A 229,671-nucleotide genomic window follows, 5' to 3' on the forward strand; every position below is an offset into this window, starting at 1 on the left:
GGCCCGGGCACCCACCGGCCAGCCGCAGCCGACCCGCAGGGCCACGGCAGAGCCCCAGCATCACCCACCCGCCGCAGCCGAACCGCAGGGCCCGGGCACCCACCGGCCAGCCGCAGCCGACCCGCAGGGCCACGGCAGAGCCCCAGCATCACCCACCCGCCGCAGCCGAACCGCAGGGCCCGGGCACCCACCGGCCAGCCGCAGCCGACCCGCAGGGCCACGGCAGAGCCCCGGCACCACCCACCCGCCGCAGCCGAACCGCAGGGCCCGGGCACCCACCGGCCAGCCGCAGCCGACCCGCAGGGCCACGGCAGAGCCCCAGCATCACCCACCCGCCGCAGCCGAACCGCAGGGCCCGGGCACCCACCGGCCAGCCGCAGCCGACCCGCAGGGCCACGGCAGAGCCCCAGCATCACCCACCCGCCGCAGCCGAACCGCAGGGCCCGGCGGTGGGGGCCGAGCGCTACGCGGACGCGTGCCGGGTCAGGAACGCGCCCACCCGGGGGGACCGCTGGTGGGGGACGAGGGCCGCGGCCGTCCCCGCGAGCATCGACCGCACCCGCGTCGACTGCACCTCGCCCAGCAGGTCCAGCACCCGCCCGCCCGCCCAGGCGGCCTCGTCGGGCGCGTCCGCCCGGGCAAGGTCACCGGCCAGCTCGGCGGTGTACAGCGCCACGTTCCGGGCGAAGTGCGGATCCTGCAGGTCCGCCGCCCGCCGCGCGTGCCGCGCCGCACGGGCGTGCTCCCCGAGCGCCGACCAGCAGCGCGCCTCCAGCGACTCCAGCTCGGCCTCGCCGAAGAAGGACATCCATTCGGGGTCGGCCTCCGCCGGTCCCCGGGAGAACTCCCGGTGGGCCCGCGTCAGTGACTCCTCGCAGGCCTTGCGGTCGTCGAGCCCCGCCCACCCGCCGGCCTCCCGCAGGGCGAGCAGCGCCAGCAGCCGCGGCGAGCCGAGGCTGGACGCGGCGCGCCGGCCCGCCTGGGCCGCCCGTACCGCCTCGCGCGAGCGACCGGTGTCCCGGGCCAAGAAGGACATGTTGCTGAAGGCGTGCGCCTCCAGGCCCGAGTCCCTGGCCACCCGGGCCGTGGCCAGCGCCTCCGCGTAGTGCGAGCGGGCGTCGTCGAAGCGGCCGGAGTCGTGGGCCAGCCAGCCGACCGAGACGGCCAGTTCGCCGGCGCCCGAGTGCAGCCTGTCCTCGGTGGACTGCCGCGTGGCACCGGCGTCGAGCAGGGCGTAGGCGGTGCGCAGGGGTTCGGAGGCCTTGCGGTAGAGGGCGTCCGCCCCGTGCCGGTCGTCCAGCAGCCGGATCCGGCGTACGGCGTCCTCGACGGCGGCCGCCTCGGACTCGCCGGCGCGCGAGGGCGGCCGCCGTGGGTCGCCGAGCAGGGTGAGGCTGAGCGTCGCGGCCGCCACGGTCGCGGAGCCGCCCGCCATGAACGCGCGACGCAGCACGTCGCTCTCCTTGGCACTGGAAGGGGAACGGGGGACGGGCGCGGGGTGCGGGCCGCGCTGCGCCGAGCGTCCGCGGACGCTCTCGCGGGGGGAGAAGCCCAGGTCGGCCAGGGTGTGGCCGGGGAACATATGGAGGAAGACCCGCTCGTAGGCGTAGTTGGGGCAGCGGATCTCGCCCGACTCGACCCGGCCGACGTAGCGCGCGTCGCAGGAAACCGTTTCTCCGATTTCCTTCGCCGCCCGGCGCACCAGGGCCGCGAACTCGGCAGGGGAGTGCTGCCCGCGCAGCCGCCGGAACGTGGAGTTGGGTGAGTGGGGGAACGCCGCCATGGACGTGACCTCTCTGGCAAGGAACGCAGCGCCGGTGCGGTGGCTGGTGCAGTTGGGCCCGGCGCGCATGAACGTACCGCCAGCGACGGGGTGTTCACGCGATGTTTAGCTACAAAACGGATATCTCACCCGCGATCCGCCATGAACTGCCATCCTTTGCGGCGTCTTGGTGCCGCACCCGTTGACGTTCCCGTGCGTTGAACTCATGCGGATACGGATCGAGGAGGGGTTCCCCTTGGTGGAGGCCGGCATGGAGAGCACTGGAACGAGCACCGCACCCGGACCCGGCGCGGCCCCGGGCCTGGACCTTGACCTGGTGACCGTGCCCGCCCGCCAGGGGCTGGAGGCGGTGGACATCATCCGTCGCGCGGCCGGCCGGTCCGGCCCGGTGGGGCCCGTTCTGCACGACGGGTCCGGCGACACCCTCGGCTTCCTCGTCCCGCCCGGCACCGCCGACGCCTGGGACCTTCCGGGCAGCGCGTGTACGCAGTCCGACGGGCGGGGGATGCGCTTCGGCGACGCCGTCTCGCCCACCGCGGGCGCCACGGGCTGGCTGCTCCCGCCGGAGGCCGTCGGGCCGGTCACCGACCCCGAGGTGCTGCGTGCGGCGCTCGGCGAGGCGGCCCGGCTGATCGAGGCCGCGGACAACTGCCGCTGACCGCTCCCGGCCGGCCGCCCCGCACAATGGGATGGTGGCGGGCAAGGACAGGAACAAGGGCAGGCAGCGCGGGCGGGGCGGCGCGGAGGCGGTCGTCGGGCAGGTGGACGGCGGTCGGGCGGAGCTGGAGCCGGACCGCGAGCGCCCCGGCGCCTGGACCCTGCTGATCGACGGCGCCCCGCAGTCGCACGTCGACCTGGGCGATCCCGCGTACCTGGACTTCTCCTACCAGCGGCGGATCGGCCACCTCATCGATCTCGTCGCGCCCGCCCGAAGGCCCCTGAACGTGGTGCACCTGGGAGGCGGCGCCTTCACCCTCGCCCGGTACACGGCCGCGTCCCGCCCCCGCTCCGCCCAGCAGGTCGTGGAGATCGACGCCGCCCTGGTGGCCTTCGTACGGGAGCACCTGCCGCTGGATCCGCAGGCGCGGGTCCGGGTCCGGGCGGTGGACGCGCGGGCCGGTCTGGCCAAGGTGCCGGACGGCTGGGCGGACCTGGTGATCGCGGACGTGTTCAGCGGGGCGCGCACCCCGGCGCACCTGACGAGCACCGAGTTCCTGGACGACGTACGCCGGGCGCTGGCGCCCACCGGGTGGTACGTCGCGAACCTCGTGGACGGGCCGCCGCTGACGCACCTGCGCGCTCAGATCGCGACGGCGGCGTCCCGGTTCACGGAGCTGGCGCTGGCCGCGGATCCGGTGGTGTGGCGGGGGAAGCGTTTCGGCAATGCCGTGCTGGTGGCGGCCGACCGGGAGCTGCCCGTCGCGGACTTCACCCGCCGGGTCGCGAGCGACCCGCATCCGGGCCGGGTCGAGCACGGCCGGGCGCTGGCGGACTTCGCGGGCGGCGCGGCTCCGGTCGCCGACGCCTCGGCGGTGGCCTCGCCGCAGCCGCCGCCCTCCGTTTTCCGGTAGGGGCTGTCATGAGGGATCGTGCGGCCCTTCAGGGCGTTCCGCCGCCCCCCTCAGGGGTCGACGATCTCGACCATCGGCGGGTGGTCGTGCCAGGTGCAGAACACCGACACCTCACGGCCGTCCCGGGTGAAGGTGACCCGGATCCAGAAGTCCTGCTTCCACACCTGCATCCGCCAGCCGGCCGCCGGCGTCGCCGAGACCAGCTCGGCGGAGGAACCGCCGAGGGAGAAGGTGACCCTGCCGCCGGAGACCGGATACGCCTGTACCTTCCCGGAGTCCTGGCCACCCGCCTGCTGCCGGCCGTCCGGGGAGGCGGAGGGCGGCTGCGACGGCTTCTCGGGGGAGGCTGCGGCGGTCGGCGACGCGGACGGGCCGGGTGACTCCGACGGCGAGGCGGACGGGGACGGCGACGGCGACCCCTGAGGCTGCGCGCCCCGGGTCGAGGAGGACAGCGGCTGGGTGGCCAGGGGCACCGCGAGCGGCGGATCGTAGGCCGTGCCCGACATGACGGTGTGGACGCCCCACCAGCACAGCGTCACCGCCGCCCCGGTCGCGAGCATCCACGCCATGGCATGCACAAGTCCTCTTCGCATCAAGGCACATACTGCACCACGGGTCACAAGAGTGGCCCGACACCCCGTGGGGTAGCCCGAATGGACTACGGTGCGGGCCATGGCAAGTGTGCTCGTGGTCGAGGACGACCAGTTCGTACGTTCCGCCCTCATCCGGCACCTGACCGAGGCCTCGCACACCGTGCGGAGCGTCGGTACGGCCCTGGAGGCCCTGCGCGAGGTCGCGCACCACCGCTTCGACGTGGTCATCCTCGACCTCGGCCTGCCCGACCTGGACGGATCCGAGGCGCTCAAGATGCTGCGCGGCATCACCGACGTCCCCGTGATCATCGCCACCGCGCGCGACGACGAGGCGGAGATCGTCCGGCTGCTCAACGACGGCGCCGACGACTACCTGACCAAGCCCTTCTCCGTCGAACACCTCTCCGCCCGGATGGCCGCCGTCCTGCGCCGCGCCCGGGCCGCCGCCGGGGCCGAACCGCCCTCGCGCGTCCTGCGCGTCGGCGGCCTCGCCATCGACCCGCTGCGCCGCCAGGCCGAACTCGACGGGGCGGTACTGGACCTCACCCGCCGCGAGTTCGACCTGCTGGCCTTCCTCGCCGGCCGGCCGGGCGTGGTCGTGGCCCGGCGCGAACTGCTCGCCGAGGTCTGGCAGCAGTCGTACGGGGACGACCAGACCATCGACGTCCACCTGTCCTGGCTGCGCCGCAAGCTCGGCGAGACCGCCGCCCGGCCGCGGTACCTGCACACCCTGCGCGGGGTCGGCGTGAAGTTGGAGCCACCGCAGTGATGCCGCGATGAGATGGGCCCTGGTCAAGGTGTGCCTCGCCGTCACGGCCATGGTGGTGGTGGCCTTCGCCGTACCGCTCGGGCTCGTCGTCCAGGAGATGGCCAGCGACCGGGCGTTCTCCAACGCCGAGCGGCAGGCCGCCAGCATCGGGCCGACCCTGTCGATCACCACCGACCCGGCGCAGCTGCGCAAGGCGGTGGAGTCCACGCAGATGGGCGCCGCCCGGCGGATGGCCGTACACGTACCCGCGATCGGCGACAGCGTCCCCGTGAACATCGGCGAGGGCCGGGCCGGCGAGCGCGCCGTCGCGGAGACCCGTCGGATGGGGCGGGCCACGACGGCCAAGGTGTCCGGCGGAGGCTCCGCGCTGCTCCAGCCGACCGCACTGGGCTCCGGCGACATCGCCGTGGTGGAGATCTTCGTACCGGAGAGCGAGGTCAGCAACGGCGTCGCCACGGCCTGGCTGGTCCTCGCGGGCGTCGGACTGGCCCTGATCGTCGGCTCGGTCGCGGTCGCCGACCGGCTCGGCGCCCGGCTGGTCCGGCCGGCCGAGCGGCTCGCGGACGCCGCGCACCAGCTCGGTGAGGGACGGCTCGGGGCGCGGGTGCCCGAGGCCGGACCGAAGGAACTGCGCTCGGCGGCCCTCGCGTTCAACGCGATGGCCGACCAGGTCGTCGAGCTGCTCGCCAACGAACGCGAACTGGCCGCCGACCTGTCGCACCGGCTGCGCACCCCGCTGACCGTACTGCGGCTCAACACGGCCTCACTCGGGGACGGCCCGGCCGCCGAGCAGACCCGGGCGGCGGTGGAGCAGCTGGAACGCGAGGTCGACACGATCATCCGCACGGCCCGGGAGCAGCGACCGGCCACCGGCCTGGTCGGAGCGGGTGCGGGTGCGGGGGCGGGATGCGACGCCTCCGAGGTGATCCGCGACCGGATGGACTTCTGGTCGGCGCTCGCGGAGGACGAAGGCCGCGAGGTGCGGCTGGCGGGGGTGGACCGTACGGTACGGATCCCCGTGGCGCGGCCCGAACTGGCCGCCGCCCTCGACGCCATGCTCGGCAACGTCTTCCGGCACACCCCCGAGGGCACCCCCTTCGCGGTGGACGTCCACGACGCGGGCGACGCGGTGATCGTGCTCGTCTCCGACGCGGGCCCCGGCATCTCCGACCCCGACGCCGCCCTGCGCCGCGGCAACGACGGCGGCCGGGACGGGTCCACGGGCCTCGGCCTGGACATCGTGCGCCGGGTCGCGGAGTCGACCGGGGGCGACGTACGGCTGGGGCGTTCGATCCTCGGCGGCACCGAGGTCCGGGTGTGGATCGGCCTGGACGGCCGGAGCGCGGGCGGCCCCGGCGCGGGGCGGACCGGCCGAGGCCGACGCGGCAACCGACGTAACCGGGGGCGCGCCACGCCGTGACCGGGGGCGCGCCTAGCAGGCGGGATGTCCTCGTCTCGGTACGGTCCGCGGCATGGACACCCTCATCTTCGGCGGGCTCCTCGCCACGCTGATCGCCATGTACCGGGAGACGTCCCGGATGGTCGTGCTCGGGGCGTGGTGGCTCATGCTCATCGCCGTCTTCCTGCTGATGGCGCACCACATCACCAGCAGCCTGGCCCTGACGCTGAGCTACTGACCATGGCCGCGATCGAGAGCCTCATCCCGGAGACCGCGCCCGACGCCGCGCCGCCGGGCAAGGTCCAGTACTGGTTCGCCTGCCTCTTCGCCATCGGCTGGACGGGTGTGGTCTGCGTCGGCCTCTTCCAGCAGTTCAGGGCGTGGGAGCACCCGTGCCCGCTCTGCGTCGTGCAGCGGATGTTCATGCTGCTGGCGGCGATGGGAGCGGCGTACATCGTCCGGACGGGACTGCTGCGCGGCTCGGTGACGGGCCGCCACTACATGACGGGCTGGGGCCTGGCGCTGGTCGCGGCGGCCGGAGGCTCCTTCGCGTCCTGGCGGCAGACGACGCTGCACATCCTGCCGGGTGCCAAGGGGTACGGGAGCGAGGTGCTCGGCCTGCACCTGTACGTGTGGGCCCTGATCCTCTTCCAGGCCTCGGTGCTCGTCATCGGCATCGTCCTGGCCACCGCGCACACGACGGCGGACCGCAGCGTCCCGGCGACCGGGCCGGGGCTGCTGCGGACGGCGGGGCTGTTCGCGCTGTGGTTCCTGGGCGTCGTCATCGCCGTGAACATGGTGGTCGTCTTCCTGGAGGAGGGTTACCACTGGTTCCTCCCCGAACACCCGGACCGGTACCGGTTCTTCGACGAGATCGGGATGCCGGGCTGAGGCCTGTCCCGTAATCCCCGGTGGATCGGCGCGCGGCGTCGGACGCGGTGCACCGCAAGGCGGAGGAGCGTCCTGACACGGGGCCGTATCCGGGCGTTCCGCCAACGCGGCGGGGCGCCGTGGCCGTCGTCGTGCGCCCGCCGGGGATTAGGGCCCAGCGATGCCCGCCCGGGCCCCCGTACCGACCGGAAGGAAGCAGCAGATGCGCTACGCAGTCCTCGGCACCGGGATCGTCGGCCGTACGGTGGCCGCCCGGCTCGACTCCCTGGGCCACCAGGTCGTCATCGGGACCCGGGACCCCGACGCCACCCTCGGCCGCGCCGAGTACTCGGACTGGCAGGAGGTCCACCCGGAGATCGGGCTGGCCGGCTTCGCGGAGGCCGCGCGGGAGGGCGAGGTCCTGGTCAACGCCACCGGCGGGAAGGTCAGCGTCGCGGCGCTGACGGAGGCGGACGCCGCGCACCTGGACGGCAGGATCCTCATCGACATCGCGAACCCGCTGGACTTCTCCGGCGGCTTCCCGCCGGGCCTGGACCCGGTGGACGACGACAGCCTGGGCGAGCTGATCCAGCGGAGGTTCCCGGGTCTGCGGGTGGTCAAGACGCTGAACACGATGAACTGCCAGATCATGGTGGACCCGGCGCGGATCGCCGGCGAGCACCACGTGTTCATCTCGGGGGAGGACGCGGACGCCAAGAAGGTGGTGCGTGAGCTGCTGTACTCCTTCGGGTGGCCGGAGGGGAGCGTCCTCGACCTCGGCGGCATCGAGACGGCCCGGGGCACGGAGATGCTGCTGCCGGTCTGGCTCCGCCTGATGGGCGCGCTCGGCCACACGGACTTCAACTTCCACATCCAGGGCGCCTGACGGGGCGGGGCGCGGGCCGGGACCGACCGCACGGCCCGTACGGGGGCGCAAATGTTGCCGCACCCCCGGCCCGCGCCGAGTGTGGGCGTGACGGAAGGAGCCACGCATGAGGGTCATGCTCAGGGCGCACATGGACACGGTCGCCACCAACGAGTCCATCAGGACCGGCGGCCTGCCCCAGGCCATCCAGCAGCTGATGCAGCGGGTGAAGCCGGAGGCGGCCTACTTCGGTTTGCACGAGGGCGTGCGCTCCTGCTGGATCGTCTTCGACCTCCAGGACAGCTCGCTGATGCCGTCGCTGATGGAGGACCTGTTCCTGGAGTTCAACGCCGAGGTCGAGGTCGCCCCGGTCATGAACGCCGAGGACCTGGCGAAGGGCCTGGCGGCGATGCAGTCCTCGCCGTAGGCGGCGTCGAGCCAGTGGTTCGACGCGCCGGACCTTACGCTGCAGTCCCCGCCGCTTTCGCGCGGCGGGGACTGCAGACTGTCTGGCGACGTGAAGTCCGGCCATGTAGGAATTGAGGCCGAGGATTTCTGTCATGCTTTATAAGAGCCGGCCAAGAATAACAGTCACTTCGGCTCCTCTGGAACGCTTCCTCCTTGGAGGAATTTCAGCTTGCCGAGAGCCAACGCATAGGCTCCGCCCAAGATGAATGTCGCTGCGTATTGCGCCCACGTGGTGTCCTGAAGGACCCGGTTGGTCGTGACGAGAAGGACGCCCCACACGAGAGTGAATGCAATCTTGGCCATGGCGTTCCTGTCTTAGGCGAGCGCCGCGAGGCAGCCAGTGGCCCCGGCGACATCGGTCTTGGCGGCTGACTGGACCACGGGACGCGGGCCGGAGTCGGCGTGTGCGACACCTACCCCGCCGGCCATGATGACGCTGGAGGCCATGGCTACCGACAGGACACCCGAAGCGAAGTTCTTCATTTCTGAACTTCCCCGATTCGTCAATGCTTGGCGCGGAACTGGTCAGGATCCGCGCTTTAGGTCAAGGTGAATGTACCCCTCCGCCTCGTTGTGGAGACTCCCATTTGAGGAAAGCCTGAGCTTGATCCACTGGATGGTTCGAGTGGCCTTGAGTGAATTTCGCCAATCCTGCGTGATGTGGCTTGATGCTATTCATGAGGACCCGAACTTCGGTACGGGGTTCATCGTGTCCGCCTCGCCAGCCCGAACAGCGCCGTCAGGTGCGGGGCCACGGCCAGGCCGATGCCCGCGACGGCGAACGCGGCCGCCCACGGTCCGGACGCCGCGAGCAACGGCAGGGTGAGCAGCGCCTGGAGGGCGATCGTCCACCGCAACCGCACGGCTCAGGTCCGCCGAGCCGGGCCGGGCGACCGTGATGAAACGACGATCGAGCTGGTCACGGCCATGGCGGCCCGGACGAGCCCGGCCGCGCCGCGCTCGCCCGGCGACGCGGCGAGTTGACGCCCGTGTTGTCCCCGCTCCACGCGGCCCCACGCGGGCCCCCTGCGGCACGGCCATCGTGAACAGCGGTGCCAGCCCGGAGGGCCGCAGTCGTACGCCGGTGCGCGTGTCCGGGGGCGCGGCGGCCGGGCCGGGAGCTGTCGGGTGCACCGCGAACAGGGGGCGAGCCGAGCACCGCCTTGGTCCCCGCCGGCGAGCCGTGCCCAGCGTGCCTGGCGAGCGCCCGACCTGCGGGACGGTGAGACCGGCCGCGGCGGCGAGAGCCGGACGGCGGCCGGCGGCAGCCCGCCGAGGACGGCCGCGACGAGGGCGAGGAGGACGGCGGCGTTCGCGGCGCAGGCGAGGAGCAGTACGGGGCGGTGCCCGCGCAGGTCGGCGAGCCGGCCGATGACGGGGCCGCCGAGGGACTGTCCGAGCCGGAGCGCGGCGGCAACGGGGCCGCGGCGCCGATGCCGTCCCGTCCGGTGATGAGCAGGAGCGTTCCGACGGGGCACGGCGCTGCGGGGAGCCGCGCGAGGAACCGTAGAGGTGGAGCCCTGCGAAAGCCCTCCCGCGGCCCGGCGGTCAGCCCGGCTCGCCCGAGGTCAGCCGCTTGGCCTGGGTCCGTCCCACTTCGGCGGCGCGGTGCAGGTAGTCGGCGATGACGGCGAGTTCGGAGTCGGAGTAGCTCTCCAGTACGGCGCCGAAGGCGCGGCCCGGGGTGTCCCACGCCGCGCCGATGCGCCGGCGTGCCTCGGGGGAGAGGGCGACGAGGGAGCGGCGGCGGTCGTTCGGGTCGGCCTGCCGTTCGACGATGCCCGCTTTGACCATCCGGTCGACGAGGCGGGTGGCCGAGCCCGAGGTCAGGCCGGTGAGGCGGGCGATGTCGCCGGTGCTGACGGGGCCGGGCTCCATGTCGAGGAGGGCGACGCACTGCATGTCGGTGGGATGCAGGCCGACCGAGTCGGCCATGGCCTGATTGAAGAGGGAGTAGTCGGCGTAGTGCCGCTGGCTCTCGGTGACGATGCGCGCGAGCAGCTCGGCGCGGGTCCACTCATCACCCGTACGAGGGGAATCGGTTGACATCGGATTCTCCGTGCTCCAGATTTATCTGTGTGACGCAGAGGATGTGTAATGCAGAATCTGTGTCGAGTAACCATCCTAGCGTCACTCAGCACCACCACTCCAGAAAGAGGAACCAATCATGTCCATTCTTGTGACCGGCGGCCGCGGCGCCGTCGCCCGCGGTCTCGGCGGCCTGCTCGCCGCTCGCGGCGTCCCGTACCGCCTGGGCTCCCGTGAGAGGGACACCCCCGGTGCGGTTCACTGCGACCTCACCGATCCGGCGACGTTTCCCGGCGCCCTCGCCGGCATCCGTTCCGTCTTCCTCTACGCCGAGGCGTCCGGCATCGAAGCCTTCGTCAAGGAGGCCGTCACGGCAGGAGTGGAGCACGTCGTGCTCCTGTCCTCTTCCTCGGTACTCGCTCCGCACGCCGCCGACAGCCCGCTGTCGGCCTCCCACCTCGTCGTCGAGCAGGCCCTCTCGGCCTCCCCGCTGCGCACCACACTGCTGCGGCCGGGGTCCTTCGCAAGCAACGCCCGAGGCTGGGCCTGGTCGCTGAAGTCGGGCCGGGCGGTCCGCCTGCCCTACCCCGGCGCCTACTGCGACCCCGTGCACGAGGCCGACCTCGCCGAATCGGCCCTCGCGGTCCTCACCGACCCGGCCCTGGCCGGCCGCGCATACACGCTGACCGGCCCGCAGTCGCTGACCTTCGCGGCCCAGATCTCGATACTCGGCGAAGTCCTCGGCCGGTCCATACCCTTCGAGGCCGTCTCGGCCGAGCAGTGGAAGGCCGAGGTGGACGGCTACATCCCCGGCCCCTACGCCGACGCGCTCCTGAAGTACTGGGCGTCCGCCGACGGACTCCCGGTCGAGATCACCGGCGCCGTCGAGCAGCTCACCGGCCACCCGGCCCGCACGTTCAGGACCTGGGCCGAGGACCACGCCGACGTCTTCGCGTGACGCTACATGGCCCCCTTGCGGGCCAGGCGGGCGTACCAGTGGGCGCTGGAGCGCAGCGTGCGGACCTGGGTGTCGTAGTCGACGTGCACGATGCCGAAGCGCTTGCTGTATCCGTAGGACCACTCGAAGTTGTCCAGCAGCGACCAGAGGTAGTAGCCGCCCACGGGGGCGCCGTCCGCCAGCGCGCGGTGGATGGCGGCGAGGTGGGCCTCCAGGTAGGCGATGCGCTGCGGGTCGTGCAGGTCGGGGGCGTAGGCAGCGCCGTTCTCGGTGACCATCAGCGGCAGGCCGGGTGCCTCGCGGGTGAAGCGCATCAACAGGTCGTACAGGCCGGTCGGGTCGATCGACCAGCCCATGTCGGTCTGTTCGCCCGGGGGCTGGTGGAAGGCCACCGCGTCCGCGGCGGGCCAGGGGGAGTGGGAGGTGGCGCCGTGGCCGTCGGCGCGCGGGCCGTTCCCGTCCGGGGCCGCCGACACCACCGCCGGGGTGTAGTAGTTCACGCCGAGGAAGTCCAGCGGCTGGCGGATCAGCGCCTCGTCGCCGGTGCGGACGAACGACCAGTCCGTCAGGGCGGCGGTGTCCGCGAGCAGGTCCTGCGGGTAGGCGCCGTGCAGCAGGGGGCCGGTGAAGATCCGGTTGGCGAGCGCGTCGATACGGCGGGCCGCGTCCAGGTCTGCCGCCGAGTCGGTCAGCGGCCGTACCGCGCTGGGGTTGAGCGCGATACCGACCCGGGTACGGGCCGGCAGGGCCGTCGCGGCCAGGCCGTGGGCCAGGTTGAGGTGGTGGGCGGCGCGCAGCGAGTCGGCGGGCGAGGTGCGGCCGGGGGCGTGCACGCCGGAGGCGTAGCCGAGGAAGGCGCTGCACCAGGGCTCATTGAGGGTGGTCCAGAGCTCCACACGGTCGGCGAGAGCGTCCGCGACCTGCCCGGCGTACTGGGCGAAGGCGTAGGCGGTCTCCCGCTCCGGCCAGCCGCCGGCGTCCTCCAGCTCCTGCGGGAGGTCCCAGTGGTAGAGGGTCACGCAGGGCTGGATGCCGTGGGAGAGCAGCTCGTCGACCAGCGCGTCGTAGAAGCCGATCCCGCCGGCGAGGACGCGCGGCCAGGACACCGAGAACCGATAGGCGCCCAGGCCCAGTTCGGCCATGAGCGCGACGTCCTCGCGCCACAGCCGGTGGTGGTCGACCGCGACGTCGCCGGTGTGGCCGCCGTACACCTTGCCCGGGGTGCGGCAGAAGGTGTCCCAGATGGACGGGCCGCGCAGGGCGGCCGCGCCCTCGATCTGGAAGGCCGCCGTGGCCGTGCCCCACAGGAACCCGTCGGGGAAGCGGAGTTCCCCGGCCTGATCCGTCGCCTTCGGCGCGTGCGACCCGGTCGGCGTGTGCGACGTGCCCGTCTCGTGTGTCGGGGTGTCAGTCATCCCTTTACAGCTCCCTGCATGATGCCGCCGACGATCTGGCGGCCGAAGACGAGGAACACCAGCAGCAGCGGGAGCGTGCCCAGCAGCGCACCCGCCATGATCACGGACTGGTCGGGGATGTAACCCCTGCCCAGCCCGGTCAGGGCCACCTGTACCGTCGGGCTGCCGTTCTGGGTCAGCGCGACGATCGGCCAGAAGAAGTCGTTCCAGGACATGACGAAGGTCAGCATCCCCAGCACCGCCATCGCCGGCCGGGCCGCCGGGAACACCACGTGCCACACGACCCTCAGGGAGCTCGCCCCGTCCGTGCGGGCCGCCTCCACCAGTTCCGTCGGCAGCGCGTGCACCAGGTACTGGCGCATGAAGAACACCCCGAAGGCGCACACCAGGGACGGCAGCACCACCGCTTGGAGCCGGTCGGTCCACGACAGCTTCGCGATCAGCATGTACAGCGGCACCACGCTCAGCTGCGGCGGGATCAGCATCGTCCCCACCACCAGAGCCATCAGCATCCGGCGTCCGCGGAAGCGGAGTTTGGCGAAGGCGAAGCCGGCCAGCGTGGAGAACAGGACCGTCCCGACGGTGACCGTGCCCGCCACGATCACCGTGTTCAGCAGGGCCGTGCCCATGTTGGCGTCGGTCCAGGCGATCTGCAGGTTGCGTCCCAGGTTCCCGCCGAACCAGAACGGCGGCGGGGTCTGTGCCAGCCGCGTGTTGGTGCGCGAGGCCGCGATCGCCGTCCACAGGAGAGGGAAGAGCGAACCGGCGGTGAAGAGGCCGAGCACCACATAGGTGAGCCGGCCCGCGCGCAGCGTTCTCATCGCGAGTCCCCCCGTCCGCGCAGCAGCCGCGCCGCTCCGGCGATCAGCAGCAGGATCAGGAACATCGCCCAGGCGATCGCCGAGGCCCGCCCCAGGTGCAGGTTCACCCAGCCCTGCTCGTACAGGTACAGCCCGAGCGTCTGGAACTGGTGGTCCGAGCCGCCCGTCGCGCCCGCCCCACCGTTGAACAGCAGCGGCTCACCGAACAGCTGGGTCGCCCCGATCGTCGACACCACACAGGTGAAGAGGATCGTCGGCCGCAGCGAGGGCACGGTGACGTGCAGGAACTGCTGCCAGCGCGAGGCCCCGTCCAGCGCGGCCGACTCGTACAGTTCACCCGGCACGGCCTGCATGGCCGCCAGGTAGATCAGCGCGTTGTAGCCCGTCCACCGCCAGATCACGATGGTGGACACCGCCAGCTGGGAGGCGAAGGTGCCGTTCTGCCAGTCCACCGCCCCGAAACCGGCCGCCGAGAGCACCCAGTTGATCATCCCGTAGTCCCGGCCGAAGAGCAGCACGAAGACGAGGGTGGCCGCCGCCACCGAGGTGGCGTACGGAGTGAGCACGGCGACCCGGAAGAACGCCGAGCCCCGCAGCCGGTAGTTGAGCAGATGGGCCACGCCCAGCGCGATCGCCAGCTGCGGCACCGTCGAGAGCAGGCCGATGGTGACGGTGTTGCGCAGCGCGTTCCAGAAGAACTCGTCGTCCCACAGCCGGGTGAAGTTGCGCAGCCCCACCCACGTCATGCTGTCCGGATCGGTCAGCTCCACCTGGTGCAACGCCGCCCAGCCCGTGTACAGCAGCGGGAACAACCCGAAGACGGCGAAGAAGAGGAAGAAGGGTGCCACGAAGGCGTACGGGCTCCAGCGCAGGTCCCAGCGGTAGCGGCGCGAGCGCCACACCTGGCCCGGCCGGCCCCGGCCGCCCCCCTCCGCCGCCGGCCGTTCCGGGGCGGCGGCGGAGGGGGACAGGAGTGCCGTCTCGTCCGTCACCGGCGCCTCACTGGTCCAGGGCGTTGTCGATGGCCTTCACCGCGGCCTCCCAGCCCTCCTGCGGGCTGCGGCCCTTCTGGTCGACCTGCAGCATCCCGATGTCCGCCAGGTTCTGCGCGATCACGAGGTCCTTCGGGCCGACCACCGTCACCGGCACCCCCTGGGCCGCCTTCGAGAAGATCTCACCGATCGGGGCCCCGCCGAAGTACTCGTGCTTCGCCCCCGACACCGCCGGCAGCTTGTACGCGGCGCTCGCGCTCGGGAAGCTGCCCCGCTTCTCGAAGAGCTTCGCCTGCTGCTCCGGAGCCGTCAGCCAGGCCGCCAGCTTCGCGGCCTCCTCGGCGTGCTTGCCGGCCTTCGGGACCACCAGGAAGGAACCGCCCCAGTTGCTGGGCTTCGGCGCCTGCGCCACGTCCCACTTGTCCTTGCCCGACGGACCCGCCTTGTCCTGGATGTAGCCGAGCATCCAGGCCGGGCAGGAGACCGTTGCGAAGGCGCCGTTGGCGAAGCCCTGGTCCCAGCCGGGGGTGAACTGCTGGAGCTTGGCGCTGAGCCCCTCGGTGGCGAAGGACGCCGCCAGGTCGAAGGCCCCGCGCACCGCCGGGTTCGTCTTGTAGACGACCTTGCCCTGCTCGTCGTAGAACCGCTGGGCGCTGCTGCCCGTCACCGCGGCCATGACCCCCGACGCCGAGTCCACGAAGGCCTTGCCGTCACCGGCCTTCGCCTTGTACGCCTTGCCCGTCTCCAGGTACTTGTTCCAGTCGCCCGCCCACAGCGCGCCGACCGCCTCCCGGTCCGAGGGCAGCCCGGCCGCCTCGAACAGGTCCTTGCGGTAGCAGATGCCCTGCGGGCCTATGTCGGTGCCGAGGCCGACGGTGGCCCCGCCCTTCGCCGCGGGCGCTGTGCCCTGCGCCCACTTCCACGGCAGGTAAGCGGCCTTGTCCACGCCGGGCGCCTTGCCCAGGTCCACCAGCTTGTCGGACTGGGTCGCGGTGATCTCGGCGATGTTGTTGACCTCGACGGCCTGGATGTCGGCGAGCCCGCTGCCCGTCCCCAGGTGCGTGAGGAGCTGGGGGTAGTAGTTCTCGTTGCGCTCGATGGAGGTCTGCTCGATGCGGATCCCCGGGTTCTGCGCCATGTACTCGTCGTAGAGCCCCGCCTCCTGGAGACCGAAGGCCCCGAAGACGCCGACGGTCAGGGTGGTCCCTCCCTTTCGGTCGGCCGAGGAGCCCGACTTCGGGTCCGTTTCGGGGTCCTGCGCGCATCCTCCGAGCAGCAGCGCGGCGGCGCCCAGCGAGGCGACCGCCGTGACGAGGGTTCTCCGGGCCCGTGCTCGGGCCGGGGGTTGGGCTCGCATGGTTCCTCCCTGAAGGGTGGGCGACAACGTGGGGGTGTCGTGTGACACAGTGTGGGAGCGCTCCCACACTAGTCAAGGGGTAGATTCACAACCGGGAGGAAGCCATGAACGGGAACGGGCGCAGCGGGGGACGGCCGACCCTGGAAGAGGTCGCGGTGCGCGCCGGAGTCGGGCGCGGCACGGTGTCCCGGGTCATCAACGGGTCCTCCAAGGTCAGCGAGCAGACGAGGGCCGCCGTCGAGGCGGCCGTGACCGAGCTGGGGTACGTGCCGAACCGCGCGGCCCGCGCCCTCGCGGCCAACCGCAACGACGCCATCGCCCTCGTGATCCCCGAGCCCGAGGCACGGTTCTTCGCCGAGCCGTACTTCTCCGAAGTGGTCCGGGGTGTCGGGGCCGCCCTCGCGGAGACCGACATCCAGCTCGTCCTCACCCTGGCCGGCAGCGACCGTGAGCGCCGCCGCCTCGCGCAGTACCTCTCCGGGCACCGCGTCGACGGCGTGCTGCTGGTCTCCGTCCACGCCGGGGACCCGCTCCCGGAGCTGCTGGCCGAGCTGGGCATCCCGACGGTGATCAGCGGCCGCCGCTCCGCCGCCGAGACGCTGCCCTGCGTGGACTCCGACAACCTGGCGGGCGCCGCCGAGGCGGTGCGCCACCTGCTCGACCGGGGCCGCCGTACGATCGCCACGATCACCGGCCCGCTGGACGTGTACGGGGCCCACTGCCGGCTAGACGGCTACCGGCAGGCCCTGGCCGCCGCCGGCCGGCCCGTCGACGAGCGGCTGGTCGCGGTCGCCGACTTCACCGAGGAGGGCGGCCGCCGGGCCATGCGCGAGCTGCTGGAACGCAGCCCCTCGCTCGACGCGGTCTTCGCCTCCTCGGACGTGATGGCGGCCGGCGCCCGGCGGGAGCTGCGTGCCGCCGGGCGCCGCATCCCGCAGGACGTGGCACTGGTCGGCTTCGACGACTCGGTGGTGGCCCGGCACATGGACCCGCCGCTGACCAGCGTCCGCCAGCCCATCGAGGAGATGGGCCGGACCATGGCGAGGATGCTGCTGGAGCGCGTCGCGGGAAGAGGGGGGAGCAGCGGGAGCACGGGGGGGCCGGCGGTCGTCCTGCCGAACAGACTGGTGGTCCGGGAGTCGTCCTGACCTCCTCGGGCCGGGACATGCAGAAGGCCCCGGTCCGCTTCCGCGTACCGGGGCCTTCCCGCAGGGTGAGTGACGGGACTTGAACCCGCGGCCACCTGGACCACAACCAGGTGCTCTACCAACTGAGCTACACCCACCATGTCCGGTCGAAACCGACCGGCCGAAGAAAAGGGTACAGGGTCCGGGAGGGTGCTCGCTCCACCCTTTTCCGGCACCCCTCTCCGGAGGGCCCGCGCGGGCGGCTACGCGCCCGGCGCCGTGTGCTTGGCCGCGATGCTGCGCGCCGTGTCGGAGTCGGGCCCGGGCTGCGGCACGAAGACCGCCTCCCGGTAGTAGCGCAGCTCGGTGATGGAGTCCTTGATGTCCGCCAGCGCCCGGTGGTTGCCGTTCTTCGGGGGGCTGTTGAAGTACGCCCGCGGGTACCAGCGGCGTGCCAGCTCCTTGACCGAGGACACGTCCACGATCCGGTAGTGCAGGTAGCTCTCCAGCGCGGCCATGTCGCGCAGCAGGAAGCCGCGGTCGGTGCCGACCGAGTTCCCGCAGAGCGGCGCCTTGCGCGGTTCCTTCACGTGCTCCCGCACGTACGCCAGGACCTGCGCCTCGGCATCCGCGAGGGTCGTCCCGCCGGCCAGCTCGTCGAGCAGGCCGGAGGCGGTGTGCATCGCGCGCACCACATCGGGCATGGTCTCCAGCGCGGCGTCCGGCGGGCGGATCACGATGTCCACGCCCTCGCCGAGCACGTTGAGCTCCGAGTCGGTGACCAGTGCGGCCACCTCGATAAGTGCGTCGTCCGTCAACGAGAGCCCGGTCATCTCGCAGTCGATCCACACCATGCGATCGTTCATGTGTCCCACCTTATGCGGTCCCTTGCGGAGCGGACCGCACATGCGGAAGGTCCCCCGCCGGCGGTGACCGACGGAGGACCTTCGCTGCCGTACCCGTTGTGGGGTTACGCGTGTTCCCGCAGGACCCGGCCAGGGGCGTACAGCTCCGTCACCGTGGGACCCGCCGCGGCCAGGGCCGCCGCCGCCCGGTGGGGCTGCGGAGTGCGCTGGTGCGGAACCGGCCCGCTCGAGATCTCCGAGACCTGCGCCACGTCGGCCTGCGGGCGGCGTGCCCGGTAGGCGGAGCGGTACGCGGCCGGGGAGGACCCCAGCTGCCGCCGGAAGTGACCGCGCAGGGCGACCGGCGAGCGGAACCCGCAGCGTCCGGCGACCTCGTCGACCGAGTAGTCGGAGGTCTCCAGCAGCCGCTGGGCCTGGAGCACCCGCTGCGTGATCAGCCACTGGAGCGGCGCGCTGCCGGTGAGCGAACGGAACCGCCGGTCGAAGGTGCGCCTGCTCATGTAGGCGCGGGCGGCGAGGGTCTCCACGTCGAACTGCTCGTGGAGGTGTTCCAGCGCCCAGGCGACGACCTCGGCCAGCGGGTCGGCGCCGATCTCCTCCGGCAGCGACCGGTCGAGGTAGCGCTCCTGGCCGCCCGTGCGGCGCGGCGGCACGACGAGCCTGCGGGCCAGGGCCCCGGCCGCCTCGCTGCCGTGGTCGGTGCGCACGATGTGCAGGCACAGGTCGATTCCGGCCGCCGTGCCCGCGGACGTGAGCACATCGCCGTCGTCGACGAACAGTTCGCGCGGGTCGACGTGGACGGACGGGTAGCGCTTGGCCAGCGTCGGCGCGTACATCCAGTGCGTCGTCGCGGGCCGGCCGTCCAGCAGGCCTGCGGCCGCGAGCACGAAGGCCCCGGTGCACAGTCCGACGATCCGGGCCCCCTCCTCGTGCGCCAGACGCAGTGCGTCGAGCGCCTCCGGAGGCGGCGGTGAAGTGATGGAGCGCCAGGCGGGAACGACGACCGTGCCTGCCCGGGCGATCGCCTCCAACCCGTACGGCGCGGTCAGTTCGAGTCCGCCGGTGGTCCTGAGCGGACCGTCCTCACCGGCGCACACGAGCAGTCGATAGCGTGGAACTCCCGCGTCCTGCCGGTCAATGCCGAACACGGATAGTGGAATGGAGCTCTCGAAGATCGGTCCGCCGCTGAAGAGCAGCACCGCGACGATCTCCCTGCGGCGACGCCCCGCGAGCTTCCGGCCGGCGTCTGCGACGACGGCGGTGGAATCCTGGCTCATGGCGCTAAGCCCCCCTTGGGTGTCGCGACTCCTTGGTCTGGTCGCACCTGCACGTTTCCCCTCGGCCTTGCACGTGGATCCCCCGCCGTAAATACATGATCGAATCTACTGCGTCCCGTGGTGTCGGCGTGACAAGTTCAGCACGCAGCGCTATGTCGACTTCTCAACTTGGCGAAAAGCATTCGATCAGGAAGCGTTCCACTCCGCTACCCGGGTGGGAAGCGCGGATCGCGGCTGTGGCCAGTACCTGTAGGGCCAAAACGCCCCCCGGCGAATGTCGTCGCTGGTGGTGGGGGGGTCGGGGGGGCATTCCGGCAAGGAAGGCACCCTGCCGGGAAGTTGGCTGAAAACGAGCGGGTGTGGGTGTGCGAATGAGTCAGTCGTGCGGGGGTGCGGAGTCGGAGGCGCGGCAGCCCCGGCGGCCCGGGGTGCCACCGCGCGAGTGCCGTCGGCGGTGTGCGGGCGCGGGCCGCTCTTCCGCGACGCGGGCCGCGGCCCGCTCCGAGTGCCGAAGGAGGACCAGGCAGGCGGCCGTGACGACGAACAGGCCGAGGGTGGCCGCCGCGGCGCCGCCCAGGGAGGTTCCGTAGACGACGAGGACCACCGGGACGAGCAGGCAGCTGAAGGCGGCCCAGCGCACGACGTCACCCGCGGGATCGTCGTGCGGGCGGCCGGAAGGCTGCACGGACGGGTGAAGCGGCTGGCGCGCAGAAGCGGCGAAGTGCGCGCCCGGGTCGGGGAAGTGGACGGACTGGGTCGGCTGAGCTGGCTGATCGGGGTCAACCGGATGGCCGGGCACGGCGTACTCCCTGCGGGCTCTTCCTGAACGGTCGGACGCACGTCCAACGCCGCCCGGCGGGGCTCGGTCACTGCGCGCACGGGTGGCAACTCCCCGTTCCGTCACTGGCTGTAGGGGGCAGCGGCCATTGCCAAGGCGCGCTCGCTCCGGCATGCTCCCTGGGACGCTCTCCAAGTGCGGCAAGCCCTGTGCAGGACAGGAGTGTCGCCGTACCCTGGGGGGTATGGGCTTGGGAAGATGCTTCCCGGACAGAGCTCCGTCACACTGCGTCGCCGATATCGCCCCTGTTCCTTCCTCCAAGGACCTCTTCGCCGAGACACCCATGGCCGGTCACGAATTCTCCGAACCCGCGGACCGCAAGCGCAAACGGCTCGCCGACCCCGCGTCGGCCGCCGAGCTGCGCGCGGTGGAACAGACACGCTCGCCCTGCGACCCGGCCTTCCGGCACGGCGTCGTTGTGGGATTCGACGGATCCACCTCCAGTGAGCGCGCGCTCGCCTATGCCATCGGGATGGCCCGCCGCTCCGGATCGGGTCTGATCATCGTCCATGTCGCCAACCGGCTGCCCACCACCGTGTGGGCCGGCTGCGAGCCGCCCGTCTTCGTCGACGTCCCGGACCACCGCACCGAGGTGCTCGGGCTGGAGCTCGCGTGCGCCGACTACCTGGCGGAAGTGCCGTGGATCCTGGTCGAGCGCGGCGGTGACATCTGCCACGAGCTGGAGGAAGTCGGCCGGGAGTATTCGGCCGACGCCATCGTGGTCGGCTCCACGCACGGGATCGTCGGCCGGATCTTCGGCTCGGTGGCCGGCCGCCTCGCCAAGCGGGCGCAGCGACCCGTTGTTGTCATTCCGTGACCGTCTGTTAAGGCGATTGTGCGGTTGTGCCCCCGTGTAAAGGGTAGATAAGTGCTGCTGGGACGCAGCAAACAACTGCAGATCGAAGGGAGCCCGCCGTGGACAATGGTGTCTCTGCGGGAAGCACGGCCTCGACTTCGACCCTCGGGAACATCGCCCTGGGTCTGACCCTTCTCGCATTCGGTATCGGCCACACCGGCGTCATCGACGGCGTGTCCGCTGCCGGCTCCGTGTCGCTCGCGATGTACGTCGGCGGCGCCGCCCTCTTCCTCCTCGGCCTCCTTGAGTACCGCGGCGGCAACGGATTCGAGGGCACCGCGTTCGCGGGCCTGGGCATCTTCTGGTTCACGTGGGCCAAGGGGGCCGGCGGTTCGGTCTCCGACACGGCCGCCGGAACGTTTCTTGTCCTGTTCGCCATGCTCGCGCTGACCCTCACGGTCGCCGCCGCGAGCGGCCTGTTCAGCCAGGGCGTCTACGCCCTGCTGACCCTTTCCCTCGTCCTGCTGGCCATGGCCTCCTTCATGGACAGCGGGGCTCTGGCCAAGGCGGGCGGCTGGGTCGCCGCCGTCTGCGGACTGCTGGCCTGGTACGGGGCCACCGCGGCCCTGGCCCACTGGCCGATGGCCGTCGGCAAGGCCCGGCGCAGCGGCGCGGTCGCCGCGAGCTGACCGGCACGCGGAGAGCCCCCGTGCGCGGTGCGCACGGGGGCTCTCCCGTGTCCGGTGACGGCCGGGGCTGCTACTCGACGGTGACCGACTTCGCCAGGTTGCGCGGCTTGTCGATGTCCCGGCCCATGGCCAGCGCCGTGTGGTACGCCAGCAGCTGGAGCGGGATGCCCATGAGGATCGGGTCCAGCTCGTCCTCGTTCTTCGGGACCACGATGGTGTGGTCCGCCTTCTCCTGCTCGCGGTGGGCGACGGCGAGGATCCGGCCGCTGCGGGCCTTGATCTCCTCCAGCGCCGCGCGGTTCTTCTCCAGCAGGTCGTCGTCCGGGACGATCGCGACCGTCGGCAGCGAGGGCTCGATCAGGGCCAGCGGGCCGTGCTTGAGCTCGGAGGCCGGGTAGGCCTCGGCGTGGATGTAGGAGATCTCCTTCAGCTTGAGGGAGGCCTCCAGCGCCACCGGGTAACCGCGCACCCGGCCGATGAACATCATCGACTTGGCCTCGGCGAACTCGGCCGCGAGCTTCTTGATGTCCTCTTCGCCGTCGAGGATCTCCTGGATCTGCTCGGGCAGCTTGCGCAGGCCCTCGATGATCCGCTTGCCGTCGGTGACCGACAGGTCCCGGATGCGGCCCAGGTGCACGGCGAGCAGCGCGAAGGCCACGACCGTGTTGGTGAAGCACTTGGTGGAGACGACGCAGACCTCGGGGCCGGCGTGCACGTACACGCCGCCGTCGGCCTCGCGGGCGATCGCGGAGCCGACCACGTTGACGACGCCGAGGACGCGGGCGCCCTTGCGCTTGAGCTCCTGCACCGCCGCGAGCACGTCGTAGGTCTCACCCGACTGGGAGACCGCGATGTACAGGGTGTCGGGGTCCACTACCGGGTTGCGGTAGCGGAACTCGGAGGCCGGCTCGGCGTCCGCGGGGATGCGGGCCATGCCCTCGATGAGGCCGGCGCCGATCAGGCCCGCGTGGTACGAGGTGCCGCAGCCGAGGATCTTGACGCGGCGGATGCCGCGCGCCTCGCGCGGGTCCAGGTTCAGGCCGCCCAGGTGGACCGTGTTGAAGCGGTCGTCGATCCGGCCGCGCAGCACGCGGTCGACCGCGTCGGGCTGCTCGGAGATCTCCTTGTGCATGTACGTGTCGTGGCCGCCCATGTCGTAGGAGGCGGCCTCCCACTCCACGGTCTCGGGCGTGGCGGTCGTGGTCGTCCCGCTGGTGGTGTAGGTGCGGAAGTCGTCGGCCTTCAGGGTGGCCATCTCGCCGTCGTTGAGGGTGACGACCTGGCGGGTGTGGGCGATCAGCGCGGCGACGTCGGAGGCGACGAGCATCTCCTTCTCGCCGATGCCGAGGATGACCGGAGAGCCGTTGCGGGCGACCACGATGCGGTCGGCGAAGTCGGCGTGCATCACGGCGATGCCGTAGGTGCCCTCGATGACCTTGAGCGCCTCGCGGACCTTCTCCTCGAGGGTGTCGGCCTGGGAGCGGGCGATCAGGTGGGTGATCACCTCGGTGTCGGTCTCGGAGGCGAAGACCACGCCCTCGGCCTCCAGCTTCGCGCGCAGCTCGGAGGCGTTGTCGACGATGCCGTTGTGGACGACGGCGACCTTGTTCTCGGGGTCCAGGTGCGGGTGCGAGTTCACGTCGCTCGGGGCGCCGTGCGTGGCCCAGCGGGTGTGGGCGATGCCGGTGGTGCCGGCGAAGCGCTTGGGGACGCGGGACTCCAGCTCGCGGACCCGGCCCTTGGCCTTGACCGCCTTCAGGGCGGGGGTCTTCGGGCTGTTCACGACGATGCCCGCGGAGTCGTATCCGCGGTACTCCAGCCGCTGCAGGCCCTCCAGCAGCAGCGGTGCCACGTCACGCTTGCCGATGTAACCGACGATTCCGCACATACGGTTTTGCCCCTCCTGAAGTTCGGTTCGTGTACCCGTCACCCGCCCGCGGCCGCGCCGGCCGCGGCCGGTCAGCCGTAGACGATGCGGCGCAGCTGCCGGAGCGAGAGCTCCGGGGGTGCCACGGCGCGGTGCGGCAGCTCCGCCGCGATCCGCTCGAAGATCTCCGCGTTCACGGCTCCGCCGGCCTGCAGTTCGCGGTGGCGGCGGCGGACGAAGTCCTCCGTCGTCTCGTCGAAGTAGGCGAGCACGTCGAGGACCACCCGGGCCGCTTCGCCCCGCTGCAGCGAGGTGCTGCGCACCAGGTGTTCGACGAGATCGTCATAGGACGGGCGGCGGTCGAGCACCCGTAGATATTGACTGCTCCAGCCGTCCAACGCAAAGATCCTGCCCGATTCCGGGCAGGATCTCTCTGGTCTGGACCAGTGGAATGGATGCATCCGGTCAGAATCTACGCAAAACGGCCTGCTTGGCAGCCGTGAACTCGTCGGCCGTCAGCACCCCCGTCTGGTGCAGCTCCCCCAGCTCCCGCAACCGCCGCAGCAGGGCGTCGTGGTCCTCCGCGACGCCGGCGGCCGGCGCGGCGAGCTCCTTCGGCGGGGCGTCCTCGACGGCCCGGTCCTGCGCCGGCGCCGCCGGGTGCGGCAGCCGCAGCGCCACCGCCGCGGCGACCAGCGCCATCAGCGGATCCTTCTTGAAACCGAACAGCTCCACCGTGTGCGGGTCGTACTTGGGCGCGGCCGACTGCGGGGCGCCCACCAGACCGAAGCGGAGCCAGCCGTTCTCGAGCCCCTTGGCCGGGGCCCACTCCACCGTCCGCAGGTCCGTGACCCGGAACTCGCGCGGCCCCCCGGAGCGCTTGGCCTCCTCCGTCGTCCAGTTCCACTCCAGCGCGACCCGGTCGCCGTCGAAGGTGACGGTCCCGTCGCCCGCGCCCACCGCTATCGGCACGCTGGGGCCGGGCAGCAGATAGGTCTCCGACGGACCCGGATCCACCTGCTCCAGCAACAGGGCGTTGCGCACCTCGTCCACGAAGTACTCCGCGACCCCCGTCCGGTCCGGCTCCACGCTCAGCCGGTAGGGATCGGAGGCCTCCGGCAGCCGCCCGCCCGTCACCTGGGTCAGCGGGTCGGCCCCCTCCCGCAGCCGCAGGCGCAGCCGTCCCGCCTTGCGGCCCGGCTCGTAACTGATCCCCGCGAGCGCGTGCAACGGCACGACGACTTCGCCCAGGGTCTGCCGCAGCAGGCCCACCCCCTTGTCGCGGCCGGGCACGATGCGCACCGCGTCGCCGTCGAACGTCCAGGTTCCGTCCTTCTGGATGATTTCCGCCATTCGGCGATTCTCCCACCGCGCAGGACGGGCCAGTTGGCCTATACCTGGCACATGAGAGTCCTGCGACGCGCGCTCGGCACCCTCCTCGTCCTCGGTGCCGTCTCCTGCACCGCCGCCCACGGCGGCGACGCGAGCGCCGGCGACGACCCGCCCGCGGCCCTCGCCCCCTTCGAACGGCTCCTGCCGGCCCCGGTCTCCGCGCGCGCCGAGGGCCCCGGCTACGCCTTCGGGCCCGGCACGGTCATCCGTACGGGGCCGGGCGCGGGCGAGGAGGTCCGCCGGGAGGTCCGCCGGGTGGGAGAGCTCCTCGCGGAGCAGCTGCGCGGGCCGAGCGGCCTGCCGCTGCCGGTCGTCGACGGGGCGAGGGGCGACGGGATCCGGCTCAGGATCGACGGGCGGGGCGGGGAGGCGGACGAGCTGGGCGACGAGGGCTACCGGCTGGAGTCCGGGCCCAGCGGCGTCGACCTCGTCGCACGGACTCCGGCGGGCCTGTTCCGGGCGGCCCAGACCCTGCGTCAGCTGGTGCCGGCGGCCGGGCCCGGGACGGTACCGGGCGGCACGGTCTCCGACCGGCCGCGGTTCGCCTACCGCGGCGCGATGGTCGACATCGCACGGCACTTCTTCACGGTGGAACAGGTGAAGAGGTACGTGGACCAGCTCGCCCAGTACAAGGTCAACACGCTGCACGTGCACCTCACCGACGACCAGGGCTGGCGCCTGGCGATCGACTCCTGGCCGCGGCTGGCGCAGTACGGCGGCGCGAGCGAGGTCGGCGGCGGGCCCGGCGGGCACTGGACGAAGGACGAGTACCGCGAGCTGGTGGCCTATGCGGGCGAGCGGTACGTGGACGTCGTCCCGGAGATCGACATGCCGGGGCACATGAACGCGGCGCTGGCCTCCTACGCCGAGCTGAACTGCGACGGGAAGGCCCCCCGGCGGTACACCGGGACCAAGGTGGGCTTCAGCTCCCTGTGCGTCGGCAAGGAGCGGACGTACGAGTTCGTCGACGAGGTGCTCGGGGAGCTGGCCGCGCTGACGCCCGGCCGCTACCTGCACATCGGCGGCGACGAGGCGCACGCGACGCCGGCGGCGGACTACGCGGCCTTCATGGACCGGGCGCAGGAGGTGGTGGGCCGCCACGGGAAGACGGTGGTGGCCTGGCACCAGCTGGCGTCGGCCCGGCCGGCGGCCGGCGCGGTGCTCCAGTACTGGGGCCACGACAAGACCTCCGCCGCGGACCGGTCGGCCGTGGCGGCGGCCGCGAAGGCCGGGCACCCGCTGATCCTGTCCCCGGCGGACCGGGTGTACCTGGACATGAAGTACGAGGCGGCGACGAAGCCGGGCCTGGCGTGGGCGGGCCACGTCCCGGTGGCGCGGTCCTACTCCTGGAACCCGGGGGCCTACCTGGCCGGGGTGCCGGAGTCCGCGGTGCTCGGGGTGGAGGCCCCGCTGTGGACGGAGAACGTCGCGACGCGGGCGGAGTGGGAGCTGATGGCGTTCCCGCGGGTGCTGGGCCTGGCGGAGCTGGGCTGGTCCCCGGCGGCCGCCCTTGACTGGACCTCGTACAGCCGCCGCCTGGCGGCCCAGGCCCCCCGCCTGGACGCGCAGGACATCGGCTACTTCCGGGCCCCGGACGTTCCGTGGGTGCGGTGAGCGCAAGGTCCTCGTGGAAGGTCCCCGCGCGGACGGGGCGAGGGTGTGACCGCGAAGAGGGCCGTCTGACTTCGCGGTCACGCCGTCACACCGGCGGGCGGGGCAGGTGTCGAGGGACCGTATCGACACCTGCCCCGCCCCGTGTCTCACCGTCGGGCGAAGGGCGCGACGGGGTTCTTGAGGTTGCCGATCAGCTGGAGGGCGGCGGACGGGTCGGAGAGGTCGACCATCTGCTTGTTGTTGCGCAGCTGGAGGCGGTTGAGGCAGGACAGCTGGAACTCCTCCGCGAAGAAGTCGTAGCGCTCGAACTTCTCGGCGAGGGCCGGCATGGACTCCTGGTAGTCGTGGGCGCAGTCGGCCACGGCCCGCCAGAAGGTCTCCTCCGTGCAGATGCCCTCGGTGACGAGGATGGAGGACAGGAAGCGGAAGAAGCAGTCGAAGACGTCCGTGAAGATCGACAGCAGCTTCATGTCCTCCGGGACGTCCGCCCGGATCCGCTCGACCGCGGGCGGCAGCACCGCGTCCGCGTCCATGATGACGATCTCCTCGGCGATGTCCTTGAAGATCGCGCGCTGTACGACGCCGTCCTTGATGACCAGGATGGTGTTCTCGCCGTGCGGCATGTACGCGAGGTCGTACTGGTAGAAGCAGTGCACCAGCGGCAGCAGGTAGGCCCGCAGGTAGGGCTTGAGCCACTCGGCCGGAGTGAGGCCGGACTCCTCGATCAGGGCGCCCACGAACGACTTGCCCTCGGCGTCCACGTGGAGGAGGGAGGCCATGGTGGCCAGGCGCTCGCCGTCCCCGAGGGAGTTCACGGGGGACTCGCGCCACAGGGCCGCCAGCATCTTGCGGTACGGCGAGTAGCGGTCGGTGGCGCGCTCGTACTGCAGGTGCCGGTAGCCGATCGCCGCGCGCTCGCGGATGATCGAGAAGTCGACGGACCGCAGGACCTCGTCGGACTCGATCAGCTGGTGCAGCCAGTCGTTGATGGCGGGGGTGGCTTCCATGTAGGCGGCCGAGAGGCCCCGCATGAAGCCCATGTTCAGGACGGAGATGGCCGTCTTGACGTAGTGCTTGGTCGGGGTGGTGGTGTTGAAGAACGTACGGATCGACTGCTGCGGGAGGTAGGCGTCCTCGCCCTCGCCGAGCAGCACCAGCCGGCGGTTCGCGATCTCCGCGGCGAAGGTGATCGTGGTCTTGTTCCACCACTGCCAGGGGTGGACCGGGAAGAGCAGGTAGTCCGCCGGGTCCAGGTCCAGGGTGCGCAGTTTCGCCGCGAACAGGTCGACCGCCGTGTCGCCCAGCTCGGCGCGCATGAAGCTGTCGTGCTCCAGGCCGGCGCCCGCCGTGAAGGTGGCGACGTCCTTGTGCGCGGCGGCCCAGATCAGGTGCACCGGGCTCGCGGCCTCCGGGGCGTAGGCGTGGTACTCGTGCACGCCGAAGCCGAGCCGGCCGTTGTTGGCGACGAAGCAGGGGTGGCCCTCGGTCATGCCGGTCTCGATGTCCTGGAAGGAGGACTTCGCCAGCACGTCGGCGGAGATCTGCGGCTTGGTGTACTTGAACGCCGAACCCGCCAGGGTGGAGGAGATCTCCTCCAGGTAGACCGGCAGGACCTCCGCGCTCAGCCCCAGGGTCCGCTGGAACTCGATGTGGAAGTCGAGGGCGTCCAGCGGCAGCGACTCGCCGTCGCGCAGCCGGGTGATGCCGGCCTCGTCCACCGACCAGTGGTCCAGGACCTGCCGGGTGGCTTCGAAGTGGTACTCCACCGCGCCGTCGTCGGAGACGACCGAGTAGCGGTCGCCGCCGAGGGAGACGGGGGTCAGGAGGCGCTCGTGCGCGAACTCGGCGATGGCCTTGCGGACCAGGGCGCGGTTGGCACGGGCCCACAGCTCGGGGGAGAGGTGGGAGACGGCGTCGGAAAGGCTCATATCGACACCCCCTGGGCGATGCCGGTGGCGGCCTCGAACTGCGCGCGGGTGCAGAAGCTCAGCAGCGCTTCCTTCTCCGGCTTGGTGACCTGGCGCTCCGGGACGAAGCCGACGGCCGCGTTCAGGGCGTGCACGGCGGTGTTGTCGACGTCCGGCTCGACGACGACGCGGACGGTCGCCGGGTCGGCGAAGATCGCGGCCATGACGGTGGTGATGACCGCGCGGGTGAACCCGTGCAGCGGCCGGTCGCTGGGCGCGACGAGGAAGTGCATGCCGACGTCGCCGGGCCGGGCCTCGTACAGGCCGACCAGCTCCAGCTCGCTCGGGTCGTACGTCTCCATCAGGAAGGCCGGGCGTCCGTCGTGCAGGCCGATGTAGGCCTGGTGGTGCTCGTGGGCCGTGATGCGCATGTACTCGCGCTCGACGTCCGGCAGCGAGGCGTCCTGCATCATCCAGAACGAGGCCTTGGGGTGCGTGACCCAGCCGTGGAGCAGTTCCGCGTCGGCGAAGGGGTCCAGCGGGCGGATCGCGAAGTCCCCGAGGACGGCATCCGTCCGGGAGTAGAGGGTGTCGGTGGTGCTCATGCGTGGGTGCCTTCCGGGGCGGCGAACTGCTGGAACGCGATGGACTTCTCGACCTTGTAGTACTCGCGGCCGAGCAGCTCACTGACGATGTACGCGTTGCGGTACGCGGCCATGCCCAGGTCGGGGGAGGTCAGGGAGTGGTTGTGGGTGGTGCCGTTCTGGAGGTACACCTCGCGGCCGGCGGTGTCGACGCTGTAGTTGCGGGCGGCGTCGAGGCGGCCGCGGCCGTCGAAGTTCAGGCGGTCCCGGACCGGGTTCAGGAAGTCGGGGGTGCGGTACTTGTAGCCGGTGGCGAGGACCAGGCCCTCGGTGGTGAGGGAGAAGTCCCGCTCCTGCTCCTCCTGGCGCAGCCCGAGGGTGTAGGTGCCCGTGGTGGTGTCGTAGGCCGTGCTGTTCAGCGAGGTGTTGGTCAGCAGGGTCGTCGGCACCGCGCCCGGCATGCTGATCCTCTTCTGGTAGAGCAGGTCGAAGATGGCGTTGATCAGGTCGCCGTCGATGCCCTTGAAGAGGTTCTTCTGCTGGGTCTCCAGCCGGTAGCGGGTGTCCTCCGGGAGGGCGTGGAAGTAGTCCACGTACTCGGGAGAGGTCATCTCCAGCGTCAGCTTGGTGTACTCCAGCGGGAAGAAGCGCGGGGAGCGCGTGACCCAGTTGAGCTGGTAGCCGTACACGTCGATCTCGGTGAGGAGGTCGTAGTAGATCTCCGCCGCGCTCTGGCCGGAGCCGATCAGGGTGATGGACTTCTTCTTCTGCAGCTCCGCCTTGTTCGGCATGTAGGCGGAGTTGTGCAGGAAGTCGCCGCCGAGGCCGGCGCAGGCCTCGGGGACGTACGGCGAGGTGCCGGTGCCCAGGACCAGGCGGCGGGCGCGGTGCGTCCGGCCCTTGTCGGTGCGGACCTCGTACAGGCCGGCGGCTTCGTCGTAGGCGACCTCGGTGACGGAGGTCGAGTACAGGACGTTGTCGAGCCGGTCGGCGGCCCAGCGGCAGTAGTCGTTGTACTCGGCGCGCAGCGGGTAGAAGTTCTCCCGGATGTAGAAGGAGTACAGCCGGTCCTGGTCCTTCAGGTAGTTCAGGAAGGAAAAGGGCGACGTCGGGTCGGCGAGGGTGACCAGGTCCGACATGAAGGGCGTCTGGAGGTGCGCGCCGTCCAGGAACATCCCCGCGTGCCACTCGAAGTGCGGCTTCGACTCGATGAACAGGCCGCTCAGCTCGTCGATCGGCGCGGTCAGGCAGGCCAGTCCCAGGTTGAAGGGACCGAGGCCGATGCCGATGAAGTCGTGGGGCTCAGTGGTGGACGGCAAGGGATTCTCCCAGGAACTGCTCGGCGTGTGCGGCGAGGAGGTCGAGGACGGCTGCGATGTCGGCCGTCGTGGTCTGCGGGTTGAGGAGGGTGAACTTCAGGTACTGCTTCCCGTCCACCTTGGTGCCGGCCACGACGGCCTCGCCGGAGGCGAAGAGCGCCTTGCGGGCGTGGAGCTGGGCCTCGTCGAGGAGTTCCGCGGGGACGTCGTCGCCGGGCACGAAGCGGAAGACGAGGGTGGAGATCTGCGGCTCCACGACGACCTCGAAGCGCGGGTCGGCGGTGATGACGTCGTAGCCGGCGGCGGCGAGGTCGATGACCTCGTCGAAGAGCGAGCCGACGCCGTCGGCGCCCATGATGCGCAGCGTCATCCAGAGCTTGAGGGCGTCGAAGCGGCGCGTGGTCTGGATGGACTTGTCGACCTGGTTGGGGATCCGCTCCTCGGCCATGCGCCGCGGGTTGAGGTAGTCCGCGTGGTACGTGGCGTGCTTGAGGGTGTCGCGGTCGCGGACCAGCATCGCGCTGGAGCTGACGGGCTGGAAGAACGACTTGTGGTAGTCGACCGTGACCGAGTCGGCGTGCTCGATGCCGTCGAGGAGGTGCCGGCGGGTGGGGGAGACCAGCAGTCCGCAGCCGTAGGCGGCGTCCACGTGCATCCACGCGGAGTGCTCGGCGGTCAGGCGGGCGATCTCGGGGAGCGGGTCGATGGACCCGAAGTCCGTGGTGCCGGCGGTGGCGACGACGGCCATGGGGAAGAGGCCCTCGGCGGCGCAGTTCTCCAGCTCCAGCGCGAGGACGGAGGTGTCCATGCGGCGGTTGCGGTCGACGGGTACGGAGATGACGGCCTCGTAGCCCAGGCCGAGCATGGCGGCCGACTTCTGCACGCTGAAGTGGCTGGCGTCGGAGGTGAAGATGCGCAGCTTCGGGAGGAGTTCGGCCTTGGTCAGGCCGATCCCGGCGTCCATGGCGCGCTTCATGACGGTGCGGCAGGCCTCGTCGCGGGCCAGCAGCAGGGCGTGGAAGTTGGACTGGCTTCCGCCGGAGGTGAAGATTCCGTCCGCGTTCTCCCCGAGGCCGATGCGGCGCGTGGTCCAGTCGATGAGGCGGCGCTCGATGAGCGTGCCGCCGATGGACTGGTCCCAGGTGTCGAGGGAGGAGTTGACGGCGGCCATGACGGCCTCGCCGACCACCGCGGGTATGACGACCGGGCAGTTGAGGTGGCCCAGATAGCGCGGGTGGTGGAAGTAGACGGCGTCGCGGAGGTAGACGTCCTCCAGCTCGGCCAGTGCGGCGGAGGAGTCGCCGAGCGGGGTGTCGAGGTCGATCCCGTTGATGACCGGGGCGAGTTCGTCGACGGATATGCCGGTGTGGGGCCGTTCGGTGGTGGCGAGCTTGGCGGCGACGCGGTCGACGCCCTCGGTGACAGAACGGCGGTAGATATCCGCGGTCGTCTCGTTCAGCAGATGCTGGCGCATCAACTTTCCTCCGGGCAGGGGGGGGAGAAGGGGAGAGTGGGGTGTGTGATGTTTAGGTTAGCCTAACCTAAACGGAATGCCCAAATGGAGGCGGGCCCCGGTCGACAACCAGGGCCCGCCTCGAACTGCTGTGGACCGAACGGGAGCTGACTACAGCTCGGAAGCGGGGTCCTCGCTGGGAGCCTTGCCCGCGTAGGCCTCGGTGAGGAGCTGCTCCTCGCTCGCGCCGAGCCGCCAGTAGCCGGTGAAGCGCACCGAGCGGCGGTCGACGGATCGTTCCTGCACGAAGTGGCGGCGCACCGCGCGCACCGTGCCCGCCTCGCCCGCCAGCCATACGTACGGGGCCCGCGCGGCCGGCGGCTGCGCCGAGCGGAGCGCGTCCAGCACCCGGCCGGTCCGCTCCCCGTCCTCGCCCTCGCGCACGATCCACGTGATGTCCGCGTCGGCGAGCGTGCCCAGTTCGAGCCGGTCGTCCTCGTGCGGGACCTCGAACCAGGCCCGGACCCGGGTGCCCGCGGGCAGCCGGTCCAGGATTCCGGCCGCGGCCGGCAGGGCGGTCTCGTCCGCGTACATCCAGACCGCGTCGGTGTCGGCCGGGGCCTGGAAGCGCACGGACTTGTTCTCGGCGACGGCCGGGCCGATCGCCAGGATCCGGCGGCCGGCGCTCGCGCGCCCGGCCCAACGGGAGGCGGGGGAGGAGTCCCCGTGCAGGACGAAGTCGATGTCGACCTCGACGGCTCCCCGGTCGTCACGGCGCTGCTCACGCACGGTGTAGGAGCGCATCACCGGCCGCTCCGCGTCCGGCATGGCGCGCCAGGCGGCGAACCAGGTGTCCTCGTCCGTGGACGGGAGCACCGTGTGCTCCACGCCGGACGGGGGGAGGAAGAGCGACAGGCTCTGGTCGAAGCCGCCAGAACGGAAGTCCGCGAGCGACTCACCGCCGAACGTGACGCGCAGGAACGAGCGGCCCAGACGGCGCGTGCGGAGCACTTCGAGCGTGAAGAAGCGGAAGTGCGAGGCGGCCGGGGTGTCGGACGCGGTGACGGTCATGCGGAAAGTCCCCCTGGAAGTCGGTACGGCCTGACGCCGGTCCAGGGCGTGTCCGCGTGGACACGCCCTGGGGTCGTGCGCCCGGGCTCACCGGGCGCCGCGCGAGGGTCAGGCGACCTTCTTGGCGTTCTGGACGGCCTTCGCGAGGTCCTCGAGGATCTGCGCGCACTTGTCGTACGAGAAGATCGGCTCGGTGGTGCGCGGGGTGACCTGGCCGGCCTTCACGGCGGGCATCTCGGCCCAGGTGGCCTTGGCCTTCAGCTCCTCCGGCTGCAGGGTGCCGGTGCGGTTGTCGAGCAGGACCAGGTCGGCCTTGTACTTGCCGGCGTTCTCCCAGCTGAGGCTCTCGAAGAAGCCGCCCTCGTCGAGCTTCTCGGGGGTGACGAACTCGACGCCGAGGGACTTGAAGTACTTCAGGTCGGCCGAGGTGTCCGGGGTGGAGGCGTAGAACAGGTCGGCGGAGCCGGAGCCGACCAGGACCTTGATGCCCGGGTTGGCCTTGGTGGCCTCGCGGACCTTGGCGGCGGCAGCCTCGAAGCGGGCCTTGCCGTCGACGGCGGCCTTGGCGTTCATGTCGGCGCCCAGCGACTTGGCGAGGTCCGCCGTGCGCTCCAGGGCCTTGTCCATCGAGACGTTGCCGCCGACGCCGATCGCGGCGTGCGGGGCCAGCTTCAGGATCTTGTCCTTGGAGGCCTCGGGCACGTACCAGTACGAGCCGTCCCAGGTGTTGGTGACGAGCAGGTCGGGCTGGAGGGCGGCGTACTTCTCGACGTTGAACTCGTCGTAGACGTTGCCGAGGATCTCGACCTTGGAGATGTCCATCGAGCCGGCCTGGACGTCGGGCTTGCCGTCGGCGGTCTTGGTCGGGCCGAAGACGCCCTTGACCGAGACGCCGTAGTCGTACAGCGCGGCGGCGGTGCCGGTGAACGCGACGATGTTCTTCGGCGTCGACTTGGCGCTGACGTCCTTGCCGAGGTCGTCCTTGAAGGTCCAGGGACCGGTGGACGCGGCGGCGGTGCTGCCCTTGCCGCCGTCACCCTTCGCCGAGTCGGTGCCTGCGCACGCGGCGAGCGCGGCGACGAGACCGAGGGCGCCGCCCGCGGCGACGAAGCCGCGACGGGTGAAGGAGAAGCTGCGGGACTTGGGCATAATCGATGTCCGTTTTCGTGCGTACCGGGGCGGCCACCAGCGTGCCGTTCGTGGGGAAGGTTAGCCTAACCTTGGCCGAAAACGGTAAGGGGGCCCTAACTTTTTTCGGGCCCCCTCACGCCACCCGCGCCCGCACGGGCGTCCGGACTAGCCTGCGAAGCCCAACTCGCGGGCGATCAGCATGCGCTGGACCTCGCTGGTGCCCTCGCCGATCTCCAGGATCTTGGAGTCCCGCCACATGCGCGCCACCGGATACTCGTTCATGAACCCGTAGCCGCCGTGGATCTGCGTCGCGTCACGGGCGTTGTCCACGGCCACCGTGGAGGAGTACAGCTTCGCGATCGCCGCCTCCTTCTTGAACGGCTCCCCGGCCACCAGGCGGGACGCCGCGTCGCGCCAGCCGATGCGGGCCATGTGGGCGCGCATCTCCATGTCGGCCAGCTTGAACTGGATGGCCTGGTTGTCGCCGATGGACTTGCCGAAGGCGTGACGCTCCCTGGCGTACTTCACCGACTCGTCCACACAGCCCTGCGCGAGGCCCGTGGCGAGCGCGGAGATGGCGATGCGGCCCTCGTCCAGGATCCGCAGGAACTGGGCGTATCCGCGGCCCTCCTCGCCCACCAGGTTGGCGAGCGGGACCCGTACGTCGTCGAAGGACAGCTCACGGGTGTCCGAGGAGTTCCAGCCGACCTTCGAATACGGGGCGGCCACCGTGAAGCCCGGGGTGCCGGACGGGACGATGATCGAGGAGATCTCCGGGCGGCCGTCCGCCTTGCGGCCCGTCACGGCGGTGACCGTGACCAGAGCGGTGATGTCCGTACCGGAGTTGGTGATGAAGCACTTCGAGCCGTTGATGACCCACTCGTCGCCGTCCTTGACGGCGGTCGTGCGGGTCCCGCCGGCGTCCGAGCCCGCGCCCGGCTCGGTCAGGCCGAAGGCGCCCAGCACCTCGCCGGAGCACAGCTTCGGCAGCCACTGCCTCTTCTGCTCCTCCGTGCCGAAGAGGTAGAGGGGCATGGCGCCGAGCGAGACCCCGGCCTCCAGGGTGATGGCGACCGAGGAGTCGACACGGGCCAGCTCCTCCAGGGCGATGCCGAGGGCGAGGTAGTCCCCGCCCATGCCGCCGTACTCCTCCGGGAAGGGCAGGCCGAACAGGCCCATGCGGCCCATCTCGGCGACGATCTCGTAGGGGAACTCGTGCCGCTCGTACAGGTCGCCGATCTTCGGGGCGACCACGTCGTGGGCGAACGCCTCGACGGTACGGCGGAGTTCCTCGTGCTCAGGGGTGAGCCGGTGGTCGAGGGACATGGTGTGACTACTCCTTGTGGGAGAGGGCGCGGACGGTACGGGAGGGGCTGGGGCGTCCCAGCTGTTCGGCCATCCACACGCTCGTGGCGGTGAGGGCGGCCAGGTCGACCCCGGTCTCGATGCCGAGACCGTCGAGCATCCACACCAGGTCCTCGGTCGCGAGGTTGCCGGTGGCGCTCTTCGCGTACGGGCATCCGCCGAGGCCGCCCGCGGAGGCGTCGACGGTGGTGACGCCGTGCCGGAGCGCGGCGAGGGTGTTGGACAGGGCCTGGCCGTAGGTGTCGTGGAAGTGCACGCCGATGCGGTCGGTGGTGACACCGGCCTCGTTCAACGCGGACAGCAGGGCCTGGACATGGCCCGGGGTGGCGACGCCGATCGTGTCGCCGAGGCTCAGCTCGTCACAGCCGAGGTCGAGCAGGGCCTTGGCCACGGAGACGACCTGGTGGACCGGGACGGCGCCCTCCCAGGGGTCGCCGAAGCACATGGACAGATAGCCGCGCACGTGCGCCCCGCCCTGCCTGGCCCGGGCCACGACGGGCTCGAACATGGTGAGCGACTCGGCGACGGTGCGGTTGAGGTTGCGGGAGGCGAAGGTCTCCGTGGCCGAACCGAACACCGCGATACGGGTGGCCCCGAGAGCGAGCGCGCGGTCCAGGCCGCGCTCGTTCGGCACGAGGACGGGCAGGTCGGCGTCCACGTCGGCGAGCAGCGGGAAGAGCTGCTCGGCGTCGGCGAGCTGGGGCACCCACTTGGGGTGCACGAAGCTGGTCGCCTCGATCGTGGTCAGGCCGGCGGCGGCCAGGCGGTGGACGAACTCCGCCTTGACCTCCGTGGGGACGGCCGTCTTCTCGTTCTGCAGGCCGTCGCGGGCGCCGACCTCGTGGATGCGGACCCGGGCCGGCAGGCCGGGGGCCGGGACGTTCATGGGCAGCCCGATCACGCGTCCTCCTCCTCGTCCGGGGTGACGACGGCCAGTACCTGGTCCATGGCGACGGTGGTGCCGGGCGAGACGTCCAGCTCGGTGACCGTGCCCGCGTGCGGGGCGGAGATGACGTGCTCCATCTTCATCGCCTCGACGACGAGCAGACTCTGACCGGCCGCCACCTTGTCGCCGACGGCCACCTTGACGACGGTGACGGTGCCGGGCATGGGCGCGGCGAGGGTGTCCGCGCCGCTGCGTCCGCCGCCGCTGAGGTTCGCCGCGACGGGGTCGTACGCCTGCACGTGCCAGGAGTCGCCGTCGCGGCCGAGCCAGGTCCCCTCCGGGGAAGGCGCATGGCTGAAGCGGTGTGTGACGCCGTCGAGTTCGATGGTGACGGTGCCTGGGGTGCGGCTGACGATCCGGCCGCGGGCCGGTGCGCCGGCGTCGACCGCGCCCAGCAGGATCTCCTGCTCGGCACCCAATTGCCGGGTGCGGACCTCGACCGGGTCCTGGCCGGGAAGGCGGAAGGGGTGCACCGTCCAGGCGGGCGTGCCGCCCATGCGCCAGCCGTCGGCGGCGTCGAACGGGTCGACCCACCCCGCCGACCGCGCCTCCGGCACGGCGCCCGCCAGCAGCGCGGCAGCCGCGTACACCTCCGGCGGGACACCCTCCGGCAGCAGCTCGGAAAGGTCGCGCTCGACCAGGCCGGTGTCCAGGTCTCCGGACACCACGTCCGGGTGGGCCAGCAGCCGCCGCAGGAAGCCGGCGTTGGTCTGGACGCCCAGGATCACCGTGTCGGCGAGGGCCGCCCGCAGCAGGCGCAGGGCGGCCGGGCGGTCCGGCCCGTGGACGATGACCTTCGACAGCATCGGGTCGTACGTCGACCCCACCGGCACGCCCGCCGTCAGGCCCGAGTCCGTGCGGACCGCACCGCCCGACGGCTCCGACAGGGCCAGGACCGTACCGCCGGACGGCAGGAAGCCGCGCGCCGGGTCCTCAGCGCAGACGCGGGCCTCGATCGCGTGCCCGGTCAGCCGGATGTCGTCCTGCGTGACGGGCAGCGCCTCGCCGGAGGCGACCCGCAGCTGGAGCTCCACCAGGTCCAGGCCGGTGACCAGCTCGGTCACCGGGTGCTCGACCTGGAGGCGGGTGTTCATCTCCATGAAGTAGTAGGAGGAGGGGTCGCCGCCGGGGACGATGAACTCCACCGTGCCCGCGCCGACGTACCCGCAGGAGCGGGCGGCGTCCACGGCCGCCGCGCCCATCGCCGCGCGGGTCTTCTCGTCGAGCAGGACCGAGGGGGCCTCCTCGATGACCTTCTGGTGCCGGCGCTGGAGGGAGCACTCGCGCTCGCCGAGGTGCACCACGTTGCCGTGGGAGTCCGCCAGCACCTGGATCTCGATGTGCCGGGGCCGGTCCACCCACCGCTCCACCAGGAGGGTGTCGTCACCGAAGGACGAGCGGGCCTCGCGGCGGGCGGCCGCGATCTCCTCGGCCAGCACCGCCTCGTCCCGGACGAGCCGCATGCCCTTGCCGCCGCCGCCCGCCGAGGGCTTCAGCAGGACCGGCATTCCGATCTCCGAGGCCGCCGCGACCAGTTCGGCGTCCGTGAGGCCGCTGCCCGAGGAGCCGGGGACCACGGGTACGCCCGCCGCCTTCACCGTCTCCTTCGCGCGGATCTTGTCGCCCATGAGGGAGATGGCGGTGGCGGGCGGCCCGATGAAGGCCAGTCCGGCGTCCGTGCAGGCCTGCGCGAAGGCGGCGTTCTCCGCGAGGAAGCCGTAGCCCGGGTGGACCGCCTCGGCGCCCGTCCGCTTCGCGGCATCCAACAGCCGCTCCACCGACAGGTAGCTCTCCGCGGCCGCCGCCGGACCGATGCGGACGGCGGTGTCGGCCTCCCGTACGTGGCGGGCGTCCGCGTCCGCGTCGCTGAAGACGGCCACGGAGCGGATGCCGAGCTCCCGCAGGGTGCGGATGACCCGGACCGCGATCTCGCCGCGGTTCGCGACCAGAACAGTGCTGAACATCAGTGAGGTCCTCACGTCACATACGGAAGATGCCGAAGCCCGAGTCGCCCAGCGGGGCGTTCGCGCACGCGGTCAGGGCCAGTCCCAGCACCTGCCGGGTCTCCATGGGGTCGATGACCCCGTCGTCCCACAGCCGCGCCGTGGCGTAGTAGGCGTTGCCCTGCTCCTCGTACTGGGCGCGGACCGGGGCCTTGAAGGCCTCCTCGTCCTCGGCCGGCCACTCCTGGCCGGCGCCCTCGATCTGGTCGCGCTTGACCGTCGCGAGGACCGAGGCGGCCTGCTCGCCGCCCATCACGGAGATCTTGGCGTTGGGCCACATCCACAGGAAGCGGGGTGAATAGGCCCGCCCGCACATCGAGTAGTTGCCGGCGCCGTACGAGCCGCCGACCACCACCGTCAGCTTCGGAACCCGGGCGCAGGCCACGGCCGTGACCATCTTGGCGCCGTGCTTGGCGATGCCGCCCGCCTCGTAGTCGCGGCCGACCATGAAGCCGGAGATGTTCTGGAGGAAGAGCAGCGGGATGCCGCGCTGGTCGCACAGCTCGATGAAGTGGGCGCCCTTCTGGGCGGACTCGGCGAACAGGATGCCGTTGTTCGCGATGATGCCGACCGGGTGGCCGTGGATCCGGGCGAAGCCGGTGACCAGCGTCTGGCCGAACTCGGACTTGAACTCCTGGAAGCGGGAGCCGTCCGTGATCCGCGCGATGATCTCGCGGGCGTCGTAGGGGGTGCGCGAGTCGACGGGGACCGCGCCGTACAGCCCGGCCGGGTCCACCTTCGGCTCCTCCGGAGCCTCCACCGACCAGGGCAGGGCCCCGCGCTCGGGCAGGGTCGCCACGATGTTACGTACGATCCGCAGCGCGTGCGCGTCGTCCTCCGCGAGGTGGTCGGTCACGCCGGAGACGCGGGAGTGGACCTCGCCGCCGCCGAGCTCCTCGGCCGTGACGACCTCGCCGGTGGCCGCCTTCACCAGCGGCGGGCCGCCGAGGAAGATCGTGCCCTGGTTGCGGACGATGACGGCCTCGTCGCTCATGGCCGGTACGTACGCGCCGCCCGCGGTGCAGGAGCCGAGGACGGCGGCGATCTGCGGGACGCCGGCGCCCGACATGCGCGCCTGGTTGTAGAAGATGCGGCCGAAGTGCTCCCGGTCCGGGAAGACCTCGTCCTGCATGGGCAGGAAGGCACCGCCGGAGTCGACCAGGTAGAGGCAGGGGAGACGATTCTCCAGCGCCACCTCCTGGGCGCGCAGGTGCTTCTTGACGGTCATCGGGTAGTACGTGCCGCCCTTGACGGTGGCGTCGTTCGCGACGATCACGCACTCGCGTCCGCTGACCCGGCCGATGCCGGCGATGACGCCGGCGGCGGGGGCGGAGCCCCCGTACATGCCCTCGGCGGCCAGCGGGGCCAGCTCCAGGAAGGGGGAACCCGGGTCGAGGAGGGTGTCCACGCGGTCGCGCGGGAGGAGCTTTCCGCGGGCGGTGTGGCGGGCGCGGGCCTTCTCGCCGCCGCCGAGCCGGGCCGCGTCGAGCCGGGCGCGCAGGCCCTCGGTCAGCTCGCGGTGGGCGGCCTCGTTGGTCCGCCAGGCCTCGGACGCCGGGTCCGCGGCGCTCGTCAGCACTGGTGCCTGCTGCATCGGTCGAGCTCCCTTGCTCGTTCCACTTGCTCGGTACACGTTGTTAATAAGCGTTAACGCATCTACGGCTTAGGTTAACGACCGCTAACGGCCCTGTCTAGAATGGTTTCCCATGAGCACCAGAGCGGCCGCCCCGACCCGTCGCGAGCAGATCCTCAGTGAGGCCGCCCGCCTCTTCGCCGCGCGCGGCTTCCACGGCGTAGGCGTCGACGAGATAGGGGCCGCGGTGGGCATCAGCGGCCCCGGCCTGTACCGGCACTTCGCGGGCAAGGACGCCATGCTCGCCGAGCTGCTCGTCGGCATCAGCGAACGGCTCCTCACCGGCGGCCGCCACCGGGTGGCGGAGGCGGCGGGGGACCCGGGCCGGGTCCTGTCCTCCCTCATCGACGGCCACATCGACTTCGCGCTCGACGACCGGGCGCTGATCACCGTGCACGACCGGGAGCTCGACCGGCTGCGGGAGGCCGACCGCAAGCTCGTACGGCAGCTCCAGCGCCAGTACGTGGAGCTGTGGGTGGACGTCGTACGGGAGCTGCACCCCGAGGTGGGCGAGGCGGAGGTGCGGGTCGCCGTGCACGCGGTGTTCGGCCTGCTCAACTCCACCCCGCACCTGGCGGCCCTGGGCCGGGAGGCGACGGAGTCGCTGCTGCGCCGCCTGGCCCACGGGGCGTTCGGAGCACTGTCGGCATGACCCGGGGCGTCCGCCGACCGGAATGGACGCGCCGCCTCCGGCCCGGCGGCGGCAGAATGGCCCGCATGCCGAAGCCGATAGAGACGTCCGACCGATCTATTGAAGCGCCGAGCCGCGCCGAACTCATCGACCATCTGGTCCGCACGCGGATCGCGGGGCAGGTCGCGACGCCGCGCGAGAACAACCTCTCCCACTACCGCAAGCTCGCCAACGGCGACCGGCACTACTGGCTGGGCCTGGAACTGGGAGACCGCTGGACCGACGAGCAGGACGTGCTCGCCGTGATGGCGGAGCGCTGCGGCGTCGTGGACGACCCTGAGGTCCGCCACGGCCAGGACACCATCGACCCCGAGCTGACCGTCGCCGGCCTGGACCGGCTGGCGGCGCGGCTGCGCAAGGCGGCGGCCGACCGGCAGAGCGTGCTGCTGGCCACCGGCCACCCGGGCGGCCTGCTGGACGTCCACCGGGCGACGGCGGCGGCGCTGCGCGCGGCAGGCTGCGAGATCGTGGTGATCCCGCAGGGCCTGGTGGCGGACGAGGGCTCGGTGTGGCAGTTCGCGGACGTCGCGGTCCTGGAACGGGGCGCGACCCTGTGGCACACCCATTCCCCGGCCCCGATGGCGGCGATCCTGGACGGCCTGACGGCTTCGAACCGCCCGCAGCCGGACCTGGTCGTCGCCGACCACGGCTGGGCGGGCTGCGCCGCCCAGCGCGGCCTGGACGCGGTCGGCTACGCCGACTGCAACGACCCGGCCCTCTTCCTCGGCGAAGCCGAGGGCACCCTCCAGGTCGCGATCCCCCTGGACGACCACGTCCGCGACCCCCGCTACTACGACCCGCTGGTGGCGTACCTCCTGCACGCGGCGGGCCTGGCGGGGGAGTAGCGCGGCTCCGGGCGGGAAGCCCGGGCCGACAGCTGGCCCCGCGAGGGTGAGGGTCTCACCGGCTCGTCGTCACGACCGAGCCGACGAGACCCTCACCCCTTGCGCGCGGACTGCACGGGTGTACGCGTCGGCGTTCCGGCTCTCACGGCCGGGACCCAGCCGGACGGGTCACTGCGGACGCACTTTCGCGCACTTTCTCAGTGTGCCGAGGGATCCCGTTTGTAGCGTTCTCCCATGCCGTCGTCCTGACGTAGATACATCTCCGAGTAGGGGCGCTTCCCCACCCAAAATGCATTTAGGCCGCAATGGGCTGGTTTCTCCAATCCTGTGTCGAATTTTATCCGCACGCCCGGATGCTCGTCCGGGATTGTTTCGAACACCCATGTGCCGCTTCCGGATGTTCGTGGAACCGCGTTCCGAAGATCCTCCGGGACGCAGTACGGATCCTGTGTGATGTTGCTAAACGAGACCGATCCGTCTTCCGTGAAAACGATTCGGCCACCCTTGTTGCTCTCCCAGGTGCCTGTCACATCCATTGCGGCAAGTTCCTCGGTGTCGTGCTTCGTCGACCCGCATGATGTGGTGGCGAAGCTTGCGGCAAGGAGGAATGCCAGCACTCTGGCGTGTCGAAGGAAAACGCTCACGATCGTACTCGAGGTTTCAAGGTGGAGATGTTGATTTTGAAGTAGTCTTCCTTTGCGATTTGGTCGGAGCTGGCGAATTCTCTTGCTCGAGATATAAGCGGCTCGTAGTTCTTTGATTCTAGCCACTCACCCGCGTCCTTGTGGTCCTTCTTGGCTTCTTGGCGGATGTCCTGCCCAATCGCCCTCCCGCGAACGTTGTTGTAGAGATCGGCAATGTGGTCGCGCTGTTCTTTGTACGGGAAATAGGCCTCGTGGGCTTCAGCCCATGATTCAGCCGCCTTGGCGCCAAATTCTGCCGTCATGCGACCCTGCCAAAGGGCGTGTCGATAGGCGTTGTTGTTTACGTTCGAATCTGGCTCAGAACCTGAAACGTCCCACGCCCACTCCATCACCTCCTTGACCTTCCAGCACTGCAGCGGGTTTTCGGCGCAGAGCGTCAGTTCTGCGAGATTCATGGTGGGATTGCGGCTCTCGGGGCGCGCCCACGGCTGTTTCCCCTGCGTGTGCCACGAATTGGGCCAGCGCGTGTTCAGGAAGTCCTCGCGGTCGAGGTCGTTCGCGAGTAGAACGATGTCTTCCTTGCTCAGTCGGCCGCCGCTCTTCGCTATCTGGCGGGCACTCCTGATCTGATTCCAGGTCCTGTTGGGCCTGTTGTCCCCGTAGTGGCCGTACCTCGTAGCCGCACTGACAACGCTTTGGGGCTTGGACTGGAAGCCCTGGTCGGTGTTGTGGCCCTCGAAGTACTTCAGGCCGTCGGGGTCGGAGAAAGTGAAGGGGTTGTTCGCGGCGTAGGTGTAGCCGTGGAGCTGCTGGGCGTCCTTGAGGTCCATGATCGGGTCCACCGAGATGAAGCGGCCGATCAGGGGGTCGTACTCGCGGGCTCCGATGTGGGTCAGGCCGCTGTCGTTGTCCTTCGTGCCTCCGACGAAGGACTTCTCACCGGTCCACGTCGTCGGCTGGGTTCCGCGGGTCTCGCCGAACAGGCCCGTCTTGCGGCGGGTGACCGTCTGGGTCGCGTCGGCGGTCACCTGGGTGGTGCCGGTGTTGTGGTGGTCCGCGAAGGTGAAGGTGAGCTTGCCGCCCGTGCGGACGGCGACACCGCCGTAGTAGCGGGTGCCGGTCACCGTGCCCGTCTTGTCGAGCTTCAGCTCGTTGCCGGACGGCAGGTACAGCGTGGTGCTGTCCTTCTCCTTGCGCAGGAGGCGGTTGCCGGTCGCGTCGTAGATGAACGAGTCGGTGGTCAGGCCCTGCACGAGGGACTTGAGGCGTCCCTCCGCGTCCCAGTCGAGGTACTGGGTCTCACCCGTGCCGCTCTTGCGGGTCTTGGTGTTGCCGATAGCGTCGTAGGTGAAGGTTTCGTCATGCGGGACGGTGCCGGTCTGGGTGACCTTCGGGAGGTCGTGCTTTCCGGCGGTCGGGGGCGCGTACGTGCGGACCGTGTCCGCGGTCGGGCCCGAGGCGGTCTTGTGCTTGATCTCCGTCTTGCGGTTGCCGACGGCGTCGTAGGTGTACGTGGTCCAGTACGGGTCCTCGCCACCGATGACGGTGGCCGACGGAGCGGCCGCGCAGGTCTCGCCCTTGTTGGTCCAGGCCTCGGTGATGCGGCGCAGGGAGTCGAGGTTGACGCACTGGGTGTCCGTCGTCCGGGCGGCGTCCTGGCCGTAGGCCGAGGCGATCGCCGTCACGTTGCCGGCGGCGTCGTTGGTGTACTTGGTGTCCTCGATCCGCTGGGGCGCGAGCTCCCGGTCGGTGACGGTGCGAGTGAGGGCGCCGGTGTGCTCGTCGTACTCGTTCGTCCGGTACAGGCTCTCGGTGGACGCCCCGAGTTCCTGGCGGATCGTGCGGCCGTAGTGGTCGTAGGTCATCGCCCCGACCAGGGGGGTGTTGCCTGCGCCCATGCTGTTGAGCAGGCCGGACACCGACTGGTAGGTGCTGCCGACCGTCTCGGCCGGGAGGCCGCCCATGGCAGGGTGCCTGGTCGTGCGGACCTGGCCGGCGACGTTGTAGCTGTTCGTCCACTTGTACGTTCCGGCCATCGCGCCGGTGTCAGGGGTGGACGGGATGGTGACCTGGGTTTCGAGCGGCTGGTAGAGGTCGTTGTAGGACAGGACCTCACGGTGAACCGTGACCGCGCCCGCGCGGTCAGGTCCGGGGGATGCGGACCACGCCCTCCTGGATGACCGTGATCGCCAGTCGGCCGTCCTGGGTGTAGATGCGGGCCTGGCCCAGGCCCCGGCCGCCGTGGGCCGACGGGGACTCCTGGTCGTACAGCAGCCATTCGTCCGCGCGGAAGGGCCGGTGGAACCACATCGCGTGGTCCAGCGAGGCGCCGACCACGTCGCCCACCGCCCAGCCGCCGCGCCCGTGCGCGAGCAGGACCGCGTCGAGCAGGGTCATGTCGGAGACGTAGGTGGCCAGGCAGGTGTGCAGCAGCGGGTCGTCCGCGAGCTTGCCCTGCGTGCGGAACCAGACCTGCGAGCGCGGCTCCAGCGGCTCGCCGACCGTGCCCCAGGGCGGGGTGGTCGCGTACCGCAGGTCCACCGCGCCGCGCGCCTCCAGCAGCCGCTCGACGGTGCCCGGGTCGCGGAAGGTCTCGCGGTACGGCGGCAGCGCCTCGGCGGCCGTCGGCAGGGACTCGGGGTCCGGGGCCGCAGGCATCGGGACCTGGTGCTCCAGCCCCTCCTCGTACGTCTGGAAGGACGCGGAGAGGTGGAAGATCGGCTGGCCGTGCTGGACGGCGACCACGCGCCGGGTGGTGAAGGACCGTCCGTCGCGGATCCGGTCCACGGAGTAGACGATCGGCGCGCCGGAGTCCCCGGTGCGCAGGAAGTACGAGTGCAGCGAGTGCGGCAGACGGTCCGCGGGCACCGTGCGCCCGGCCGCGACCAGGGCCTGGGCGGCCACCTGGCCGCCGAACACGCGCGGCACCAGAGAGGTGCGGCTGGTGCCGCGGAAGATGTTCTCCTCGATCTGCTCCAGGTCGAGCAGATCGAGGAGATCCGTCAGTGCCTCGTTCAAGGGGACTTACAGGCCCATCGACTTGGCGATGATCGACTTCATGATCTCGCTGGTGCCGCCGTAGATGCGGTTGACGCGGTTGTCGGCGTACAGGCGGGCGATCGGGTACTCGTTCATGTAGCCGTAGCCGCCGTGGAGCTGCAGGCAGCGGTCGATGACGCGGTGCGCGACCTCGGTGCAGAACAGCTTCGCGGAGGCGGCCTCGGCCGGGGTCAGCTCGCCGGCGTCCAGGGCCTCCAGCGCGCGGTCGGCGACGGCCTGGGCGGCGTCCACCTCGGCCTGGCAGGCGGCCAGCTCGAACTTGGTGTTCTGGAAGTGCGCGACGGGCTTGCCGAAGACGGTGCGCTCGGTGACGTAACTCTGGGCGAACCGGACGGCCGCGGCGGCCTGGGCGTAAGCGCCGAAGGCGATGCCCCAGCGCTCGGAGGCCAGGTTGTGGCCGAGGTAGTAGAAGCCCTTGCCCTCCTCGCCGAGCAGGTCCTCGACCGGGACCTTCACGTCGACGAACGCCAGCTCGGCGGTGTCGGAGGTCTTCAGGCCCAGCTTGTCGAGCTTGCGGCCGATGGAGTAGCCCTCGGACTTGGTGTCCACGGCGAAGAGGGAGATGCCGAAGCGGCGGTCGTCCTCGCTGGGGGCGGAGGTGCGGGCGCAGACGATCACGCGGTCGGCGTGGACGCCGCCGGTGATGAAGGTCTTGGAGCCGTTGAGGACGTAGTGGGTGCCGTCCTCGGAGAGCTTGGCGGTGGTCTTCATGCCCGCGACGTCGGAGCCGGTGCCCGGCTCGGTCATGGCGAGGGCCCACATCTCCTCGCCGGAGACGAACTTCGGCAGGAAGCGCTTCTTCTGCTCGTCGTCGGCGAGCATCTTGAGGTAGGGCAGGGCGAGCAGCACGTGCACGCCGGAGCCGCCGAAGTTCACGCCCGCGCGGGAGGTCTCTTCGTAGAGGACGGCCTCGAACTTGTGCGTGTCCAGGCCCGCGCCGCCGAACTCCTCGGGCACGTTGATGCCGAAGACGCCCAGCTCGCCGAGCTTGTAGTAGAAGTCGCGCGGCGCCTGTCCGGCGGCGAACCACTCGTCGTAGACGGGGACGACCTCGGCCTCGATGAAGGCGCGGATGGTCTCGCGGAACGCCTCGTGGTCCTCGTTGAACACCGTACGGCGCACGGCCGGCTCCCTTCGTCGCGGCGGTCCGCCGCCTAAATTAAGCGCTTGCTCAGACTAAGTTACCGACGAGTTGGCCGCGCTGTCCAGACTCGGCCGCACGCGCGTACGTCACACCCGCGGCCGGATCACTCCTGGCGCAGCGCGAACCACAGCTCCATCCGCACGTCCGGGTCGTCCGGGTCCCGCTCCAGCAGGACCGCGCAGCGCGCCACGCGCTGGCGCACGGTGTTGCGGTGGACCCCCAGGGCGGCCGCCGTACGGTCCCAGCTGCCGTGGTGCGCCAGCCAGGCGCGCAGGGTCTCGCGCAGCGCGGGGGAGAGCGGACCGAGCAGGGCCTCGGCGTGGGCGCGGGCCTCGGCCTCCCCGACCAAGGCCGCGAAGCCGGCGTCCGCGTGCCGGGCCAGCGGGGTGCGGGCCGCCTCCGCGCGCTGGAGGGCCCGCTCCGCCTGGGCGTCGGCCGCGGCCAGTGCGTCGGGCGCCGCAGGTGCGCTCACCCCGAGCCGCCATCCCGGCTGCGCGCCCGGCTCCCGGTCGGTCAGCAGCCGTACGCCGCCCTCGTGCGGGGCCAGCAGTACGGTGCCCAGCGCGGCCGCGAGGGCCTGCGGAGCCCCGGTACCCCGGGCGTGGACGGCGTACCACGGCCCGGCCGTCAGGGCAGCGGCCGGATCCCCGTCGAGCAGCAGCCGGGTCAGGGCCGCGGCCTCGGCCCCGGCAGGCCGCTCGGCGGTGAGCAGGGTCAGCAGTACGGCGGCCACCGAGGCCACGGTGTGGTCGCCGGGCGCGCGCGTCGCGGTCGCGGTGCCCAGCGCGGCCCGCCCGGCCAGGGCGTAGGCGGCCAGGTGGTGTCCGCCCGCCCGGTCCGTGGCCGTGGCGGGCCCGCCCTCGCGGCCGACCCGGGCCAGCAGCGCGGACAGCGCCTCCCGGGCCGGGGCGGGCAGCTCCGGACCCGCCGTCCGGGCGCCCGGCCACAGGGCGACCGAGCCGCCCAGGCTCGCGGCGAGCCGGGCCAGCACCGCCGGGACCGGATCGGGCCGGGCCGCGGCCGCCGCCAGGGCCTGCTGGGCCTCGGTGGTCCGGCGCAGGTCCCGGGTCCGGGCCTCCGCCGTCAGCCGCCCCACCGCGCGGGCGACCGCCGAGAACGGGGTCCGCGGCGGAACCTCCAGCAGTGGCAGCCCGTGCCGGGCGCAGGCCTCGGCCAGCGCGACCGGGACCTCCTCGTGCACCGGGGCCACGCCGAAGCCGACGGCGGCCGCCCCCGCCCCGGCCAGCCGGGCCACGTACCCGTCGGGGTCCTCGGCGGGGCCCGCCCCGGCGGTCAGCAGCAGCTCCCCGCCGAGCAGGTAGGGGGAGGGGTCGGGCATCTCGGAGGCGTGCACGCCGTGCACCCCGGCAGTGGCCGGCCCGGCGAGGTGGCGCAGGCCGAGCTCCCGGTCGGCGAGCAGCGAGGCGAGGAGCACCGGCGGGGTGAGCGGCTCCCCGGCGGGTCCGTTGCCGTACTCCGGATCGCGGGGAGCGGCAGGCATGGATACTCCGTACACATCGGTAGGGCCAGATGGATGAAACGTACACTCCCCACCCTCCTGTGGCCCGCTTACGCTCGAAGGACCGCACACGTCAGGCCAGAGAAAGAGGCACAGCCATGAGCACGCAGCCGCGCGGACCCGTCGACTCCTCCCGCATCCCGCGCTACGCGGGCCCGGCCACCTTCGCCCGGCTGCCCCGCCTCGACGAGGTCGGCTCCGCCGATGTCGCCGTCGTCGGCGTGCCCTTCGACTCCGGCGTCTCCTACCGCCCCGGCGCACGCTTCGGCGGCAACGCGATCCGTGAGGCCTCGCGCCTCCTGCGCCCCTACAACCCGGCGCAGGACGCCTCCCCCTTCGCCCTCGCGCAGGTCGCGGACGCCGGTGACATCGCGGTGAACCCCTTCAACATCAACGAGGCCGTGGAGACGGTCGAGGCCGCCGCCGACGAACTCCTCGCGGGCGGCTCCCGCCTGATGACCCTCGGCGGCGACCACACCATCGCCCTCCCGCTGCTGCGTTCGGTCGCCAAGAAGCACGGCCCGGTCGCGCTGCTGCACTTCGACGCGCACCTGGACACCTGGGACACCTACTTCGGCGCCGAGTACACCCACGGCACCCCGTTCCGCCGCGCCGTCGAGGAGGGCATCCTCGACACCGAGGCCCTCTCCCACGTCGGCACCCGCGGCCCGCTGTACGGCAAGCAGGACCTCGACGACGACGCGAAGATGGGCTTCGGCATCGTCACCTCGGCCGACGTCTACCGCCGCGGCGCCGACGAGGTCGCCGACCAGCTGCGCCAGCGCATCGGCGACCGCCCGCTCTACATCTCCATCGACATCGACGTCCTGGACCCGGCGCACGCCCCCGGCACCGGCACCCCCGAGGCGGGCGGCATGACCTCCCGCGAGCTGCTGGAGATCATCCGCGGACTGTCCTCCTGCAACCTCGTTTCCGCCGACGTGGTCGAGGTGGCCCCGGCGTACGATCACGCCGAGATCACCTCGGTCGCGGCCTCGCACACCGCGTACGAGCTCACCACGATCATGAGCCGTCAGATCGCGGCGGCGAAGGCCAAGTAAGAGCCACGCAAGAAGGGCACCACACACCCGTGACGCACGACCACGACCTGGTACTCCGTCCCACCGAGGCCCAGACGGCCGCCGCCCTGGCCCCGCCGCCGGGGCGGACGGGCGGGGACCTGGTCGTGGAGACGCTGCGTTCGCTGGGCGCCACCACCGTCTTCGGACTGCCGGGGCAGCACGCCCTGGGCCTCTTCGACGCGGTGGGGCGCTCCGACCTGCGCCTCGTCACCCTCCGGGTGGAGAACAACGCGGGCTTCGCGGCGGACGCGTACGGCCGTGTCACCGGCGAGGCGGCGCCCCTGCTGCTGTCCACCGGCCCCGGCGCGCTGACCGCCCTGCCGGCCCTGGCGGAGGCGGCGGCGGCCTCCGCCCCCGTCCTCGCCATCTCGTCCCAGGTCCCGGTCGCCGGCCTCGGCGGCGGGCGCCGCGGCCACCTGCACGAGCTGCGCGACCAGGCCGCGTCCTTCCGGGACGTGGTCAAGTCCGTCCACGAGGCGCGCAGCCCCTCCCAGATCCCCTCGGTGATCGCCGAGGCCTGGGAGTCCGCGCTCACCGCTCCGCACGGCCCCGTCTGGGTGGAGATCCCGGAGGACGTCCTGCGGTCGGAGACGATCGTCCCGCAGGTCACGGGCACGGACGCGATCCCGCACGAACTCGCCCCCCGTCCCGAGCTGACCGCGGTGGCGGCCCACTGGCTCTCACACGCCTCCCGCCCGGTGATCATCGCCGGCGGCGGGGTCGTCCGCTCGGACGCGTCCGGCAAGCTCAGGCAGCTCGCGGAGCGCCTGAACGCACCCGTGGTCACCACCTTCGGCGGCAAGGGCGCCTTCCCCTGGACGCACCCGCTGTCCCTCCAGTCCTGGCTGGAGGACCGCCACATGACGGACTTCCTCGAAGACGCCGACGTGCTCCTCGTCGTCGGCTCGGGCCTGGGGGAACTGTCGTCGAACTACCACACGTTCCTCCCCACGGGCCGGGTCGTCCAGATCGACGCGGACCTCGGCAAGCTGGAGGCCAACCACCCGGCCCTGGGCATCCACGCGGACGCCCGCCTCGCCCTCCAGGCGCTGCTGGAGACGGTGTCCGAGCGGCAGGACGACCACGCCCCCGAGCGGGTCCGGATGGTCCTGGAAGACATCGCGGCCCGCCTCGCGGACCAGGACCTGGCCCTGGAGCAGTCCCTGCTGACCTCGATCCGGTCAGCGCTGCCGGCCCGCTCCCCGTCCTTCTGGGACATGACGATCCTGTCCTACTGGGCGTGGTCGGCCTTCGACCCCAAGCACCCCAACACCATGCACTCGGCCCAGGGAGCCGGCGGTCTCGGCTACGCCTTCCCGGCGGCCCTCGGCGCGTGCGTCGCCGAGCCCGGCACCCCGGTGCTCGCCGTCTCCGGGGACGGCGGGGCGATGTACTCGCTCGCGGAGCTGGCCACGGCCCGGCAGCACGACCTGGACGTCACCTGGCTGATCGTGGACGACGGCGGCTACGGCATCCTGCGCGAGTACATGACCGACGCCTTCGAGGGCCGCACCACGGGCACGGAGCTCACCCGCCCCGACTTCACCGCCCTGGCGGAGTCCTTCGGCGTTCCGGCGGCCACGACGACCCCCGAATCCCTGACGACCGACCTCAGCAAGGCCCTCGCCGCCCCGGGCCCCTCGGTCCTGGTCCTCCCGGCCACCCTCAGGATGTTCGCCCCCACCCACCTCTGACCCCCCGGGGGGCGGCGGCGTGCGACCCGGGCGGCCCAAAGGCGGGGCTCCCCGGGTGCGCCGGAGCCGAGCTGCGTACACGTTCGAATGGTTGCGGCGGGATGAAATCCGCCGGTCGGGGCGTTCCCGCTTCCGGCAGGACAGGACCGAACGGGGAGGCCTACGTGGCGGCGGCACAGACAGCGGCGGGGGAGAAACAGGGCTGGGCCAAGAGGCTGGCCGCCTACACCTGGCGGTACAAGGCCAACGTGCTGCTCGCGCTCGGCTCCTCCCTGGCGGGCATGGCCGTCATGGCGCTCGTACCCCTCGTCACCAAGGTCATCATCGACGACGTCATCGGGGACCGGACCAAGCCCATGGGCCCCTGGGCCGGGATGCTCATAGCGGCCGCCCTGCTCGTGTACGCCTTCACCTACATACGCCGGTACTACGGCGGACGCCTCGCCCTCGACGTGCAGCACGACCTGCGCACCGACATGTACGACACCATCTCCCGGCTCGACGGGCGGCGCCAGGACGAGCTGTCCACCGGGCAGGTCGTCGGACGCGCCACCACCGACCTGCAGCTCATCCAGGGCCTGCTCTTCATGCTCCCGATGACGATCGGGAACTTCCTGCTCTTCGGGATATCCCTTGGGATCATGCTGTGGCTGTCGCCGCTGCTGACCGTCGTCGCGCTGCTGATGGCCCCGGCGCTCTGGTTCATCGCCAAGCGCAGCCGCAAGAAGCTCTTCCCCGCGACCTGGTACGCGCAGGGCCAGGCCGCCGCCGTCGCGGGCGTCGTCGACGGGGCCGTGACCGGCGTACGCGTCGTCAAGGGCTTCGGGCAGGAGGAGCAGGAGACCGGCAAGCTCCGCGAGGCCGGGCGCCGGCTCTTCGCCGGACGGCTGCGGGCCATCCGGCTCAACTCCCGCTACACCCCCGCCCTCCAGGCCGTGCCCGCGCTCGCCCAGGTGGCCATGCTGGCCCTCGGCGGCTGGATGGCCACCGAGGGGCAGGTCACGCTCGGTACCTTCGTCGCCTTCTCCACCTACCTCGCGCAGCTCGTCGGCCCCGTCCGCATGCTCGCCATGGTCCTCACCGTCGCCCAGCAGGCCCGCGCCGGCGTGGAGCGGGTCTTCGAGCTCATCGACACCGAGCCCGCGATCGCGGAGGGCGAGCACGAACTGCCCGCCGACGCGCCCGCCACCGTCGAGTTCGAGGACGTCCACTTCGGCTACGACCCCCGGCGGCCCGTCCTCGACGGGTTCTCGCTCTCCGTGGCGGAGGGCGAGACCGTCGCCGTCGTCGGTGCCTCCGGCAGCGGGAAGTCCACCGTCTCGCTCCTGATGCCGCGCTTCTACGACGCCGACCGCGGCACCGTCCGCATCGGCGGCCACGACGTCCGCGAGCTGACCTACGCGTCCCTGCGCGGCGCGATCGGCCTGGTCCCCGAGGACTCCTTCCTCTTCTCCGACACCATCCGCGCCAACATCGCCTACGGGCACCCGGGCGCCACCGACGAGCAGATCGAGGCCGCCGCCCGCGCCGCCCAGGCCGACGGGTTCGTCCGGGCCCTGCCCGCCGGGTACGACACCAAGGTCGGCGAGCAGGGCCTGACCCTCTCCGGCGGCCAGCGCCAGCGCATCGCGCTGGCCCGGGCGATCCTCACCGACCCCAGGCTGCTGCTCCTCGACGACGCCACCTCCGCCGTGGACGCCCGTGTCGAGCACGAGATCCACGAGGCCCTGCGCGCGGTCATGGCCGGCCGGACCACCGTGCTGATCGCCCACCGCCGCTCCACGCTCGCGCTGGCCGACCGGATCGCCGTACTGGACCGCGGGCGGCTCGCCGAGATCGGCACGCACGAGGAGCTGGAGAAGCGCTCGCCGCTCTACCGCAGGCTGCTGACCGACCCCGACGCGCTCGGCGCCGGCTCGCCGCGGACCCCGGACGCCCTCGCGATGGCCGAGTTCGAGAGCGATCTCGACCGCGACCTCGAACGCGACATCGAGTTCGAGGCCGAGATCGACTCCGAGCCCGTCAACGCCAAGCGCAGGGTTCCCGCCGGGATCACCCCCGAGCTGTGGCGCCGCCGCGACGAGCCCGGAGCGGCCGCCGCCGCCGGCGCCCCCGCCGCCGCTGCAGGCGGGATGCCCGGAGCCGGCCACTCCATGGCCGGTGCGGTCGCCGGAATGCCCGCCACCCCCGAACTGCTCGCACAGGTGGCCGCGCTGCCGCCCGCCGACGACCGGCCCGACGTGGACGAGAGCCGCGCCGCGGCCGCCGAGGAGAGCTACGGCCTGCGCCGCCTGCTGAAGGGGTTCTGGGCGCCGCTCGCCATCAGCCTCGCGCTCGTCGCCGTGGACGCGGGCGCCGGACTGCTCCTGCCGATCCTGATCCGCCACGGCATCGACCAGGGCGTGGAGCAGGCCGTGCTCGGCGCCGTCTGGGTGGCCGCCGGCCTCGCCCTCGCGGTGGTCGTCGCCCAGTGGGCCGCGCAGGTCGCCGAGATCCGGATGACGGGCCGCACCGGCGAGCGCGTCCTGTACTCGCTGCGCGTCAAGATCTTCGCCCAGCTCCAGCGGCTCGGCCTCGACTACTACGAGCGCGAGCTGACCGGCAAGATCATGACCCGGATGACCACGGACGTGGACTCGCTGTCGACGTTCCTGCAGACCGGGCTGGTCACGGCCGTCGTCTCCGTCTTCACCTTCTTCGGGATCCTGGTCGCCCTGCTCGTCCTCGACGTCGAGCTCGCGCTGATCGTCTTCGCAACCCTGCCCGTCCTGGTCGTCGGGACGATCGTGTTCCGCCGCAAGTCCGTCGCCGCCTACGAGCTCGCACGCGACCGGGTCAGCCTGGTCAACGCCGACCTGCAGGAGTCCGTCTCCGGTCTGCGGATCGTCCAGGCCTTCCGCCGCGAGGGCTCCGGCGCCACCCGCTTCGCCGAGCGCAGCGACTCCTACCGCCAGGCCCGCATCCGCGGCCAGTGGCTGATATCGGTCTACTTCCCGTTCGTGCAGCTGCTGTCCTCGGCCGCCGCGGCCGCCGTGCTGATCGTCGGCGCGGGCCGGGTGGAGGCCGGGACGCTCACGACCGGCGCACTGGTCGCGTACCTGCTCTACATCGACCTGTTCTTCGCCCCGGTCCAGCAGCTCTCCCAGGTCTTCGACGGCTACCAGCAGGCCACCGTCTCCCTCGGCCGCATCCAGGACCTGCTGCGCGAGCCGACCACCACCCCGCGGCCCGAGGACCCGCGCGACATGCCCGCGCTGCGCGGGGAGATCGCCTTCGAGAACGTCCGCTTCCAGTACGGGACGGCCCACGAGCGCGGCGAGAACGGCGAGGCCCTGGCCGGCATCAGCCTGCGCATACCCGCGGGCCAGACCGTCGCCTTCGTCGGCGAGACCGGCGCCGGAAAGTCCACCCTGGTCAAGATGGTGGCGCGGTTCTACGACCCGACCTCCGGCCGGATCACCGTCGACGGCGCCGACCTGAGGGAGCTCGACCTGACGGCGTACCGCCACCGGCTGGGTGTCGTCCCCCAGGAGTCGTACCTCTTCCCGGGGACCGTCCGCGACGCCATCGCCTACGGGCGGCCGGAGGCGAGCGACGCCGAGGTGGAGGCCGCCGCCCGCGCGGTCGGCGCCCACGCCATGATCGCCACCCTCGACGGCGGCTACCTGCACACCGTCGCGGAGCGGGGCCGCAACCTCTCCGCGGGACAGCGCCAGTTGATCGCGCTGGCCCGCGCGGAGCTCGTCGACCCGGACGTGCTGCTGCTCGACGAGGCCACCGCCGCCCTCGACCTGGCCACCGAGGCCCAGGTCAACCAGGCGACGGACCGGCTCGCGGGCAAGCGCACCACGCTGGTGGTGGCGCACCGCCTGACCACCGCCGCGCGCGCCGACCGGGTCGTGGTCATGGACCGCGGCCGCGTCGTCGAGGACGGCTCCCACACCGAACTCCTGGCGCGCGGCGGCCGGTACGCCGAACTGTGGCGCACCTTCGTCGGGGAGGACGAGCCCGCAGCGGCCTAGCGGGCGGGCCGTGGCGGCCCCGGGGATCAGAACTCGCCGAACAGCAGGTTCCCCGGGGCGTCCTCGTCGGTGCCGGTGTAGTACTCGCGTACCGCGCCGAGCAGTTCGTCCACCGTCAGGGTGCCGTCCCCGTCCGCGTCGATCCGGCGGAACAGCGCCTCGGTGTGGGCGGGGCTCAGGTCGGTGCCGAAGGCCTCCTGCGCCCGGTGGAACTCCTCCGGGCTGATGCGCCCGTCGCCGTCGGTGTCGACGATCGTGAGGATCGCCCGCATCATCGGACGGAACGAACGGTCGTAGGCCGGCCCGCCCTGCGCGTACAGCCGGGTCATGCCCGCCTTGTACTCCTCGGGCGTGACCTTGCCGTCCCGGTCGAGGTCCAGCTCGGTGAAGAGGTCCTGCCAGAAGTCGGCCAGCCCGCCCATCACCAGGGTGGCCTTGGGTGAGTCGGCGGGCTCCGCGAGGGCGGTCAGCAGCCGCGAGCCGAGCGCGATGATGTCGTCGGCGTCGATCACCCCGCTCCGGTCGGCGTCCAGGTGCGTGAAGGCGCGCTCCAGCTTGCGGTCGAGCAGGTCGTTCGTCATGTGAGTGCCTTTCACGGCTACGTCCACGTCCGCGGGTGCGAACGCGGGTACGTTGTGCGGGCTTGCGGTCACCTAGCGTAATCTCCCGTCGGATCGCGAACTCCCCTACCCCGGGCGGGCAGTTGCGGATGCACCCGTACGAGGGAGGGGCGGCCCCCGGCGGGCGGCCGGGTCCTCGGCCGACGCAACCTTCCGGCGCGTCCGGGCGTCGTACGTGCGTGCGCACTTCGTCCGTGTGCACGACCGATCGGGGGGCTGGATGGTGCAGGGGTGGAGCGGGCGGGGCCGTCGGGCCGCGCCTCTGGGAGCGCTCACAGCGGCCCTGTGGCTCTGTGTCGGCGGACTGTTCGCCGGGTCGCCCGTCCAGGCGGCGAGCGGCGGGTGCGCGGGCCGGCTCGCGCGCACGGTGGCCTTCGGCGAGGGGGAGCTGCGCGTCTACAAGAGCCGCAACCAGGCCTGTGCGATGACCGTGGCCCGGACGTCCGGCGAGCGCCGGCGGATGGCGGTGAGCATCCAGCCGCGCGGCGGTGCGCCGGTGCGCGACGCGGGGCGATTCACCCGGTATGCCGGACCTGTCACCGTAGGGGCGATCAGCCGCTGTGTGTATGTAAAGGGGAGCTTGGGGGCCGGTTCGGCCGACTCCGGCTGGATCCTGTGCTGAGGGACAGTCCCAACTGGGTCTGTTCAGCGGCGTGTTGGCCCGGCTAGGTTCACGGCGACCGAAGTGAACTCAAGGGGAGGGCGAATGCGCAAGACGCTCGGATGGCTGCTGTCGCTCGTGGTGCTCATCGGCACCATGGGTGCGGCCGGCTCCACGGCACAAGCGGCCACCGCCGCGGAGCCGACGGCCGCCGCGGACATCAAGGACCAGATCCTCGGCATTCCCGGGATGAGCCTGATCGAGGAGAAGCCGTACCCCGGCTACCGATTCTTCGTGCTGAACTACGAGCAGCCGATCGACCACCGGCAGCCGTGGAAGGGCACCTTCAAGCAGCGCCTGACCCTGTTGCACAAGGACGTCTCGCGGCCGTCGGTTTTCTTCACCTCCGGCTACAACGTCAACACCAGCCCGCGCCGCAGCGAGCCGACGACCATCGTCGACGGCAACCAGGTGTCCATGGAGTATCGATTCTTCACTCCCTCCCGGCCCGACGCGGCCAACTGGGCCAACCTGGACATCTGGCAGGCCGCCAGTGACCAGCACCGCGTCTTCACCGCCCTGAAGAAGATCTACAAGAAGAACTGGCTGGCCACCGGCGGCAGCAAGGGCGGCATGACGGCCACGTACTACGAGCGCTTCTACCCGCGCGACATGGACGGCGTCGTCGCGTACGTCGCGCCCAACGACGTCGTCAACAAGGAGGACTCGGCCTACGACCGGTTCTTCGCCAAGGTCGGCACCAAGGAGTGCCGCGACAAGCTGAACGCGGTGCAGCGCGAGGCCCTGGTGCGCCGTGAGCCGCTGGAGGCCAAGTACGCGGCGGCCGCCGCCGAGAACGGCTGGACCTTCACCACCGTCGGCAACCTCGACAAGGCCTACGAGGCCGTCGTCCTCGACTACGTGTGGGCCTTCTGGCAGTACAGCCTGCTGGCCGACTGCGCCTCCGTCCCGGCCGCCGCCACCGCGAGCGACCAGGAGATCTGGGACTCGATCGACGCGATCTCCGGCTTCTCCGCCTACACCGACCAGGGCCTGGAGACGTACACGCCGTACTACTACCAGGCGGGGACCCAGCTCGGCTCCCCGGACATCAAGCAGCCGCACCTGGGCAACCTGAGCCGCTACGGCTACCAGCCGCCGCGCAACTTCGTGCCCCGCGACATCCCCATGGCCTTCCAGCCGGGAGCCATGGCCGACATCGACACGTGGGTGCGCGACCACGCGAACCAGATGCTGTTCGTGTACGGGCAGAACGACCCGTGGGGCGCCGAGCCGTTCCGCATCGGCTACGGGGCGCGCGACAGCTACGTGATGACCGCGCCGGGCGCCAACCACGGGGCGAACGTCGCCAAGCTCCTCGACGGCGAGAAGGCCCTCGCGACCGCCAAGATCCTCCAGTGGGCCGGGGTGGCCCCGGCCGCCGCACTCGCCGACGCGGGCCGGGCGGCCCCGCTGGCGGCCCCGGACGCCGAGCTCGACCGGCGCGACCTGGAGCGCGAGCCGCAGCTGCGCCCGTAAGGGCCTTGCGGCTGTGAGGGACGAGGGCGTGTCCGCACCCGTGCGGGCGCGCCCTCCGCCGTGTCCGCGGCCGGTCTCACGCGTCGAGCGAGAGCCCGTGCCCCAGCGAGTAGCGGCCGGGGACCGGCACGGGCAGACGGCCCGCGGGCCGCGCCGCCCCGGTCAGGACCCGGGCCGCCGCCCGCATCTCCGCGTCCCCCCACGAGTACGTCGCGAGTTCGGCCGCGCAGGCCGGCAGCCGGGCCGGGTCGTAGGGGTTGCGGAGCGCCACCAGGACCACCGGCACGCCGGTGGCGATCAGGTCCGTCACCAGGGTGCGCTGGGGGCTGTCCCCCTCGGGGACGTTGTACGTGCACACCAGCACCGCGGCGTTGCCGGCCGCCGCGGCCACCGCGCGCACAGGCGCCACCGCCGTGGCCCTGCAGCCCAGCGCGGTCAGCTCCCGGGCCAGGACGACGGTGGGCGGGCCGGTGGTGCCGCTGGGGGAGACCGGGTCCGTCCCGGTGACCAGCAGCCGCGGCGCGGCCTTGGCGTCGACCGGCACCAGGGCGGCCGGGTTCGCCAGCAGGGTCGTGGTGGCGGCCGCGATCCGGTCGGCGGCGTCGAGGTGCTCGCGCACGCCCACGACCGCGTCCACCGCCGCGGCCGAGGGGTACGCCTCGTCGAACAGCCCCCGGCGCGACTTCACTTCCAAGATCCGCAGCACCGACTCGTCGATCCGGGCCTCCGTCAGCTCGCCGGACCCGACGGCCGCCAGCACGCTGCGGTGGGCGAGCGGCAGGTCCGGCGGGTTCAACAGCTGGTCGCAGCCCGCCAGGAGGGCCAGTACGGGCACGCGGTCGTCGCCGTACTTCTGGCGGACGCCGGCCATGTCCAGGGCGTCGGTGACCACCACCCCCTGGAAGCCGAGGCGTTCGCGCAGGATGCCGGTGACGATCGGCCGGGAGAGGGTCGCCGGATCCCCCGAGGGATCGAGCGCGGGGAAGACGATGTGCGCCGTCATGACCGCGTCCACGCCGGCCTCCACCGCGGCCCGGAAGGGCGGCTCGTCCAGCTCCTCCCACTCGGCGCGGGTGTGCCGCATGACCGGCAGGCCGACGTGGCTGTCGGTCTCGGTGTCCCCGTGGCCGGGGAAGTGCTTGGCGGTCGCGGCCACCCCGGCACCCTGGTAGCCGCGCACCTGCGCGGCGGCCAGTCCCGCGACGGCGCGCGGGTCGGAGCCGAAGGAGCGTACGCCGATGACCGGATTGGCCGGGTTGACGTTGACGTCGGCCACCGGGGCGTAATCCTGCCGGATGCCCATGGCGGCCAGCTCGGAGCCCGCGATGCGGGCCGCGCGCCGGGCGTCGGCGGCGGAACCGGAGGCGCCGAGCGCCATCGCCCCCGGGAAGAGCGTGGCGGGCCTGCCGATGCGGGCCACGGCGCCGTGCTCCTGGTCGGTGGAGAGCAGCAGCGGGATCCGGGCGCCGGAGGTGAGGGCCGCCTGCTGGAGGCCGGTCGACAGCGCGGCGATCTGCTGCGGGGTGCGGGTGTTGTGGGCCCAGGCGAAGTAGACGATCCCGCCGAGGTGGTAGCGGGAGACCAGCTCGGCGGCGGTGCGCACACCGAACATGGCCTGGTTCTGTTCGGCGTCGGCCGGGTCGGGTGCGGTTGCCGAATGCCCGTACGCCCGGGAGACGAAGAGCTGCCCGACCTTCTCGGCGAGGCTCATCCGGTCCACGGCGCGCCGGAGGCCGGCCCGGTCGGGCCGGCGGCCCGGAGGCCCTTCGGGATTGAGGGCGTCGGCGATGTCGGCGGCGGCGGTGCGGGCGGTGCCCGAGGCGGCCGCGACCGCCCCCGCGGCCGTGGCGGCGGCCGCGGCGAGCAGGGTCCGGCGGGAGGCGTGGTTCGGCACGGGCCGGACCCTACCGGTGCCGTCCGGGCGCCGCCGGGCGTGTCGGGGCGTGTCGCCCCGTGGGGCCTGCCTGTCCGGGGTGCCGGGTCGCAGGTGCCGGCGGGGCCGGCCACGCGCCGGGGGGTGTCTCCTCGGGCGCCGCACGTGGCGGGGCGGTGTGCGGGGCGGTTGCGTCCGGCGCCCTGAGGGGGCACCCCCGGCACACACCCGTCCGCGTAGGGCCCGGCCCGCGGGTACCGGTGGGCGTCCGTCGCAGGACACGCCCCAGGACGTGTCCTTCGGATCTTGTCGGCCGGGCCCGCGTTGTCCGGGGCCGTGCCCCGACACGTCCTAGCTGCGTGCCGTCCAGTGGTCCTGGAGGGTGCGGACGGTTTCGGTGATGGCCGGGCGGCGGGCGGCTCCGGCGCGCCACAGGGCGTACAGCCTGCGGACGGGACCCGGTTCCAGCGGTACGGCCACGGCACCCGGCGGCAGGGTGCCCGTGCCGAGCCGGGGGACGACCGCCACTCCCAGTCCGGCCGCGACCAGGGCGACGATGGTGTGGTTCTCCTCCGCGACGTGCGCGATGTCGGGCTCGAAGCCGGCGGTGCGCAGCGTCCGCATCAGCCAGTCGTGGCAGACCCGGCCGGGCGGCTGGCACACCCAGCGCTGGCCGCCGAGGTCCGAGCGCCGGACGGTCCCGCGGGTGGTGAAGGGGTGGCCGGCCGGTACCACCAGGTCGCAGAGGTCGTCCCCGATGGGGGCCTGTTCCACTCCCTCGGGGGCGGGCAGCGGGGCGATGTCCCAGTCGTGGGCCACCGCCAGGTCGGTGACGCCGCGGGCCACCAGGTCCACCGACAGGTGCGGGTCGACCTCGGTGAGGCGTACGTCCAGTGCCGGGTGCCGGTGGGCCAGGTCGGCCAGCACTCCCGGCAGCAGCCCCCGCGCGGCCGAGGCGAACGCGGCGACCGTGAGCAGCCCGCTCGGCTGCCCGCGGCGCTCCTCCAGGGTGGTCTCGGCGCGCTCCACGATCGCCAGCAGCTCCTGGGCGGTGTCGGCCAGGTGGCGGGCCTCCTCGGTGAGGGCGACCCCGCGCCCGCGCCGCTCCAGCAGGGTGGTTCGGGTCTCCCGTTCCAGCTTGGCGATCTGCTGCGAGACCGCGGAGGGCGTGTAGCCGAGGGCGGCCGCCGCGCCCGCGACCGAGCCGTGTACGGATACGGCGTGCAGGGCGCGCAGCCGGGCGAGATCGAGCATGTCCTCATCCTATTCGTTAGCGATGCTTCATCGGTCAAGGAAGGGATTCGTGCTGGTGCTTCATGGTTCGTCGAGGTGATGCTCGGTGCATGCGTCCCGTACACACCGCCCTCGCCGTGCTCGTCGCCGCCGTCTGGGGCTTCAACTTCGTGGTGATCGAGATCGGACTCGACCATTTCCCGCCCCTGTTGCTGTCCGCGCTGCGCTTCCTCGTCGCCGCCCTGCCCGCCGTGTTCTTCGTCGGGCGGCCCAAGGTGGCCTGGAAGTGGATCGCGGGAGTGGGGATCGCCCTCGGCATCGCCAAGTTCGGCCTGCTCTTCACCGGCATGGACGCGGGGATGCCGGCCGGGCTGTCCTCCCTGGTCCTGCAGGTCCAGGCCGTCTTCACCGCCGTCCTCGCCGCCGTCGTGCTCCGCGAGCGGCCGGGCCGGGTGCGGGTGACCGGCATGGCAGTGGCGCTGGCCGGGATCGCGGTGGCCGCAGTGGACGGGGGAACCTCCGGGCCGGTGCTCGGCTTCACCCTCGTCGTGGCGGCCGCCGCCTGCTGGGGCGTCTCCAACGTCCTGACCCGCAAGGCCTCCCCGCCGGACGCGCTGAACTTCATGGTGTGGGTGTCCACGGTGCCCGTGGTGCCGCTGTTCGCACTGTCGCTGCTCCTGGAGGGCCCCGAGCGGGACCTGGCCGCGCTGCGGGCCCTGGACTGGTCCGGGGTCGGCGTCATCGCGTACGTCGCCTGGGTCTCGACCGTCTTCGGCTTCGGGGCCTGGGGCTACCTGCTGCACCGCTACCCGGCCTCGTCGGTGGCCCCCTTCAGCCTGCTGGTGCCGGTCTTCGGGATGTCCTCGGCGGCCCTGGTGCTGGGGGAACAGGTGTCGGGCCTGCGCTGGGTGGCGGCGGCGCTGCTGGTGGGCGGGGTGGCGCTGACGTCACTGGCCCCCGCGCGGCCCCGGGCCCGTACCGCGGCCGTCAGCGCCGGGAGGGCTCCTGCAGGGGCAGGCGCCAGTCCTGCCCGATGAGGGAGACCCCGTACGAGCGGTGCGGCCGTTCGGCGACCAGGGTGAACCCCGCCCGCAGGTAGAGCTCGCGGGCGGCGGTCAGCACGTCGTTGGTCCACAGCACCAGCTCGCGGTAGCCGACCGAGCGGGCGAAGGCGACGACCGTGTCGACCAGCAGGCCCCCGATGCCGCGGCCGCGCCCCTCCGGGTCGACCAGAAGCAGCCTCAGCCGGGCGGTGCCGGGTGCGCCGTCCTCCCGTACGCACATCACCGAGCCCACCGGGCGGCCGTCCAGCTCGGCGATCCACACCCGTTCCAGGTAGGGGTCGTGGTCCTCGGCGAAGTCGGCGACGATCCGGGCCACCAGGCCCTCGAACTCGGCGTTCCAGCCGTACTCGGCGGCGTACAGCGCGCCGTGCCGCTGCACGATCCAGCCCAGTTCGCCGGGCCCCGGATCGCGCAGGCGCACCGCCTTCGCCTCGGGGTCCTCAGGCGTCCGGGATGCCGTGGGCGTGTCCATGGCGCCCGAGGATAGCGCGCGGGGGCGGGGCGAGACGGCGTTGGCGACGGGCCGGCTCAGCCTGGCCGGCACCCCGGCCATCACGATCTCGTTCAGCAGCGGTCGTCACCGAGCTCGCCCAGCACGTCGTCCTGGAATGAAGATTCGCTCATGCCCGAAACGCTACTTCTGCGCCGATTCGCCGGCACCTCGGGTAGGCGTTGGGTAATGGAAACGTAAATCTGCGACTCCGGATGCAACCCTCCCGGGGGGGTCGCGGGTCGTATGGTGCGTCGGCACTTCCGGGGAGGGATCTGGGGGGATCGGGAAGTCCGACGAGGGAGGGGTAACCGTGAGGGGGTCCGGCCGTGAGGCGGGACCCCCTTCGCGCTGTCCACAGGCCTGACGGGATGTCGGCGCCGCCCGGTAGTTTCGGGTCATGGCAACGGACGGGGCACCTGCGGCGGTGCAACTGGCGGTGGTCGAGGGCGTGCTCGAGCGCATCACCTACGCCAACGAGGACAGCGGCTACACGGTCGCCCGCGTCGACACCGGCCGCGGCAGCGGCGACCTGCTCACCGTGGTCGGCTCCCTGCTCGGGGCGCAGCCCGGCGAATCGCTGCGCATGGAGGGCCGTTGGGGCTCCCACCCGCAGTACGGCCGGCAGTTCAGCGTGGAGAACTACCGCACCGTCCTGCCCGCCACCGTCCAGGGCATCCGGCGCTACCTCGGCTCCGGCCTGATCAAGGGCATCGGCCCGAAGATCGCCGACCGGATCGTGGAGCACTTCGGCACCGACACGCTCGACGTGATCGAGGCCGAGCCGAAGCGGCTCATCGAGGTGCCCGGGCTCGGCCCCAAGCGGACGAAGCTGATCGGGGCGGCCTGGGAGGAGCAGAAGGCCATCAAGGAGGTCATGGTCTTCCTGCAGGGCGTCGGCGTCTCCACCTCCATCGCGGTGCGCATCTACAAGAAGTACGCCGACGCTTCCATCTCCGTCGTCAAGAACCAGCCCTACCGGCTCGCCGCCGACGTGTGGGGCATCGGCTTCCTCACCGCCGACCGCATCGCCCAGGCCGTCGGGATACCGCACGACAGCCCCGAGCGGGTCAAGGCCGGGCTGCAGTACGCCCTGTCCCAGTCCACCGACCAGGGCCACTGCTTCCTGCCCGAGGAGAAGCTCATCGCCGACGGCGTCAAGCTGCTCCAGGTCGACACCGGGCTGGTGATCGAGTGCCTGGCCGAGCTGGCCGCCGACCCGGAAGGCGTCGTACGGGAGTCCGTGCCCGATCCGCAGGGCGGCCCCGATCCGCTGACAGCCGTGTACCTGGTCCCCTTCCACCGGGCCGAGCTGTCCCTGGTCGGGCAGGTGCGCCGGCTGCTGAACGCCGAGGACGACCGGATGCCGTCCTTCCAGGACGTGGACTGGGACAAGGCCCTCGGCTGGCTCGCCGGGCGTACGGGGGCCGCGCTCGCCCCGGAGCAGCGGGACGCGGTCAAGCTGGCGCTGACCCGCCGGGTCGCGGTCCTCACGGGCGGCCCCGGCTGCGGCAAGTCCTTCACCGTGCGCTCCATCGTCGAGCTGGCCCGGGCCAAAAAGGCCAAGGTGGTGCTGGCCGCGCCCACCGGCCGGGCGGCGAAGCGGCTTTCGGAGCTCACCGGGGCCGAGGCCTCCACGGTGCACCGGCTGCTGGAGCTCAAACCGGGCGGGGACGCGGCGTACGACCGGGACCGGCCGCTGGACGCCGACCTGGTCGTGGTCGACGAGGCCTCGATGCTGGACCTGCTGTTGGCCAACAAGCTGGTCAAGGCCGTGGCGCCGGGTGCCCACCTGCTGCTGGTGGGGGACGTGGACCAGCTGCCGTCGGTCGGCGCCGGGGAGGTGCTGCGCGACCTGCTCGCGGAGGGCGGCCCGGTGCCCGCGGTGCGCCTCACCCGGATCTTCCGGCAGGCCCAGCAGTCCGGCGTGGTCACCAACGCGCACCGGATCAACACCGGTGTCCGGCCCATCACCGACGGGTTGCCGGACTTCTTCCTCTTCCCCGAGGAGGACACCGAGGCGGCGGGTGTGCTGGCCGTGGACGTGGCGGCCCGCAGGATCCCGGCCCGGTTCGGCCTCGACCCGAGACGGGACGTCCAGGTGCTCGCCCCCATGCACCGCGGCCCGGCGGGCGCGGGGAACCTCAACGGGCTGCTCCAGCAGGCGATGACCCCGGCCCGGCCCGACCTGCCGGAGAAGCGGTTCGGCGGCCGGGTCTTCCGGGTGGGCGACAAGGTCACGCAGATCCGTAACAACTATGACAAGGGCGCGAACGGCGTCTTCAACGGCACCGTAGGTGTCGTCATCGGCCTGGACGTCGACGAACAGCGCCTGACGGTGCGGACGGAGGAGGACGAGGAGATCGGCTACGAGTTCTCCGAGCTCGACGAGCTGGCCCACGCCTACGCCGTCACCATCCACCGCTCCCAGGGGAGTGAATATCCCGCGGTGGTGATCCCGGTCACCACCGGCGCTTGGATGATGCTCCAGCGGAATTTGCTCTACACCGCGGTGACCAGGGCGAAGAAATTGGTCGTCCTCGTCGGGTCCCGGAAAGCCCTCGGCCAGGCGGTGCGTACCGTTTCCGCAGGCAGGAGGTACACGGCGGTCGCGCCACGGCTGTCCGGACGGATACCGGTGGGAAACATCACCTAGATGATCGATCATTTGGGGTTCCCGCCGCCGTGCGGAGGGGGCAGGATGAACAGGTTGGCGGCACTCAGTGCCGTCGAAAGCACCAAAGGCCGACCCCGAGTGCACTCTTCTGCGCCAAATGGGGGAAGGTAGAGGCAGTCAGGGCACCTCGAAGAAGAGGCACTACGTCGGTGAGGGATGACGTGAGCGACAACTCTGTAGTACTCCGGTACGCGGACGGCGAATACACCTACCCGGTGGTTGAGAGCACCGTCGGCGACCAGGGCTTCGACATCTCGAAGCTGCGGGCCCAGACGGGGCTCGTCACGCTGGACAGTGGCTACGGCAACACCGCCGCCTACAAGTCCGCGATCACCTACCTCGACGGTGAGCAGGGCATCCTGCGTTACCGCGGCTACCCGATCGAGCAGCTGGCGGAGCGCTCGACCTTCATCGAGGTCGCCTACCTGCTGATCAACGGTGAGCTGCCGACCGTCGACCAGCTCGCGTCGTTCCGCAACGAGATCACCCAGCACACGCTGCTGCACGAGGACGTCAAGCGCTTCTACGACGGCTTCCCGCGCGACGCCCACCCGATGGCCATGCTGTCCTCGGTGGTCAGCGCGCTGTCGACGTTCTACCAGGACAGCCACAACCCCTTCGACGAGACGCAGCGCAACCTCTCGACGATCCGGCTGCTGGCCAAGCTCCCGACGATCGCGGCCTACGCGTACAAGAAGTCGGTCGGCCACCCGGTGGTCTACCCGCGCAACGACCTCGGCTACGTCGAGAACTTCCTGCGCATGACCTTCTCCGTGCCGGCCCAGGAGTACGACCTGGACCCGGTCGTCGTCTCCGCGCTCGACAAGCTGCTGATCCTGCACGCGGACCACGAGCAGAACTGCTCGACCTCCACCGTCCGTCTGGTCGGCTCCTCGCAGGCGAACATGTTCGCCTCGATCTCCGCCGGCATCTCGGCCCTGTGGGGCCCGCTGCACGGTGGCGCCAACCAGTCCGTCCTCGAGATGCTGGAAGGCATCAAGAACGACGGCGGCGACGTCGACGCCTTCATCCGCAAGGTGAAGAACAAGGAAGACGGCGTCCGCCTCATGGGCTTCGGACACCGCGTCTACAAGAGCTTCGACCCCCGGGCGAAGATCATCAAGGCGGCGGCGCACGACGTCCTCTCGGCGCTCGGCAAGAGCGACGAGCTGCTCGACATCGCGCTCAAGCTGGAAGAGCACGCGCTGGCCGACGAGTACTTCGTCTCGCGCAACCTCTACCCGAACGTGGACTTCTACACCGGTCTGATCTACCGGGCCATGGGCTTCCCGACCGAGATGTTCACCGTGCTCTTCGCGCTCGGCCGGCTCCCCGGCTGGATCGCCCAGTGGCACGAGATGATCAAGGAGCCGGGTTCCCGCATCGGCCGCCCGCGCCAGATCTACACGGGCGAGGTCCTGCGCGACTTCGTTCCCGTCGAGGCCCGCTGACCCGAGGCTCTCGGGCGCCGCGTACGACTGCGCGGCGCCACCCAGGCGCACGAGGCGCCACCCAGGCGCACGAGGCGCCACCCGGGCACACGAGAAGCGCCCCGCCGTCGATCCCCCCACGGGTCGACGGTCGGGGCGCTTCCCATTTCCCCCCGAAACGGATTCCCCCCACGGGACCCGGATCGGGGCGTCCTTGAGCCGGGACCCGTTCGGGTCGGGAGGGCCGCTCAAAGCCTCCCGCGGGCACGTGTCCCGGCCGGCGGATGCCGCGGAAAACCCCCAAGGTTTCCGTGGAACGTCCCCCAAGACGTTCCTGGCATCGCCCCATTAGACCTGTCACGACCCCGGATGGTTACGTTGAGGTCACTGTGATCTGCGTCTCCCGTGAAGGAAGTGTGGGAACGATGCGAAGGCGATCCACTAGCGGAAGGACCGCAACCGCAGGCTATTGGTCACCACGAAGACCGAGGAGAAGGCCATCGCGGCCCCCGCGATCATCGGGTTGAGCAGGCCGGCCGCCGCGAGCGGGAGAGCCGCGACGTTGTAGCCGAAGGCCCAGAAGAGGTTGCCCTTGATGGTGGCCAGGGTCCGGCGGGAGAGCCGGATCGCGTCCGCCGCCACCCGCAGGTCGCCCCGTACGAGGGTCAGGTCGCCGGCCTCGATGGCCGCGTCGGTGCCGGTGCCCATGGCCAGCCCCAGGTCCGCCTGGGCCAGCGCGGCCGCGTCGTTGACCCCGTCGCCGACCATCGCGACCGTACGGCCCTGCGCCTGGAGGCGGCGCACGACGTCCACCTTGTCCTGCGGCAGCACCTCGGAGATCACCTCGTCGATGCCCACCGCGCGGGCCACCGTCTCGGCGACGGCCCGGTTGTCACCGGTCAGCAGCACCGGGGTCAGGCCCAGTTCCCGCAGCCGGGCGACCGCCTCGGCGCTCGTCTCCTTGACCGCGTCGGCCACGGTCAGGACCCCGCGCGCCGCGCCGTCCCACGCCACGAGGACGGCGGTGCCGCCCTCGGCCTCGGCGGCCGCCTTGGCCCGCGCCAGCCCGGCCGGCAGGGTGATCGACCGCTCCGCCAGCAGCTGCTCGCGGCCCACCAGCACGGCGTGGCCGTCGACCACGCCCTGGACGCCGAGGCCGGCGAGGTTCTCGAAGCCCTCCGGCACGGGCATCGCGCCCGCCCGGTCGGCGGCGGCGGTGGCCACGGCCCGGGCGATCGGGTGCTCCGAGGCGTGCTCCAGCGATCCCGCCAGGCGCAGCAGTTCCAGCTCGTCGACCCCCTCGGCGGCGACGACGCCGGCGAGGGTCATCCGGCCCGTGGTGACGGTGCCGGTCTTGTCGAGGACGACGGTGTCCACGCGGCGGGTGGACTCCAGCACCTCGGGGCCCTTGATCAGGATGCCGAGCTGCGCACCCCGCCCGGTACCGACCATCAGCGCGGTCGGGGTGGCCAGGCCCAGGGCGCACGGGCAGGCGATGATCAGGACGGCGACGGCGGCGGTGAAGGCGGCCGTCGGGTCCCCGGTGACGAGCAGCCAAGTGGTCCAGGTGCCGAGCGCGAGGACCAGGACGACGGGTACGAAGACTCCGGAGATCCGGTCGGCGAGGCGCTGTACCTCGGCCTTGCCGTTCTGCGCGTCCTCCACCAGCTTGGCCATCCGGGCGAGCTGGGTGTCGGCCCCGACCCTGGTGGCCTCCACGAGCAGTCGCCCGGAGGTGTTGACGGTGGCGCCGGTGACGGCGTCGCCGGCGGAGACCTCGACCGGGACGGATTCGCCGGTCAGCATGGAGGCGTCCACGGCGGAGCTGCCCTCGACGACCGTGCCGTCGGTGGCGATCTTCTCCCCGGGGCGGACGACGAAGCGGTCGCCGACGGTGAGTGCCGCGACCGGGATGCGCACCTCCTTGCCCGCGCGCAGGACGACGACGTCCTTGGCGCCCAGCTCCAGCAGGGCCCTGAGGGCCGCGCCCGCCTTCCGCTTGGAGCGGGCCTCCAGGTAGCGGCCGAGGAGGATGAAGGTGACGACCCCGGCCGCGACCTCCAGATAGATGGCGGTGGAGCCGTCCGTACGGGAAATGCTGAGGTCGAAGCCGTGCCGCATGCCGGGCATGCCCGCGTGGCCGAAGAACAGCGCCCACAGCGACCAGGCGAAGGCGGCGAGCGTGCCGACCGAGACCAGGGTGTCCATGGTGGCGGCGCCGTGCCGGGCGTTGGTCCAGGCGGCCTTGTGGAAGGGGAAGCCGCCCCAGACCACGACGGGCGCGGCGAGGGTCAGTGAGAGCCACTGCCAGTTGTCGAACTGGAGGGCCGGGACCATCGCGAACAGGACGACGGGCAGGGCGAGCGCGGCGGAGACCAGCAGCCGCTGCCGCAGTGCGGACAGCGCCGGGTCGACAGCCGCGGGCGGCTCCTCCTCGCCCGGCGCCGGAGCGGGCGGTGCGGGCGGCGCGGGTTCCTCGGCGGTGTAACCGGTCCTGACGACGGTCGCGATCAGGTCCGCGACCCGGACGCCGTCGCCGTAGGAGACGTGGGCCTTCTCGGTGGCGTAGTTCACCGTGGCCTCGACGCCGTCCATCCGGTTGAGCTTCTTCTCGATGCGGGCCGCGCAGGAGGCGCAGGTCATCCCGCCGATCGAGAGTTCGACCGCCGTTATCGGTCCGTCGTGCACTGTGCTGGTCATGTTCCGGCTCCAGGGGGATGGCCGGGCCGTACGGGTCCAGTATGAGCTGGCCGGCACGGCCCGGCGGGGTGCTGCGATTGCCGCGGGTACTGCCGAAGCAGGGGGCGGGATGCTCAGACCTGTCCGGCGAACTCGTAGCCGGCCTCGTCCACGGCGGCGCGGACGTCCTCGTCCGCGAGCGGGGCGGCGGAGACCACGGTGACCTCGCCGGCAGCGGCGACGGCCTTGACCGAGGTGACGCCCGGCAGGGCGGCGATCTCGCTGGTCACCGCGCCCTCGCAGTGGCCGCAGGTCATGCCGGTCACCCGGTAGACGGTGGTGGTCTGGGTGTCCGTCTCGGCGGTCATGTCGTTCTCCTCTTCAGGGGTGTGTCCGGTCACCGGGAGGGGTGGCCGATGACTCCACCGTCCTCCCGACGATCCGAGACTATACCCCTAGGGGGTATAAAGCGAGCATCGGCTCCCGGTCTTTCGGAGCCGTGGGAGGGCTCAGTCCCCGCGGCGCCCCCGGTTGCCGGGCCGGCGGGCCACCCAGGCGCGGACCGTCTCGGCGTACCAGTACGGCTTGCCGCCCTCCACGTGGTCGGGCGGCGGGAGAAGGCCGTGCTTGCGGTAGGAGCGCACGGTGTCCGGCTGGACCCGGATGTGTGCAGCGATCTCCTTGTACGACCACAGCTGTCGCTCGCTCATGTCGGACACCTCCTGGTCCACGCCGCCGGGCCGGCCGGGCGGCCGTCGGGGATCCGGCGCGTGGACGCTGACGATCACTCGCGTTGTGCCCGGCGAACGACGCGGGACGAGGGCCCGGCAGGGGCTGTCGACCCCCTGTGACGGAAAACCCGCGTAACGCGGACATGCGTGACACAAGGGCGACCCCTGTGACCGGAGAGTCACAGGGGCCGGACGAGGAATGTGAGGGACGGGGTACGGGGGATCAGCGGAGGGCGGACCGGTGCAACGGATCAGCGGTACAGGGCCGGCCGCTCCGCGAGTTCCACCGCGGTCCGTACGCCGCTGCGCGCGGCCGCGAGGCCCGCCTCGGAGACGGCGGCCGCCGCGTAGCCGTCCCACGCGTCGGGCCCCGCCACCCGTCCGCGTGCGGCGGCGGCCACCCAGCGCCGCAGCTGACGGTCGTAGGCGTCGGCGAAGCGCACCGTGAAGTCCTGGTCGATCGCGCCGCCCCACCGACCCGCCGCCTGCACCACCATCGCGTGGCCGTCGCCGATCCGGGCACTGCCCGCCTCGCCGACCGCCTCGCACTGCACCTGGTAGCCGAAGCCGCAGTTGACGAAGACCTCCACGTCGACGACGGCCCCTCCGGAGGTCTCCAGCAGCACCATCCGGGGGTCGATCAGCCCCTCGGGCGCGGCCGACGTCGGCCGCGGCGACAGCACCGTCACCGCGGTGATCTCCTGCCCCAGCAGCCAGCGGGCGGCGTCCACCTCGTGCACCACGGAGTCGCTGATCAGCATGTCGCTGGTGAAGAAGGACGGCGAGGAGGCGTTGCGGTGCCGACAGTGCAGGAAGAGCGGACGGCCGATTCCGCCCGCGTCCAGCAGCTCCTTCAACTGCTCGTACTCGGCGTCGTGGCGCCGCATGAACCCCACCTGCACCAGGCGCCGCCCCAGCCGCTGTTCGGCCTCCATGACGCGCAGCGCCCCCGCCGGCTCCGGGGTCAGCGGCTTCTCGCACAGCACCGGCAGCTCCCGCGCCAGGGCCTGCAGGATCGCTTCCTCGTGGGCGGGCCCGGGGGAGGCGATCAGTACGGCCTGGACCCCCGGCGCGGCTATCGCCGCCGCCGGATCGGTGTGCGCGCTCGCGCCGTCGAGGGCGCGAGCGACCTCCTTGACCCGGTCCCCGTCCGGATCGGCCACGGCCACGACCCGGGCCCCGCCGACGGTCCGCCCGAACCGGCGCACATGGTCCGCGCCCATCTTCCCGGTGCCGATGACGGCGATGCCGAGCGTGCTGGTCATGTCGTGTTCCTCCGGAAGGTCAGCGGGCGCCGCAGGAGCGCAGGTAGGCACGGGTGCGGCGGGCGATCGGCAGCGGCCGGTCGGGCGGGCAGGGGTACATGTCCTGCTCCACGATGGCGAACAGGTCCACCCCCAGCCGCTGGGCCGCCGCCAGTACGGGCTCCAGCGCGGGCACCCCCGACGGCGGCTCGCACATCACCCCGCGGCCCACGGCCGGCCCGAAGGGCAGCTCCTGGGCGACGACTTCGGCGAGGATCCGCGGGTCCACCTGCTTGAGGTGGAGGTAGCCGATCCGCTCGCCGAAGGTCTCGACGGCCTGCACGCTGTCCCCGCCGCAGTACGCGTAGTGGCCGGTGTCCAGGCAGAGCGAGACCAGGCCGGGGTCGGTGGCGTCCAGGAAGCGGGCCACGTTCTCCGGCGTGTCGATGTGGGTGTCGGCGTGCGGATGGACGACGATCCGCAGCCCGTACCGGTCCCGCACCTCGCGGCCGAGGCGCTCGGTCTGGGAGGCCAGTTCCCGCCACTGGTCCGGGGTGAGGGTGCGGTCCTCCAGCACCTTCCCGGTCTTGTCGTCCCGCCAGAAGGAGGGGATCACGACGAGATGGGCCGCCCCCATGGCCTGGGTGAGTGCGGCGATCCGCGACACGTGCTCCCAGGTCTCCTCCCACACGGCGGGCCCGTGATGGAGTCCGGTGAAGACGGTTCCGGCCGAGACCCGCAGGCCGCGCGAGGCCGTCTCCTCGGCGAGGCGGGCGGGATCCGTGGGGAGGTAGCCGTACGGGCCGAGCTCGATCCACTCGTACCCGGCCCCGGCCACCTCGTCGAGGAAGCGCCGCCAGGGGGTCTGCTGCGGGTCGTCGGGAAACCAGACACCCCAGGAGTCCGGAGCCGAACCGATGCGGATACGGGTCAACGCGGGCGGGGAGGACGTCATAACGGCCACCTTAGGGTGGAGGACGAGTGGGAGGACTGACTGTGACCGGCACCGGCGATCCGTATCCGTTCGACCTGATCACGATGGGCCGGATCGGGGTGGATCTCTACCCGTTGACGACCGGCGTACCACTGGCCGAGGCGGAGACCTTCGGCAAGTTCCTGGGCGGCTCCCCGGCGAACGTGGCCGTCGCGGCGGCCCGTCTGGGCCGGCGGGTGGCGGTGATCAGCCGGACCGGCGCGGACCCCTTCGGTACGTATCTGCGCACCGAACTGCGGGGCTTCGGGGTGGACGACCGGTGGGTGACCGAGGTCGCCGGGCTCCCCACGCCGATCACCTTCTGCGAGATGTTCCCGCCCGACCGTTTCCCGCTGTACTTCTACCGGCTGCCGAAGGCCCCGGACCTGCAGATCGCGGCGGACGAGGTGGACCTGGAGTCGGTACGGGCGGCCCGCGTGTTCTGGATGACGGGCACGGGCCTGAGCGAAGAGCCCTCGCGGACGGCGACGCTGGCGGCGCTGGAAGCCCGCGGCAGCGACCGGTCGGCGACGACGGTGTTCGACCTCGACTGGCGGCCGATGCTGTGGCGGGAGAAACCGGAGCCGTACTACGGGCGGGCGCTCGCGCACGCCACGGTGGCCGTCGGGAACCCGGAGGAGTGCGAGATCGCCACGGGCGAGACCGACCCGTACGCGGCGGCCCGGGCGCTGCTCGCCGCCGGGGTGGAACTGGCGGTGGTCAAACGCGGCCCGGAGGGCGTGCTGGCGGTCCACCGCGACGGGACGGTGGCGCAGGCGGCGCCGGTCGCGGTGGACGTGGTCAACGGGCTCGGCGCCGGTGACGCGTTCGGCGGGGCGCTGTGCCACGGGCTGCTGGCGGGATGGGAGTTGGAGCGTGTCGTGCGGTACGCGAACGCGGCGGGGGCGATCGTGGCCTCGCGGCTGGCGTGCTCCAGCGCGATGCCGTTCTCCCACGAGGTGGAGGAGGTGCTGGGGCGTGCCGGTGGTGTCTGAGTGGGCGATGGAGTGGACCCGGCTGCGGGTGCTGGCGCTCGAGCCGGGCGAGACGTACGGGTTCGCCTGCGGCGACGCGGAATGGATCGTGCTCCCGCTGTCGGGCGGCTGCCGGGTCCGCTGCCGGGGCACTGCCCCGGCAGCGGAGCCGCAGGTGTTCGAACTGCGGGGGAGGAGCGGGGTTTTCGCCGGTCCCACCGACTTCGCGTACGTGCCGCGCGACGCGCGCGCGGAGATCACCTCGGAGCGCGGCGGCCGGTTCGCCCTCGCCGGGGCGCGCTGCGAGCGCCGGCTGCCCCCGCGGTACGGCCCGGCCGGGGACGTCCCCGTCGAGCTGCGCGGCGCGGGCCAGTGCTCGCGCCAGGTCAACAACTTCGCCGCCGCGGGCCCGACCGGCTTCGAGTGCGACCGGCTGATCGCCGTCGAGGTCCTCACCCCCGGCGGGAACTGGTCCTCGTACCCCCCGCACAAGCACGACGAGCACCACCCCGGCGAGGAGTCGCGCCTGGAGGAGATCTACTGGTTCGAGATCGCCCCCCACGGGGGCACCCCCGGCCTCGGGTACCAGCGCGTCACGCCCTCCCCGGCCGGGAAGACCGACATCCTGGCCGAGGTGCGGACCGGCGACGCCGTGCTGATCCCGGACGGCTGGCACGGTCCGTCCATGGCCGCCCCCGGGCACGACATGTACTACCTGAACGTGATGGCCGGACCGGGCGGCGGCGGGCCGCGGGAGTGGCTGATCCGCGACCACCCCGACCACGGCTGGATCCGCGGCAGCTGGGAGGGGCAGGACGTCGACCCCCGGCTGCCCTTCCCCCGAGCAGGAGCGGAGGACCACCGATGAGGCTCACCGTCGCCCAGGCGCTCGTACGCTTCCTCGCCGCCCAGTACACCGAGCGCGACGGCCGGCGCCACCGGCTGGTCGCCGCCACCTGGGGGATCTTCGGGCACGGGAACGTCGCCGGCATCGGCCAGGCCCTCCTGGAGAGCGGCCACGCCGGCCCCGACGCCATGCCCTTCCTCCAGGGCCGCAACGAGCAGGCCATGGTGCACGCCGCCGTCGGGTACGCCCGCCAGAGCGGCCGGCTGTCCACGCACGCCGTCACCACGTCCATCGGCCCCGGCGCCACCAACCTCGTCACCGGCGCCGCCCTCGCCACCATCAACCGGATCCCGGTGCTCCTGCTGCCCGGGGACACCTTCGCCACCCGCCCCGCCGATCCCGTGCTGCAGCAGCTGGAGGTGCCCCATGCGGGGGACGTCTCCGTCAACGACGCCCTGCGGCCCGTCTCCCGCCACTTCGACCGGATCATCCGCCCCGAGGCCCTGGTCCCGGCCGCCCTCCAGGCCGTACGCGTGCTCACCGACCCGGTGCAGACCGGTGCCGTCACCCTCGCGCTGCCGCAGGACGTGCAGGCGGAGGCGTACGAATGGCCCGAGGAGTTCTTCGCCGAGCGGATCTGGCACGTACGCCGCCCGCGGCCCGACCGCGCCGAGCTCGCCGCCGCCGCGGCCGCCGTACGGGGCTCCGCGCGCCCCCTGATCGTCGCCGGCGGCGGGATCCGGCACAGCGGGGCGCAGGCCGCCCTCGCCGCCCTCGCCGAGGCGACCGGGATCCCGGTCGCCGTCACGCAGGCGGGCAAGGGCGTGCTCCCGTACGGCCACCCCGCCGATGTCGGCGGGATCGGCCACACCGGTACGGCCACCGCCGACGCCCTCGCCCGGGAGGCCGACGTCGTCCTCGCCGCCGGGACCCGGCTCAGCGACTTCACCACCGCCTCGGCGACCCTGTTCCAGAACCCGGCCGTCCGGTTCGTCGGCCTCAACCTGGACCCGTACGACGCCCACAAGCTCGCCGCCCGCCCCCTGGTCGCCGACGCCCGCGAGGGCCTCGACGAGCTCCGGGAGGCGCTGGCCGGCCACCGTGTGGACGCCGCGTACGAGACGGCGTACCGGGACGGGGCCGCCCGCTGGGACGCCGTCACCGACCGGGCGTACGCCGTGTCCGCGCCCGACGAGGAGCTCCCGCCCACCCAGGCCCAGGTGCTCGGACTCCTCGACGGGCTCGTCGACGCCACCGACATCCTGGTCAACGCCGCCGGCTCGCTCCCCGGCGACCTGCACAAGCTGTGGCGGGCCCGGTCCGCGGACCAGTACCACGTGGAGTACGGCTACTCCTGCATGGGCTACGAGATTCCCGCCGCCATCGGGGTCGCGCTCGCCGCGCCCGGCCGGCCCGTGTGGGCGCTGGTCGGCGACGGGACGTACCTGATGAACCCGACCGAGATCGTCACGGCCGTCCAGGAGGGCGTCCCGATCAGGGTGGTCGTCCTGGACAACCACGGCTACGCCTCCATCGGCGGCCTCTCGGGGGCGGTGGGCGCCGAGGGCTTCGGCACCGCCTACCGCTTCCGGGCACCGGACGGGACGTACACCGGTGACCCCCTTCCGGTGGACATCGCGGCCAACGCCGCCTCCCTCGGCATGGCCGTGATCCGCGCCCGCACCGTACGTGACCTGCGGGAAGCCCTTGCCGAGGCCCGCTCGGCGACGCGTCCCACATGTGTCTACGTACAGACCCGAACGCCAGACACTGTGTCGGGCCCACCCCCGGCACAGGCGTGGTGGGATGTTCCTGTGGCCGAGACCGCGACCCGCAAGGCGGCGTCCCGGGCCCGTGAAGAGTACGACCGGCAAGCCGCGCAGCGACGTCGCCATCTGTGAAGGAGCAATAGGCATGAAGACCGTCAACCACTGGATCGGTGGCAAGACCGTCGAGGGCGCGTCGGGCAACTACGGCCCGGTCACCGACCCGGCCACCGGCGAGGTCACCACGCAGGTCGCGCTCGCGTCGGCCGAGGAGGTCGACGCCGCGGTACAGGTCGCGAAGGAGGCCTTCCTGTCCTGGGGCCAGTCCTCGCTGGCCGCACGCACCAAGGTGCTCTTCGCCTACCGGGCCCTGCTCGACGCCAACCGCGACGCCGTCGCCGAGCTGATCACCGCCGAGCACGGCAAGGTCCACTCGGACGCGCTGGGCGAGGTCGCGCGCGGCCTGGAGATCGTCGAGCTGGCCTGCGGGATCACCACGCAGCTCAAGGGCGAGCTGTCGACGTCGGTGTCCAACCGCGTCGACGTGGCCGCGATCCGCCAGCCGCTGGGCGTCGTCGCGGGCATCACGCCCTTCAACTTCCCGGCCATGGTGCCCATGTGGATGTTCCCGCTGGCCATCGCCTGCGGCAACACCTTCGTCCTCAAGCCGAGCGAGAAGGACCCGTCGGCGTCGAACAAGCTGGCCGAGCTGATGACCGAGGCCGGCCTGCCGGCGGGCGTGCTGAACGTGGTCCACGGCGACAAGGCGGCCGTCGACGCGCTGCTCGCCCACCCCGACGTCGCGGCCGTCTCCTTCGTCGGCTCCACCCCGATCGCCCGCCACATCCACACCACCGCCTCCGCCAACGGCAAGCGCGTACAGGCGCTCGGCGGCGCCAAGAACCACATGCTGGTCCTGCCCGACGCCGACCTGGACGCGGCCGCCGACGCGGCGGTCTCCGCCGCCTACGGTTCGGCCGGCGAGCGCTGCATGGCGATCTCCGCCGTCGTGGCCGTCGGCTCCATCGGCGACGCGCTCGTCGACAAGATCCGCGAGCGCGCCGAGAAGATCAAGATCGGTCCCGGCAACGACCCGACCTCCGAGATGGGCCCGCTGATCACGGCCGCCCACCGCGACAAGGTCGCCTCGTACGTCAAGGGCGCTGCCGCCCAGGGCGCCGACGTGGTCCTGGACGGCACGGGCCTGCGCGTGGAGGGCAACGAGAACGGCCACTGGATCGGGCTGTCGCTGCTCGACAACGTGCGCACCGACTCCGACGCCTACCGCGACGAGATCTTCGGCCCGGTCCTGTGCGTCCTGCGCACGCAGACCTACGAGGAGGGCGTGGCCCTCATCAACGCCTCGCCGTTCGGCAACGGCACCGCGATCTTCACCCGCGACGGCGGCGCCGCCCGCCGCTTCCAGCTGGAGATCGAGGCGGGCATGGTCGGCGTCAACGTCCCGATCCCGGTGCCGGTGGGCTACCACTCCTTCGGGGGCTGGAAGGACTCGCTCTTCGGCGACCACCACATCTACGGCAACGACGGCATCCACTTCTACACCCGGGGCAAGGTCGTGACGACCCGCTGGCCGGACCCGTCGGACGCCCCCGCCGGCGTGGACCTGGGCTTCCCCCGCAACCACTGACCTCCCGCAGGACCGGCCCGCCCCCCGCAGTCTCGGCGAGGGGGCGGGTTTCGCTCCGAGGAGGGGTCACACGCGCGACCAGACGTCGGACGCGGCCGCGGTGGCCCAGACCGCGTCGCCGTGGCCGTAGCCCGGGACCACGGTGAAGGAGACGTGCTCGTTGCCCCCCGCGCGGATCAGCTCCGCGCCGCGCGGGTGGTCGCCGCGGCCCAGCTCGGTGTTGACCCAGACCACCTCCGCGGTGATGCGGTCCCAGGCGATCCGGTACGTGGAGTCGTCGCCCGCCCAGACCGCGGCGAGATCCCGCATCAGGGCCGCCGGCAGGAGTCCGCTGCCGAGGGCCGAGGTCGCGGCGTGCCAGACGGCCGTCGGGGTGTGGGCCAGGGCGAAGCGGTCCCCGGCGGGGGTGGCGCCGAAGGTGTAGGTCCCGGCGCCGTGGCCGCGGGTGTAGATCCAGTTCGCCGGCCCCGGGAGGGCGGCCGTGCGGATCAGCGCGAAGTGGGCCAGCCCGGCGTGGGTGAAGCGCTGTGCCGGGTCCGGCGGCCAGGGCGCCGGGGAGACGCCGTCCGGGTCGGCCACCGCCTTGGCGATCAAGGCCGCGAGTCCCGGATCGACGTGGGGGACGCCCTGCGCGAGCTGGGTGGCGTACGCGTCCCGGGTGTCGGCCGCCCGCAGCGCGAGGTCCCCCGTGTACGGACCGGTCGTGTCCAGCGCCACGACCCGGCGCAGCCGCGGCGAGGTGTCGTGCGAGGCCGCGTCCAGCGCCAGGGCCGCCCCGGCCGAGTGCCCCGCATACTGGTACGGCAGCCCCAGTACGCGATCCAGCGCGCCCACCACACCGGCCAGGTCCAGGCGGTGCGACTCCAGCCCCCACTCCGCGCGGACGTCGGCCGCCGCGGCGGCGTCCTCGCGCGGGGTGACCCCGACGACGAGCAGGCCGCGGCGGCGCAGCTCGTGGGCGAGGTTGTGGTCGCTCGGGCCGCCCGGGGTGAAGAACTCCGCCGCGAAGTTCAGGCCGCCGCCGGGCAGCAGGTACGCGATGCCCCGCGGTGCCCGCGCCGTGTCCGCGATCACGTCCAGGGTGACGGGGGCCGGGCCGCCGTCGTCGAGCGGGAGGGTGAGGCGGATCCAGCCGTCGCCGGGCAGGTAGGCGGCGGTGCCGGTGCCCAGGGCACGCTCGATGCGGGTCAGCAGCCCCGTGCCCTTGGCCGCGTCGCCGTGCTGTCGTTCCCTCACAGGTGTCCCCCCTTGAGCCGGTGATGGCCGGATACCGTCACTCGGGGACACCCTCGCCGGTCAGCGCGTTCCAGCCAAGTCCAAGACGGATTCCTCCTGTTCGCTCTCGGCGCGACGGCGTCGGCGCAGCACCCGCACGGTGGCGCCCGCGCCCGCCAGGACCAGCAGCAGACCCGCGGCGGGCCAGGGCACGGCGACGAAGCGGGTCTCGGACCGGGAGACGAGATCGGGGTGGCCCGCCGCGCCCGCCGTGATCCTGACGGTCACCCGGTCCGACTGGGGGGCGTCCGGCCAGGGTTCTGTCAGCTCGATCCGCTGGCCCGGCAGCAGGGTCAGCTTCAGTTCACGTGCCGGCCGGTCCAGCACCCGGCGCCCGAACAGCCCCTCCGCGAAGATCGCCACCTTGGGCCCGACCACCACGTTGCCCCGGTTGACCAGCGCGTAGGAGACGGTGGCGCGGGCGTCCTTCACCCAGGGCAGCAGCGGGGCGGACCGGCTGACCCGCACGTCCTCCACGCTCAGCCCGGGAGCGACCGGCCCCGGCACCCGGAAGTACAGGCGGGCGCCCACCGAACGCTTCACCCCGACCTGGACCCTGCCGTCCTGCTGCACGCCCTCCACGGCGGTGCCCAGGGCCACGATCCCGCCCACGTGGTCACCGGGCGTCGCGTCCGCCGGGACCTTCACGGTGAAGGGGATGTCCTTGCGGCCCTTGGCCGCGACGGTGACGGTGCCCGCCGCCTCCGGGGCCAGCGCGATCCACGCGCCGAGGTCCTTCGGCGCCGCCTCCACCGGCAGCAGTGCGAACGCGCCGCCGGCCGGGGTGTTCACGGCGTCGGTGGCGAAGACCTGGAACGTCAGCTCCCGGTCGGAGGAGTTCAGGACGGTCACGCTGTCGGTGAGCGTGGTCCCGGCCGCGCCCTGGTGGAAGAAGTACGCGCGATCGCTCATGGCGGCGCCGGCCGCGGGCGTCGGGAACACCGCCCACGTGCCATTGTCCGCGGCCGTCGCCGGGCCGGCCGGCAGCAGGTCCGCGGACAGCGTCAGCAGGCCGAGGAGCAGACCGTACAGGAAGGTGCGGGTGCGGCTACGCGTACGGCGGCGGGTGCGCATGGGCGGTCTCCAGTCGGCGCGGAGAGGGGAAGGGGTGGTGCGGCGCCGGAGCGCCGCACCACCCTGATGGAGCGGCCGTGCGGACGTGCGGGTCAGGCGATCGAGAAGGTGACGACCGTCTGGTAGGTGTCGGCGAACATGAAGGGCGGGAGTTGGATCATCCCGGCGCCGCCGACGGCGAACTCACCGCCGGTCAGCTCGTCGCCCCCGGCGGCCTGGGAGGCCACCTTCATCGGGACGTCGGAGATCGCGCCGGGCGTGCCCGCCGTGCAGGTGCTCGGACTGTCCGGGTTGGTCACGGTGCAGGACGGCTGGATGCCGATCTGCGCCTTCGCCATCGAGTGGCCGGTGGTCTGGTTCAGGAACGGCGTACGCGTCGCCGTCACGTCCCAGCCGAGCGAGCCGCCGCGGAAGTCCTGGACGGTCGCGGCGTTGAAGACGCCGACCACCGACTGGGCCTTGCCGTTGATGGTGACCGAGCCGAAGCTGACGGCCGGCTGGCCGTCCTTCGGCCCCAGGGCCAGCGGTCCGGGAAGGACCTCGACGTCGACCGGGTTCTTCACACCGGCCTGCTCCTCCAGGAAGACGAAGGCCTTGTACGGGGTGATCGAACCGTCGATCCTGATCGTGTCGGCCTTCTTGGTGACCGTGATGTTGCAGGTGGCGGCGCCGGACGCGTCCGCCGTGCCGGTGCCGGTGTCACCGGTCGCCGCCCCGGTGAGCAGGGCGGAGCAGGTGACCGGACCGGCCGGGAAGTTGGCGCCGCCCACGACGACGGCGGTGCCCGCCGGGCCGCTGTTGGGCGTCAGCTTCGTGGTGACCGGGTCCTTGGGCAGGGCCTCCACCGCGACCGAGCCGAGCGAGGCGCTCGGGCGCGGGGCCGGGGTGCAGGTGGTGGTGAACACCGAACCGGAGAGGTCCGCGTCGGTCACCGCGAGGTCGAGGGCGACCTGGACGGTCGTGCCCTCGGTGCCGTCCGGGATCTTGATGGTGCCGGAGAAGGCCTTGGGGTCGAGGGGCTGGCCGGCCACGACGGACACGGTCTCCGGCGGGCTGGTGACCACCTGGGTGGTGGCGCCGACCTTGAGGGTGATCTTGGACGTGTTCACCGTGGTGACGGAGAACGACGGGATCAGCGGGCTCGCACCCGGGTCGATCGTGATCGGGACGACGTCACCCGCCTTGGCGCCGTCGGGCAGCGTGACCGTCCAGTTCTGGTTGCCGGAGCCGTCCGGCTGCGGCGCCGGGGCGTCGCAGTTCTCGAAGACGGCCGTCGTCCTGGTCGCGGCCTGTGCGGGGCCCGCCAGGCCCGCCACTGCGCCGGTGAGGGCCAGCGACAGGGCCCCCACCCCGGCCAGCACTCTGCGTCGATGCGTTCTCGTACTCACTGGGTCGCGACTCCTTCGTCATGACGAACCCTCCCCCCACCCGCTGTGTGGGGGAGGCCGAGCCGGTGCGGTGGCCGATATTGACGCGTCACGGTGATGAGAAGTCAATGACTTGCTTTCGCCCGAAGCACACACAAATTGATGGGCCATCAGCCTGGGGCTGATGGCCCATCGGATGCCGCCCGGTCGGGGTCGGAGCGGGCACCGGCCGGTCCGGCCGCGGTACAGGCCTTTTCCGGCCTTTTCCGGCCGTGATTACGACGGGCGGGCGGTGGTGGGCACGTGCAGCAGGCGGTTCGGGGTGCCGGCCGGAAGTCCGGTGATCCGGTCGGGTACGGCGCCGCGCACCAGCGCTTCGGACACCTGCGCCGGGGTGCGCGCCGTACCGCCGGCCAGGAGCAGCGCGGCGGCCCCCGCCACGTGCGGGGCGGCCATCGAGGTGCCGGAGGAGCGGGCCGTGCCGGTGGTGGAGTCCTTCCGGGCGGAGGTGACGGCCACGCCCGGCGCGAACAGGTCGACGCAGGAGCCGTGGTTGGAGAACGGCGCACGGCGGTCCGCGGCGTCGGTCGCGCCGACGGTGACGGCCTGCGGGACGGAGGCCGGGGATCCGCCGCAGGCGTTCCTGCCGTCGTTGCCGGCGGCCGCGACGAAGGTGATCCCGGAGGACACGATCCGCAGTACGGCGGCGTCGAGGGCGCGGCTGCGGCTGCCGCCCATGCTCATGTTCGCCACGGCCGGGGTGTCCGGGGCGCGGCCTGCGTCCTTCACCACCCAGTCGAGACCCCTGAGCATGGCCGACAGGCGCCCGTCGCCGCGGCAGTCGGCCACCTTGACGGAGACGAGGGAGACACCCTTGGCGACTCCGTACGTCGCCCCGCCCACAGTCCCCGCGACGTGCGTGCCGTGGCCGTTGCAGTCCCGGGAGCCCTCCAGGAAGACCGCGTTGTGCCCGGCCCGGGCGCGGTCGCCGAACTCCTGGTGGCGGGTGTTGACACCGGTGTCGAGGATGTAGACGGTGACGCCCTCGGCCTTCGTGGCGTACGTGTACGAGCCGTCGAGCGGGAGCTCGCGCTGGTCGATCCGGTCGAGCGACCAGGGCGCGGGGCTCTGCGGCGGCAAGGCGGTGACCGCGGAGCCCGTGTCGGCGTCGGTGCCGGTGCCGGTACCACCGCCGGTGCGGCTGTCGGTCTCGGCTCCGGTGATGTGGAAGACCGTGTCCGGTTCCACCGAGGCCACCCGGGGGTCGGCGGCCAGGGCGGCGGCCCGCGCGGCGGTGGTGCGGACGGCGAAGCCGTCGAGGGCGGCTTCGTAGACGGGGCCGACCTCGTCACCGGACTCCGCGGCCTCGGCGGCCAGGGCGCGGGCCGGGGCGCGCGGGGCGGTGTCCTTGAGGACGACGACGTACGGGGAGACGGCGTTCTCGGTGGCCGCGGCCGCGGTGGCGGTGGCGGCGGTGGCGGCGGTCTGCGGTGGCGGGGTGATGGCCGTGGCGGCCGCCGCCAGCAGCGCGGCGGCGGGGAGCAGCGGGGTGAAGGGGGTCATGCGGCCGATGCTCGGCGAGCGGCCGTACGGGCGCGCGGAGGGTGCGCCGAGTGGCGGCAGGACACGCCGCCGCGCGGGGTACATCGGCGGCCCCGCCCGGCGGATGGGCCGGAGGGTTCAGGAATCGATCGGCCAGCCGCGCATCGCGAACACGCCCTCGTCGCGGGCCCCGGCGGCGTCGTAGGTGGCCAGGGCGGCCTCGTTGTCGGTGTCGACGCCCACCCACATGCCGTAGCAGCCACGCGCCTTCGCCTCGTCCGCGAGGGCCAGGGTCAGGGCGCGGCCGATCCCGCGGCGCCGGTAGCCCTCGTCCACCGACAGCTCGTAGAGGCACATCTCCGTCCCCTTGTCGGGGTGGATCATCTCGATGCCGGAGACCATTCCGGCGGGCACGCCGTCGACGTACGCGATGAGCATCAGGTGCCCGGGGGCGGCGAGGAAGCGCTCGGACCACTCCTCGCGGGCGGGCCCGTCGAAGAGGGACTCGGCGGCCGAGAGCTCGGCGGGAGTCAGGGCCCGGCGGATGTCCATGGCGGTCACGATAGTGCGCGCCCGGCCGACGGCGGGGCGAAGCCGGGTACGGCGTGGCGGGCGGCCCGAAAACTCCCGACGGGCCGGACGCGACGCTGACCACCCTGCCCGTCGTCGAAGACTCCAGGGCCGAGGGGGAGCGCCGTGAAGAATGCCGTGGTCGCGCCGGAGGGCGACCGGATCCGCTGGGTCGAGCTGCGGGGCGAGGAGCCGGCCCGGGTGTACGTGCACGGCCCTGGGGGCCGCCTCGCCCGCCTGCTTCGCGGCGGGCGCGCCACGGCGCAGCCGTCGGAGCGTGGGTACGGACCCGCCGGTGAACCGGTCGCGCGATCAGCCCTGGGCGCGCGGAGACGGGGTGCCGTCGGTCCAGGCGTAGACCCGCTTGCCGCGCACCGCGACCTGGTACTGGTGGAAGTCGCGGCAGTCGGTGCGGACTTCGGCCCGCACGGTCCGCGGCCACCACCTGGCGTGCAGGTCCGGGGCGCCCTGCCGCTTGGGGGTGCCCGCGGTGCACCGCGGGCCGTCCAGCGGGGTCTTGCCGAGGTCGAACCGGATCAGCCGGGCCTCCCCGGTGGTGCGCACCCGTATGCGGACGTCGGTGGCGTCCTTGGGTATCCAGGAGGGCAGCGCGAACGCCGCTTCCGCCCGCGCCGGAGCGTCGGCCGCGGTGGCGAAGCGCTTGCCCTTCTCCTTGAACACCCGGTGGTCGATCGTGTCCGTCACGGGGTTCGGCGGCAGGTTGGGCAGGGCGAAGGCGGCGGTGGCCAGGACTCCCACGGTGGCGGCGGCGATGACGAGGGGACGGCGGTTCATGCCTTCCAGTCTCGGCCGGGACGACCGCCCCGCGCGTCCTTCCTCAGAACGAACCGTGTGTTGTCCGGAGGTCTCACACGGCGTCATACCTTGGGGGTGCCTCGGGGGTGTGCGGACACGGCGGGGCCACGTGCAGTAACCGGGTGGCGACCCGCCCCGTTGGCCGGGTGACCGTCCGCCCTGCTCCCGAGGACCCCATGCGCCGTCGCCGCCTCCTCCCCGCCCTCGCCACCGCCACCGCCACCGCGGTGCTCGCCCTCGCACCCGCGGCCTGGGCCGTGCCCGAGGTCCCGGCCGACAAGCCGCAGGTGCTGAGCCGCTGGACGCAACCCGGCGCCGCCAGCCACGAGGCCTGGGCCGACGCGCGCGAGCACCGTGCCGCCTGGGTCGCATACGGCTTCGACTGGTCGACCGACCAGTGCACCTCCTCCCCGGACAACCCCTTCGGCTTCCCCTTCGCGGCGGCCTGCGCCCGCCACGACTTCGGCTACCGCAACCACCGGGCGGCAGGGCTGTTCCCGGGCGCCAAGGCCCGGCTCGACGAGGCGTTCCATGCGGACCTGAAGCGGGCCTGCGCCCGCTACAAGGGCAGCCGCAAGCGCTCGTGCGACGGCACCGCGTGGACGTACTACCAGGCGGTCAGGGCCCTCGGCATCTCCTGAGGGCTGTCCCGCTGTCCCGCTGTCCCGTAATCCCCGGCGGGCGCACGACGACAGCCACGGCACCCCGCCGCGTTGTCGGAACGCCCGGATACGCCACCGGGGATCACGGGACAGCCCTCAGGGGGTTCCGAGAAGATCACAGGCAGAGGACGGCCACCCGCTGGACCTCGTTGTTGCCGAAACCGCCGCGGTTCCACGGCTGTTCGAGTGGCTGCGTGCGCCCCTCTGCGTCCGTGGCGCGGACGGCGAGGGTGTGGCGGCCGGGCGCGGCCGTCCACATACAGCTCCAGGCCTGCCAGGCCCACGCGGGCGCATGGGCCGGTGCCGCCACCTCGGCCGGGATCCAGGTCAGGCCGTCATCGGCGCTCACCTCCACCCGGACGACGGCTCCGTGACCGGACCACGCCCGCCCGTGCAGCCGTACGGGGCCGGGGTGCACGACGCGGGTGCGCGACATGAAGTCGGGGAAGCCCGGCGGGGTCATCAGGGCGCGCGGCGCGATCCGGGTGACCGGCTCGCCGGGATCGTCCGGATCGTCGGCGGACCGCCGGTAGCGGTAGGCCACGGACTGCTGGAAGCCGGTGAACGGTGCGTCGACGAGGGTGATGTCACGCAGCCATTTGACGTGCGCCATGCCGTACCAGCCGGGGACGACCAGCCGCAGCGGGTGCCCGTGCTGCGGCGGCAGGGGCAGGCCGTTCATGGCGTAGGCGATCAGCACACCGGAGTCGTCCCCGGTCGCGTACGGCAGCGGCAGGCTGCGCCGGTAGTCCTGCTCCACCCCCCGCTCCACACCGTGGTCGGCTCCGGTGAACACGGCTTCGACGGCGTCGGACCGCACCCCGGCCCCGTCCAGGACGAGGCCCAGCGGGACCCCGGTCCAGTCTGCGGTGCCCACCGCCTCGACCAGCCACGGCTGGCTGACCGGCCGGGGCGACAGGCGCGCCCGGCCGTTGCCCGCGCACTCCATGGTGACGCGGTGGGTGACGGCGGGGAACGCGCGCAGGGCGTCGAGGTCCAGCGACAGCGGCGTACGGACCCGGCCGCCCACGGTCAGGGTCCAGCCGTCCGCGTCGGTGGCGGGGATGTCGTAGTGGACCAGGACGTAGTGCAGCCCGGGCGGGGTCACCTCGTGGCGCAGGGCCTCCAGCGGCAGGCCGTGGTTGCGGGCCGCGAGCGCCAACTCCTCCTGGCCGATGCCCTCACCCGCCGGGGCGATGCGCGCCGGGCCGCTGACATCCCCCACGGACGCCTGCTCCATCCCCCCATGGTCGCGCGCCCCGGCCCGGGCGGCACGTCGTGGCGCCCCCTGGTCGTGTCGTCAAAGTCCCGCCTGGCCGGCTCCCAGGTGTCGGGTGAACCAGGCACGGGCCAGGCCGGCCACCTCCTCCAGGGCGCCCGGCTCCTCGAAGAGGTGGGTGGCGCCCTCGACGACCTCCAGCCGGTTCTCGCAGCGCAGCTCCCGCTGCGCCCGGCGGTTGAGATCGAGCACGGTGGTGTCGTCGCCGCCCACGACGAGCAGGGTCGGGGCCCGGACGGTGGCCAGCCGGGGCCCGGCGAGATCGGGCCGGCCGCCGCGCGACACCACGGCGCCGATGTCCGCTCCGGGGCCGGACGCGGCCCACAGCGCGGCCGCGGCCCCGGTGCTCGCCCCGAAGTAGCCGATCGGGAGGCGAGCGCGCCGGCGCAGCCAGGCGGTGGCGTCCGTGAGCCGCCCGGCCAGGGCCTCGATGTCGAAGACGTTGGCCCGGTCGGCCTCCTCGGCGGGCGTCAGCAGGTCGAAGAGGAGGGTGCCCAGGCCCGCCGCGTTCAGGTCCGCCGCGACCGCCCGGTTGCGCGGGCTGCGGCGGCTGCTGCCGGAGCCGTGGGCGAACATCACGACCGCCCCGGCGCCCTCCGGCAGCGCCAGGTCCCCGGCCAGGGGCAGCCCGGCGGCGTCCACCTCGACCTCGACGGTCCGCGGTGCCCGCCCGGGCGCGGGGCCGGCCGCCGCCCGCGCCAACAGGGAGACGACCTCCTCGTCGGCGGTCTGTGAGAAGTCCCGGTACCACTCCCCGACGGCCCGGAAGGCGGGTGGCGAGGAGAGGCACACCACCTCGTCGGCCGCGCCGCGCAGCCGGGCGACCGCGTCGGGCGGCGCCACCGGGACGGCCAGCACCACCCGGGCCGCGCCCTGCGCCCGTACGACCTCGCACGCGGCGGCGGCCGTGGCGCCGGTGGCGATCCCGTCGTCGACCACGATCACCGTCCGGCCGTCGAGGGCCACCCGGGGCCGGTCGCCGCGGAATGTGCGGGCCTGCCGGGCGAGCTCGGCCTCCTCGGACTGCTCGACCGCCTCCAGGTCCCGGCGCGTGACCCGGCTGCTGCGGACGATGTCGTCGCTGATGACCCGTACGCCGCCCTCGCCGATGGCGCCGAAGCCGAGCTCGCGGTGGAATGGCACACCGAGCTTGCGGACCACGATCACGTCGAGCGGCGCGCCGAGGGCCCGCGCCACGGGGAAGGCCACTGGGACGCCGCCGCGGGGCAGGCCCAGTACGACGGGATGCTCCTCCTCCAGATGGCGGACTGCTTCGGCGAGCCGTTCGCCGGCGTCCGCGCGGTCGGTGTAGAACACGGCGTTCACCCCCAGCCGGAGGGGAGACGGAAACCACGCACCCTCTTCCGACGCAACCCCACGCCGCGCTTTCCCGCAAGTCGGTCCATCCCCGTGTGTCCGTCGATGACGGAGAGTCGGTTTGGGTAGCTTTGCGTGAAATGGCGGGTCGGACAGGAGGTGCGTGCCGGTGCCGGGTCCGCAGCGCGAAACCCACGGCGGCCCGCGGCGAGCGGTGATCCGCGGGGCCGAGGCCCTGGACGCACGGCTCCCCCTGGGGGAGGCGGCCCGCGCGGTGGTGCGCAAGGTCTTCCCCGACCACTGGTCCTTCCTCCTGGGCGAGCTGGCGCTCTACAGCTTCGTGGTGCTGCTGCTGACCGGCACCTACCTCGCGCTCTTCTTCGACCCGTCGATGACCGAGACCCCCTACCGCGGCTCCTACGAGCCGCTCCGCGGCGTCCTGATGTCGCAGGCCTACCGCTCCACCCTGGAGATCAGCTTCGACGTGCGCGGCGGGCTGCTGATCCGGCAGATCCACCACTGGGCGGCGCTGCTCTTCCTGGCCGCCATCGGGGCGCACCTGCTGCGGGTGTTCCTCACCGGCGCCTTCCGCCGTCCCCGCGAGCTGAACTGGCTGATCGGCATGACGCTGTTCGTGCTGGCCCTGGTGGAGGGCTTCGCCGGGTACTCCCTCCCCGACGACCTGCTGTCGGGGACGGGTCTGCGCATCGCCCAGGGGATCATGCTGTCGGTGCCGGTCGTCGGCACGTACCTGAGCTTCCTCGTCTTCGGCGGCGAGTACCCCGGGGGCGACATCGTGCCCCGGCTCTACCCCGTGCACATCCTGCTGGTCCCCGGCCTGTTGCTGGGCCTGATCACCGTGCACGTCCTGCTGGTCTTCGCCCTGAAGCACACCCAGTGGCCGGGCCCCGGCAGGACCGGCCGCAACGTCGTCGGCCTGCCCTTCTTCCCGCAGTACGTGGCCAAGTCCGGCGGGCTGTTCCTCATCGTCTTCGGGGCGCTGGCCGCCCTCGGGGCGCTCGCCCAGATCAACCCGATCTGGGCCTACGGCCCCTACCGCGCCGACGTGGTCTCCACGGGCGCGCAGCCCGACTGGTACGTGGGCTTCCTGGAGGGGGCCCTGCGGCTGATGCCCGGGGTGGAGACCCGCCTGTGGGGACACACGATCATGTGGAACCCGCTGCTGACGGCCGTCCTGCTGCCGGGTGCGCTGTTCGCGGTGCTCTACGCCTATCCCTTCTTCGAGCGCTGGATCACCGAGGGGGCGGGTGAGCGGCACCTGTGCGACCGCCCGCGCGACCGGCCGGTCCGTACGGCTCTGGGCGCGGCGGCGCTCTCCTGCTACGCCGTACTGCTCCTCGCCGGGGCCCAGGACGTCCTCGCCTTCGTCTTCGACCTGCCCCTGCCTGCTCTGACCTGGGTGCTGCGCGCCGGGTTCCTCGTGGTGCCGGCGGGCGTCTTCTGGCTGACCAGGCGGCTGTGCCTGGCCCTGCAGTCGCGCGAGGTGCAGCTGCTGACGGCGGGGGAGGCGTCCGGCATGGTGCGCCAGCGCACCGACGGCGGCTTCCACCCGGAGCACCGGGCCCTCGCGCCGCGCGAGCGGTACGCCGTCCTCGTACGGGAGCGGCCGCGGCCCCTGGCGTACGAGGACGCGGCCGGGCCGGGGGCCGGGGCGGGAGCCGGGCGGCTGCGGACCGGGGGGGCCAGGGTGCGGGTGGCGGTCAGCCGCTGGTACTACCGCGACCGGGTTGTGTACCCGTACCCGTCGACCGCGCGGGAGCGCAGCAAGGTCGCCGATGTCACCGCGGGCCCGGACCGGCGGGAGGACCCGGACCGGCGGGAGGGCCCGGGGCGGCGGTGAGCGGCGTCAGTCCTCGTGGCCGAGGTTCTGGAAGGCGAACCCGGCGACCCCCGGCAGCAGTACGCCGAAGCCGATGAGGCACAGCCACAGGCCCTGGACCACGCCCAGGCCGATCAGCGCGGTGCCGGCGGCCGTCAGTGCGGGGAAGTGGCTGCGGGCGGGGAAGAAGCCCCGTCGGCCGCCGGCCTCCCGGATCTCGGCCCCGCCGCGGTCCTCCGGGCGGGCCCCGCCGCGCCGGTACTGGCGCCAGAGGTAGGCGGCGACCAGGCTCGCCATGACGAAGGACACGCAGAGCGCCGCGGTGCCCGCCGGCTCCCGGGAGAACCACCAGTAGACGAGCGTGGTCGCGCCGAAGAACAGGGCCGTGCCGGTGAAGAGCCAGGCCTCAGCTTTCACGGGGCACCTCCGGGTGGTGCAGGTCGAAGGCGGGGGATTCGGAGCGGATGCGGGGCAGGGAGTGGAAGTTGTGCCGGGGCGGCGGACAACTCGTCGCCCATTCCAGCGAGCGGCCCCAGCCCCAGGGGTCGTCCACGGTCACCGGTGCCGCGTACCGGTGGGTCCGCCAGACGTTGTAGAGGAAGGGCAGCGTGGACAGCCCGAGCAGGAAGGAGCCGATGGTGGAGACCGTGTTGAGGAGCGTGAACCCGTCGGCCGCCAGATAGTTGGCGTACCGGCGCGGCATGCCGGCCTCGCCGAGCCAGTGTTGGACCAGGAAGGTGGTCTGGAAGCCGGTGAACAGCGTCCAGAAGTGGATCCGGCCGAGCCGCTCGTCCAACATCCGGCCGGTGAGCTTGGGCCACCAGAAGTAGAGGCCGCCGAAGGTCGCGAAGACGATGGTGCCGAAGAGGACGTAGTGGAGGTGGGCGACGACGAAGTAGCTGTCCGTCAGATGGAAGTCCAGCGGCGGTGATGCCACGAGCACGCCCGTCAGCCCGCCGAGGAGGAAGGTGACGAGGAAGCCGACGGACCACAGCATCGGCGTCTCGAAGGAGAGCGACCCCTTCCACATCGTGCCGATCCAGTTGAAGAACTTCACCCCGGTCGGCACGGCGATCAGGAACGACAGCAGGGAGAAGAAGGGCAGCAGGACGGCCCCCGTCGCGAACATGTGGTGCGCCCACACGGTGGCGGACAGGCCCGTGATGGCGATCGTCGCCCCGATGAGGGAGACGTAGCCGAACATCGGCTTGCGGCTGAAGACGGGCACGATCTCGCTGACCACGCCGAAGAACGGCAGGGCCACGATGTAGACCTCCGGGTGGCCGAAGAACCAGAACAGGTGCTGCCACAGCAGGGCGCCGCCGTTGGCCGCGTCGAAGACGACCGTGCCGAACTTCCTGTCCGCCTCCAGGACCAGCAGCGCGGCCGTGAGGACGGGGAAGGCCAGGAGCGCCAGGATCGAGGTGAAGAGGACGTTCCAGGTGAAGATCGGCATGCGGAACAGGGTCATGCCCGGCGCGCGCAGGCAGATGATGGTGGTGACGAAGTTGACGGCCCCGAGGATCGTGCTCAGACCGGAGACGGCGAGCCCCATGGCCCACAGGTCCGGTCCCGTACCGGGGCTGTACGGTGCGCCGTTCAGCGGCGCGTACGCGAACCAGCCGAAGGCGGCCGCCCCGTCGGCGGTGAGGAACCCGGAGACGACCAGCAGGCCGCCGAAGAGGTACACCCAGTAGGTGAAGGCGTTCAGCCGGGGGAAGGCGACGTCGGGCGCGCCGATCTGCAACGGCATGATCGCATTGGCGAAACCGGTGAAGGTCGGTGTCGCGAACAGCAGCATCATGATCGTGGCGTGGATGGTGAACAGCTCGTTGTACTGGTGGTTCGAGACGATCTGGAGCCCGGGACGGGCGAGTTCGGCCCGTATGGCCAGGGCCAGCACTCCGGCGAAGAGGAAGAAGCCGAAGGCGGTCACCAGGTAGAGGTTGCCGATCACCTTGTGGTCGGTGGTCGACAGCCACCGCAGGACGGCGGAGCCCTGGCCGGCCCGGCGTTCGGTCCGGCGTGCGGCCCGCTCGTCGGGCGGTGCCTCCTCGGGTGCCTCTCGGGGCGCCTCTTCGGGTGAACGGTCCACCGACGTCATCCGTCCTCCAGTGACCCTCGCCGCGGCACCTGCACCCCTTGCCCTACAGGCCGGGCCGGGCGGCGAACCGGCGACGCGCCGGTAGGGGGCGCATTCCGGCGCGTCTGGAGCAAGGCCGCCGACCACGACCGAACCGGGCCCGAACCGCGCCCGCACGGGCCCCGGATGGGCCCGGCGCGGCCCGGGGTGGCCTCGGTCCGGCCCTGCCCCACCGCTGCGACCTGCGCGAAAGCCCTCCGCGGAGGGAGGGCTTCGGTGGTGGAGAATGTGTGCCCCCGGCAGGACTCGAACCTGCGGCCAAGTGCTTAGAAGGCACCTGCTCTATCCACTGAGCTACGGGGGCCGGAAGGTGGCCGTGGTGGGCCTGGAGCCCCTGGTGGGGGTGGGACTTCGGTCCGTACCGGGTCAAGGATAGGGCTCCGGCCGCCTTGTCCCGGTTGCTTCACTCGCGGGCCACGATGTGGAGGTTCGGTGAAGCGGTCCCGATAATCGCAGGCAGGTGCGATTCTCGCATCGCTTTTGCGCCGCGGCGCCCTGGGTGTTGTGCACTCGTTATGCCTGCGCCCCACTCGTCCTTCGTGCCCAGAATGTCCCACTGGAGTCGCGCTCGGCGCGCAGGGGGCGTATAAGCTTCAAAAATGGTCCTAAATTGGGCATTCTTCGCATGTGGTGACCTTGGATGTTCGGCCTCAGCTGCTCGATGCCCTGTCCGCCCTGCGCGACCGGGTCGCGTCCGTACGTCTGCCGTTGCCCCTGCCCGGCGCCCCACGGGCCCGCCAGACCAGAGCCGAGCTGCTCGCGCAGCTCGACGACTACCTCGTACCGCGCCTGAAGGCGCCCGAGGCGCCCCTGCTCGCCGTGGTCGGCGGGTCCACCGGGGCCGGTAAGTCCACTCTCGTCAACTCCCTCGTCGGGCGTCAGGTCAGCGAAGCCGGCGTGTTGCGCCCGACGACCCGCACGCCCGTGCTCGTCTGCCACCCCGACGACCACCACTGGTTCGCCGGAATGCGCGTACTTCCCGACCTGATGCGGGTCTGGGTGCCGCACGAGGACGACGACACGCCCCCCAAAAACACCTCCCGGGGCCGCGGCCGGGGCCGCGCCGGCACCCACGGCGGCCACGAGACCCGCGAGATGCGGATCGAGACCGCCTCCACCCTGCCGCGCGGACTCGCCATCCTCGACGCCCCCGACATCGACTCCCTCGTGGTCGAAAACCGGACCCTCGCCGCCGAACTCATCTGCGCCGCCGACGTCTGGGTGATGGTCACCACCGCCTCGCGGTACGCGGACGCCGTCCCCTGGCACCTGCTGCGCACCGCCAAGCAGTACAAGGCCACCCTCATCACCGTCCTGGACCGGGTGCCGCACCAGGTGCTCGCCGAGGTCTCCCGCCAGTACGGCGCCCTCCTCACCAAGGCCGGGCTGGGGGAGGTACCGCGCTTCACCGTCCCCGAGCTCCCCGAGTCGGCCGGCGGCGGCGGGCTGCTCCCGGCCAGCGCCGTCGCACCGCTGTTCGCCTGGCTCGCCCACCACGCCCAGGACCCCGCCGCCCGGCAGTACGCCGTCGGGCGCACCGCCCTCGGCGCCCTGGACTCCCTGCGCCGCCGGATGCCCGAACTCGCCTCCGCCGTCGCCGCCCAGCACGCCGCCGCCGTACGGCTGAGCGCGGCCGTCGAGGACGCGTACCGGCGAGAGGGCAAGAGGGTCCGGGGCCGCCTCGACCACGGGGCCGTACTGGCCGGCGACGCGCTGACCCGCTGGCGCGGCTACCCCCTCGACACCAGCGCCGAGGAACTGCTGGACTCGCTCGCCGAATCCCTCGCCGCACTGCTCCAGTGCGCCGTCGCCGCTGCCGACGAACGGATCGCCGCAGCCTGGCGGCGCGAACCGGCCTCCGGCGCGCTGGTCATCCCCGGGCCCGACAAGGAGGCGGCGGAGCGTATCGGCATGGCCGTACGCCGGTGGCGCCGCGTGCTGGAGGAATTGGCCGAGGAGGAGGTGGCCGGGCTCGACAAGCAGCCCGCCCCCGACGCCGACGCCGTCGCGGCCCTGCTCGTCGCCGCGCTGCTCGGCGGCAAACGGGCCCGGCCCGCCGGGGAGAAGCTCGCCGAGCGGATCGGCGCCCAGGCCGCCCTGCGTTTGCGCGACAAGGGCGGAGAACTGGTCGGCGACCACCTCGACGAGGTGCTGCGCGGTGAACGCGACCGCCGCCTCGCGCCGTTGGAAGCACTCGCAGTGACCCCCGAACCGCAGGCAGAACTGATCGCTGCGCTGTCCGTACTGCAGAAGGAGAGGTGACGCCGTGACCGCCCTGACCGACCGCACCGACGACCGGTGGGACGACGGGCTCATCGCGCGCTCCCGCCCCCGCCCCGCCGACGCGGGCGAGGAGGACGCCGCGGAGGCGGGCGAGGAGGGCGGCGAGGGCGACGAGGCGCTCGTACGGGCCGTCTCCGGCGCCGGCAGCGACGGCGGCAAGTCGACCGCGCCCCCGCTCAGCCCCGAGGCGCGGGCCCTGCGCCAGCGCCTCGACGCGCTGCGCCAGCTGGTCGGACTGTCCCGGACCCGGCTCGACGGCAAGACCCTCGCCGAGGCCGGACGGGTCCTGGACGAGGCCGCCGCACGCCGCGGGCTCTCGCCCCAGCACACGGTCGTCGCGATCGCCGGAGCGACCGGGAGCGGCAAGTCCACGCTCTTCAATTCACTCGCCGGAGTACAGATCTCCGAGACCGGTCTGCGTCGCCCGACCACCGCCGCGCCCATCGCGTGCAGCTGGTCGGACGGGGCCGCCGGGCTGCTGGACCGGCTGGAGATCCCGGGGCGGCTGCGGCGCCGGCCCCGCGAGACCTCCGAGGCCGAGGCCCTGCGCGGGATGGTCCTCGTCGACCTGCCGGACCTCGACTCGGCGGTCGGCGCGCACCGCGACCACGTGGACCGCGTGCTGGCGCTCGTCGATGCCGTGGTGTGGGTCGTGGACCCGGAGAAGTACGCCGACGCCGTGCTGCACGAGCGGTACCTGCGACCGCTCGCCGGGCACGCCGAGGTCACCTTCGTCGTGCTGAACCAGGTGGACCGGCTGCCCGGCGAGGCCGCCGACCTCGTACTGGACGACCTGCGCCGGCTCCTCGACGAGGACGGCATCGCACTCGGCGAACACGGCGAACCCGGCGCCACGGTGCTCGGGCTGTCCGCCCTGACCGGTGACGGCGTCGGGGAGCTGCGCGAACTCCTCGGGCAGTTCACACAGGAGAAGGGCGCCGCGACCCGGCGGATCTCGGCCGACGTGGACCGCGCGGCCGTGCGGCTGCGGCCGCTCTACGTCGCCGACGGGCACGCCGGACCCGAAATCGGGGAGACGGCACGCGCCGAGTTCGAGGACCGGCTCGCCGAGGCGGTCGGGGCCTGCGCGGCCGGGCTCGCCGCCGAACGGGCCTGGCGGCGCAACGCGGGCAAGGCGTGCGGGACCCCGTGGCTGCGGCTGTGGCGCTGGTACGAGAACCGGCGCGCGCCGCGCACCCTGGCGGGGCTGGCCGCCCTGGCGGCGATCGGCGGCCGCGGCCAGGCGGTCGTGCAGGCGCCGGTCGAGGAGGAGGTGACCGCACGTCAGCGGGTGGAACAGGCGGTACGCGTCGTCGCCGACGAAGCGGTCGCGGGCCTTCCCGAGCCGTGGGCGCAGGCCGTCCGCGAGACCGCGGTGCGCGGCGCCGACGGGCTTCCGGAGGCCTTGGACGAGATCGCGGTGACCCTCGGGGCCGCGGTCGCGGTGCCGAACGCCAAGCCGCCGCGGCCGGCGTGGTGGCCGGCGGCGGTGCTGGCCCAGGCGGCCATGACGCTGCTGCAGATCTTCGGCGGACTGTGGCTCGTCGGCCAGATCGTCGGGGTCCTCGAGCCGAAGCTGATGCCGCCGGTGCTGCTGATGGTGGCGGGCATCATCGGCGGACCCCTCGTGGAATGGGCCTGCTCGATCGCGGCCCGGGGCCCGGCACGCCGGTACGGGCAGGACGCGGAGCGCAGGCTGCGCCAGGCGGCGGCCGGGTGCGGACGGGCCCGGGTGCTCGAACCGGTCGCGGCGGAGCTGCTGCGCTACCGGGAGGTGCGGGAGCAGTACGCCACCGTTGCCGCAGGGGGGAGCCGGTTGTCCACAACCCGCCAGTAGTCCACAGGCCGCAGCGGGGGACCGGCCGCCGGGCGCAGCATGGCTCGTAGCCCGTACGGATGGTCCGTGCGGGCCGGGACGACGGGGGAGGGCGGCCGGGATGTACGACACCCAGGTGACGCTGGTGGGGTATGTGGCGACGCAGGTCGACTACAAGGAGACGGTGAACGGGCCGTCGGCGCGGTTCCGGTTCGCGGTGACGCCCCGGTACTTCGACCGGCGCACGGAAGCCTGGACGGACGGGGCCACGAGCTTCTACACGGTGTGGGCGCGGCGCACGCTCGCGGTGAACCTCGCCGGTTCCGTATCGGTCGGCGAACCGCTGGTGGTGCACGGGCGGCTGCGCGTGCGGGAGGACCCGCCCGACGGGGAGGGCAACCGGCGGTTCGGTGCGGAGATCGACGCGACCGCCGTCGGGCACGACCTGAACCGCGGCACGGCGGCGTTCAGGCGGGTGGTGAGAACCGATCATTCGCTGATGGACACTCAGAAGGGGGCGGTGGTCTGAGTGTTCGAGGCGGTTAGGATTCCCCGGTACTCACGGGCACCTGGGTCTTTGGCCCGAAGGGGAAGACTGTGTCGATTGCCGTTCCCGCATCCTCCGCTCCTGCTTCTGCTCCCGCTCATGCTGCTCCTGTTCCCGCGGTTCCCGCTGCTCCCGCACGTGCGGTTCCCGCACCCGCTCCCGCGCCGCTCGAACCCGCCACGGCCGTACGGGGCTCCGCGCGCCGGCCGCTCGCGGCCGCCCTGCTGGCCGCGGCCCTCACCGCCGCGCCCGGCGCCCGGGCCGCCGCCGACTCCGGCCCGGTGGCGCCCCGCGCACCGGAGGGCGCGAGCGCCGTGCTGGACGGGCTGAAGACGTACGGGCGGGCGGTCCTCCACGCCGGCGACGGATCGGTGCGGCACATCCCCGCCGGCCTGTACGAGATGCGGGTCGACGGCGGCGGCATGCTCCAGACCTACGGGGTCGGGGTGGCGGGCAACGCCCAGCCGCAGGCCCGGTACACCGAGAGCGGCTGGAGCGGCAGCCCGCTGGCGGGCAACGGGCAGGCGGGCCGGATCCGATGGGTGCTGGAGCACTCCTACCCGCAGCTGAACGACCTGGCCGGGCTCGCCAAGGCGGCCGGCGCCGCGGCGCTCACCGCGGAGAGCGCGGCGGCCGGGACCCAGGTGGCGATCTGGCGGCTCGCAGACGGCGTGCGGGTCGAGGCGGCGGACCCGTCCGCCGAGAAGCTGGCCGACTACCTCCAGCGGGCGGCGGGACAGATGCCGGAGCCGCCCGCCTCGCTGGGACTGGACCCGGGCGACGTGTCGGGACCCGTGGGCACCCGCCTCGGCCCGGTGACCGTGCGCACCGGAGCGCGGAGCGTGTCCGTCGTCCCGGACGCGGCAGCCGTGGCCATGGGCGTGCGGGTGGTGGACGCCCAGGGGCAGCCGCTGGCCACGGCGGTCAACGGAAGCCGGCTCTACTTCGAGGTCCCGGCGGGCACCCCCGACGGGACGGCCTCGGTCACCGTCCAGGGGGCGACCAGGGTGCCGGTCGGACGGGTCTTCACCAGTGGCGTCCCCGCCCAGGCGCAGATCGTGGCCGGCTCCAGCGAGTCCGTGACCGCTGCCACGGCGCGGGCGGCATGGCCGCCGCCCCCGCCGCCCGGGGCCGGAGCGACCCCGGCCCCGGAGCCGGGCGGGGGATCGGGCTCGGCGGCGGTCGCGCTGGGCGTGCAGTCCGCGTCCCTGCCCACGACCTCCCCGGACGAGGAGCGGCTGGCGACCAGCGGCAGCTCGGCCGCCACGCCCGTCATCGCCTCCCTGGCGGTGGGCCTGGTCGTACTGGGCGGCGTGGTCGTCCTGCTGTTGCGCAAGCGCCCGCTGGACGAGGAGGAGTAGGAAGAGGAGAAGAGGACAACCGGGAAGGGGAAGGAGGCCGGCTCGGAACGGGCCGGGGTGGAGCGCCGTGCCGGTTTCGGTACGGGATCCGGGGTAGAGGCAGGAAATGGTTGATCAGGAACTGACCTGGACCGGCGCCCTCGCACGGTGGGACCGCTGGCTGTTCGACGCCGTGGCGCGCAGGCACTGGCCCGGCGCCGACCGCGTGCTGCCGCGCCTGGGGCGGGCCGCGAACCACGGGGTGCTGTGGGGCGGGGCAGCCGCGGCCATCGCCGTCTTCGGATCGGCCGGGGCGCGCAAGGCGGCCCTGCGCGGGGCGGCCTCACTGGCGCTGGCCTCCTCGACCATCAACACCGTCGGCAAGTGGTCCGTACGCCGCCCGCGGCCGCTGCTGGAGGGCGTGCCCGCCGTGCGTCAGCCGGCCGTGCAGCCGCGGACCACATCCTTCCCCTCCGGGCACTCCGCGTCCGCGTTCGCCTTCGCCGCCGGGGTGGCGCTGGCCTCCCCGGGCTGGGGCGCCGTGTTGGCGCCGGTCGCCGCCTCCGTGGCCTTCTCGCGCGTCTACACGGGTGTGCACTACCCCTCGGACGTGGCGGCGGGCGCGGCGCTGGGAGTCGGCGCCGCCCTCGTCGTACGCCGGCTCGCGCGCGACGTGCAGGAGGCCCGGGCCGTGCCGGGCGACGAGCGGAAGGCCATCGGGGTGCCCGCGCTGCCCGACGGCGCCGGGCTGACGGTTGTGGTCAACACCGGGTCGGGTACGGCCGCGGCCGTACCCGGCGTACTGCGCGCCCGGCTCCCGAAGGCCGAGGTGATCGAGTGCGAGGGCGCGGAGCTGCTGCCCGCCTTGACGGAGGCGGCCTCGCGCGCCACCGTCCTCGGGGTGTGCGGCGGCGACGGCACCATCAACGCGGCGGCCACCGCCGCGCTGCGCGCCGACGTGCCCCTGGCGGTGTTCCCCGGCGGCACCCTCAACCACTTCGCGCTCGACCTCGGCCTCATCGGCCCAGAGGGCACCTGCGAAGCACTGGAGCACGGGGAGGCCGTCCGCGTCGGCGTGGGCCGCTTCTCCCCGGGCCCCGACGGAGAGCCCGGCTACTTCCTGAACAACTTCAGCATCGGCGCCTACCCGGAGCTGCTGCGCCACCGGCTGCGCTGGGGCCCGCGCATCGGCGGCGGCCCGGCCGCGCTGCTGGCGGCCTGGAAGGTCCTGCGCGCCGAGCGGCCCGTAAGGCTGAGCCTGGCCGGGCGGCGCCGGAGCGTGTGGCTCCTCTTCGCCGGCAACGGCACCTACCACGGCACTGGGCCCGCCCCCGGCCGCCGCGACGGCCTCGGCGAGGGCCTGCTCGACCTCCGCCTCGTCTACGGCGGCGGACGGCCCGGCCCCCGACTGCTGGCCGCCGCCTTCGCCGGCCCCCTGAGCCGGTCCCCGGTCCACGCGGCCACCCGCCTGCGCAGCCTGCGCATCGGGTCCGTCCCGGCGGGCACCCCCCTCGCCTACGACGGCGAGTACGCCGAGGCCCCGCGCGAACTCGTCCTCGACGCCCTCCCCGACGCCCTCACGGTCTACCGACCCCTCTGACCCGCCGCCGAGAGCCCGCTCCGCCGGGGCGGCCCCGTCAGGGGCCGGGCGCCAGCTCGGCCGGACCGTCCGCCACGCCTGCCACGCCCGGCACGTCCGCCACGCCAGCCACGTCCGCCACGCCCAGATCCGCCCGCATGGCGCCGAGCAGCCTCTCCCACTGGTCCCAGATCCGAGCGAAGTCCGTCCGTATCTCGTCGAACGACCCGTCAGGATCGGGCCGGCCCTCCTGCAGGCACATGATCCGCCGGTAGGTCTCCGACAACGTCCTCGTCATGTCGTTCAGCTCGGCCAGGACCCCCGCGGACGCCACCATCTGGGCTTCGGCCATGACCGAATGGTGATCGCGCCGGGCCTCTTCCACCACCTCCCTCGCCTCCTCGGTCACCGCGTCCTTGTGCACGGTCCAGAGGAAGTTCAGCAAGTGGGTCCGATAGCGGCGCAGGGCCGCGTTGACGTTCATGTAGCCCTCGCGCCGGCGGTCCAGCTCGGCGACCCGCTGCTCGCGGAGCCACTGCGCCTCGGCCACCTGCTGCTGGCGCGCGAACTGCTCCACCTGCACGCGGGCCGTCAGGCGTTGCGACAGCACGGACGCGATCAGCGTCCCCGTGACGCCCACGACCGCCGCCGCCAAGCCTATGAGTGCGCTCCCCACCGAATCCCCCCCGGCCGCCCCGTCCGACATTCCAGTGGCATCCTGCCCCAGCTCAGGGGGCCCGGACCATACGCGTTTCCCCCGAGGTATGGACGCCTGGCAAGATGGGGTGTATCTGCCCACCATCGATCTGCCGGACGGTTTCTCTTGGCTGAGTTCATCTACACCATGCGCAAGACGCGCAAGGCACACGGCGACAAGGTGATCCTTGACGACGTCTTCCTGAACTTCCTGCCCGGCGCGAAGATCGGTGTGGTGGGCCCGAACGGTGCCGGCAAGTCCACCGTTCTGAAGATCATGGCGGGCATCGAGCAGCCGTCCAACGGCGACGCCTTCCTCTCCCCCGGCTACACCGTCGGCATCCTCATGCAGGAGCCGAAGCTCGACGAGTCCAAGACCGTCCTGGAGAACGTCGAGGACGGCGTCGGCCCGATCAAGCAGAAGCTCAACCGGTTCAACGCGATCGCCGAGGAAATGGCGACGAACTACACCGACGAGCTGATGGAGGAGATGGGCAAGCTCCAGGACGACCTGGACCACGCCAACGCGTGGGACCTCGACGCCCAGCTGGAGCAGGCCATGGACGCCCTGGGCTGCCCGCCCGGCGACTGGCCCGTCACCAACCTCTCCGGTGGTGAGAAGCGCCGCGTGGCCCTCTGCAAGCTGCTGCTGGAGGCCCCCGACCTGCTGCTCCTCGACGAGCCCACCAACCACCTCGACGCCGAGTCCGTGAACTGGCTGGAGCAGCACCTGGCCCAGTACAAGGGCGCCGTCGTGGCCGTCACCCACGACCGCTACTTCCTCGACAACGTCGCCGAGTGGATCCTCGAGCTCGACCGCGGCCGCGCGCACCCCTACGAGGGCAACTACTCCACCTACCTGGAGAAGAAGTCCGAGCGCCTCAAGGTCGAGGGCAAGAAGGACGAGAAGCGCGCCAAGCGCCTCAAGGAAGAGCTGGAGTGGGTCCGCTCCAACGCCAAGGGCCGCCAGGCCAAGTCCAAGGCCCGCCTCGCCCGCTACGAGGAGATGGCGGCCGAGGCCGACAAGATGCGCAAGCTGGACTTCGAGGAGATCCAGATCCCGCCGGGCCCGCGTCTGGGCTCGATCGTGGTCGAGGTCAACAACCTCTCCAAGGCGTTCGGTGACAAGGTCCTCATCGACGACCTGTCCTTCACGCTGCCGCGCAACGGCATCGTCGGCATCATCGGCCCGAACGGCGCGGGCAAGACCACGCTCTTCAAGATGATCCAGGGCCTGGAGAAGCCGGACGCCGGCGAGATCAAGGTCGGCGAGACCGTCAAGATCAGTTACGTCGACCAGGGCCGCGCCAACATCGACCCCAAAAAGACCCTCTGGGCGGTCGTGTCGGACGAGCTGGACTACATCAACGTCGGCAACGTCGAGATGCCCTCCCGCGCGTACGTCAGCGCCTTCGGCTTCAAGGGCCCGGACCAGCAGAAGCCGGCCGGTGTGCTCTCCGGTGGTGAGCGCAACCGCCTGAACCTCGCGCTGACCCTCAAGCAGGGCGGCAACCTGCTCCTCCTCGACGAGCCCACCAACGACCTCGACGTCGAGACCCTGGGCTCGCTGGAGAACGCGCTGCTGGAGTTCCCCGGTGCGGCCGTGGTCGTCTCCCACGACCGCTGGTTCCTGGACCGGGTGGCCACGCACATCCTGGCCTACGAGGGCGACTCGAAGTGGTTCTGGTTCGAGGGCAACTTCGAGTCCTACGAGAAGAACAAGATCGAGCGGCTCGGCCCGGACGCGACCCGTCCGCACCGCGCCACCTACAAGAAGCTCACGCGAGGCTGAGGGGAGCGCTGAGGTCACGGCCATGGCCAGACACCACTACCGCTGCCCACTGCGCTGGGCGGACATGGACGCCTTCGGGCACGTCAACAACGTCGTGTTCCTCCGCTATCTGGAGGAGGCGCGGATCGACTTCATGTTCCGCCTCGCGCCGGGCGAGGGCAGCGAGTCCTTCACGGGCGGATCCGTCGTGGCCCGCCACGAGATCGACTACAAGCTGCCCCTCGTGCACCGTCACGAGCCCGTCCTCATCGAGTCCTGGGTGACCCGGATCGGCGCCGCTTCCCTGACCATCCGCTACGAGGTCAAGGACGAGGCGACCGAGGACAGGCCCGAGACGGTCTACGTGCGCGCGGAGACCGTGGTCGTGCCCTACAACCTCGCCGCCGGCCGGCCGCGCCGCATCACGGCCGAGGAGAGGCACTTCCTGGAGAAGTACCTCGACGAGCCGCGTTCCGAGGCCATCGCGGCATGATCGAGCAGCTGCGCTTCGCCGATTCCGGGGAGGCGGCGGACCTCGCCGCCTTCCTGGGCCGGCTGGTGCACTACGACCGGGCCGCCGCCGTCCGCCTGCAGGCCGGCGGGGGCGCGCTCGGCGTTTTCGGACGGCCCCCCTCCTTCGATGTCCTGGCCATCCGCACCGTGCGGCTCGACGTTCCCGTGGCGGCGCCGCTGGACGTGACCGTCTCCGCCGGAGAGCTCCTGGAATCCGTGGACGAGGCCTCGGCCGAGGCCACCGTGCCCGGACCGGTCACCGGCCCGCCGTGGACCGGGGTGCTTCCGCCCCGCGGCGGCTGGCGCCGGCTGCCGGGGCTGCCCGGCCCCGAGGCGATCGCGCAGGTCCTGGCGGCGTCCGTCGCCGAGTTCCGGGCCCGGGACGAGGCCCTGCCCGCGCAGCACCGGACCCGGTCCGAACGCGACCGCATCGGCCGCGAGATCTGGTCCCGCCCCCTGGGCGGCACCGAACTCCCGCTGCGCGTCGCGCACGCCGCACAGTCCCTGGGCTTCCTGCGGCCGGTACGGGCCACCGTGTCCGCCCCCGCCCCCGCGTCGGGCGCCGTCCCCGACCCCGTGGCGCTGCTCGCCGCCGGGAGCTGGCTGCGGCTGCGTACCCCCTACGGTTCCGTCGCCACCCGCCGCCCCGGCGCCACCGGCGGCCTCGGCGCCTTCCGGGTCAGCCCCGTCTGACCGGGTGCCCCCGGGGCCCGCCGCCCCACGGGTGCGTCCCCAGAGGGCCTCCAAGTCGTGTCGTCAAAGTCCCGCCTGGTCGCCCTTCGGGCGGGCGACGCCACTTTGACGACACTCCCTAGCCCGCAGTGTTGATCATCGACGCGGCGGCGTAGGTCAGGTACTTCCACAGCTGCGCCTCGAGCTCCGGCGCGAGCCCGAGCTCGTCCAGCGCCACCCGCATGTGCTTCAGCCAGGCGTCGTGCGCCGCCGAGTCCACCTGGAACGGCGCGTGCCGCATCCGCAGGCGCGGGTGGCCGCGGTGCCGGCTGTAGGTGGTCGGGCCGCCCCAGTACTGCATCAGGAACAGCGCGAACCGCTCCTCGGCGGGGCCGAGGTCCTCCTCCGGGTACATCGGGCGCAGCAGCGGGTCCTCCGCGACGCCTTGGTAGAAGCGCCGCACGAGGCGACGGAAGGTGTCCTCGCCGCCCACCTGCTCGTAGAAGGTCTGCTCCTGAAGGCTGCCCCGCGGAATCTCATTCACCCGACCATCGTCTCAGACGCCCGGTACCGGCCGGGGGTCCCTTCGCGTTCGCACGTGACGGCCGGGCGCAGGACAGTGGAGGCATGGGTGCACACACCGCACACACCGCACGCTCCGAGACCCGGGACCTGCGGGAGACCGCGCACGCCGCCCAGGTGCGGGAGCTGACCGCGGCCGGCGTACTGGACGACCCGCGCTGGCGGGCGGCCTTCGCGGCCGTGCCCCGGCACGTCTTCGTCCCCTACTTCTGGACCGAACGCGGCGCCGGCCACGAACGGCTCTGGGGCGAGGACCCCGACCCCGGGCAGCGGGCCCGCTGGCTGCGCGGCGTGTACGTCGACGCGCCGCTCGCGACCCGGCTGCGCGACGGCCGGCTGGTCTCCTCCAGCAGCCAGCCCTCCCTGATGGCGAAGATGCTGGCCGCCCTCGACGTGCGCGACGGCGACGACGTCCTGGAGATCGGCGCGGGCACCGGCTACAACGCGGCCCTGCTCAGCCACCGCCTCGGCGACGAGCACGTCACCACCGTGGACCTGGACGAGGAGATCACCGAGTCCGCCCGGGCCCACCTGGCCCAGCTCGGCTACCACCCGACCGTCGTCACCGGGGACGGCGCCCGCGGCTGTCCCGCCCGGGCACCGTTCGACCGGATCCTGGTGACCTGCACCCTCCCGCTGGTCCCGCACGCCTGGCTCGGCCAGTGCCGGCCGGGGGCGCGGATCCTCGCCCCGCTGTCGACCGGGCTGATCGCCCTCACGGTGCGGGACGCCGATTTCGCGGAGGGCCGCTTCCTGCACACCGCGGCGTACTTCGTCCCGCTGCGCGGGGCCACGGCCGTACCGCCTCCCGACCGGATGGCCATGGTGCGCGGGCTCCCGTACGAGCTGGTGGAGAACGAGCGCTTCCAGTTCATGCTCGTGCTGACCGCCGGGGTACTGCACCCCCGCGAGGCCCTGGACCTGTGGCGCAGCGAGGGCCGGCCGGGCCGCGAACGCTTCGGGGTCTCGGTCGGCCCCGAGGGCCAGTGGTCGTGGCTGGACGACCCCCAGGGGCCCTACGTGTGGCCCCTGGGACAGCTGTGATCAGCCGCGGCGGATGGTGATCGTGGTCCAGGCACCCACGTGGACGCGGTCGCCGTCGGCCAGCGGGACCGGGACGTAGGGCTGGATCGGGTCCTCGCCGCCGTTGATGGTGGTGCCGTTGGTGGAGTTCTGGTCCACCACCGCCCAGCTCATGTCGGGCTGCTGCACCAGCACCGCGTGCTGGTGGGAGACGCCGGGGTCCTCCGGGGGCACCGACAGGTCGATGTCGGGGGACTCGCCCGTGGACGCGCGGCGGCGGCCGATGGTGATCTGGCCGCCGGACAGCGGGAGGTGCTGCTCCGGGGAGTACGCGGGCAGGTTGAGGCCGGTCGCCTCGGGTCCGCTGCGCTGCATCATCGCCATGAAGTACGAGCGGTCCGGGCCGATCGTCGCGCTCCAGGCGCCGCCCTGGGGCGGGTGCGGCTGGTACGGCGGCGTCTGGGGCTGCTGCCGGTACTCCTGCTGGTACTCCCGCTGGTGCTGCTGCGGGGGCTGCTGCTGGTACTGGGGCTGCGGGGGCTGCGGAGCCTGCTGGTACGCCGGCGGCGGCTCGTGTGCCGGCGGCGACAGCATCCAGTCGTCCTCGCGCTGGAGCGGCTCGGCCGGGCGGTTGACCCGGGACGGACGCGAACCCTGGTACTCGAAGTGGTCCTGCGCGTACGTGCCCGGCGCGGGCACGGGCGGCGGGGGCGGGCTCCCGGGACGCGGCCCGGCGGGGGCACCCGCACCGGCTCCGGTGCCGGGCGCCGGGGGCCCCGGGTCCGCCGCCGGGGACGCGTACGAGGTCGCGGAACGGGTCAGGTAGTTGTACCGGCACTCCTCGCAGAACGGGGCCATGGCCTCGCGCGGGGTCCGGCACTGCGGACACAGCTCGGCCTGGGCGGTCGGTTCACCGGCGGTCGGGGGGAAGCCGTAGCCGTAGGAAGGCACCGAGGGGGGTCCCTCAGGGGTACCCATGCGGTGGCCGCAGACCTCGCACCAGTCGTCGGAGGCGGACTGGTGCCCGTTCGGGCAGGTCGGCATGGCGGCTCTTCCCCCTTCTTCTCCCTGCGTCATCGCGGGAGGCTCTCAGAACTTCTTCACTCGGACGGTCTGCGTCGAACGGGTTTCGAGAGTCATCTCGTCGGCGTCGGCAACCTTCGCTTTCAGCCGCACAGTACCTGCCACCGCGTCCACCACATCCACCACCTTCGACAGGAGTCGTGCTGTGTCGGCGTTGCCGGAGACGCTCGCCAGTTGCACGGCCCGTCCGAGTTTGGCCGTAGCGCCGTCGACATCGCCCATTTTGCGGGCTTCGAGGCCCTGCTGGATAGCCTGCGCCAGCTCCGCCTGCCCCGTGTAGTGGGCGACCTGCGGGTTGATGGCGGTGGAGGCGGCCAGGTCGTTCGTCCACACCGCGCGCACCAGGCCCTGGGCCAGGACGGCCTCGGGTTCGCCGCCGGTCGCCGGCCGGACGAGCGTGACGCGGGAGGCGAGCATCTCCTGGCCGACGGCCGCCCCGGGGACGCGTACGCACACGTGGTACTCGCGGGACTCGTCGCCCCACGAACCGGTCGGATAGTCACCGGCGCGCGGGCCCGTGTCGGTGCGGCGGGCCGTCAGGTCCTGGACGGCGGGAGCGACCTGCTTGACGTACTGGATCTCCACGCCGACCGGGGTCCACAGGCGCAGCGAGACGTCCGCGACCTCCTTGCCCATGACGTTCTCCATCATGAGCGTGAAGTCCTCGGTGAGGTGGGCCGGGTCGGCCACGATGTCGGCGGAGCCGAGGAGGGCGCTGGCGACGCCGGTGACCTCCTTCACCTCCCAGTCGGTGCCCACACCGCGGGCGTCGCAGGTGAAGCGGCCCGCGCAGGCGTCGAGGGTGGCGCGCAGGACGGCCGGCTCCTCGTGCTCGTTGCGCCCGTCGGTCAGCAGGATGCCGTGGCGGATGGCGGCGGTGGAGCCGCGCAGCAGGCCGTCGGCCAGGCGCAGCCAGGTGCCGATGGCGGTGCCGCCGCCGGCGCTGAGGCCGCGCAGGGCGTCCTTGGCCCGGGCGCGGGTGGCGGGGTCGGCGACGGCGAGGCGGCCCTGGCCCGGATAGACCTCCTTGGCCACGTGAGTGCCGGCGATCACCGCGAAGGCGGTGCCGTCGCGCAGGGTGTCGATCGCCGCGGCGGTGGCCTCGCGGGCGCCGCGCATCTTCTCCGGCGGGTACTCCATGGAACCCGAGCAGTCGACCATGATCACGACGGCGGCCGTGCCGTCGGCGGGCGTCCCGCGGGTGACGCTGCCGCCGCCCGTGGCGGTGACGGTGACGATGGCGTGGACGTCCCGCCCGCCTTCGGGAAGGAACTCGTTCTGGTACACGTCCACGCTGAAGCGCGGGGCGCTCGGCTTGGCGAAATTCGCCATCGGCTGGACTCCTAGAGGGCTCGGGCAGGCGGGTCAGACCTGCGGGCGCGCTTCCACTTCCGGTTCCGGTGCTGCAGCCGGTCCGGGCTGCGGTGCCGCACCCGGTTCCCGTTCGGTCTGCGTGGCGAACGGCACGACGGCCACGGTGATGTTGTCGTGGCCGCCGCCGTCGAGGGCGTGCCCCACGAGCACCTGCGCGCTGTGCAGCGGGCGTACCGCGGCGTCGGCGGGCAGCACCTGGGTCATCTCCCGCGCGGACTCCGCGTAGTTCCACAGTCCGTCGGTGCAGACCACCACCACGCCGGGGTGGTCCGGCTTGAAGATCGCGGTGTGCGGTTCGAGGTCGTACGCGTCGGCCCCGAGCCAGCCGGTGATGGCGTGGGCGCGGACGTCCGCGTAGGCCTCGGCCTCGCCCATCAGGCCGGCGGCGACCATCTGGGCGGCCCAGGAGTCGTCCTCGGTGAGGCGGCGGGGCAGTGCGGCGCGGTCGTCGGGCACCCAGTAGGCGCGGCTGTCGCCGACCCAGCCGATGGTGAGCAGGCCGCCGCTGACGACGGCGCCGACCAGGGTGCAGGCGGGCGCGTTCTGCGCGCCCGGGACCTCCGGAGCCAGTGCGTTGACCGCCGCGGCGGCGGCCAGGATCGCCTCGTGCATGGCCTCCTGGGGGTGCGCGCCGCGGGGGAGCGCCTCCAGCAGCGCCTCGTTGGCGGCGGCGGCCGCGGCGGCCGACGCCTCGTCCGGGCGGCTCGCGGAGGACACCCCGTCGCACACGATGGCCACCGTGGCGGCGGAGCCGTCGGGCAGGGCGGTGGCCGACACGGCGAACGAGTCCTCGTTGCGGTGGTGGCGCAAGCCCCGGTCGCTGACGGCGGCGACGCTGCCGAGCTCCTCCTCGACGTGGTCGCGCTCGCGGGGCTGCGCGTGCCCGCAGTGCTCGCAGTACCCGTCGGTGTCGACGTGCCCGGCCCGGCAGGCCACGCAGGTCTTCCCGCCGGGCGCCGCGCCGGACGGGGGCGGGCTGTCGTAGCCGTTCTCGTACGGGTTCTCGTACGGGGCCTCGTGGGCGGCCTCGCCCGTGCCCCAGGGCGTGGCCCCGGGGGGCGTGCCGGGGTGGCCGGGACGGTCGCCGCCGGGACGGTCGTGCCGCGTCTCGGGGCCGTCCGCCGGACCCCTGCCGGTGCCGTACGGGTTCTCGTGGCCCGGGTACGCGGCGCCGGGCGGGCACGGCCCGGGCTCCGGCTCCTGTTCCCCCTCCCGCTCCGGTTCCTCTTCCGGCTGGTGCTGTGCCGGGGCGGTGGCCCAGTCGGCCGGGTCCCCCACCAGGGTCGGCGCGGCGGCGGCCACGCTGCCCCAGCCGGGGGCGGGTTCACCGGCGCCGGCGGAGCCGTGCGAGGCGGCCGGCGCCGGCAGCCCGTACCCGCCCGCGGGGGCGGCCCGGACCGGAGCGGGCGGTGCGGCGGGCGCCGGGGGCGCCGGTGGGATGGGCACGGTCGGGTGGTCCGTGGACGCGACCGGAGGGGAAGAGGTCAGGGCGTAGCCGCAGAGGCCGCAGAAACGGTCACCCTCTTCCAGGGGTTCCGCGCAGCTGGGGCAGCCCGACGGCCGATGCATCGACATCAATCACACCCACGTCCGGGGGCGGAAACGGTTGGCCCGCTCCACCAGTTCGATCCTCTCCTCGCCACGCCGTGCCAGCCGTGCGAGGACGCGGTACGAGCGCTCCAGTCCGAAGCGCAGGCCCCGCTCGTCCAGTTGACTGCCGAGCAGCGAGGTACGGCCGGGGTCGGCACCCCGGCTGCCCGACAGTACCCAGTCCAGGGCCGAGCCCAGAACCTCCGTCGCCAGCGACTCCTGCCGTTCCGGGTCCAGCCCGAACCTCCGCAGGGCCTCCACCTGGTCGGCGGCCGCCGAAAGATCGGCCAGCAGCGGCTCGTCCGGTGACCGGTCGCGCAGACGTGCGCGTACCGCCGCCACCCGCGCGGCGGTGTAGTGGATGGACGCCTCCGGTACGGATTCCAGCGTGCGCACCGCTGCGTCCCGGTTGCCGGCGGCCAGTTGGACCCGCGCCAGCCCGAAGGCCGCGCTGACGAATCCCGGATCGGTGATCCAGACCAGGCGGTAGTACTCGGCGGCGTTGTCCAGCTGGCCCAGCACCTCCGCGCACAGCCCGAGGGCCAGCTTCGGCGCGGGCTCGCCCGGGAAGGCGTCGTAGATCGCGTCGAAGGACAGCGCCGCTATCTCGTCGTCACCGGTGGCGAGCGAGGCGATGCCGCGGGCCCACACGACGCGCCAGTCGTCCGGGTGGCGGGCCTCCAGCTCGGCCAGGGCGTCCCCGGCCGCGGACAGTTCGCCCAGCTCCAGCCGCGCCCGCAGCTCCCGCAGCCGCAACTCGGCCGAGTCGGCGGGCGCGGAGGCCAGCGCGCCGAGCAGGTCGGCGGGTGCGGAGGCCAGCAGACCGGTCAGGAAACCGGCGTTGGGGTCGGCGGCGTCCACGAGCGGCACGGGGAGCGCCAGCGCGGTGTCACGGGCGTCGAGGGTCGTGACCGGCGCCGCCGTTGCCGCGGGGGCGGCCGGCGGGGACGCGGGCCCGGGGCCCGCCGCCGGCGCCCGCCGCGCCAGGGGCACCCCGGTCCCCGCAACATGCGTCACGCTGCTCTCCAGCCCGTCCCCGCCGGGGGCCGCGCCGCCCGCCCCGGCCAGGCCGACGCCGCCGGGCCCGCCGGAAAGGCCGGGCGCGGGTGCCCATGTCCCCGGCGTTCCGGCCAGGGGGACGCTTCGGGGCGCGCCGGATCCCGCCGGCGCGGCTGCTCCCGGCAGGCCGACGCCGCCGGGCGGGGTCCCGCCCCCGGCCACGGGCGCACCGCCGGGCGCGGGGTGCCAGGTACCGGTGGTCCCGCCCGGGGAGGCGGATCCCGGCCGGGCCCCCGGGCCGCCGGGGGCAGGGTGCCACGTGTCCGGCGTGCCGCCGGGCCCGTGCGGCTGCCCGGGCAGGCCGACGCCGGCCGGCGGGGTGGTGCCCTGCGGGCCCGACGTGCCGGTGGCCGCCGACGGGGCCGGGATCCCGGACCGGGCGGGGCCGCGGCCGACGAGGCCGAAGAGCCCGCCACCCCACCGGGAGGCGAACGGCCGGGAGGCGACCGGGCGGTGGCCCAGTCGGGAGACGATCGTGTCCGACGTGTCCGTGCCGGTGAACAGCAGGGTGTCCGGGACCCGCAGTTCCGGGCCGAAGAGGGTGGACAGCTGCGGCCGCGGACGGCCCGTCTGCAGCGCGACCACCTCCCGCAGCACGCCCGTCAGCTGGTCGGCCATCTCCTGCGCGGAGGCGAACCGCCGCCCCGGGTCCGGGTCGGTCGCCCGGACCAGCAGCCGGTAGAAGGACTCGTACCGCCGGAACACCTCGATGTGCTCCGGATCCGGCAGCGAATCCACGAACACGTTGGTGTAGCCCTGGAAGTCGAACGTCAGGACGGCCAGCGTCCGCGCCACCGTGTAGAGGTCCGAGGCCACCGACGGCCCCAGCTCCGCGACCTCCGGGGCCTGGTAGCCCACCGTGCCGTAGATGGCCGACTCCTCGTCGTCCATCCGCCGCACCGCCCCCATGTCGATCAGCTTCAGCTGGTCCTGCTGCTGGATCGCGTTGTCGACCTTGAAGTCGCAGTACAGCAGGTTCCGGCTGTGCAGGTGGCCCAGCGCCTCCAGCGCCTCGATGCCGTACGCGCAGGCCTGCTCCACCGGCAGCGGATCACGCCGGCCGTCCGGCCTGCGCCGCTCGTTCGCGATCTCCTTCAGCGACTTGCCGCCGACGTACTCCATGACGATGTACCCGTCCAGCGAACCGGTCCGCTGGTCCAGGTGCTCCACGAAGTTGTAGATCCGCACGATGTTGGAGTGCTCGATCTCCGCGAGGAAGCGCCGCTCCGAGATCGCGGCTTCCATCGCGTCCTGGTCCCCGGTGTCCAGCAGGCCCTTCAGGACCACCCACCGGTCCGCGACCGCCCGGTCCACCGCCAGGTACACCCAGCCCAGACCGCCGTGCGCGAGGCAGCCCGCCACCTCGTACTGGCCGCGCACCACTTCACCGGCGCGCAGCTTGGGCACGAAGGAGTAGGGGTGGCCGCACTTGGTGCAGAAGCCCTCGGTCCGGCCCGGCCGGTCCCCGCGGGCCCGGCCCACCGGGGCGCCGCAGTCCGAACGCGAGCAGAAGCGCTTGCGCTCCGGCACCTCCGGATTCTCCAGGACCGCCGCCGAAGGGTCCGGACGCGGCACCTCCGGCACGTTGACCAGACCTGCGCCCAGCCTGCTGCGCCCCGAGGAGGAGGCGGCCGAGCCCGAACTGCGCACCGACACCGAACGGGTGGAGCCCTGCCCCGTGAGCGACCGCGAGAGCCGCCCCGACACCGAACGGCGGGACGAGGAGGACCGGGAGGAGCGCGCCGACGCCGAGGAGCGCGCCGAGCCGTGGGACCCCTGCGAGCCCGGCGATCCGTGGGAGCCCCGGGACCCGCCGGATCCCAGCGAGCCGCGGGCCGCGCTCGTCATCCCCGTCGGCGGCGACACCAGTTCCTCGGCACCCGCCGCGATCGAACCGACAGGAGCCAGTCCGCAGGTGTCGCAGTACAGCTCGCCGCCGCCCATGTCCTCGTACGATCCCGGGCAGCCGGGGCGAACGCACGCTGCTCCGATCATGCTCATGCGTCCTCCGTCCCCGGCCCCTCGGGCCGGATCGTCTGCTCGGGCCGGTGCCGCGGCACCAGCGACTCGGCGGCCGCCTGCTGGTAGCGCAGGACGGCCTGTTCGGCGGCCCGCAGATCGCAGGGCGCGCTCCACAGCATCCGCCGGGCCACGTCGTACCTCTCGATCAGCAGGGGGTCCTCCGCCAGCCCGTGCCGGGCCACCTTCGCCTTGTAGGCGTCGAGACGCCCGCGCAGCTCGGCCCGCACGGCCAGCGGGGCCGTCACCGCGGTCAACGATTCACGGGCCCGGCGCAGTTCCTCCTCGGCCCTTTCCTCCAGGGATTCCAGCAGCGGCGAGAGCCGGTGCCAGCGTGCGTGGCGCCGGTGCTCGGCAGCCGCCGCGAGCTGCTCCTGGAGCACCGTCGGGGGGCCGCTGACCACGGGCACCTCGGACGCGGCGATCTTCGCCAGCACCTCGCCGCGCGCCGTCCGCGCCTCCGCCAGGGTCCGGTCGGCCCGCGAGAGCACGTCGCGCAGGCTGATCAGCCGCTGCTCGGCGTCCTGCCGTACGGCCAGCACCGCCTCGACCTCCCGGCGGACGTCCTCCAGCGCGAGCGCGGCCCGGTCGTAGCGGGCGGTGTCCGGCCGTCCGCCGCCGGGCGCGGAACTGCCCGCGGTGGAACGCCAGAAGGCCAGCGGGTCCGCGATCACCTGGGTGCGCAGCTCCGTGAGCTCGGCGGTGATGTACTCCAGGTCGTCGCCCGAGGGGTGCTCGCCCGGGCGCACGCCCACGGAGTGGGCCAGCGAACGGGTGCGGTGCAGTTCGGCGGCGAGCAGGTCGATCCGGGCGGGCAGCGCCGACCACACGGCGTCGGCGGCGACCACCACGTCCAGCGAACGCGCGTAGAGGTCGTTCATCCGGGTCACGAGCTCGGCGAGGGAGAGCCGTTCCGCCAGTGCGGCGCCCTCCGTGGCGGCCCCGGCGATCAGGACGCCGGGCCCGCGCAGCCGCTCGGTCAGCTCGACCAGGTCCTCGCGGTGGGGCCAGCGGCGCCGCTCACGGATCTCCCGGGCGGCGGTCAGCGCGCCGCTGTAGGCGTCGAAGTACCTCCACAGGCGCGTGATGTCCGCGTCGGCCGCCGCCCACCGCTCCTTGGTGAGCCCGGTCAGCTCGGCGCCCTCCAGCAGCCGGCGTCCCGCGTGGTCCTGGAGGGCGAGCAGCGAGGTCTCGACGGCCTCGTGCTCCGCGCCCAGCCGGGCCAGGGCCCGGTCGACGCCGTCCCGGTCCATCACTGCCGACCCCGTCTCCACCGACCGTGCCTCCGCTTCCGCCGCCTCCGTGTTCGCTTCCCCGCCGCCCTCCGCGTCCGCTCTCGTGCCCGGAATCGCCACCGGCCTCAGCCGTCCCGGTACTTGGGCGCGGGCGGGGCGCTCACGCCGGGCAGCACGGGCTGGAGGTGCTTGAGGTAGGCCCTCATCCACGGGCTGTCGTTGCCGCCCGCGCGGTAGTTCTCCAGCACCTTGTTGACCCGGCGGACCAGGTCGGGGGCGTCCTTGTTCATCGCGACCCCGTAGAACTCGCGGGTGAAGGGCGAGCCCACCAGCCGCACCGAGGGATCTTGCGCGGCCTGGCCGGCGGCGAGGGCGTTGTCCGTGATGATGCCGTCGACCTCGTGCAGCTGGAGCCGGACCAGGCAGTCCAGCTGGTTGGCGACGGTGACCGGCCGGGATCCGTACGACTGGGCCTTGAGCGCGCTCTCCGCCGTGGAACCGGCCGCGACGCAGATCCGCTTGTCCTTCAGCGAGGGGTCGTACCCGGTGATCGGCGAGCCCTTGGGGGCCAGCACCTGCTGTCCGGCCTCGAAGTAGGCCGTCGAGAAGGCGACGTCCTCCAGCCGCTTGCAGTTGATGGTCATGGTCCGCACGACGATGTCGACGCGGCCCTCCTGGAGGGCGGGGACGCGCTGGCTGGTCGGGATGGCCCGGTAGATGACCGCGTTCTCGTCGCCCAGGATGTCCTTGGCGATGGCCTTGACCAGGTCGATGTCGAAGCCGTCGAGGCGGCCGCCCTCCGCGGTCTGGTTGCGGTAACCCCAGCGGAAGCTGTTCTGGTCCACGCCCGCGACGAGCTTGCCCGCCGCCTTGATCCGCGCGATGGCCGCCCCGTCCACGTCGGACGGGCGCAGGCTGGCCTCGGGGTCCTGGCAGGTGTCCGTGAGGACCCAGGGCGCCGCCGGAGCCGCCACCGCCGAGGCAGGACGGCGGGGGACACCGGGTGCGGTGTCCGTGGTCGCGTGGGCCAGCGGCAGCAGCACCGTCGCGGCCGTCACGGCGCAGGCGACGGCCATCGCGCTCACGCCGCCCCAGCCGCGCAGCCGGCCCGCGGCCCGCCGGACGCCGGACCGTGCGCCGGGGGCACGTGTGCGGCCCTCGTGCTCCTCGTACTCCTCATGGCCCTCGGCGGCCCGCCGCGCCCGTATCCGCATCGCTCTCACCTGTACTCCGAAAGCCTGCGCCCGATACCGAGCAGGGCCGCTGTCGCGCCGATGACCGCCAGTACCGCCGAGCCCGTCACCAGACCGCCGAGCGCCCCGATCCCGTCCTGGGCCGCTCGGGTGAACTCCCGCTGCTCGTGGGCGACGGCACGTTCCAGGGAGGCGTCCACGGTGTCGAAGGCGGCGCCGCTGCTCTCCTTGTGCTGCTCGTCCCCGACGACCTGGGGCAGTGCGGATTCGTAGTCGCCCTTCAAGTCCGCCTCCCGGGCCGCCGCGTGCCGCTGCTTCCACTGCTCCACGCCGTCCACGGCACGGCTCACGGGCGTCCGGCCGTCTTCGTCGTCGGCCAGCCGCAGCGCGGTCGCGAGCCCCGCGTCCAGCTGCTTCATGTTGTTCGTGAAGTCCACGTCGTACTTGTCGGACTTCTTGTCCTCGGCCAGTACGGCGCCCCGCGCGATCAGTGTCAGGTTCTCACTCGCCCGGGCCTGGAGGGAGGCGATCCGCGCGTCGTTGAGCACCTTCATCGACTCCTGCCCGTCCGTGCGGGCTTCACTCAGCGAAGAACGCGCCACCGTGTGGCCGACGGACAGCCAGAGCAGCACCACCACGGAGGCGGCGGTCGCCGCCACCAGGCCGTGGTTGAAGACCCGGTTCGTGTGCCGGTAGTTGCGCCGCTGCGCCCACACCAGGGCGGCCACGGCGAGCAGGCCGAGGCCCAGCGAGCCCAGCGGCCAGGCCCGGGCGTCGTCGTCGTCGGTGTGCAGCCGCCGGGTCTCCGCCTCGTAGAGCCGCTGGGCGGCGGGCAGCAGCTGGGTGGTCATCTGTTCGTTGGCGTAGCGGAGGTAGGCGCCGCCCAGCGGCAGGCCCTGCCGGTTGGTGGCGCGGGCCTGCTCGATCAGGCCGGTGTAGCGCGGCAGCTGTTCGCTCAGCAGGGCGATCTGCTCGCGTGACTCCTCGCTGCCGCCGGTGTTGGCGGCGGCGCTCACCAGCAGGCGGGAGGCGTTGGCGATGTCCTTCTCGTAGCGCTGGCGGACCTCGCGCGGCTCCTGCGCGCCGAGGAGGAAACCGCTGGAGGAGGTGGTGTCGGCGTCGGCCAGGGAGCGGTAGATACTGGCCGCGTCCGCGCTCAGCGGCTGGCTGCGGCCCACCACGTCGTCGGCGGCGGTGGCCCGGCCGGAGATCTCCCACACGCTGACCATGCCGAACAGCATGATCAGAGCGGCCAGTACCGCGCCGATGATCCGCAGCCGGCCCGGCTCGGTGGTGGCCTCCTCGCGCAGCCGCTGCACTCCCTCCGACCAGGCGGTGCGCCGCCCGGGTGGCCCGGCGGGCGGCGACGCCGACGCGCCGGCGGGCGGCGCGGAGGCACCACCCCCGGGCGCGGGCGCGCGTGATGTGATCGCCACCGTGACCTCCCCCTCGGTCCTGTCGTCCCCCAGCCGGCGCCGGGGAGTCCCCCCTGCGCAGCAGCAGTATGGCCGTAGTGCCGGTGGACCACAGCACCCGGTGCCGGGTCCGGGGCGATCCGCCCCCGCGGGCGCCTTTCGTCACCCCTTCACCGTCAATACGTCCTTACGGCCGTAACGGTTGCAGACCGGACGCATTCCCGGGCGGGTTCAACCGAAATGGGCACGGAGTTTTCCGTGGGCCTCCGCCGGGGCCCCTGCCGCGTCCAGGCCCAGCAGCCCGGCGCCCAGCACCGGGGGCGCCGTGACCACGGTGACGCGGGCGTGCGGGGCGCGTTCGGCGAGGCCGGCCGCGATCCGCTCGTCGAGCCGCGGGTGCCGGGCAGCCAGCACCCCGCCGCCCAGCACCACCGGGACCTCCTCGGCCAGCAGGCCCAGGCGGGCCAGGGCCACCACGGCCATGGCCACGACCTCGTCCGCCTGACGGTCCACCAGCGAGAGCGCCACCGCGTCCCCGGCGGCGGCCACCTCGAACAGCACCGGGGTCAGTTCGTGCCGCCGCCCGGCGGGCACGTCCCCGAGGTGCATCGCCTCGATCAGCGAGGCCATCGAGCCGTGGCCGAGGCGTGCGGGCAGCGCCCGGGCCAGCTCCGTCGCCCCGCCCCGCCCGTCCTCCGCCCGGGCCGCGAACCACAGGGCCTCCTCGACCAGTCCGCCCCCGCCGCCCCAGTCGCCCGAGATCCGCCCGACCGCGGGGAAGCGCGCGGTCCGCCCGTCCGGGGCCATCCCGACGCAGTTGATGCCCGCCCCGCACACCACCGCGACACCGCGCGGTTCGGCGCCCGTGGGCAGTCCGGCGCGCAGCAGCGCGAAGGTGTCGTTGTGCACCGCGGTGGTGCGCCCCCAGCCGCGGCGCTCGATCTCCCGCGCCAGCCGGCGCTCCTCCACCGGGAAGTCGGCGTTCGCGAGGCACGCCGACACGTGCGCCGCGACGGGCCCGCCCCCGACGCCGGGGTGCACCCCGGCGCGGGCCAGGGCCTCGGCCAGTACGTCCACGGCCGCGGCCACCCCGGTCCGCGGCGGCTGGAAGCCACCGGCCTGCCCGGTGGCCAGCACGGACCCGTCGGGGCCGAGGAGCGCGACGTCCGTCTTGCTGTTGCCCGCGTCGATCGCCAGGACCGGAGGGAGGGTCACGCCCATGGCAGATGCTCCTTGTTGTGCGCGAGGAGCCGGTCGGTCAGCCCTTCGGCCAAGTCGTACTGGCCGACCAGCGGGTGCGCCAGCAGCGCCTTGAACACCCGCTCGCGGCCGCCCCGCAGGGCGGCGTCCAGCGCGAGCTCCTCGTACGCCGCCACGTGTGAGATCAGCCCGGTGAACAGCGGGTCCAGGCGCGGCACCGGCAGCGGTACGGGGCCGGCGCCGCCGACGGTGCGGACGCGCGCCTGGACCTCGACGACGGCGTCGTCCGGCAGGAAGGGCAGCGTGCCGTTGTTGTACGTGTTGACCACCTGAACGTCCGTGCCGCCGTCGCCCAGCAGCGCGGCCGCCAGGTCCACGGCCGCCTCCGAGTAGAAGGCGCCGCCCCGCTTCCCCAGCAGCGCGGGCTTCTCGTCGAGCGCCGGATCCGCGTAGAGGGCGAGGAGCTCGCGCTCCATCGCGGCGACCTCGGCGGCCCGCGAGGGCCTGGTGCCCAGCTCCCGCACGACCTCGTCGTGGGAGTAGAAGTAGCGCAGGTAGTACGAGGGGACGGCGCCGAGCCGGTCCAGCACCGCCCGCGGCAGCCGCAGGTCGGACGCCACGGCCTCCCCGTGCGCGGCGAGCAGCCCGGGCAGCAGGTCCTCGCCGTCCGGGCCGCCCCGGCGCACGCCCAGCTCCCAGGTGAGGTGGTTGAGGCCCACGTGGTCCAGGTGGACGTCGCGGGGGGCGAGATCCAGCAGGGCCGCGAACTTGCGCTGGAGGCCGATGGCGACGTTGCACAGTCCGACGGCCTTGTGGCCGGCCCGCAGGAGGGCCCGGGTGACGATCCCGACCGGGTTGGTGAAGTCGATGATCCAGGCGTCGGGGCTGGCCCGCCGGACCCGCTCGGCGATGTCCAGGACCACCGGAACGGTGCGCAGGGCCTTGGCGAGCCCGCCCGCTCCGGTGGTCTCCTGCCCGACGCAGCCGCACTCCAGGGGCCAGGTCTCGTCCTGGAGCCGGGCGGCCTGTCCGCCGACGCGCAGCTGCAGGAGGACCGCGTCGGCCCCGGCGACGCCCGCGTCGAGGTCCGTGGTCGTCGTGACCTTGCCGGCGTGGCCCTGCCGGGCGAAGATCCGGCGGGCCAGGGCGCCGATCAGCTCCAGCCGCTCGGTGGCCGGGTCGATCAGCACGAGTTCGCTCACCGGCAGGGTGCCGCGCAGCCGTGCGAAGCCGTCGATCAGTTCGGGGGTGTAGGTGGAACCGCCGCCCACCACTGCGAGTTTCAACGTCGTCAGCCTTTCACGCCGGTCAGGGTGACTCCCTCGACGAACGCCTTCTGGGCGAAGAAGAAGAGGACGATCACCGGGGCCATGACCAGCACGGTCGCGGCCATGGTCAGGTTCCAGTTGGTGTGGTGCGCCCCCTTGAAGGACTCCAGTCCGTAACTGAGGGTCCAGGCGGCGGGGTTGTCGGAGGCGTAGATCTGCGGGCCGAAGTAGTCGTTCCAGGCGCAGAAGAACTGGAAGAGGGCGACGGCGGCGATCCCGGGCCGGGCCATCGGCAGCACCACCCGCAGCAGGGTGCGCACCTCGCCGCAGCCGTCCACGCGGGCCGCGTCCAGGTACTCGTCGGGGATGGTCAGCAGGAACTGGCGGAGCAGGAAGATGGAGAACGCGTCACCGAAGGCCATCGGGACGATCAGCGGCCACAGGGTGCCCGAGAGGTCGAGCTGCCTGGCCCAGAACAGGTACATGGGGATGACCACCACCTGCGGCGGCAGCATCATCGTGGCGATCACGAGCAGCAGCGCGAGCCGCCGGCCGCGGAAGCGGAACCTGGCGAGCGCGTACGCGACGGGCACGGAGGAGACCACGGTCAACAGGGTGCCCAGTCCCGCGTACAGGAGCGTGTTGCGCCACCAGGTCAGGAAGCCCGGGGTGTGCCACACCTTCGCGTAGTTGTCCCACTCCCACGTGTCGGGCCACAGGTCGCGGGTCAGCGCCTGCCGGTCGCCCATCAGGGAGGTGAGCAGGAGGAAGACGAAGGGGAGGACGAAGAACAGGGCGGCCGCCACGCCGAGCGCGTGCACCCCGATCCAGTGGAGGGCCGCCGAGGAGTGGCGCCTCGGGCCGTGCGCGCTGCTCATCCACCTGCTCCGATCAGACCGCCACGGCGCCGCATCATGAGTGCGGTGAAGGCCATGGAGAGGGCGAACAGGACCAGCGCGACGACGCAGGCCGCGCCGTAGTCGAAGCGCTGGAACCCGAGGTTGTGGACGAGCTGGGGCAGGGTCAGCGTCGACTTGTCGGGGTATCCCGGCTCGAACTGCTGGCCCGAGCCGCCGATCACGCCGGCCGCGACCTTGCCGGCCACCAGCGGCTGGGCGTAGTACTGCATGGCCTGGATGATTCCGGTGACCACGGCGAACATGACGATCGGCGCGATGTTGGGCAGTGTGATGTGCCGGAAGCGCGCCCAGGGGCCCGCCCCGTCGAGCTCGGCCGCCTCGTACTGCTCCTTCGGTACGTCGAGCAGCGCGGCCATGAAGATCACCATCAGGTCGCCCACCCCCCACAGCGCGAGGGCGGTGAGGGCCGGCTTGGACCAGTCGGCGTCGGTGAACCAGCCGGGGGCGGGCAGTCCCACCGCGTCCAGCAGGGTGTTGACGGGGCCGGTGCCGGGGTTGAGCAGGAAGACGAAGGCCAGGGTCGCGGCGACCGGCGGGGCCAGGTAGGGCAGGTAGAACAGGGTCCGGAAGATCCCTGCCCCGGTCTTGATCTTCGTGATGAGCAGCCCGATGCCCAGGCCGAAGACGACCCGGCAGGTCACCATCACCAGGACCAGCCAGAGCGTGTTGCGCATCGCGGGCCAGAACAGCGGATAGTCCGTGAAGACGTACCTCCAGTTGTCCAGGCCGCTCGGGACCGGCTGCCGGAAGCCGTCGTACCGGGTGAAGGAGAAGTACAGGGTGGACAGCAGCGGGTAGACGAAGAAGACCGAGAAGCCGATCAGCCAGGGCGACATGAAGGCCGCGGTCCGCAGGGCGCCGCGGCGCCGCTTCGCCCGCAGGGCGGGGGAGGCGGTCATCGGCCTACTCCGCCTTCGCGATGTCCGTGTCGATCTGCCGGTCGGTCCTGGCGAGACCGGCCGGGATGTCGGCGACGTCGCCCTTCTCGACGGCGTACGCGAAGTCCGTGAAGGTCAGCTGGTAGGTCCCGCCGTCGGCCTTGGCGGGGGTGGTGCCGGACTTCGGGTGCCGGGCGATGTCGAGGAAGGTCTTGAACTGGGGGGTCACCTTGAGGGCCGGCGACTCCAGCGCGGCGAGCGTGGACGGCACGTTGTGGATGGCGTTGGCGAAGGCCACCACCGCGTCGGTGTCGGTGGTCATGTACTTGACCAGCTCCCAGGCGGCGTTCTGCTTCCTGCTGCCCGAGGCGATGCCCATGACCGTGCCGGAGAGGTAGCCCTTGCCGTAGTCGCCGGCCTGGTCGTCGGGGACGGGCAGCGGTGCGGTGGCGATCTCGAAGCCGACGCCGGCCTCCTGGGCCATCGGGGCGCGCCACTCGCCGTCGATCTGCATGGCCACCTTGCCGGTGTGGAAGGGGTGTTCGGCGCTCCACTCGTCGCCGAAGGTACTGCGGAACCGCTCCAGCCTCTCGTAGCCGCCGAGCGCCGCCACCAGGTCCTTCTGCGCGGTCAGCATCTTCGCGAAGGCCGGGTCCCGGGCGAGGTTGGAGCTGCCGTCGGCGGCGAAGTAGGTGGGGCTCCACTGGGCGGCGAGCCGCATGGGGGTGGTCTCGTAGCCGTGGAAGGTGGGCATGAGGCCGACCCGTTCGTACGCGTCGCCCGACGGGTCCGCCTTGGTCAGCTTTAGGGCGACCTCGACGAACCGGCTCCACGTCTTCGGTGGTTCGGTGATGCCGGCGGCGTCGAAGGCGGTCTTGTTGTAGACGAGGCCGTACGCGTCGTTCAGCAGCGGCAGCGTGCACTGGTTGCCGTTGAACTGCGTGTACTCCAGCAGGGTCTTGGGGAAGACCTTGGCCTTGTCCACTCCGGACTTCTCCAGGAACGGGTTCAGGTCGGCGAAGGCGCGGGAGTTGCAGAACTTGCCCACGCTGTCGGTGGTGAAGGAGGACACCACGTCGGGGGCCTTGTCCCCGCCCGCGCGCAGCGCCTGGTTGATCTTGTCGTCGGTCATGTTGCCGGTGACCTTGACCTTGATGTTCGGATGCGCCTGCTCGAACCGGGCGATGTTGTCCTCGATCGCCCTGGTCTCGCCCGGCGCGGACCAGCCGTGCCAGAAGTTGAGGGTGACGTCCGCCCTCGGATCGTCGGAGGCGGTGTCCGGGCCCTGGCCGGTGCACGCGGTGGCGAGGGCGGATATCGAGGCGAGGAGGGCGGTCGCGGTGGTCAGGCGTCCGGTTCTGGGCATGGCGGGGCTCGCTCTCTGCGGGAGGGAACTTCCGGTGGGGGCCAGGGGGTGCCGGGCGGAGCGTGGCGCGTGCGGTGGAGGGGAGGGGGAGGGAGGGTGTGGGGGTCAGCGGGAGGTGTCGAAGACCTCGTCCCGAGTGGCGGCCAGTGCGCTCTCCAGCGCGCCGCGCAGGACGGGCCGCTCCAGGACCTCGCCGGGGACCAGCCGGGGGCGGGAGGGGGCCAGTTCGGCGAGCTCGGCCTCCAGCAACTCGCGCAGAGGTTCGCCGCCCGCGCTGATCGCGGCCCCGGCCAGGACCACGATCTCCGGGTCCAGTACGGCGACCAGCGAGGCGAGCCCGGTGGCCAGGGCGGTGGCGTAGTCCTGGAGGAAGCGCAGGTGCGCCCCCTCGGGCGCGGCGGCGGCCCGCGCGAGCAGCGCGACGGCGGCGGCGACCTCCGGGCCGTGCGGCCCGGCGTCCGGGTGGTCCTGCGAGTACGCGGCCGGGCCGGAGACGGTCTCGACACCCAGCTCCGCGGCGAGCCGGGGCAGCCCTTCCACACCGGCCAGCTCCTGGTAGCCGCCGGAGTTCGCCCGGGTGACCTGCCGGACCAGGGGGCGGCCCGGCACGGGCAGGAAGCCCACCTCGCCCGCGCCCCCGGTCCACCCGCGGTGCAGCCGGCCGCCGAACACCAGCGCGGCGCCGAGCCCCTCCTCGTTCCACAGCAGGACGAAGTCCCCGTGCCCGCGGGCGGCGCCGAGGCGCTGCTCGGCGACGGCGGCGAGGTTGACGTCGTTCTCGTACTCGACGGGCATCGGCAGGGCCGCCGCCAGGTCGTCGAGGAGGGTGGGGGAGTGCCACCCCGGGAGGTGGCTGGCGTAGCGCAGCCGACCCGTCTGCGGGTCGAAGGCGCCGGGCGTGCCGATGACCACCCGGTGCAGGTCGCAGCGGTGCAGCCCGGCGGCCTTGACGGCCCCGCCGAGGGCCTCGGTCACCTGGTCGACGGCGTCCGCGCCCTCCGTGTACGGGACTTCGTGGGTGGCGGTCACCGTGCCGGTCAGGTCGGCGACCGCCGCCAGGACGCGCCCCGGGGTGACGTCGATGCCGCCGACGTGGGCGGCCTTCGGGTTGATCGCGTACAGCTGGGCGCTGGGGCCGGGGCGGCCGCCGTCGGTTCCGGTGGCCACGACGAGTCCGGCGGCCTCCAGCCGGGCCAGCAGCTGTGAGGCGGTGGGCTTGGACAGCCCGGTCAGGTGCCCGATGCGGGTCCGGGACAGCGGGCCGTGCGCCAGCAGGAGGTCGAGTGCGGCCCGGTCGTTCATGGCGCGCAACAGGCTGGGCGTTCCGGGCGTGGCGGCGGGCATGCGGCGGCTCTCCCTCACCGAGGTGATCTGTTAGGTAAGTTTCCTATCACCCTTCGAGTCGTGTCAATGGCGCTGCCCCGCAGGCCGTGTCCTTGCGGACGGCCCGCGGGGCAGCGGGGGTGCCGGTGTGGTGCTCCCGTGTGGTGCTACTTGGTGATCCGCGGGCCGGACGGCGACGGGATCGGGGCGGTGGCCAGGGACTGCGGGGAGGCGGGGTTCGCCAGGGCGGACGGCGCGGCGACGGCGGCCGTCGGGTCCGCCGGGACCTCGTCCTCCTCGTCCCCGGCCGGCAGGCCGCCGATGATCCGGATGCCCGCGGCGTCGAAGGCCTCCTTGATCCGCCAGCGCAGCTCCCGCTCCACCGCGAACTGCTGGCCCGGCATCGTCTTCGCCGACACCTTCACCGTCATCGAGGCGAGCAGCACCTCGTCCAGGCCCAGCACCTCCACCGGACCCCACAGGCGCTCGTCCCAGGGGGACTCCTTCGCCATCGCGTCGGCGACCTGCTGGACCACCTCGCGGATCCGCGTCAGGTTCTCCGTCGGCTTGACCTGCACGTCCACGCCCGCGGTCGCCCAGCCCTGGCTGAGGTTGCCGATCCGCTTGATCTCGCCGTTGCGGACGTACCAGATCTCGCCGTTGTCCCCGCGCAGCTTCGTCACCCGCAGGCCGACCTCGATGACCTCGCCCGAGGCCACTCCGGCGTCGATCTTGTCGCCGACGCCGTACTGGTCCTCCATGATCATGAAGACGCCGGAGAGGAAGTCCGTCACCAGGTTGCGGGCACCGAAACCGATGGCGACACCGGCCACACCGGCACTCGCCAGCAGCGGGGCCAGGTCGATCTTCAGGGCGGCCAGGACCATCAGCGCGGCCGTGCCGAGGATCAGGAAGGACGCCACCGACCGCAGAACGGAACCGATCGCCTCCGACCGCTGGCGGCGCCGCTCGGCGTTGACCAGCAGCCCGCCGAGCGCGGTGCCCTCGACCGCCTCGGCGCTGGTGTTCATCCGGTTTATGAGCTTGGTCAGCGCCTTGCGGACGGCCGAGCGGATGACGGCGGCTATCACCACGATCAGCAGGATCCGCAAGCCGATGCTCAGCCAGGTGGCCCAGTTCTGCTCGATGAAGCTCGCGGCCTCGGTGACGCTCTCCTGCGCCTCCTTGACCGAAGCGGGCGCGTCCGGGACATCGGCTGCCAGCGGCAGCAGAGCGGCGGGCCAGGGCACGACAGGAACCTCCAGATGTAGCGGTCTGCCCGCCGGGGTTCTCGCGGACGGAGTCCGCGAGCGGATGTGCGGGGCAGACCATCCACACTAACGGGGCAATCCCTTCACCTTGGTGCCGTGTTCGAGGGAGAGACCAGACTCACCTGGGGATGACTGACTGTGGTTGAAAACACCTCGGACCCGTTACGGGCGAGTGGTGGCGCTTCTACCAGCCGTAAGGAGAGACTGGAGAGCAGATCGTCCCGGCGCGAGCCACGCGCCGCCGGCGTACAAGGAGGCAGTCCGTGCCGCACGTCCTGGTCCTCAACGCGTCGTACGAGCCCCTCGGCGTCGTACCGCTCCGCCGCGCGCTCGTCCTCGTCCTGGAGAACAAAGCGGTCTCCCTGGAGGAATCCGGCGCCTATCTGCACAGCGCGACAAGAGTCGTCCCCGCGCCCAGCGTGGTACGGCTCAAGCGCTTCGTGCGGGTCCCCTACAGGGGGCCCGTTCCACTCACCCGGCGCGCCCTGTTCGCGCGGGACGGGGGCCGCTGCATGTACTGCGGCGCCGTCGCCACGAGCGTCGACCACGTCATTCCGCGCAGCCGGGGCGGACAGCACGCCTGGGACAACGTCGTCGCGGCGTGCCGGCGCTGCAACCACGTCAAAGCCGACCGGCACCTGCTGGAGCTGGGCTGGCGCCTGCGTCACCAGCCGGCCCCTCCCTCGGGTCTGGCCTGGCGCATCATCGGCACCGGTCACCGGGACCCGAGGTGGATGCCGTACCTCCAGCCGTACGGGGCCGACGACGCGCTGGAACGGATCGGGATCGGCGTGGCGGCCTCCTGACCGGCCCCTGCCGGGGCTGGGGCGTGTCCTTCGGATCTTGCCGGGCGGCGCGGGCCACGCAAGAGCCGAAGGACACGCCCCAGGCCGCATCCACCGGGCCGCAGGCCGTCGTCAGGCCCGCGGCCCGGCTTCCCGGGGCCCCGCCCCGGACCCGGCGCCCCCGAACGCCCGCGGGTCCGGCGGCAGGCAGGCTACGGCGTGACCGCGTAGGCCTCCGCCGACCACAGCGAGCAGCCGTAGCGCGTCGCGCGGCGCTCGCACGTCACCCGCAGGAACCGGGTGTCCGGCGCCGGCGCGTCCAGACGGAGCGACTCATGGCCGCCGCGGGAGTTCGTGACGGCCGCGGCCGGCCGCCAGGTCACCCCGTCGGCGGAGGTCTCCACCCGGTAGGCCGAGGGGTACGCGTCCTGCCAGTACAGCTCCAGCCGTCCGACCCGGGCCGGGGCGGGCAACTCCGCCTGCCACCAGGCGCCGTCCACGGCCGGTGAGGACCAACGGGTGGACGGGGAGCCGTCCACGGCCGCCGAGGCCGGGAACGAGGCGGTCTCGTTCGCCGAAGCGCTCGCCCGCGCGGTACGCAGCAGATCCGGTCCGCCGGTCCGGGGCACCGCCCGCACCGTCAGGGTGCGGGTCTCCCCGTCGAAGGCCACCGGGATCCGGTAACTGCCCGGCGGGGTGTTCGCGGCGACGACGACCTCCAGCGGGATCGACGCCTGTCCGCCCCGCGGGACCACCGCGGTCTGCGGCAGCCGGACCTCTATGCCCGCCGGCGGCTGCGCCGTCAGCGGCCCGCGGACCTCGCCGGGGCCCAGGGCGGACAGCTGCGCCGTGACGCGCTGCGGCGCGCCGCCGATCTCGGCGTCGGCCCGGCCGCCGTCCGCCAGCTCGAAGCGGGTCCGGGGGCCGTCCCCGAACCACGGGACCACCTGGTGCACCGCGGGCGCGTCCCCGGCCCAGGCCAGGCGTACCGCGTCCGCGGGCACCCCGGCCGTGTCGACCTGGGTCCAGCCCGCAGCCGCCGCGTCGGCGACCTTGCGCCAGCCCTCGCCCGGTAGGTGGACCTCCACCACGGCGCCCCGCGTGCCCGCCCCGAGCGGGTCCGTCATCACCGTCACCGCCGAGACGGGGCGCGCGGCGTCCAGCCTGACCGTCCAGGACTGCGCGTCCTTCGCCACCGTGCCGGTCGTGCGGCCGACACCGGTCCAGGCGTCGGCCTCCGCCGCCGCCCTCTTCAGGAACGGGTCCAGGACGGCCTTGTCCACCTGGGCCGGCCCCGGCTCGGCCAGCGCCCGGCGCGCTTCGGCGAGGGCCCGGGAGGCCTGCCAGGCAGCCGCCCCGTCGCCGCGGGCCTGGGCCCGCAGAACGTCCACGGCCAGCTCGCCGGCCGCTCCGTAGCGCGAGAGCCGCTCCATCCAGGGGCCGGCCTCGTCCGACAGGGCGGTCAGCCGGGCGGGGGTCTCGCGCATCACCGTGAACGCCTTGCGCAGCTCGGTCCCGGCCGCCGGATCACCCGCGGCCCGGGCCTTCCAGAACTGCTCGACCAGCGGCTTCAGATACCCCGACTCCTCCTGCTTGAGCCCGGACGAGACGGTGTTCCCGGCCAGCGCCGCCACCGCCTCGCGCTCCCGGGGGTCGGAGCCCGAGAGGTCGCGCACCGCCGCCTGCCAGGACTCGCCGGCCCGGTAGCCGCGCGGGTTCCAGGCGAAGTCGGCCGCCGTGAAGAGCGGGATGCGCGACAGGACGGGCTGCTGCATCGCGTTGGCCAGCAGCGCCGCCGAGCCGCCCGCCACCGCCGGTTCGCGGCCCGCGTACGGGCCGAGGAAGATGCGGCCGGGATCCCAGTCGTTCACCGGGTAGTTGTCCATGGTGATCAGGGGCTGCTGCCCCAGGGCGGAGCGCGCCCCGGCCAGTTCCCTGCCCGTGATCGTGCGCGGCACCACGCCGACGCCCGTCCAGGCCACCTCCACCCGCGTGTCCAGCGCGCGGGCCAGGGCCGTCCGGTAGGCGGTGGCGCCCTCCTGGTAGTACTCGGTCGGCAGCAGTGACAGCGCGGGCGCCCCCGGGTACCGGGCGGCCAGGTGCGCGGCCAGCTCGTTCGCGACCTCCGCGTGCGCCTTCGCGGCGGCCTCCGGGCCCTTCCCGTACCGCTCCCGGTCCGCGCGGCAGCCCCATTCCGTGTAGCTGACGTCCTGGAACTGCACCTGGAAGGCGCGGAATCCCAGGTCCCACATGGCGTCCACCTTGCGCCCGAGCGCTGCCCGGTCGGCCGACGACGACAGGCACATGGACTGCCCGGGGGTGACCGCCCAGGCCAGGACGACCCGGTTGGCGCGGGCCCGCTCGGCCAGCGCGCGGAACTCCTCCTGCCGCTCCCGCGGGTAGTCCTCGCGCCAGCCCGTCGTGCGGTACGGGTCGTCGCCGGGCGCGATCAGCAGCCGGTTCTGTTTGGTGCGGCCCATGAAGTCCAGCTGGGCCAGGCGCTGCTGCTGGGTCCACGGCTGTCCGTAGAACCCCTCGGTGATCCCGCGGACCGGCGCGGCAGGCCAGTCCCGCACCAGGACGCCGGGCACCTTCCCGCGGCCCGCTCCGAGCAGCTGACGCAGCGTCTGCGCCGCGTGGAAGAGCCCTTCCTCGCCCACGCCGGCCAGTGCGACCGTGTCCCGTCCGCCGGGCCGTCCCACGGCCAGCCGGTAACCGCCGTGGGGCAGGTCCGTGGCCGCGGTCGCGCCCAGCGCCAGCAGCGCCTCCTGCGCGCCCGCGTCCTGCAGCCGTACGAGGGTGCCCCGCTCGGGCAGCGGCGCCCCCGGCTCGGGCTCGTGCAGGGTCTTCACGCCGGCCCTGCGCAGGGCATCGCGCACCACCTGGACGGCGTACGGGTCGGCGTCGGCCGGAGCCACCAGCACGGCCTCCGTGCCCAGCGCCAGCTCACGCGTCTGATCGGCGGCCATCGACTGCGGCCGGGGCCACACGGCGGGCCCCTCCGAGGCGGCCCGGGGGGTGTCCGCGCCGGGGTCGAGCGCGGGACCGACGGCGCCGGCCGCGCCCACGCCGCCGGCACCCGCGGCGCCTGCCGCGGGGGTCGGTACGTCCGGAACGGTGGGACCCGCGAGGAACCCGGGTGGCGCGGAGGCCACGGCGCCGCCGAGCAGCGACCCGATGACCGCAATGGCCGCGGCCGTCGACCGTTTCCTGCCGCTGAGCTGCACAGAGCCTCCTCGTCGCGAGACGTCCCCCACTCGTACGAATGAGCCCGAGCCCACCACCCGTGCGGCTGGAGTGTCAATGCGGGTGGGTGATCTGCCCCGGATGTGGCAGGAATGCGATCCCTCCGAGTGGGTATGGCTGCGGTGTTCCCCGGCGGCGTCCCGCTTCTGTGCTCCACGCTTCTGACCCACCCTCATCCCCTTCTGTCCGCACGCACGAAGGAGCGCCCGTCCATGGACGACCTGGCCCGGCTCGCCGCCCTGCACGGCATCGCCACCGCCTACCGGCCCGCAGCGGACGTCACCGTCCCGATCCCCGAGGCCACCGTCAGAACCGTCCTCGGCCTGCTCGGTGTCGTCACGGACGACGCCGAGAGCATCCGGGTGGTCGCCGAGGAGGGCACCAGGGCGGCGGCCGCCCGGCTGTTGCCGCCGACGGTGGTGCTCTGGCAGGGGGAGCCCGTCGCGCCGCTGCCCGCCGGGCTCCCGCCGGGCAGCCAGGTCCTGGTGGTGGCGGAGGGGTCCGGCGAGGAGCTCCCCTGGGGCGACGGACTTCCCCTCGGCATCCACCGGATCACCGCGGAGGCCCCCGACGGGCGCAACGGCGAGGCCACCCTGGTCGTGGCCCCCGAACGGGCCCCCGCCGCACCCGAACGCGCCCACGGGCTGCTCGTCCAGCTCTACTCACTGCTCTCCGAGCACTCCTGGGGCATGGGCGACCTCGGGGACCTCGCCGAACTGGCCCGCTGGGCCGCCCGGACCCACGGCACGGACTTCATCCAGGTCAACCCCCTGCACGCGGCGCTGTCGGGGGCACCGACCGACCCCTCCCCGTACCGGCCGTCCTCGCGCCGCTTCCCCGACCCCGTCCACCTGCGGATCGAGGACGTCCCCGAGTACGCCGACTGCCCCGAGCGGGAGGCCCTCGCCGAACTGGCCTCCCGCGGCGCGGCGCTGCGCCACGAGGTGCTGGAGAAGGGCGCGCTGATCGACCGGGACGCCGTCTGGGACCTCAAGCGGCAGGCGCTCGAGCTGCTGTACGCGGTCCCGCGGACCGCCGAACGAGAAGCGGAGTACCGCGCGTTCTGCGAGGACGGGGGCGCCATGCTGGACCTCCACGCGGGCTGGCAGGCCTCGCGCGCCGGGGACGGCCCGGGGGCGGGAGCCGACTTCCACCGCTGGGCCGTCTGGCTGACGGACGGGCAGCTCGTCGCGGCCCAGCGGGCCGCCCGCGAGGCCGGCATGACCGTAGGCATCGTGCACGACCTGGCCGTCGGGGTGCATCCGGGCGGTTCGGACGCCTCCGAGCCGGGCCTCTACGCCCGCCACATGAGCGTCGGTGCCCCGCCGGACGCCTTCAACGCGCGGGGCCAGGACTGGGGGCTGCCGCCGTGGCGCCCGGACCGGCTCGCCGGCATGCGCTACGAACCCCTGAGGTCCCTGCTGCGCGGGGTGTTCCGCTACGCCGGAGCCCTGCGCATCGACCACGTCATGGGCCTCTTCCGACTCTGGTGGATCCCGGAGGGCGCTGCGCCCGCCGAGGGCACCTACGTAGGCTACGACGGCGAGGCCATGCTGGCGGTGCTGGTGCTGGAGGCGCACCGGGCCGGCGCCCCCGTCATCGGCGAGGACCTCGGGACGGTGGAGCCGCACGTGCGCCGGGCGCTGGCCCGGCGCGGGGTGCTCGGCACGTCGGTGCTGTGGTTCGAGCGGGACTGGGCGGGCGACGGCGGCCCGCTCGCCCCGCAGGCATGGAGGGCGGACTGCCTGGCCACCGTGACCACCCACGACCTGCCGCCCACGGCCGCCAAGCTCGCCGGCGGCCACGTGGAACTGCGCGACCGCCTGGGCCTGCTGACCCGTCCGGCCGAACGGGAACGGGCCGAGGACGCCGCCGACACCGCCGAGTGGCTGGCGCTGCTGGACGGGCTGGGCCTGGACACCAAGGGCGAGGAAGCCGCCGTGCAGGCCCTGTACGGCTTCCTGCTGCGCACCCCCGCGCGCCTGGTGGGCGTGTGGCTGCCGGACGCGGTGGGCGACCGGCGGCCGCAGAACCTGCCGGGCACCTGGGACCAGTACCCCAACTGGCGGCTGCCGCTCGCCGATGCCTCGGGCAGGCCCCTGACGCTGGAGGAGCTGATGGCCTCGCCCCGGGCGAACGCGCTGCTCAGCGCGGTGCGGGAGGGGGCGGGTCCCCGTACGGCACCCCCGGGCGCGCGCGGCGTTTAGGTGTTCGCTACGTTTGCACCGTGGACAAGAAGAACGCTCTGCGCGCCGGCGCCGTCTCGGCCGGAACGACGCTGATGATGCTGCTGATGACGTCTCCCGCTCTCGCGCTGACCCGCGACGACGGCGACGACCCGGGCCCGGGCCTGAGCATCGGCGAGACGCTCGGCCTGTACGTGGCCCTGCCGCTCGTCATCTTCCTGGTCATCGTGGGCCTCGTGATGGCCCTCGACAAGTCGGACAGGCCGAAGAAGAAGCAGGCCTGACCCGGTCCGGCCCCGTGGGGGGCCGGAGCCGCGTGACCTTCCCGGGCGCCGGGGGTCCGCACCGCCGATCCGTACCGGCCGTGCGTCGACCCCCGGCGCCTCGTCATGTCCTCAGACGCCGGCGAGCAGTTTGCGGAGCAGTCCGGTGAGCTGCGCGACCTCCTCGTCGGTCAGCCCCGTGAGCGCGGCGCGCTGAACCTCCAGGCCGGCGCCGACGGCCTCGTCGATGAGCGCGAGGCCGCGGTCGGTGATCGTCACCTGGAGCCCCCGCCGGTCGTGCGGATCGGGCTTGCGGCAGAGCAGCCCGGCCTTCTCCAGCTTGTCCAGCCGCCCGGTCATGCCGCCCGTGGTGAGCATGAGCGTGGCCGAGAGCTGACGGGGCGAGAGCGTGTACGGGGCGCCCGAACGGCGCAGCGTGGCGACGACGTCGAATTCCCCGCGCGAGATGCCGAAGCGCTGGTAGCACTCCTCCATCGCGTCGCCCATCGCCTTGGCGATCCGGTAGATGCGCCCGAAGACGGCCATGGGGGCCGTGTCCAGCTCGGGGCGCACGGCGAACCATTGGGCCGTGATCGCGTCGACCGCGTCCTTGTCCTCACTCATGAGCGCAGTATTCCGGTTCGCTCGGATCGTTCGCAAGAAAGTTGCTTGACCGTAAGTAGCTTAGCGGTAAGCTACTTACGAGCAACCGATCGGGGGAGAGGCCGTCATGGCGGTGTTCAGGAACAAGACGTCCAAAGCCGGGGAGGCGAAGGTCGCGGGGGAGCGGTCGCTGCTCCTCGGCATCGGTATCAGCGCGATCGGGACCGGCATGTACGTCCCCTTCTCGCTCGTCTTCTTCCACCACGTCACCGGCCTCTCCTTCACCCTCGTCGGCCTGGTCATGACGGTCACCGGCGTGGCCGGGCTGGCCTTCATGCCCCTGGCCGGCTCGGCCGTCGACCGGTTCGGCGCCAAGCGGGTCAACCTGGTGCTCTACGGGATCCGGGCGCTGGGCTTCGCCCTCTACCCGTTCGCGAGCTCCCTGCCCGCCTTCGCGGCCGTCGCCCTCGTCACCGCGCTCGCCGACCGCTCCTTCTCCGTCGTGCAGCAGTCCCTGATCGGGGAAGTGGCGCGCGGCGCCGCCCGCGACCGGCTCCAGGCGTCCACCCGGGCCCTGCAGAACGCCGGAATGGGCGCGGGCGCCCTCCTCGTCTCCGGAGTGCTCGCGCTGGGGGGCACCGGCGGGTTCGCCTACACCGCCTGGGCCAACTCCCTGGCCTTCGCCCTCGCCGGACTCCTCGTCGGCAGGGTCCGCCCGGTCCCGGCCGGGGCGGACGGCCCCGCCGCCGGGAGGCCGGCCGCCGGCTACCGGACGGTCCTGCACGACCGCCCCTTCCTCGGCCTCACCGCGGCCAACTTCCTCACCGCGCTCGGCTACGCCGCCCTGTCCGTCCTCTTCCCGCTCTACCTCTCCACCTGGCTGGCGGCCCCCGACTCCCTCACCGGAGCGGCCTTCACCCTCAACACCGCCCTGTGCGCAGGGATCGGCGTACTCGTCGCGGGCCGGATCCGCCGCTCCGGCGCCCGCCGCACCCGCTCGGCCGCCCTCGGCGCGGTGCTCTTCGCCGCCGCCTTCGCCGGCCAGATCGTCCTCGGCACACTGCGCCCCGGTCAGAGCGCCACCCTGGTCGCCCTGCTCGCCATCGTCGTCGTCTACACCCTCGGCGAGCTGGTGCACAGCCCCTCCGGCGGCGCCCTCTCGGTCTCCGCCGCCCCCGAGCCGGTCCGCGGCCGCTACCTGGCCACCTACCAGCTGTCCTACTCGCTGGCCACCGCTCTCGCCCCCTCCCTCTTCACCGCCCTGCTCGCCGTGGACGGCCGCCTGCCCTGGGCCGTCCTCACCGCCGCCGCGCTCGGCGCCGCCCTGGCGCTGCTGCGGCTGGAGCGGCACCTGCCGGCCGAGGCCGTGCACGCCGAGCCCCCGGCCGCGGCCCCCGCCGCCCGCCGGCCGGCCGGCGCCGCCGCCTGAGCCGCCCGCCCGGTCCCGCGTCCCTCTTCCTCACCCGTACGAGGAGTCATCCGCCATGAAGCGTCTCGCCACCGTCGCCCTGACCGCCCTCGCCCCCATCTCGTGGGGCTCGACCTACGCGGTCGCCTCCGAACTGCTGCCGCCCGACCGGCCGCTGTTCACGGGCGTCATGCGGGCCCTGCCCGCGGGGCTGCTGCTGACCGCCCTCGCCCGCACCCTGCCCAAGGGCGCGTGGTGGTGGAAGTCCGCCGTCCTCGGCACCCTCAACATCGGCGCCTTCTTCCCGCTCCTGTTCCTCTCCGCCTACCGGCTGCCCGGGGGGGTCGCGGCCGTGCTCGGCTCCGCCGGCCCCCTGTTCGTCGTGGGGCTGGCCGCCCTCGTCCTCGGGGAGCGCGCGAGCCTGCGTACGGTATTAGCCGCCGTCGTGGGGGCGTTCGGCGTGAGCATGGTCGTCCTCACGGCCGACGCCGCACTCGACCTCGTCGGTGTCGTCGCCGGTGTGGTCTCCTCCGCCTCCATGGCCGCGGGCACCGTCATGACCAAGCGCTGGGGCCGCCCGGCAGGCGTCGGGCCGCTGGCCATGACCGGCTGGCAGCTCACCGCCGGCGGACTGGTCATCATCCCGGTCGCCGCACTCGTCGAGGGTGCCCCGCCCGCGCTCGACGGCGAGGCCCTCCTCGGGTACGGCTACATGATGCTGATCAACACCGGCATCGCGTACTGGCTCTGGTTCCGCGGGATCGGGCAGCTCAGCGCCACCTCGGTCACCCTGCTCGGACCGCTCTCCCCGCTCACCGCGGCCGTCATCGGCTGGGCGGCCTTGGGCCAGGCGCTCACGCCCGTGCAGCTCGTCGGCATGGCGATCGCCTTCGGGGCCACCGTCGCCGGACAGCTGGCGCTGGCCCGCACCCCGCAACCGTTCAGTTCTTCTGAAGAGAACGATCGGAACATTTCGATGGACCTGACCGATGGGCGGGTGCGACGGTAGGTCCCTCGACACAGGACCGACCCCGAGGGGGAGACACACAGTGGCCGTCACGGACCGCGCCCGCGCCGTTTCGCACGCCGAACCCGGCAGCCCCCGCAAGAAGGGGGCCGCCGGGTTCGGCGTGCTCCTCGCCCTCCTCGCGACGGTCGTCTGGTCCGGCAGCTTCGTCGCCACCCGGGGCATGGCCGAGACGGTCCCGCCCGTCCAGGCGGTCTTCTGGCGCTGGATCATCGCCCTGCTCGCCGTCGCCCCCTTCGCCGCCCGGCAGGCCTGGCAGCAACGGGCCCTGATCCGGCGCCACCTGGGCTTCATCGCCCTCGCCTCGCTGTTCGGCGTCGCCCTCTACAACACGCTCGTGCACCAGGCCGGCCTGACCACCTCGGCCTCCAACATGGGCATGATCATGGCCGCCTCGCCCGTCATCATGGCGCTCTACGCCCGCCTCGGCGGCGAACGCCTCGGCGTCCGCCGCACCTTCGGCATGCTGCTCGCCGCCTTCGGAGTGCTGCTGCTCGTCGGGGACGGCTCGATCGGCTTCGACTTCGGCACCGGCGACCTGTGGATGTTCGCCGCCGCCCTCTCCTTCGCCACGTACAGCGCCCTGCTCAAGCGCAAGCCCGCCGAACTCGGCGGACTGGCCTTCCTGATCACCACCTTCGTGCTCGGCGCGCTGATGCTGGCCCCGGCCTACGCCGTCTCCCTCCACGTCCAAGGCGGCTTCGAGGTGACGGCCGGCACCGTCGGGCCGCTGCTGTACGTCGGGGTGTTCTCCTCGGCCGTCGCCTTCTTCGCCTGGAACAAGGCCGTCTCGACGATCGGCGCGGCCCGCGCGGGAGTCGTCTACTACCTCCAGCCGGTGTGCGTCGCGGGCCTGGGGCTCCTGCTGCTGGGCGAGCCGACCGGACCGGCGCAGCTGCTCTGCATGGCGCTGATCCTCGGCGGGGTCGGGCTGGGCAGTGCCCGCCGGTAGGTTCGGGCCCATGACCGAGTGGGACATCAAGAAGCTGCGGATCCTGCGGACCCTCGCCGAACAGGGGACCGTGACCCGGGCGGCCGAGGCGCTGCACATGACGCCCTCGGCCGTCTCGCAGCAGCTGACGAACCTCGCCCGGCAGCTGGGGGTGGTGCTGCTGGAGGCGCAGGGCCGCCGCGTCCGCCTCACCGACGCCGCCCACCTCGTCCTGCGGCACGCGGAGGCGGTCTTCGCACAGCTGGAGCGAGCCGACGCGGAACTGGCGGGATACCTCGCCGGGGACGCGGGGGAGGTACGCGTCGGCGCGTTCTCCACCGCCGTTCCCGCGCTGGTGGTCCCGGCGGTGGCGGAACTGCGCAGGGCCCACCCCGGGGTGGAGGTCCGGGTCCGGGAGACCGAGGCCGCGGAATCGTACGAGCTGCTGTCGGCCGGGGGCGTGGACCTGGCGCTGTCGCTGGCCGCCCACGCGCCGACCGCGCGGGACCGGCGGTTCACGCGCGTCACGCTGATGGAGGACCCGCTGGACGTGGCGCTCCCTCCGGGGCACCCCCTGCGGGACGCGGCGGAACTGAGGCTGGCGGACCTGTCCGGGGACCCGTGGATCTACGGGGGCAGCGGCCCGTGGTCGGAGATCGCCCGGGGCGCGTGCGAGGCGGCGGGCTTCGTCCCCGAACAGGCCCACTCGGCATCGGGCTGGACGGCCATCCTGGCCATGGTCGAGGCGGGCATGGGCGTGGCCCTGGTCCCGCGGATGGTGTCGAGCCGCGCCTCGGGCGTGGCCGTACGGGTGCTCTCGCGGGACCGGCCCACGCGGCACGTGATCGCTGCGGTCCGCCGCGGCGCCGAGTCCGCTCCCGCGGTGGCGCACGTCCTCACCGCCCTGCGGACCGTCGCCGCCAGGCCCTGACGCAGGCTGCGGGACGCCGCTGCGCGGAGCCGTCTCCCCGCCCCGCCCCTTCTCCGTTTCCCGGCTCTGCCCGAACCCGGTCCCCAAACGCCGGACGGCTGGAAAAACCAGCCCCGCCGGCGTTTGAGGCGCGGGGTCCGGACGCGAGCCCCGGGAGCTCGGCGGTCCTCAGACCTGAGCGGCAGCGGAAGCGGCGGCGTCGGCCGCCTGCGCCTTCAGCGCGCGCTCCACGCCCGCGCGGGACTCCGACACCAGCCGCCGCAGCGCGGCGTTCGGTTCGGCCGAGGCCAGCCAGGCGTCCGTCGCGTCCAGGGTCTCCCGCGAGACCTGGAGGGCCGGGTACAGGCCCACCGCGATCTGCTGGGCGATCTCGTGGCTGCGGGTCTCCCAGACCTCCTTGACCGCCGCGAAGTACTTCTCGGTGTAGGGGGCCAGCAGCTCGCGCTGGTCGGTCTGGACGAAGCCGCCGATCACCGCCTCCTGCACCGCGTTCGGCAGGTCGCCGGACTCCACCACCGAGGCCCACGCCCCGGCCTTGGCCTCCGCCGTCGGGCGGGCCGCCCGCGCCGTCGCCGCGTGGCGCTCGCCGGCCGCCGTCGCGTCCCGCTCCAGCTCCGCCGCGATGGCCGGCTCGTCGGCGACGCCCGTCGCGGCGAGCCGCTCCAGGAACGCCCACCGCAGCTCGGTGTCGACGGCCAGGCCCTCGATGACGGCCGAGCCGTCCAGCAGCGCCGACAGGTACGCCAGCTGCTCCTCGGTACGGGCGGTCGCCGCGAAGGCCCGCGCCCACGCCAGCTGGTGGTCGCCGGCCGGCTCCGCCGCGCGCAGGTGCTCCAGGGTGGCCGCGGTCCAGGCCGCCAGTCCCTCCTCCCGCCAGGCCGGGTCGGCGTACAGGTCGATGGCCAGCTTCACCTGCCGGTGCAGCGACTGCACGACGCCGATGTCGGACTCCTTGCCGATGCCCGAGAGCACCAGCGAGAGGTAGTCGCGGGTGGCGAGCTCCCCGTCACGGGTCATGTCCCAGGCCGAGGCCCAGCACAGGGCGCGCGGGAGGGACTCCGTGAAGTCGCCGATGTGCGCGGTGACCGCGGCGAGGGACTCCTCGTCGAGGCGGACCTTCGCGTACGACAGGTCGTCGTCGTTCAGCAGGACGACCGCCGGGCGGGCGCGGCCCACGAGCTCCGGCACCGACGTCAGGGCGCCGTCGATGTCGAGCTCGATCCGGTCGGTGCGCACGAGCGCGCCGTCCTGGAGCTCGTACAGGCCCACCGCGATGCGGTGCGGGCGCAGGGTGGACTCGCCCTGGGCCCCGGCGGGCAGCGGCGGCGCCTCCTGGCGAATGCCGAAGGTGGTGATCACACCGTCGGCGTCGGTGGTGATCTCGGGGCGCAGGACGTTGATGCCGGCCGTCTCCAGCCACGCCTTCGACCAGGCGGTCAGGTCGCGGCCGGAGGTCTCCTCCAGGGCGCCCAGCAGGTCCGAAAGGCGCGTGTTGCCGAAGGCGTGTGCCTTGAAGTACGCCTGCACGCCCTTGAAGAAGGCGTCCATGCCGACGTAGGCGACGAGCTGCTTGAGCACCGAGGCGCCCTTGGCGTACGTGATGCCGTCGAAGTTGACCATGACGTCGTCGAGGTCACGGATGTCCGCCATGATCGGGTGCGTGGACGGCAGCTGGTCCTGCCGGTACGCCCAGGTCTTCATGGAGTTGGCGAAGGTGGTCCACGCGTGCGGCCACTTCGAGCCCTCCGCGTACGCCTGGCACGCGATGGACGTGTAGGTGGCGAACGACTCGTTCAGCCACAGGTCGTTCCACCACTCCATGGTGACGAGGTCGCCGAACCACATGTGGGCGAGCTCGTGGAGGATGGTCTCCGCGCGCACCTCGTACGCCGCGTCCGTCACCTTCGAGCGGAAGACGTACTGGTCGCGGATGGTGACCGCGCCCGCGTTCTCCATCGCGCCGGCGTTGAACTCCGGGACGAAGAGCTGGTCGTACTTGGCGAAGGGGTAGTCGTAGGCGAACTTCTCCTGGAACCAGTCGAAGCCCTGCCGGGTCACGTCGAAGATCGCGTCCGCGTCGAGGAACTCGGCGAGCGAGGGCCGGCAGTAGATGCCGAGCGGCACGCTCTGGCCGTCAGGGCCCTCGTAGGAGCTGTGCACCGCGTGGTACGGGCCGACGATGAGCGCCGTGATGTACGAGGAGATGCGCGGGGTCGGCTCGAAGCGCCAGACGTTGTCCTTGACGTCCGCGGCCTCCGGCGTCGGGGAGTTCGAGATGACCGTCCAGCCCTCGGGGGCCGTCACGGTGAACTGGAACGTGGCCTTCAGGTCGGGCTGCTCGAAGCTGGCGAAGACCCGCCGCGCGTCCGGCACCTCGAACTGGGTGTAGAGGTAGGCCTGCTGGTCGACCGGGTCGACGAAGCGGTGGAGTCCCTCACCGGTGTTGGTGTACGCGCAGTCCGCGACGACCCGCAGCTCGTTGGCCCCGGCCGCGAGGTGCGTCAGGGCGATCCGCGAGTCGCGGAAGACGGCCGCGACGTCGAGCGACTTGCCGTTGAGGACGACCTCGTGCACCGCGGGGGCGACCAGGTCGATGAAGGTCTCCGCCCCGGCCTCGGCCGACTGGAAGCGCACGGTGGTCGTGGACGGGTAGGTCCCGCCCTCCTGCGCACCGCTGAGATCGAGTTCGATCTCGTACGAGTCGACGGTGAGCAGCTTCGCACGCTGCTGAGCCTCTTCACGGGTGAGATTCGTGCCTGGCACGCGGTCATCTCCTTCGATGGTGACGTTGCCCCGACATCCTTCCATGGGGGGAGGGCCACCGCCTCGGAGTAATCCACGGGCGAACGCGACGTCGCGAACCTGCCGGACAGCGGCCGCCGTCCTCGGCAGGCTGGTGGCCATGACCAGCAGATACCGGGCGAGGCCCATCGAGGAGACGGCGCTCTTGGAGCTCCGCGTACGCGACGACGCGGGACGCGACTGCGTCCCCCGCGCCGACACCGAGGGCGGGGCACCGCTGCGGTGCTGCCTACGGGCCAGCGCGGCGGGGGAGCGGATCGCGCTCGTCTCGTACGCGCCGCTGCGCCGCTGGGCGGCGCGGACCGGGGCCGATCCGGGCGCCTACGACGAGCAGGGGCCGGTCTTCATCCACGCGGGCGCCTGCGCGGGGCCGGCCGGGGGCGGCGGGTACCCCTTCGCCCGGGCCGGGGTGCGGCGCACCGCCCGGCGCTACGACTCCCGCGGGCACATCCTCGGGGGGCGGGTCCTGGATCTCGGGGAGGATCCCGACGGGGTGATCGAGCGGGCCCTGGCCGACGCCTTCGCCGAGCCCGAAGTGGCCCTGGTACACGTCCGCGCCGCCGAGTTCGGCTGCTTCCAGTTCGAGGTGCGCAGGCCCTGACGTGCCGGGAGGGCGGACGCCGTGCGGCGCCCGCCCTCCCTTCGTGCCGGCGGCGGGGTCAGCCGCGCAGCTCGTCGGCCACGAGCTCGGCGATCTGGACCGCGTTCAGCGCGGCGCCCTTGCGGAGGTTGTCGTTCGACACGAAGAGCGCGAGGCCGTTCTCCACCGTCTCGTCGACGCGGATGCGGCCCACGTACGAGGCGTCCTTGCCGGCGGCCTGGAGGGGGGTCGGGATCTCGGAGAGCTCCACGCCCGCGGCGTCCTTCAGTAGCTCGTAGGCCCGCTCGACGCTGATCGGGCGGTCGAAGCGGGCGTTGATCTGGAGGGAGTGGCCGGAGAAGACCGGCACGCGCACGCAGGTGCCCGACACCTTGAGCTCCGGGAGCTCCAGGATCTTGCGGGACTCGTTGCGGAGCTTCTGCTCCTCGTCGGTCTCGAAGGAGCCGTCGTCGACGATCGAGCCCGCGAGCGGGAGCACGTTGAAGGCGATCGGGCGCTTGTAGACGCCGGGCTCGGGGAAGTCGACGGCCCCGCCGTCGTGGACCAGCCCGGTCGCATCCTCGGAGACGGCCTTGACCTGGCCGTCGAGCTCGGCGACACCGGCCAGGCCCGAGCCGGAGACGGCCTGGTAGGTGGTGGCGATCAGCGCGGACAGGCCGGCCTCGTCGTGCAGCGGGCGCAGCACCGGCATGGCCGCCATGGTGGTGCAGTTCGGGTTCGCGATGATGCCCTTGGGCCGGTTCTTGATCGCGTGCGGGTTGACCTCGGAGACGACGAGGGGGACCTCGGGGTCCTTGCGCCAGGCGGAGGAGTTGTCGATGACGACGGCGCCCTGCGAGGCGACCTTCTCGGCCAGGGCCTTCGAGGTGGCGCCGCCCGCCGAGAAGAGCACGATGTCGAGGCCGGAGTAGTCGGCCGTGGAGGCGTCCTCGACGGTGATCTCGCGGCCCTCCCACTCGATCGTCGAGCCGGCGGACCGGGCCGAGGCGAACAGGCGCAGCTCGTCCACCGGGAACTTGCGCTCGGCGAGGATGCTGCGCATGACTGCGCCGACCTGACCGGTGGCTCCGACGATTCCGACCCTCACGTTGACTCCTCTTGATTCATACGTCGCGTGCGCGCGTGAGGCCATCATGCGTTCGACCCCACGAGCCTTGTCCAATCCATTGTCCGAGGACCGGACGGTGTTCTGTATGTGAACACCTGTGACGCGTGCGCGGCGGCCTTGTTTCACGGCCCCCGGGCGACCGTTTTGCCTGGTCGGGGCCGATTAACGCCCGGTCTGTCGCGTCCGCTATCCGGACATGATCGACCGAAGGCCGGAACCCGCTCCGAGGGAGCTCAGCCACTGCTCGGCGACGGCCCGAAGAACCTGGAGCCCAAGGCCTTCGGCACCAACCCCGACGTGGTCGCGCAGGCGGTGGGCACGTACGCCGAGTCGCCGCGCAGGCTCGGCAGGCCGCAGCCGGCCGGGGGAGAACGGCCCGAGGGGGCGGTGCTCGTCAGAGCGCCGCCCCCTCGGGTTCCGTTGCGGAAGGTGCTGAAGGTGCTACGGGAGGACCTTCTCGATCTGCACGCTGCCGGTGCCGGCGGCGGTGCCGCGGGCGTTGAGCAGCTCGACCTGGCCGAAGAACTGGCGGCCCTCGGGGGCCGCGCTGGTGACCAGGACGTTCGCCGAGACCTGCGCGGTGGCGCCGGTGGCGAGGTTCACCGCGGCGGCCTCGTCGACCTGGACGGAGCCCAGGGCGGCCGAGAAGAACACGTCGCGGTAGTCGTAGGTGGTGGAACCGGACGGGATCGCGTAGCCGATCACCTTGACGGTGTAGGTGCCCGCGGCCGGGTTGACCAGGCTCACGGCCTCCTCGGAGTCGCCGTCGGCGGCGGAGCCCACCTTGACGCCGTCCTTGTAGACCTCGAGGTCGAGGTCCGCGGCGGTGTCGGACACCTTGCCGATGGCGACGTCGAGGCGCGAGGTGCCCGCGGGCACCGCGATCTCGGTGGTGTGGGTCTCACCGTTGGCGAGGGTCGGCTTGGCGACCTTCGCGGAACCGAGCGGGCCGCCCTTGAGCTTGCCGCCGGTGATGGCCGCGCCGGCGTTCTTGACGCTCCACTGGACCTGGGCCGGGGTGCCCTGCTTCACCTCGGGCAGGACCTTGACCGCGGGGTCGAAGGCCGCGCCGAGCACGGAGACGTCCAGCTTGAACGGGTTGTCCAGGACCGGCGACGTACGACGGGCCTCGACCTCGATCTCCCAGACGCCCGGAGTCGGCTCGGGGTACGAGCGCACGTCGGGGCGGCAGGTGTTCGCCGGGTTGTCGTAGTTCGGGTAGCAGTTGGTCGTGGCCGTCGGGTCGACCGGCACGCCGTACGGGTGGATCGCGATGAAGCGCGTCTGGGCGCCCGCCGCGAGACCGCCGAGGGCGACCTCAAGGCTCTTGGCGCCCGGCGGCACGGTCACGAAGTACGACGTGTGCGAGTTGCGCTGCACGGAGGAGGACTGCGACAGGGAGAACGACGGCGCGGCCAGGGGGGCGGAAGCCACGACGGTCGTCAGGATCTGCTTGTCGATGCCCTCGGTGGTCTCGTCGTCCAGCTGCAGGATGCCGCTGTGGACGCCGGCGGTCTTGGCGTTGGCCTCGACCTTGATGGTGACGGGCTTGTTCAGCGGCAGGGTGACGTAGTCGTAGCCGCCGATGACCTTGAAGGTGCCGTCGTTGTTGCGCCAGCTGAGGTCGTGACGGGTGCCGTACTTGACGCCCGTGGTGCGGGTGACGACGACGTTGTAGACCTTCTTCTGGCCGACCTTGAGGCCGCCCTCGCGGTCGTACAGGCCGGTGCCGAAGCCCGGGGTCTTCAGGAACTGGTCGATCGCGGTGTCGACCGGGGCCTTGACGGTGAACTCGTTGGCCTTGGCGTCGCGCTGGATGGACTCCCACGCGCCGCCCACGTCGATCAGACCCGAACCCTGCGCGTGCGCCGGGACGTCGTCGATCTTCTTCGCGGAGCTGGTGAGCGCGACCCGCAGCGAGGCCGGGGTCAGCTTGATGTTGTGCTGCTTCGCGGCGGAGATCAGCAGGGCGCCGGCGCCGGCGGCCTGCGGGGAGGCCATCGAGGTGCCCTGGAGCATGCCGTAACCGGCCGGCAGGGTGTAGCCCGCCTCCTTCACCGGTGCGCCGGGCAGCCAGGTCTGGATGGTGTTGATGGCCGCGCCGGGGGCGCTGATGGTCGGCGTGAAGCCGCCGTCCTCACGCGGACCGCGCGAGGAGAAGGGGAACATGTTGTACTTCGTGCTCACGGCGGAGCCGTAGTTGGCGGCCCACGTCTCCTTGGAGACCGAGGCGCCCACGGAGATGACCTTGTCTGCGAGGGCCGGGTCGCCGATGGTGTTGACACCGGGGCCGGAGTTGCCGGCCGAGATGACCAGCTGGACGCCGTAGGTGTCGACGAGGTTGCGGTAGAGCTCGGCGCGCGCGTTGTTGCCGTCGTTCAGCGCGGGCAGGCCGCCGATGGACATGTTGACGATGTCCACGCCGCGGTTGACGACGAGGTCGATCATGCCCTCGGTCAGCGCGATGTTGGTGCAGCCGCCGGACCAGGAGCAGGCGCGCGAGGAGACGAGCTTCGCGCCGGGTGCCTCGCCGTTCATCTTGCCGCCGAAGAGGCTGTTGGCGGCGGTGATGCCGGCGACGTGCGTGCCGTGCTCGGACTCGATGATGCCGATGTTGACGAAGTCGGCCTTCTTGCCGACCCAGTCCCCGCCCAGCGGGTCCATCGGGACGTCCTTGCGGATCTCGATCACGAACGGGATCCGCTCGGCGACCTCGGTCGCCGGGTTGTCCGTGCCGAAGTAGCCGATCTGGTAGCCGTCCTTGTACGGCTTCATCGGCTCGTTGTCCGTGAAGTCGCCGTCCTGGTCGGTGTCGACGCGGACGGTGCCGGCGGCGGCGTCGTAGAGCATGCCGAACCGGTCGGTGGTGTCACCGTCGCGGTTGACGTCGCCCGCCATGTCGCCGGTGGCGGTGATCGACTCGCTGAACCGGCTCCACTGGAAGCTGCCCTCGGGCGCCTTCCAGCTCTGGCCGCCCGCGGTGAAGGTGCCGCCCGCGGAGGTGACCGGGGTGATCTGCGCGCGCCAGGTGCCGTCGTTGTCGGTGATCGGGTCGGTGGCCGTCACCCAGTCGACGATCTTGCGCTCGCCGGTGGTGGTCTTCTGCAGGGCCGGGTGGCCGAGGTCGACACCCGAGTCCATGATGCCGATGGTCACGCCACGGCCGTCGGCCTGCGGGTTGTTCGCGACGAAGTCGACCGCGCCGGTCTCGAAGGACGGGTTGTACGGGTTCTTCGCCGGGGTGTTCCCGTCCGGCGCCGCGTACGTCTCGGCCGCGGTCCGCTGGACCGTGCCGGTCTCCCGGCCGGCGTCGGGACGCGGGTCCGGCAGCTGGATCTCGTGGCGCAGGTCGATGCCGTGCACCGAGGACAGCTTGGCGGCCGCCTTCAGCGCGGCCTCCGCCTGGCCGGTCGGCAGGGTGGCGCGCACGTAACCGAGGTTGTCGTACGTCCGGCCGACCGAGGCGCCCTGGACGGCATCCAGCTGGTCGGCGACCTGCTTGGTCTGGCCCGGGGCGGTCGCGACCATGACGGTGACGTTCGCGTCACCCTTGGCCTTGGCCTCCTGGAGGAGCTCGACGTCGGCCGAACCGAGCTTCTGATCGGCGGACTTGACCGCAGGCGAGGTGCCCGGGGTGTCCGCGCCGGTCGCCGCGAACACGGGCGCGGCGCCGGTCGCCGCGAGCGCGGCGACCAGGCCGGCCGCGGCCGCGACGCGCGCGACGCGTCTGGCCCCGGGTATGGAGCTGGGGGATTCGAGGGTCATCAGCATCCCTGGTAAGTGAAAGATACGGTCCGGATTTCGGTGCCGGATGACCGGTCAGCTTTCCTCAAGCGACAGGTCTTTGGGGAGGGATGTCATCGACCGAGACCTACGGTGGCGGAGACTCGCCAGCGTGGAACATCCGCCAGCGGGGCCGTATCCGGGCACAGTGGTGCGAACCGCTAAGGTCGAAGAGTTGATTTATCGACTTAGCGGCCCCAAGTCCGCACGCGGGCCGGGTCGTGCGCCGGTGGGGGTGTGACAGATTTCGAGCGGTCAGCGCTCGCGCGTGCGCGCGTAGTGGCGCGAGGCCTTCGCCCGGTTTCCGCAGGCGGACATCGAGCACCAGCGCCGGGTGCCGTTGCGCGAGGTGTCGTGGAAGTGCAGGACGCAGGTCTCGGAGGCGCACTTGCGGATCCGCTCGGGCGCGGAGCCCAGCAGCTCCAGGTAGTTCCGGGCGGCCGTCCAGGCCGGACCCCACGTGGGGTCGTCGAACTCGGCGCGCTCTCCCGGCCCTTCGGCGGTCAGGGTGGCGCGGATGCGGCCGTGCTCGAGTACGGCGTCGACCAGCGCGCGGGCACTCTCGTCGGCCGGGTCGGCCACCGCGCGGGCCAGTGCCTCGCGCGCGGTCATCAGATGGACGAGGGTCGAGGCGTCGGCCCGGAAGCGGCCGGCCAGTCCGGCGGACTCCAGCCAGACCGCGAGCCCTTCGACCCGGCTCAGCCCGAAGGCCCCCGCGAAGAGGTCGACGGGTTCCCCCTCCTGCATCCAGCGGGTGTTCAGCAGATCGAGGGCGATCGGCTCCCCGGTCAGGGGCCGTGCGTCCGCCGTCGTCATGGCCGTCTCCTTGCTCGCTAACCCCTCAAGGGTACGTGAACGGTTGACGCCAGCCGCACTAACCCCTAAATTGGATTTGAAAGGTTAGAACTCGTGGAACGGCCTCTGGGGAAGGACCCGTCATGACCACCGTCATCAGCAAGCTCCGTACCGGGCACGTCGGCCTGAACGTCACCGATCTCGAGCGCTCGCTCGCCTTCTACCGGGACGCCCTCGACTTCCAGGTGCTCGGCGAGGGCAAGGAGGAGGACCGCCGCTTCGCCTTCCTCGGCCGGGACGGCGAACTCGTCCTCACGCTCTGGCAGCAGGCCGACGGCGCCTACGCGCCGGCCGCGGCCGGACTGCACCACCTGGCGTTCTCGGCCGACGCCGTCGAGGAGGTGCGCGCGTACGAGGAGCGGCTGCGCGGCCTGGGCGTCGCGTTCGCCTACGAGGGCGTCGTCGCGCACGGCGAGGGCGCGGCCTCCGGCGGCATCTTCTTCCACGACCCCGACGGCACCCGCCTGGAGATCTCCGTACCGACCGGCGCCGAGGACGCGCCCGCCCCCACCACGGGGGCGCCGACCTGTGGGTTCTTCTAATGGGCGGCGTCTACCACTGGGGGTCGCTGGCGGTGCAGGAGCGGGTCGGCGTGCGCGGGCCGGCCGAACACGTCGGCCGCTCGATCGGTACGGGCATCCGCGAGGTCGCCGCGGCCTTCCTGGAGCTCCAGCCGCACCTGGTCGTCGGGGCCGCCGACGGCGCCGGCCGGATGTGGGCCTCGCTGCTCACCGGCCCGCCCGGCTTCGTACGGGCCACCGGCCCGCACCGGATCGCCGTCGCGGGAGGGGTGCCGGCCGGGGACCCGCTCGCCGAGGCGCTGGCCGCCGACGGGACCCGGATCGGGACCATCGCGCTCGATCCGCGCACCCGGCGCCGGATGCGGCTGAACGGAACGCTCGCGGCGACGCCGCGGGGCTTCGCCGTCGAGGCCGAGCAGGTCTTCGCCAACTGCCCCAAGTACCTGCAGAAGCGTCAGCCGCTGGAACTGGTCGCGGAGGGGGTCGGCGTGGTGCGCCGCGGAGGCGCGCTGACCCCCGGCCAGGTGCGTGCCGTCCGGCGCGCCGACACCTTCTTCGTCGCCACCACGGCGGAGGCGGACGGGGCCGACGCCAGCCACCGCGGCGGCCTGCCGGGATTCGTGGAGGTGCTCTCCCCGGTCGAGCTGGCCTGGCCGGACTACGCGGGGAACGCGATGTTCCTGACCCTGGGGAACCTGACGGCCGACCCGCGGGCCGGACTGCTCTTCCCGGACTGGGAGAGCGGGGCCGTCCTCCAGCTCAGCGGCCGGGCCCGGACGGAGTTCGCGGCCGACGGAGGCCGCCGCACCCGCTTCCGGGTGGAGTCGGTGGTGGAGGGCGTGCATCCGGGGCGGCTGCTGTGGAGCACCCCGGAGTACTCGCCTCACCTGGGCAGTACCACCAGGTAGGCGGCGGTCTCACGCCCGTCGGCGGCCGTCAGGGCGGTCCGGATGACCGCGGCCTGCTGCTCGGGCCAGTCACGGAGCTTGCGCGGGGTGATGTGGACGACGGTCACCCCGAGCCGCTCCAGGGTCTCCCGCTTGCGCACGCACTCGGACCACTCCTCGTCCTCCTCCTGGCGCGGGGTCCGGGTGTCGATCTCCACGGCCACGGAGTGCTCGGGCCAGTACGCGTCGACCCCGCCGAGGTGCGGGCCGCCGGGGATCCGAAGGTCCACGTTCCAGACGGGGGCGGGCAGCTCGTAGCCGCGTACGAGGTGGTACAGCCGGTCCTCGGCCCTGGCCCGGCCCTCCGCGAGGAGGGCCTCGACGGCGTCCACCACATGGGGCCGGCTCAGCAGCCGGGCCACCGTCAGCTCCCGCACGATCGCGGCCGGTTCGCAGTGGCCGCTGCGAACGGCCTCGCTGAGCAGCCGGCGGACGGCGCCGGCGTCGGACAGCTGCGCGACGGCGTCGGCGACGGCCCGCGCGACGGGTGCCACGGGCAGACCGGTGACCTCCTGGGACCGGGGCGCGGTGCGCGCGCGCACGATCCGCACGTCGCCGGTGGACCGCAGCCGCCGGGTGCCCGGCACCAGCACGTCGATGTGCGACAGGGCGAGCAGCGGGGGCGCGGAGGCGAAGCGGTACAGGGCCAGCGCCGCCAGCCCGGTGATCATGACCTCGCCCCCGCCGCGCCGTCCCGCGTACAGCAGCGCGGCGTGCAGCCGCTCCTCACTGGTGGGCGGTCCGGAGTGGAGCAGGAACACGCCGGGGAGGATCTGCCGCCAGGGCCGCTCGGCGGCCTCGGATGCGCTCACGCCGTGCTCGCGCAGCTGTGCGAGGGTCAGCACGCGGGGGCGGTTGCCGGTGAGGTGGGCGAGGGGGAGGGGTGCGTTGTGGTTCATGGCGCGGTGATTCCCTGAGGCCATGGCCCTGCTAACCCCTGTTACACGCCTGTCGACAAATACGGACAAGCTGGGGCTAAAGTACGGGCGTTCGACTGCCGATGAGGTGCGCCCGTACGGGGGACCCGGTGCGCGCCGCCGGTACTGGGGCTTCGCCCCAGAGCCCGCGCCTCAAACGCCGGCCAGGCTGGATCTTTCAGCCCGTCCGGCGTTTGAGGACCGGGGTTCGTGGGCGGAGCCCCGGCGGCGGCGCTTCGGGCTAGTTGCCTGCCGCCGCGTCGCACCGCTGCGCGGCAAGGGCCCTGGCCAGGTCGTCGCGGGACTCCAGCACCAGGCGGCGCAGCGCCGGCGGAGCCGAGGCATGGGCCGCCAGCCAGGCGTCCGTGGCGTCCAGCGTGGCGGCGTCGCCCTGGAGCGAGGGGTAGAGCCCCTTCACGACGTCCATCGCGATCTGGATCGACCGGTCCGACCACACCCGCTCGATCACCTCGAAGTAGCGCCCGGCGTGGGCTGCCAGCAGGCCCCGCTGCGAGGGCTGCTGCATGCCCGCGATCGTCGCCTCCACCAGCGCGTTGGACAGCGCGTCCGACTCGACGACCGCCGCCCACGCCTGGTCCTTCACCGCCTGCGAGGGGCGCGCCGCGAGACAGCGCACCTGGTGCCGCTTGCCCGACGCGGTGTCGTCGCGCGCCAGTTCGGCGGCGAGGACGCCCTCGTCCACCGCCCCGTGCGCGGCCAGCGGCAGCAGGAAGTCCCAGCGCAGCTCCTGGTCCACCTCCAGCCCGTCGATCCGCGCCGACCCCTCCAGCAGCCCCAGCAGCAGCTGGAAGTCGCCCTCCGTCGCCGCGCTCGCCGCGAAGAAGCGCGCCCAGGTCAGCTGGTGCTCCGACCCCGGCTCCGCCACCCGCAGCTCGTGCAGCGCGCCCGCCGCCAGGTCCCGGCCGCTCAGCTCGCGCCGGTCCGGAGCCGCGTAGTGCGTGACCGCCGTCTGCGTCTGCGCGTGCAGCATCTGCAGGACGCCGACGTCCGTCTCCCGGCCCGCGTGCGCCAGTACCAGCGAGACGAAGTCGCGCGCCGGCATCAGGCCGTCCCGCGTCAGGTTCCACAGCGCCGACCAGCTCAGCGCCCGCGCCAGCGGATCCGTCAGGTCACCCAGGTGCGCCCGCAGGGTGGCCAGCGAACCCTCGTCGAAGCGGATCTTGCAGTAGGTGAGGTCCTCGTCGTTGACCAGGATCAGGTCGGGCCGGTCCTGCCCGACCAGCTCCCCGATCACCGACCGGGCGCCGGCGACGTCCGCCTCGGCCCGCGCGTAGCGGACCAGCGCGCCGTCCGGCTCCAGCCGGTACAGGCCGACGCCGGCCCGGTGCGGACGCAGTTCGTCGCCCTCCTGGACGACCGCGAGCTCGGTGATCCGCCCCGCGGCGTCGTAGGTCACCATCGGGGTCAGCGCGTTCACGCCGGCCGTCTGGAGCCAGGCCCGCGACCACTCGGTCATGTCCCGTCCGGACACCTCGCCGAGTACCGACAGCAGGTCGTCCAGGGTGGTGTTCCCGTACGCGTTCGCCTTGAAGTAGCGGCGCGCGCCCTCCAGGAACGCCTCCCGGCCGACGTAGGCGACCAACTGCTTGAGCACGGCCGCGCCCTTGGCGTAGGTGATGCCGTCGAAGTTCAGCTTCGCGTCCTCCAGGTCACGGATGTCGGCCGTGATCGGGTGGGTGGACGGCAGCTGGTCGGCGCGGTAGGCCCACGACTTGCGGCTGTTGGCGAAGGTCACCCACGCCTGGTCGAAGCGGGTGGCCTCGACGAGCCCGAAGGAGCCCATGAAGTCCGCGAAGGACTCCTTCAGCCACAGGTCGTCCCACCACTTCATGGTGACCAGGTCGCCGAACCACATGTGCGCCATCTCGTGCAGGATGACGTTCGCGCGCCGCTCGTACGAGGCCTGCGTGACCTTGCCGCGGAAGATGTACTCCTCCCGGAAGGTCACCATCCCCGGGTTCTCCATGGCGCCCAGGTTGTACTCCGGCACGAAGGCCTGGTCGTACTTCCCGAAGGGGTAGGGGTAGTCGAAGATCTCGTGGAAGAGGTCGAAGCCCTGCTTGGTGACGAGGAAGACGTCGTCCGCGTCGAAGTGCTTGGCCAGGCCCTTGCGGCACATCGCGCCCAGCGGGATGGTCAGGTCCCCGCGCGTGTAGGTGTCCGTCACGTAGTGGTAGGGGCCCGCCACCACGCAGGTGATGTACGTGGAGATCGGCGGGGTCTCGGCGAAGCGGCGGGTCTGCCCCTCGCGGGACTCCTCGGCGCCGTTGCTCCACACCTGCCAGCCCTCGGGCGCGGTCACCTCGAATCGGTAGGGCGCCTTCAGGTCGGGCTGCTCGAAGTTCGCGTACACCCGCCGGGCGTCGGCCGGCTCGTACTGCGTGTAGAGGTAGACCTCGCCGTCCTCCGGGTCGACGAAGCGGTGCAGGCCCTCGCCCGTGCGGCTGTACGCGCAGTTCGCGTCCACCACCAGGACGTTCTCGGAGGCCAGGTCGTCCAGGGCGATCCGGGCCCCGTCGAAGGCGGCGGCCACGTCCAGCGCCCGCCCGTTCAGGGTCACGGAGTTGACCGAAGGGGCGATCAGGTCCGCGAAGGTGGCAGCGCCCGGGACCGCGGCGCGGAAGCGGATCGTCGTCACCGAGCGGAAGGTCCGCGGGCCGTCGGCCGGCTCGGCCTCGTCCACCGCCGACCGGATGTCGAGGACGACCTCGTACGCGTCGACGGACAGCAGCTCGGCCCGCTCGCGGGCCTCCTCGCGGGACAGATTCTCTCCGGGCACCTGCACTCCTTCGTGCGTGATCGCGTTCTTGGGCCGAATCCTCGCACGACGGGAATGCATGCGACGGCGTCCCGGTTGGCCACGGAGGACATGCGCCGTTGATGCCTTTTTCCGCCTGAGACCGACACCGAGGAGAGACATGACCGAGACCCAGGTGCGCGAGAAGACTCCGGTCGACTTCTGGTTCGACCCGCTCTGCCCTTGGGCCTGGATGACGTCCCGTTGGATGCTGGAGGTCGAGAAGGTCCGCGACGTCGAGGTGCGCTGGCACGTGATGAGCCTCGCCGTCCTCAACGAGAACAAGCTCGACGAGCTGCCCGAGGTCTACCGCGAGCTGCTCGGCCCCAAGGGCTGGGCCCCCGTGCGCGTGGTGACGGCCGCGCAGCAGAAGCACGGCGACGAGGTCACCGGCAAGCTCTACACCGCGCTCGGCACCCGCATCCACAACGAGGACAAGGGCCCGACCCGCGAGGTCATAGCCGAGGCGCTGGCCGAGGTCGGCCTGCCGGCCGAGCTGCTCGCGTACGCCGACTCCGACGAGTACGACGAGGTGCTGCGCGCCTCCCACAACAACGGCATCGACCGGGTCGGCCAGGAGGTCGGCACCCCGGTGATCTCCGTTCCGGGCGCCGACGGCGAGGGCGACGTCGCCTTCTTCGGCCCGGTCGTCACCCCGACCCCGCGCGGCGAGGCCGCGGCACGGCTGTGGGACGGCACCCTGCTCGTCGCCTCCACCCCCGGCTTCTACGAGATCAAGCGGACCCGCACCAAGGGTCCGTCCTTCGAGTAGTCCACAGGCCGCACCGGACACAGAAGACCCCCGTGAGTCACGTCCTCACGGGGGTCTTCTGCTGGACACGCCCGCCGGTGAAGGTTGAGAAGACGATCACGAGGCGGACGGGTTCTATGGGTGCGATCAGCCCTTGGCAGGGATCAGCAGCGGGGTGTTCGCCCTGGCGTCGGCGTAGCGCTTGGACACGTCCTGCCAGTTGACGACGTTCCACATCGCCTCGATGAAGTCCACCTTCTGGTTCTTGTACTGCAGGTAGAAGGCGTGCTCCCAGGCGTCGAAGACCAGGATCGGGGTGCTGGCCACGCCGACGTTGCCCTGGTGGTCGTAGACCTGCTCGACGACCAGACGGCCGCTGACGGGCTCGTACGCGAGCACGCCCCAGCCGGAGCCCTGGGTCGCGGAGGAGGCGAAGGTCAGCTGCTTCTTGAACTTCGCGAAGGAGCCGAAGGACTCGGTGATCGCGTCGGCCAGGTCGCCCAGGCCGTCGGCCGCGGTGGGCTCGCCGCCGCCCTCACCGGTCTTCGGGCTCGCCATGTTGTGCCAGTAGATGCTGTGCAGGATGTGGCCGGAGAGGTGGAACGCGAGGTTCTTCTCAAGGCCGTTGAGCGCGCCCCAGTTCTCCTTGTCGCGCGCCTCCGCCAGCTGCTCCAGCGTGTTGTTGGCGCCCGTGACGTAGGCCGCGTGGTGCTTGTCGTGGTGCAGCTCGATGATCTGCGGGTTGATCACCGGCTCCAGCGCCGCGTAGTCGTACGGAAGCTCAGGAAGCGTGTAGATGGCCATGCGTGTTGTCCGGTCCCCTCGGCGTGCCAATCGCTAATTGCAATTAATGCGCAACTGCACTGTAGCGGCATCTATTCCACCTCGCACGTAAGGGTCACCTCTCTGAAACGCAGGTGGGCCCCGTGCGAACGCACGGGGCCCACCTGCGGTCCAGGGGCTGTCAGCGGGCGGCGGCGGCCGCCCGCCGCTGCATCACGCAGCCGGTCAGGGCGAGGGCGGCGGTGAGCCCGCCGGTGAAGACCACCTGGAGCCGGGTGTCCTCGCCCAGCGCCATCAGCACCAGGACCGCGGCCACCCCGGCCAGCGCCACCCAGGTCAGGTACGGGAAGCCCCACATCCGCACCACCAGCTTCCCGGGCGCCTCGCGCTCCAGCCGGCGGCGCAGCACGAACTGCGAGACGGCGATGAAGCCCCAGACGATCAGGATGACCCCGCCGACCATGTTCAGCAGCCAGGCGAACAGGGTGTCCGGGTACCAGTAGGAGAGCAGCACGGTGACGAAGCCGAAGGCGCAGGAGGCGAGCACCGCGCGGCGGGGCACCCGGCCGGTGAGCTTGCCCAGCGCCTTCGGGCCCTGCCCGCGGGAGACGAGGGAGTAGGCCATGCGCGAGGCGCCGTAGATGTTGGCGTTCATCGCGGACAGCAGGGCGATCAGGATGACCACGTTCATGATCTCGCCGGCCGCCGGGATGCCCAGGTGCTCCAGGGTGGCCGCGTACGGACCCTGCTCGCTGACCTTCGGGTCGTTCCACGGCAGCAGGGTGACGATGACCAGCATGGAGCCGACGTAGACGACGGCGATGCGCCACATGGTGGTCCGCACGGCCTTGGCCACGCCCTTGACCGGGTCCTCCGACTCGGCGGCCGCGATGGTGACCGTCTCCAGTCCGCCGTACGCGACGACCGACGCCAGCAGCCCGACCAGCAGGCCGTCGACGCCGTTCGGCAGGAAGCCGCCGTCGTGGAGCAGGTTGGCGGTGCCGGGGGCGCCGGTGCCGGGCAGCAGGCCGAGGACGGCCAGCACGCCCAGTCCGAGGAAGAGGCCGATGGCGCCGATCTTGAGGGCGGAGAACCAGAACTCGAACTCGCCGAAGTTCGAGACCGCGGCCAGGTTGGAGCCGCAGAACAGCGCCATGAAGGCCAGCACCCACATCCAGGACGGGGTGCCCGGGAACCAGCCCGTCATGATGTGCGCCGCGCCGATGGCCTCGATGGCCACGCCCACGCACAGCAGCGTCCAGAACATCCAGCCCGCGGTGAAACCGGCCCACGGGCCGATCGCCCGCTCGGCGTGCACCGAGAAGGAGCCGGAGGCGGGGTTGGCGGCGGACATCTCGCCGAGCATCCGCATCACGAACATCACGAGCAGTCCGGACGCGGCGTAGGCGAGCACGATCGAGGGGCCTGCGGCCGCGATGCCGGCCCCGGAGCCGACGAAGAGTCCGGCGCCGATGACACCGCCGAGGGCGATCATCGAGAGGTGGCGCTGCTTGAGTCCGTTGCCGAGAGGGGAACCGGAGTCGGTCCGCGGCGGCTCGGGAGGTGCGGCGGTGATGCTGTGGGTCATGGGGTGCATGCCTGTCGGTGCGGGGGTGGAGCAGGCCCCAGTGTGCCGAGCGTCCGGTCACCGGACGTTCACAGTCCGATATTCGGACAGCCGGATGACGGGCCGTGATCATCCCCGTACGCTGCCGACAGGACGCGGGTGACGCCATGACAGGGGGACAGGTGGACGACCGAAAGGACCACGGCATAAGGGAATTGGCCGCCACGGGCCGGGGGGTGCTCGTCACCGGGGCCTCCCGGGGGATCGGGCGGGCCATCGCCACCGCCTTCGCCGAGCAGGGGGACCGGGTCGCGGTGCACTGCACGGCCCGGCGGGCGGACGCGGAGCGCACCCTCGCGGACCTGCCGGGCGACGGGCACGTCCTCGTCAGTGGAGACCTCGGCGATCCGGCCCGCGTGGAGGCTCTCGCCGCCGAGACCGAGGAGGCGCTCGGCGGCATCGACGTCCTCGTGAACAACGCCGCCGTGATGCTCGCGCACCCGCTGCCCACCACCTCCTACGCCGACTGGCAGGAGGCCTGGCGGCAGACGGCCGCCGTCAACCTCTTCGCCCCGGCCAACCTCACCCACCGCGTCGCCCGCCGCATGATCGACGGCCGGCGGGAGGGCCGCGTCGTCAACATCGGCTCGCGCGGGGCGTTCCGGGGCGAGCCCGACCACCCCGCCTACGGTGCCACCAAGGCGGCCCTGCACGCGCTCGGCCAGTCCCTCGCCGTCTCCCTGGCCCCGCACGGCATCGCCGTGGCCTCCGTGGCCCCCGGTTTCGTGGCCACGGAACGGGTCGCCGGGCGGCTCGAAGGGGAGGAGGGCGAGCGGATCCGGGCGCAGAGCCCCTTCGGCCGGGTCGGCACGCCGCAGGAGGTCGCCGCCGCCGTGCTGCACCTGGCCTCGCCCGCGGCGCGCTGGAGCTCGGGCACCGTGCTCGACGTCAACGGAGCCTCTTACCTGCGCACCTGACGCGCGGAAGGCCCCCGCGCCGGGTGCGCGGGGGCCTTCGCGCGGAGCGTGGCCCTGGCCCTGGCCGTGGACCGGCGGGCGGTCAGGACTTCGGGGTCCGCCGCTCACGCGCGAAGGCGACCACGAGGACCAGCAGGGCCGCGCCCGTCGACCACAGCAGCTGCGGCCGCGCGGAGTCGTCGAACAGCATCAGGACCAGGACCGCCGCCATCCCGGCCAGCGCGGCCCAGGTGGCGTACGGGAACAGCCACATCGGCAGGGTCAGCCGCTCGGGCATGTCCCGCTCGATCCGGCGGCGCAGCTTCAGCTGTGAGACGGCGATCAGCGCCCACACGAACAGCAGGACGGCGCCGACCGCGTTGAGCATGTAGAGGAAGATCGTGTCCGGCCACAGCAGGTTGAGCACCACCGAGACGAAGCCGAAGGCCACCGACGCGAACACCGCCCGGCGCGGCACCCCGCCGCCCGAGACCTTCAGCAGCCCCCTCGGCGCCTCGCCGCGCTCGGCCAGCGAGAACACCATGCGCGAGGACCCGTACAGGTTCGCGTTGAGCGCCGACAGCAGGGCCACGAACACCACGATGTTCATGATCTGGCCGGCCGCCGGGATGCCGATGGAGTCGAGGACGGCGACGTACGGGCTCTGACCCGGCTCCAGCGAGTCCCACGGCAGCAGGGTCACGATGACCACCATCGAGCCCACGTAGAAGAAGAGGATGCGCCACACGGCGCTGCGCACCGCGCGGGACACCGACCGGGCCGGGTCGTCGGACTCGGCGGCCGCGATGGTGACGACCTCCAGGCCGCCGAAGGCGAAGATGACGGCGAGCATGCCGGCGACCACGCCGCCGAGGCCCTCGGGGAAGAAGCCGCCGTGCCCGGTGAGGTTGGCCGTGCCGACCGGATCCGTGTCCGGGAGCACGCCGAAGATCGCGAGGGTGCCGAGGATCAGGAAGAGCACGATCGCGCCGACCTTGAGGGCGGCGAACCAGAACTCGAACTCGCCGAAGTTCTTCACCGCGGCCAGGTTGCTCACGGTGAAGACCACCATGAACAGCAGCACCCAGATCCACTGGTCGACCGCGGGCAGCCAGCCGTTCGCGATCTTCGCGGCGCCGGTGGCCTCCACCGCCAGCACCACGACCAGCAGGAACCAGTACAGCCAGCCCGCCGAGAATCCGGCCCAGCGGCCGAGGGCCCGCTCCGCGTAGACGGAGAAGGAGCCCGAGGCGGGCATCGCGGCCGACATCTCGCCGAGCGCGCGCATCACCAGCATCGCGAGGACGCCGGCGAGGAGGTAGGAGCAGATGATCGCGGGACCGGCGATGCCGATGCCGGCGCCGGAGCCGACGAAGAGGCCGGCGCCGATCACGCCGCCGAGCCCCAGCATGGTCAGGTGGCGCTGCTTGAGGCTGTGGCTGAGGGGTTCCGAGGGCAGGTCACCCATCGGGGGAGGTGCTTCTGACAGGCGCTCACGCATGAGGAGTGCTCGTACTCTCGTTCGGCCCAGCGGTGGTGGGGACTCCGCCTTGCCTTGGCGGGATCCAACAGTCTTGCTGAGCGGCGGCCGTCCGTGCAAAACGGACGTGTTGTCGGATGTTGCTCGTGACGAGGATCACGTCGAGCGGGTCGAGGGAGTGGGCTTTGTTCGATCCCCACCAACGCAGGGAGCGGGGCTTTGTTCCGGGCGGCGGTGGGGCGGCCCCGGGCCGCGCACTAACGTCGGTGATCGTCCCCACCCCCACCACCTCGCGGAGCCCCCTCATGAGCACTGCTTCCGTCTCCCTCCGGCCCGGCGCCGTCCTCGCCGACCTGCTGCCCGCGAGCCGCGTGCGCGACATCGCGCTCGTCGTCGGCGGTGCCGCCCTGACCGGGATCGCCGCGCAGATCGCGGTGCCCGTCCCCGGCTCCCCGGTCCCCGTCACGGGCCAGACCTTCGCCGCGCTGCTCGTCGGCACCGCCTTCGGCGCCCGCCGCGGCTTCCTCGCGCTGGCGCTGTACGCCCTGGTCGGCATGGCCGGCGTGCCGTGGTTCGCGGGCGGCACCTCCGGCGCCGGCGGCGCCTCCTTCGGGTACGTGCTCGGCATGCTGCTCGCCGCCACCGTCGTCGGCGCCCTCGCGCGGCGCGGCGCCGACCGCTCGGTCCTGCGTACGGCGGGCACGATGGCGCTCGGCTCCGCGGTGATCTACGCGGTGGGCGTGCCGTACCTCATGGCCGCCACCGGGATGTCCCTGGGCGCCGCCGTCGCGGCGGGCCTGACCCCGTTCCTGATCGGCGACGCCCTCAAGGCGGCCCTCGCGATGGGCGCCCTGCCGGCTGCCTGGAAGCTGCTGGGCCGCCGCGGCTGACGCCCGCCCCCGTATCGGCCGGAGCCCGGCCCGCCTGACGAGGCGGGCCGGGCTCCGGCGTACGTACGGGACTTCTCCGGGGCGGTCAGCCCTGGACGGCGGCCCGCTTGCGGCGGAAGTCCAGGACCACACCGACGGCCACGACCGCGCCGGCGACGAGGGTGGACAGGGTGACCACCTCGCGGTTGGCGTCGTCCACGAACATGTAGCCGATCACGAACATGATCAGAGCGGCGGTGGCCCAGGTCAGCCACGGGAAGAGCCACATCTTCACGGTCAGCTTCTCCGGGGCCTCGCGGACCAGGATCCCGCGCATCTTCAGCTGGGTGAAGCAGATCACCAGCCACACGAAGAGCGCGATGGCGCCGGAGGAGTTCAGGAGGAAGTTGAAGACCGTGTCCTTGAACGCGTAGTTGAAGTAGACGGCGACGAAGCCGAAGACCGTGGAGCCCAGGATCGCGGCGACCGGCACACCGTTCTTGTTGACCTTGGCGAACGCCTTGGGGGCGTCGCCGCGCTCACCGAGCGAGAAGGCCATGCGGGAGGCGGTGTAGAGGCCCGAGTTCAGGCAGGACAGCACGGCGGTCAGGACGATGACCTCCATGATCGTGCCGGCGTGCGCGATGCCGATCGAGTCGAGGGCGGCGACGTACGAGCCCTTCTCGGTGATCGACTTGTCGTTCCAGGGGAGCAGCGTCAGCACGATGAAGATCGAGCCGAGGTAGAAGACGCCGATGCGCCAGATGACGGAGTTGGTGGCCTGCGTGACCGCCTTGCGGGGGTTCTCCGACTCGCCGGCGGCGAGGGTGACGATCTCGCTGCCCATGAAGGAGAAGACGACCATCAGCACACCGGTGAGGACGGCGCCGTAGCCGTTGGGGAAGAAGCCGCCGGCGTCGGTCAGGTGGGCAAAGCCCGCACCCGGGTTGTCGGAGCCCGGCAGGACGCCGAAGACGGCCAGCATGCCGATGACGACGAAGGCGCCGATGGCGACGACCTTGATGCCCGCGAACCAGAACTCGAACTCACCGTAGGAGGCGACCGAGCCGAGGTTGGTGGCGGTCAGCACCGCCATCACGATCAGCGCCCAGGCCCACTGCGGAACGGCCGGTATCCAGCTCTCCAGGATGGCGGCACCGGCGGTGGCCTCCACGGCGAGGACGACGACCCAGAAGAACCAGTAGAGCCAGCCGATGGAGAAGCCGGCCCAGCGGCCGAGCGCCCGGTCGGCGTAGGCGGAGAACGAGCCCGAGTTCGGGCTGGCGGCAGCCATCTCGCCGAGCATGCGCATCACGAAGACGACCATCGCGCCGACCAGCGCGTAGGAGATCAGGATGGCGGGGCCGGCCTTGGCGATGCCGCCACCGGAGCCGACGAAGAGACCGGCTCCGATGACGCCGCCGATGGCGATCATGGACAGGTGGCGGTTCTTGAGACCGGCCTTCAGACCGTCGGAGGGCAGACCTTCACCGGAGTTGCCGGTGGGGTCGCCTGCCTTCTGAAGGGTCGTCGTGGAACTCATGGACGGATCCTTAGGTTCTCGGGTTGCGAGCCCCGGCATTCAAACCTGAGATGAACGCAGGACGGAAGACCTCAATCCGGATCGTTGCCTTGGGGCGAACGTCCAGGATCCGCGTCCTGCCGTGTCCCATCTGCGTTCTTTGGGTTTACTTGAGCTTTAGAAGTGACTTACGCGACACCCGCTGCGGGTCGTCGGGGCTCCCCGTGCCACACTCGTCACATGCGCGTGTACCTCGGATCCGACCATGCCGGCTTTGAGCTCAAGAACCACCTCGTGGACTGGCTCAAGAACAACGGCCACGAGCCCGTCGACTGTGGCCCCCACATCTACGACGCCGTGGACGACTACCCGCCCTTCTGCCTCCGCGCCGCGGAGCGGACCGCCGCGGACGAGGGCAGCCTCGGCATCGTGATCGGCGGCTCCGGCAACGGCGAGCAGATCGCCGCGAACAAGGTCAAGGGCGTCCGCGCCATCCTGGCCTGGAGCGTCCAGACCGCCCAGCTCGGCCGTGAGCACAACAACGCCAACGTCATCTCCGTCGGCGGCCGCATGCACACGCAGGACGAGGCCGTCAGCTTCATCGAGGCCTTCCTGGCGACCCCGTACTCCGACGAGGAGCGCCACACCCGCCGCATCGACATGCTCTCCGCCTACGAGCAGACCGGCGAGCTCCCCCCGATCCCTGCCCACCACCCGCAGGGCTGATCCGCTTCCGGCCGTGCCGCTCCCTCACGGGGGCGGCATGGCCGTTTTCATTCTCCCCAGGAGTTCGCCGTGCCCGAGGGGCATACGATCCACCGCCTCGCCGAGGACCACCTGGAGCGGTTCGCCGGGTGGCCGGTCGCCGTCAGCAGCCCCCAGGGCAGGTTCGCCGAGAGCGCCGCCCTTCTCGACGGGCGCGTCCTCGACGGCGTCGACGCCCACGGCAAGCACCTCTTCCTGGGGTTCGAGGCGAGCGGGTGGATCCACATCCACCTCGGACTCTTCGGCAAGTACGCGGTCGGCCCCGCGCCCGCCCCGCCGGCCACCGACACCGTCCGGCTGCGCCTGGCCAACGACCGGTACTTCTCCGACCTGCGCGGCCCGACCACCTGCGCGTGGATCACCGACGCGGAGAAGGGCGCGATAAGCGCACGGCTCGGCCCGGACCCGCTGCGCCCGGCCGACGACCCCGACCGCGCGTGGGCCCGTATCTCCCGCTCCCGCACCACCGTCGCCGCGCTCCTCATGGACCAGAAGGTCGTCGCGGGCGTCGGCAACGTCTACCGCGCCGAGGTCCTCTTCCGGCACGGCATCGACCCGTACCGCCCGGGCAAGGACCTCACCCGCGCCGAGTGGGACGCCGTGTGGGCCGACCTGGCCGCCCTGATGCGCCAAGGCGTGCGCCACAACCGCATCGACACCGTCCGCGACGAGCACCTCCCCGAAGCGATGGGCCGGCCGCCACGGGTGGACGACCACGGCGGCGAGGTGTACGTCTACCGGAGGGCGAACATGCCCTGCCACATCTGCGGTGGCGAGATCCGCACCGCCGGTCTCGCCGCCCGCAACCTCTTCTGGTGCCCCACCTGCCAGGCCCGCTAGGGAGTGCCGCGGCCGCGATCCGCCGGCGGCCGACCCCGCCGAACGCCAGTTCCGGATGATCGACCAGGTATCACGCTCGTCTTGGTACAAAGGGCGCATATCAAGATCCGTACCACCATTCCCACCCGGCCTTTGCGTCGCACTCGAAGGGTTTTCGGGCGCCGCCGGGCCCCGGGTCCGGGGGTACCCCTGCGCATTGACAGCCAGGATGGATAGGGTCCCGAAGCAATGGCCGGAGCACGCGTGGAGACCCTTCTGGCCCGGATGCGCATGCGGTCGCACCGGGGCCGCACCGCCCTGCGCAAATCCGCCGTCGACTACTTCCGCGGCGACGCCTCCGACTGGCTCGCCTTCATCGGGCTGCTGCTCACCGTCCCCGCCATAGCCTGCGGCACGCTGATGCTGCCGGTCTGGTTCTCGCCGTCCGCGCTCGTCCTGCCGATCGTCGCCGGCGGCCTCCTGCTGCGCCCCGCCAGCCTCCTCGCCCTGTACGCCGCCTCCGCGGCCGCACTGATCGTCGAGGCCCTCGTACTCGGCCCGTACACCCAGGGTCCGGCCCGCGTCACCCCCGGCACCGTGCTGGTCGTCGCGGCCTGCGGGTTCTTCGGACTGGTCATCGCACAGTTCCGCAGCCGCGTCGGCGTGCCCTGGCGGCGCGGCGGCACCATGCTCTTCGACCTGCGCGAACGCATCCGCGTGCAGAGCAAACTGCCCGGCCTGCCGCGCGGCTGGCACCGCGAGATGGCCCTGCGCCCCGCGGGCGGCCAGTCCTTCTCCGGTGACTTCGTCGTCGCCGCGCGCACCAACGGCGGCCGGACCCTGGAGATCGTCCTGACCGACGTCTCCGGCAAGGGCATGGAAGCGGGCTCCCGGGCCCTGCTGCTGTCCGGCGCCTTCGGCGGACTGCTCGGCGCGCTGCCACCGCACGGCTTCCTGCCCGCCGCCAACGGCTACCTGCTCCGCCAGGACTGGGACGAGGGCTTCGCCACCTCCATCCACCTCGTCCTGGACCTGGAGACCGGCGACTACGAACTCCTCTCGGCCGGCCACCTCCCCGCCCTCCAGCTCTGCGCCGGTACCGGCCGCTGGCAGGAGAAGTCCGGCGAAGGCCCGCTGCTCGGCGTCTACGACGGCGCCGAGTTCACCCCCGCCCGTGGCAGTCTCCGCCGCGGCGACGTCCTGATGCTCTTCACCGACGGCCTCGTCGAGACCGCCGACCGGGAGATCAGCGAAGGCATCGACCGCCTCACCGGCGAAGCCGACCGCTACGTCTCCGCCGGCTGGGACGGCGCGGCCTGGCACCTGATCGAGAAGGTCGCCAAGGACGTCAACGACGACCGCGCCCTCCTCCTCATCCGCCGCTCCCCCTGACGGTGTCCTGCCCCCCCCCGCGGACGCCACGCTCCATGGCCGCTGCCCCACCGTGATCTGTGGCGTCGCAGCCACGATCAGGACGGCGGCGAGAGGCGTCACACCATGGCACTGTGCTGGGACTGCGGCGACGGCGCGGGCGCGTGGACGCCAACACTCCCGGCGGGGGAGCGGCCCGCCGACGCCCCGACCGCCGCCCTCGACTCCCTGGGCGCCGCCATCGTCATGGTCACCCACGCCCCGGCCGCCGCCGCCCATGCCGACCAGGTCCTCTTCCTCGCCGAGGGCCGGATCTCGGACCGCTTGCCCCGCAGCTCCGCCACGACCGTGGCCGCCCGCATGACGTCCCTCCCGGCCCGCGGCACCGCCGCGAGCCCGGCCTGACCGGAGAGACACCCATGGGTGTGCCCGGCGGAGCCCCTAGTCGAAGCGGATGTGCCGTACGCCGACCACCGCGCGGCGGATCCGGCCCCGGAGCGGGCCGTCCGTGTCCGGAGCGAGGTCCAGGCCGGCCGAGGCGGCCACTCTGCCCGCCACCTGGGACACGGTCAGCCGGTCGGTGGCCAGGTGCTGCGCGAACTCCGGCGCACGCAGCGCCTCCAGGCACCCGTCGAGGCGGGACACCGCGAAGCTCTCCCGCTTCGGTCCACGCCCCAGCCCCCGCTCGCGCAGCCGCCGCAGTACAGTCGCCCGCTCCGCCAGCAGCGCGAAGTGCCGTACGTCGTGGCCCCGTTCCCGCAGTCGCCCCACGGTCTCCGCGAAATAGGCCGGCTCCGTGACGGTCATCGGCACCAGCAGCACCCCCGGATGCCGCCGGGCCGCGAGGTCCAGTACCTCGAACACGCCCTGGCGCCACGCCGCCAGGTCCTGGAAGTCACCGCGGAGGGCGGGCGGCAGCATCCGGTGCAGCCCGAACCCGATGTGCTCCGGATCGCACACGACGCTTCCCGGCAGCCGGCGGCGCAACTCGTAGGCCGTCTGGGTCTTGCCGCCGCCGAACGGCCCGTTGAGCCAGACGATCACCGGGTGACCGCCGTCCACGGGCCGATCCCGAGTTTCCCCGTGTTCCCGAGGTCGAACGGCCGGGCGAGCCGCAGCCACAGCCGGGGCGCTCCGGGCCGGGGCTCGATCTCCATGACCGCGACCGTCGTGGCCGGCACCGTCGAGTCGGTGACGAGGTTGCGCCACACCACCGACCACGCCGCCGCCTGCCCGGGCGCCAGCGTCACCCGCTGCGGCGCCGCCTCGATGTCCGGCACCCCCGTGGTGATCCCAGCCGTGCCGTGCACCACCGCGACCTCCACCGGATCGTTGCGGCCGTCCCGCAGCGACACCCCCGGGTAGCCCTCCAGCACGTACGCCTGCATACCGCAGTTGACCAGCTGGAAGCCCTCCACCCGCAGACCCATCGCCGCGTCCCCGCCCGTCTCGACCAGCCGTACCCCGCCCTCGGGACACGCCCGGTCCGGCGTCGTCCCGGGCACGGGCGCGCCGCGGTTCGGCGCCGCTCCCGTGCCGGGCGTCGCGTCCGGCTCCGTACCCGGCTGGGCGGAGCGGCCGTGCGGCCCGGAGGTCGGCCCGGGCGCGGCGGGCGGCGCCGGCGGCATACCGCAGCCCGCGGCCCCCGCGAGCATCCCCAAGGCCAGTACGCCCCCGACGACGCCCCGCACCCACTGAGCCCGCCGCGCCCCGTGCGCCTGCCGCATCCCGTGCGCCCGTTGAACCGGCCGCGCCCCGTGCACCTGCCGCGCCGCCCCGTGCACCTGCCGCACCCCTCGCGCCCGCTGAACCCGCCGCGCCCGCTGCATCCACCGCACCTGCCGTAGCCCCCGCTCCGCGATCATCCGCCGAGCCTACGACGTCCCCTACGGGGCGCGGGCGGGCCACTCGCCCCCGATTGGCTGGCCCGCGCGGGCCCGCGCGGGCCCTACCGTGCCCCCATGGACCGCACGCTCGCCGCCGACCTCGCACGGCTCCCCGACCTGCTCGACGCCACCCGCCGCGCCGCCGCCGAAGCGCTCGCCACCCTCGACGAACGCGCCGTCGTACCGGATATGGCGAAGCCGGCCGACCCCGAACCCCTACCGGAGCGGGGCCGCGGCGCGGAGGCCGCCCTCGCGGCGTTCCGCGCCCGCTGGGAGCCGCGGCTCTCCGCCTCCGCCGGCCCCCGCTACTTCGGCTTCGTCACCGGCGGCGCCACTCCCGCGGCGCTCGCCGGGGACTGGCTCACCGCCGCCCACGACCAGAACTCCAACTCCTCCATGGACCGCGCCGGCCAGGACCTCGAACGCGAGACCGTGGGCTGGCTGCGCGAGCTGTTCGGCCTCTCCGACGCCCACACCGGCACCTTCGTCAGCGGCGCCACCATGTCCAACACCACCGGCCTCGCCATCGCCCGCGAGTGGCTCGGCGAACGCCTCGGCGTGTCCCCGGCCGACGACGGCGCCGGCGCCCTCGGCCCGGTCCGCGTCCTCTCCGGAGCCCCGCACTCCTCCATCGCCAAGGCCCTCTCCGTCCTCGGCCTCGGCCGCAACTCCCTCGTGCGCGTCCCGACCCTGCCCGGCCGCGAGGCCGTGGACCCCGCCGCCCTGGACCGGGCACTGGCCGACACCCCCGGACCGGCGGTCGTCGTCGCCAACGCGGGCACCGTCGACACCGTCGACTTCGACGACGTCCCCGCCATCGCCGCCCTCCGCGCCCGCCACGACTTCTGGCTGCACACCGACGCCGCCTTCGGCGCCTTCGCCGCGCTCTCCCCGGACCACGCGCACCTCGCCGTAGGGCTCGATGCCTCCGATTCCCTCTGCGTCGACCTCCACAAATGGCTCAACGTCCCCTACGACAGCGCCGTCCAGTTCACCCGCCGACGCGACCTGCAGGCTCGCGTGTTCCAGAACGCCGCCGCCTACCTCGGCCCCCTCGGCGAGCACCCCGACCTCGTCCACCTCACCCCGGAGAACTCCCATCGGCTGCGCGCCCTCGCCGCCTGGTTCACGCTGCGCGCCTACGGCCGCCAGGGCCACCGGGAGATCGTCGAGCGCAACATCACCGGCGCCCGCTCCCTCGGCGCGGCCCTGGCGGAGGACCCCGCCTTCACCCTCCTCGCCCCGGTCCGCCTCAACGTCGTCTGCTTCACCCTCACCGACAACCCCGATCCGGCCCGTCTGACCGCCCTGCGCGAGGCGGTGGCCGCCGAGGTGTTCGTCACCCCCACCGTCCACGAGGGAACCGCCGGACTGCGCGCAGCGTTCTCCAACTGGCGTACGACGCACGCGGACGTCCAGCGGGCCGCCCGGGCCCTGCGCACGGCAGCGAGGGAGATCGCATGACGAGCAGTCCCCTGACCCTCCTGGAGGTCGAGGCCCTGGCGCGCGATGCGCACGAGGGCCAGACAGACAAGGCCGGGAGGCCGTATGCCGAGCACCTCGCGGCCGTCGCCGAGGGCGTGCGCGTACGCGGCGGAACCCCCGAACAGCAGGCGGCGGCCTGGCTGCACGACGCGATCGAGGACGAGGCGCTCAGCCTCACGTGGCTGGATTCCGCCGCTCTCCCGCAGTCCGTGAAGGACATGGTCCTCGCCGTCACCAAGCGCCCCGGCGAGCCGGTCGAGCAGTACGCGGCCCGCATCCTGGCCACGCCGGGCGCCCTGCTGGTCAAGGAAGCCGACCTCGCGCACAACGCCGACCCCGTACGCCTCTCCGTACTGGACACTCCCACCCGCGACCGGCTGTCCGCGAAGTATGCGTATGTCCGTTCCCTCTTGGGCCTTTCGGCCCCCTGAACCCCGTCGCCCGCGACGGTTGGCGAAAACGGAACCATGGCCTTTCGTCACGGGGCGTATGACCGTGGCCCGTTGGTGGGAGGATGGTCCATGTGGGGGCATTCTCGGCCGTGCGCCCCCGGCCGACCAGGGGACGACCGAAGGTGTGATCAGTAGTGGCCATTTCGCTGTCAGTGGTGGTTCTGTTGGCGGTCATCCTGGTGGTGCTGATCCGCGGCAACCACATCAAGACGGGCCCCGCCATCGTCGCGGCCCTCTTCGGCTTCTTCCTGGCGTCCAGCTCGATCGCGGACGACGTGAACCGTTTCCTCAACTCCCTTGCGACGATGATTGCGAACATCAAGCTCTGAGCGTCCCGCCCGCCGCCCGGGCCCGGTTGATGCGGCTGATGGCGCATGCGCCGGCCTGGCGGCACGAGCGGTGACTCCGACGGCCCGAACCACCCCGCCGACCAGGCGAGGCGCCTGGCAAACGACGAGCCGAGGACGCGCTCCGCGAGGGCCCCGGCGCATTGCCGCCCACCACATGGTCCAAAACCGGCCTACGCGCTCACCGACGCGCCGGACGACCTCGCCGACCTCCTCTTCGGCCACCACACGGGCACGGACGGGTGGCGGAAAGCGGCTGCCCCGCCGCCCGCTGGTCCGGCACGAGCCCGGACGAGCCGTCCTCAAGGTCAACGCCCGCGTCGAAGTGCAGGTGGTGCCCGTCCCGTACGCCGGAGCCGGCGAGCTCCGACAACCGTTCCGCGAGGACGCGAAGCCGTTCCGCGTCGGCCTTGACGTGAGCCTCGCCGACGGAGCTCTGCACCTTGATCAGCGGTTCGTTCATGCCGCCACGCCAACCGCCCGCCCGCGCACCCCGGGAACGACCAAGGGCCAGGTCGAGGAGATGTCCTCTGACCTGGCCCTTCGGCACTGAGAGCGGGCGACGGGAATCGAACCCGCGTAGCTAGTTTGGAAGACTAGGGCTCTACCATTGAGCTACGCCCGCATTGCGTGCGCCGCAGGTCCGGGGACCGTGGCACGGACAGCATCCTAGCGGGTCGTTCCGGCCGTGCGCACACCACATTCCGTGTCCGCGCCGCCCTCCGTCCGAAACGGCTCGGGAAACACCGCGCATCAGAGGGTCTCCGGGCATGTACCCTACGTGTCGCACCGACGGGGTGTGGCGCAGCTTGGTAGCGCGTCCGCTTTGGGAGCGGAAGGTCGTCGGTTCGAATCCGGCCACCCCGACCACTGGCGGCCCACCGCAAGATCGCGTTGTGGGCTGATTGCCGCTTGCGGCTACTATGCAAGCTGCGTGCCCGTGTGTCTGATGTACCGGGCCGAAGTCCGCCGGGCCGCTGATTCCAGCGAGACGGCAGATCCCCAAGCAGTCAGCCACAAGGAGACCGAACCGTGAAGAGCGCCGTTGAGACCCTGAACCCGACGCGGGTTCGGCTCACTGTTGAGGTGCCCTTCGAGGAGCTCAAGGACAGCCTCGACGCGGCGTACAAGAAGATCAACCAGCAGGTCACGGTGAAGGGCTTCCGCAAGGGCAAGATCCCGGCCCGCGTCATCGACCAGCGCTTCGGCCGCGGTGCGGTGCTGGAGGAGGCCGTCAACGACGCCCTCCCGAAGTTCTACACCGAGGCCGTCAACGAGGCCGACCTGAACCCGCTGGGCCAGCCCGAGGTCGACATCACCGAGCTGAAGGACGGCGAGCTGCTGGCCTTCACCGCCGAGGTCGACGTGCGCCCCGAGATCGAGATCCCGGACTACTCCGGCATCGAGGTCGAGGTCGACGCCATCGAGGTCTCCGACGAGGACATCGAGAAGTCGGTCGAGCAGCTGCGCAACCGCTTCGCGTCCACCAAGGACGTCGAGCGCGCCGCCGCCGAGGGTGACGTCGTCACCATCGACCTCGAGGCCAAGGTCGACGGCGAGGTGCTGCCCGACGGCGTCGCCTCCGACGTCTCCTACACCATCGGCTCGGGCGAGCTGCTCGAGGGCATCGACGAGGCCGTCACCGGCCTCGAGGCCGGCGGCGAGGCCACCTTCACCTCGCAGCTGAAGGGCGGCTCCGCCGAGGGCAAGGACGCCGAGGTCACCGTCAAGGTCACCAAGGTCTCCGCCAAGGAGCTCCCGGAGCTGGACGACGAGTTCGCCCAGATGGCCAGCGAGTTCGACACCCTCGAGGAGCTCAAGGCCGACAGCCGCAAGCGCCTCGAGAACATGAAGCAGTACGACCAGGCCACGCAGGCCCAGGAGCGCGTCCTGGAGAAGCTGCTGGAGCTCGTCGAGGTGCCGATCCCCGAGAAGCTCCTCGAGGACGAGGTCAACACCCGCAAGCACAACCTGGAGCACCACCAGCTCGGCCAGATGGGCCTGGACCTGGCGAAGTACCTGGAGTTCCAGGGCAAGACGGTCGAGGAGTTCGACGCCGAGACCAAGGAGCAGGCGATCAAGGGCATCAAGACCCAGTTCGTCCTGGACGCCCTGGTCAACAAGGAGAAGCTGGGCGTCAACCAGGAGGAGCTCACCGAGCACCTCATGCGCCGTGCCCAGTCCTCCGGCATGTCCCCCGACCAGTTCGCCCAGGCGGTCGTCGAGGGCGGCCAGGTCCCGATGCTGGTCGGCGAGGTCGCGCGCGGCAAGGCCCTCGCGGTCGTCGTCGAGGCCGCCAAGGTCGTCGACACCAACGGTGAGGTCGTCGACCTCTCCGACGACGAGGACGAGGTCGAGACGGCTGCCGAGGCCGTCGAGGCCGCCGTTGACGGCGACGACGAGGTCAAGGCCGACGAGGCCAAGTAACACCTCGGGCGAGGCCGGGTGACATCCCGGGCCGAGCCCGCCGAGGAGTGCCCCGAAGGGCCCGGACGCAGCCGCGTCCGGGCCCTTCGGCATGGCCGCGGCACGGTCCCCGCACGGCCCCCGGAGCTTGCGCTCCGAGCGAACAGTTCGGGAAGCGGGATGGCGTTGTCCGACCTGCGCGTTAGGGTCCATGAATACGAGGGCACGTGAGTACCCGGGCGCCGGCGGACCCGTCCGCTCCGGCCGGACCGCGCCCCAGAACGAGACGCTGAGACGGCACATGGCCGTCGGAGACGAGCAGGTGGATACGTGACGAATCTGAAGCCTTACGCCGCGGGTGAGCCGTCCATCGGTGGCGGCCTCGGCGACCATGTCTACAACCGGCTGCTCGGCGAGCGAATCATCTTCCTCGGTCAGCAGGTCGACGACGACATCGCGAACAAGATCACCGCGCAGCTCCTGCTCCTGGCCGCCGAGCCGGAGAAGGACATCTACCTCTACATCAACAGCCCCGGTGGCTCGGTGACGGCCGGCATGGCCGTCTACGACACCATGCAGTACATCCCCAACGACGTCGTGACCATCGGCATGGGCATGGCGGCCTCGATGGGGCAGTTCCTCCTCACCGGTGGCGCCAAGGGCAAGCGCTTCGCCCTGCCGAACACCGACATCCTGATGCACCAGGGCTCCGCCGGCATCGGTGGCACCGCGTCGGACATCAAGATCCAGGCCCAGTACCTGCTGCGCACCAAGCAGCGGATGGCCGAGATCACCGCGTTCCACTCGGGCCAGACCGTCGAGGCGATCATCCGCGACGGTGACCGCGACCGCTGGTTCACCTCCGAGGAGGCCAAGGAGTACGGCCTCATCGACGAGATCATCTCGGCCGCGTCCAACGTTCCGGGCGGCGGCGGCACCGGGGCCTGATCCCGGTAACCACCGCCAGTACCCAGCAGTCGACAGCCCGCAGAACGCCACCAGGATGGTGAACACCCAGATGCAGAACAACTTCTCCGCGAGCGGCCTCTACTCCGGCCCGCAGGTGGACAACCGCTACGTCATCCCGCGCTTCGTCGAGCGCACCTCGCAGGGCGTGCGCGAGTACGACCCGTACGCGAAGCTCTTCGAAGAGCGCGTGATCTTCCTCGGCGTTCAGATCGACGACGCCTCGGCCAACGACGTCATGGCGCAGCTGCTGTGCCTGGAGTCGATGGACCCGGACCGCGACATCTCGATCTACATCAACAGCCCCGGCGGCTCGTTCACCGCGCTGACGGCGATCTACGACACGATGCAGTTCGTGAAGCCGGACATCCAGACGGTCTGCATGGGCCAGGCGGCCTCCGCCGCCGCCGTGCTGCTCGCCGCCGGCACCCCCGGCAAGCGCATGGCCCTGCCGAACGCCCGCGTGCTGATCCACCAGCCCTCCGGCGGCACCGGCCGTGAGCAGCTCTCCGACCTGGAGATCGCCGCGAACGAGATCCTGCGCATGCGCGACCAGCTGGAGACCATGCTGGCCAAGCACTCGACGACGCCGATCGAGAAGATCCGCGACGACATCGAGCGCGACAAGATCCTCACGGCCGAGGACGCCCTCGCGTACGGCCTGATCGACCAGATCATCTCCACCCGCAAGAGCAGCAATTTCTGATCCTTGCCGCCAGTTGGCGGGGACACACCACCGGATTCCGGGATGTGAACCACGTCAAGGGGGCCCCGCACGGGGCCCCCGGCAAGGTACCGTCGGATATGAGGCACCAGGAGCGCTGAACCAGGCGTCTCCCAGGCGAAGGGGAAGCACCTCGTGGCACGCATCGGTGACGGCGGCGACCTGCTCAAGTGCTCGTTCTGCGGAAAGAGCCAGAAGCAGGTGAAGAAGCTCATCGCAGGACCCGGTGTGTACATCTGCGACGAGTGCATCGACCTCTGCAACGAGATCATCGAGGAGGAGCTCGCGGAGACCTCCGAGGTCCGGTGGGAGGAACTCCCCAAGCCCCGTGAGATCTACGAGTTCCTGGAGAGCTACGTCGTCGGCCAGGAGCCGGCGAAGAAGGCGCTCTCGGTAGCGGTGTACAACCACTACAAGCGGGTCCAGGCCGGCGAGAACGGCGGCGCGCAGGGCCGCGACGACGCGATCGAGCTCGCGAAGTCCAACATCCTGCTGCTGGGCCCCACGGGCTCCGGCAAGACGCTGCTGGCGCAGACCCTGGCCCGCATGCTGAACGTCCCGTTCGCCATCGCCGACGCGACGGCGCTGACGGAGGCCGGGTACGTCGGCGAGGACGTCGAGAACATCCTGCTGAAGCTGATCCAGGCCGCCGACTACGACGTCAAGAAGGCCGAGACCGGGATCATCTACATCGACGAGATCGACAAGGTCGCCCGCAAGAGCGAGAACCCGTCGATCACGCGCGACGTGAGCGGCGAGGGCGTGCAGCAGGCCCTCCTGAAGATCCTGGAAGGCACGACGGCTTCGGTCCCCCCGCAGGGCGGCCGCAAGCACCCGCACCAGGAGTTCATCCAGATCGACACGACGAACGTGCTCTTCATCGTGGGCGGTGCCTTCGCCGGCCTGGAGAAGATCATCGAGTCGCGCGCGGGCGCCAAGGGCATCGGCTTCGGGGCGACGATCCGCTCGAAGCGCGAGATCGAGGCCAGCGACCAGTTCCAGGAGGTCATGCCGGAGGACCTGGTGAAGTTCGGGATGATCCCCGAGTTCATCGGCCGCCTCCCCGTCCTTACCTCGGTGCACAACCTGGACCGCGAGGCCCTGCTCCAGATCCTGATCGAGCCGCGCAACGCGCTGGTGAAGCAGTACCAGCGCCTGTTCGAGCTCGATGGCGTGGAGCTGGACTTCGAGCGCGAGGCGCTGGAGGCCATCGCGGACCAGGCGATCCTGCGCCAGACGGGCGCGCGCGGCCTGCGCGCCATCATGGAAGAGGTCCTGATGTCGGTGATGTACGAGGTCCCGTCCCGCAAGGACGTGGCCCGCGTGGTCATCACGGCGGACGTCGTCCGCTCCAACGTCAACCCGACGCTGGTCCCCCGCATCGTCCCGAAGGACCAGGGCCCGCACGAGAAGTCGGCCTAGCCGCAGGGCAGTAGACCGGTACGCGAAAGGGGCGCCCCCACCGGGGGCGCCCCTTCTTGCATTCAGGACTCAGGCGCGTGACAACAGGCCAAGTGTTCGATGAAGCCTGAATTGGCGGCATTTTTCTTGATCAACTTCGAGTTGGGAAGTGGTCTCCGCGGAGGGATGAAGAATGAAGAAGAAGCGTACGCTCGGCGTTCTCGCAGCTGTGTTCGCTGCTGCCGCCCTGCCCGTTGTTGCAGCTTCACCGGCGTCGGCCTCGTCGGCTGACTGTCAGGTCTACCTGCGCAATTTGGGATACAACGTGGGCTCGCAGGTGCAGGCCGCATGCAATCACGCCGCTGCATGGGACATGTCGGGGATGAACCGGCATGGCTGCTACGTGACTCTGGTGAACCTCGGGGTGAAGGTCAGCGACGCTTCGACGGCGTGCTACCAGCTCGCCTGACAGTGGCCCGGTCGGCGCACGGGGCTCCCCCTGCGCCGACCGCTGCACCGATCATGACTTGACGCGGGAAGTGTTGTAGAGCTTTGCGGCGAGTTCCGCGGCCTGCTCCTGGGTGTAACCCGGCTTGCCGGCCAGGATCGACGCCACGTCGGAGGCGCTGACCATGGCGACGGTGCTGTAGTCACCCCAGACGCAGAAGGGGAGCGTGGCCTCCTTGGGCCCCTTGGTGCTCGTGTCCTTCGACGTGAACTTGATGTCCTGACACTTCATGACGGCGCCCTTGAAGTTGGGCGGGGACATCGTCTTCGGGCTGCCGAGGAGCTGCACTTCGGACTTGCCGTCCTTGGCGGACTGCATCCTGATCTTGGCGAAGTACCCGTCCACCGACTTCTCCGGGTCGGCGACCTCGCCGTAGACGCCCGAGAACTTGAGGCCCTTCGCCGTCAGCGGGTTCTTCGGGTCGCCGGCCAGGTAGTCCATGCCCACCTGGGTCGGGTTCTTGATGCCCGCCGCCTCGGCTTCCTTCTTGTCCTCGTCGGAGAAGGACGGCTCCTTGTACTTGGGGTCCTTCTTGAAGTCGTCCACCGATTCCGCGGCGACGAGCTTGTAGCCCTTGGTGTCGTCGGACACGCTGCCCTCGCCGCCGCCCAGGAGGTACCAGCCGCCGCCCGCGATCACCGCGACCGCCACGACCACGCCTATGATCACCCCGGCCTTGGACTTCTTCGGGGGCTGCCCGCCGTACGGGGCCTGCTGGGGGTAGCCGTAGGCCGGGGTCGGCGGCTGCTGGGGGTAGCCCTGCGGCGGGACGCCCGGCTGCTGTGGGTAGCCGTAGCCCGGCTGCGGGGGCGCGGGCTGGCCGTACGGGCCCGGTTGCGCGGGCTGGCCGTACGGTCCGGGCGGCGGAGGCTGTTGTCCGTACGGTCCGGGCTGCTGAGGCTGCTGTCCGTAAGGCCCCGGCTGGTTGTAGCTCATCCCGCGTCCCCCTCTGAGGTTGCTTATACGTTCCTCACATCCTGTCGGAAGCCGAAGCCCGCCAGGGCGCCGGGCCCCTCTCCAACCGGTTTCATGACTGGACTGTTACGGCCCTAAACTGAGCCCCGTGACCGAGAACACGCAAACACCCAGCAGCCCCGACTCCGAACTGCCGACCGCCTACACGCCGGCCGATGTAGAGGGGAAGCTCTACGAGCGCTGGGTAGAGCGTGGGTACTTCACGGCAGATCCCGCGAGTGAGAAGCCCCCGTACACCATCGTCATCCCGCCGCCGAACGTCACCGGCTCCCTGCACCTGGGCCACGCCTTCCAGCACACGCTCATGGACGCCCTGACCCGGCGTAAGCGCATGCAGGGCTACGAGTCGCTGTGGCTGCCCGGCATGGACCACGCCGGCATCGCCACCCAGAACAAGGTCGAGCAGCAGCTCGCCGAGGAGGGCAAGTCCCGCCACGACCTGGGCCGCGAGGCGTTCGTCGAGCGCGTCTGGCAGTGGAAGGAAGAGTACGGCGGCAAGATCCTCGGCCAGATGCGCCGCCTCGGCGACGGCGTCGACTGGTCCCGTGAGCGCTTCACCATGGACGAGGGCCTGTCCAAGGCCGTCCAGACCATCTTCAAGAAGCTCTTCGACGACGGCCTGATCTACCGCGCCGAGCGCATCATCAACTGGTGCCCCCGCTGTCTGACGGCCATTTCCGACATCGAGGTGGAGTATCAGGAGGACGCGGGCGAGCTCGTCTCCATCCAGTACGGGGAGGGCGAGGACACTCTCGTCGTCGCCACCACCCGCGCCGAGACGATGCTCGGCGACACCGCCATCGCCGTCCACCCCGACGACGAGCGCTACAAGCACCTGGTCGGCAAGCTCATCAAGCTCCCGCTGACCGACCGCTCGATCCCCGTCGTCGCGGACACCCACGTCGACCCGGAGTTCGGCACGGGCTGCGTCAAGGTGACCCCGGCGCACGACCCGAACGACTTCGCCATCGGGCAGCGCCACAACCTGCCCAACATGACGATCATGGACGAGCACGGTGTCATCACCGTCCACGGCCCCTTCATCGGCCTGGACCGCTACGAGGCCCGTTCCGCGGTCGTCGGCGCGCTGCGCCAGCAGGGCCGGATCGTCGCGGAGAAGCGCCCGTACCTGCACTCCGTCGGGCACTGCTCGCGCTGCAGCACCACCGTCGAGCCGCGCCTGTCCCTCCAGTGGTGGGTCAAGGTCGAGACCCTCGCCAAGGCCGCCGGTGACGCGGTCCGCGACGGCCGCGTCGCGATCCACCCGGTGGAGATGGAGAAGCGCTACTTCGACTGGGTCGACAACCTCAACGACTGGTGCATCTCGCGCCAGCTGTGGTGGGGCCACCGCATCCCCGTCTGGTACGGCCCGGACGGCGAGATCGTCTGCCTCGGCCCGGACGACGAGGCGCCGACCGGCGAGGGCTGGACGCAGGACACCGACGTCCTCGACACCTGGTTCTCCTCCGGCCTGTGGCCGTTCTCCACGCTCGGCTGGCCGGAGAAGACCCCGGACCTGGCGAAGTTCTACTCCACCGACGTCCTGGTCACCGGCCACGACATCATCTTCTTCTGGGTCGCCCGGATGATGATGTTCGGCCTGTACGCCATGGACGGCGAGGTCCCGTTCAAGACGATCGCGCTCACCGGCCTGGTCCGCGACGAGCGCGGCAAGAAGATGTCGAAGTCCTTCGGCAACGTCGTCGACCCGCTGGACTGGATGGACAAGTACGGCTCCGACGCCGTCCGCTTCACCCTGGCCAAGGGCGCCAACCCCGGCACCGACGTCCCGATCGGCGAGGACTGGGTCCAGGCGTCCAGCAAGTTCGCCAACAAGATCTGGAACGCCACGCGCTTCGCGCTGATGAACGGCGCCACGATCGAGGGCGAGCTGCCGTCGGCCGAGCAGCTGTCGGCCACCGACCGCTGGATCCTCTCCCGCCTGAACAAGACGATCGCGCAGGTCGACGCGTACTACGAGGACTTCCAGTTCTCGAAGCTCAGCGAGGCGCTCTACCACTTCGCGTGGGACGAGGTCTTCGACTGGTACGTCGAGCTGTCGAAGACGACGTTCTTCGCCGGCGGCGAGCAGGCCAAGGTCTCCGCCCGGGTCCTCGGTGAGGTCCTCGACGTCATGCTGCGCCTGCTGCACCCGGTGGTCCCGTTCGTCACCGAGACCCTGTGGACCACCCTCACCGGGCGCGAGTCGCTGGTCATCGCCGACTGGCCGAAGGCTGTGGCGGTTCCTGGGGCTGACGCCCCGGGCGGCTTCCGCGACGACGCCGCCGAGGCCGAGATCGGCAGCGTCCAGACGCTGACCAAGGAGGTCCGCCGCTTCCGCAAGGAGCAGGGCCTCGACGACAAGCAGAAGGTCCCGGCCCGCCTGGACCTGACCGGCACCGTGCTGGCCGCCCACGAGGCCGCCATCCGCCAGGTGCTGCGGCTCCAGCCCGAAGGCGACTCCTTCAGCGCCACCGCGACCCTTCCGGTCGCCGGCGCCACGGTCGCGCTGGACCTGTCCGGCACCATCGACGTCGAGGCCGAGCGCAAGCGCCTGACCAAGGACCTCGGCGCGGCCGAGAAGGAGAAGGCGCAGGCCGAGGCGAAGCTGGGGAACGAGGCCTTCCTGGCCAAGGCCCCCGACAACGTCGTGGACAAGATCAAGGGCCGGCTGGCCAAGGCCGAGGCGGACATCGCCCGGATCCAGGCCCAGCTGGAGACGCTGCCCGCCGCGTAGCCCCTCGTACGACGCCGAAGGCCCCCGCACCGGACCGGTGCGGGGGCCTTCGCCGTACGCCGTCTGATGGCGACCTGGCAGGTGGCGCCGCCGATGTCCACGACCATGGAGCCGAGCGGTTCCGCCGCGGGCAGTCCGGCCCCGATCGCCGCGGCCATCGGCTCCTCGATCAGGTGAACGGCGGTGGTGGTGCCCGCCTTGACGGCGCGACCACGGACGGCTCATTGAGGACGATCCCGTGCCCCCGCGCGTGGACGAGGGTGTCGGCTGTCCGCAGGTCGTCCCTATGCCGCGGCCGGAAGCGGTCTTGTTGGTGCTGGCCTGCGGCATTTGCTCGGCTGTCTGCTGCTCGCACGGCTGCATGACGATCAGGTCACTTCCGGCGCCGAAGGTCCCGAAACGGCCGGGCCGGAAGTCCTCCCGGTGGCCGTCCGTAGACTGGCCCTGTGAGTGACCAGCAGCCCGAGAGCCACGACCGCCACGACGACGAAGACCTCGCCGGTGCGTTCGACGAATTCGACCAGATCGTGGCGGAAGAGTCCGACCGCGACCCCGACCTGGCGGTGATCGAGGCCGGCAGCCGTACCCTGCGCGCCCAGGCCGGCCCGCCCCAGGGGGACCCGGTGCCCGCCCGGCCCGTCGACCCGGAGGTCGCCAAGGCGCTGCTGGAGGTGGAGCAGGAGCTTTCCACCCGCTGGGGCGAGACCAAGCTGGAGCCCTCGGTGTCGCGGATCGCGGCGCTGATGGACGTACTGGGCGAGCCGCAGCGCGCTTACCCCTCCATCCACATCACCGGGACCAACGGCAAGACCAGCACGGCCCGCATGATCGAGGCCCTGCTGAACGCCTTCGAGCTGCGCACCGGCCGCTACACGAGCCCGCACGTGCAGTCGATCACCGAGCGGATCAGCCTCGACGGGGCGCCGATCGAGGCCGAGCGGTTCGTGGAGACGTACCACGACGTGAAGCCGTACGTGGAGATGGTCGACGCCGCCGAGGAGTTCCGGCTGTCCTTCTTCGAGGTGCTCACCGGGATGGCCTACGCGGCTTTCGCGGACGCCCCGGTGGACGTGGCCGTGGTCGAGGTCGGCATGGGCGGCAGCTGGGACGCGACCAACGTGATCGACGGCTCCGTCGCCGTGGTCACCCCGATCAGCCTGGACCACACCGACCGGCTCGGCTCCACGCCCGGTGAGATCGCGGTGGAGAAGGGCGGCATCATCAAACAGGACGCGACCGTCATCCTGGCGCAGCAGCCGGTGGACGCGGCCCAGGTGCTGCTGAAGAAGGCCGTCGAGGTGGACGCGACGGTGGCCCGCGAGGGCATGGAGTTCGGCGTCGTCTCGCGCGAGGTCGCGGTCGGCGGGCAGCAGCTGACGCTGCGCGGTGTGGGCGGCGAGTACGACGGCATCTTCCTGCCGCTGTACGGCGCCCACATGGCGCACAACGCGGCGGTGGCGCTCGCCGCGGTCGAGGCCTTCTTCGGGGTCGGCGGGCAGCACGCCCGGGTGCTGGACGTGGACACGGTACGCAAGGCCTTCGCGTCGGTGACCTCGCCGGGCCGCATGGAGGTCGTGCGGCGCAGCCCGACGGTGATCCTGGACGCGGCCCACAACCCGGCGGGCGCGGCGGTCACCGCGGAGGCGGTGACCGAGGCGTTCGGCTTCAGCCGGCTCATCGGCGTCGTGGCCGCGAGCGAGGACAAGGACGTGCGCGGGGTGCTGGAGGCCTTCGAGCCGATCTTCGCGGAGGTCGTGGTCACGCAGAACTCCAGCCACCGGTCGATGGGCGCGGACGATCTGGCGGCCGTCGCCGTCGAGGTCTTCGGCGTGGACCGGGTGCAGGTGGAGCCGCGGCTGGACGACGCCCTGGAGGCGGCGATCACCCTGGCCGAGGAAGAGGCCGAGTACGGAGGGGCCGGGGTCCTGGTGACCGGTTCCGTGATCACGGTGGGCGAGGCCCGCCTGCTGCTGAAGAGGGGCTGAGGATGCGCACGCTGTGTGCGAGCACGCTGATCGGCGAGTTCTTCGTGATCGGCTTCGCGGGACTGGTCGCCATGAAGGACCCGGACCTGACCCAGGCCACGGTCTGGACGGTGTGCGGGGTCGCGATGCTGCTGTCGGTGCTGCTGTGCGGGATGCTGTCGCGGCCCGGGGCCGTCCAGCTGGGCTGGGCCCTGCAGATCGGGCTCGTCGCGAGCGGGTTCGTCGTCCCGACGATGTTCTTCCTCGGCGCGGTCTTCGCGGGCCTGTGGTGGTGCTCCGTGCACTACGGCCGGAGGATCGACTCGATCAAGGAGCGCTGGGCCGCCGCGCAGGAGGCGCCGGCGGCGCCCGCGGCGTCCGACACCGCCTGACGGAGCTCCGGGCCGCCCGGCCCCCGGCCCCGGCCCCGGCCCTCGGCCCCGGCCCCCGGGCGGCCGGACCTCCCCGGACGGCCCTGTAGATTCGTCCCACCGCACCCGTATGCCGCAAGGAGCCGCAACATGACCCAGCGCACCCTCGTCCTGCTCAAGCCCGACGCCGTCCGTCGTGGCCTGGTCGGCGAGATCATCGGCCGCATCGAGCGGAAGGCCGGCTGGACCATCCCCGCCCTGGAGCTGCGCACGCTCGACCAGGAGACCCTGGAGGCGCACTACGGCGAGCACAAGGGCAAGCCGTTCTACGAGCCGCTGATGGGCTTCATGTCCAGCGGCCCGGTCGTGGCCCTGGTCGTCGAAGGGGAACGCGTCATCGAGGGCGTCCGCCAGCTGGCCGGACCCACCGACCCGATCGCCGCGGCGCCCGGCTCCATCCGGGGCGACTTCGGCACCGTCACCCGGGAGAACCTGATCCACGCCTCGGACTCCGAGGAATCGGCCGAGCGCGAGCTGAAGCTCTTCTTCCCCGCGCTCTGATCAGTCCTTCCTGACGAGACATCAGCCGAATAGCGCTCACGACCTGGGGCGACCGAAGTAATTTCGGTCGCCCCCAGGTAATTCCGGGCGTGAGCGGGAACGCCTGGGCAGGACACGTCGTCACCACTGAGGGGGCGGGTATCCGTTCCGGCGGGATTGCCGGAGTCCCGTCGCGCGGTGTCCGTACCCCGGCACTACGATGGGGCCTCCACCCACACACCCACCTCGCCGACCTGACAGCAGCCGCTTTCAACTGGAAGGCCAGACGCTCCTCATGGGGAACAAGGGGAACAACATGTCGTTCATCGGCCGTGACATGGCGATCGACCTCGGGACCGCCAACACGCTGGTGTACGTGAGGGGCCGGGGGATCGTCCTGAACGAGCCGTCCGTGGTCGCCATCAACACGAACACCGGCGGCATCCTGGCGGTCGGCTCCGAGGCGAAGAAGATGATCGGGCGCACGCCCGGCAACATCGTCGCCGTGAGGCCCCTCAAGGACGGCGTGATCGCCGACTTCGAGATCACCGAGCGTATGCTCCGGTACTTCATCCTCAAGATCCACAAGCGTCGCTACCTGGCTCGCCCGCGCGTCGTGGTCTGCGTTCCCTCCGGCATCACGGGAGTGGAGCGCCGCGCGGTCATCGAGGCGTCCACGCAGGCCGGCGCCCGCCAGGTGCACATCATCGAAGAGCCCATGGCTGCCGCCATCGGCTCGGGCCTGCCCGTCCACGAGGCCACCGGCAACATGGTCGTGGACATCGGCGGCGGCACCACCGAGGTCGCCGTCATCTCCCTGGGCGGAATCGTCACGGCACAGTCCATCCGGGTGGCCGGCGACGAGCTCGACAACGCGATCATCCAGCACATCAAGAAGGAGTACTCGCTCCTCCTCGGTGAGCGGACCGCCGAGCAGATCAAGATCACCATCGGCTCGGCGTACGACCTCGACAAGGACGAGCACACCGAGATCCGCGGCCGGGACCTGGTCTCGGGCCTGCCCAAGACGGTCGTCATCTCGGCCGCCGAGGTCCGCAAGGCCATCGAGGAGCCGGTCAACTCCATCGTCGACGCGGTCAAGACGACGCTCGACAAGTGCCCGCCGGAGCTCTCGGGCGACATCATGGACCGCGGCATCGTCCTGACCGGCGGCGGCGCCCTGCTCCGCGGCCTCGACGAGCGGCTGCGCCGCGAGACCGGCATGCCGATCCACATCGCCGAGGACCCCCTCGACTCCGTCGCGCTCGGCTCCGGCAAGTGCGTCGAGGAGTTCGAGGCCCTCCAGCAGGTCCTGGACGCTCAGCCCCGTCGCTGACAACGCCCCTCCCTGCCGGAGGGGGTAAGCGGAACACAAGGATCCGCCGTACGGGTGCTACCGGGCCCGTGCGGCGGATCGTTGATATACAGGCAAAGAGAATTCCGACGAGGAAGGCACGGCCGCCGCACGTGAGGGACACACGAGAAAGCCGGCTGCTCCTGGTGCTTCTGATCGCCATCGCGTTCGCGTTGATCACGGTGGACATCAGGGCAGGCGAGGAGTCACCGGTCGACGGTGCCCGGCAGGCCGCCGCAGCGGTCTTCGGGCCGGTCGAGGAAGGTGTGGCGACCGCGGTCGATCCGGTCGCCAACGCCATAGGGGCCGTACGGGACTCCGGGGAGCGCCACAACCGCATCGCCACGCTGGAGCGCGAGAACGCCGCCCTCAAGGCCAAGCTGGGCAGCGAGGACCAGACCCGCAGCCGCATCCACGAGCTCGACGAGATGCTCAAGCGGGCCGGCGCCGGACAGTACGGCATCAAGGGCGCCGAGGTCATCGCCATAGGAGCGGCCCAGGGCTTCTCCTGGACCGTCACCATCGACGCCGGCAGCAAGGACGGCATCGAGCGCGACATGACCGTCCTCAACGGCGACGGGCTCGTCGGCCGGGTCACCACGGTGGGCCCCGACACCTCCACCGTCGTCCTGGCCAACGACCCCGACTTCACGGTCGGCACGCGCCTGGAGAAGACCGGCGAACTCGGCTTCGCCACCGGCCAGGGAGACCGCGCCCTGTCCGTCCAGATGCTCAACGGCAAGGCCAAGGTCAGCCCCGGCGACCGGCTCGTCACCTTCGGCTCGCGCGGCAACAAGCCCTTCGTGCCCGGCGTCCCGATCGGCGAGGTCGTCAAGGTCGACCCCTCCCGCGGCGACCTGACCCGCACCGTATGGGTGCGTCCGTTCGTCGGCTTCTCGCGCCTCGACATCGTGGGCGTCGTCGTGATGCCGCCGCGCGAGGACCCGCGCGACGCCGTTCTGCCGCCCAAGCCCGAGGCCCCCAAGCCCACCCCGACGGTCACCGTCACGGTCACTCCGTCCGGGTCCGCCAGCCTGGCGGCCCAGCCGGCCGACGACTAGGAGCCGACCCCGTATGCGCTTCAACCGGATCCTGCTCTCGGCCACGCTCGTCGTGGTCGCCCTCGTCATCCAGGTCACCGTCCTGGGCCGGCTCCAACTGCCCGGCGCGGTACCCGACCTGCTCCTCCTCACCGTCGTGTCCCTCGCACTCGTGTACGGGCACGTCAGTGGTGCGCTCATCGGCTTCGGCGCCGGACTCCTCGCCGACCTGGCGCCGCCCGCCGACCACGCGGCCGGGCGGTACGCGCTCGTTCTGTGCGTCATCGGCTACGTCGCCGGCCTGGTCCGCCCCGACGGCGGGCGGTTCCGCTCCGCCTGGGGCCCGATGCTGACCGTCGTCGCCGCCGCGATCGGCTCCACCCTGCTCTACGCGGGCGTGGGCGCCCTGGTCGGCGACACCGCCGCCCGCCACGTCGGCCTGACCGGGCTGGTGTTCACCGCCACCCTCTACGACCTGCTGCTCGCGCCGTTCACCGTGCCGTGGATCATGGCGCTCGCCCGCCGGGCCGAGAACGACCCGATGGCCGTCGAGGCCGGCGGCGGCCCCGCCAACAAGGCCGCCGACGTTTCCGCCGGCTGGCTGGCCGGCGGCACCGGCCTGCGCATCGGCAGCCAGCGCGGCGGCCTGCGCCTGAAGACCGCGCGGGTCCGCGCCAACAAGGCCGTCCGTATAAAGGGCGTCAAGCCGGCCAAGGGTGTGAAGAGCGTCAAGAAGCTGTGAGGGAGGAGCAGACGTGACCAACGTCCCGGAGACCGGCCGTACCTCCCGGGTGCAGATCAGGCTCGTCATCATGCAGGTCCTCGTCTTCTCCATGCTCATCACCCTCGGCGGCCGGCTCTGGTTCCTCCAGATCCGCAACGGCGCGGAGTACTACCACGAGGCCAAGAGCAACCACGTCCAGCGGGTCGTCCAGCCCGCCGTGCGCGGCTCGATCCTCGACGCCCGCGGGGTCCCCCTCGCCGACAACGAGACCCGCCTGGTCGTCTCCGCCAGCCGCACCGCGCTCATGAAGATGAAGGACAAGGGCAAGGGCGTCATGACCCGCCTCGCCGCCGTCCTGGACATGACCCCCAAGGAGGTCATGGACAAGGTCCGGCTCTGCGACTCCCAGACGCCCAAGCCCTGCTGGAACGGTTCCCCCTACCAGCCGATCCCGGTCACCCTCGAAGCCACCACCCAGCAGGCGCTCCAGCTGCGCGAACGCCCGGAGGAGTTCCCCGGCATCACCGCGGAGCCCACCGCCGTCCGCCGCTACCCGGCCCCCGGAGGAGCCCGCACCTCCCAGGTGCTCGGCTACCTCTCGCCCGTCACCGACGACGAGATCCAGAAGGCCAAGGACACCGACTCCCCGCACCTGCGGTCCGACCAGGTCGGCCGCTCCGGCATCGAACGCACCTACGACCGGCAGCTGCGCGGCAAGGCGGAGGTCACCTCGTACGAGGTCGACAACCTCGGCCGGGTCATGGGCCAGACCAAGTCCGACCCCGGAATCGCCGGGTCCACCCTCGTCACCAGCATCGACGCCCGGGTCCAGGCCGTTGCCGAGTACGAGCTCCAGCAGGCGATGAAGGTCGTCCGCAACGAGACCGACAACATCACCGGCCGCAAGTACGAGGCCGACTCGGGCGCCGTCGTCGTCATGGAGGCCAAGACCGGCCGCATCGTCGCGATGGCCTCCCAGCCCGACTACGACCCCAACGCCTGGGTCGGCGGCATCTCCGGCGCGGACTACGCCAAACTCACCAGCAAGGGCTCCAACTACCCGCTGCTCAACCGGGCCATCCAGGGCATGGCCCCCGCCGGCTCCATCTTCAAGGTGGTCTCCGCGAGCGCCGCCGTCCGGGCCGGCTACAAGTTCAACGACAAGTACAACTGCAGCAGCTCCTACAGCCTCGGCGGCCGGAGCTTCGCGAACTTCGAGTCCAAGGGACACGGCCCCATCACCCTCGCCGAGGCCCTCAAGTTCTCCTGCAACACCGTCTTCTACGCCCTCGGGCACAAGGAGTGGCAGCGCGACGGCGGCCTCAGCCCCAAGAAGGACGCCCACGACTGGTTCTACCGGACCGCCCGGGAGTTCGGACTCGGCTCGGAGACCGGGATCGACCTGCCCAACGAGGTCAAGGGCCGCATCCCCGACCGCCGGTGGAAGCAGAGCTTCTGGGCGGCCAACAAGAACTCCTGGTGCAAGCAGGGCAAGCGGGGCGGCACCTACGTCGAGCAGATCGCCTACGAGAGCTGCCTCGAAGGCAACCAGCTCAAGGCCTACGACAGCATCAACTTCGCCATCGGCCAGGGCGACGTCCTCGTCACCCCCATCCAGATGGCCACCGCCTATTCGGCCATCAGCAACGGCGGCACCCTGTACAACCCCACCGTCGGCAAGGCCGTGATCAGCCCCGACGGCAAACACGTAGAGATGATCGAGCCCCAGTCCCACGGCAGGCTCCCCATCGACACCCAGACCGTCGCGGACCTGGACAGGGGGCTGCGCATGGTCGTCGAACCCGGCGGCACCGCCGCGTGGCGCTTCGGCGGCTGGCCCCAGGACAAGATCCCGATGCACGCCAAGACCGGTACCGCCCAGGTCTACGGCAAGCAGACCACGTCCTGGCTGGCGACCTACACCAAGGACTTCACGATCGTCATGACGATCTCCCAGGGCGGCACCGGCTCCGGCGCCTCCGGCCCCGCCGTGCGCAACCTCTACAACGCCCTCTACGGTCTGACCATGGACGGGAAGCAGGACCCGAAGAGGGCCCTGCTGCCGGCCCCGGAGACGAAACTGCCCAGGATCAACCCCGACGGCTCCATCGAATCCCCCGAGATCCGGCCGTACGTACCGCCGTCCCCGGAGGACCTGGAACCGCCGGCACTCGCCGGGCCACCCCCGACACGGCACGACTGAGGACCCCATACCGACATGCCAACCGCCAACAAGTTCTCCGTCTCGCGGTACGCGCCCGAGCGCGGCCCGATGGCCAAACTCACGGCCCGCGACTCCGTGCTGCGCCGGCTCGACTGGCCGATCCTGTTCTCCTCGCTCGCCCTGTCCCTCCTCGGCGCCCTGCTCGTGTGGTCGGCGACCCGCAACAGGACCAGCCTGAACCAGGGCGACCCCTACTACTTCCTCGCCCGGCACGCCCTGAACACCGGCATCGGCCTGGTGCTGATGATCGGCACCGTCTGGCTGGGCCATCGCACCCTGCGCGGAGCCGTGCCGGTCCTCTACGGGCTCTCGCTGGTGCTGATCCTCGCCGTGCTGACCCCCCTCGGCGCCACCATCAACGGCGCCCACGCGTGGATCGTGATCGGCGGCGGATTCTCCCTCCAGCCGTCCGAGTTCGTGAAGATCACGATCATCCTGGTCATGGCGATGCTGCTCGCCACCCGGGTGGACGCGGGCGACCTCGCCCATCCGGACCACCGCACGGTCGTCAAGGCGCTCTGCCTGGCCGCCGCCCCGATGGGCATCGTCATGCTGATGCCCGACCTCGGGTCCGTCATGGTCATGGTCGTCATCGTGCTCGGCGTGCTGCTCGCCTCCGGGGCCTCCAACCGCTGGGTGATCGGCCTCCTCGGCTCCGGCGTGGGCGGGGCCGTCCTGATATGGCAGCTCGGCGTCCTCGACGAGTACCAGATCAACCGCTTCGCTGCCTTCGCCAACCCCGAGCTCGACCCCGCCGGCGTCGGCTACAACACCAACCAGGCGCGCATCGCCATCGGCTCCGGCGGCCTGACCGGCTCAGGGCTCTTCAAGGGCTCGCAGACCACCGGCCAGTTCGTGCCCGAGCAGCAGACGGACTTCGTCTTCACCGTGGCCGGCGAGGAGCTCGGCTTCCTCGGAGCGGGCCTGATCCTGCTGCTGCTCGGCGTCATCCTCTGGCGGGCCTGCGTGATCGCCCGGGAGACCACCGAGCTCTACGGGACGATCGTGTGCGCCGGCATCATCGCCTGGTTCGCCTTCCAGTCCTTCGAGAACATCGGGATGACCCTCGGCATCATGCCGGTGGCCGGGCTGCCCCTGCCGTTCGTGTCCTACGGAGGGTCGTCGATGTTCGCCGTGTGGATAGCGGTCGGACTCCTCCAGTCGATCAAGGTTCAACGGCCATTGTCAGCCTGATGTTCCCTTCATCATGCAGACGTGTTCCGTTCAGGACTAAGTTCGGTACATGGCGGACACAAAGCGCGAGATCGAGCGGAAATTCGAGTTCTCCACGGCCGAAGCTGCCCGGCGCGGGGTGCCGGACCTGACGGGGACGGCCGCCATCGCGGCCGTCACCGACCAGGGCACCGTCGACCTCGACGCCGTCTACTACGACACCCCCGACCGGCGGCTCGCCGCCGACGGTCTCACCCTGCGGCGCAGAACGGGCGGCCAGGACGAGGGCTGGCACCTCAAACTGCCCGTCTCCCCAGGGGTGCGCGACGAGGTCGGGGCCGCGCTCAGCGACACGGTACCCCCGGCCCTCGCCGCCCTCGTCCGCTCCCGCGTCCGCGACGCCGGACTCGGACCACAGGTCCGACTGGTCTCCTCGCGCCACGTCAGCCACCTCCTCGACGCCGACGGGGCACTCCTCGCGGAACTGAGCACCGACGAGGTCGTGGCCGAGCGCGGCGAAACGACCGCCGGCTGGACCGAGGTCGAGGTGGAACTCGCCGACGGCGTCGACCCCGACCTCCTCGACGCCGTCGAGACGACCTTCCGCAAAGCCGGCCTCCGGGTCTGCGGCGCCCCCTCGAAACTCGCCCGGGCCCTCGCGGAGACCGACGCCGAGCCCCCGGCCCGCCCCTCCGGCGGCGCAGGACCCGAAGGCACCGCCGGCGCGCACGTCGTCGCGTACCTGACCGAGCAGCGCGACACCCTCATCGCCCATGACCCGGCCGTACGACGCAACCTCCCCGACTCCGTCCACCAGATGCGGGTCGCCACCCGCCGACTGCGCAGCACCTTCAAGACCTACCGCAAGGTCCTGGACCGCGAGGTCACCGACCCCATCGGGGAGGAGCTGCGGTGGCTGGCCGCCGAACTCGGCGTCGACCGAGACCAGGAGGTCCTGATGGAGCGGCTCCGGTCCCACCTCGCCGCACTGCCCCCCACCCTCCTCGCCGGCCCGGCCCGCGACCGGCTGCAGACCTGGAACACCAGCCGGCGCTCCGCATCGCGTCGCAGGGCCCTGGCCGCACTCGACAGCGACCGCTACGTCAACCTCCTCGACGCCCTCGACGCCCTGCTGGACGCGCCCCCGCTGCTCGACGGCGCCGCCAAGTCCCCGGGGAAGGTCCTCCCCAAGGCGGTGCTCCGCGACTACGCCCGCCTCGCCACCCGCATCGACGCCGCGCTCGCCCTCGACGAGGGCCGGGAACGGGACCTGGCCCTCCACGAGGCCCGCAAGGCGGCCAAACGCGTCCGGTACGCGGCGGACTCGGCCGTGCCCGAGCTCGGCAAACCGGCCAAACGCCTGGCCAAGGCCGTGAAGAAGGTGCAGAGCCTGCTCGGCGACCACCAGGACAGCGTGGTGGCCCGTGAGGCCCTGCGCGGCCTCGCGGACCAGGCTGCCGACGCGGGGGAGTCCGCCTTCACCTGGGGTGTGCTCTACGGCCGCGAGGAGGCCCTGGCCGAGCGGAGCGAACGGGAGCTTCCCGGCATCTGGGCGAAGGCCTCCGCCCCCGCCCTGCGGACGGCCTTGAAGTGATCACGCGGTGGGGGCGGCTGAGCCATCGGGGTACGCTAGATAGCTGCCCCCTGCCCGCTTCACGAAAGTCGCGTGATGACCGAGTCGGTCTTCCCTCAGCTTGAGGCCCTGCTTCCGCACGTGCAGAAGCCCATCCAGTACGTCGGTGGCGAACTCAACTCCACGGTCAAGCCGTGGGAGAGCTGCGACGTCCGCTGGGCCCTCATGTACCCGGACGCGTACGAAGTCGGGCTGCCCAACCAGGGCGTCATGATCCTGTACGAGGTGCTCAACGAGCGCGAGGGCGTCCTCGCCGAGCGCACCTACAGCGTGTGGCCCGACCTCGAAGAGCTGATGCGCGAGCACAACGTGCCGCAGTTCACCGTGGACAGCCACCGCCCGGTCTCCGCCTTCGACGTGTTCGGCCTGTCCTTCTCCACGGAGCTGGGCTACACCAACATGCTCACGGCGCTGGACCTCGCCGGCATCCCGCTGGAGGCCCGCAACCGCACCGTCGACCACCCGATCGTCCTCGCGGGCGGCCACGCGGCCTTCAACCCGGAGCCGATCGCGGAGTTCATCGACTGCGCGGTCATCGGCGACGGCGAACAGGCCGTCCTCGACATGACCGAGATCATCCGCACGTGGAAGGCCGAGGGCAGGCCCGGCGGGCGCGAAGAGGTCCTGCTGCGCCTCGCCAAGACGGGCAACGTCTACGTGCCGGGCTTCTACGACGTCGAGTACCTGCCGGACGGCCGCATCGGCCGCGTCGTCCCCAACCGCTCCGGCGTGCCGTGGCGCGTGTCCAAGCACACCGTCATGGACCTCGACGAGTGGCCGTACCCCAAGCAGCCCCTGGTCCCGCTCGCCGAGACCGTCCACGAGCGCATGTCCGTGGAGATCTTCCGCGGCTGCACCCGCGGCTGCCGTTTCTGCCAGGCCGGCATGATCACGCGCCCCGTGCGGGAGCGAAGCATCACCGGCATCGGCGAGATGGTGGAGAAGGGTCTCAAGGCGACCGGCTTCGAGGAGGTCGGCCTGCTCTCGCTGTCGTCCGCGGACCACACCGAGATCGCCGACATCGCCAAGGGCCTCGCCGACCGCTACTCGGACGACAAGGTGGGCCTGTCCCTCCCGTCGACCCGCGTGGACGCCTTCAACGTGGACCTGGCCAACGAGCTGACCCGCAACGGCCGCCGCTCCGGCCTGACCTTCGCCCCCGAGGGCGGCTCCGAGCGCATGCGCAAGGTCATCAACAAGATGGTCTCGGAGGAGGACCTGATCCGGACCGTCGCCACCGCCTACGGCAACGGCTGGCGCCAGGTGAAGCTGTACTTCATGTGCGGCCTGCCCACCGAGACCGACGAGGACGTGCTCCAGATCGGCGACATGGCGGTCAACGTCATCGCCAAGGGCCGCGAGGTCTCCGGTCAGAACGACATCCGCTGCACGGTGTCGATCGGCGGGTTCGTGCCCAAGCCGCACACCCCGTTCCAGTGGGCGCCGCAGCTGTCGGCCGAGGAGACGGACGCCCGCCTGGGCAAGCTCCGCGACAAGATCCGCGGCGACAAGAAGTACGGCCGTTCCATCGGCTTCCGCTACCACGACGGCAAGCCGGGCATCGTCGAGGGGCTCCTCTCCCGCGGCGACCGCCGCATCGGCGACGTCATCCGCGCCGTGTACGAGTCGGGCGGCCGCTTCGACGGCTGGCGCGAGCACTTCAGCTACGACCGCTGGATGCAGGCCGCGGAGAAGACGCTGCCCGCCTACGGCGTCGACGTGGCCTGGTACACCACGCGCGAGCGCACCTACGAGGAGGTCCTGCCCTGGGACCACCTGGACTCCGGTCTCGACAAGGACTGGCTCTGGGAGGACTGGCAGGACGCCCTCGACGAGACCGAGGTCGACGACTGCCGCTGGACCCCGTGCTTCGACTGTGGCGTGTGTCCTCAGATGCAGACCGAGATCCAGATCGGCCCGACCGGCAAGAAGCTGCTGCCGCTGTCGGTCGTGAAGTAACCCTTGGGTCACGAGAGGCCCCCGCCCGCAACGGGTGGGGGCCTTCGCCGTGTCCTCCACTGCATGGAAATGGACAAACGGCCTCCCGCCGGCGGCGGTGACGGGTGCCTGGTGGGCGTCATCAGGATTCCCGTGAAGATCGTCGCCGTACTCGTCGTACTGCCCGTACGGGTGGTCTGGGAACTGCTGGTCGCCGCGGGCCGCGCCGCGCACCGGCACGTCCTCGGACCGCTGTACGTCCATGTCCTCCAGCCGCTGCTCCGTGCGCTGGGGTGGCTGCTGACCACCCTGCTCAAGCTGGTATTCGTCTGGCCGTGGGTCGGGCTCTGGCGGTACGTGCTCACCCCGATCGGCCAGGGGCTGGCGTGGCTGGGCCGCGGCGCCTATGACCACCTGCTCGCGCCGGCCGGGCGGATCCTGGGCATGTACGTGCTGCGTCCGCTCGGGGAGGCGCTGGCCTGGATCGGCCGGGGCGGCATGCGCTACCTGCTCGCGCCCCTCGCCAAGGGCGTGACCCGGATCGGCTGGGTCCTCGGCATGGCGCTGTTCGTGTGGCCGTGGGTCGCGCTGTGGCGGTACGTGCTCGCGCCCGTCGGCCGCGGGATCGCCCGGCTGGCCGTGGCGGTCCACCGGTACGTCCTCGCCCCCGTCGGGCACGGGATCGTATGGCTCGCCGTCGCCGTATTCCGGTACCTGCTGCGGCCCGTCGGGCTCGGCGTGGCGTGGCTGGCCGCCGCCCTGTACCGGTACGTCCTCACGCCGGTCGGGCGGGTCCTCCTCTGGGCCTGGCACGTGGCCGGGCGGATCACCGCCGCCCTGTGGCGCGGGCTCAAGTGGGTGGGCCGGGTGCTGGTCGGCTGGCCCGCCTCCATGGTCTACCGGCACGTGCTCACCCCCGTCGGACACGCCGCGCGGGAGGTCTGGCGCACCGGCCGCGCAGCCGTCCGCGAGGCACGGGCCACCGTGCGCCGTGCGCTGTTCGGTACTCCTCCCGTGGAACCGGCGAGGTCACGGGCGCGTACTCTGGGTAGTACGACAGCCGCCGACGCGGCACCCGCAGACGAGATCTCCCTGCCCCGACGGCGGGGGTGAGCCGGAGCGGGTCGACAGACCTCAGGGCGAAGCGCGAGCCGCGGAGCCCCGCACAAGGAGAAGAACCACTGGGCAAGCGACAGCCCGAAGGCCCGCCTCCCGCACCGGTGGTGCAGCGCATCCGACTGCGCTACACCAAACGCGGCCGCCTCCGGTTCACCAGCCACCGAGACTTCCAGCGCGCCTTCGAGCGGGCCCTGCGCCGCGCCGAGGTGCCCATGGCGTACTCGGCGGGTTTCACCCCGCACCCGCGCGTCTCGTACGCGAACGCCGCTCCGACCGGGACCGGCAGCGAGGCCGAATACCTGGAGATCGGCCTCGCCGCGCCGCGCGACCCCGAGAAGCTCCGCGAGCTGCTCGACGAGTCGATGCCGGCCGGACTCGACATCATCGACGCCGTCGAGGCCCGTACCTCCGGCCTGGCGGACCGGCTGACCGCCTCCGTGTGGGAGCTGCGCCTGGACGGCGTGGAGCTCGCCGAGGCCCAGCGGGCGGTGGAGGTCTTCCTCGCCGCCGAGAACGTCGAGGTGCAGCGCAAGACCAAGAACGGCGTGCGGACCTTCGACACCCGCGGCGCGGTCGTCAGCCTCGAAGCGCTTCCCGCGCCGGCTGATAGGCCGCTGGACAATGCTTGTGCGATACTGCGGCTGGTTGTTCGGCATCTGACACCTGCCGTGCGACCCGACGACGTCCTGTCCGGTCTCCGAGCTGTGGCCGACCTGGCGCCGCCGGTCCCCTCTGCGGTGACCAGGCTGGCGCAGGGGCTCTTCGACGAGGAGTCCGGCACGGTGACCGACCCGCTCGCGCCCGACCGCGAGGCAGACACGGCCGCCCCACCCACGGTCGCCGTGACCGCCGACGCGAAGGCGCCGGAAGGTCCCGCCGCGTAGGGATCGTCGTCGTCGCGCAGCCCTGGCACTCGGGAGCCACCTGGGTCGGGCCGCGTACAGACCTGAAGACTTCCGCCAGGCCGTACGGACAAACACGTACGGAACCGGCGGCCATGGACTACAGCTCCCGTGTGGCGAACGCGCCCCGGAGGCCGGCTCCGCGTCATCGCGCGGAACCGAGCCGGACCGGAAGTCAGCCGCGGCGCCCGGGAGCGTGACGGGAGAACCGCCCGCAATGCTCAACAACGAAAACGACACCACCACCCCCGCCGGCGCCGACAGCGGCAGCCCCAGCGACAACCTGCCCCCGCGCAGGCGTCGCCGCGCCGCCTCGCGACCGGCCGGTCCGCCCGGCGGCGTCGCAGCCGCCGAGGTGACCCCGGTGGCGGAGCCCGCCCCCGTGGAGGAGGCCGCTCCGGCCGCCGCCCCCGCCCGTGCCCGCCGTCGCGCGACCCGCGCCGTGGCCGCTCCGAAGACGCAGGCCGCCGAGGCCGTCGTCGAGCCCGCCGCCGAAGCCCCGGCCGCCGAGGCCGTGGCCGCTCCGGTCGTCGAGGAGGCCGCGGCCGCTCCGGCTCCGCGTGCCCGTCGTCGTGCGACCCGTGCCGTGGCCGCTCCGGCCGCTGAGGCCGCCGAGGTTCCGGTTGCGGAGGCTCCGGCTGCTGCCGAGGCCGTCGCCGCTCCGGTCGTCGAGGAGGCCGCGGCCGCTCCGGCTCCGCGTGCCCGTCGTCGTGCGACCCGTGCCGTGGCCGCTCCGGCCGCTGAGGCCGCCGAGGTTCCGGTTGCGGAGGCTCCGGCTGCTGCCGAGGCCGTCGCCGCTCCGGTCGTCGAGGAGGCCGCGGCCGCTCCGGCTCCGCGTGCCCGTCGTCGTGCCACCCGCGCCGTCGCCGCTCCGGCCGCCGAGACCCCGGCCGCCGAGACCGTCGCCGAGCCCGCCCCCGCCGCCGTGGAGGAGGCCCCCAAGGCCGCCGCCCGCGCCGTGACCGTCGCCGACGCCGTGGACGCCCCGAAGCGCGGCCGCCGCCGCGCCACCCGTTCCACGACCGCGGCCGCCGCCCCGCAGCAGCCCGCCGCCGCCGAGCCCGAGGCCGCCGAGGCGCCCGCCGCGCCGGCCCGTGGCCGCCGCGCGGTGCGTCCCGCCGTGGCCGTCTTCCAGGCGCCGGTCTTCACCGAGCCGATGTTCCAGACCCCCGAGACCGCCGCCATGGCCGCCGCGGCCGCCGCCGCGAGCGAGGCCGAGGAGGTCGAGGAGGAAGAGGAGGCCGAGGCCGCCGCTCCGGTCGAGCCGGCGCAGCCCGCCGGCCGTCGCCGTCGCCGTGGCCGTGGCTCCGCCGAGACCGCGCCGGTCTCGCTGCCCGAGGTGCTCGCCGAGGAGGAGCCGGAGGCCGAGGCCGCCGAGCTCGAAGACGAGTCCGCCGAGGCCGCGGACTTCGAGGAGGGCGACGAGTCGGGCGAGCGCCCCTCGCGCCGCCGCCGCCGCGGTGGCCGTCGCCGCCGTCGCGGTGAGGCCGCCGACCTCGACGAGTCCGCCGAGGAGGAGGCCGAGGCCGAGGCCGCCGAGCAGGAGGCCGAGACCGACGACGAGGGCGCCGAGGGCGCCGAGTACGACGAGGGCGAGGAGGCCCTTGGCTCCGCCTCCAGCCGCCGTCGCCGCCGCCGTCGTCGCCGTAGCGGCGACACGGGTGCCGAGGTCGCCGAAGCGGGTGACGAGGACGGTGTGCGCACCGTCGTCAAGGTCCGCGAGCCGCGCCCGGCGCGCGAGAAGGCCGAGCCGTCCGACGAGGTCCAGTCCATCAAGGGCTCGACCCGCTTGGAGGCGAAGAAGCAGCGCCGCCGCGAGGGCCGCGAGCAGGGCCGCCGCCGCGTCCCGATCATCACCGAGGCCGAGTTCCTGGCCCGCCGTGAGGCCGTCGAGCGCGTCATGGTCGTCCGCCAGTCCGGCGAGCGCACCCAGATCGGCGTCCTCGAGGACAACGTGCTCGTCGAGCACTACGTCAACAAGGAAGAGGCCACCTCGTACGTCGGCAACGTCTACCTGGGCAAGGTCCAGAACGTGCTGCCGTCGATGGAGGCCGCGTTCATCGACATCGGCAAGGGCCGCAACGCCGTCCTGTACGCCGGTGAGGTCAACTTCGAGGCGCTGGGCATGGCCAACGGGCCGCGCCGCATCGAGTCCGCCCTCAAGTCCGGCCAGTCGGTCCTGGTGCAGGTCACCAAGGACCCGATCGGCCACAAGGGCGCCCGCCTGACCAGCCAGGTCTCGCTGCCCGGCCGCTACCTGGTCTACGTGCCCGAGGGCTCGATGACCGGCATCAGCCGCAAGCTGCCCGACACCGAGCGCGCGCGTCTGAAGGCCATCCTCAAGAAGATCGTTCCCGAGGACGCGGGCGTCATCGTGCGCACCGCCGCCGAGGGTGCGAGCGAGGACGAGCTGCGCCGCGACGTCGAGCGCCTGCAGGCCCAGTGGGAGGACATCCAGAAGAAGTCGAAGCAGATCACGACCTCTTCGCCGTCCCTGCTGTACGGCGAGCCGGACATGACCGTCCGTGTCGTGCGCGACATCTTCAACGAGGACTTCTCGAAGGTCATCGTCAGCGGCGACGGCGCCTGGGAGACCATCCACGGCTACGTCTCGCACGTGGCCCCGGACCTGGCCGACCGGCTCCAGCGCTGGACCTCCGAGGTCGACGTCTTCGCGACGTACCGGATCGACGAGCAGCTCGCCAAGGCGCTCGACCGCAAGGTGTGGCTGCCCTCGGGCGGCTCGCTTGTGATCGACAAGACCGAGGCGATGATCGTCATCGACGTCAACACCGGCAAGTTCACCGGTCAGGGCGGCAACCTCGAGGAGACCGTCACCAGGAACAACCTGGAGGCGGCCGAGGAGATCGTGCGCCAGCTGCGGCTGCGCGACCTCGGCGGCATCGTCGTCATCGACTTCATCGACATGGTCCTGGAGTCCAACCGCGATCTGGTCCTGCGGCGCATGCTGGAGTGCCTGGGCCGTGACCGTACGAAGCACCAGGTCGCCGAGGTCACCTCGCTGGGCCTGGTCCAGATGACCCGCAAGCGGGTCGGCCAGGGTCTGCTGGAGTCCTTCTCCGAGACCTGCGTCCACTGCAACGGCCGCGGTGTCATCGTCCACATGGAGACGCCGGCCGCGCTCGGCGGCGGTGGCAACGGCAAGCGCTCGAAGCGCCGTGGCGGCCGCGCCGAGTTCGACCAGCACGACCACGAGATCGAGACCGTAGAGGCCGTTGAGACCCCGGAGGCCGAGGCCTTCGAGTCCGAGGCCGAGGTCGCCGCCGAGCTCGCCGCGCCGAAGGCGCTGCCCGAGCCGGAGTTCGCCGCGGGCGAGGAGCTCTACGGCTCCGCGGCCGAGGCGGAGGCCGCGGCGGGTCTGAGCGGGCGCCGCAACCGGCGCCGTGCCACCCGCAAGGCGACCGCTCCCGCGGGTGCCCCGCGGCGTGAGGCCGCTCCGGCCCCGGCCCCCGTGGCCGAGGTCGTCGCCGAGCCGGTGACCGAGCCGGCCGACACGGTCCTGGAGCCGGTCGCCGAGGTCGTCAACGAGGCCGTGGAGGCCGCGGAGTCGGTCGAGGCCGTCCCGGTCGCCCCGGTCGAGGAGGCCGCGCCGAGGGGCCGTACCCGTCGCCGTGCGACCCGTAAGGCCACCGCGCCGACGCCCGCCGCCGAGTCGGCCCCGGAGCCGGCCGTCGCAGCCGAGCCGGAGCCGGCCCCCGAGCCGGTCGTCGTCCCGGAGCCCGAGCCCGTCGTCGAGCCCGAGCCGGCCCCTGCGGCCGAGGAGGCCCCGGCGGTGGAGGCCGCGCCGGCCCGTCCGCGCCGTCGTGCCACCCGTAAGGCCACCGCACCCGCCGGTTCCCCGGCAGGCGCGGCAGAGGCCGCCGTGGTGGTCGTCGAGGCCCCGGTGACCGAGCCGGCCGCCCCGGCTGAGGAGGCCGCGGCCGAGGAGGCCGCCCCGGCTGAGGAGCCGGAGGCCGCCCCGGCCAAGAAGGCCGCCAAGAAGGCTCCGGCCAAGAAGGCGACCGCGGCGAAGAAGGCCCCGGCCAAGAAGGCGGCGGCCGCCAAGAAGACCGTGGCCAAGAAGGCGGCCACGACCAAGAAGACCGCGACGAAGCGGGCGACGAAGAAGACCGCGGCGGCGGAGCAGCAGGCTGCCCCGTCCGTCTCGGCTCCGGCCGAAGCCTGATCCGTCCCGTGACCGTGGGCCCCGCCGAGCGGCGGGGCCCACGGCCGTGCGGAGCCCGGTTTGACCCTCCGGAACCGGCCCCGTAACCTAGACCGTCGGCGTGTCCTGTACGAATCCGTTCAGCGCGCGTCGAGTTCCTGAGCACCTTCCTCCGGCTTCCGGCGCGCAAGCGCTGTGCGGGAGAGGCCGCTCGTCCATTCCGGATCAGCGTGGGCCCCGGCCCGCCTGAGCGGCTGGCTTCAGGAGCATCCGTCCCGAGTGAGAGAGAGATCCGCGTGTACGCCATCGTGCGCAGCGGTGGTCGCCAGCACAAGGTTGCTGTCGGCGACATCGTTGAGGTTGACAAGATTTCCACTGCCAAGGTTGGCGACACGGTCGAGCTCTCGACCCTGCTCGTTGTCGACGGCGACGCCGTGACCAGCGACCCGTGGGTCCTGGCGGGCATCAAGGTCACGGCTGAGGTCGTGGACCACCACAAGGGCGCCAAGATCGACATCCTGCGCTACAAGAACAAGACCGGCTACCGCCGTCGCCAGGGTCACCGCCAGCAGTACACGGCGATCAAGGTCACCGGTATCCCCGCGGCTGCGAAGTAAGAGGGACTGAGACATGGCACACAAGAAGGGCGCATCGTCCACCCGGAACGGGCGCGACTCCAATGCCCAGCGGCTCGGCGTGAAGCGCTTCGGCGGTCAGGTCGTCTCCGCCGGCGAGATCCTCGTCCGCCAGCGCGGCACCCACTTCCACCCGGGCTCGGGTGTCGGTCGTGGTGGCGACGACACGCTGTTCGCGCTGCAGGCCGGTGCCGTTCAGTTCGGCACGCACCGTGGCCGCAAGGTCGTCAACATCGTTCCGGCCGCCTGATCCAGCTTCGGCTGATCAAGCGTTCGTAACTTCCCGAGGGCGGATCTCAGCTCTTCCCGGCTCAGGCCGGGAAGAGAGGTCCGCCCTCGGCGCGTTGTCACATAGACACGTTTAATGGGCAGCAAGGCCTGCCACCGGATTTTCCGGACGATCCCGCTGTATCTGGAGGAACAACCATGACCACCTTCGTGGACCGCGTCGAGCTGCACGTCGCCGCGGGTAACGGGGGCCACGGCTGCGCCTCCGTTCACCGGGAGAAGTTCAAGCCGCTCGGCGGCCCCGACGGCGGCAACGGCGGCCGTGGCGGCGACGTCATCCTGGTGGTGGAGCAGGCGATCACCACCCTGCTGGACTACCACCACAGCCCCCACCGCAAGGCCACCAACGGCAAGCCCGGCGAGGGCGGCAACCGTTCCGGCAAGGACGGCCAGGACCTGATCCTGCCCGTGCCGGACGGCACCGTCGTCCTGGACAAGGCCGGCAACGTCCTCGCCGACCTCGTCGGCCAAGGCACCACCTACGTGGCCGCCGAGGGCGGCCGCGGCGGCCTCGGCAACGCGGCGCTGGCCTCGGCCCGCCGCAAGGCGCCCGGCTTCGCGCTCCTCGGCGTCCCCGGCACCACCGGCGACATCGTCCTGGAGCTCAAGACCGTGGCCGACGTGGCACTGGTCGGCTTCCCGAGCGCCGGCAAGTCCTCGCTGATCTCGGTGCTCTCCTCCGCCAAGCCGAAGATCGCGGACTACCCCTTCACCACCCTCGTCCCGAACCTGGGCGTCGTCACCGCCGGCTCCACCGTCTACACGATCGCCGACGTCCCCGGCCTGATCCCCGGCGCCAGCCAGGGCCGTGGCCTGGGCCTGGAGTTCCTGCGCCACGTCGAGCGCTGCTCGGTGCTGGTGCACGTCCTGGACACGGCCACCCTGGAGACCGACCGCGACCCGATCGCCGACCTCGACGTCATCGAGGAGGAGCTCAAGCTCTACGGCGGCGGCCTGGAGAAGCGCCCCCGCCTCGTCGTCCTGAACAAGGTCGACATCCCGGACGGCCAGGAGCTCGCCGACATGGTGCGCCCCGACCTGGAGGCCCGCGGCTACAAGGTCTTCGAGGTGTCCGCGGTCGCCCGTACGGGCCTGAAGGAGCTCTCCTACTTCCTCGCCGAGGTCATCGCCAAGGCCCGTGCCCGCAAGCCGAAGGAGGAGGCGACCCGTATCGTCATCCGTCCGAAGGCCGTGGACGACGCCGGCTTCACCGTCGCCTACGACGAGGCCGAGGACGTGTACGTGGTGCGCGGCGAGAAGCCGGAACGCTGGGTCCGCCAGACCGACTTCAACAACGACGAGGCCGTCGGCTACCTGGCCGACCGCCTCAACCGCCTCGGTGTCGAGGAGGCGCTGAAGAAGGCCGGCGCCCGCGCCGGCGACGGCGTGGCGATCGGCTCCGACGACAACGCGGTCGTCTTCGACTGGGAGCCGACCGTGATGGCCGGCGCCGAGATGCTGGGCCGCCGCGGCGAGGACCACCGTCTGGACGCCCCGCGTCCGGCCACCACCCGCCGCAAGGACAAGGAAGCCCAGCGCGGGGACTCGGCGCAGAAGGAATACGACGAATTCCGGCCGTTCTAGTCCACTCCCGAGGGACCGGGCCCCGGAGGGTTTGAAGGCGCCTTTATCTCGGTCGCCTAGGATCCTCCGGGTGAACAGCAGCAAACTCCCCACTGTTTCCGTCGTGGTGATCGCGTACAACGACGCCGGGCTCGTGGGCGAGGCCGTCTCCTCGGCCCTCGCCCAGGGCCCGGTGGTCACCGAGGTCATCGCGGTGAACGACGCCTCGTCCGACGGCACAGCGCGGGTGCTGGACGAACTGGCCTCGGTCCACCCCCGCCTCAAGGTCGTGCACCGGACGGAGAACAGCGGCGGGTGCGGTACCCCGCGCAACGACGGGATCGCCGTGGCGTCCGGCCGGTACGTGCTCTTCCTCGACAGCGACGACATCCTGCCACCGGGCGCGGCGGACGCCCTGGTGCGCACCGCCGAGGAGCACCGCGCCCCGGTCACCGTCGGCGCGGCCGTGCGGCGCGAGCTGCCCCAGCACCACGACGTGCCGTGGATGCCCGGCCTCTACACCCCCGGCGACGTCATCGAGCGCCCGGCGGACCGGCCCGAGCTCGTCCGCGACACCCTCTGCGTCAACAAGCTCTACGAGCGCGCCTTCCTGCAGGAGCACGGCCTGCGCTTCCCCGACGGGCGGTTCGTCTACGAGGACTTCGCCTTCACGGCCCGCGTCCTCGCCGCTGCCCCCCGCATCGCCGTCACCGGCGACCTCGTCTACGTGTGGCACGTGCGCCGCAGCGCTGCCCAGGTGTCGATCTCCCTGGACCGCAAGGACGTCGGGAACTGGCGTTCGCGCATCGCGGCCCACCGCACGGCCGCCCGGACCCTCGCCGCGGCCTCCCCGGTCCTGGGCAGCGCCTGCCACGTGAAGTTCCTCGAGTACGACCTGCGCATGTACCTGCGCGAGCTCGGCAGCGATCCCGACTACCGGGCCGCCTGGTGGACCCTCACCCGCGAGTACCTCGACACCTTCGCCGAGGCGGACGTCGAGGCCGCCGCGGCCCACGCCCGCTGGATCGTCCGGGTGCTGCGTGCCACCGCGACGCCGCCCGCCGACATCGAGCGGCTGACCCGGCTGGCCGCCGAACCGCCGCGCCTGCTGCCCCCGTACGCGGTCGGCGCCTCCGGCGAGCCGGTGTGGAGCGAGGAGCTCCCCGTCGAGCTGGACGGCCTGCCGGCCCTGCCGGTCGAGGAGCTGCCCCTCACCGTCGACGCCGAGCCGGCCGGCCGCGGCGCCGTCAGGATCCGCGTGCACGACCTCTACGGGCGCCTCGCCGAGGCCGGTCCGCAGACCGCGCGCCTGAGCTTCATGCCCCGCGCGGGCGGCGAGCCGGTCCTCGCGCGCCCCGTCGAACTGCTGCCCGACCGGGCCGGCGGCTGGCTGGCCGTACTGCCCTTCCGCCTGGCCGATCTGGCCGTCACCGGACGCCGCCAGGGACTGCGCAGGATGCAGGCCTGGAACGTCGGGGTGGGCGTGCAGTGTGCCGACGGGAGCTCGGTGTTCACCTCCCTGCGCCCCCAGGGCCGGCTGCTCCGCCGTCGGGCCCTGCCCAGCAGCCGGTACGGTGTTCTGCTGGCGCAGCCCTACCGGACGGGGGCCGGAGCCCTCGCGCTGCGCCTCGCGCCGGGCGCCGAGGGAGCCCTGTACCTCGTACGCAACCGCATCCACCGGGCCCGGGCGGCCCGGGGGGCGAGCTGAACCCGATGCGCCCCGCTGCGCTTTCCCCACCGAAGTCGGACAGGACCAAGGAGATACACATGACGTTTCTGATCACCGGTGGCGCCGGTTACATCGGCGCGCACGTCGTCCGCGCGATGGTGCTCGCGGGGGAGAAGGTCGTCGTCCTCGACGACCTCTCCACGGGCAACGAGGACCGTGTCCCGGAGGGCGTCCCGCTGGTGGTCGGCTCGGTCCTGGACCGGCTGGTGCTGGAGAAGACCATCCGCGAGCACAAGATCACGGGCGTGGTGCACCTGGCGGGCAAGAAGCAGGTCGGCGAGTCCGTCGAGAAGCCGCTGTACTACTACCACGAGAACGTGCAGGGCCTCACGGTCCTGCTCCAGGCCGTGGCCGACGCGGGCGTGCGCAACTTCCTCTTCTCCTCCTCCGCCTCCGTGTACGGCATGCCCGACGTGGACCTGGTCACGGAGGACACCCCGTGCGCGCCGCTGAGCCCGTACGGCGAGACGAAGCTGGCCGGCGAGTGGCTGGTCCGCGCCGCGGGCAAGGCGCACGGCATCTCCACCGCCTGCCTGCGCTACTTCAACGTGGCGGGCGCCGCGTCCCCGGAGCTCGCGGACACCGGCGTCTTCAACCTGGTCCCGATGGTCTTCGAGCGGTACGACGCCGGCCAGGGCGCCAAGATCTTCGGTGACGACTACCCGACACCGGACGGCACCTGCATCCGCGACTACATCCACGTCGAGGACCTGGCGGAGGCCCACGTGGCGGCCGCCCGCAAGCTGGCCGAGTGGGCCGCGGCCGAGGACTACAAGGACCTCACCGTCAACATCGGGCGCGGCGAGGGCGTCTCGGTCGCCGAGATGGTCGAGCTGCTGAACAAGGGCACCGGGCACGACTACGCCCCGGTCGTCAGCCCGCGCCGCCCCGGCGACCCGGCGAAGGTCGTGGCCTCCGCCGACAAGATCAACACAGTGCTGGGCTGGAAGGCCCGCCACGACGTCCGCGAGATGGTCACCTCCGCCTGGGCGGGCTGGGAGGCCAACAAGGTGGCCCGCAAGGACGCGCACCGCGACGTCCACAAGGCCTGACGGGCACCCCGGTCGCATGAGAGAGCCGCCCGCCCCGGACACCTCCGGGGCGGGCGGCTCCGTCATGCCGCGTGCGGTCGTGCCGTCAGCGCTCCAGGAAGGAGAACAGCTCCTCCCACCGGTCGGTGATCTCGGCGCTGGAGTAGCGCTTCACCGCGTGGAAGGCGTTGTCGCCGAGCCGGTCGCGCAGCTCGCCGTCGGACATCAGCACGTGCAGGTGTCCGGCGAGTTCCATCGTGTTGCCCAGCCGGGCGAGCAGCCCGTCCTCGCCGTGCTCGACGATCTCCCGCACGCCCGGCGCGCAGTCGAAGGCGGCCACCGGCACGCCCGCCGCCATCGCCTCCAGCAGCGTGATCGGGAAGCCCTCGGCGCGCGAGGCCTGTGCGAAGACCGAGGCGCCGCGCAGCGCGCCCAGCACGTCGTCGGTGCTGCCCATCCACTCGACGGAGTCGTCGATCCCCAGGCTGGTGCAGTGCGCCCGCAGGGCCGCCTCCTCCGAGCCCGCGCCGTAGATCCGCAGGACCCAGTCGGGGTGGTGCGGCACCGCGTCCGCCCAGGCGTCGAGCAGCAGGTCGACGCCCTTCTCGAAGGCGAGGCGGCCGACGCTGGCCACGACCTTGGAGGAGCGCGGAGCGGGGGTGTCGGGCATGAAGGGGATCGGGTTGGGCATGCTGGCGACGTTCTCCATGCCCGCCCGGATCCACAGGTCCGCGTCCTCGGCGGTCAGCACCAGCAGCCGGTCGACCTCCCGGTAGTACCGGCGGACCCGCTCGCCGCGGGTCGACTTCTGGCTGGCTTCGAACGACTCGTGGCTCATGCCGACGACGGACAGCCCCTTGGTGTCGGCGAGCGCCACCCACTCCATCGCCCAGACCTGGGTGACGATGACGACCCCGCCCGGACGGGCTCCGCGCAGCAACTCGCTCAGCTGGTCGGCCTTGACCCGCATCTGCGCCCGCCGGGCCGCCTGGCGGCGGCGCTCGGGGGCGTTCAGCCGGCCCTTGATGCCGCGCAGCCGGCGCGCCGCCGGCGGGTGGGCCCCGTAGAGCGTGGTCATCTCGTACGGCAGGTCCTGCGGCAGCTTGTGCCGGATCTCCTCGGCGACGGGGGCGATGCCGACGATGTGCACCCGGTGGCCGCGTTCGCTGAACAGCCGGGCCATCTGGTGCGACCAGGTGGTCACGCCGCCGATCTCGTCGACGCTGTTGGAGACGATGAAGATGTCCCGGCTCACTTGCCGCTCCCGGTGAAGAACTTCTCGACGATCTGGCGGGCCGCGTCCCCGCGGTCGTACTCGCCGAACTCGGTGAGGAAACGCTGCCGCGCCTCCGCGTACTTGGCGTCCGCCTCCTCGAAGGCCGCAAGCGCCTGCAGGAGTTCGTCCGCGGTGGCCACCACCGGGCCCGGGGCCTTCTCCTTGAGGTCGAAGTACGTGCCGCGGATGTCGGTGGCGTACTTCTCGTAGTCGTACGCGAAGAACACCATCGGCCGGTCCAGGACCGCGTAGTCGAACATCACGGACGAGTAGTCGGTGATCAGCCCGTCGGCGAGGGCCAGCAGCGGGGTGATGTCGTGGTGCCGGGAGACGTCGACGACCCGGCCGGCCACCGACGGCGGCAGCGAGACGCTGTTGAGGTAGTGGGTCCGCACCAGCAGCGTGAAGCGGTCGCCGAGCCGGTCCGCGAACTCCTCCACGTCGAAGGGGAAGGTGAAGCCCTCCACCGCGCCGTCCGCGCCCGCCCGGAAGGTCGGCGCGTACAGCAGCACCTTCTTGTCCGGGTCGATGCCGAGCTCGGCGGCGAGGGCGCCGCGGACCCGCTCGCCGCTGTCCGCCTCGGCCCGGTGGGCCTCGACGAGGGCGTCGTTGCGCGGGTAGCCCGTGCGCAGCAGTACCTCGTCGCGCAGCCGGAAGCCCTTGGCGAGGGTGCGGGCGTCGTGCTCGGAGCGGATCAGGAAGTGGTCGAAACGGTCGACGGCCGCCTGGAAGCGGGCCTGTCCGGCCCGCCCCTGCGCCTTGGTGCGGGGCTCGTGGAAGCCCATCCGCTTGAGCGCGGAGCCGTGCCAGGTCTGGATGTACGTGGTGCCGGGGCGCTTGGCCAGGGCGAGCGGGAAGCCCTGGTTGTCGACCCAGTACTCGGCCTGGGCCAGGGCGCGCAGGTACTGCCAGCTCCACCGCTTGACCAGGGTGGCCTCCTTCGGGAAGCCGGTGGGCCTGGCGCCCGCGTAGGACCAGATCGCCTCGAACGGCACGCCCTGGCGGACCATCTCCTCGTAGATGGCCTTGGGGCTGTCGCTGTACTGCTTGCCCATGTGGCTCTCGAAGACGACCGTGCCCTTCTTGACGGGCAGCTTCGAGAAGACCTCGTGGTAGATCTTCACCTTCTGCTCGCCGGAGCCCAGGTTCCGGCGGGCCCGCAGGGCCTTGCGTAGACCCCGCTTGACCACGCCGGCCGCCTTGCCCTGTATGGCGTTGTTGATCAGCGACTGGGTGCGGACGGCGGCGGCGCCCTCCGCGGTCAGGACGTAGGAGAGGTTGCCCTTCTTGGTCATCTCCGCGGTGAAGCGGTCGGAGACCAGGCGGGTAAGCCGCGGCCGGACGCGCAGCCGGGCCGCCGAGTCCAGGTCGAGGCCGCCGACCGAGACGCGGGTGATGATCCGCTCGCCCCCGGCGGTCAGCTTGAGGCGGACGTCCCAGACGGCGTCGATGATGCCGAGGGGGCGCACGGTGCCGCCGATGTCGGCGGTGGTGCGCCACTCGATCGTGTCACCGGCGTGGCGCACGGTTGCCACCGGGAAGCTGAAGGAGCGCACGCCGACCTGCCGGCGGGCCCGCAGCTCCAGCGTGGCCTTCAGCTCCGCGTCGGCGTCGATGCGGCCCAGCGGGTTCACGACGGTGCCGGACAGCGTGACGGTGCCGCGGCCGTCGTCCTCGTAGGAGGTGAGGCGGTTGCCCAGGGTGAGGGACGGCAGCGGGGTGGTGTGGAAACCCTGCTCGGTGACGTCCAGTATCCGGCGGGCCTCGGCGGCGTCGGGGCCGTCGATGTGCTGCGCGCACCAGTAGACGCGGCCGTCGCGCTCGGCGAGCGGGGAGGTCAGCCGACCCTTGTTGATCATGGCGTCGGCGGCCGGGAGCAGGTTGTCCCAGTCCTCCTTGCCCAGCAGGTACGCGCAGATCGCCTGGAGGTGGGTGACGTGCTCGTACGCCTCCGGGTCGATGCCGGCGAGGTAGCCGTTGGCGAGGCCCGCGAACTCCTGGCGGTACTCGTCGCTCAGTAGCGGCAGGTCGCGCAGGTGCAGGACCAGGTCGTGCTTGAGGAACTTGGCGTCCTTCGCGGACTTGATGTCCGTGTGGCCCTTGGCCGCCAGCAGCTCGTCGACGCGCCGGTGGATCTCCATCCGGTGGACGAAGTTGGCGATCTCGTGGCGCCGGTTGCTGATCGACTTGGCCGCGGCCTTCTCGACCACGTTCCAGAAGTACACGTGGTTGGGGATCAGCGTGATGCGCCGGGCCGCCACGTACGCCTGTGCGGAGAACAGCAGGTCCTCGTAGTGGATGCCGACCGGGAACTCCAGGCCCTGCTCCAGCAGGAACGCGCGCCGGTAGCACTTGTTCGTGGAGAGGGTGTCGTAGACCAGCAGGTCCGGGAACTCGGTGATCGACTCCAGCGTGCGCGTGCGCGAGTAGATCCACGGGTACCACTCGGTGGTCTTGCCCCACCGGTTGTCGAGGTGCACGCGTACGCACATGCCCGAGACCAGGTCGGAGCCGGTCCGCTCGGCGGCGGCCAGCATGTTCCGGCAGGCGTTGCGCTCCAGCACGTCGTCGCTGTCGAGGAACATCACGTACGTACCCGTGGCCTGCTGGATGCCGTGGTTGCGCGGCGCCCCGCAGCCGCCGCTGTTCTGCGGAAGCTGGAAGGCGCGCACCCTCCCCGGATGCGCCGACTCGAGTTCCTGGGCGACCGCGAAGGAGCGGTCCTTGCTGCAGTCGTCGACGATCACGACCTCGACACCCTGGAGTGTCTGGTCGAGAACCGACTGGACTGCTGTCGACAGACGCTCTGCGTCGTTGTAGACGATGACGACCACGGAGACGTCGGGCACGTGCACCTCGATCCCTTCGTTTCGTTCCGCTCATTCCGCTTATCCCGTCAAAGCTACCGTGTGCCGCCCTCGGCTCAGGCAGGGCGACTCTCGGTGGTTCCTCGCCGTGCATACTTCTAAGGAAGAGGTGAGAGGCGGGTCCGGTCGCCGACAATCACCCGTTCGGATCCAGCAGGAAGTGTTCATGACCAAGCTGTCCGTAGTTGTCCCTTGCTACAACGAAGAAGCCGTCATCGACAGCTTCGACGTCGAGATCCGCAGGGTCCTGGACGCCCTGCCCGTCGAGTACGAGGTCTGCTACGTCGACGACGGCAGCCGTGACGGCACTCTCGGCAAGCTCCGGAAGATCGCCGCTGAACACGGCGAACAGACCCGCTACGTCTCCTTCAGCCGCAACTTCGGCAAAGAGGCCGGCATGCTCGCCGGCCTGCGCGAGGCCACCGGCGACGCCGTAGTGATCATGGACGCCGACCTCCAGCACCCGCCGGAGCTCATCGCGACCATGCTGGAGCACTACCGGCAGGGCCACGACCAGATCATCGCCCGCCGCACCCGCGAGGGCGACAAGAAGGTGCGCTCCGCGCTCAGCCGCCTCTACTACCGGGGCGTCAACCGCTGGGTCGACGTGGAGCTGACCGACGGCGTCGGCGACTTCCGGATGCTGTCGCGCCCGGCCGTGGACGCGCTGCTGGCCCTGCCGGAGTACAACCGCTTCTCCAAGGGCCTGTTCTCCTGGATCGGCTTCGACACCGTCCACTTCGACTACCGCAACGCGCAGCGCGAGGCCGGCGAGACCAAGTGGAAGTTCGGCGCCCTGCTGAACTACGGCATGGACGGCCTGATCTCCTTCAACAACCGGCCGCTGCGGATCGGCATCTGGTTCGGCGTGTCGCTGGTCGCGCTGACCGGCCTCTACGCGTTGTGGATCACCGCCATGGCGATCACCAACGGCGTGGACTCACCGGGCTACGTCACCCTTGTGGCCATCATCACGGGCCTGGGCGGCGTACAGCTGATCATGCTGGGCCTCGTCGGCGAGTACATCGGCCGCATCTACTACGAGACCAAGCGCCGGCCGCACTTCCTGGTGAAGGAGTCGCACGGCTCCGAAGCCCTCCCGAGGACCGCGGGCACCACCCCGGCGGCGGAGCCGACGATCGTGGAGCGCAGCACCCGATGAGCCGCCGGGAACAGCTCGGCCAGGTATTCCGCTTCGCCCTGGTGGGCGGGGTCAACACCGGCACCTTCTTCGGCATCTACCTCCTCCTGCACCCCTGGATGCCGTACTTCGCCGCCTACTCGCTCGCCTTCGTGCTGGCGATGGTCGGCTCGTTCTTCATGAACACCTATTTCACCTACCGCACCCGGCCGACCTGGAAGAAGTTCCTCCTCTTCCCGCTGACGAACGTGACCAACTACGTCATCCAGTCCGCCGGCCTCTACGCCTTGGTGACCTGGACCGGGATGGACACCCGGATCGCCCCGCTGGTCGCGGCGGTCGTGGCCATCCCGTTCACCTTCCTGCTCTCCCGCAAGATCCTCGTCCCCGGCGGCCGCCGGGCCGCCGAGTTGGAGGAGAGCCAGGGGCAGGCCAGGACCTCGTCCACGGTCTGAAACCCCCGAGCGGCCCCCGCCGGCCACCCCGTAGATTGAGGTGGCAGGCATTGACGGCAAGGGGCAAGGGGAAAACGTGTCAGCGGCTAGGCAAGGTGTCGTGGACGCCCGCAGGATCGTGGTCAAGGTCGGCTCCTCCTCCCTGACCACGGCGGCCGGCGGGCTCGACGCCGACCGGGTGGACGCGCTCGTCGACGTCCTGGCCAAGGCCCGCAGCGGCGGTGAGAAGGAGATCGTCCTTGTCTCCAGCGGAGCCATCGCCGCCGGGCTCTCCCCGCTCGGCCTGCGCCGCCGGCCCAAGGACCTGGCCCGCCAGCAGGCCGCCGCCAGCGTCGGACAGGGCCTCCTCGTCGCCCGCTACACCGCCTCCTTCGCGCGGTACGGCGTGCGCGTCGGCCAGGTGCTGCTCACCACCGACGACACCAGCCGGCGCGCCCACTACCGCAACGCGTACCGGACCCTGGACCAGCTGCTGGCCATGGGCGCCCTCCCCGTCGTCAACGAGAACGACACCGTCGCCACGGACGAGATCCGCTTCGGCGACAACGACCGGCTCGCCGCCCTCGTCGCCCACCTCGTCCGCGCGGACCTCCTCGTCCTGCTCTCCGACGTCGACGGCCTCTACGACGGCGACCCGTCCCAGCCCGGCACCACCCGCATCGAGGAGGTCCGCGGGCCCGAGGACATCGCGCACGTCTCCATCGGCAGCGCCGGCAAGGCGGGCGTGGGCACCGGCGGCATGGTCACCAAGGTCGAGGCGGCACGGATCGCGGCAGCCGCCGGCGTCCCGGTGGTGCTCACCTCCGCGAGCCAGGCCGCCGACGCCCTGGCCGGACGGGGGACCGGCACGCTCTTCCACGCCACCGGACGCCGTAGCGCGGACCGGCTGCTCTGGCTCCAGCACGCCTCCACCCCGCAGGGCCACCTCGTCCTGGACGAGGGCGCCGTCCGAGCGGTCACCGAGCGGGGCAGCTCGCTGCTGCCCGCCGGCATCGCGGCGGTCGAGGGCGACTTCGTCGCGGGCGACCCGGTGGAGCTGCGAGCGGCGGACGGCCGCGCCGTCGCCCGGGGTCTGGTCAACTTCGACGCCAAGGAGCTCCCGCAGCTGCTCGGCCGCTCCACTCGCGAGCTCGCGCGGGAACTCGGACCCGCGTACGAGCGGGAGGTCGTCCACCGTGACGATCTGGTCCTGCTCCAGGGCTGAGGTTCGGCAAAACCGCAGCGCGGCCGCCCGGGGACTGGTCAACTGTGAAGGGCAGAGCAGGCGGACACGCGTAGCGAGACAGGAGGCGGCTGGTGAGACGAGCGCTGACCAGCGTCGGTACGGGGGACGGTGACGGCGGCGGGTACGAGCAGGACCAGGCCTCGCGCCTGTGGCACGTGACCCTGAGCGTCTCCGGCAAGCCGGCCCCGCTCTCCGAGGTGCGGCGGGGGCTGGAGCAACTGGCACACGACCACCCGTTCCTGCTGACCAGCCGGTACGCCGACGACCACGCGGAGATCCGGTACTGGGAAGAGGCCCGGGACCTCCACGACGCGGCGGCCGTCGCGCTGCGCCTGTGGGGCGAGCACCGCTCCTCGGCACAGCTGCCGCCCTGGGAGATCGTCGGCCTGGAGGTCATCGACCGGGCCACCTACCACCTGCGCGTGGCGGAGGGCTACGGCCCACCCCCGGCCCACCCGGTGGGCGTACACCCGTACTGATCGATGTACCGGAAGTCCTGGCTCCTCCACCCCCTCCGGCGTTCGAGGCGCAGGGCTCCGGGGCGGAGCCCCCGGCTCCTTCCGCCGCTCCGGCGTTCGAGGAGCGGGGCCGGGCAGAGCCCGGGAAACGGAGAAAGGGCGGGGCGGGGGAGAGGCTCCGCGCAGCGGCAGCCACGGGCCCCGTCTCGCGGGATGGAAGCCCACCGAAGACGCGTCCCCGGCGCACTACCCTGGTCGGCATGACCTCGCTCGACGACGCCACCGTCACCTCGCCCGTCCTCGCCACGGCGCACCGCGCCCGGACCGCCGCCGCGGCCATCGCCCCACTCCCGCGGTCCGCCAAGGACGCGGCCCTCCTGGCGATCGCGGACGCGCTGGAGGCCCGCACCGCCGAGATCATCACGGCCAACGCCGTGGACACGGACAAGGCGCGCGCCGCCGGCACCAGCGAGACCGTCATCGACCGCCTCACCCTGACCCGGGAGCGGGTCGCCGCCATCGCCTCCGACGTCCGCGACGTCGCCGCCCTCCCCGACCCCGTCGGCGAGGTCGTCCGCGGCAACACCCTCCCCAACGGCATCGACATCCGCCAGATCCGGGTCCCCCTCGGCGTCGTCGGCATCATCTACGAGGCCCGACCCAACGTCACCGTCGACGCGGCCGCCCTCTGCCTCAAGTCCGGCAACGCCGTCCTCCTGCGCGGCAGCTCCTCCGCCTACGCCTCCAACACCGCGCTCGTCGCCATCCTCCGCGACGCCGCCCTGAGCGCCGGCCTGCCCGCCGACGCGATCCAGCTCGTCCCCGGCGAGTCCCGCGACTCCGTCCGCGAGCTGATGCGCGCCCGAGGCCTCGTCGACGTGCTCATCCCGCGCGGCGGTGCCTCCCTCATCAAGACCGTGGTCGAGGAGTCCACCGTCCCGGTCATCGAGACCGGTACCGGCAACTGCCACGTCTACGTCGACGCCCAGGCCGACCTCGACATGGCCGTGGACATCCTCATCAACTCCAAGGCCCAGCGGCCCTCCGTCTGCAACGCCGCCGAGACCCTCCTCGTCCACCGTGACATCGCCGGCGCCTTCCTGCCGCGCGCCCTCGACGCGCTCGCCGACGCCGGCGTCACCGTCCACGGCGACGAGGCCGTCCTCGCCGCCGCCGAGGGCACCAAGGCCACCGCCCTGCCCGCCACGGACGAGGACTGGGCCGCCGAGTACCTCTCCTACGACATCGCCGCGGCGGTCGTGGACTCCCTCGACGACGCCGTCACCCACATCCGCCGCTGGACCTCCGGGCACACCGAGGCGATCGTCACCACCTCGCAGGCCGCCGCCCGCCGCTTCACCCAGCTGGTCGACTCCACCACCGTCGCCGTAAATGCATCCACCCGGTTCACCGACGGTGGTCAGTTCGGCTTCGGCGCCGAGATCGGCATCTCCACGCAGAAGCTGCACGCCCGGGGCCCGATGGGGCTTCCGGAGCTCACCTCCACCAAGTACATCGTCACCGGCGACGGTCACGTTCGGTAGTCGAAGTGCCCGCCGGGTGTGGCGGGAATCGGGCGGACACCCTGCCCAAAGGCTCCCCTCAGGTCTAGTCTGTTCCCGTGCCGGACGACGTGGGGGGCAAGCCGTTCCCGGACGACGGGGAGCCCGACGACGACCGCGGAGGCGCGGAAGAGGACTTCGCCTCCGTGGTGTTCGACGAGGACTTCGTCCGGAACGCCGAGATCCATGAACCGAGCGCCGCCGAGCGCCAGCGGGCGGCCGACCGGGCGCGCGCGGAGGCGGAAGCCGCCCGGGCCGTCGCGGGCGGCTGGACGGGCGACGACGACCACGACGGCTACGGCTACGGCCGTTCCGACGGGTACGACGCCGACGAGTACGGCTGGGACCACGGCGGCGACCACGAGCGGGGCCACGGCCACCCCGACGGTCCGTACGGGGCCTACGGCGGCAGCCTGCGCCCCTACCGGGGCCGCGCCCCGTGGCTGCGCCCGGTCGCCTGGGTGCTCGCCTTCGTGATGGGCCTCGGCATGGTCGCGCTCGCCTTCAGTGCCGTCTACCGCAGCGCCTCGGGCGAAGCGGACCCCGCTCCGGCGCCCGCCAGCACCCCCAGGCGTGAAGTCACCGGCGTCGGCGCGTTTACGTACCCCTCAGTACGCCAACCCTGAAGGTACGACCCCGCTCGCGTTCGCCGGAGCTGGGGGCTTCTCTGAAGCGGGGACAGCGGGGAGAAGCGATGGCCGTACCAGGAGACCCACCCAACGGCACCCCCGACGGCACCGCCGGGGGCGACGACGAATTCCGGTCGGACGAGTACGGATCGGTGGTGTTCGACGAGGACTTCGTCCGGGCTGCCCGGCTCCAGGAGTACTCCGCCCAGGAACGCATGGGCGAGCACGCCCGGGCCGTCCGCAGCCGGTCCATGTGGTCGGGCTCCGCGCCCCGGACCAGCACCCCCGGCCGCGCCGCCCGGCAGGGCATGCTGCTCGTGCTCCTCATCGCCACGGCCTTCTCCGTCGCCGTCTACATGGGCCTGCGCAACCCCTACGTGCCCCCTTCCGGGGGGCCCGCCCAGCCGCTCACCAGCACCGTGGTCCCGCTCGCGCCGACCACCGCCGTGCCCGGCGGGCTGCCGCCCGAGCTGTTCGCGCAGAGCCCCGCCGCCGACTACCGGGTCGGGGCGGCCGGGATCAGCCTGCCCGCCGTGCGCCGCACGCACCACTTCACCGACGTCCAGGTCGTCACCGCGCTGTCCATCGCCAAGGACTACCTGGTGCAGTCCTCGCTGGACCCCGACGTCCTGGCTGGGTCCGCCGTCCGGCCCGTGCGCGTCCTGCTCGACCCCGACCAGTTGGAGCAGTTCGACCGCAGCATGACCTCGCCCGCCGGCGACGGCCGGCACGCCGCCACCGGCTGGCTGGTCCGCTTCGACCCGGCAGCCGCCGTCATGGCCGACCCCCGGGTCCGGGTGAGCGGCAGTCTCACCTACGAGGAGGTGGCCCAGGACGTGCTGGAGGTCACGACCGATCACACCTTCGTGTACGCGGTACGGCCGGCCACCGGAGCCCCGGCCGCGGCCGACGGCGCGTCGCTCTTCACCGTCCGGCGCGAGCTGCGGCTGCGCTTCGACCGCGACGACCTGAGCACCCGGCGGCTGGAGCTGGCATCGGCCTACGTGATGGCCGGGCCGCAGGACTGCTCCGCCGACCCGGCCGGAGGCTTCCGCCCGCTCCTGGCCGGGGCCGGCCCCACCACCGTGGGCCCGGCCGCGAGCGACCCGTACGCCGGCGGCCACCCGAGGCGCACGGCCGGGCTGTGCGGCGTACTGGCTCCCGCGGCGACTCCTGGCGCCCCCGTCAGCCCTGTCCCGTAGCCCCGCCCTTGCCTCCGGAGCCGGTGTCCGCGCCGGCGCCGGTTCCGGCGCCGGTGAACTTGTCACGCAGCCTGCCGCCCATGTCGGCCGCGCCGCCCGCGATGTCGCCCACCAGCTTGAACAGCGGGTCCTTGCTGGTGCGCACCGAATCGGCGTAGTGCGCGGCCGACTCCCGGAAGGAGTCCGAGACCGAGGCGTCCTTGTCCTCCTCGCGGCGCGGGTAGTGGCCGTCCATGATCCGCTGGTGGTCCCGGCTCTCCGACCACTTCTTCAGCTCGGCCGCCCGGACCGTGGTGAAGGGGTGCGTGCGCGGCAGCATGTTGAGGATCTTCAGCACGGAATCCCGCAGGTCGCCGCCCTTCTCGTACTCGTCGGCCTGCTCCAGGAAGGCATCCACGTTCATCTCGTGCAGGTGGTTGCCGCCCGCCAGCTTCATCAGGCCGCGCATGGAGGCCGTCACGTCCTGCCCCACCAGCAGCCCCGCCCGGTCGGCCGAGAGCTCCGACTTGCGGAACCACTCCCGCAGCGCGGTCACCAGCGTCATGACCGCCACATTGCCCAGCGGGATCCACGCGACCTTCAGCGCCAGGTTCGTCAGGAACAGCAGGATCGTGCGGTACACCGAGTGCCCCGACAGCGCGTGGCCCACTTCGTGGCCGACCACCGCCCGCATCTCCTCCTCGTCGAGCAGCTCGACGAGGCTCGTGGTCACCACGATGATCGGCTCGTCCAGCCCGATGCACATGGCGTTGGGCCGCGGGTCCTGCTGCACGTACATCTGCGGGACCTTCTCCAGGTCCAGGATGTAACAGGCGTCGCGGAGCATCGCGTACAGGTGCGGGAACTGCGTCTCGCCCACCCGCACCGAGTCCGACAGGAACAGCAGGCGCAGGCTCCGCTCCGGGAGGAGCCCGCTCAGGGCCTTGAAGACCGTGTCGAAGCCGCTCAGCCTGCGCAGCGCCACCAGGGCCGAGCGGTCCGCGGGATGCTCGTACGCACGCGAGGAGATGCCGGGGAACCTCCTGCGGTCCCGCGCCGGCGTCTTCTCGAATCCCGTCTCAGTCATTGCGCCCTCCCCTGATTGACCTGCTCCACCATGCGTCTATCCTCTCCAACGCCTGAGTCGGCGCGAGCGTGCCCCGGGCGCCCGCATACGATGTGAGCGAAGTCTCCGACAGCTCCCCGACTCGATAGGTACCTGCCTGATGAGCCTCTCCTCCACCGCCCACAACCTGGTCGTCCTCGCCTCGGAGGGGGCCGAACAGCACGGCGGCAACCACGACAGCCTCAACCCGTACCTGACCGGCGGCGCCGCCTTCGTGATCCTCATGCTGATGCTCTGGGTCACCACGCGCCTGAACCGCGACCGCTAGCCGACCCGGTCCGCCGGGCCAGTAGGCTCTGCGCTCATGGGAGAGCAGGAGATGCCTACCGGTCCGGTCAAGCGCCGGCTCGGCGTGATGGGCGGGACATTCGACCCGATCCACCACGGACACTTGGTGGCCGCCAGCGAGGTGGCCGCCCTCTTCCACCTCGACGAGGTGGTGTTCGTGCCGACCGGTGAGCCGTGGCAGAAGTCCCAGCGGGCCGTCTCGCCCGCCGAGGACCGCTACCTTATGACGGTCATCGCCACGGCCTCGAACCCGCAGTTCTCGGTGAGCCGCATCGACATCGACCGCGGCGGGCCGACGTACACGATCGACACCCTGCGGGACCTGAAGGCGCTGAACGACGACGCCGACCTGTTCTTCATCACGGGTGCCGACGCGCTCGCGCAGATCCTGACCTGGCGGAACGCCGACGAGCTCTTCTCGCTCTCCCATTTCATCGGAGTCACCCGGCCGGGCCACGTGCTCTCCGACGACGGGCTGCCCGAGGGCGGGGTCTCCCTGGTCGAGGTGCCCGCGTTGGCGATCTCGTCGACGGACTGCCGCGCGCGGGTCGCCCAGGGGGATCCCGTCTGGTACCTGGTGCCGGACGGCGTGGTGCGCTACATCGACAAGCGTGAGCTGTACCGGGGAGCCTGAGCTTCCGGAGAGAGGGGCCCCGCGGTGAACGACCGACAGGATCCGTACGACCCGTATGCCGCGCACGAGCAGCAGCTCATCGGCTACGACGCGTACGGGCGGCCGGTGTACGGCCAGGCGCCCGCGCAGCCCGCCGCCCCCCAGTACGAGCAGCAGGGCTACGGCTACGACTACCAGGGCTACGGCCAGCAGCAGCCGCAGCAGTACTATCCGCAGCAGCCCGCGCCCCAGGACTACGGGCAGCAGGAGTACACCCAGGCCCCCTCCTACGGGTACGACGCCCAGCAGGCCGGGCCCCAGGCCCCGCAGCAGACCCAGCAACAGGCCCAGCAGCAGGCCCAGCAGCAGGCCCAGCAGTGGATCCCGCAGCAGGCGGCGCCCGAGCCCCCGGCCGCCGAGCGGCCCCAAGCCCCGGCGGAGCGGCCGGTCGCCCAGGTCCCCGAGCCGCGTCGGCCCGAGGGCGGCTCCGAGGCGGGCCGGGACTACCGCACCGAGATGTTCGCCTTCATCGACCAGCCGGACGAGGACTCCGAGGACGTCATCGACTGGCTCAAGTTCACCGAGAGCCGCACCGAACGCCGCGAGGAGGCCCGCCGCCGCGGCCGTAACCGGGTCGTCGCGCTGATCGTCGTCCTGGCCTTGTTCGTCGTCGGAGGCGCCGGCTACCTCTGGTACCAGGGCAAGCTGCCCTTCCTCGGCGGTCCCGGCGGCGAGAAGACCGCCACCACCGCGGACGCCGCGGCACAGAAGCGCGACATGATCGTCATGCACCTGCACAACACCAAGAAGGGCGGCACCTCCTCGGCGCTGCTCGTCGACAACGTCACCACCAAGCAGGGCGCCACCGTCCTGCTGCCCAACGCCCTCGCCGTGACCGGCCAGGACGGCACCGCAAAGGGCCTCGGCAAGGCGGTCGAAGAGGGCGGCCTCGGCACCCGCGAGGCCCTCGACTCCGTGCTCGGCACCCACATCGGCGGCACCTGGCGCCTGGACACCCCCTTCCTGGAGAACCTGGTCGAGCTGGTCGGCGGCATCGAGGTCGACACCGACACCGCGGTCCCGGCCGACGACGCCGCCAAGGCCCCGGCCGTGGCCCAGGGCCAGAAGCAGAGCCTGAGCGGCCCGATGGCCGTCGCGTACGCCACGTACCGCGCGCAGGGCGAACCGGAGGCCAAGCAGCTGGAGCGCACGGGCAAGGTGCTCCACGCGGTCCTGCGCAAGGTCCCCAGCGACCCGAAGGCCGCGGCCGTCACGGTCGAGAGCATCGGCCAGATCCTCGATCCCGCGCTCAACGCGCAGACCCTCGGAGCCCTGCTGTCCAAGCTCGGCGCGCACGCCAAGGCGGGCGCCTACCGCACCGACCTCATCGCGGTGAAGCCGGACGGGACGCTCACGGACGAGGCCAACAGGAAGGTCGTCAAGGAGGTGCTCGGCGGTTCCGCCGAAGCGGCGCAGCCCGGCGCCATCCCGCGCGTCGGCCTGAAGGACGCCACCGGCGACGACAAGACGCAGGTCGCGGCGAAGGCGGCGCTGATGAACGGCGGCTACACCTTCGTGGACGGCGGCAAGGCCGACAAGACGGCGGCCGCCTCGCAGATCACCTATCAGGACGACGCCCAGCGCGACCGCGCGATCGAGGTGGCCAAGACGCTGGGGCTGCCCGAGACGGTCGTGAAGAAGGCCGAGAACATCGTGAACGCCGAGGTCGTGGTGATCCTCGGGAAGGACTACAAGGCGTCCTGACCGGGCCGCGGTCCGGCCGGGAGGGGCGCTCGCGCCCGTGCGGAACGCTACGCGCGGGCGCCGTCGGCGGTACATGAGACCCTTGTAAGGATCTGCCCGCCAACCCGAAAGCATGGCCAGTGACCGCCACGGACCGCTCCATCGAACTCATCACCACCGCTGCCCAGGCCGCGGCCGACCGGCTCGCGCACGACATCATCGCGTACGACGTCAGCGACGTGCTGTCGATCACCGACGCCTTCCTGCTCGCCTCGGCGCCCAACGACCGCCAGGTCAAGTCGATCGTCGACGAGATCGAGGAGCGCCTGCAGAAGGAGCTCGGCGCCAAGCCGGTGCGCCGCGAGGGCGACCGCGACGCCCGCTGGATCCTGCTCGACTACGTCGACATCGTCGTCCACGTCCAGCACAGCGAGGAGCGGGTCTTCTACGCGCTGGAGCGCCTGTGGAAGGACTGCCCCGAGATCGAGCTCCCCGAGGACGCGAAGCTCACCCTCGGCAAGGCCGAGGAGCACGCCAAGCTGCGCGAGGCGGCGGGCGACGAGGACCTGGACGGTGATCTGTTCTGAGCGCGACGCACGCGGCCGAGCCGGCCAGATCCAACAGGAAGATCGTCCTCTGGCGGCACGGCCAGACCTCCTGGAACCTGGAGCGGCGCTTCCAGGGCTCCACGGACATCGAGCTGACCGAGACGGGGCTGGCGCAGGCGCGCCGTTCCGCGCGGCTGCTCGCCTCGCTGAAGCCGGACGCCATCGTCGCCTCGGACCTGCGGCGCGCCGCGGACACGGCGGCCGAGCTGGCCGCCGTCACCGGGCTGCCGGTGACGCACACCGAGGCGCTGCGCGAGACGTACGCCGGTGAGTGGCAGGGTCTGACGCACGAGGAGATCCTCGGCAAGTACGGCGAGCAGTACGCGGCGTGGAAGCGCGGCGAACCGGTTCGCCGCGGCGGCGGTGAGCTGGAGACCGAGGTCGCCGACCGCGCGGCGCCCGTGGTGCTGGAGCACGCCGACGGGCTGACGCAGAACGGCACGCTCGTCGTGGTCAGCCACGGCGGCACCATCCGTACGACGATCGGGCGCCTGCTGGGCCTGGAGCCGTACCACTGGGAGGGCCTGGGCGGGCTCTCCAACTGCTGCTGGTCCGTCCTCGGCGAGGGCGCCCGCGGCTGGCGTCTGCTGGAGCACAACGCCGGCACGCTGCCGGAACCGGTGCTCGGCGACGACGACTGAGCGGCTCCCTGCCGCTTCCCACCGGGGCTCCGACCCGGATTTCACTTTCCGGCTGGTCACAGGCTAGAGTTCTTCTTGTTCGCAGCGAAGAACACCGGAGACGGGGGAAGCGCAGCGGAGAGCGGGGCTATAGCTCAGTTGGTAGAGCGCCTGCATGGCATGCAGGAGGTCAGGAGTTCAATTCTCCTTAGCTCCACAATCAGGATCCCGTCCCCAAGTGGGGGCGGGATCCTTGTTTTTGTACCCTTTGCGTTTGCTGACCTGGCCCGCACCGGCGTGGCAGAATCGGACAGCCGGAGGGGGAGTCGACGGCCCGACGCGGGAGGGAGTCGCGAACGGATGGGTGCACACCGGCGCCGGTGCGACTGGTGCAACAACGGGACGCCGATCGTGCGGGACATGGACCCGGTCAACCCCGACTACCAGTATTGGTGCGAGGAATGCGCGCGGGCGCTGATCATAAAAGGCGACCCGATCGAGACGTACCGGGAGCTGGAAGGGGAGCCGATCTACGGTCGGCTGCTCGATGAGCACTGCACGCTCAAGCGCTTCTACCAGTTCGCAAGAGCGTGACAGAGTAGTGCAAAACGGACATGGCCCTTGGTTGGTGGAAACCGATTTTTGGACCAGGGCCATGACCGTGTAATGTTTGGGACGTCGCCGAGGGGAACCGGCAAGGGAAACCGAAGCGGCAAGCAGGGCAAGGGGCTATAGCTCAGTTGGTAGAGCGCCTGCATGGCATGCAGGAGGTCAGGAGTTCAATTCTCCTTAGCTCCACAGTGAAGAAGCGGGCCACCCGGATCGGGTGGCCCGCTTCTCGTTGTGTCGCCGGGTGGAACGGCCGAGCGTCGGCGGGGGCCGCTGCGGTACCCTGACGCCATGCGTGCCGTACGCCTCCTGCTTACCGAGCCGCGCTGATCAGTACCGACACCTTCGAAACGGTGGTCGGCATCGGCGCGGCGTCCCCTCCTGTGCGAGGGGTTTTTTCGTTTGGGCAGGCAGAGACGGCAGAGACGATCGATGGAGCTTCAGAAATCATGAGCGAGACGAACACCCCGGCCCCCGAGGCGGCCGAGGCGCACCGCTACACGGCTGCCATGGCCGCCGACATCGAGGCACGCTGGCAGGACGTATGGGACGCGCAGGGCACCTACGAGGCCCCGAACCCGACCGGTGACCTGGCCGGGGACCCCGCGGTCGCCGCGCGGCCCAAGAAGTTCATCATGGACATGTTCCCGTACCCGTCCGGTGCGGGCCTGCACGTCGGTCACCCGCTCGGGTACATCGCCACCGACGTCTACGCCCGCCACCAGCGGATGACCGGCCACAACGTCCTGCACACCCTGGGATTCGACGCCTTCGGCCTGCCGGCCGAGCAGTACGCCGTGCAGACCGGCACGCACCCGCGCGTGTCGACCGAGGCGAACATCGAGAACATGAAGGTCCAGCTGCGCCGGCTGGGCCTGGGCCACGACAAGCGCCGGTCGTTCGCCACCATCGACCCGGACTACTACAAGTGGACCCAGTGGATCTTCCTGCAGATCTACAACTCCTGGTACGACGCGGACGCGAAGAAGGCCCGGCCGATCGCCGAGCTGGTCGCCGCCTTCGAGGACGGCTCCCGCGAGGTCCCGGGCGGCCGCCCCTGGGCCGCGCTGACCGCCGCGGAGCGGGCCGACGTACTGAACGGCCACCGGCTGGCGTACTCCTCGGACGCGCCCGTCAACTGGTGCCCCGGGCTGGGCACCGTACTGGCCAACGAGGAGGTCACCGCCGACGGTCGCTCCGAGCGCGGCAACTTCCCGGTCTTCAAGTCCAAGCTGAGCCAGTGGAACATGCGGATCACCGCGTACGCCGACCGGCTGCTGGACGACCTGGACGCGCTGGACTGGCCCGAGGCGATCAAGCTGCAGCAGCGCAACTGGATCGGCCGCAGCGAGGGCGCGCGCGTCGACTTCGCCCTGGGCGACGAGGCCATCACCGTCTTCACCACCCGCCCGGACACGCTGTTCGGCGCCACCTACATGGTGCTGGCGCCCGAGCACCCGCTGGTGGAGAAGTTCATCCCGGCCGCCTGGCCCGAGGGCACCCACGACGTGTGGACGGGCGGGCACGCCACCCCGGCCGAGGCCGTCACCGCCTACCGCAAGCAGGCCGCCTCGAAGTCGGACGTCGAGCGCCAGGCCGAGGCCAAGGACAAGACCGGCGTCTTCACCGGTGAGTACGCGATCAACCCGGTGAGCGGTGACAAGGTCCCGGTCTTCATCGCCGACTACGTCCTGATGGGCTACGGCACCGGCGCGATCATGGCCGTTCCGGCGCACGACAGCCGGGACTTCGAGTTCGCGCGCGCCTTCGAGCTGCCGATGCGCTGCGTCGTGCAGCCCTCCGACGGCCGCGGCACCGACCCGGCCGAGTGGGACGACGCCTTCGCCTCGTACGACGCGAAGCTGGTCAACTCCACCGGCGAGGGCATCTCGCTGGACGGCCTGGGCGTCGTCGAGGCGAAGGCCGCGATCACCGAATGGCTGGCCGAGCGCGGCATCGGCGAGGGCACGGTCAACTTCCGCCTGCGCGACTGGCTGTTCAGCCGTCAGCGGTACTGGGGCGAGCCCTTCCCGATCGTCTACGACGAGGACGGCGTCGCGCACTCCCTGCCCGAGTCGATGCTGCCGCTGGAGCTGCCGGAGGTCGAGGACTACTCGCCGCGCACCTTCGAGCCGGACGACGCGGACTCCCAGCCGGAGACCCCGCTGTCGCGCAAGGCCGACTGGGTCAACGTCGAGCTGGACCTGGGCGACGGCGTGAAGTCCTACCGGCGCGAGACCAACACCATGCCCAACTGGGCCGGTTCCTGCTGGTACGAGCTGCGCTACCTGGACCCGAACAACGCCTCCGCGCTGGTCGACCCGGAGATCGAGCAGTACTGGATGGGTCCGCGCGAGGGCGCCCCGCACGGCGGTGTCGACCTGTACGTGGGCGGCGCCGAGCACGCGGTGCTGCACCTGCTGTACGCCCGCTTCTGGTCGAAGGTGCTGTTCGACCTGGGCCACGTGTCGTCGGCGGAGCCGTTCCACAAGCTCTTCAACCAGGGCATGATCCAGGCGTACGCCTACACCGACGAGCGCGGTGTGTACGTCCCGGCGGCCGAGGTCGAGGAGCGCGACGGCGCGTACTTCTACGAGGGCAAGCAGGTCAAGCGCGAGCACGGCAAGATGGGCAAGTCCCTGAAGAACGCCGTCACGCCAGACGAGATCTGCGAGGAGTACGGCGCCGACACGCTGCGCCTGTACGAGATGGCGATGGGTCCGCTGGACGTCTCGCGTCCGTGGGACACGCGAGCCGTGGTCGGCCAGTACCGCCTGCTGCAGCGCCTGTGGCGCAACATCGTGGACGAGGAGACCGGCGCGGTGACGGTCGTCGACGCCGAGCCCGGCGAGGACACGCTGCGCGCCCTGCACAAGGCGATCGACGGGGCCGGCGCGGACATGGCGGGGCTGCGGTTCAACACCGCCATCGCCAAGATCACCGAGCTGAACAACGCCCTGACGAAGGCGGGCCGCCCGCTGGAGCGCTCGGTCGCCGAGCGGCTGGTCCTGCTGGTCGCCCCGCTGGCCCCGCACATCGCGGAGGAGCTGTGGCACCGTCTGGGCCACAGCGGGTCCGTGGTCCACCAGGACTTCCCGGTCGCGGACCCGGCGTACGTCGTGGACGAGAGCGTCACCTGCGTGGTGCAGGTCAAGGGCAAGGTCAAGGCGCGGCTGGAGGTGTCGCCGTCGATCACGGACGCCGAGCTGGAGCAGCTGGCCGTGAACGACGCCGGTGTCGTGGCGGCGCTGGGCGGCGCGGAGATCCGCAAGGTGATCGTGCGCGCGCCGAAGCTGGTGAACATCGTCATCTGAGGGCGCACCCCCGCGTAGGGGGGATCCCGTACGGGCAGGTTGGGGGTTCGATGGGAACCCCTGGCCTGCCCGTGGCGTTTACGGTGGAGGGGATAGCCGACGCCTGGGGAAAGGGGCCGTCATGGAGGCCGCGTTGATCATCTTCGCGTTGATGTTGCTGGCCGTCGTCGGCCTCGGCGCGTATCTCACGGTCAAGGCGGTGGGCGCGGCCAAGCGGGGTGTGGAGCGCACCGTCGTGCAGGCCCGGCGCACGGTGGAGGACACCACCCTGCGGGCCAAGAGTTTCGGCCAGGTCGGAGTGGTGGGAGCGCTCGCGCAGGTGCGGCTGGACCTGCGGACGTCGATGCGCGCCACCCAGCAGGCACTGGCCGAGGGGGTCCAGGCGGACGCCTCGCTGCGCGAGTCCCTCGGGCTGTTCGAGCGGCTGAGTGCGCACGGGCACGAGCTCGACGGGGAACTGAAGCGCTTGGAGCAGGAGCCCGACCGGCGGCGCACCGCCGAGCTCCTGCCGGATCTGCGGGAGCGCGCGGCCAAGATCATCCAGGCGGCGGACTCGCTGCGGTGGGCCGCCCGCGACCGGGCCCGGCGCTTCGCGGAGGACGACCTGTCCCTGCTGTCGGACCAGATCGAGATGGAATCGGGCGCGCTGCGCGACTGGTCCCGCGAACCGGTGGACGACCTGGCGGCGGCAGCCGCCGAATGGGACGCCGCCCAGTCCGCCCAGGCCCCTCAGACCACCCGGTCCACCCAGACCCCGAGGCCGGCAACCACGCCTCCGCCGGCGGCATTGAACCCGCCCACGCCGACGATGCAGTACCCGTGGCAGAAGACCCCCCGCCCGGAGAGCGCCGGCTGAGCGAGGCCTGCGACCGGCCCTCGGCCGACGGGGCGCCGGGGCGAGCCCGGGCGGCGGCTGTCCGGGGGCTGGTGCTCCGGGGTCCGAGGGGCGCAACCCCTAGGGTGTCCGGCGGGGTGTCCGGGGCAGGGCCCCGGCAGCGGGGTCTCGGGGCGGAGCCCCGAGTTTCGGGAAGGGGCGGGTTGGGGCAGAGCCCCGCAGGGCGCCCGACGCCACCCCCGCCGCACGACCCGTAGGCTCGGCCCGACCCACCCCCGGCGGAAGCCGACGCAACCCCGCCCCCGACCCGTCCGGGGCCCCGGCTGCCGTACCGCCCCTACGAGCGGTAACCTCCGCCTCATGTCCCGCCATGTCGCCATCGTCACCGATTCCACGGCCTACCTGCCCCGACCGGCCATGGCGCGGCACGGAATCACCGCCGTCCCCCTCACCGTGGTGCTCGGCGGAGAGGCCCTGGAGGAGGGCACCGAGATCTCGGCGCGCAGCCTGGCCCTGGCCCTGCAGAAGCGCCGCTCGGTCACCACCTCCCGCCCCAGCCCGGAGGAGTTCGTGCGGGCCTACCAGGCGGCCGCCGACGCCGGGGCGAGCGGCGTCGTCAGCCTGCACCTGTCCGCCGAGTTCTCCGGGACCTACGACGCCGCCGTGGTGGCCGCCAGGACCGCCCCCGTGCCCGTGCGCGTCGTGGACACCGGCATGGTCGCCATGGCCCTCGGGTTCTGCGCGCTCGCCGCGGCCGAGGTCGCCGAAGCGGGCGGCTCCGTGGACGAGGCCGTGGCGGCCGCCGAGAAGCGGGCGGCGGACATGGCCGCGTACTTCTACGTCGACACCCTGGACTACCTGCGCCGCGGCGGCCGGATCGGTGCCGCGCAGGCCCTGCTCGGCTCGGCCCTGGCGGTGAAGCCGCTGCTGACCCTGGACGGCGGGCGGATCGAGATGCTGGAGAAGGTGCGTACGGCTTCCAAGGCCATCGCCCGCCTGGAGGAGCTGGCCGTCGAGCGCGCCGGCTCCGCCGACGTGGACGTGGCGGTGCATCACCTGGCGGCGCCGGAGCGGGCCGAGAAGCTCGCCCAGCGGCTCCGCGAGCGGATTCCCGGCCTGGTCGAGCTGCACGTCAGCGAGGTCGGAGCGGTGATCGGGGCGCACACCGGGCCGGGGCTGCTGGCGGCGGTGGTCTCGCCCCGCTGATCACCGGAACGAGTGGCGCGGTTATCCACAACGGGGCTGCCGTCCACCGGAATTGAAGCCTCAGAACGGCTGTCGGGATCTGCCCCTACGGTCGTGACATGACTCTTCGAACGCGTACTCCGTATCCGTCGGGCGCCACCAGCGGCCCGGGCCGTTCCCGTCTTTCCGACGGCCGCCTCCGGCACGGCCGTGGCCGCCGCGACAGGCGCCGCCACGGCCTCCGTGCCGCTCCCGCACATCTTCCGCATCCCGATCCCGACACCGATCCCGATCCGTATGCCGACCCCGACCCCGGCCCCGGCCCCGCCCCCGGCCCGGGACAGGATCGGGATCGGGATCGGGGCACGGACGCGGTCCGGCGGAGGGCGGAGGCCCTGTTCGGCGGCGCCGGCCCGCCGCAGGCGCCGCCGCAGGTCGCGGACGAGCCTGCGGCACCGCCCGGGGAGGCGGATGCCCTGCCCACCGGTACCGCGCGGAGGCTGGCGGTGCGGGAGCGGCTGCCGGTGTGGCTGCAGGCCCGGTGCGCGGTGGAGCCGCGCACGGTGGCCGCGGTAGGGGTGGTGCTGGTCGCCGCCGTCGGCTTCGCCGGGCAGCAGTACTGGTCGGCCCGGCCGCGGGAGGTGACCGCCCCCGCACTGGCCGCCCCCGCGGTGGTGCCGGCGGGGGCCACCGCGTCCGCAGGGGCACCGGCCTCCGCAGGCGGCGGCGCGGGGCCCGCGCGGATCGTCGTCGACGTCGGCGGCAAGGTCCGGGATCCGGGGGTCCGGCGGCTGCCCGCCGGTTCCCGGGTCGAGGACGCGCTGGCCGCCGCCGGGGGAGTGCGGCCGGGCACGGACACCACCGGACTGAACCGGGCGCGGGTGCTGGTGGACGGCGAACAGGTGCTGGTGGGCGTGAACGCGACGGCCCAGCCGCCGCCCGGAGGCGCCGCGGGCGGGCCGCCCGCCGGGCCGCTCAGCCTGGGTTCGGCCACCGTCGAGCAGCTGGACGGTCTGCCGGGGGTGGGGCCGGTCCTCGCTCAGCACATCGTCGACTTCCGCACCGCCCGCGGCGGCTTCCGTTCCGTGGAGGAGCTCCGCCAGGTCAACGGCATCGGCGAGCGGCGCTTCGCCGACCTGCGCACGCTGGTGCGGCCGTGAACCGCCCGGAGGGGGCGGGCCCGACGGATCTGCGTCTCGCGGTGCCCGCCGTGGCCGCCTGGGCGGCGGCCGCCCTCGCACTCGGCGCACCCGTCGGGCGGACCGCCCTCGGCGTGGGTCTGGCCGTGGCCGCCGCGGGGCTGCTGATGCTGGTGCAGGCAAGGCGCCCAGGGGCGCTGTGGAGGGTCGCCCCGGCCGTGGCGACGGCCCTGCTGTCCGCAGCCGCCGGAGCGGGCGTCGCGGGGCTCCAGCTGGCCGAGGCGCGGGCCGGGCCGGTCGCCGGGCTGGCGAGCCGGCACGCCCGGGTACACGCCGAGCTGACCGTCGGCTCCGATCCCAGGACCGCGCGGAGCGGGAGCGGCCCGCCGGTGGTGGTGCTGGACGCGGTGGTGACCCGGGTGACCGGGCCCGACGGGGCGAGCACCCGGGTCGAGACCCCGGTGCGGGTGCTGGCCGGGCACGCGGGATGGACCCGGCTCCTGCCCTCCACGCGGGTGGCGGTGGTCGCCCGGCTGGCCCCCGCGCAGGGCGGGGAGCGGGCCGTGGCACTGCTCCGCCCGGCCGGTGACACACCGCCGGAGGTGACCGGCGGCCCGGACACCGCCCAGCGGCTGGCGGGACGGCTGCGGTCCGGGCTGCGCGAAGCCACCGACGGGCTCGCACCGGATGCGCGGGCCCTGCTGCCGGGACTGGTCGTCGGGGACACCTCCAGGGTTCCGCCCGACCTGCACGAGGCCTTCCGGGCCACTGATCTGCTCCATCTGCTGGCCGTCTCCGGGTCGAACCTGACCGTGGTGCTGTTCCTGCTGATCGGCCCCCCGGGCCGCGCGCAGCAGGCCGAGCGGCGTGGGCTGGCACCCCGCCTCGGGCTCTCCCTGCGGACGACGGCCCTGTGCGGGACGGCCCTGACACTGGCGTTCGTGGTGGTGTGCCGGCCGGAGCCGAGCGTGTTGCGGGCCGCGGCCTGCGGGGCGGTCACCCTGCTGGCCATCGCCACCGGCCGGCGCAGGTCCCTGATCCCCGCCCTGGGGTCCGCGGTGCTGCTGCTGGTGCTCTACGACCCGTGGCTGGCCCGCAGTTACGGCTTCCTGCTCTCGGTCCTGGCCACGGGGGCGCTGCTGACCCTCGCTCCCCGGTGGAGCGGGGCCCTGCAACGGCGCGGGATGGGGCCCCGGCTCGCCGAGGCGGTGGGCGCAGCCGCTGCCGCCCAGGCGGTGTGCGCGCCCGTGGTCGCGGTGCTCGCGGCCCGGGTCAGCCTGGTGGCGGTGCCGTGCAATCTGCTGGCCGAGCTGGCGGCCGGTCCGGCGACCGTGCTCGGTTTCGCCGCGCTGGCGGCGGCCCCGCTGTGGATGCCCGCCGCCGAGGTGCTCGCCCGGTGCGCCGGGGTGCCCGCGGGGTGGATCGCCGCCGTGGCGCGGGCCGGGGCGAGGTTCCCGGGTGCGGAGCTGCCCTGGCCGGGCGGGCTGACCGGCGGCCTCCTGCTGGCCGCCGCCACCCTGGCGGCCGTCGTGGTGGGCGCCCGCTGGGGGCGGCGGCGGTGGCTGTGCTCCGCGCTGGCGGTGCTGCTGCTCCTCGCGGTACTGCGGCCGCCGCAGCTCACCCGTACGCTCACCGGCTGGCCTCCGCCCGACTGGAGCTACGTCCAGTGCGCCGTGGGGCAGGGGGACGCGGCGGTTCTCGCCGTCGGCCCGGGGGAGGCGGTAGTGGTGGACGCCGGCGCGGACCCCGGGCCGGTGGACGCGTGCCTGCGCGAGCTGGGGGTGCGCCGGGTGCCGATGCTCCTGCTGACGCACTTTCACGCAGACCACGTGGGAGGCCTGGCAGGCGTTCTGCGGGGCCGGTCCGTGGGAGTGATCCAGGCCACCTCGCTGGAAGAGCCGCCCGGGCAGGCCCAGTTCGTCCGCCGGACGGCAGCGGCCGCCGGGGTGCCGGTCGTGCCGGCGGTGCAGGGGGAGCGGCGCCGGGCCGGCCCGTTCGAATGGCAGATGCTGTGGCCGCCGCCGACCGGGTCCCCCTTCGAAGGGCCCAACGACGCGAGCGTCGTCCTGCTGGTGCGCGGCGCGGGGCTCACCCTGCTGCTGCTCGGCGACCTCGAACCGGAGGCGCAGCAGGCCCTCCTGAGGGAGCATCCGCAGCTGGGCCCGGTGGACGTCCTCAAGGTCGCCCACCACGGCTCCGCCCACCAGGATCCCGGGCTGCACGAGCGGATCCGGCCCCGGCTCGCGATCGTGCCGGTCGGGGCCGGCAACCGTTACGGGCACCCCGCGCCGGGCACGCTCGCCCGCCTGCGGGCCGTGGGGGCGACGGTGCTGCGCACCGACACCGACGGTTCGGTCGCCGTCAGTGGAACCGGCGTTCGGCTGCGTGCGTTTCCAGCCAGGAGGCGGCGTATGCGACGCGGGCATACCGGACGTGACCGCTCTGTTTGCCCACAACCCGACAGCATGATCGAATGCGTCTTCGCCAGAACGGTCCAAGTCCACACAGCACGGGGGTGCACACGTCATGTTCGGTCGCCGACGGGGGATGGAGTCGGCCGGAAGTTCCAGCCCGCATACATCCGCGACACTGACGCTGCCGCCGACGGCTCGTCTGCTCAGCTGCCGGGTCCTCGACACGGTCCACCGGCCCATCCGGCAGGCCGCGTTCGAGGTGACGGATCCGATCGGCCGCCGGATCGTCAGCGGCGAGACCGACCCGTTCGGCGGCTTCACGGCCGCCGTGCCGGAGGGGGAGTACCGGCTCTCCGTCACCGCCGAGGGGTACACGCCGTTCCACGGCGTCACGCTCGTGGGAGACCCGGCCCAGCCCGGTACGGGGGAGATAATCCTCGACGCGGTGGAGCCGCCGATCCTGCCGCAGCCCGGCCACTGGGAGCTCGACCCGTCGCACTCGTCCATCGGCTTCACGGCCCGGCACATCGGCCTCGCCCGGATCAACGGACGGTTCAACACGTTCGCCGGGGCGGTGCGGATAGCCGAGCGCATGGAGGACTCCTCCATGCACGTGATCATCGACGCGGCGAGCATCGACACCGGGGCCCGGCGGCGCGACGACCACCTGCGGTCGGGGGACTTCCTGGACGCGGTCCGCCACCCCACGGTGGAGTTCTACAGCGAACGGTTCATCCACCGCACCGGCAGCCGCTGGGCCGTGGCGGGTGCCCTGACCCTCCACGGGGTGAGCCGGTCCGTGACCCTGGACACCCAGTACCTGGGTCTCGGTACGGGCATGGAGGGCGAGGTGCGGGCGGCCTGCCGGGCCACCGCCGAACTGCACCGCGAGGACTTCACCCTCAACTGGCAGTCGATGCTGGCGCACGGGATCGCGGCGATCGGTTCGAGCGTGGACGTGACACTGGACGTCCAGATCGTGCACAAGGCCTGACCCCGGCGGGGCTCAGGGAGCCTCCAGCCAGCCTTCGTACTCGGCGGCGAGGCCGTCCAGGGCGGTGGCGTCGAGCCGTTCGCGCGGGTCCTCGACGACCACCAGCCACTGGGCGTCCTCGGCGTCGTCCTCGCCGGCCAGCGCGTCGCGGACCAACTGCGGTTCCTCCGGGAGGCCGAAGCGGTCGACGGCCTCCTGGGCCACCTCCTCGGCGGCGTCGCGGTCGGGCAGGACGAGTACATGTCGCACGTTCACCGGGCCATTGTGGAATACGCGGTGGAGGGGGTCGGGGCGCGGGGGGCTGTCACTGCGGCATGGGATGCTGGAGGCGATGGCCACCAGGAAGAACCCCACCGACGATCCGCTTGCCCCGATCACCCTCGCGGTGGGGCAGGAGGAGCTGCTGCTCGACCGCGTCGTGCGGGAGGTGGTGTCGGCCGCCCGTGCCGCCGACACCGACACCGACGTCCGCGACCTCACCTCCGACCAGCTCCAGCCGGGCACGCTGGCCGAGCTGGTGAGCCCCTCGCTCTTCTCCGAGCGCAAGGTGCTGGTCGTGCGCAACGCGCAGGACCTGTCCGCCGACACGGTGAAGGAGGTCAAGGCCTACCTCGCCGGGCCCTACGAGGAGATCGCGCTGGTCCTCCTCCACGCGGGCGGGGTCAAGGGCAAGGGGCTGCTGGACGCGGCGCGCAAGGCGGGCGCCCGGGAGATCGCCTGCCCGAAGATGACGAAGGCGGCGGACCGGCTCGCCTTCGTCCGGGGAGAGTTCCGCACGCTGGGACGTTCGGCGACCCCGGAGGCGTGCCAGACCCTGGTCGACGCGATCGGCAGCGACCTGCGGGAGCTGGCGAGCGCCGCGGCGCAGCTGTGCGCGGACGTCGAGGGGACCATCGACGAGGCCGTCGTCGGCCGCTACTACACCGGCCGGGCCGAGGCCTCCAGCTTCACCGTCGCCGACCGGGCGGTCGAGGGGCGTGCGGCCGAGGCCCTGGAAGCCCTGCGCTGGTCCCTGGCGACCGGCGTGGCCCCCGTCCTGATCACCAGCGCGCTGTCGCAGGCGGTCCGCGCGATCGGCAAGCTCGCCTCCGCCCCGCGCGGGGCCCGGCCCGGGGACCTCGCCCGTGACCTCGGCATGCCGCCGTGGAAGATCGACCGGGTCCGCCAGCAGATGCGGGGCTGGTCGGCGGACGGCGTCGCGGACGCGCTGCGCGCCGTCGCCGCCGCCGACGCGGGAGTCAAGGGCGGGGGCGACGACCCCGAGTACGCCCTGGAGAAGGCCGTCGTCGCGGTGGCCCGCGCGGCCCGCCCCCAGCGCCGCTGACGGAACGGAGCCGTCCGCGGCCGCCCGCCCCCGGAGCAGCGCGAAGGCCCCGGTCGTCACCCTGGGGAAGGGGGACGGCCGGGGCCTTCGGTCACTGCTGGTGTTGCTCCGCACCCGCGTGGCGAACGCTTCGTGTGCGGAGCGGGGTGCCGGTCAGGAGCGGGAGAGAGGGCCCACTGGGTCCCTTCCGGCGATCACATCGAGTGCGGAACTCAGATGGCGGCAACCTTGGAGGCCAGCGCCGACTTCTTGTTGGCGGCGGCGTTCTTGTGGATGACGCCCTTCGAGACGGCCTTGTCCAGCTTCTTGGAAGCCAGGCGGGCCGCAGCGGTGGCCTTCTCCGCGTCGCCGGCGAGGATGGCCTCGTTGGCCTTGCGGATGAAGGTGCGCAGCTCGGACTTGACCGACTTGTTGCGAAGGCGGGCCTTCTCGTTGGTCTTGTTCCGCTTGATCTGGGACTTGATGTTCGCCACGAAAGAGCCTTTTCAGGTTCAGAGTTTGATCTTCGGATTGTGTCCCGACAGCTGAGAGGGCATACGAGACACAGCTGCCCAGGCTACCAGGCGCGCTCAGGGCGGCCCAAACCGAGCGCACTGCCCCGTCCATGGGACCATGGGAGCCTGCGTATGGACCGACATCGCGCCGCCGAGAGCGACCGGAGCCGGACTGTCCGCTCCGACCGACGCTCCGAAAACGCTTCCGACTGCGACCCGAGAATCAGGACACTGCGTGCCCGCGATCCCCAGCCACGTGCCCGAGCCGAGCCGTACCGACCCGGCGCTGATCCGCAATTTCTGCATCATCGCGCACATCGACCACGGCAAGTCGACCCTTGCCGACCGGATGCTCCAGCTCACCGGTGTCGTCGACCAGCGGCAGATGCGCGCCCAGTACCTCGACCGCATGGACATCGAGCGTGAGCGCGGCATCACGATCAAGTCCCAGGCGGTGCGGCTGCCCTGGGCGCCCACCACGGGCGAGGGCCAGGGCAGCACCCACATCCTCAACATGATCGACACCCCCGGGCACGTCGACTTCACCTACGAGGTCTCGCGCTCGCTCGCCGCGTGCGAGGGCACGGTCCTGCTGGTGGACGCCGCCCAGGGAATCGAGGCGCAGACCCTCGCCAACCTGTACCTGGCGATGGAGAACGACCTCGCGATCGTCCCCGTCCTCAACAAGATCGACCTGCCGGCCGCCCAGCCGGAGAAGTTCGCCGAGGAGCTCGCGAACCTGGTGGGCTGCGACCCCGACGACGTGCTGCGCGTCTCGGCCAAGACCGGTATGGGCGTGGAAGCGCTGCTGGACAAGGTCGTCGCCACCGTCCCGGCCCCGGTCGGCGTCAAGGACGCCCCCGCCCGCGCGATGATCTTCGACTCGGTCTACGACTCGTACCGCGGCGTGGTCACGTACGTCCGTGTGGTCGACGGCCAGCTCAACAAGCGCGAGCGCATCAAGATGATGTCCACCGGCGCCACCCACGAGCTGCTGGAGATCGGCGTCTCCTCCCCGGAGATGACCCCGGCCGACGGCATCGGCGTCGGCGAGGTGGGCTACATCATCACCGGCGTGAAGGACGTCCGTCAGTCCAAGGTCGGTGACACCATCACCAGCCTGCACAACGGCGCGACCGAGGCCCTCGGCGGCTACAAGGACCCGAAGCCGATGGTCTTCTCGGGCCTCTACCCGCTCGACGGCTCCGACTACCCGGACCTGCGCGAGGCCCTGGACAAGCTCCAGCTCAACGACGCCGCGCTGGTCTACGAGCCCGAGACCTCCGCGGCGCTCGGCTTCGGCTTCCGCGTCGGCTTCCTCGGCCTGCTCCACCTGGACGTGGTCCGCGAGCGCCTGGAGCGCGAGTTCGGCCTCGACCTGATCGCGACCGCGCCCAACGTGGTCTACCGGGTGGTCCTGGAGGACGGCAAGGAAGTCACCGTCACCAACCCGAGCGAGTTCCCCGAAGGCAAGATCAATGACGTCTTCGAGCCGGTCGTCCGGGCCACCGTGCTCGCCCCGACCGAGTTCATCGGCGCGATCATGGAGCTGTGCCAGCAGCGCCGCGGCACCCTCCTGGGCATGGACTACCTCTCCGAGGACCGCGTCGAGATCCGCTACACCCTCCCGCTCGCCGAGATCGTCTTCGACTTCTTCGACCAGCTGAAGTCCAAGACGCGCGGCTACGCCTCCCTCGACTACGAGCCCACCGGCGAGCAGGCCTCCAGCCTGGTCAAGGTGGACATCCTGCTGCACGGCGACAAGGTCGACGCCTTCTCCGCCGTCTGCCACAAGGACGCCGCCTACGCCTACGGCGTGCGCCTCGTCGCCAAGCTGCGCGAGCTCATCCCGCGGCAGGCCTTCGAGGTGCCGGTCCAGGCCGCCATCGGCTCCCGCGTCATCGCCCGCGAGACCATCCGCGCCATCCGCAAGGACGTCCTCGCCAAGTGCTACGGCGGTGACATCTCCCGTAAGCGGAAGCTGCTGGAGAAGCAGAAGGAAGGCAAGAAGCGGATGAAGATGGTCGGCTCCGTGGAGGTCCCGCAGGAGGCCTTCATCGCCGTCCTCTCCAGTGACGAGTCCGGCGCAAAGAAGAAGTAGCCACCTCTCCGTCACCCGGCGTACACGGGCCCCCGCGCAGCGCGCGGGGGCCCGTTTCGTTATGAAGCGGCCGCTCGCCAACTCTTACGCGCACGCCGGACGCGCTCTAGTCTGATCACTGCTCGACGGTTACTCGCCAGTTTAAAAAGTCAACGGCTGCAAACCCGCCAGTCCCAAGCGCCCCCAGCGCCCCACGCCCACGCACTGCCCGCGTGGTTCGGTCCGGAGGATGTCGTGAGCGACACACAGACCTATCTCGAGAACCGCCCGCCCACCGTGGCGGTGCTCTTCCTTGAGCGCGTCGCAGCGACGCCGAACGCGGAGGCCTACCGGTACCCGGTGCCCGCGGCCGGCGGCAAGGGCGCCACAGACGACTGGAAGTCGCTGAGCTGGAGCCAGGCGGCCGAGCGGGTCTTCGCCATCGCGGCCGGCCTGATCTCCCTCGGCCTCGAAACGGAGGAACGCGTCGCGCTCGCCTCCAACACCCGCGTCGAGTGGATCCTCTCCGACCTCGGCGTGATGTGCGCCGGCGGCGCGGTCACCACGATCTATCCCAGCACCAACGCGGACGAGTCGGCGTTCATCCTCGCGGACTCCGAGAGCCGGGTCCTCATCGCCGAGGACGCCGCGCAGCTGGCGAAGGCGCGCGAGCGCCGCGCCGACCTGCCGGGGCTGCGCCACGTCGTGGTGCTGGAGGCCGCCGACGCGGTCGCCGCCGAGGGCGACCCGGAGGGCTGGGTGCTCTCGCTGGCCGACCTGGAGGCCAAGGGCGGCGAGTACCTCGCCAAGCACCCCGGGGCCGTCGAGGAGCGCATCGCGTCCATCACCCCCGAGCAGCTCGCCACCCTCATCTACACCTCCGGCACCACCGGCCGGCCCAAGGGCGTCCGGCTGCCGCACGACAACTGGTCGTACATGGCCAAGGCCATGGTCGCCACCGGGCTGATCGGCAAGGACGACGTCCAGTACCTGTGGCTGCCGCTGGCCCACGTCTTCGGCAAGGTGCTGACCTCCGGGCAGATCGAGGCCGGGCACGTCACCGCGGTCGACGGCCGCATCGACAAGATCATCGAGAACCTGCCGGTGGTCCAGCCGACCTACATGGCAGCCGTTCCGCGCATCTTCGAGAAGGTCTACAACGGCGTGGCCGCCAAGGCCCGGGCCGGCGGCGGCGCCAAGTACAAGATCTTCCAGTGGTCGGTCGGCGTCGCCCGCGAGTACGCCAAGGTCACGCAGGACAACTTCCGCCGCACCGGGCGCGCGACCGCCCCCTTCGCGCTCACCACCAAGCACAAGGTCGCCGACGCGCTCGTCTACTCCAAGCTCCGCGACGCCTTCGGCGGCAAGCTGCGCGCCGCGGTCTCCGGTGCCTCCGCCCTGGCCCCCGAGATCGGCTTCTTCTTCTCCGGCGCGGGCGTCCACATCCTGGAGGGCTACGGCCTGACCGAGTCCAGCGCGGCCTCCTTCGTCAACCCGGGCGAGGCCTACCGCACCGGCACGGTCGGCAAGCCGCTCCCCGGCACCGAGGTCCGCATCGCCGACGACGGCGAGGTCCTGCTGCGCGGCCCCGGCATCATGCAGGGCTACCACAGGCAGCCGGACAAGACCGCCGAGGTCCTGGAGTCGGACGGCTGGCTGCACACGGGCGACATCGGAGAGCTGTCGGCCGACGGCTACCTGCGCATCACCGACCGCAAGAAGGACCTGATCAAGACCTCGGGCGGCAAGTACGTCGCCCCGGCCGAGATCGAGGGCCAGTTCAAGGCGATCTGCCCGTACGTGTCGACCATCGTCGTGCACGGCGCCGACCGGAACTT

At 72.1% G+C, this 229,671-nt stretch carries 188 protein-coding genes, 6 tRNA genes and 3 pseudogenes (1 of these 197 only partly in view); 106 read left to right on the forward strand and 91 right to left on the reverse strand.

All coding sequences use genetic code 11. From position 1 onward, the window contains the following. Positions 1-463: 463 nt before the first annotated feature. Positions 464-1,783, reverse strand: coding sequence for a tetratricopeptide repeat protein (locus ACZ3X1_RS03985; protein ID WP_467276327.1), 1,320 nt, complete (start codon positions 1,781-1,783; stop codon positions 464-466). Between the two features lie 250 nt (positions 1,784-2,033). On the opposite strand from ACZ3X1_RS03985, the gene ACZ3X1_RS03990 reads away from it, so the two are divergent. Both ACZ3X1_RS03990 and ACZ3X1_RS03995 read left to right on the forward strand, forming a co-directional pair. Next, a complete protein-coding gene (locus ACZ3X1_RS03990; RefSeq protein WP_356813138.1) occupies positions 2,034-2,441 on the forward strand; it encodes a hypothetical protein in 408 nt (135 codons plus the stop codon). Positions 2,442-2,472: 31 nt separating this feature from the next. Further along, positions 2,473-3,354, forward strand: coding sequence for a spermidine synthase (locus tag ACZ3X1_RS03995; RefSeq protein WP_467276331.1), 882 nt, complete (start codon positions 2,473-2,475; stop codon positions 3,352-3,354). A gap of 50 nt (positions 3,355-3,404) precedes the next feature. On the opposite strand, the gene ACZ3X1_RS04000 is transcribed toward ACZ3X1_RS03995, so the two are convergent. Continuing rightward, positions 3,405-3,947, reverse strand: a complete 543-nt coding sequence (locus ACZ3X1_RS04000; protein WP_356813136.1) for a hypothetical protein — start codon at positions 3,945-3,947, stop codon at positions 3,405-3,407. Between the two features lie 79 nt (positions 3,948-4,026). Here ACZ3X1_RS04000 and ACZ3X1_RS04005 point away from each other — a divergent pair, with 79 nt between their 5' ends. The 6 genes from ACZ3X1_RS04005 (at position 4,027) to ACZ3X1_RS04030 (ending at position 8,277) form a co-directional block, all read left to right on the forward strand. After that, complete coding sequence (locus ACZ3X1_RS04005; protein ID WP_030655573.1) at positions 4,027-4,716, forward strand: response regulator transcription factor; 690 nt, start codon at positions 4,027-4,029, stop codon at positions 4,714-4,716. A gap of 7 nt (positions 4,717-4,723) precedes the next feature. Beyond that, positions 4,724-6,136: a sensor histidine kinase gene (locus ACZ3X1_RS04010; protein ID WP_390076998.1), complete on the forward strand. Its 1,413-nt coding sequence runs from the start codon at positions 4,724-4,726 to the stop codon at positions 6,134-6,136. A gap of 52 nt (positions 6,137-6,188) precedes the next feature. Then, a complete protein-coding gene (locus ACZ3X1_RS04015) occupies positions 6,189-6,353 on the forward strand; it encodes a DUF5993 family protein (RefSeq protein WP_356813134.1) in 165 nt (54 codons plus the stop codon). A 2-nt stretch (positions 6,354-6,355) separates the two neighbouring features. Next, positions 6,356-7,006 carry a disulfide bond formation protein B gene (locus ACZ3X1_RS04020; protein WP_362632408.1) on the forward strand — a complete coding sequence of 217 codons (651 nt, stop codon included), beginning with the start codon at positions 6,356-6,358 and terminating at the stop codon, positions 7,004-7,006. 202 nt (positions 7,007-7,208) lie between these two features. Next, the gene (locus ACZ3X1_RS04025; protein WP_390076995.1) at positions 7,209-7,871 is read left to right on the forward strand and encodes an NADPH-dependent F420 reductase; all 663 of its coding nucleotides are present in this window, start codon (positions 7,209-7,211) and stop codon (positions 7,869-7,871) included. Positions 7,872-7,977: 106 nt separating this feature from the next. Beyond that, positions 7,978-8,277, forward strand: a complete 300-nt coding sequence (locus ACZ3X1_RS04030) for a hypothetical protein (RefSeq protein WP_356813131.1) — start codon at positions 7,978-7,980, stop codon at positions 8,275-8,277. Positions 8,278-8,441: 164 nt separating this feature from the next. Here ACZ3X1_RS04030 and ACZ3X1_RS04035 read toward each other — a convergent pair whose 3' ends face one another. The 4 genes from ACZ3X1_RS04035 to ACZ3X1_RS04050 form a co-directional block, all read right to left on the reverse strand. Continuing rightward, on the reverse strand, positions 8,442-8,621 hold the full coding sequence (locus ACZ3X1_RS04035; protein ID WP_467276341.1) for a hypothetical protein: 180 nt from the start codon (positions 8,619-8,621) through the stop codon (positions 8,442-8,444). Between the two features lie 12 nt (positions 8,622-8,633). After that, positions 8,634-8,801: a hypothetical protein gene (locus tag ACZ3X1_RS04040; RefSeq protein ID WP_467276343.1), complete on the reverse strand. Its 168-nt coding sequence runs from the start codon at positions 8,799-8,801 to the stop codon at positions 8,634-8,636. A gap of 221 nt (positions 8,802-9,022) precedes the next feature. Beyond that, the gene (locus tag ACZ3X1_RS04045) at positions 9,023-9,181 is read right to left on the reverse strand and encodes a hypothetical protein (protein ID WP_467276345.1); all 159 of its coding nucleotides are present in this window, start codon (positions 9,179-9,181) and stop codon (positions 9,023-9,025) included. Between the two features lie 685 nt (positions 9,182-9,866). After that, the gene (locus ACZ3X1_RS04050) at positions 9,867-10,367 is read right to left on the reverse strand and encodes a MarR family winged helix-turn-helix transcriptional regulator (protein ID WP_356813127.1); all 501 of its coding nucleotides are present in this window, start codon (positions 10,365-10,367) and stop codon (positions 9,867-9,869) included. A 118-nt stretch (positions 10,368-10,485) separates the two neighbouring features. Here ACZ3X1_RS04050 and ACZ3X1_RS04055 point away from each other — a divergent pair, with 118 nt between their 5' ends. Further along, positions 10,486-11,304 carry an NAD(P)H-binding protein gene (locus ACZ3X1_RS04055; RefSeq protein ID WP_467276349.1) on the forward strand — a complete coding sequence of 273 codons (819 nt, stop codon included), beginning with the start codon at positions 10,486-10,488 and terminating at the stop codon, positions 11,302-11,304. A 2-nt stretch (positions 11,305-11,306) separates the two neighbouring features. Here the strand turns inward: ACZ3X1_RS04055 and ACZ3X1_RS04060 are convergent, their stop codons facing one another. From ACZ3X1_RS04060 to ACZ3X1_RS04075, 4 genes are read right to left on the reverse strand one after another with little or no spacing between them, the layout of a single operon-like run. Continuing rightward, positions 11,307-12,719, reverse strand: coding sequence for a GH1 family beta-glucosidase (locus ACZ3X1_RS04060; protein WP_356813125.1), 1,413 nt, complete (start codon positions 12,717-12,719; stop codon positions 11,307-11,309). Then, positions 12,716-13,540: a carbohydrate ABC transporter permease gene (locus ACZ3X1_RS04065; protein WP_467276353.1), complete on the reverse strand. Its 825-nt coding sequence runs from the start codon at positions 13,538-13,540 to the stop codon at positions 12,716-12,718. Before ACZ3X1_RS04065 ends, ACZ3X1_RS04060 begins: the two co-directional genes overlap by 4 nt. Continuing rightward, a complete protein-coding gene (locus ACZ3X1_RS04070) occupies positions 13,537-14,532 on the reverse strand; it encodes a carbohydrate ABC transporter permease (RefSeq protein WP_390076988.1) in 996 nt (331 codons plus the stop codon). Before ACZ3X1_RS04070 ends, ACZ3X1_RS04065 begins: the two co-directional genes overlap by 4 nt. Before the next feature lie 7 nt (positions 14,533-14,539). Further along, positions 14,540-15,889 (reverse strand): ABC transporter substrate-binding protein, encoded by a 1,350-nt coding sequence (locus tag ACZ3X1_RS04075; protein ID WP_467276358.1) that lies wholly within the window; start codon positions 15,887-15,889, stop codon positions 14,540-14,542. Between the two features lie 104 nt (positions 15,890-15,993). Here ACZ3X1_RS04075 and ACZ3X1_RS04080 point away from each other — a divergent pair, with 104 nt between their 5' ends. Then, entirely contained in the window at positions 15,994-17,037 is a 1,044-nt protein-coding gene (locus tag ACZ3X1_RS04080) for a LacI family DNA-binding transcriptional regulator (RefSeq protein ID WP_356813121.1), read from the forward strand. 64 nt (positions 17,038-17,101) lie between these two features. Here the strand turns inward: ACZ3X1_RS04080 and ACZ3X1_RS04085 are convergent. The 4 genes from ACZ3X1_RS04085 to ACZ3X1_RS04100 form a co-directional block, all read right to left on the reverse strand. After that, positions 17,102-17,174: transfer RNA gene (locus ACZ3X1_RS04085), tRNA-His, on the reverse strand. A 105-nt stretch (positions 17,175-17,279) separates the two neighbouring features. Further along, on the reverse strand, positions 17,280-17,882 hold the full coding sequence (gene orn, locus ACZ3X1_RS04090; protein WP_356813120.1) for an oligoribonuclease: 603 nt from the start codon (positions 17,880-17,882) through the stop codon (positions 17,280-17,282). A gap of 104 nt (positions 17,883-17,986) precedes the next feature. Beyond that, positions 17,987-19,159 (reverse strand): helix-turn-helix domain-containing protein, encoded by a 1,173-nt coding sequence (locus ACZ3X1_RS04095; protein ID WP_362632390.1) that lies wholly within the window; start codon positions 19,157-19,159, stop codon positions 17,987-17,989. A 376-nt stretch (positions 19,160-19,535) separates the two neighbouring features. Beyond that, the gene (locus tag ACZ3X1_RS04100; RefSeq protein ID WP_467276365.1) at positions 19,536-19,958 is read right to left on the reverse strand and encodes a hypothetical protein; all 423 of its coding nucleotides are present in this window, start codon (positions 19,956-19,958) and stop codon (positions 19,536-19,538) included. Positions 19,959-20,280: 322 nt separating this feature from the next. Here ACZ3X1_RS04100 and ACZ3X1_RS04105 point away from each other — a divergent pair, with 322 nt between their 5' ends. Together ACZ3X1_RS04105 and ACZ3X1_RS04110 are read left to right on the forward strand one after the other, a co-directional pair. Further along, positions 20,281-20,814: a universal stress protein gene (locus ACZ3X1_RS04105; RefSeq protein ID WP_030655530.1), complete on the forward strand. Its 534-nt coding sequence runs from the start codon at positions 20,281-20,283 to the stop codon at positions 20,812-20,814. Positions 20,815-20,912: 98 nt separating this feature from the next. Continuing rightward, entirely contained in the window at positions 20,913-21,482 is a 570-nt protein-coding gene (locus ACZ3X1_RS04110; RefSeq protein WP_390076983.1) for an acetate uptake transporter, read from the forward strand. 70 nt (positions 21,483-21,552) lie between these two features. Here ACZ3X1_RS04110 and glmS read toward each other — a convergent pair whose 3' ends face one another. The 3 genes from glmS to ACZ3X1_RS04125 all read right to left on the reverse strand — a co-directional run bounded on the left by glmS (position 21,553) and on the right by ACZ3X1_RS04125 (position 24,702). Next, positions 21,553-23,370 (reverse strand): glutamine--fructose-6-phosphate transaminase (isomerizing), encoded by a 1,818-nt coding sequence (gene glmS / locus ACZ3X1_RS04115; RefSeq protein ID WP_467276370.1) that lies wholly within the window; start codon positions 23,368-23,370, stop codon positions 21,553-21,555. Positions 23,371-23,441: 71 nt separating this feature from the next. Then, positions 23,442-23,717, reverse strand: coding sequence for a hypothetical protein (locus ACZ3X1_RS04120; protein ID WP_030025937.1), 276 nt, complete (start codon positions 23,715-23,717; stop codon positions 23,442-23,444). A 97-nt stretch (positions 23,718-23,814) separates the two neighbouring features. Beyond that, positions 23,815-24,702 (reverse strand): DUF4429 domain-containing protein, encoded by an 888-nt coding sequence (locus tag ACZ3X1_RS04125; protein ID WP_467276372.1) that lies wholly within the window; start codon positions 24,700-24,702, stop codon positions 23,815-23,817. A 51-nt stretch (positions 24,703-24,753) separates the two neighbouring features. Here ACZ3X1_RS04125 and ACZ3X1_RS04130 point away from each other — a divergent pair, with 51 nt between their 5' ends. Beyond that, a complete protein-coding gene (locus ACZ3X1_RS04130) occupies positions 24,754-26,355 on the forward strand; it encodes a beta-N-acetylhexosaminidase (RefSeq protein WP_467276374.1) in 1,602 nt (533 codons plus the stop codon). A gap of 146 nt (positions 26,356-26,501) precedes the next feature. Here ACZ3X1_RS04130 and ACZ3X1_RS04135 read toward each other — a convergent pair whose 3' ends face one another. The 10 genes from ACZ3X1_RS04135 to ACZ3X1_RS04180 all read right to left on the reverse strand — a co-directional run bounded on the left by ACZ3X1_RS04135 (position 26,502) and on the right by ACZ3X1_RS04180 (position 39,728). Continuing rightward, entirely contained in the window at positions 26,502-28,283 is a 1,782-nt protein-coding gene (locus tag ACZ3X1_RS04135) for an IucA/IucC family protein (protein ID WP_467276377.1), read from the reverse strand. Then, positions 28,280-28,867 carry a GNAT family N-acetyltransferase gene (locus tag ACZ3X1_RS04140; RefSeq protein WP_356813111.1) on the reverse strand — a complete coding sequence of 196 codons (588 nt, stop codon included), beginning with the start codon at positions 28,865-28,867 and terminating at the stop codon, positions 28,280-28,282. The genes ACZ3X1_RS04135 and ACZ3X1_RS04140 overlap by 4 nt, the downstream gene beginning before the upstream one ends. Beyond that, on the reverse strand, positions 28,864-30,165 hold the full coding sequence (locus ACZ3X1_RS04145; protein ID WP_467276380.1) for a lysine N(6)-hydroxylase/L-ornithine N(5)-oxygenase family protein: 1,302 nt from the start codon (positions 30,163-30,165) through the stop codon (positions 28,864-28,866). Before ACZ3X1_RS04145 ends, ACZ3X1_RS04140 begins: the two co-directional genes overlap by 4 nt. Continuing rightward, positions 30,149-31,639 (reverse strand): pyridoxal phosphate-dependent decarboxylase family protein, encoded by a 1,491-nt coding sequence (locus ACZ3X1_RS04150; protein ID WP_362632373.1) that lies wholly within the window; start codon positions 31,637-31,639, stop codon positions 30,149-30,151. Before ACZ3X1_RS04150 ends, ACZ3X1_RS04145 begins: the two co-directional genes overlap by 17 nt. Before the next feature lie 150 nt (positions 31,640-31,789). Beyond that, the gene (locus tag ACZ3X1_RS04155) at positions 31,790-32,689 is read right to left on the reverse strand and encodes a siderophore-interacting protein (protein ID WP_356813108.1); all 900 of its coding nucleotides are present in this window, start codon (positions 32,687-32,689) and stop codon (positions 31,790-31,792) included. A 108-nt stretch (positions 32,690-32,797) separates the two neighbouring features. Beyond that, complete coding sequence (locus tag ACZ3X1_RS04160) at positions 32,798-33,838, reverse strand: ABC transporter substrate-binding protein (protein ID WP_356813107.1); 1,041 nt, start codon at positions 33,836-33,838, stop codon at positions 32,798-32,800. A gap of 147 nt (positions 33,839-33,985) precedes the next feature. After that, positions 33,986-35,146: an acyl-CoA dehydrogenase family protein gene (locus ACZ3X1_RS04165; protein WP_356813105.1), complete on the reverse strand. Its 1,161-nt coding sequence runs from the start codon at positions 35,144-35,146 to the stop codon at positions 33,986-33,988. 7 nt (positions 35,147-35,153) lie between these two features. Further along, positions 35,154-36,071, reverse strand: coding sequence for a hydroxymethylglutaryl-CoA lyase (locus ACZ3X1_RS04170; protein WP_356813140.1), 918 nt, complete (start codon positions 36,069-36,071; stop codon positions 35,154-35,156). An 11-nt stretch (positions 36,072-36,082) separates the two neighbouring features. After that, positions 36,083-38,095, reverse strand: a complete 2,013-nt coding sequence (locus ACZ3X1_RS04175) for an acetyl-CoA carboxylase biotin carboxylase subunit (protein ID WP_467276387.1) — start codon at positions 38,093-38,095, stop codon at positions 36,083-36,085. Positions 38,096-38,111: 16 nt separating this feature from the next. Next, positions 38,112-39,728 carry a carboxyl transferase domain-containing protein gene (locus ACZ3X1_RS04180; protein WP_356813103.1) on the reverse strand — a complete coding sequence of 539 codons (1,617 nt, stop codon included), beginning with the start codon at positions 39,726-39,728 and terminating at the stop codon, positions 38,112-38,114. A 112-nt stretch (positions 39,729-39,840) separates the two neighbouring features. On the opposite strand from ACZ3X1_RS04180, the gene ACZ3X1_RS04185 reads away from it, so the two are divergent. After that, on the forward strand, positions 39,841-40,419 hold the full coding sequence (locus ACZ3X1_RS04185; RefSeq protein WP_356813101.1) for an SACE_7040 family transcriptional regulator: 579 nt from the start codon (positions 39,841-39,843) through the stop codon (positions 40,417-40,419). Between the two features lie 56 nt (positions 40,420-40,475). Next, positions 40,476-41,303: a phosphatase gene (locus ACZ3X1_RS04190; protein WP_467276390.1), complete on the forward strand. Its 828-nt coding sequence runs from the start codon at positions 40,476-40,478 to the stop codon at positions 41,301-41,303. A gap of 197 nt (positions 41,304-41,500) precedes the next feature. Here ACZ3X1_RS04190 and ACZ3X1_RS04195 read toward each other — a convergent pair whose 3' ends face one another. From ACZ3X1_RS04195 to ACZ3X1_RS04215, 5 genes are all read right to left on the reverse strand, one after another. Next, positions 41,501-41,947 (reverse strand): hypothetical protein, encoded by a 447-nt coding sequence (locus tag ACZ3X1_RS04195; RefSeq protein ID WP_467276392.1) that lies wholly within the window; start codon positions 41,945-41,947, stop codon positions 41,501-41,503. Further along, positions 41,944-43,983, reverse strand: a complete 2,040-nt coding sequence (locus tag ACZ3X1_RS04200) for an RHS repeat domain-containing protein (RefSeq protein WP_467276394.1) — start codon at positions 43,981-43,983, stop codon at positions 41,944-41,946. The genes ACZ3X1_RS04195 and ACZ3X1_RS04200 overlap by 4 nt, the downstream gene beginning before the upstream one ends. Before the next feature lie 106 nt (positions 43,984-44,089). Continuing rightward, complete coding sequence (gene tesB / locus ACZ3X1_RS04205) at positions 44,090-44,965, reverse strand: acyl-CoA thioesterase II (protein WP_362632350.1); 876 nt, start codon at positions 44,963-44,965, stop codon at positions 44,090-44,092. Between the two features lie 6 nt (positions 44,966-44,971). Continuing rightward, positions 44,972-46,129, reverse strand: coding sequence for an acyl-CoA dehydrogenase family protein (locus ACZ3X1_RS04210; protein ID WP_356810136.1), 1,158 nt, complete (start codon positions 46,127-46,129; stop codon positions 44,972-44,974). Positions 46,130-46,254: 125 nt separating this feature from the next. Further along, the gene (locus ACZ3X1_RS04215) at positions 46,255-47,652 is read right to left on the reverse strand and encodes a helix-turn-helix domain-containing protein (RefSeq protein ID WP_467276401.1); all 1,398 of its coding nucleotides are present in this window, start codon (positions 47,650-47,652) and stop codon (positions 46,255-46,257) included. Between the two features lie 116 nt (positions 47,653-47,768). Between ACZ3X1_RS04215 and speB the strand changes: the two genes are divergently transcribed. From speB to ACZ3X1_RS04230, 3 genes are all read left to right on the forward strand, one after another. Continuing rightward, positions 47,769-48,731, forward strand: coding sequence for an agmatinase (gene speB / locus ACZ3X1_RS04220; protein WP_030032703.1), 963 nt, complete (start codon positions 47,769-47,771; stop codon positions 48,729-48,731). A 29-nt stretch (positions 48,732-48,760) separates the two neighbouring features. Beyond that, on the forward strand, positions 48,761-50,446 hold the full coding sequence (locus tag ACZ3X1_RS04225) for a thiamine pyrophosphate-binding protein (protein WP_356810124.1): 1,686 nt from the start codon (positions 48,761-48,763) through the stop codon (positions 50,444-50,446). 164 nt (positions 50,447-50,610) lie between these two features. Then, positions 50,611-54,468: an ABC transporter ATP-binding protein gene (locus ACZ3X1_RS04230; protein WP_467276405.1), complete on the forward strand. Its 3,858-nt coding sequence runs from the start codon at positions 50,611-50,613 to the stop codon at positions 54,466-54,468. Between the two features lie 26 nt (positions 54,469-54,494). Here ACZ3X1_RS04230 and ACZ3X1_RS04235 read toward each other — a convergent pair whose 3' ends face one another. Next, positions 54,495-55,049 (reverse strand): EF-hand domain-containing protein, encoded by a 555-nt coding sequence (locus tag ACZ3X1_RS04235; RefSeq protein WP_362632340.1) that lies wholly within the window; start codon positions 55,047-55,049, stop codon positions 54,495-54,497. 745 nt (positions 55,050-55,794) lie between these two features. Between ACZ3X1_RS04235 and ACZ3X1_RS04240 the strand changes: the two genes are divergently transcribed. Continuing rightward, positions 55,795-57,228 (forward strand): S28 family serine protease, encoded by a 1,434-nt coding sequence (locus ACZ3X1_RS04240; RefSeq protein WP_467276412.1) that lies wholly within the window; start codon positions 55,795-55,797, stop codon positions 57,226-57,228. A 76-nt stretch (positions 57,229-57,304) separates the two neighbouring features. On the opposite strand, the gene ACZ3X1_RS04245 is transcribed toward ACZ3X1_RS04240, so the two are convergent. Both ACZ3X1_RS04245 and ACZ3X1_RS04250 read right to left on the reverse strand, forming a co-directional pair. Continuing rightward, positions 57,305-59,122: a glycoside hydrolase family 3 protein gene (locus tag ACZ3X1_RS04245; RefSeq protein ID WP_467276415.1), complete on the reverse strand. Its 1,818-nt coding sequence runs from the start codon at positions 59,120-59,122 to the stop codon at positions 57,305-57,307. 330 nt (positions 59,123-59,452) lie between these two features. After that, positions 59,453-60,355 carry a LysR family transcriptional regulator gene (locus tag ACZ3X1_RS04250; protein WP_467276418.1) on the reverse strand — a complete coding sequence of 301 codons (903 nt, stop codon included), beginning with the start codon at positions 60,353-60,355 and terminating at the stop codon, positions 59,453-59,455. Between the two features lie 89 nt (positions 60,356-60,444). Between ACZ3X1_RS04250 and ACZ3X1_RS04255 the strand changes: the two genes are divergently transcribed. After that, on the forward strand, positions 60,445-61,371 hold the full coding sequence (locus ACZ3X1_RS04255; protein WP_467276421.1) for an EamA family transporter: 927 nt from the start codon (positions 60,445-60,447) through the stop codon (positions 61,369-61,371). Here ACZ3X1_RS04255 and ACZ3X1_RS04260 read toward each other — a convergent pair. Further along, a pseudogene (locus ACZ3X1_RS04260) lies at positions 61,322-61,819 on the reverse strand (GNAT family N-acetyltransferase); the annotation flags it as partial. The gene ACZ3X1_RS04255 and the pseudogene ACZ3X1_RS04260 overlap by 50 nt on opposite strands. Positions 61,820-62,288: 469 nt before the next feature. Here ACZ3X1_RS04260 and recD2 point away from each other — a divergent pair. Then, positions 62,289-64,544 carry an SF1B family DNA helicase RecD2 gene (recD2, locus tag ACZ3X1_RS04265; protein WP_362632334.1) on the forward strand — a complete coding sequence of 752 codons (2,256 nt, stop codon included), beginning with the start codon at positions 62,289-62,291 and terminating at the stop codon, positions 64,542-64,544. 182 nt (positions 64,545-64,726) lie between these two features. Continuing rightward, on the forward strand, positions 64,727-66,016 hold the full coding sequence (locus ACZ3X1_RS04270; protein WP_030029946.1) for a citrate synthase: 1,290 nt from the start codon (positions 64,727-64,729) through the stop codon (positions 66,014-66,016). 420 nt (positions 66,017-66,436) lie between these two features. On the opposite strand, the gene ACZ3X1_RS04275 is transcribed toward ACZ3X1_RS04270, so the two are convergent. From ACZ3X1_RS04275 to ACZ3X1_RS04295, 5 genes are all read right to left on the reverse strand, one after another. After that, entirely contained in the window at positions 66,437-68,695 is a 2,259-nt protein-coding gene (locus ACZ3X1_RS04275) for a heavy metal translocating P-type ATPase (RefSeq protein ID WP_467276428.1), read from the reverse strand. A gap of 113 nt (positions 68,696-68,808) precedes the next feature. Further along, complete coding sequence (locus tag ACZ3X1_RS04280) at positions 68,809-69,042, reverse strand: heavy-metal-associated domain-containing protein (RefSeq protein ID WP_467276430.1); 234 nt, start codon at positions 69,040-69,042, stop codon at positions 68,809-68,811. A 141-nt stretch (positions 69,043-69,183) separates the two neighbouring features. Further along, positions 69,184-69,384, reverse strand: a complete 201-nt coding sequence (locus tag ACZ3X1_RS04285) for a helix-turn-helix transcriptional regulator (protein ID WP_356810114.1) — start codon at positions 69,382-69,384, stop codon at positions 69,184-69,186. A gap of 272 nt (positions 69,385-69,656) precedes the next feature. Then, complete coding sequence (locus tag ACZ3X1_RS04290; RefSeq protein ID WP_356810113.1) at positions 69,657-70,670, reverse strand: Gfo/Idh/MocA family protein; 1,014 nt, start codon at positions 70,668-70,670, stop codon at positions 69,657-69,659. A 19-nt stretch (positions 70,671-70,689) separates the two neighbouring features. Further along, on the reverse strand, positions 70,690-71,604 hold the full coding sequence (locus ACZ3X1_RS04295) for a sugar phosphate isomerase/epimerase family protein (RefSeq protein WP_356810112.1): 915 nt from the start codon (positions 71,602-71,604) through the stop codon (positions 70,690-70,692). 26 nt (positions 71,605-71,630) lie between these two features. Here ACZ3X1_RS04295 and iolC point away from each other — a divergent pair, with 26 nt between their 5' ends. Genes iolC through ACZ3X1_RS04315 form a run of 4 tightly spaced genes read left to right on the forward strand, consistent with a single transcriptional unit; the run spans position 71,631 to position 76,857 of the window. Next, positions 71,631-72,617, forward strand: a complete 987-nt coding sequence (iolC, locus tag ACZ3X1_RS04300) for a 5-dehydro-2-deoxygluconokinase (RefSeq protein WP_356810111.1) — start codon at positions 71,631-71,633, stop codon at positions 72,615-72,617. Between the two features lie 7 nt (positions 72,618-72,624). Then, on the forward strand, positions 72,625-73,464 hold the full coding sequence (iolB, locus tag ACZ3X1_RS04305) for a 5-deoxy-glucuronate isomerase (RefSeq protein WP_356810150.1): 840 nt from the start codon (positions 72,625-72,627) through the stop codon (positions 73,462-73,464). Then, entirely contained in the window at positions 73,461-75,344 is a 1,884-nt protein-coding gene (iolD, locus tag ACZ3X1_RS04310) for a 3D-(3,5/4)-trihydroxycyclohexane-1,2-dione acylhydrolase (decyclizing) (RefSeq protein WP_356810110.1), read from the forward strand. The genes iolB and iolD overlap by 4 nt, the downstream gene beginning before the upstream one ends. A 13-nt stretch (positions 75,345-75,357) precedes the next feature. Beyond that, entirely contained in the window at positions 75,358-76,857 is a 1,500-nt protein-coding gene (locus tag ACZ3X1_RS04315) for a CoA-acylating methylmalonate-semialdehyde dehydrogenase (RefSeq protein WP_356810109.1), read from the forward strand. A 66-nt stretch (positions 76,858-76,923) separates the two neighbouring features. On the opposite strand, the gene ACZ3X1_RS04320 is transcribed toward ACZ3X1_RS04315, so the two are convergent. The 6 genes from ACZ3X1_RS04320 to ACZ3X1_RS04345 all read right to left on the reverse strand — a co-directional run bounded on the left by ACZ3X1_RS04320 (position 76,924) and on the right by ACZ3X1_RS04345 (position 83,480). Then, on the reverse strand, positions 76,924-78,093 hold the full coding sequence (locus ACZ3X1_RS04320; protein WP_467276437.1) for a hypothetical protein: 1,170 nt from the start codon (positions 78,091-78,093) through the stop codon (positions 76,924-76,926). 60 nt (positions 78,094-78,153) lie between these two features. Continuing rightward, complete coding sequence (locus tag ACZ3X1_RS04325) at positions 78,154-79,206, reverse strand: WxL protein peptidoglycan domain-containing protein (RefSeq protein WP_467276439.1); 1,053 nt, start codon at positions 79,204-79,206, stop codon at positions 78,154-78,156. A 92-nt stretch (positions 79,207-79,298) separates the two neighbouring features. Further along, positions 79,299-80,594, reverse strand: coding sequence for a hypothetical protein (locus ACZ3X1_RS04330; RefSeq protein ID WP_467276441.1), 1,296 nt, complete (start codon positions 80,592-80,594; stop codon positions 79,299-79,301). A gap of 255 nt (positions 80,595-80,849) precedes the next feature. Continuing rightward, a complete protein-coding gene (locus ACZ3X1_RS04335; RefSeq protein WP_467276444.1) occupies positions 80,850-82,136 on the reverse strand; it encodes a S8 family peptidase in 1,287 nt (428 codons plus the stop codon). Positions 82,137-82,253: 117 nt separating this feature from the next. Continuing rightward, complete coding sequence (locus ACZ3X1_RS04340; protein ID WP_467276446.1) at positions 82,254-82,667, reverse strand: GNAT family N-acetyltransferase; 414 nt, start codon at positions 82,665-82,667, stop codon at positions 82,254-82,256. Positions 82,668-82,997: 330 nt separating this feature from the next. Beyond that, entirely contained in the window at positions 82,998-83,480 is a 483-nt protein-coding gene (locus ACZ3X1_RS04345) for a hypothetical protein (protein ID WP_362631441.1), read from the reverse strand. Between the two features lie 197 nt (positions 83,481-83,677). Here ACZ3X1_RS04345 and ACZ3X1_RS04350 point away from each other — a divergent pair, with 197 nt between their 5' ends. Further along, entirely contained in the window at positions 83,678-84,142 is a 465-nt protein-coding gene (locus tag ACZ3X1_RS04350) for a phospholipase (protein WP_467277557.1), read from the forward strand. Between the two features lie 136 nt (positions 84,143-84,278). On the opposite strand, the gene ACZ3X1_RS04355 is transcribed toward ACZ3X1_RS04350, so the two are convergent. Together ACZ3X1_RS04355 and ACZ3X1_RS04360 are read right to left on the reverse strand one after the other, a co-directional pair. Continuing rightward, on the reverse strand, positions 84,279-85,403 hold the full coding sequence (locus tag ACZ3X1_RS04355) for a sulfite oxidase (RefSeq protein ID WP_356810102.1): 1,125 nt from the start codon (positions 85,401-85,403) through the stop codon (positions 84,279-84,281). A 60-nt stretch (positions 85,404-85,463) separates the two neighbouring features. Further along, a complete protein-coding gene (locus ACZ3X1_RS04360; RefSeq protein WP_467276454.1) occupies positions 85,464-86,759 on the reverse strand; it encodes a phosphoribosyltransferase family protein in 1,296 nt (431 codons plus the stop codon). Between the two features lie 169 nt (positions 86,760-86,928). Here ACZ3X1_RS04360 and qcrB point away from each other — a divergent pair, with 169 nt between their 5' ends. After that, on the forward strand, positions 86,929-88,620 hold the full coding sequence (qcrB, locus tag ACZ3X1_RS04365; RefSeq protein WP_467276457.1) for a cytochrome bc1 complex cytochrome b subunit: 1,692 nt from the start codon (positions 86,929-86,931) through the stop codon (positions 88,618-88,620). A 6-nt stretch (positions 88,621-88,626) separates the two neighbouring features. Here qcrB and ctaF read toward each other — a convergent pair whose 3' ends face one another. From ctaF to ACZ3X1_RS04380, 3 genes are all read right to left on the reverse strand, one after another. Beyond that, a complete protein-coding gene (gene ctaF, locus ACZ3X1_RS04370) occupies positions 88,627-89,016 on the reverse strand; it encodes an aa3-type cytochrome oxidase subunit IV (RefSeq protein WP_356810100.1) in 390 nt (129 codons plus the stop codon). Then, complete coding sequence (ctaD, locus tag ACZ3X1_RS04375; RefSeq protein WP_390076940.1) at positions 89,006-90,703, reverse strand: aa3-type cytochrome oxidase subunit I; 1,698 nt, start codon at positions 90,701-90,703, stop codon at positions 89,006-89,008. Before ctaD ends, ctaF begins: the two co-directional genes overlap by 11 nt. Positions 90,704-90,973: 270 nt before the next feature. Further along, a tRNA-Arg gene (locus ACZ3X1_RS04380) sits at positions 90,974-91,046 on the reverse strand. Between the two features lie 332 nt (positions 91,047-91,378). Between ACZ3X1_RS04380 and ACZ3X1_RS04385 the strand changes: the two genes are divergently transcribed. The 5 genes from ACZ3X1_RS04385 to ACZ3X1_RS04405 all read left to right on the forward strand — a co-directional run bounded on the left by ACZ3X1_RS04385 (position 91,379) and on the right by ACZ3X1_RS04405 (position 98,328). Continuing rightward, complete coding sequence (locus tag ACZ3X1_RS04385) at positions 91,379-93,004, forward strand: dynamin family protein (protein WP_467276462.1); 1,626 nt, start codon at positions 91,379-91,381, stop codon at positions 93,002-93,004. A 4-nt stretch (positions 93,005-93,008) separates the two neighbouring features. Then, positions 93,009-94,862 carry a GTPase gene (locus ACZ3X1_RS04390; protein WP_467276465.1) on the forward strand — a complete coding sequence of 618 codons (1,854 nt, stop codon included), beginning with the start codon at positions 93,009-93,011 and terminating at the stop codon, positions 94,860-94,862. A gap of 100 nt (positions 94,863-94,962) precedes the next feature. Next, positions 94,963-95,370, forward strand: coding sequence for a single-stranded DNA-binding protein (locus ACZ3X1_RS04395; protein WP_356810097.1), 408 nt, complete (start codon positions 94,963-94,965; stop codon positions 95,368-95,370). A gap of 68 nt (positions 95,371-95,438) precedes the next feature. Next, complete coding sequence (locus ACZ3X1_RS04400) at positions 95,439-96,749, forward strand: thioester domain-containing protein (protein ID WP_467276470.1); 1,311 nt, start codon at positions 95,439-95,441, stop codon at positions 96,747-96,749. A 106-nt stretch (positions 96,750-96,855) separates the two neighbouring features. Beyond that, positions 96,856-98,328: a phosphatase PAP2 family protein gene (locus tag ACZ3X1_RS04405; protein ID WP_467276473.1), complete on the forward strand. Its 1,473-nt coding sequence runs from the start codon at positions 96,856-96,858 to the stop codon at positions 98,326-98,328. Between the two features lie 37 nt (positions 98,329-98,365). Here the strand turns inward: ACZ3X1_RS04405 and ACZ3X1_RS04410 are convergent, their stop codons facing one another. Beyond that, entirely contained in the window at positions 98,366-98,962 is a 597-nt protein-coding gene (locus ACZ3X1_RS04410; RefSeq protein ID WP_467276475.1) for a hypothetical protein, read from the reverse strand. A gap of 168 nt (positions 98,963-99,130) precedes the next feature. Here ACZ3X1_RS04410 and ettA point away from each other — a divergent pair, with 168 nt between their 5' ends. From ettA to ACZ3X1_RS04425, 3 genes are read left to right on the forward strand one after another with little or no spacing between them, the layout of a single operon-like run. Continuing rightward, entirely contained in the window at positions 99,131-100,795 is a 1,665-nt protein-coding gene (ettA, locus tag ACZ3X1_RS04415; protein WP_356810093.1) for an energy-dependent translational throttle protein EttA, read from the forward strand. A gap of 22 nt (positions 100,796-100,817) precedes the next feature. Further along, positions 100,818-101,267: an acyl-CoA thioesterase gene (locus ACZ3X1_RS04420; RefSeq protein WP_356810092.1), complete on the forward strand. Its 450-nt coding sequence runs from the start codon at positions 100,818-100,820 to the stop codon at positions 101,265-101,267. Further along, complete coding sequence (locus ACZ3X1_RS04425) at positions 101,264-101,980, forward strand: DUF8010 domain-containing protein (protein ID WP_356810091.1); 717 nt, start codon at positions 101,264-101,266, stop codon at positions 101,978-101,980. Before ACZ3X1_RS04420 ends, ACZ3X1_RS04425 begins: the two co-directional genes overlap by 4 nt. Positions 101,981-102,098: 118 nt before the next feature. On the opposite strand, the gene ACZ3X1_RS04430 is transcribed toward ACZ3X1_RS04425, so the two are convergent. Beyond that, complete coding sequence (locus ACZ3X1_RS04430; RefSeq protein ID WP_467276481.1) at positions 102,099-102,503, reverse strand: globin; 405 nt, start codon at positions 102,501-102,503, stop codon at positions 102,099-102,101. Positions 102,504-102,586: 83 nt separating this feature from the next. On the opposite strand from ACZ3X1_RS04430, the gene ACZ3X1_RS04435 reads away from it, so the two are divergent. Then, a complete protein-coding gene (locus ACZ3X1_RS04435; RefSeq protein ID WP_356810090.1) occupies positions 102,587-103,585 on the forward strand; it encodes a methyltransferase domain-containing protein in 999 nt (332 codons plus the stop codon). Here ACZ3X1_RS04435 and ACZ3X1_RS04440 read toward each other — a convergent pair whose 3' ends face one another. The 14 genes from ACZ3X1_RS04440 to ACZ3X1_RS04505 form a co-directional block, all read right to left on the reverse strand. Then, positions 103,586-104,608 (reverse strand): FHA domain-containing protein, encoded by a 1,023-nt coding sequence (locus ACZ3X1_RS04440; protein ID WP_467276483.1) that lies wholly within the window; start codon positions 104,606-104,608, stop codon positions 103,586-103,588. Between the two features lie 45 nt (positions 104,609-104,653). Then, positions 104,654-105,979: a hypothetical protein gene (locus ACZ3X1_RS04445; RefSeq protein WP_467276485.1), complete on the reverse strand. Its 1,326-nt coding sequence runs from the start codon at positions 105,977-105,979 to the stop codon at positions 104,654-104,656. A 33-nt stretch (positions 105,980-106,012) separates the two neighbouring features. Continuing rightward, positions 106,013-107,467, reverse strand: a complete 1,455-nt coding sequence (locus ACZ3X1_RS04450; protein WP_467276488.1) for a PP2C family protein-serine/threonine phosphatase — start codon at positions 107,465-107,467, stop codon at positions 106,013-106,015. 132 nt (positions 107,468-107,599) lie between these two features. Beyond that, positions 107,600-110,671 (reverse strand): serine/threonine-protein kinase, encoded by a 3,072-nt coding sequence (locus ACZ3X1_RS04455; protein WP_467276491.1) that lies wholly within the window; start codon positions 110,669-110,671, stop codon positions 107,600-107,602. Further along, the gene (locus ACZ3X1_RS04460) at positions 110,668-111,942 is read right to left on the reverse strand and encodes a hypothetical protein (RefSeq protein WP_356810146.1); all 1,275 of its coding nucleotides are present in this window, start codon (positions 111,940-111,942) and stop codon (positions 110,668-110,670) included. Before ACZ3X1_RS04460 ends, ACZ3X1_RS04455 begins: the two co-directional genes overlap by 4 nt. 107 nt (positions 111,943-112,049) lie before the next feature. Then, positions 112,050-113,000 carry a glutamate ABC transporter substrate-binding protein gene (locus ACZ3X1_RS04465; protein ID WP_356810145.1) on the reverse strand — a complete coding sequence of 317 codons (951 nt, stop codon included), beginning with the start codon at positions 112,998-113,000 and terminating at the stop codon, positions 112,050-112,052. 143 nt (positions 113,001-113,143) lie between these two features. Then, positions 113,144-114,553 carry a hypothetical protein gene (locus ACZ3X1_RS04470; protein WP_362631412.1) on the reverse strand — a complete coding sequence of 470 codons (1,410 nt, stop codon included), beginning with the start codon at positions 114,551-114,553 and terminating at the stop codon, positions 113,144-113,146. A gap of 210 nt (positions 114,554-114,763) precedes the next feature. Continuing rightward, positions 114,764-115,753 (reverse strand): N-acetylglucosamine kinase, encoded by a 990-nt coding sequence (locus tag ACZ3X1_RS04475; RefSeq protein ID WP_467276496.1) that lies wholly within the window; start codon positions 115,751-115,753, stop codon positions 114,764-114,766. Then, the gene (locus ACZ3X1_RS04480; RefSeq protein ID WP_467276498.1) at positions 115,744-117,018 is read right to left on the reverse strand and encodes a 6-phospho-beta-glucosidase; all 1,275 of its coding nucleotides are present in this window, start codon (positions 117,016-117,018) and stop codon (positions 115,744-115,746) included. Before ACZ3X1_RS04480 ends, ACZ3X1_RS04475 begins: the two co-directional genes overlap by 10 nt. A 5-nt stretch (positions 117,019-117,023) precedes the next feature. Beyond that, positions 117,024-117,878, reverse strand: coding sequence for a carbohydrate ABC transporter permease (locus tag ACZ3X1_RS04485; protein WP_356810082.1), 855 nt, complete (start codon positions 117,876-117,878; stop codon positions 117,024-117,026). Further along, a complete protein-coding gene (locus tag ACZ3X1_RS04490) occupies positions 117,875-118,819 on the reverse strand; it encodes a carbohydrate ABC transporter permease (RefSeq protein WP_467276503.1) in 945 nt (314 codons plus the stop codon). Before ACZ3X1_RS04490 ends, ACZ3X1_RS04485 begins: the two co-directional genes overlap by 4 nt. A 4-nt stretch (positions 118,820-118,823) precedes the next feature. Beyond that, positions 118,824-120,164 (reverse strand): ABC transporter substrate-binding protein, encoded by a 1,341-nt coding sequence (locus tag ACZ3X1_RS04495; protein ID WP_467276507.1) that lies wholly within the window; start codon positions 120,162-120,164, stop codon positions 118,824-118,826. A 105-nt stretch (positions 120,165-120,269) separates the two neighbouring features. Then, the gene (locus tag ACZ3X1_RS04500) at positions 120,270-121,508 is read right to left on the reverse strand and encodes an ROK family transcriptional regulator (protein ID WP_467276510.1); all 1,239 of its coding nucleotides are present in this window, start codon (positions 121,506-121,508) and stop codon (positions 120,270-120,272) included. Positions 121,509-121,654: 146 nt separating this feature from the next. Continuing rightward, the gene (locus ACZ3X1_RS04505) at positions 121,655-122,737 is read right to left on the reverse strand and encodes a mechanosensitive ion channel family protein (RefSeq protein WP_467276512.1); all 1,083 of its coding nucleotides are present in this window, start codon (positions 122,735-122,737) and stop codon (positions 121,655-121,657) included. Between the two features lie 284 nt (positions 122,738-123,021). On the opposite strand from ACZ3X1_RS04505, the gene ACZ3X1_RS04510 reads away from it, so the two are divergent. After that, positions 123,022-123,564, forward strand: coding sequence for an HNH endonuclease (locus ACZ3X1_RS04510; RefSeq protein ID WP_356810077.1), 543 nt, complete (start codon positions 123,022-123,024; stop codon positions 123,562-123,564). 191 nt (positions 123,565-123,755) lie between these two features. Here the strand turns inward: ACZ3X1_RS04510 and ACZ3X1_RS04515 are convergent, their stop codons facing one another. Next, entirely contained in the window at positions 123,756-126,770 is a 3,015-nt protein-coding gene (locus ACZ3X1_RS04515; protein WP_467276517.1) for a beta-N-acetylglucosaminidase domain-containing protein, read from the reverse strand. A 231-nt stretch (positions 126,771-127,001) separates the two neighbouring features. On the opposite strand from ACZ3X1_RS04515, the gene ACZ3X1_RS04520 reads away from it, so the two are divergent. Beyond that, entirely contained in the window at positions 127,002-128,996 is a 1,995-nt protein-coding gene (locus ACZ3X1_RS04520; protein ID WP_467276520.1) for a 4-alpha-glucanotransferase, read from the forward strand. A gap of 20 nt (positions 128,997-129,016) precedes the next feature. After that, entirely contained in the window at positions 129,017-129,259 is a 243-nt protein-coding gene (locus ACZ3X1_RS04525; protein WP_356810074.1) for a hypothetical protein, read from the forward strand. 111 nt (positions 129,260-129,370) lie between these two features. Here the strand turns inward: ACZ3X1_RS04525 and ACZ3X1_RS04530 are convergent, their stop codons facing one another. Continuing rightward, entirely contained in the window at positions 129,371-129,862 is a 492-nt protein-coding gene (locus ACZ3X1_RS04530) for a MarR family winged helix-turn-helix transcriptional regulator (RefSeq protein WP_356810073.1), read from the reverse strand. 106 nt (positions 129,863-129,968) lie between these two features. On the opposite strand from ACZ3X1_RS04530, the gene ACZ3X1_RS04535 reads away from it, so the two are divergent. Genes ACZ3X1_RS04535 through ACZ3X1_RS04550 form a run of 4 tightly spaced genes read left to right on the forward strand, consistent with a single transcriptional unit; the run spans position 129,969 to position 134,138 of the window. Next, positions 129,969-131,270 carry an MFS transporter gene (locus tag ACZ3X1_RS04535; protein WP_467276526.1) on the forward strand — a complete coding sequence of 434 codons (1,302 nt, stop codon included), beginning with the start codon at positions 129,969-129,971 and terminating at the stop codon, positions 131,268-131,270. Positions 131,271-131,325: 55 nt separating this feature from the next. Next, on the forward strand, positions 131,326-132,258 hold the full coding sequence (locus ACZ3X1_RS04540; protein ID WP_356810071.1) for an EamA family transporter: 933 nt from the start codon (positions 131,326-131,328) through the stop codon (positions 132,256-132,258). Between the two features lie 40 nt (positions 132,259-132,298). Beyond that, positions 132,299-133,228 carry a DMT family transporter gene (locus ACZ3X1_RS04545; RefSeq protein ID WP_467276529.1) on the forward strand — a complete coding sequence of 310 codons (930 nt, stop codon included), beginning with the start codon at positions 132,299-132,301 and terminating at the stop codon, positions 133,226-133,228. A 10-nt stretch (positions 133,229-133,238) separates the two neighbouring features. Continuing rightward, positions 133,239-134,138 (forward strand): LysR family transcriptional regulator, encoded by a 900-nt coding sequence (locus ACZ3X1_RS04550; protein ID WP_467276533.1) that lies wholly within the window; start codon positions 133,239-133,241, stop codon positions 134,136-134,138. A 168-nt stretch (positions 134,139-134,306) separates the two neighbouring features. Here the strand turns inward: ACZ3X1_RS04550 and pepN (ACZ3X1_RS04555) are convergent, their stop codons facing one another. Beyond that, entirely contained in the window at positions 134,307-136,901 is a 2,595-nt protein-coding gene (gene pepN, locus ACZ3X1_RS04555) for an aminopeptidase N (RefSeq protein WP_390076919.1), read from the reverse strand. 139 nt (positions 136,902-137,040) lie between these two features. Here pepN (ACZ3X1_RS04555) and ACZ3X1_RS04560 point away from each other — a divergent pair, with 139 nt between their 5' ends. Continuing rightward, positions 137,041-137,541, forward strand: coding sequence for a DUF1203 domain-containing protein (locus ACZ3X1_RS04560; protein WP_467276536.1), 501 nt, complete (start codon positions 137,041-137,043; stop codon positions 137,539-137,541). Between the two features lie 58 nt (positions 137,542-137,599). Here the strand turns inward: ACZ3X1_RS04560 and ACZ3X1_RS04565 are convergent, their stop codons facing one another. The 3 genes from ACZ3X1_RS04565 to ACZ3X1_RS04575 all read right to left on the reverse strand — a co-directional run bounded on the left by ACZ3X1_RS04565 (position 137,600) and on the right by ACZ3X1_RS04575 (position 143,248). Then, positions 137,600-138,628: an aspartate-semialdehyde dehydrogenase gene (locus ACZ3X1_RS04565; protein WP_356810067.1), complete on the reverse strand. Its 1,029-nt coding sequence runs from the start codon at positions 138,626-138,628 to the stop codon at positions 137,600-137,602. Between the two features lie 462 nt (positions 138,629-139,090). Beyond that, the gene (locus tag ACZ3X1_RS04570) at positions 139,091-142,414 is read right to left on the reverse strand and encodes a S8 family serine peptidase (protein WP_356810066.1); all 3,324 of its coding nucleotides are present in this window, start codon (positions 142,412-142,414) and stop codon (positions 139,091-139,093) included. Positions 142,415-142,687: 273 nt separating this feature from the next. Next, positions 142,688-143,248 carry a CGNR zinc finger domain-containing protein gene (locus ACZ3X1_RS04575; RefSeq protein WP_362631378.1) on the reverse strand — a complete coding sequence of 187 codons (561 nt, stop codon included), beginning with the start codon at positions 143,246-143,248 and terminating at the stop codon, positions 142,688-142,690. Between the two features lie 122 nt (positions 143,249-143,370). Between ACZ3X1_RS04575 and ACZ3X1_RS04580 the strand changes: the two genes are divergently transcribed. Together ACZ3X1_RS04580 and ACZ3X1_RS04585 are read left to right on the forward strand one after the other, a co-directional pair. Next, complete coding sequence (locus ACZ3X1_RS04580) at positions 143,371-143,829, forward strand: VOC family protein (RefSeq protein ID WP_356810064.1); 459 nt, start codon at positions 143,371-143,373, stop codon at positions 143,827-143,829. Continuing rightward, positions 143,829-144,716: a pyridoxamine 5'-phosphate oxidase family protein gene (locus ACZ3X1_RS04585; protein WP_467276549.1), complete on the forward strand. Its 888-nt coding sequence runs from the start codon at positions 143,829-143,831 to the stop codon at positions 144,714-144,716. Before ACZ3X1_RS04580 ends, ACZ3X1_RS04585 begins: the two co-directional genes overlap by 1 nt. Here ACZ3X1_RS04585 and ACZ3X1_RS04590 read toward each other — a convergent pair. Together ACZ3X1_RS04590 and pepN (ACZ3X1_RS04595) are read right to left on the reverse strand one after the other, a co-directional pair. Further along, positions 144,692-145,654 (reverse strand): hypothetical protein, encoded by a 963-nt coding sequence (locus tag ACZ3X1_RS04590; RefSeq protein ID WP_467276553.1) that lies wholly within the window; start codon positions 145,652-145,654, stop codon positions 144,692-144,694. The two genes, ACZ3X1_RS04585 and ACZ3X1_RS04590, sit on opposite strands and share 25 nt — an antisense overlap. A gap of 259 nt (positions 145,655-145,913) precedes the next feature. Further along, positions 145,914-148,472: an aminopeptidase N gene (gene pepN / locus ACZ3X1_RS04595; RefSeq protein WP_467276556.1), complete on the reverse strand. Its 2,559-nt coding sequence runs from the start codon at positions 148,470-148,472 to the stop codon at positions 145,914-145,916. Between the two features lie 139 nt (positions 148,473-148,611). On the opposite strand from pepN (ACZ3X1_RS04595), the gene ACZ3X1_RS04600 reads away from it, so the two are divergent. Beyond that, complete coding sequence (locus ACZ3X1_RS04600; RefSeq protein ID WP_356810060.1) at positions 148,612-149,262, forward strand: mycothiol-dependent nitroreductase Rv2466c family protein; 651 nt, start codon at positions 148,612-148,614, stop codon at positions 149,260-149,262. Positions 149,263-149,388: 126 nt separating this feature from the next. On the opposite strand, the gene ACZ3X1_RS04605 is transcribed toward ACZ3X1_RS04600, so the two are convergent. Both ACZ3X1_RS04605 and ACZ3X1_RS04610 read right to left on the reverse strand, forming a co-directional pair. Continuing rightward, positions 149,389-150,045, reverse strand: a complete 657-nt coding sequence (locus ACZ3X1_RS04605; protein ID WP_356810059.1) for a superoxide dismutase — start codon at positions 150,043-150,045, stop codon at positions 149,389-149,391. 160 nt (positions 150,046-150,205) lie between these two features. Next, a complete protein-coding gene (locus tag ACZ3X1_RS04610; RefSeq protein ID WP_467276560.1) occupies positions 150,206-151,612 on the reverse strand; it encodes an amino acid permease in 1,407 nt (468 codons plus the stop codon). Positions 151,613-151,773: 161 nt separating this feature from the next. Here ACZ3X1_RS04610 and ACZ3X1_RS04615 point away from each other — a divergent pair, with 161 nt between their 5' ends. Next, positions 151,774-152,568, forward strand: a complete 795-nt coding sequence (locus ACZ3X1_RS04615) for an SDR family NAD(P)-dependent oxidoreductase (protein ID WP_467276565.1) — start codon at positions 151,774-151,776, stop codon at positions 152,566-152,568. An 82-nt stretch (positions 152,569-152,650) separates the two neighbouring features. Here the strand turns inward: ACZ3X1_RS04615 and ACZ3X1_RS04620 are convergent, their stop codons facing one another. Then, a complete protein-coding gene (locus ACZ3X1_RS04620; protein ID WP_390076913.1) occupies positions 152,651-154,048 on the reverse strand; it encodes an amino acid permease in 1,398 nt (465 codons plus the stop codon). Positions 154,049-154,332: 284 nt separating this feature from the next. On the opposite strand from ACZ3X1_RS04620, the gene ACZ3X1_RS04625 reads away from it, so the two are divergent. After that, positions 154,333-154,917: a biotin transporter BioY gene (locus ACZ3X1_RS04625; protein ID WP_467276570.1), complete on the forward strand. Its 585-nt coding sequence runs from the start codon at positions 154,333-154,335 to the stop codon at positions 154,915-154,917. Between the two features lie 85 nt (positions 154,918-155,002). Here ACZ3X1_RS04625 and ACZ3X1_RS04630 read toward each other — a convergent pair whose 3' ends face one another. After that, entirely contained in the window at positions 155,003-156,439 is a 1,437-nt protein-coding gene (locus ACZ3X1_RS04630) for an amino acid permease (protein ID WP_362631360.1), read from the reverse strand. Positions 156,440-156,658: 219 nt separating this feature from the next. On the opposite strand from ACZ3X1_RS04630, the gene ACZ3X1_RS04635 reads away from it, so the two are divergent. From ACZ3X1_RS04635 to ACZ3X1_RS04650, 4 genes are all read left to right on the forward strand, one after another. Beyond that, positions 156,659-157,144, forward strand: coding sequence for a ribose-5-phosphate isomerase (locus tag ACZ3X1_RS04635; protein ID WP_356810053.1), 486 nt, complete (start codon positions 156,659-156,661; stop codon positions 157,142-157,144). 69 nt (positions 157,145-157,213) lie between these two features. Further along, entirely contained in the window at positions 157,214-158,023 is an 810-nt protein-coding gene (locus tag ACZ3X1_RS04640) for an Fpg/Nei family DNA glycosylase (RefSeq protein WP_467276575.1), read from the forward strand. Between the two features lie 228 nt (positions 158,024-158,251). Continuing rightward, the gene (locus tag ACZ3X1_RS04645; protein ID WP_356810051.1) at positions 158,252-159,394 is read left to right on the forward strand and encodes a PP2C family protein-serine/threonine phosphatase; all 1,143 of its coding nucleotides are present in this window, start codon (positions 158,252-158,254) and stop codon (positions 159,392-159,394) included. A gap of 105 nt (positions 159,395-159,499) precedes the next feature. Beyond that, positions 159,500-159,778: a hypothetical protein gene (locus tag ACZ3X1_RS04650; RefSeq protein ID WP_467276580.1), complete on the forward strand. Its 279-nt coding sequence runs from the start codon at positions 159,500-159,502 to the stop codon at positions 159,776-159,778. A 36-nt stretch (positions 159,779-159,814) separates the two neighbouring features. On the opposite strand, the gene ACZ3X1_RS04655 is transcribed toward ACZ3X1_RS04650, so the two are convergent. Then, positions 159,815-160,417, reverse strand: a complete 603-nt coding sequence (locus ACZ3X1_RS04655) for an AAA family ATPase (RefSeq protein ID WP_467277563.1) — start codon at positions 160,415-160,417, stop codon at positions 159,815-159,817. After that, positions 160,414-161,100, reverse strand: a complete 687-nt coding sequence (locus ACZ3X1_RS04660; RefSeq protein ID WP_467276582.1) for a DUF4232 domain-containing protein — start codon at positions 161,098-161,100, stop codon at positions 160,414-160,416. Before ACZ3X1_RS04660 ends, ACZ3X1_RS04655 begins: the two co-directional genes overlap by 4 nt. 234 nt (positions 161,101-161,334) lie before the next feature. On the opposite strand from ACZ3X1_RS04660, the gene ACZ3X1_RS04665 reads away from it, so the two are divergent. From ACZ3X1_RS04665 to ACZ3X1_RS04675, 3 genes are all read left to right on the forward strand, one after another. Next, positions 161,335-162,723 carry a pyridoxal phosphate-dependent decarboxylase family protein gene (locus tag ACZ3X1_RS04665; protein WP_467276584.1) on the forward strand — a complete coding sequence of 463 codons (1,389 nt, stop codon included), beginning with the start codon at positions 161,335-161,337 and terminating at the stop codon, positions 162,721-162,723. Then, positions 162,720-163,175 carry an HD domain-containing protein gene (locus ACZ3X1_RS04670; RefSeq protein WP_356810048.1) on the forward strand — a complete coding sequence of 152 codons (456 nt, stop codon included), beginning with the start codon at positions 162,720-162,722 and terminating at the stop codon, positions 163,173-163,175. Before ACZ3X1_RS04665 ends, ACZ3X1_RS04670 begins: the two co-directional genes overlap by 4 nt. A 155-nt stretch (positions 163,176-163,330) precedes the next feature. Then, positions 163,331-163,525, forward strand: a complete 195-nt coding sequence (locus ACZ3X1_RS04675) for a membrane protein (protein ID WP_030008564.1) — start codon at positions 163,331-163,333, stop codon at positions 163,523-163,525. A 199-nt stretch (positions 163,526-163,724) separates the two neighbouring features. Here ACZ3X1_RS04675 and ACZ3X1_RS04680 read toward each other — a convergent pair whose 3' ends face one another. Together ACZ3X1_RS04680 and ACZ3X1_RS04685 are read right to left on the reverse strand one after the other, a co-directional pair. Further along, the gene (locus tag ACZ3X1_RS04680; protein ID WP_467276590.1) at positions 163,725-164,006 is read right to left on the reverse strand and encodes an Imm32 family immunity protein; all 282 of its coding nucleotides are present in this window, start codon (positions 164,004-164,006) and stop codon (positions 163,725-163,727) included. Positions 164,007-164,097: 91 nt separating this feature from the next. After that, a tRNA-Gly gene (locus ACZ3X1_RS04685) sits at positions 164,098-164,168 on the reverse strand. A gap of 168 nt (positions 164,169-164,336) precedes the next feature. Between ACZ3X1_RS04685 and ACZ3X1_RS04690 the strand changes: the two genes are divergently transcribed. From ACZ3X1_RS04690 to ACZ3X1_RS04715, 6 genes are all read left to right on the forward strand, one after another. Beyond that, positions 164,337-164,413 (forward strand) — tRNA-Pro (locus ACZ3X1_RS04690). A 162-nt stretch (positions 164,414-164,575) separates the two neighbouring features. After that, on the forward strand, positions 164,576-165,970 hold the full coding sequence (gene tig / locus ACZ3X1_RS04695; protein WP_467276592.1) for a trigger factor: 1,395 nt from the start codon (positions 164,576-164,578) through the stop codon (positions 165,968-165,970). Positions 165,971-166,279: 309 nt separating this feature from the next. Further along, positions 166,280-166,897 (forward strand): ATP-dependent Clp protease proteolytic subunit, encoded by a 618-nt coding sequence (locus ACZ3X1_RS04700; RefSeq protein WP_030649990.1) that lies wholly within the window; start codon positions 166,280-166,282, stop codon positions 166,895-166,897. A gap of 55 nt (positions 166,898-166,952) precedes the next feature. Next, positions 166,953-167,621, forward strand: a complete 669-nt coding sequence (locus ACZ3X1_RS04705; RefSeq protein ID WP_356810045.1) for an ATP-dependent Clp protease proteolytic subunit — start codon at positions 166,953-166,955, stop codon at positions 167,619-167,621. 153 nt (positions 167,622-167,774) lie between these two features. Then, positions 167,775-169,061, forward strand: coding sequence for an ATP-dependent Clp protease ATP-binding subunit ClpX (gene clpX, locus ACZ3X1_RS04710; protein WP_030026955.1), 1,287 nt, complete (start codon positions 167,775-167,777; stop codon positions 169,059-169,061). A 172-nt stretch (positions 169,062-169,233) separates the two neighbouring features. Further along, positions 169,234-169,509 (forward strand): hypothetical protein, encoded by a 276-nt coding sequence (locus ACZ3X1_RS04715; protein WP_467276603.1) that lies wholly within the window; start codon positions 169,234-169,236, stop codon positions 169,507-169,509. A gap of 51 nt (positions 169,510-169,560) precedes the next feature. Here the strand turns inward: ACZ3X1_RS04715 and ACZ3X1_RS04720 are convergent, their stop codons facing one another. Continuing rightward, positions 169,561-170,484 carry a hypothetical protein gene (locus ACZ3X1_RS04720; protein ID WP_467276605.1) on the reverse strand — a complete coding sequence of 308 codons (924 nt, stop codon included), beginning with the start codon at positions 170,482-170,484 and terminating at the stop codon, positions 169,561-169,563. Positions 170,485-170,611: 127 nt separating this feature from the next. Here ACZ3X1_RS04720 and ACZ3X1_RS04725 point away from each other — a divergent pair, with 127 nt between their 5' ends. Beyond that, a complete protein-coding gene (locus ACZ3X1_RS04725) occupies positions 170,612-173,260 on the forward strand; it encodes a valine--tRNA ligase (RefSeq protein ID WP_467276608.1) in 2,649 nt (882 codons plus the stop codon). A 65-nt stretch (positions 173,261-173,325) separates the two neighbouring features. Here ACZ3X1_RS04725 and ACZ3X1_RS04730 read toward each other — a convergent pair. After that, a pseudogene (locus ACZ3X1_RS04730) lies at positions 173,326-173,478 on the reverse strand (rod shape-determining protein); the annotation flags it as partial. Between the two features lie 228 nt (positions 173,479-173,706). On the opposite strand from ACZ3X1_RS04730, the gene folC reads away from it, so the two are divergent. The 18 genes from folC (at position 173,707) to galE (ending at position 197,674) form a co-directional block, all read left to right on the forward strand. Further along, on the forward strand, positions 173,707-175,245 hold the full coding sequence (gene folC / locus ACZ3X1_RS04735; RefSeq protein WP_390076904.1) for a bifunctional tetrahydrofolate synthase/dihydrofolate synthase: 1,539 nt from the start codon (positions 173,707-173,709) through the stop codon (positions 175,243-175,245). 2 nt (positions 175,246-175,247) lie between these two features. Then, positions 175,248-175,616, forward strand: a complete 369-nt coding sequence (locus ACZ3X1_RS04740; protein WP_356810037.1) for a DUF4233 domain-containing protein — start codon at positions 175,248-175,250, stop codon at positions 175,614-175,616. 129 nt (positions 175,617-175,745) lie between these two features. Continuing rightward, positions 175,746-176,156, forward strand: coding sequence for a nucleoside-diphosphate kinase (gene ndk / locus ACZ3X1_RS04745; RefSeq protein ID WP_030027161.1), 411 nt, complete (start codon positions 175,746-175,748; stop codon positions 176,154-176,156). Between the two features lie 295 nt (positions 176,157-176,451). Then, positions 176,452-177,471, forward strand: a complete 1,020-nt coding sequence (locus tag ACZ3X1_RS04750; protein ID WP_030008578.1) for a rod shape-determining protein — start codon at positions 176,452-176,454, stop codon at positions 177,469-177,471. A gap of 131 nt (positions 177,472-177,602) precedes the next feature. After that, on the forward strand, positions 177,603-178,550 hold the full coding sequence (gene mreC, locus ACZ3X1_RS04755; protein ID WP_030819225.1) for a rod shape-determining protein MreC: 948 nt from the start codon (positions 177,603-177,605) through the stop codon (positions 178,548-178,550). A 13-nt stretch (positions 178,551-178,563) separates the two neighbouring features. Further along, positions 178,564-179,271, forward strand: a complete 708-nt coding sequence (mreD, locus tag ACZ3X1_RS04760; protein ID WP_356810033.1) for a rod shape-determining protein MreD — start codon at positions 178,564-178,566, stop codon at positions 179,269-179,271. A 13-nt stretch (positions 179,272-179,284) separates the two neighbouring features. Continuing rightward, complete coding sequence (mrdA, locus tag ACZ3X1_RS04765; protein WP_467276617.1) at positions 179,285-181,456, forward strand: penicillin-binding protein 2; 2,172 nt, start codon at positions 179,285-179,287, stop codon at positions 181,454-181,456. 15 nt (positions 181,457-181,471) lie between these two features. After that, positions 181,472-182,671: a rod shape-determining protein RodA gene (gene rodA / locus ACZ3X1_RS04770; protein ID WP_356810029.1), complete on the forward strand. Its 1,200-nt coding sequence runs from the start codon at positions 181,472-181,474 to the stop codon at positions 182,669-182,671. 49 nt (positions 182,672-182,720) lie between these two features. After that, on the forward strand, positions 182,721-184,244 hold the full coding sequence (locus ACZ3X1_RS04775) for a CYTH and CHAD domain-containing protein (RefSeq protein ID WP_467276622.1): 1,524 nt from the start codon (positions 182,721-182,723) through the stop codon (positions 184,242-184,244). A gap of 72 nt (positions 184,245-184,316) precedes the next feature. Further along, positions 184,317-186,242: a TIGR03960 family B12-binding radical SAM protein gene (locus ACZ3X1_RS04780; RefSeq protein WP_356810025.1), complete on the forward strand. Its 1,926-nt coding sequence runs from the start codon at positions 184,317-184,319 to the stop codon at positions 186,240-186,242. A 63-nt stretch (positions 186,243-186,305) separates the two neighbouring features. Continuing rightward, complete coding sequence (locus ACZ3X1_RS04785) at positions 186,306-187,334, forward strand: hypothetical protein (protein WP_467276625.1); 1,029 nt, start codon at positions 186,306-186,308, stop codon at positions 187,332-187,334. Positions 187,335-187,444: 110 nt separating this feature from the next. Beyond that, the gene (locus tag ACZ3X1_RS04790) at positions 187,445-188,224 is read left to right on the forward strand and encodes a TIGR03936 family radical SAM-associated protein (protein ID WP_356810141.1); all 780 of its coding nucleotides are present in this window, start codon (positions 187,445-187,447) and stop codon (positions 188,222-188,224) included. A 235-nt stretch (positions 188,225-188,459) separates the two neighbouring features. Then, the gene (locus ACZ3X1_RS04795) at positions 188,460-192,428 is read left to right on the forward strand and encodes an Rne/Rng family ribonuclease (RefSeq protein WP_467276628.1); all 3,969 of its coding nucleotides are present in this window, start codon (positions 188,460-188,462) and stop codon (positions 192,426-192,428) included. A gap of 275 nt (positions 192,429-192,703) precedes the next feature. Continuing rightward, the gene (rplU, locus tag ACZ3X1_RS04800) at positions 192,704-193,024 is read left to right on the forward strand and encodes a 50S ribosomal protein L21 (protein ID WP_015033583.1); all 321 of its coding nucleotides are present in this window, start codon (positions 192,704-192,706) and stop codon (positions 193,022-193,024) included. Between the two features lie 13 nt (positions 193,025-193,037). Next, entirely contained in the window at positions 193,038-193,292 is a 255-nt protein-coding gene (gene rpmA / locus ACZ3X1_RS04805; RefSeq protein WP_030027134.1) for a 50S ribosomal protein L27, read from the forward strand. A gap of 176 nt (positions 193,293-193,468) precedes the next feature. Then, positions 193,469-194,914, forward strand: coding sequence for a GTPase ObgE (gene obgE, locus ACZ3X1_RS04810; protein WP_356810019.1), 1,446 nt, complete (start codon positions 193,469-193,471; stop codon positions 194,912-194,914). A 70-nt stretch (positions 194,915-194,984) separates the two neighbouring features. Next, positions 194,985-196,601, forward strand: a complete 1,617-nt coding sequence (locus ACZ3X1_RS04815; RefSeq protein WP_467276633.1) for a glycosyltransferase family 2 protein — start codon at positions 194,985-194,987, stop codon at positions 196,599-196,601. A 59-nt stretch (positions 196,602-196,660) separates the two neighbouring features. Then, positions 196,661-197,674, forward strand: a complete 1,014-nt coding sequence (gene galE / locus ACZ3X1_RS04820) for a UDP-glucose 4-epimerase GalE (protein WP_356810015.1) — start codon at positions 196,661-196,663, stop codon at positions 197,672-197,674. Between the two features lie 85 nt (positions 197,675-197,759). On the opposite strand, the gene ACZ3X1_RS04825 is transcribed toward galE, so the two are convergent. Both ACZ3X1_RS04825 and ACZ3X1_RS04830 read right to left on the reverse strand, forming a co-directional pair. Beyond that, positions 197,760-198,908, reverse strand: coding sequence for a glycosyltransferase (locus ACZ3X1_RS04825; protein ID WP_467276637.1), 1,149 nt, complete (start codon positions 198,906-198,908; stop codon positions 197,760-197,762). Beyond that, positions 198,905-201,784 carry a bifunctional glycosyltransferase/CDP-glycerol:glycerophosphate glycerophosphotransferase gene (locus ACZ3X1_RS04830; RefSeq protein WP_467276640.1) on the reverse strand — a complete coding sequence of 960 codons (2,880 nt, stop codon included), beginning with the start codon at positions 201,782-201,784 and terminating at the stop codon, positions 198,905-198,907. The genes ACZ3X1_RS04825 and ACZ3X1_RS04830 overlap by 4 nt, the downstream gene beginning before the upstream one ends. 178 nt (positions 201,785-201,962) lie before the next feature. Between ACZ3X1_RS04830 and ACZ3X1_RS04835 the strand changes: the two genes are divergently transcribed. The 7 genes from ACZ3X1_RS04835 (at position 201,963) to ACZ3X1_RS04865 (ending at position 208,468) form a co-directional block, all read left to right on the forward strand. After that, complete coding sequence (locus ACZ3X1_RS04835; RefSeq protein ID WP_467276642.1) at positions 201,963-202,958, forward strand: glycosyltransferase family 2 protein; 996 nt, start codon at positions 201,963-201,965, stop codon at positions 202,956-202,958. Continuing rightward, entirely contained in the window at positions 202,955-203,392 is a 438-nt protein-coding gene (locus tag ACZ3X1_RS04840; protein WP_356813288.1) for a GtrA family protein, read from the forward strand. Before ACZ3X1_RS04835 ends, ACZ3X1_RS04840 begins: the two co-directional genes overlap by 4 nt. Positions 203,393-203,468: 76 nt before the next feature. After that, on the forward strand, positions 203,469-204,596 hold the full coding sequence (gene proB / locus ACZ3X1_RS04845; protein ID WP_356813289.1) for a glutamate 5-kinase: 1,128 nt from the start codon (positions 203,469-203,471) through the stop codon (positions 204,594-204,596). A 104-nt stretch (positions 204,597-204,700) separates the two neighbouring features. Then, a complete protein-coding gene (locus ACZ3X1_RS04850) occupies positions 204,701-205,096 on the forward strand; it encodes a hypothetical protein (RefSeq protein ID WP_225885106.1) in 396 nt (131 codons plus the stop codon). A gap of 239 nt (positions 205,097-205,335) precedes the next feature. Then, positions 205,336-206,619, forward strand: a complete 1,284-nt coding sequence (locus tag ACZ3X1_RS04855) for a glutamate-5-semialdehyde dehydrogenase (protein WP_356813290.1) — start codon at positions 205,336-205,338, stop codon at positions 206,617-206,619. 77 nt (positions 206,620-206,696) lie between these two features. Next, complete coding sequence (locus tag ACZ3X1_RS04860; protein WP_356813291.1) at positions 206,697-207,263, forward strand: SCO2584 family spore wall biosynthesis protein; 567 nt, start codon at positions 206,697-206,699, stop codon at positions 207,261-207,263. Between the two features lie 68 nt (positions 207,264-207,331). Continuing rightward, a complete protein-coding gene (locus ACZ3X1_RS04865; protein ID WP_467276651.1) occupies positions 207,332-208,468 on the forward strand; it encodes an SCO2583 family membrane protein in 1,137 nt (378 codons plus the stop codon). On the opposite strand, the gene ACZ3X1_RS04870 is transcribed toward ACZ3X1_RS04865, so the two are convergent. Continuing rightward, positions 208,452-209,534 (reverse strand): M48 family metallopeptidase, encoded by a 1,083-nt coding sequence (locus tag ACZ3X1_RS04870; protein ID WP_467276655.1) that lies wholly within the window; start codon positions 209,532-209,534, stop codon positions 208,452-208,454. The genes ACZ3X1_RS04865 and ACZ3X1_RS04870 overlap by 17 nt on opposite strands. Before the next feature lie 139 nt (positions 209,535-209,673). On the opposite strand from ACZ3X1_RS04870, the gene ACZ3X1_RS04875 reads away from it, so the two are divergent. From ACZ3X1_RS04875 to ACZ3X1_RS04940, 14 genes and pseudogenes are all read left to right on the forward strand, one after another. Beyond that, positions 209,674-209,841 (forward strand): hypothetical protein, encoded by a 168-nt coding sequence (locus ACZ3X1_RS04875; RefSeq protein WP_037631388.1) that lies wholly within the window; start codon positions 209,674-209,676, stop codon positions 209,839-209,841. Positions 209,842-209,877: 36 nt separating this feature from the next. Beyond that, positions 209,878-210,495: a nicotinate-nucleotide adenylyltransferase gene (gene nadD, locus ACZ3X1_RS04880; protein ID WP_356813294.1), complete on the forward strand. Its 618-nt coding sequence runs from the start codon at positions 209,878-209,880 to the stop codon at positions 210,493-210,495. 24 nt (positions 210,496-210,519) lie between these two features. Beyond that, positions 210,520-212,238, forward strand: a complete 1,719-nt coding sequence (locus ACZ3X1_RS04885; RefSeq protein ID WP_467276661.1) for an LCP family protein — start codon at positions 210,520-210,522, stop codon at positions 212,236-212,238. A 119-nt stretch (positions 212,239-212,357) separates the two neighbouring features. After that, positions 212,358-212,804, forward strand: a complete 447-nt coding sequence (gene rsfS, locus ACZ3X1_RS04890; RefSeq protein ID WP_356813296.1) for a ribosome silencing factor — start codon at positions 212,358-212,360, stop codon at positions 212,802-212,804. After that, on the forward strand, positions 212,801-213,466 hold the full coding sequence (locus tag ACZ3X1_RS04895; protein WP_356813319.1) for a histidine phosphatase family protein: 666 nt from the start codon (positions 212,801-212,803) through the stop codon (positions 213,464-213,466). Before rsfS ends, ACZ3X1_RS04895 begins: the two co-directional genes overlap by 4 nt. A 123-nt stretch (positions 213,467-213,589) precedes the next feature. Continuing rightward, positions 213,590-213,662: transfer RNA gene (locus ACZ3X1_RS04900), tRNA-Ala, on the forward strand. A 203-nt stretch (positions 213,663-213,865) separates the two neighbouring features. Next, entirely contained in the window at positions 213,866-214,039 is a 174-nt protein-coding gene (locus ACZ3X1_RS04905; protein WP_157854762.1) for a hypothetical protein, read from the forward strand. Positions 214,040-214,170: 131 nt separating this feature from the next. After that, positions 214,171-214,243: transfer RNA gene (locus ACZ3X1_RS04910), tRNA-Ala, on the forward strand. Positions 214,244-214,503: 260 nt separating this feature from the next. Beyond that, entirely contained in the window at positions 214,504-217,368 is a 2,865-nt protein-coding gene (leuS, locus tag ACZ3X1_RS04915) for a leucine--tRNA ligase (protein ID WP_467276666.1), read from the forward strand. A 121-nt stretch (positions 217,369-217,489) separates the two neighbouring features. After that, a complete protein-coding gene (locus ACZ3X1_RS04920; RefSeq protein ID WP_467276669.1) occupies positions 217,490-218,224 on the forward strand; it encodes a hypothetical protein in 735 nt (244 codons plus the stop codon). Positions 218,225-218,563: 339 nt separating this feature from the next. After that, positions 218,564-219,409: a DegV family protein gene (locus tag ACZ3X1_RS04925; RefSeq protein WP_356813299.1), complete on the forward strand. Its 846-nt coding sequence runs from the start codon at positions 218,564-218,566 to the stop codon at positions 219,407-219,409. A gap of 485 nt (positions 219,410-219,894) precedes the next feature. Further along, complete coding sequence (locus ACZ3X1_RS04930; RefSeq protein WP_390076886.1) at positions 219,895-220,548, forward strand: ComEA family DNA-binding protein; 654 nt, start codon at positions 219,895-219,897, stop codon at positions 220,546-220,548. Then, positions 220,545-222,917 (forward strand): annotated as a pseudogene (locus tag ACZ3X1_RS04935) (ComEC/Rec2 family competence protein); the annotation flags it as partial. The gene ACZ3X1_RS04930 and the pseudogene ACZ3X1_RS04935, both read left to right, overlap by 4 nt. A gap of 136 nt (positions 222,918-223,053) precedes the next feature. Continuing rightward, positions 223,054-223,935 carry a YceI family protein gene (locus ACZ3X1_RS04940; RefSeq protein WP_436842241.1) on the forward strand — a complete coding sequence of 294 codons (882 nt, stop codon included), beginning with the start codon at positions 223,054-223,056 and terminating at the stop codon, positions 223,933-223,935. A 12-nt stretch (positions 223,936-223,947) separates the two neighbouring features. Here the strand turns inward: ACZ3X1_RS04940 and ACZ3X1_RS04945 are convergent, their stop codons facing one another. Next, positions 223,948-224,190 (reverse strand): hypothetical protein, encoded by a 243-nt coding sequence (locus tag ACZ3X1_RS04945; protein WP_037924385.1) that lies wholly within the window; start codon positions 224,188-224,190, stop codon positions 223,948-223,950. A gap of 76 nt (positions 224,191-224,266) precedes the next feature. Here ACZ3X1_RS04945 and holA point away from each other — a divergent pair, with 76 nt between their 5' ends. Beyond that, on the forward strand, positions 224,267-225,259 hold the full coding sequence (gene holA, locus ACZ3X1_RS04950) for a DNA polymerase III subunit delta (protein WP_467276679.1): 993 nt from the start codon (positions 224,267-224,269) through the stop codon (positions 225,257-225,259). A 212-nt stretch (positions 225,260-225,471) separates the two neighbouring features. Here the strand turns inward: holA and rpsT are convergent, their stop codons facing one another. Further along, complete coding sequence (gene rpsT / locus ACZ3X1_RS04955; protein WP_030030523.1) at positions 225,472-225,732, reverse strand: 30S ribosomal protein S20; 261 nt, start codon at positions 225,730-225,732, stop codon at positions 225,472-225,474. A 256-nt stretch (positions 225,733-225,988) separates the two neighbouring features. Here rpsT and lepA point away from each other — a divergent pair, with 256 nt between their 5' ends. Next, a complete protein-coding gene (gene lepA / locus ACZ3X1_RS04960) occupies positions 225,989-227,854 on the forward strand; it encodes a translation elongation factor 4 (RefSeq protein ID WP_356813302.1) in 1,866 nt (621 codons plus the stop codon). Positions 227,855-228,088: 234 nt separating this feature from the next. After that, on the forward strand, positions 228,089-229,671 hold the 5' portion of the coding sequence (locus ACZ3X1_RS04965; protein ID WP_356813303.1) for an AMP-dependent synthetase/ligase. It continues 310 nt past the right edge of the window; the window shows 1,583 of its 1,893 coding nt (coding positions 1-1,583); the start codon lies at positions 228,089-228,091; its stop codon lies beyond the right edge, outside the window.

Source organism: Streptomyces sp. NPDC023541 (assembly GCF_055559995.1).

What these genes read in the sequence shown, in the direction of transcription:
- ACZ3X1_RS03985 (WP_467276327.1), bottom strand. Translation starts at nt 1,783, where the DNA reads ATGGCGGCGTTCCCCCACTCACCCAACTCCACGTTCCGGCGGCTGCGC.
- ACZ3X1_RS03990 (WP_356813138.1), top strand. Translation starts at nt 2,034, where the DNA reads ATGGAGAGCACTGGAACGAGCACCGCACCCGGACCCGGCGCGGCCCCG.
- ACZ3X1_RS03995 (WP_467276331.1), top strand. Translation starts at nt 2,473, where the DNA reads ATGGTGGCGGGCAAGGACAGGAACAAGGGCAGGCAGCGCGGGCGGGGC.
- ACZ3X1_RS04000 (WP_356813136.1), bottom strand. Translation starts at nt 3,947, where the DNA reads ATGCGAAGAGGACTTGTGCATGCCATGGCGTGGATGCTCGCGACCGGG.
- ACZ3X1_RS04005 (WP_030655573.1), top strand. Translation starts at nt 4,027, where the DNA reads ATGGCAAGTGTGCTCGTGGTCGAGGACGACCAGTTCGTACGTTCCGCC.
- ACZ3X1_RS04010 (WP_390076998.1), top strand. Translation starts at nt 4,724, where the DNA reads ATGAGATGGGCCCTGGTCAAGGTGTGCCTCGCCGTCACGGCCATGGTG.
- ACZ3X1_RS04015 (WP_356813134.1), top strand. Translation starts at nt 6,189, where the DNA reads ATGGACACCCTCATCTTCGGCGGGCTCCTCGCCACGCTGATCGCCATG.
- ACZ3X1_RS04020 (WP_362632408.1), top strand. Translation starts at nt 6,356, where the DNA reads ATGGCCGCGATCGAGAGCCTCATCCCGGAGACCGCGCCCGACGCCGCG.
- ACZ3X1_RS04025 (WP_390076995.1), top strand. Translation starts at nt 7,209, where the DNA reads ATGCGCTACGCAGTCCTCGGCACCGGGATCGTCGGCCGTACGGTGGCC.
- ACZ3X1_RS04030 (WP_356813131.1), top strand. Translation starts at nt 7,978, where the DNA reads ATGAGGGTCATGCTCAGGGCGCACATGGACACGGTCGCCACCAACGAG.
- ACZ3X1_RS04035 (WP_467276341.1), bottom strand. Translation starts at nt 8,621, where the DNA reads ATGGCCAAGATTGCATTCACTCTCGTGTGGGGCGTCCTTCTCGTCACG.
- ACZ3X1_RS04040 (WP_467276343.1), bottom strand. Translation starts at nt 8,801, where the DNA reads ATGAAGAACTTCGCTTCGGGTGTCCTGTCGGTAGCCATGGCCTCCAGC.
- ACZ3X1_RS04050 (WP_356813127.1), bottom strand. Translation starts at nt 10,367, where the DNA reads ATGTCAACCGATTCCCCTCGTACGGGTGATGAGTGGACCCGCGCCGAG.
- ACZ3X1_RS04055 (WP_467276349.1), top strand. Translation starts at nt 10,486, where the DNA reads ATGTCCATTCTTGTGACCGGCGGCCGCGGCGCCGTCGCCCGCGGTCTC.
- ACZ3X1_RS04060 (WP_356813125.1), bottom strand. Translation starts at nt 12,719, where the DNA reads ATGACTGACACCCCGACACACGAGACGGGCACGTCGCACACGCCGACC.
- ACZ3X1_RS04065 (WP_467276353.1), bottom strand. Translation starts at nt 13,540, where the DNA reads ATGAGAACGCTGCGCGCGGGCCGGCTCACCTATGTGGTGCTCGGCCTC.
- ACZ3X1_RS04075 (WP_467276358.1), bottom strand. Translation starts at nt 15,889, where the DNA reads ATGCGAGCCCAACCCCCGGCCCGAGCACGGGCCCGGAGAACCCTCGTC.
- ACZ3X1_RS04080 (WP_356813121.1), top strand. Translation starts at nt 15,994, where the DNA reads ATGAACGGGAACGGGCGCAGCGGGGGACGGCCGACCCTGGAAGAGGTC.
- orn (WP_356813120.1), bottom strand. Translation starts at nt 17,882, where the DNA reads ATGAACGATCGCATGGTGTGGATCGACTGCGAGATGACCGGGCTCTCG.
- ACZ3X1_RS04095 (WP_362632390.1), bottom strand. Translation starts at nt 19,159, where the DNA reads ATGAGCCAGGATTCCACCGCCGTCGTCGCAGACGCCGGCCGGAAGCTC.
- ACZ3X1_RS04105 (WP_030655530.1), top strand. Translation starts at nt 20,281, where the DNA reads ATGGCCGGTCACGAATTCTCCGAACCCGCGGACCGCAAGCGCAAACGG.
- glmS (WP_467276370.1), bottom strand. Translation starts at nt 23,370, where the DNA reads ATGTGCGGAATCGTCGGTTACATCGGCAAGCGTGACGTGGCACCGCTG.
- ACZ3X1_RS04125 (WP_467276372.1), bottom strand. Translation starts at nt 24,702, where the DNA reads ATGGCGGAAATCATCCAGAAGGACGGAACCTGGACGTTCGACGGCGAC.
- ACZ3X1_RS04130 (WP_467276374.1), top strand. Translation starts at nt 24,754, where the DNA reads ATGAGAGTCCTGCGACGCGCGCTCGGCACCCTCCTCGTCCTCGGTGCC.
- ACZ3X1_RS04135 (WP_467276377.1), bottom strand. Translation starts at nt 28,283, where the DNA reads ATGAGCCTTTCCGACGCCGTCTCCCACCTCTCCCCCGAGCTGTGGGCC.
- ACZ3X1_RS04140 (WP_356813111.1), bottom strand. Translation starts at nt 28,867, where the DNA reads ATGAGCACCACCGACACCCTCTACTCCCGGACGGATGCCGTCCTCGGG.
- ACZ3X1_RS04150 (WP_362632373.1), bottom strand. Translation starts at nt 31,639, where the DNA reads ATGCGCCAGCATCTGCTGAACGAGACGACCGCGGATATCTACCGCCGT.
- ACZ3X1_RS04155 (WP_356813108.1), bottom strand. Translation starts at nt 32,689, where the DNA reads ATGACCGTCACCGCGTCCGACACCCCGGCCGCCTCGCACTTCCGCTTC.
- ACZ3X1_RS04160 (WP_356813107.1), bottom strand. Translation starts at nt 33,838, where the DNA reads ATGCCCAAGTCCCGCAGCTTCTCCTTCACCCGTCGCGGCTTCGTCGCC.
- ACZ3X1_RS04165 (WP_356813105.1), bottom strand. Translation starts at nt 35,146, where the DNA reads ATGTCCCTCGACCACCGGCTCACCCCTGAGCACGAGGAACTCCGCCGT.
- ACZ3X1_RS04170 (WP_356813140.1), bottom strand. Translation starts at nt 36,071, where the DNA reads ATGAACGTCCCGGCCCCCGGCCTGCCGGCCCGGGTCCGCATCCACGAG.
- ACZ3X1_RS04175 (WP_467276387.1), bottom strand. Translation starts at nt 38,095, where the DNA reads ATGTTCAGCACTGTTCTGGTCGCGAACCGCGGCGAGATCGCGGTCCGG.
- ACZ3X1_RS04180 (WP_356813103.1), bottom strand. Translation starts at nt 39,728, where the DNA reads ATGCAGCAGGCACCAGTGCTGACGAGCGCCGCGGACCCGGCGTCCGAG.
- ACZ3X1_RS04185 (WP_356813101.1), top strand. Translation starts at nt 39,841, where the DNA reads ATGAGCACCAGAGCGGCCGCCCCGACCCGTCGCGAGCAGATCCTCAGT.
- ACZ3X1_RS04190 (WP_467276390.1), top strand. Translation starts at nt 40,476, where the DNA reads ATGGCCCGCATGCCGAAGCCGATAGAGACGTCCGACCGATCTATTGAA.
- ACZ3X1_RS04200 (WP_467276394.1), bottom strand. Translation starts at nt 43,983, where the DNA reads ATGGCCGGAACGTACAAGTGGACGAACAGCTACAACGTCGCCGGCCAG.
- ACZ3X1_RS04215 (WP_467276401.1), bottom strand. Translation starts at nt 47,652, where the DNA reads ATGCCTGCCGCTCCCCGCGATCCGGAGTACGGCAACGGACCCGCCGGG.
- speB (WP_030032703.1), top strand. Translation starts at nt 47,769, where the DNA reads ATGAGCACGCAGCCGCGCGGACCCGTCGACTCCTCCCGCATCCCGCGC.
- ACZ3X1_RS04235 (WP_362632340.1), bottom strand. Translation starts at nt 55,049, where the DNA reads ATGACGAACGACCTGCTCGACCGCAAGCTGGAGCGCGCCTTCACGCAC.
- ACZ3X1_RS04240 (WP_467276412.1), top strand. Translation starts at nt 55,795, where the DNA reads ATGCGCAAGACGCTCGGATGGCTGCTGTCGCTCGTGGTGCTCATCGGC.
- ACZ3X1_RS04250 (WP_467276418.1), bottom strand. Translation starts at nt 60,355, where the DNA reads ATGCTCGATCTCGCCCGGCTGCGCGCCCTGCACGCCGTATCCGTACAC.
- ACZ3X1_RS04255 (WP_467276421.1), top strand. Translation starts at nt 60,445, where the DNA reads ATGCGTCCCGTACACACCGCCCTCGCCGTGCTCGTCGCCGCCGTCTGG.
- recD2 (WP_362632334.1), top strand. Translation starts at nt 62,289, where the DNA reads ATGGCAACGGACGGGGCACCTGCGGCGGTGCAACTGGCGGTGGTCGAG.
- ACZ3X1_RS04275 (WP_467276428.1), bottom strand. Translation starts at nt 68,695, where the DNA reads ATGACCAGCACAGTGCACGACGGACCGATAACGGCGGTCGAACTCTCG.
- ACZ3X1_RS04280 (WP_467276430.1), bottom strand. Translation starts at nt 69,042, where the DNA reads ATGACCGCCGAGACGGACACCCAGACCACCACCGTCTACCGGGTGACC.
- ACZ3X1_RS04285 (WP_356810114.1), bottom strand. Translation starts at nt 69,384, where the DNA reads ATGAGCGAGCGACAGCTGTGGTCGTACAAGGAGATCGCTGCACACATC.
- ACZ3X1_RS04290 (WP_356810113.1), bottom strand. Translation starts at nt 70,670, where the DNA reads ATGACCAGCACGCTCGGCATCGCCGTCATCGGCACCGGGAAGATGGGC.
- ACZ3X1_RS04295 (WP_356810112.1), bottom strand. Translation starts at nt 71,604, where the DNA reads ATGACGTCCTCCCCGCCCGCGTTGACCCGTATCCGCATCGGTTCGGCT.
- iolB (WP_356810150.1), top strand. Translation starts at nt 72,625, where the DNA reads ATGGAGTGGACCCGGCTGCGGGTGCTGGCGCTCGAGCCGGGCGAGACG.
- iolD (WP_356810110.1), top strand. Translation starts at nt 73,461, where the DNA reads ATGAGGCTCACCGTCGCCCAGGCGCTCGTACGCTTCCTCGCCGCCCAG.
- ACZ3X1_RS04315 (WP_356810109.1), top strand. Translation starts at nt 75,358, where the DNA reads ATGAAGACCGTCAACCACTGGATCGGTGGCAAGACCGTCGAGGGCGCG.
- ACZ3X1_RS04325 (WP_467276439.1), bottom strand. Translation starts at nt 79,206, where the DNA reads ATGCGCACCCGCCGCCGTACGCGTAGCCGCACCCGCACCTTCCTGTAC.
- ACZ3X1_RS04335 (WP_467276444.1), bottom strand. Translation starts at nt 82,136, where the DNA reads ATGACCCCCTTCACCCCGCTGCTCCCCGCCGCCGCGCTGCTGGCGGCG.
- ACZ3X1_RS04340 (WP_467276446.1), bottom strand. Translation starts at nt 82,667, where the DNA reads ATGGACATCCGCCGGGCCCTGACTCCCGCCGAGCTCTCGGCCGCCGAG.
- ACZ3X1_RS04345 (WP_362631441.1), bottom strand. Translation starts at nt 83,480, where the DNA reads ATGAACCGCCGTCCCCTCGTCATCGCCGCCGCCACCGTGGGAGTCCTG.
- ACZ3X1_RS04350 (WP_467277557.1), top strand. Translation starts at nt 83,678, where the DNA reads ATGCGCCGTCGCCGCCTCCTCCCCGCCCTCGCCACCGCCACCGCCACC.
- ACZ3X1_RS04355 (WP_356810102.1), bottom strand. Translation starts at nt 85,403, where the DNA reads ATGGAGCAGGCGTCCGTGGGGGATGTCAGCGGCCCGGCGCGCATCGCC.
- ctaD (WP_390076940.1), bottom strand. Translation starts at nt 90,703, where the DNA reads ATGACGTCGGTGGACCGTTCACCCGAAGAGGCGCCCCGAGAGGCACCC.
- ACZ3X1_RS04395 (WP_356810097.1), top strand. Translation starts at nt 94,963, where the DNA reads ATGTACGACACCCAGGTGACGCTGGTGGGGTATGTGGCGACGCAGGTC.
- ACZ3X1_RS04405 (WP_467276473.1), top strand. Translation starts at nt 96,856, where the DNA reads ATGGTTGATCAGGAACTGACCTGGACCGGCGCCCTCGCACGGTGGGAC.
- ACZ3X1_RS04420 (WP_356810092.1), top strand. Translation starts at nt 100,818, where the DNA reads ATGGCCAGACACCACTACCGCTGCCCACTGCGCTGGGCGGACATGGAC.
- ACZ3X1_RS04425 (WP_356810091.1), top strand. Translation starts at nt 101,264, where the DNA reads ATGATCGAGCAGCTGCGCTTCGCCGATTCCGGGGAGGCGGCGGACCTC.
- ACZ3X1_RS04435 (WP_356810090.1), top strand. Translation starts at nt 102,587, where the DNA reads ATGGGTGCACACACCGCACACACCGCACGCTCCGAGACCCGGGACCTG.
- ACZ3X1_RS04440 (WP_467276483.1), bottom strand. Translation starts at nt 104,608, where the DNA reads ATGCCGACCTGCCCGAACGGGCACCAGTCCGCCTCCGACGACTGGTGC.
- ACZ3X1_RS04445 (WP_467276485.1), bottom strand. Translation starts at nt 105,979, where the DNA reads ATGGCGAATTTCGCCAAGCCGAGCGCCCCGCGCTTCAGCGTGGACGTG.
- ACZ3X1_RS04455 (WP_467276491.1), bottom strand. Translation starts at nt 110,671, where the DNA reads ATGAGCATGATCGGAGCAGCGTGCGTTCGCCCCGGCTGCCCGGGATCG.
- ACZ3X1_RS04460 (WP_356810146.1), bottom strand. Translation starts at nt 111,942, where the DNA reads ATGGACCGGGACGGCGTCGACCGGGCCCTGGCCCGGCTGGGCGCGGAG.
- ACZ3X1_RS04465 (WP_356810145.1), bottom strand. Translation starts at nt 113,000, where the DNA reads ATGGCCGTCGCCTGCGCCGTGACGGCCGCGACGGTGCTGCTGCCGCTG.
- ACZ3X1_RS04475 (WP_467276496.1), bottom strand. Translation starts at nt 115,753, where the DNA reads ATGGGCGTGACCCTCCCTCCGGTCCTGGCGATCGACGCGGGCAACAGC.
- ACZ3X1_RS04485 (WP_356810082.1), bottom strand. Translation starts at nt 117,878, where the DNA reads ATGAGCAGCGCGCACGGCCCGAGGCGCCACTCCTCGGCGGCCCTCCAC.
- ACZ3X1_RS04490 (WP_467276503.1), bottom strand. Translation starts at nt 118,819, where the DNA reads ATGACCGCCTCCCCCGCCCTGCGGGCGAAGCGGCGCCGCGGCGCCCTG.
- ACZ3X1_RS04495 (WP_467276507.1), bottom strand. Translation starts at nt 120,164, where the DNA reads ATGCCCAGAACCGGACGCCTGACCACCGCGACCGCCCTCCTCGCCTCG.
- ACZ3X1_RS04500 (WP_467276510.1), bottom strand. Translation starts at nt 121,508, where the DNA reads ATGCCCGCCGCCACGCCCGGAACGCCCAGCCTGTTGCGCGCCATGAAC.
- ACZ3X1_RS04520 (WP_467276520.1), top strand. Translation starts at nt 127,002, where the DNA reads ATGGACGACCTGGCCCGGCTCGCCGCCCTGCACGGCATCGCCACCGCC.
- ACZ3X1_RS04530 (WP_356810073.1), bottom strand. Translation starts at nt 129,862, where the DNA reads ATGAGTGAGGACAAGGACGCGGTCGACGCGATCACGGCCCAATGGTTC.
- ACZ3X1_RS04535 (WP_467276526.1), top strand. Translation starts at nt 129,969, where the DNA reads ATGGCGGTGTTCAGGAACAAGACGTCCAAAGCCGGGGAGGCGAAGGTC.
- ACZ3X1_RS04540 (WP_356810071.1), top strand. Translation starts at nt 131,326, where the DNA reads ATGAAGCGTCTCGCCACCGTCGCCCTGACCGCCCTCGCCCCCATCTCG.
- ACZ3X1_RS04550 (WP_467276533.1), top strand. Translation starts at nt 133,239, where the DNA reads ATGACCGAGTGGGACATCAAGAAGCTGCGGATCCTGCGGACCCTCGCC.
- ACZ3X1_RS04560 (WP_467276536.1), top strand. Translation starts at nt 137,041, where the DNA reads ATGACCAGCAGATACCGGGCGAGGCCCATCGAGGAGACGGCGCTCTTG.
- ACZ3X1_RS04570 (WP_356810066.1), bottom strand. Translation starts at nt 142,414, where the DNA reads ATGACCCTCGAATCCCCCAGCTCCATACCCGGGGCCAGACGCGTCGCG.
- ACZ3X1_RS04575 (WP_362631378.1), bottom strand. Translation starts at nt 143,248, where the DNA reads ATGACGACGGCGGACGCACGGCCCCTGACCGGGGAGCCGATCGCCCTC.
- ACZ3X1_RS04580 (WP_356810064.1), top strand. Translation starts at nt 143,371, where the DNA reads ATGACCACCGTCATCAGCAAGCTCCGTACCGGGCACGTCGGCCTGAAC.
- ACZ3X1_RS04585 (WP_467276549.1), top strand. Translation starts at nt 143,829, where the DNA reads ATGGGCGGCGTCTACCACTGGGGGTCGCTGGCGGTGCAGGAGCGGGTC.
- ACZ3X1_RS04590 (WP_467276553.1), bottom strand. Translation starts at nt 145,654, where the DNA reads ATGAACCACAACGCACCCCTCCCCCTCGCCCACCTCACCGGCAACCGC.
- ACZ3X1_RS04600 (WP_356810060.1), top strand. Translation starts at nt 148,612, where the DNA reads ATGACCGAGACCCAGGTGCGCGAGAAGACTCCGGTCGACTTCTGGTTC.
- ACZ3X1_RS04605 (WP_356810059.1), bottom strand. Translation starts at nt 150,045, where the DNA reads ATGGCCATCTACACGCTTCCTGAGCTTCCGTACGACTACGCGGCGCTG.
- ACZ3X1_RS04610 (WP_467276560.1), bottom strand. Translation starts at nt 151,612, where the DNA reads ATGACCCACAGCATCACCGCCGCACCTCCCGAGCCGCCGCGGACCGAC.
- ACZ3X1_RS04620 (WP_390076913.1), bottom strand. Translation starts at nt 154,048, where the DNA reads ATGCGTGAGCGCCTGTCAGAAGCACCTCCCCCGATGGGTGACCTGCCC.
- ACZ3X1_RS04625 (WP_467276570.1), top strand. Translation starts at nt 154,333, where the DNA reads ATGAGCACTGCTTCCGTCTCCCTCCGGCCCGGCGCCGTCCTCGCCGAC.
- ACZ3X1_RS04630 (WP_362631360.1), bottom strand. Translation starts at nt 156,439, where the DNA reads ATGAGTTCCACGACGACCCTTCAGAAGGCAGGCGACCCCACCGGCAAC.
- ACZ3X1_RS04635 (WP_356810053.1), top strand. Translation starts at nt 156,659, where the DNA reads ATGCGCGTGTACCTCGGATCCGACCATGCCGGCTTTGAGCTCAAGAAC.
- ACZ3X1_RS04645 (WP_356810051.1), top strand. Translation starts at nt 158,252, where the DNA reads ATGGCCGGAGCACGCGTGGAGACCCTTCTGGCCCGGATGCGCATGCGG.
- ACZ3X1_RS04650 (WP_467276580.1), top strand. Translation starts at nt 159,500, where the DNA reads ATGGCACTGTGCTGGGACTGCGGCGACGGCGCGGGCGCGTGGACGCCA.
- ACZ3X1_RS04660 (WP_467276582.1), bottom strand. Translation starts at nt 161,100, where the DNA reads ATGCGGCAGGCGCACGGGGCGCGGCGGGCTCAGTGGGTGCGGGGCGTC.
- ACZ3X1_RS04665 (WP_467276584.1), top strand. Translation starts at nt 161,335, where the DNA reads ATGGACCGCACGCTCGCCGCCGACCTCGCACGGCTCCCCGACCTGCTC.
- ACZ3X1_RS04670 (WP_356810048.1), top strand. Translation starts at nt 162,720, where the DNA reads ATGACGAGCAGTCCCCTGACCCTCCTGGAGGTCGAGGCCCTGGCGCGC.
- ACZ3X1_RS04680 (WP_467276590.1), bottom strand. Translation starts at nt 164,006, where the DNA reads ATGAACGAACCGCTGATCAAGGTGCAGAGCTCCGTCGGCGAGGCTCAC.
- ACZ3X1_RS04705 (WP_356810045.1), top strand. Translation starts at nt 166,953, where the DNA reads ATGGTGAACACCCAGATGCAGAACAACTTCTCCGCGAGCGGCCTCTAC.
- ACZ3X1_RS04715 (WP_467276603.1), top strand. Translation starts at nt 169,234, where the DNA reads ATGAAGAAGAAGCGTACGCTCGGCGTTCTCGCAGCTGTGTTCGCTGCT.
- ACZ3X1_RS04720 (WP_467276605.1), bottom strand. Translation starts at nt 170,484, where the DNA reads ATGAGCTACAACCAGCCGGGGCCTTACGGACAGCAGCCTCAGCAGCCC.
- ACZ3X1_RS04740 (WP_356810037.1), top strand. Translation starts at nt 175,248, where the DNA reads ATGCGCACGCTGTGTGCGAGCACGCTGATCGGCGAGTTCTTCGTGATC.
- ndk (WP_030027161.1), top strand. Translation starts at nt 175,746, where the DNA reads ATGACCCAGCGCACCCTCGTCCTGCTCAAGCCCGACGCCGTCCGTCGT.
- ACZ3X1_RS04750 (WP_030008578.1), top strand. Translation starts at nt 176,452, where the DNA reads ATGTCGTTCATCGGCCGTGACATGGCGATCGACCTCGGGACCGCCAAC.
- mreD (WP_356810033.1), top strand. Translation starts at nt 178,564, where the DNA reads ATGCGCTTCAACCGGATCCTGCTCTCGGCCACGCTCGTCGTGGTCGCC.
- rodA (WP_356810029.1), top strand. Translation starts at nt 181,472, where the DNA reads ATGCCAACCGCCAACAAGTTCTCCGTCTCGCGGTACGCGCCCGAGCGC.
- ACZ3X1_RS04775 (WP_467276622.1), top strand. Translation starts at nt 182,721, where the DNA reads ATGGCGGACACAAAGCGCGAGATCGAGCGGAAATTCGAGTTCTCCACG.
- ACZ3X1_RS04785 (WP_467276625.1), top strand. Translation starts at nt 186,306, where the DNA reads ATGGAAATGGACAAACGGCCTCCCGCCGGCGGCGGTGACGGGTGCCTG.
- ACZ3X1_RS04795 (WP_467276628.1), top strand. Translation starts at nt 188,460, where the DNA reads ATGCTCAACAACGAAAACGACACCACCACCCCCGCCGGCGCCGACAGC.
- rpmA (WP_030027134.1), top strand. Translation starts at nt 193,038, where the DNA reads ATGGCACACAAGAAGGGCGCATCGTCCACCCGGAACGGGCGCGACTCC.
- obgE (WP_356810019.1), top strand. Translation starts at nt 193,469, where the DNA reads ATGACCACCTTCGTGGACCGCGTCGAGCTGCACGTCGCCGCGGGTAAC.
- galE (WP_356810015.1), top strand. Translation starts at nt 196,661, where the DNA reads ATGACGTTTCTGATCACCGGTGGCGCCGGTTACATCGGCGCGCACGTC.
- ACZ3X1_RS04835 (WP_467276642.1), top strand. Translation starts at nt 201,963, where the DNA reads ATGACCAAGCTGTCCGTAGTTGTCCCTTGCTACAACGAAGAAGCCGTC.
- ACZ3X1_RS04840 (WP_356813288.1), top strand. Translation starts at nt 202,955, where the DNA reads ATGAGCCGCCGGGAACAGCTCGGCCAGGTATTCCGCTTCGCCCTGGTG.
- ACZ3X1_RS04855 (WP_356813290.1), top strand. Translation starts at nt 205,336, where the DNA reads ATGACCTCGCTCGACGACGCCACCGTCACCTCGCCCGTCCTCGCCACG.
- ACZ3X1_RS04865 (WP_467276651.1), top strand. Translation starts at nt 207,332, where the DNA reads ATGGCCGTACCAGGAGACCCACCCAACGGCACCCCCGACGGCACCGCC.
- ACZ3X1_RS04870 (WP_467276655.1), bottom strand. Translation starts at nt 209,534, where the DNA reads ATGACTGAGACGGGATTCGAGAAGACGCCGGCGCGGGACCGCAGGAGG.
- ACZ3X1_RS04875 (WP_037631388.1), top strand. Translation starts at nt 209,674, where the DNA reads ATGAGCCTCTCCTCCACCGCCCACAACCTGGTCGTCCTCGCCTCGGAG.
- nadD (WP_356813294.1), top strand. Translation starts at nt 209,878, where the DNA reads ATGGGAGAGCAGGAGATGCCTACCGGTCCGGTCAAGCGCCGGCTCGGC.
- ACZ3X1_RS04905 (WP_157854762.1), top strand. Translation starts at nt 213,866, where the DNA reads ATGGACCCGGTCAACCCCGACTACCAGTATTGGTGCGAGGAATGCGCG.
- leuS (WP_467276666.1), top strand. Translation starts at nt 214,504, where the DNA reads ATGAGCGAGACGAACACCCCGGCCCCCGAGGCGGCCGAGGCGCACCGC.
- ACZ3X1_RS04920 (WP_467276669.1), top strand. Translation starts at nt 217,490, where the DNA reads ATGGAGGCCGCGTTGATCATCTTCGCGTTGATGTTGCTGGCCGTCGTC.
- ACZ3X1_RS04925 (WP_356813299.1), top strand. Translation starts at nt 218,564, where the DNA reads ATGTCCCGCCATGTCGCCATCGTCACCGATTCCACGGCCTACCTGCCC.
- ACZ3X1_RS04940 (WP_436842241.1), top strand. Translation starts at nt 223,054, where the DNA reads ATGTTCGGTCGCCGACGGGGGATGGAGTCGGCCGGAAGTTCCAGCCCG.
- holA (WP_467276679.1), top strand. Translation starts at nt 224,267, where the DNA reads ATGGCCACCAGGAAGAACCCCACCGACGATCCGCTTGCCCCGATCACC.